207 protein-coding genes, 2 pseudogenes and 3 riboswitches (1 of these 212 only partly in view) are annotated in these 230,686 nt (G+C 48.2%); of the genes and pseudogenes, 150 read left to right on the top strand and 59 right to left on the bottom strand.

Annotation, left to right across the window (positions count from 1 at the left end; all coding sequences use genetic code 11):
• The first annotated feature begins 55 nt into the window (after nucleotides 1–55).
• The 6 genes from AC4PM4_RS23570 (at nucleotide 56) to nagZ (ending at nucleotide 6,698) form a co-directional block, all read left to right on the top strand.
• Nucleotides 56–979 (top strand): carbohydrate ABC transporter permease, encoded by a 924-nt coding sequence (locus AC4PM4_RS23570; protein ID WP_063568019.1) that lies wholly within the window; start codon nucleotides 56–58, stop codon nucleotides 977–979.
• A 64-nt stretch (nucleotides 980–1,043) separates the two neighbouring features.
• Nucleotides 1,044–1,877, top strand: coding sequence for a carbohydrate ABC transporter permease (locus AC4PM4_RS23565; protein ID WP_062322342.1), 834 nt, complete (start codon nucleotides 1,044–1,046; stop codon nucleotides 1,875–1,877).
• Between the two features lie 49 nt (nucleotides 1,878–1,926).
• On the top strand, nucleotides 1,927–3,036 hold the full coding sequence (locus AC4PM4_RS23560; RefSeq protein WP_491614689.1) for an ABC transporter ATP-binding protein: 1,110 nt from the start codon (nucleotides 1,927–1,929) through the stop codon (nucleotides 3,034–3,036).
• A 30-nt stretch (nucleotides 3,037–3,066) separates the two neighbouring features.
• Nucleotides 3,067–3,777, top strand: a complete 711-nt coding sequence (locus AC4PM4_RS23555; protein WP_064642815.1) for a hypothetical protein — start codon at nucleotides 3,067–3,069, stop codon at nucleotides 3,775–3,777.
• Entirely contained in the window at nucleotides 3,777–4,943 is a 1,167-nt protein-coding gene (locus AC4PM4_RS23550) for an exo-beta-N-acetylmuramidase NamZ family protein (protein ID WP_491614688.1), read from the top strand. The genes AC4PM4_RS23555 and AC4PM4_RS23550 overlap by 1 nt, the downstream gene beginning before the upstream one ends.
• Nucleotides 4,944–5,012: 69 nt before the next feature.
• The gene (gene nagZ / locus AC4PM4_RS23545; RefSeq protein WP_090954173.1) at nucleotides 5,013–6,698 is read left to right on the top strand and encodes a beta-N-acetylhexosaminidase; all 1,686 of its coding nucleotides are present in this window, start codon (nucleotides 5,013–5,015) and stop codon (nucleotides 6,696–6,698) included.
• 120 nt (nucleotides 6,699–6,818) lie between these two features.
• Here nagZ and AC4PM4_RS23540 read toward each other — a convergent pair whose 3' ends face one another.
• Nucleotides 6,819–8,252, bottom strand: a complete 1,434-nt coding sequence (locus tag AC4PM4_RS23540) for a serine hydrolase domain-containing protein (RefSeq protein WP_491614687.1) — start codon at nucleotides 8,250–8,252, stop codon at nucleotides 6,819–6,821.
• Between the two features lie 231 nt (nucleotides 8,253–8,483).
• Between AC4PM4_RS23540 and AC4PM4_RS23535 the strand changes: the two genes are divergently transcribed.
• The 9 genes from AC4PM4_RS23535 to AC4PM4_RS23495 all read left to right on the top strand — a co-directional run bounded on the left by AC4PM4_RS23535 (nucleotide 8,484) and on the right by AC4PM4_RS23495 (nucleotide 19,818).
• Nucleotides 8,484–10,457 carry a methyl-accepting chemotaxis protein gene (locus AC4PM4_RS23535; RefSeq protein WP_491614686.1) on the top strand — a complete coding sequence of 658 codons (1,974 nt, stop codon included), beginning with the start codon at nucleotides 8,484–8,486 and terminating at the stop codon, nucleotides 10,455–10,457.
• Nucleotides 10,458–10,741: 284 nt separating this feature from the next.
• Nucleotides 10,742–11,416: an AzlC family ABC transporter permease gene (locus AC4PM4_RS23530; RefSeq protein ID WP_063568035.1), complete on the top strand. Its 675-nt coding sequence runs from the start codon at nucleotides 10,742–10,744 to the stop codon at nucleotides 11,414–11,416.
• Nucleotides 11,407–11,736: an AzlD domain-containing protein gene (locus AC4PM4_RS23525; protein ID WP_063568025.1), complete on the top strand. Its 330-nt coding sequence runs from the start codon at nucleotides 11,407–11,409 to the stop codon at nucleotides 11,734–11,736. The genes AC4PM4_RS23530 and AC4PM4_RS23525 overlap by 10 nt, the downstream gene beginning before the upstream one ends.
• 282 nt (nucleotides 11,737–12,018) lie before the next feature.
• Nucleotides 12,019–12,417 (top strand): IS200/IS605 family transposase, encoded by a 399-nt coding sequence (gene tnpA / locus AC4PM4_RS23520; RefSeq protein ID WP_090810084.1) that lies wholly within the window; start codon nucleotides 12,019–12,021, stop codon nucleotides 12,415–12,417.
• A 5-nt stretch (nucleotides 12,418–12,422) separates the two neighbouring features.
• Complete coding sequence (locus AC4PM4_RS23515; protein WP_090810390.1) at nucleotides 12,423–13,502, top strand: RNA-guided endonuclease InsQ/TnpB family protein; 1,080 nt, start codon at nucleotides 12,423–12,425, stop codon at nucleotides 13,500–13,502.
• Between the two features lie 170 nt (nucleotides 13,503–13,672).
• Entirely contained in the window at nucleotides 13,673–14,332 is a 660-nt protein-coding gene (locus AC4PM4_RS23510) for an SGNH/GDSL hydrolase family protein (RefSeq protein WP_491614685.1), read from the top strand.
• Nucleotides 14,333–14,542: 210 nt separating this feature from the next.
• Nucleotides 14,543–16,561: a heparinase II/III domain-containing protein gene (locus AC4PM4_RS23505; RefSeq protein ID WP_491614684.1), complete on the top strand. Its 2,019-nt coding sequence runs from the start codon at nucleotides 14,543–14,545 to the stop codon at nucleotides 16,559–16,561.
• Between the two features lie 19 nt (nucleotides 16,562–16,580).
• Nucleotides 16,581–18,524 (top strand): glycosyl hydrolase, encoded by a 1,944-nt coding sequence (locus AC4PM4_RS23500; protein WP_491614683.1) that lies wholly within the window; start codon nucleotides 16,581–16,583, stop codon nucleotides 18,522–18,524.
• Nucleotides 18,525–18,681: 157 nt separating this feature from the next.
• Nucleotides 18,682–19,818 (top strand): glycoside hydrolase family 88 protein, encoded by a 1,137-nt coding sequence (locus AC4PM4_RS23495; protein ID WP_491614682.1) that lies wholly within the window; start codon nucleotides 18,682–18,684, stop codon nucleotides 19,816–19,818.
• A 155-nt stretch (nucleotides 19,819–19,973) separates the two neighbouring features.
• Here AC4PM4_RS23495 and AC4PM4_RS23490 read toward each other — a convergent pair whose 3' ends face one another.
• Nucleotides 19,974–20,594, bottom strand: coding sequence for a methyltransferase domain-containing protein (locus AC4PM4_RS23490; RefSeq protein WP_090810093.1), 621 nt, complete (start codon nucleotides 20,592–20,594; stop codon nucleotides 19,974–19,976).
• 209 nt (nucleotides 20,595–20,803) lie between these two features.
• On the opposite strand from AC4PM4_RS23490, the gene AC4PM4_RS23485 reads away from it, so the two are divergent.
• Nucleotides 20,804–23,176, top strand: a complete 2,373-nt coding sequence (locus AC4PM4_RS23485) for an Ig-like domain-containing protein (RefSeq protein ID WP_090954162.1) — start codon at nucleotides 20,804–20,806, stop codon at nucleotides 23,174–23,176.
• A gap of 204 nt (nucleotides 23,177–23,380) precedes the next feature.
• On the opposite strand, the gene chrA is transcribed toward AC4PM4_RS23485, so the two are convergent.
• The 8 genes from chrA to AC4PM4_RS23445 all read right to left on the bottom strand — a co-directional run bounded on the left by chrA (nucleotide 23,381) and on the right by AC4PM4_RS23445 (nucleotide 30,561).
• Nucleotides 23,381–23,926 (bottom strand): chromate efflux transporter ChrA, encoded by a 546-nt coding sequence (gene chrA, locus AC4PM4_RS23480; RefSeq protein WP_072734978.1) that lies wholly within the window; start codon nucleotides 23,924–23,926, stop codon nucleotides 23,381–23,383.
• Nucleotides 23,927–23,929: 3 nt separating this feature from the next.
• Entirely contained in the window at nucleotides 23,930–24,517 is a 588-nt protein-coding gene (chrB, locus tag AC4PM4_RS23475) for a chromate efflux transporter ChrB (RefSeq protein WP_063566299.1), read from the bottom strand.
• A gap of 12 nt (nucleotides 24,518–24,529) precedes the next feature.
• The gene (chrS, locus tag AC4PM4_RS23470) at nucleotides 24,530–25,024 is read right to left on the bottom strand and encodes a chromate efflux transcriptional regulator ChrS (protein ID WP_063566298.1); all 495 of its coding nucleotides are present in this window, start codon (nucleotides 25,022–25,024) and stop codon (nucleotides 24,530–24,532) included.
• A 282-nt stretch (nucleotides 25,025–25,306) separates the two neighbouring features.
• Nucleotides 25,307–26,419 (bottom strand): PAS domain-containing sensor histidine kinase, encoded by a 1,113-nt coding sequence (locus AC4PM4_RS23465; protein ID WP_072734977.1) that lies wholly within the window; start codon nucleotides 26,417–26,419, stop codon nucleotides 25,307–25,309.
• Complete coding sequence (locus AC4PM4_RS23460) at nucleotides 26,412–27,062, bottom strand: response regulator (protein ID WP_053780067.1); 651 nt, start codon at nucleotides 27,060–27,062, stop codon at nucleotides 26,412–26,414. Before AC4PM4_RS23460 ends, AC4PM4_RS23465 begins: the two co-directional genes overlap by 8 nt.
• Nucleotides 27,063–27,183: 121 nt before the next feature.
• Nucleotides 27,184–28,131, bottom strand: a complete 948-nt coding sequence (locus tag AC4PM4_RS23455; protein ID WP_491614681.1) for an ABC transporter substrate-binding protein — start codon at nucleotides 28,129–28,131, stop codon at nucleotides 27,184–27,186.
• 168 nt (nucleotides 28,132–28,299) lie between these two features.
• Nucleotides 28,300–29,913 (bottom strand): helix-turn-helix domain-containing protein, encoded by a 1,614-nt coding sequence (locus tag AC4PM4_RS23450; RefSeq protein WP_491614680.1) that lies wholly within the window; start codon nucleotides 29,911–29,913, stop codon nucleotides 28,300–28,302.
• 216 nt (nucleotides 29,914–30,129) lie between these two features.
• On the bottom strand, nucleotides 30,130–30,561 hold the full coding sequence (locus AC4PM4_RS23445) for a GAF domain-containing protein (RefSeq protein ID WP_491614679.1): 432 nt from the start codon (nucleotides 30,559–30,561) through the stop codon (nucleotides 30,130–30,132).
• A gap of 378 nt (nucleotides 30,562–30,939) precedes the next feature.
• Here AC4PM4_RS23445 and AC4PM4_RS23440 point away from each other — a divergent pair, with 378 nt between their 5' ends.
• Nucleotides 30,940–31,716: a Crp/Fnr family transcriptional regulator gene (locus AC4PM4_RS23440; RefSeq protein ID WP_244552206.1), complete on the top strand. Its 777-nt coding sequence runs from the start codon at nucleotides 30,940–30,942 to the stop codon at nucleotides 31,714–31,716.
• Between the two features lie 283 nt (nucleotides 31,717–31,999).
• Nucleotides 32,000–33,070 carry a serine hydrolase domain-containing protein gene (locus AC4PM4_RS23435; RefSeq protein WP_090810103.1) on the top strand — a complete coding sequence of 357 codons (1,071 nt, stop codon included), beginning with the start codon at nucleotides 32,000–32,002 and terminating at the stop codon, nucleotides 33,068–33,070.
• A gap of 131 nt (nucleotides 33,071–33,201) precedes the next feature.
• On the opposite strand, the gene AC4PM4_RS23430 is transcribed toward AC4PM4_RS23435, so the two are convergent.
• The 3 genes from AC4PM4_RS23430 to AC4PM4_RS23420 all read right to left on the bottom strand — a co-directional run bounded on the left by AC4PM4_RS23430 (nucleotide 33,202) and on the right by AC4PM4_RS23420 (nucleotide 34,611).
• Nucleotides 33,202–33,732 (bottom strand): GNAT family N-acetyltransferase, encoded by a 531-nt coding sequence (locus tag AC4PM4_RS23430; RefSeq protein WP_491614678.1) that lies wholly within the window; start codon nucleotides 33,730–33,732, stop codon nucleotides 33,202–33,204.
• Nucleotides 33,733–34,011: 279 nt separating this feature from the next.
• Nucleotides 34,012–34,167 carry a hypothetical protein gene (locus AC4PM4_RS23425; protein ID WP_162842450.1) on the bottom strand — a complete coding sequence of 52 codons (156 nt, stop codon included), beginning with the start codon at nucleotides 34,165–34,167 and terminating at the stop codon, nucleotides 34,012–34,014.
• Between the two features lie 153 nt (nucleotides 34,168–34,320).
• Nucleotides 34,321–34,611: a hypothetical protein gene (locus tag AC4PM4_RS23420; RefSeq protein WP_491614677.1), complete on the bottom strand. Its 291-nt coding sequence runs from the start codon at nucleotides 34,609–34,611 to the stop codon at nucleotides 34,321–34,323.
• Between the two features lie 220 nt (nucleotides 34,612–34,831).
• Here AC4PM4_RS23420 and AC4PM4_RS23415 point away from each other — a divergent pair, with 220 nt between their 5' ends.
• From AC4PM4_RS23415 to AC4PM4_RS23405, 3 genes are all read left to right on the top strand, one after another.
• The gene (locus tag AC4PM4_RS23415) at nucleotides 34,832–36,343 is read left to right on the top strand and encodes a DUF6359 domain-containing protein (protein WP_491614701.1); all 1,512 of its coding nucleotides are present in this window, start codon (nucleotides 34,832–34,834) and stop codon (nucleotides 36,341–36,343) included.
• 145 nt (nucleotides 36,344–36,488) lie between these two features.
• On the top strand, nucleotides 36,489–37,118 hold the full coding sequence (gene cdaS, locus AC4PM4_RS23410) for a sporulation-specific diadenylate cyclase CdaS (RefSeq protein ID WP_063566290.1): 630 nt from the start codon (nucleotides 36,489–36,491) through the stop codon (nucleotides 37,116–37,118).
• A gap of 196 nt (nucleotides 37,119–37,314) precedes the next feature.
• Nucleotides 37,315–38,421, top strand: a complete 1,107-nt coding sequence (locus AC4PM4_RS23405; RefSeq protein ID WP_488732184.1) for a Glu/Leu/Phe/Val family dehydrogenase — start codon at nucleotides 37,315–37,317, stop codon at nucleotides 38,419–38,421.
• Between the two features lie 251 nt (nucleotides 38,422–38,672).
• On the opposite strand, the gene AC4PM4_RS23400 is transcribed toward AC4PM4_RS23405, so the two are convergent.
• Nucleotides 38,673–39,284: an esterase/lipase family protein gene (locus AC4PM4_RS23400; RefSeq protein WP_063566288.1), complete on the bottom strand. Its 612-nt coding sequence runs from the start codon at nucleotides 39,282–39,284 to the stop codon at nucleotides 38,673–38,675.
• 123 nt (nucleotides 39,285–39,407) lie between these two features.
• On the opposite strand from AC4PM4_RS23400, the gene AC4PM4_RS23395 reads away from it, so the two are divergent.
• Complete coding sequence (locus AC4PM4_RS23395; RefSeq protein WP_161490616.1) at nucleotides 39,408–39,584, top strand: hypothetical protein; 177 nt, start codon at nucleotides 39,408–39,410, stop codon at nucleotides 39,582–39,584.
• A 103-nt stretch (nucleotides 39,585–39,687) separates the two neighbouring features.
• Here AC4PM4_RS23395 and AC4PM4_RS23390 read toward each other — a convergent pair whose 3' ends face one another.
• A complete protein-coding gene (locus AC4PM4_RS23390; RefSeq protein ID WP_491614676.1) occupies nucleotides 39,688–40,551 on the bottom strand; it encodes a LysR family transcriptional regulator in 864 nt (287 codons plus the stop codon).
• 193 nt (nucleotides 40,552–40,744) lie between these two features.
• Here AC4PM4_RS23390 and AC4PM4_RS23385 point away from each other — a divergent pair, with 193 nt between their 5' ends.
• Nucleotides 40,745–41,788, top strand: a complete 1,044-nt coding sequence (locus AC4PM4_RS23385) for an alkene reductase (protein WP_256863672.1) — start codon at nucleotides 40,745–40,747, stop codon at nucleotides 41,786–41,788.
• 75 nt (nucleotides 41,789–41,863) lie between these two features.
• Here AC4PM4_RS23385 and AC4PM4_RS23380 read toward each other — a convergent pair whose 3' ends face one another.
• Complete coding sequence (locus AC4PM4_RS23380) at nucleotides 41,864–43,063, bottom strand: MFS transporter (protein ID WP_400348598.1); 1,200 nt, start codon at nucleotides 43,061–43,063, stop codon at nucleotides 41,864–41,866.
• 265 nt (nucleotides 43,064–43,328) lie between these two features.
• On the opposite strand from AC4PM4_RS23380, the gene AC4PM4_RS23375 reads away from it, so the two are divergent.
• Nucleotides 43,329–43,910, top strand: coding sequence for a TetR/AcrR family transcriptional regulator (locus tag AC4PM4_RS23375; RefSeq protein WP_072734969.1), 582 nt, complete (start codon nucleotides 43,329–43,331; stop codon nucleotides 43,908–43,910).
• 98 nt (nucleotides 43,911–44,008) lie between these two features.
• Here the strand turns inward: AC4PM4_RS23375 and AC4PM4_RS23370 are convergent, their stop codons facing one another.
• Nucleotides 44,009–45,133 (bottom strand): LLM class flavin-dependent oxidoreductase, encoded by a 1,125-nt coding sequence (locus tag AC4PM4_RS23370; RefSeq protein WP_491614675.1) that lies wholly within the window; start codon nucleotides 45,131–45,133, stop codon nucleotides 44,009–44,011.
• 268 nt (nucleotides 45,134–45,401) lie between these two features.
• Here AC4PM4_RS23370 and AC4PM4_RS23365 point away from each other — a divergent pair, with 268 nt between their 5' ends.
• The 12 genes from AC4PM4_RS23365 (at nucleotide 45,402) to AC4PM4_RS23310 (ending at nucleotide 57,941) form a co-directional block, all read left to right on the top strand.
• Entirely contained in the window at nucleotides 45,402–46,793 is a 1,392-nt protein-coding gene (locus AC4PM4_RS23365) for a helix-turn-helix domain-containing protein (RefSeq protein ID WP_491614674.1), read from the top strand.
• A 255-nt stretch (nucleotides 46,794–47,048) separates the two neighbouring features.
• Nucleotides 47,049–48,434: a hypothetical protein gene (locus AC4PM4_RS23360; RefSeq protein ID WP_072734967.1), complete on the top strand. Its 1,386-nt coding sequence runs from the start codon at nucleotides 47,049–47,051 to the stop codon at nucleotides 48,432–48,434.
• A 131-nt stretch (nucleotides 48,435–48,565) separates the two neighbouring features.
• A complete protein-coding gene (locus AC4PM4_RS23355) occupies nucleotides 48,566–48,727 on the top strand; it encodes an aspartyl-phosphate phosphatase Spo0E family protein (protein ID WP_139295711.1) in 162 nt (53 codons plus the stop codon).
• 137 nt (nucleotides 48,728–48,864) lie between these two features.
• The gene (locus AC4PM4_RS23350) at nucleotides 48,865–49,374 is read left to right on the top strand and encodes a hypothetical protein (protein WP_488732187.1); all 510 of its coding nucleotides are present in this window, start codon (nucleotides 48,865–48,867) and stop codon (nucleotides 49,372–49,374) included.
• Between the two features lie 248 nt (nucleotides 49,375–49,622).
• A complete protein-coding gene (locus AC4PM4_RS23345; protein ID WP_064642743.1) occupies nucleotides 49,623–49,811 on the top strand; it encodes an aspartyl-phosphate phosphatase Spo0E family protein in 189 nt (62 codons plus the stop codon).
• Between the two features lie 228 nt (nucleotides 49,812–50,039).
• Nucleotides 50,040–51,863 (top strand): cache domain-containing sensor histidine kinase, encoded by a 1,824-nt coding sequence (locus tag AC4PM4_RS23340; protein WP_491614673.1) that lies wholly within the window; start codon nucleotides 50,040–50,042, stop codon nucleotides 51,861–51,863.
• Between the two features lie 5 nt (nucleotides 51,864–51,868).
• The gene (locus tag AC4PM4_RS23335; protein WP_491614672.1) at nucleotides 51,869–52,636 is read left to right on the top strand and encodes a response regulator transcription factor; all 768 of its coding nucleotides are present in this window, start codon (nucleotides 51,869–51,871) and stop codon (nucleotides 52,634–52,636) included.
• A 103-nt stretch (nucleotides 52,637–52,739) separates the two neighbouring features.
• Entirely contained in the window at nucleotides 52,740–54,035 is a 1,296-nt protein-coding gene (locus AC4PM4_RS23330) for an ABC transporter substrate-binding protein (protein ID WP_491614671.1), read from the top strand.
• Between the two features lie 30 nt (nucleotides 54,036–54,065).
• Nucleotides 54,066–54,767, top strand: a complete 702-nt coding sequence (locus tag AC4PM4_RS23325) for a beta/alpha barrel domain-containing protein (RefSeq protein ID WP_090954124.1) — start codon at nucleotides 54,066–54,068, stop codon at nucleotides 54,765–54,767.
• A gap of 34 nt (nucleotides 54,768–54,801) precedes the next feature.
• Complete coding sequence (locus tag AC4PM4_RS23320) at nucleotides 54,802–55,716, top strand: carbohydrate ABC transporter permease (protein WP_079695868.1); 915 nt, start codon at nucleotides 54,802–54,804, stop codon at nucleotides 55,714–55,716.
• Nucleotides 55,700–56,554 carry a carbohydrate ABC transporter permease gene (locus AC4PM4_RS23315; RefSeq protein ID WP_076290688.1) on the top strand — a complete coding sequence of 285 codons (855 nt, stop codon included), beginning with the start codon at nucleotides 55,700–55,702 and terminating at the stop codon, nucleotides 56,552–56,554. The genes AC4PM4_RS23320 and AC4PM4_RS23315 overlap by 17 nt, the downstream gene beginning before the upstream one ends.
• A 49-nt stretch (nucleotides 56,555–56,603) precedes the next feature.
• Entirely contained in the window at nucleotides 56,604–57,941 is a 1,338-nt protein-coding gene (locus AC4PM4_RS23310; RefSeq protein ID WP_491614670.1) for an FAD-dependent oxidoreductase, read from the top strand.
• 113 nt (nucleotides 57,942–58,054) lie between these two features.
• Here the strand turns inward: AC4PM4_RS23310 and AC4PM4_RS23305 are convergent, their stop codons facing one another.
• From AC4PM4_RS23305 to AC4PM4_RS23290, 4 genes are all read right to left on the bottom strand, one after another.
• Entirely contained in the window at nucleotides 58,055–58,705 is a 651-nt protein-coding gene (locus AC4PM4_RS23305; protein WP_063566273.1) for an amino acid ABC transporter permease, read from the bottom strand.
• Nucleotides 58,706–58,758: 53 nt separating this feature from the next.
• Entirely contained in the window at nucleotides 58,759–59,481 is a 723-nt protein-coding gene (locus tag AC4PM4_RS23300) for an amino acid ABC transporter permease (RefSeq protein ID WP_063566272.1), read from the bottom strand.
• 103 nt (nucleotides 59,482–59,584) lie between these two features.
• Nucleotides 59,585–60,418 carry an ABC transporter substrate-binding protein gene (locus AC4PM4_RS23295; RefSeq protein ID WP_063566271.1) on the bottom strand — a complete coding sequence of 278 codons (834 nt, stop codon included), beginning with the start codon at nucleotides 60,416–60,418 and terminating at the stop codon, nucleotides 59,585–59,587.
• A gap of 32 nt (nucleotides 60,419–60,450) precedes the next feature.
• Nucleotides 60,451–61,179 (bottom strand): amino acid ABC transporter ATP-binding protein, encoded by a 729-nt coding sequence (locus AC4PM4_RS23290; RefSeq protein ID WP_063566270.1) that lies wholly within the window; start codon nucleotides 61,177–61,179, stop codon nucleotides 60,451–60,453.
• Nucleotides 61,180–61,640: 461 nt separating this feature from the next.
• Between AC4PM4_RS23290 and AC4PM4_RS23285 the strand changes: the two genes are divergently transcribed.
• On the top strand, nucleotides 61,641–63,254 hold the full coding sequence (locus AC4PM4_RS23285; protein WP_491614669.1) for a glycoside hydrolase family 28 protein: 1,614 nt from the start codon (nucleotides 61,641–61,643) through the stop codon (nucleotides 63,252–63,254).
• Between the two features lie 114 nt (nucleotides 63,255–63,368).
• Here the strand turns inward: AC4PM4_RS23285 and AC4PM4_RS23280 are convergent, their stop codons facing one another.
• On the bottom strand, nucleotides 63,369–64,220 hold the full coding sequence (locus tag AC4PM4_RS23280) for a helix-turn-helix transcriptional regulator (RefSeq protein WP_063566268.1): 852 nt from the start codon (nucleotides 64,218–64,220) through the stop codon (nucleotides 63,369–63,371).
• 258 nt (nucleotides 64,221–64,478) lie between these two features.
• On the opposite strand from AC4PM4_RS23280, the gene AC4PM4_RS23275 reads away from it, so the two are divergent.
• Complete coding sequence (locus AC4PM4_RS23275; protein ID WP_063566267.1) at nucleotides 64,479–64,937, top strand: cupin domain-containing protein; 459 nt, start codon at nucleotides 64,479–64,481, stop codon at nucleotides 64,935–64,937.
• A 95-nt stretch (nucleotides 64,938–65,032) separates the two neighbouring features.
• Here the strand turns inward: AC4PM4_RS23275 and AC4PM4_RS23270 are convergent, their stop codons facing one another.
• Nucleotides 65,033–65,860 (bottom strand): aldo/keto reductase, encoded by an 828-nt coding sequence (locus AC4PM4_RS23270; RefSeq protein ID WP_491614668.1) that lies wholly within the window; start codon nucleotides 65,858–65,860, stop codon nucleotides 65,033–65,035.
• A gap of 336 nt (nucleotides 65,861–66,196) precedes the next feature.
• On the opposite strand from AC4PM4_RS23270, the gene AC4PM4_RS23265 reads away from it, so the two are divergent.
• The 4 genes from AC4PM4_RS23265 to AC4PM4_RS23250 all read left to right on the top strand — a co-directional run bounded on the left by AC4PM4_RS23265 (nucleotide 66,197) and on the right by AC4PM4_RS23250 (nucleotide 69,737).
• On the top strand, nucleotides 66,197–67,453 hold the full coding sequence (locus AC4PM4_RS23265; RefSeq protein WP_063566265.1) for a DUF445 domain-containing protein: 1,257 nt from the start codon (nucleotides 66,197–66,199) through the stop codon (nucleotides 67,451–67,453).
• Between the two features lie 343 nt (nucleotides 67,454–67,796).
• Entirely contained in the window at nucleotides 67,797–68,078 is a 282-nt protein-coding gene (locus AC4PM4_RS23260; protein WP_063566264.1) for a hypothetical protein, read from the top strand.
• An 82-nt stretch (nucleotides 68,079–68,160) separates the two neighbouring features.
• Nucleotides 68,161–69,411, top strand: a complete 1,251-nt coding sequence (locus tag AC4PM4_RS23255; protein WP_400348592.1) for a Tle-like phospholipase domain-containing protein — start codon at nucleotides 68,161–68,163, stop codon at nucleotides 69,409–69,411.
• Between the two features lie 53 nt (nucleotides 69,412–69,464).
• On the top strand, nucleotides 69,465–69,737 hold the full coding sequence (locus tag AC4PM4_RS23250; protein WP_053780102.1) for a hypothetical protein: 273 nt from the start codon (nucleotides 69,465–69,467) through the stop codon (nucleotides 69,735–69,737).
• A gap of 176 nt (nucleotides 69,738–69,913) precedes the next feature.
• On the opposite strand, the gene AC4PM4_RS23245 is transcribed toward AC4PM4_RS23250, so the two are convergent.
• The 4 genes from AC4PM4_RS23245 to AC4PM4_RS23230 all read right to left on the bottom strand — a co-directional run bounded on the left by AC4PM4_RS23245 (nucleotide 69,914) and on the right by AC4PM4_RS23230 (nucleotide 74,291).
• The gene (locus AC4PM4_RS23245; protein WP_256338025.1) at nucleotides 69,914–70,684 is read right to left on the bottom strand and encodes a YcnI family copper-binding membrane protein; all 771 of its coding nucleotides are present in this window, start codon (nucleotides 70,682–70,684) and stop codon (nucleotides 69,914–69,916) included.
• A 243-nt stretch (nucleotides 70,685–70,927) separates the two neighbouring features.
• Nucleotides 70,928–72,622: a copper resistance CopC/CopD family protein gene (locus AC4PM4_RS23240; RefSeq protein WP_491614667.1), complete on the bottom strand. Its 1,695-nt coding sequence runs from the start codon at nucleotides 72,620–72,622 to the stop codon at nucleotides 70,928–70,930.
• 180 nt (nucleotides 72,623–72,802) lie between these two features.
• Entirely contained in the window at nucleotides 72,803–73,459 is a 657-nt protein-coding gene (locus AC4PM4_RS23235; RefSeq protein WP_063566261.1) for a response regulator, read from the bottom strand.
• A gap of 1 nt (nucleotide 73,460) precedes the next feature.
• Entirely contained in the window at nucleotides 73,461–74,291 is an 831-nt protein-coding gene (locus AC4PM4_RS23230; protein WP_072734958.1) for a sensor histidine kinase, read from the bottom strand.
• 302 nt (nucleotides 74,292–74,593) lie between these two features.
• Between AC4PM4_RS23230 and AC4PM4_RS23225 the strand changes: the two genes are divergently transcribed.
• Nucleotides 74,594–74,761 (top strand): hypothetical protein, encoded by a 168-nt coding sequence (locus AC4PM4_RS23225; RefSeq protein ID WP_162842449.1) that lies wholly within the window; start codon nucleotides 74,594–74,596, stop codon nucleotides 74,759–74,761.
• A 128-nt stretch (nucleotides 74,762–74,889) separates the two neighbouring features.
• On the opposite strand, the gene AC4PM4_RS23220 is transcribed toward AC4PM4_RS23225, so the two are convergent.
• From AC4PM4_RS23220 to AC4PM4_RS23210, 3 genes are all read right to left on the bottom strand, one after another.
• A complete protein-coding gene (locus tag AC4PM4_RS23220; protein ID WP_491614666.1) occupies nucleotides 74,890–76,722 on the bottom strand; it encodes a bifunctional diguanylate cyclase/phosphohydrolase in 1,833 nt (610 codons plus the stop codon).
• A 254-nt stretch (nucleotides 76,723–76,976) separates the two neighbouring features.
• On the bottom strand, nucleotides 76,977–77,609 hold the full coding sequence (locus AC4PM4_RS23215; RefSeq protein WP_063566258.1) for a DUF5317 domain-containing protein: 633 nt from the start codon (nucleotides 77,607–77,609) through the stop codon (nucleotides 76,977–76,979).
• 239 nt (nucleotides 77,610–77,848) lie between these two features.
• Nucleotides 77,849–79,291: a hypothetical protein gene (locus tag AC4PM4_RS23210; RefSeq protein WP_491614665.1), complete on the bottom strand. Its 1,443-nt coding sequence runs from the start codon at nucleotides 79,289–79,291 to the stop codon at nucleotides 77,849–77,851.
• Nucleotides 79,292–79,568: 277 nt separating this feature from the next.
• On the opposite strand from AC4PM4_RS23210, the gene AC4PM4_RS23205 reads away from it, so the two are divergent.
• From AC4PM4_RS23205 to AC4PM4_RS23180, 6 genes are all read left to right on the top strand, one after another.
• Entirely contained in the window at nucleotides 79,569–80,600 is a 1,032-nt protein-coding gene (locus AC4PM4_RS23205; protein WP_072734955.1) for a BMP family lipoprotein, read from the top strand.
• Nucleotides 80,601–80,704: 104 nt separating this feature from the next.
• Nucleotides 80,705–82,204, top strand: a complete 1,500-nt coding sequence (locus AC4PM4_RS23200) for an ABC transporter ATP-binding protein (protein WP_063566255.1) — start codon at nucleotides 80,705–80,707, stop codon at nucleotides 82,202–82,204.
• Nucleotides 82,201–83,268 (top strand): ABC transporter permease, encoded by a 1,068-nt coding sequence (locus tag AC4PM4_RS23195; RefSeq protein ID WP_063566254.1) that lies wholly within the window; start codon nucleotides 82,201–82,203, stop codon nucleotides 83,266–83,268. Before AC4PM4_RS23200 ends, AC4PM4_RS23195 begins: the two co-directional genes overlap by 4 nt.
• Nucleotides 83,252–84,175, top strand: coding sequence for an ABC transporter permease (locus tag AC4PM4_RS23190; RefSeq protein ID WP_024632282.1), 924 nt, complete (start codon nucleotides 83,252–83,254; stop codon nucleotides 84,173–84,175). The genes AC4PM4_RS23195 and AC4PM4_RS23190 overlap by 17 nt, the downstream gene beginning before the upstream one ends.
• A gap of 46 nt (nucleotides 84,176–84,221) precedes the next feature.
• Nucleotides 84,222–84,893, top strand: a complete 672-nt coding sequence (locus AC4PM4_RS23185) for a sulfite oxidase-like oxidoreductase (RefSeq protein WP_090954102.1) — start codon at nucleotides 84,222–84,224, stop codon at nucleotides 84,891–84,893.
• Between the two features lies 1 nt (nucleotide 84,894).
• Entirely contained in the window at nucleotides 84,895–85,653 is a 759-nt protein-coding gene (locus AC4PM4_RS23180) for a nucleoside phosphorylase (RefSeq protein WP_491614664.1), read from the top strand.
• Nucleotides 85,654–85,837: 184 nt separating this feature from the next.
• Here the strand turns inward: AC4PM4_RS23180 and AC4PM4_RS23175 are convergent, their stop codons facing one another.
• A complete protein-coding gene (locus tag AC4PM4_RS23175; RefSeq protein WP_063566312.1) occupies nucleotides 85,838–86,725 on the bottom strand; it encodes a LysR family transcriptional regulator in 888 nt (295 codons plus the stop codon).
• A gap of 209 nt (nucleotides 86,726–86,934) precedes the next feature.
• Here AC4PM4_RS23175 and AC4PM4_RS23170 point away from each other — a divergent pair, with 209 nt between their 5' ends.
• From AC4PM4_RS23170 to nfsA, 9 genes are all read left to right on the top strand, one after another.
• Nucleotides 86,935–87,825: a DMT family transporter gene (locus AC4PM4_RS23170; protein ID WP_090954096.1), complete on the top strand. Its 891-nt coding sequence runs from the start codon at nucleotides 86,935–86,937 to the stop codon at nucleotides 87,823–87,825.
• Nucleotides 87,826–87,948: 123 nt separating this feature from the next.
• Entirely contained in the window at nucleotides 87,949–88,131 is a 183-nt protein-coding gene (locus tag AC4PM4_RS23165) for a hypothetical protein (protein WP_063566250.1), read from the top strand.
• Nucleotides 88,132–88,279: 148 nt separating this feature from the next.
• On the top strand, nucleotides 88,280–88,762 hold the full coding sequence (locus tag AC4PM4_RS23160; RefSeq protein WP_491614663.1) for a GNAT family N-acetyltransferase: 483 nt from the start codon (nucleotides 88,280–88,282) through the stop codon (nucleotides 88,760–88,762).
• 162 nt (nucleotides 88,763–88,924) lie between these two features.
• Complete coding sequence (locus AC4PM4_RS23155) at nucleotides 88,925–89,326, top strand: metal-sensitive transcriptional regulator (RefSeq protein ID WP_082935409.1); 402 nt, start codon at nucleotides 88,925–88,927, stop codon at nucleotides 89,324–89,326.
• Nucleotides 89,327–89,374: 48 nt separating this feature from the next.
• Entirely contained in the window at nucleotides 89,375–89,575 is a 201-nt protein-coding gene (locus AC4PM4_RS23150) for a copper ion binding protein (protein ID WP_053779829.1), read from the top strand.
• Between the two features lie 257 nt (nucleotides 89,576–89,832).
• Entirely contained in the window at nucleotides 89,833–92,265 is a 2,433-nt protein-coding gene (locus AC4PM4_RS23145) for a heavy metal translocating P-type ATPase (protein WP_491614700.1), read from the top strand.
• 334 nt (nucleotides 92,266–92,599) lie between these two features.
• On the top strand, nucleotides 92,600–93,760 hold the full coding sequence (locus tag AC4PM4_RS23140; protein WP_072734951.1) for a YhgE/Pip domain-containing protein: 1,161 nt from the start codon (nucleotides 92,600–92,602) through the stop codon (nucleotides 93,758–93,760).
• A gap of 227 nt (nucleotides 93,761–93,987) precedes the next feature.
• Complete coding sequence (locus AC4PM4_RS23135) at nucleotides 93,988–94,596, top strand: TetR family transcriptional regulator (protein WP_063566247.1); 609 nt, start codon at nucleotides 93,988–93,990, stop codon at nucleotides 94,594–94,596.
• Nucleotides 94,580–95,323, top strand: a complete 744-nt coding sequence (nfsA, locus tag AC4PM4_RS23130) for an oxygen-insensitive NADPH nitroreductase (protein ID WP_090810159.1) — start codon at nucleotides 94,580–94,582, stop codon at nucleotides 95,321–95,323. The genes AC4PM4_RS23135 and nfsA overlap by 17 nt, the downstream gene beginning before the upstream one ends.
• 108 nt (nucleotides 95,324–95,431) lie before the next feature.
• Here the strand turns inward: nfsA and AC4PM4_RS23125 are convergent, their stop codons facing one another.
• The 7 genes from AC4PM4_RS23125 to AC4PM4_RS23095 form a co-directional block, all read right to left on the bottom strand.
• On the bottom strand, nucleotides 95,432–96,238 hold the full coding sequence (locus tag AC4PM4_RS23125) for a TatD family hydrolase (protein ID WP_090810161.1): 807 nt from the start codon (nucleotides 96,236–96,238) through the stop codon (nucleotides 95,432–95,434).
• Nucleotides 96,239–96,333: 95 nt separating this feature from the next.
• On the bottom strand, nucleotides 96,334–97,233 hold the full coding sequence (locus AC4PM4_RS23120; RefSeq protein ID WP_491614662.1) for an ABC transporter ATP-binding protein: 900 nt from the start codon (nucleotides 97,231–97,233) through the stop codon (nucleotides 96,334–96,336).
• Nucleotides 97,234–97,276: 43 nt separating this feature from the next.
• Nucleotides 97,277–98,035, bottom strand: coding sequence for an ABC transporter permease (locus AC4PM4_RS23115; protein WP_491614661.1), 759 nt, complete (start codon nucleotides 98,033–98,035; stop codon nucleotides 97,277–97,279).
• Nucleotides 98,035–98,325 carry a thiamine-binding protein gene (locus tag AC4PM4_RS23110; protein ID WP_024632265.1) on the bottom strand — a complete coding sequence of 97 codons (291 nt, stop codon included), beginning with the start codon at nucleotides 98,323–98,325 and terminating at the stop codon, nucleotides 98,035–98,037. The genes AC4PM4_RS23115 and AC4PM4_RS23110 overlap by 1 nt, the downstream gene beginning before the upstream one ends.
• Nucleotides 98,326–98,548: 223 nt before the next feature.
• Entirely contained in the window at nucleotides 98,549–99,589 is a 1,041-nt protein-coding gene (locus AC4PM4_RS23105) for an ABC transporter substrate-binding protein (RefSeq protein ID WP_491614660.1), read from the bottom strand.
• A 221-nt stretch (nucleotides 99,590–99,810) separates the two neighbouring features.
• Nucleotides 99,811–99,923, bottom strand: a riboswitch (TPP riboswitch).
• A gap of 145 nt (nucleotides 99,924–100,068) precedes the next feature.
• Entirely contained in the window at nucleotides 100,069–100,824 is a 756-nt protein-coding gene (locus tag AC4PM4_RS23100) for an NAD-dependent epimerase/dehydratase family protein (protein WP_072734946.1), read from the bottom strand.
• Nucleotides 100,825–100,841: 17 nt separating this feature from the next.
• Nucleotides 100,842–101,228 carry a VOC family protein gene (locus tag AC4PM4_RS23095; RefSeq protein WP_064642680.1) on the bottom strand — a complete coding sequence of 129 codons (387 nt, stop codon included), beginning with the start codon at nucleotides 101,226–101,228 and terminating at the stop codon, nucleotides 100,842–100,844.
• A gap of 187 nt (nucleotides 101,229–101,415) precedes the next feature.
• Between AC4PM4_RS23095 and AC4PM4_RS23090 the strand changes: the two genes are divergently transcribed.
• Nucleotides 101,416–101,904 carry a DUF2798 domain-containing protein gene (locus AC4PM4_RS23090; protein WP_063566240.1) on the top strand — a complete coding sequence of 163 codons (489 nt, stop codon included), beginning with the start codon at nucleotides 101,416–101,418 and terminating at the stop codon, nucleotides 101,902–101,904.
• A gap of 182 nt (nucleotides 101,905–102,086) precedes the next feature.
• On the opposite strand, the gene AC4PM4_RS23085 is transcribed toward AC4PM4_RS23090, so the two are convergent.
• On the bottom strand, nucleotides 102,087–103,322 hold the full coding sequence (locus tag AC4PM4_RS23085) for an MFS transporter (RefSeq protein WP_491614659.1): 1,236 nt from the start codon (nucleotides 103,320–103,322) through the stop codon (nucleotides 102,087–102,089).
• A gap of 379 nt (nucleotides 103,323–103,701) precedes the next feature.
• Here AC4PM4_RS23085 and serS point away from each other — a divergent pair, with 379 nt between their 5' ends.
• From serS to AC4PM4_RS22920, 33 genes are all read left to right on the top strand, one after another.
• On the top strand, nucleotides 103,702–105,000 hold the full coding sequence (serS, locus tag AC4PM4_RS23080; RefSeq protein ID WP_491614658.1) for a serine--tRNA ligase: 1,299 nt from the start codon (nucleotides 103,702–103,704) through the stop codon (nucleotides 104,998–105,000).
• Nucleotides 105,001–105,219: 219 nt separating this feature from the next.
• Nucleotides 105,220–105,867, top strand: coding sequence for a response regulator transcription factor (locus AC4PM4_RS23075; RefSeq protein ID WP_491614657.1), 648 nt, complete (start codon nucleotides 105,220–105,222; stop codon nucleotides 105,865–105,867).
• On the top strand, nucleotides 105,860–107,245 hold the full coding sequence (locus AC4PM4_RS23070; RefSeq protein WP_491614656.1) for a sensor histidine kinase: 1,386 nt from the start codon (nucleotides 105,860–105,862) through the stop codon (nucleotides 107,243–107,245). The genes AC4PM4_RS23075 and AC4PM4_RS23070 overlap by 8 nt, the downstream gene beginning before the upstream one ends.
• 169 nt (nucleotides 107,246–107,414) lie before the next feature.
• The gene (locus tag AC4PM4_RS23065) at nucleotides 107,415–108,440 is read left to right on the top strand and encodes a polysaccharide biosynthesis protein (RefSeq protein ID WP_491614655.1); all 1,026 of its coding nucleotides are present in this window, start codon (nucleotides 107,415–107,417) and stop codon (nucleotides 108,438–108,440) included.
• The gene (murG, locus tag AC4PM4_RS23060; protein ID WP_491614654.1) at nucleotides 108,389–109,495 is read left to right on the top strand and encodes an undecaprenyldiphospho-muramoylpentapeptide beta-N-acetylglucosaminyltransferase; all 1,107 of its coding nucleotides are present in this window, start codon (nucleotides 108,389–108,391) and stop codon (nucleotides 109,493–109,495) included. The genes AC4PM4_RS23065 and murG overlap by 52 nt, the downstream gene beginning before the upstream one ends.
• A 459-nt stretch (nucleotides 109,496–109,954) precedes the next feature.
• Nucleotides 109,955–111,052: an Ig-like domain-containing protein gene (locus AC4PM4_RS23055; RefSeq protein ID WP_269053790.1), complete on the top strand. Its 1,098-nt coding sequence runs from the start codon at nucleotides 109,955–109,957 to the stop codon at nucleotides 111,050–111,052.
• Nucleotides 111,053–111,358: 306 nt separating this feature from the next.
• Complete coding sequence (locus tag AC4PM4_RS23050) at nucleotides 111,359–111,910, top strand: GrpB family protein (RefSeq protein ID WP_491614653.1); 552 nt, start codon at nucleotides 111,359–111,361, stop codon at nucleotides 111,908–111,910.
• A gap of 3 nt (nucleotides 111,911–111,913) precedes the next feature.
• Complete coding sequence (locus AC4PM4_RS23045; RefSeq protein WP_491614652.1) at nucleotides 111,914–112,315, top strand: ribosomal maturation YjgA family protein; 402 nt, start codon at nucleotides 111,914–111,916, stop codon at nucleotides 112,313–112,315.
• 18 nt (nucleotides 112,316–112,333) lie between these two features.
• A complete protein-coding gene (locus tag AC4PM4_RS23040) occupies nucleotides 112,334–112,891 on the top strand; it encodes a GNAT family N-acetyltransferase (RefSeq protein ID WP_090954074.1) in 558 nt (185 codons plus the stop codon).
• 51 nt (nucleotides 112,892–112,942) lie between these two features.
• Nucleotides 112,943–113,272 carry a DUF952 domain-containing protein gene (locus AC4PM4_RS23035; RefSeq protein ID WP_063566229.1) on the top strand — a complete coding sequence of 110 codons (330 nt, stop codon included), beginning with the start codon at nucleotides 112,943–112,945 and terminating at the stop codon, nucleotides 113,270–113,272.
• A gap of 27 nt (nucleotides 113,273–113,299) precedes the next feature.
• Nucleotides 113,300–113,896: a DUF1572 family protein gene (locus AC4PM4_RS23030; RefSeq protein WP_491614651.1), complete on the top strand. Its 597-nt coding sequence runs from the start codon at nucleotides 113,300–113,302 to the stop codon at nucleotides 113,894–113,896.
• Nucleotides 113,893–114,483: a histidine phosphatase family protein gene (locus AC4PM4_RS23025; protein ID WP_064642660.1), complete on the top strand. Its 591-nt coding sequence runs from the start codon at nucleotides 113,893–113,895 to the stop codon at nucleotides 114,481–114,483. Before AC4PM4_RS23030 ends, AC4PM4_RS23025 begins: the two co-directional genes overlap by 4 nt.
• Before the next feature lie 3 nt (nucleotides 114,484–114,486).
• A complete protein-coding gene (locus tag AC4PM4_RS23020) occupies nucleotides 114,487–115,317 on the top strand; it encodes a DUF2785 domain-containing protein (RefSeq protein ID WP_274569341.1) in 831 nt (276 codons plus the stop codon).
• Nucleotides 115,318–115,356: 39 nt separating this feature from the next.
• The gene (gene pxpB, locus AC4PM4_RS23015; protein WP_274569342.1) at nucleotides 115,357–116,067 is read left to right on the top strand and encodes a 5-oxoprolinase subunit PxpB; all 711 of its coding nucleotides are present in this window, start codon (nucleotides 115,357–115,359) and stop codon (nucleotides 116,065–116,067) included.
• Nucleotides 116,064–117,092: a 5-oxoprolinase subunit C family protein gene (locus tag AC4PM4_RS23010; RefSeq protein WP_400348469.1), complete on the top strand. Its 1,029-nt coding sequence runs from the start codon at nucleotides 116,064–116,066 to the stop codon at nucleotides 117,090–117,092. The genes pxpB and AC4PM4_RS23010 overlap by 4 nt, the downstream gene beginning before the upstream one ends.
• Nucleotides 117,089–117,856, top strand: a complete 768-nt coding sequence (locus AC4PM4_RS23005; protein WP_491614650.1) for a LamB/YcsF family protein — start codon at nucleotides 117,089–117,091, stop codon at nucleotides 117,854–117,856. Before AC4PM4_RS23010 ends, AC4PM4_RS23005 begins: the two co-directional genes overlap by 4 nt.
• A 63-nt stretch (nucleotides 117,857–117,919) precedes the next feature.
• Nucleotides 117,920–118,378, top strand: coding sequence for an NUDIX domain-containing protein (locus AC4PM4_RS23000; RefSeq protein ID WP_090954060.1), 459 nt, complete (start codon nucleotides 117,920–117,922; stop codon nucleotides 118,376–118,378).
• A 511-nt stretch (nucleotides 118,379–118,889) separates the two neighbouring features.
• A complete protein-coding gene (locus tag AC4PM4_RS22995; RefSeq protein WP_063566223.1) occupies nucleotides 118,890–119,306 on the top strand; it encodes a pyridoxamine 5'-phosphate oxidase family protein in 417 nt (138 codons plus the stop codon).
• Between the two features lie 478 nt (nucleotides 119,307–119,784).
• Nucleotides 119,785–122,043, top strand: coding sequence for a bifunctional 2',3'-cyclic-nucleotide 2'-phosphodiesterase/3'-nucleotidase (locus AC4PM4_RS22990; protein ID WP_063566222.1), 2,259 nt, complete (start codon nucleotides 119,785–119,787; stop codon nucleotides 122,041–122,043).
• Between the two features lie 213 nt (nucleotides 122,044–122,256).
• The gene (locus AC4PM4_RS22985; RefSeq protein WP_063566221.1) at nucleotides 122,257–123,300 is read left to right on the top strand and encodes an EAL domain-containing protein; all 1,044 of its coding nucleotides are present in this window, start codon (nucleotides 122,257–122,259) and stop codon (nucleotides 123,298–123,300) included.
• A gap of 216 nt (nucleotides 123,301–123,516) precedes the next feature.
• Complete coding sequence (locus AC4PM4_RS22980; protein ID WP_491614649.1) at nucleotides 123,517–125,613, top strand: methyl-accepting chemotaxis protein; 2,097 nt, start codon at nucleotides 123,517–123,519, stop codon at nucleotides 125,611–125,613.
• Nucleotides 125,614–125,802: 189 nt separating this feature from the next.
• A complete protein-coding gene (locus AC4PM4_RS22975) occupies nucleotides 125,803–127,095 on the top strand; it encodes an arsenic transporter (RefSeq protein WP_090810194.1) in 1,293 nt (430 codons plus the stop codon).
• A gap of 140 nt (nucleotides 127,096–127,235) precedes the next feature.
• Nucleotides 127,236–127,442, top strand: coding sequence for a hypothetical protein (locus AC4PM4_RS22970; RefSeq protein WP_176854702.1), 207 nt, complete (start codon nucleotides 127,236–127,238; stop codon nucleotides 127,440–127,442).
• A gap of 199 nt (nucleotides 127,443–127,641) precedes the next feature.
• The gene (locus tag AC4PM4_RS22965; protein ID WP_063566219.1) at nucleotides 127,642–128,565 is read left to right on the top strand and encodes a phosphate ABC transporter substrate-binding protein; all 924 of its coding nucleotides are present in this window, start codon (nucleotides 127,642–127,644) and stop codon (nucleotides 128,563–128,565) included.
• Nucleotides 128,566–128,680: 115 nt separating this feature from the next.
• Nucleotides 128,681–129,616 (top strand): phosphate ABC transporter permease subunit PstC, encoded by a 936-nt coding sequence (gene pstC / locus AC4PM4_RS22960; protein ID WP_063566218.1) that lies wholly within the window; start codon nucleotides 128,681–128,683, stop codon nucleotides 129,614–129,616.
• Nucleotides 129,617–129,618: 2 nt separating this feature from the next.
• Complete coding sequence (gene pstA / locus AC4PM4_RS22955; RefSeq protein WP_063566305.1) at nucleotides 129,619–130,506, top strand: phosphate ABC transporter permease PstA; 888 nt, start codon at nucleotides 129,619–129,621, stop codon at nucleotides 130,504–130,506.
• Between the two features lie 12 nt (nucleotides 130,507–130,518).
• Nucleotides 130,519–131,274 carry a phosphate ABC transporter ATP-binding protein PstB gene (gene pstB, locus AC4PM4_RS22950; protein WP_063566217.1) on the top strand — a complete coding sequence of 252 codons (756 nt, stop codon included), beginning with the start codon at nucleotides 130,519–130,521 and terminating at the stop codon, nucleotides 131,272–131,274.
• Between the two features lie 227 nt (nucleotides 131,275–131,501).
• Complete coding sequence (locus tag AC4PM4_RS22945) at nucleotides 131,502–132,593, top strand: phosphotransferase (RefSeq protein WP_170867908.1); 1,092 nt, start codon at nucleotides 131,502–131,504, stop codon at nucleotides 132,591–132,593.
• A gap of 29 nt (nucleotides 132,594–132,622) precedes the next feature.
• Complete coding sequence (locus AC4PM4_RS22940) at nucleotides 132,623–133,900, top strand: MFS transporter (RefSeq protein ID WP_079695830.1); 1,278 nt, start codon at nucleotides 132,623–132,625, stop codon at nucleotides 133,898–133,900.
• A gap of 337 nt (nucleotides 133,901–134,237) precedes the next feature.
• Nucleotides 134,238–134,361: riboswitch (glycine riboswitch) on the top strand.
• 4 nt (nucleotides 134,362–134,365) lie between these two features.
• Nucleotides 134,366–134,509: riboswitch (glycine riboswitch) on the top strand.
• A gap of 111 nt (nucleotides 134,510–134,620) precedes the next feature.
• On the top strand, nucleotides 134,621–135,310 hold the full coding sequence (gene sdaAB / locus AC4PM4_RS22935; protein ID WP_064642637.1) for an L-serine ammonia-lyase, iron-sulfur-dependent subunit beta: 690 nt from the start codon (nucleotides 134,621–134,623) through the stop codon (nucleotides 135,308–135,310).
• Nucleotides 135,300–136,244 carry an L-serine ammonia-lyase, iron-sulfur-dependent, subunit alpha gene (gene sdaAA / locus AC4PM4_RS22930; RefSeq protein ID WP_064642635.1) on the top strand — a complete coding sequence of 315 codons (945 nt, stop codon included), beginning with the start codon at nucleotides 135,300–135,302 and terminating at the stop codon, nucleotides 136,242–136,244. Before sdaAB ends, sdaAA begins: the two co-directional genes overlap by 11 nt.
• 256 nt (nucleotides 136,245–136,500) lie before the next feature.
• Nucleotides 136,501–137,718: a YhgE/Pip domain-containing protein gene (locus AC4PM4_RS22925; protein WP_274569356.1), complete on the top strand. Its 1,218-nt coding sequence runs from the start codon at nucleotides 136,501–136,503 to the stop codon at nucleotides 137,716–137,718.
• Between the two features lie 118 nt (nucleotides 137,719–137,836).
• Nucleotides 137,837–138,349 carry a PadR family transcriptional regulator gene (locus tag AC4PM4_RS22920; protein ID WP_090954050.1) on the top strand — a complete coding sequence of 171 codons (513 nt, stop codon included), beginning with the start codon at nucleotides 137,837–137,839 and terminating at the stop codon, nucleotides 138,347–138,349.
• Between the two features lie 148 nt (nucleotides 138,350–138,497).
• On the opposite strand, the gene AC4PM4_RS22915 is transcribed toward AC4PM4_RS22920, so the two are convergent.
• Nucleotides 138,498–140,252: an alpha-glycosidase gene (locus AC4PM4_RS22915; protein ID WP_063566210.1), complete on the bottom strand. Its 1,755-nt coding sequence runs from the start codon at nucleotides 140,250–140,252 to the stop codon at nucleotides 138,498–138,500.
• Between the two features lie 279 nt (nucleotides 140,253–140,531).
• On the opposite strand from AC4PM4_RS22915, the gene AC4PM4_RS22910 reads away from it, so the two are divergent.
• The 6 genes from AC4PM4_RS22910 (at nucleotide 140,532) to AC4PM4_RS22885 (ending at nucleotide 148,193) form a co-directional block, all read left to right on the top strand.
• Nucleotides 140,532–141,215 (top strand): response regulator transcription factor, encoded by a 684-nt coding sequence (locus tag AC4PM4_RS22910; RefSeq protein ID WP_063566209.1) that lies wholly within the window; start codon nucleotides 140,532–140,534, stop codon nucleotides 141,213–141,215.
• Between the two features lie 44 nt (nucleotides 141,216–141,259).
• On the top strand, nucleotides 141,260–142,777 hold the full coding sequence (locus AC4PM4_RS22905; RefSeq protein WP_491614648.1) for a HAMP domain-containing sensor histidine kinase: 1,518 nt from the start codon (nucleotides 141,260–141,262) through the stop codon (nucleotides 142,775–142,777).
• 61 nt (nucleotides 142,778–142,838) lie between these two features.
• The gene (locus tag AC4PM4_RS22900; RefSeq protein WP_064642624.1) at nucleotides 142,839–143,753 is read left to right on the top strand and encodes an ABC transporter ATP-binding protein; all 915 of its coding nucleotides are present in this window, start codon (nucleotides 142,839–142,841) and stop codon (nucleotides 143,751–143,753) included.
• Nucleotides 143,750–144,466: an ABC transporter permease gene (locus AC4PM4_RS22895; protein ID WP_269053801.1), complete on the top strand. Its 717-nt coding sequence runs from the start codon at nucleotides 143,750–143,752 to the stop codon at nucleotides 144,464–144,466. The genes AC4PM4_RS22900 and AC4PM4_RS22895 overlap by 4 nt, the downstream gene beginning before the upstream one ends.
• Before the next feature lies 1 nt (nucleotide 144,467).
• Nucleotides 144,468–145,202 carry an ABC transporter permease gene (locus AC4PM4_RS22890; protein ID WP_491614647.1) on the top strand — a complete coding sequence of 245 codons (735 nt, stop codon included), beginning with the start codon at nucleotides 144,468–144,470 and terminating at the stop codon, nucleotides 145,200–145,202.
• 276 nt (nucleotides 145,203–145,478) lie between these two features.
• On the top strand, nucleotides 145,479–148,193 hold the full coding sequence (locus AC4PM4_RS22885) for a PAS domain-containing hybrid sensor histidine kinase/response regulator (RefSeq protein ID WP_274569362.1): 2,715 nt from the start codon (nucleotides 145,479–145,481) through the stop codon (nucleotides 148,191–148,193).
• 132 nt (nucleotides 148,194–148,325) lie between these two features.
• Here the strand turns inward: AC4PM4_RS22885 and AC4PM4_RS22880 are convergent, their stop codons facing one another.
• On the bottom strand, nucleotides 148,326–149,279 hold the full coding sequence (locus AC4PM4_RS22880) for an L-lactate dehydrogenase (protein ID WP_491614646.1): 954 nt from the start codon (nucleotides 149,277–149,279) through the stop codon (nucleotides 148,326–148,328).
• A 501-nt stretch (nucleotides 149,280–149,780) separates the two neighbouring features.
• Here AC4PM4_RS22880 and AC4PM4_RS22875 point away from each other — a divergent pair.
• The 4 genes from AC4PM4_RS22875 (at nucleotide 149,781) to AC4PM4_RS22860 (ending at nucleotide 153,828) form a co-directional block, all read left to right on the top strand.
• On the top strand, nucleotides 149,781–150,434 hold the full coding sequence (locus AC4PM4_RS22875) for a MerR family transcriptional regulator (protein ID WP_079695818.1): 654 nt from the start codon (nucleotides 149,781–149,783) through the stop codon (nucleotides 150,432–150,434).
• A gap of 113 nt (nucleotides 150,435–150,547) precedes the next feature.
• Nucleotides 150,548–151,390, top strand: coding sequence for a serine/threonine protein kinase (locus AC4PM4_RS22870; protein ID WP_491614645.1), 843 nt, complete (start codon nucleotides 150,548–150,550; stop codon nucleotides 151,388–151,390).
• Nucleotides 151,391–151,893: 503 nt separating this feature from the next.
• On the top strand, nucleotides 151,894–152,640 hold the full coding sequence (gene map / locus AC4PM4_RS22865) for a type I methionyl aminopeptidase (RefSeq protein WP_491614644.1): 747 nt from the start codon (nucleotides 151,894–151,896) through the stop codon (nucleotides 152,638–152,640).
• Nucleotides 152,641–152,814: 174 nt separating this feature from the next.
• A complete protein-coding gene (locus tag AC4PM4_RS22860) occupies nucleotides 152,815–153,828 on the top strand; it encodes an NADP-dependent oxidoreductase (RefSeq protein WP_491614643.1) in 1,014 nt (337 codons plus the stop codon).
• 102 nt (nucleotides 153,829–153,930) lie between these two features.
• On the opposite strand, the gene AC4PM4_RS22855 is transcribed toward AC4PM4_RS22860, so the two are convergent.
• Nucleotides 153,931–154,416, bottom strand: a complete 486-nt coding sequence (locus AC4PM4_RS22855) for a CcdC family protein (RefSeq protein WP_176854693.1) — start codon at nucleotides 154,414–154,416, stop codon at nucleotides 153,931–153,933.
• Between the two features lie 461 nt (nucleotides 154,417–154,877).
• Between AC4PM4_RS22855 and AC4PM4_RS22850 the strand changes: the two genes are divergently transcribed.
• Nucleotides 154,878–156,008 carry a hypothetical protein gene (locus AC4PM4_RS22850; protein ID WP_491614642.1) on the top strand — a complete coding sequence of 377 codons (1,131 nt, stop codon included), beginning with the start codon at nucleotides 154,878–154,880 and terminating at the stop codon, nucleotides 156,006–156,008.
• Between the two features lie 98 nt (nucleotides 156,009–156,106).
• Here the strand turns inward: AC4PM4_RS22850 and AC4PM4_RS22845 are convergent, their stop codons facing one another.
• The 3 genes and pseudogenes from AC4PM4_RS22845 to AC4PM4_RS22835 form a co-directional block, all read right to left on the bottom strand.
• The gene (locus tag AC4PM4_RS22845; protein WP_240321495.1) at nucleotides 156,107–156,496 is read right to left on the bottom strand and encodes a TetR-like C-terminal domain-containing protein; all 390 of its coding nucleotides are present in this window, start codon (nucleotides 156,494–156,496) and stop codon (nucleotides 156,107–156,109) included.
• A gap of 51 nt (nucleotides 156,497–156,547) precedes the next feature.
• Nucleotides 156,548–156,676, bottom strand: a pseudogene (locus AC4PM4_RS22840) (TetR family transcriptional regulator); the annotation flags it as partial.
• The gene (locus AC4PM4_RS22835; protein ID WP_491614699.1) at nucleotides 156,673–157,398 is read right to left on the bottom strand and encodes an MBL fold metallo-hydrolase; all 726 of its coding nucleotides are present in this window, start codon (nucleotides 157,396–157,398) and stop codon (nucleotides 156,673–156,675) included. The gene AC4PM4_RS22835 and the pseudogene AC4PM4_RS22840, both read right to left, overlap by 4 nt.
• Before the next feature lie 435 nt (nucleotides 157,399–157,833).
• Here AC4PM4_RS22835 and AC4PM4_RS22830 point away from each other — a divergent pair, with 435 nt between their 5' ends.
• Both AC4PM4_RS22830 and AC4PM4_RS22825 read left to right on the top strand, forming a co-directional pair.
• On the top strand, nucleotides 157,834–158,298 hold the full coding sequence (locus AC4PM4_RS22830) for an Rrf2 family transcriptional regulator (protein WP_063566196.1): 465 nt from the start codon (nucleotides 157,834–157,836) through the stop codon (nucleotides 158,296–158,298).
• Between the two features lie 249 nt (nucleotides 158,299–158,547).
• A complete protein-coding gene (locus AC4PM4_RS22825; RefSeq protein ID WP_063566195.1) occupies nucleotides 158,548–159,174 on the top strand; it encodes a nitroreductase family protein in 627 nt (208 codons plus the stop codon).
• A gap of 115 nt (nucleotides 159,175–159,289) precedes the next feature.
• Here AC4PM4_RS22825 and AC4PM4_RS22820 read toward each other — a convergent pair whose 3' ends face one another.
• Nucleotides 159,290–159,973, bottom strand: coding sequence for an S-layer homology domain-containing protein (locus tag AC4PM4_RS22820; protein WP_090954038.1), 684 nt, complete (start codon nucleotides 159,971–159,973; stop codon nucleotides 159,290–159,292).
• Nucleotides 159,974–160,298: 325 nt separating this feature from the next.
• Here AC4PM4_RS22820 and AC4PM4_RS22815 point away from each other — a divergent pair, with 325 nt between their 5' ends.
• The 6 genes and pseudogenes from AC4PM4_RS22815 to AC4PM4_RS22790 all read left to right on the top strand — a co-directional run bounded on the left by AC4PM4_RS22815 (nucleotide 160,299) and on the right by AC4PM4_RS22790 (nucleotide 167,334).
• A complete protein-coding gene (locus AC4PM4_RS22815; RefSeq protein WP_491614641.1) occupies nucleotides 160,299–161,354 on the top strand; it encodes a lactonase family protein in 1,056 nt (351 codons plus the stop codon).
• A 246-nt stretch (nucleotides 161,355–161,600) separates the two neighbouring features.
• Nucleotides 161,601–163,474, top strand: a pseudogene (locus tag AC4PM4_RS22810) (rhamnogalacturonan lyase).
• A 479-nt stretch (nucleotides 163,475–163,953) separates the two neighbouring features.
• Complete coding sequence (locus AC4PM4_RS22805) at nucleotides 163,954–165,033, top strand: sulfate ABC transporter substrate-binding protein (RefSeq protein WP_064642598.1); 1,080 nt, start codon at nucleotides 163,954–163,956, stop codon at nucleotides 165,031–165,033.
• 82 nt (nucleotides 165,034–165,115) lie between these two features.
• Nucleotides 165,116–165,952, top strand: a complete 837-nt coding sequence (gene cysT / locus AC4PM4_RS22800; protein WP_491614640.1) for a sulfate ABC transporter permease subunit CysT — start codon at nucleotides 165,116–165,118, stop codon at nucleotides 165,950–165,952.
• A 40-nt stretch (nucleotides 165,953–165,992) separates the two neighbouring features.
• Entirely contained in the window at nucleotides 165,993–166,868 is an 876-nt protein-coding gene (gene cysW, locus AC4PM4_RS22795) for a sulfate ABC transporter permease subunit CysW (protein ID WP_090810224.1), read from the top strand.
• A 226-nt stretch (nucleotides 166,869–167,094) separates the two neighbouring features.
• Nucleotides 167,095–167,334 carry a YezD family protein gene (locus tag AC4PM4_RS22790; RefSeq protein WP_062322628.1) on the top strand — a complete coding sequence of 80 codons (240 nt, stop codon included), beginning with the start codon at nucleotides 167,095–167,097 and terminating at the stop codon, nucleotides 167,332–167,334.
• A gap of 149 nt (nucleotides 167,335–167,483) precedes the next feature.
• Here AC4PM4_RS22790 and AC4PM4_RS22785 read toward each other — a convergent pair whose 3' ends face one another.
• Complete coding sequence (locus AC4PM4_RS22785) at nucleotides 167,484–168,404, bottom strand: hypothetical protein (protein WP_491614639.1); 921 nt, start codon at nucleotides 168,402–168,404, stop codon at nucleotides 167,484–167,486.
• Between the two features lie 217 nt (nucleotides 168,405–168,621).
• Here AC4PM4_RS22785 and AC4PM4_RS22780 point away from each other — a divergent pair, with 217 nt between their 5' ends.
• The 5 genes from AC4PM4_RS22780 to AC4PM4_RS22760 all read left to right on the top strand — a co-directional run bounded on the left by AC4PM4_RS22780 (nucleotide 168,622) and on the right by AC4PM4_RS22760 (nucleotide 173,586).
• Nucleotides 168,622–169,035, top strand: coding sequence for a GNAT family N-acetyltransferase (locus AC4PM4_RS22780; RefSeq protein WP_274569374.1), 414 nt, complete (start codon nucleotides 168,622–168,624; stop codon nucleotides 169,033–169,035).
• A 222-nt stretch (nucleotides 169,036–169,257) separates the two neighbouring features.
• Nucleotides 169,258–169,635 carry a ribbon-helix-helix domain-containing protein gene (locus tag AC4PM4_RS22775; protein WP_063566187.1) on the top strand — a complete coding sequence of 126 codons (378 nt, stop codon included), beginning with the start codon at nucleotides 169,258–169,260 and terminating at the stop codon, nucleotides 169,633–169,635.
• Entirely contained in the window at nucleotides 169,616–170,896 is a 1,281-nt protein-coding gene (locus tag AC4PM4_RS22770) for an MFS transporter (RefSeq protein ID WP_491614638.1), read from the top strand. The genes AC4PM4_RS22775 and AC4PM4_RS22770 overlap by 20 nt, the downstream gene beginning before the upstream one ends.
• Nucleotides 170,897–171,220: 324 nt before the next feature.
• A complete protein-coding gene (locus tag AC4PM4_RS22765) occupies nucleotides 171,221–171,853 on the top strand; it encodes an NAD(P)-dependent oxidoreductase (protein WP_491614637.1) in 633 nt (210 codons plus the stop codon).
• A 65-nt stretch (nucleotides 171,854–171,918) separates the two neighbouring features.
• On the top strand, nucleotides 171,919–173,586 hold the full coding sequence (locus AC4PM4_RS22760) for an NAD(P)H-hydrate dehydratase (protein WP_491614636.1): 1,668 nt from the start codon (nucleotides 171,919–171,921) through the stop codon (nucleotides 173,584–173,586).
• A 483-nt stretch (nucleotides 173,587–174,069) separates the two neighbouring features.
• On the opposite strand, the gene AC4PM4_RS22755 is transcribed toward AC4PM4_RS22760, so the two are convergent.
• The 4 genes from AC4PM4_RS22755 to AC4PM4_RS22740 all read right to left on the bottom strand — a co-directional run bounded on the left by AC4PM4_RS22755 (nucleotide 174,070) and on the right by AC4PM4_RS22740 (nucleotide 179,893).
• Nucleotides 174,070–175,722 carry a methyl-accepting chemotaxis protein gene (locus AC4PM4_RS22755; RefSeq protein ID WP_400348424.1) on the bottom strand — a complete coding sequence of 551 codons (1,653 nt, stop codon included), beginning with the start codon at nucleotides 175,720–175,722 and terminating at the stop codon, nucleotides 174,070–174,072.
• A gap of 27 nt (nucleotides 175,723–175,749) precedes the next feature.
• Complete coding sequence (locus tag AC4PM4_RS22750; RefSeq protein WP_491614635.1) at nucleotides 175,750–176,757, bottom strand: BMP family lipoprotein; 1,008 nt, start codon at nucleotides 176,755–176,757, stop codon at nucleotides 175,750–175,752.
• Between the two features lie 423 nt (nucleotides 176,758–177,180).
• The gene (locus AC4PM4_RS22745; protein WP_491614634.1) at nucleotides 177,181–178,791 is read right to left on the bottom strand and encodes a gamma-glutamyltransferase family protein; all 1,611 of its coding nucleotides are present in this window, start codon (nucleotides 178,789–178,791) and stop codon (nucleotides 177,181–177,183) included.
• A 202-nt stretch (nucleotides 178,792–178,993) separates the two neighbouring features.
• Nucleotides 178,994–179,893 (bottom strand): glucose 1-dehydrogenase, encoded by a 900-nt coding sequence (locus AC4PM4_RS22740; protein WP_063568255.1) that lies wholly within the window; start codon nucleotides 179,891–179,893, stop codon nucleotides 178,994–178,996.
• A gap of 168 nt (nucleotides 179,894–180,061) precedes the next feature.
• Here AC4PM4_RS22740 and fosB point away from each other — a divergent pair, with 168 nt between their 5' ends.
• Both fosB and AC4PM4_RS22730 read left to right on the top strand, forming a co-directional pair.
• On the top strand, nucleotides 180,062–180,481 hold the full coding sequence (gene fosB, locus AC4PM4_RS22735) for a metallothiol transferase FosB (RefSeq protein ID WP_072734912.1): 420 nt from the start codon (nucleotides 180,062–180,064) through the stop codon (nucleotides 180,479–180,481).
• 130 nt (nucleotides 180,482–180,611) lie between these two features.
• Nucleotides 180,612–182,423: a S9 family peptidase gene (locus tag AC4PM4_RS22730; protein WP_491614633.1), complete on the top strand. Its 1,812-nt coding sequence runs from the start codon at nucleotides 180,612–180,614 to the stop codon at nucleotides 182,421–182,423.
• A 94-nt stretch (nucleotides 182,424–182,517) separates the two neighbouring features.
• Here AC4PM4_RS22730 and AC4PM4_RS22725 read toward each other — a convergent pair whose 3' ends face one another.
• From AC4PM4_RS22725 to AC4PM4_RS22710, 4 genes are all read right to left on the bottom strand, one after another.
• Nucleotides 182,518–183,555 carry a phosphotransferase family protein gene (locus AC4PM4_RS22725; protein ID WP_491614632.1) on the bottom strand — a complete coding sequence of 346 codons (1,038 nt, stop codon included), beginning with the start codon at nucleotides 183,553–183,555 and terminating at the stop codon, nucleotides 182,518–182,520.
• Between the two features lie 17 nt (nucleotides 183,556–183,572).
• A complete protein-coding gene (locus AC4PM4_RS22720; protein ID WP_491614631.1) occupies nucleotides 183,573–184,547 on the bottom strand; it encodes an SMI1/KNR4 family protein in 975 nt (324 codons plus the stop codon).
• A gap of 207 nt (nucleotides 184,548–184,754) precedes the next feature.
• Nucleotides 184,755–185,786, bottom strand: coding sequence for a ribonucleotide-diphosphate reductase subunit beta (locus tag AC4PM4_RS22715; protein ID WP_024632189.1), 1,032 nt, complete (start codon nucleotides 185,784–185,786; stop codon nucleotides 184,755–184,757).
• Between the two features lie 191 nt (nucleotides 185,787–185,977).
• The gene (locus AC4PM4_RS22710) at nucleotides 185,978–188,311 is read right to left on the bottom strand and encodes a ribonucleoside-diphosphate reductase subunit alpha (protein WP_063568260.1); all 2,334 of its coding nucleotides are present in this window, start codon (nucleotides 188,309–188,311) and stop codon (nucleotides 185,978–185,980) included.
• Nucleotides 188,312–189,072: 761 nt separating this feature from the next.
• On the opposite strand from AC4PM4_RS22710, the gene AC4PM4_RS22705 reads away from it, so the two are divergent.
• The 7 genes from AC4PM4_RS22705 (at nucleotide 189,073) to AC4PM4_RS22675 (ending at nucleotide 194,251) form a co-directional block, all read left to right on the top strand.
• Entirely contained in the window at nucleotides 189,073–189,399 is a 327-nt protein-coding gene (locus tag AC4PM4_RS22705; protein ID WP_063568261.1) for an MTH1187 family thiamine-binding protein, read from the top strand.
• A gap of 209 nt (nucleotides 189,400–189,608) precedes the next feature.
• Entirely contained in the window at nucleotides 189,609–189,713 is a 105-nt protein-coding gene (locus AC4PM4_RS22700; protein ID WP_017690880.1) for a hypothetical protein, read from the top strand.
• A 42-nt stretch (nucleotides 189,714–189,755) separates the two neighbouring features.
• Nucleotides 189,756–189,863 carry a sporulation protein YjcZ gene (locus AC4PM4_RS22695; protein ID WP_197521564.1) on the top strand — a complete coding sequence of 36 codons (108 nt, stop codon included), beginning with the start codon at nucleotides 189,756–189,758 and terminating at the stop codon, nucleotides 189,861–189,863.
• Between the two features lie 166 nt (nucleotides 189,864–190,029).
• A complete protein-coding gene (locus tag AC4PM4_RS22690) occupies nucleotides 190,030–190,335 on the top strand; it encodes a hypothetical protein (protein WP_063568262.1) in 306 nt (101 codons plus the stop codon).
• Between the two features lie 576 nt (nucleotides 190,336–190,911).
• On the top strand, nucleotides 190,912–191,508 hold the full coding sequence (locus AC4PM4_RS22685) for an RNA polymerase sigma factor (protein ID WP_064642567.1): 597 nt from the start codon (nucleotides 190,912–190,914) through the stop codon (nucleotides 191,506–191,508).
• The gene (locus AC4PM4_RS22680) at nucleotides 191,505–192,485 is read left to right on the top strand and encodes an anti-sigma factor domain-containing protein (RefSeq protein WP_491614630.1); all 981 of its coding nucleotides are present in this window, start codon (nucleotides 191,505–191,507) and stop codon (nucleotides 192,483–192,485) included. Before AC4PM4_RS22685 ends, AC4PM4_RS22680 begins: the two co-directional genes overlap by 4 nt.
• Nucleotides 192,486–192,760: 275 nt before the next feature.
• Complete coding sequence (locus AC4PM4_RS22675) at nucleotides 192,761–194,251, top strand: HD-GYP domain-containing protein (RefSeq protein ID WP_329959761.1); 1,491 nt, start codon at nucleotides 192,761–192,763, stop codon at nucleotides 194,249–194,251.
• Here the strand turns inward: AC4PM4_RS22675 and AC4PM4_RS22670 are convergent.
• Complete coding sequence (locus AC4PM4_RS22670) at nucleotides 194,244–194,897, bottom strand: phosphatase PAP2 family protein (protein WP_079695791.1); 654 nt, start codon at nucleotides 194,895–194,897, stop codon at nucleotides 194,244–194,246. The two genes, AC4PM4_RS22675 and AC4PM4_RS22670, sit on opposite strands and share 8 nt — an antisense overlap.
• A 232-nt stretch (nucleotides 194,898–195,129) precedes the next feature.
• Between AC4PM4_RS22670 and AC4PM4_RS22665 the strand changes: the two genes are divergently transcribed.
• The 4 genes from AC4PM4_RS22665 (at nucleotide 195,130) to AC4PM4_RS22650 (ending at nucleotide 199,135) form a co-directional block, all read left to right on the top strand.
• Nucleotides 195,130–196,545: a sensor histidine kinase gene (locus AC4PM4_RS22665; RefSeq protein WP_079695790.1), complete on the top strand. Its 1,416-nt coding sequence runs from the start codon at nucleotides 195,130–195,132 to the stop codon at nucleotides 196,543–196,545.
• A gap of 208 nt (nucleotides 196,546–196,753) precedes the next feature.
• Entirely contained in the window at nucleotides 196,754–197,911 is a 1,158-nt protein-coding gene (locus AC4PM4_RS22660) for an MFS transporter (protein WP_491614698.1), read from the top strand.
• A 20-nt stretch (nucleotides 197,912–197,931) separates the two neighbouring features.
• Nucleotides 197,932–198,612: an oxidoreductase gene (locus AC4PM4_RS22655; RefSeq protein WP_256338029.1), complete on the top strand. Its 681-nt coding sequence runs from the start codon at nucleotides 197,932–197,934 to the stop codon at nucleotides 198,610–198,612.
• 148 nt (nucleotides 198,613–198,760) lie between these two features.
• Nucleotides 198,761–199,135, top strand: coding sequence for a RidA family protein (locus tag AC4PM4_RS22650; RefSeq protein ID WP_063567999.1), 375 nt, complete (start codon nucleotides 198,761–198,763; stop codon nucleotides 199,133–199,135).
• Nucleotides 199,136–199,235: 100 nt separating this feature from the next.
• On the opposite strand, the gene AC4PM4_RS22645 is transcribed toward AC4PM4_RS22650, so the two are convergent.
• Complete coding sequence (locus AC4PM4_RS22645) at nucleotides 199,236–199,994, bottom strand: TspO-related membrane protein (protein WP_063567998.1); 759 nt, start codon at nucleotides 199,992–199,994, stop codon at nucleotides 199,236–199,238.
• A gap of 666 nt (nucleotides 199,995–200,660) precedes the next feature.
• On the opposite strand from AC4PM4_RS22645, the gene AC4PM4_RS22640 reads away from it, so the two are divergent.
• The gene (locus AC4PM4_RS22640) at nucleotides 200,661–201,656 is read left to right on the top strand and encodes an arsenic resistance protein (RefSeq protein WP_491614629.1); all 996 of its coding nucleotides are present in this window, start codon (nucleotides 200,661–200,663) and stop codon (nucleotides 201,654–201,656) included.
• A gap of 162 nt (nucleotides 201,657–201,818) precedes the next feature.
• Here the strand turns inward: AC4PM4_RS22640 and AC4PM4_RS22635 are convergent, their stop codons facing one another.
• Nucleotides 201,819–203,450: a response regulator gene (locus tag AC4PM4_RS22635; protein ID WP_491614628.1), complete on the bottom strand. Its 1,632-nt coding sequence runs from the start codon at nucleotides 203,448–203,450 to the stop codon at nucleotides 201,819–201,821.
• 5 nt (nucleotides 203,451–203,455) lie between these two features.
• Nucleotides 203,456–205,282 carry a cache domain-containing sensor histidine kinase gene (locus AC4PM4_RS22630; protein ID WP_491614627.1) on the bottom strand — a complete coding sequence of 609 codons (1,827 nt, stop codon included), beginning with the start codon at nucleotides 205,280–205,282 and terminating at the stop codon, nucleotides 203,456–203,458.
• 143 nt (nucleotides 205,283–205,425) lie between these two features.
• Here AC4PM4_RS22630 and AC4PM4_RS22625 point away from each other — a divergent pair, with 143 nt between their 5' ends.
• The 20 genes from AC4PM4_RS22625 to AC4PM4_RS22530 all read left to right on the top strand — a co-directional run.
• Nucleotides 205,426–206,307 (top strand): carbohydrate ABC transporter permease, encoded by an 882-nt coding sequence (locus AC4PM4_RS22625; protein WP_063567994.1) that lies wholly within the window; start codon nucleotides 205,426–205,428, stop codon nucleotides 206,305–206,307.
• Nucleotides 206,308–207,144 carry a carbohydrate ABC transporter permease gene (locus AC4PM4_RS22620; protein ID WP_053779743.1) on the top strand — a complete coding sequence of 279 codons (837 nt, stop codon included), beginning with the start codon at nucleotides 206,308–206,310 and terminating at the stop codon, nucleotides 207,142–207,144.
• A gap of 389 nt (nucleotides 207,145–207,533) precedes the next feature.
• Nucleotides 207,534–208,832, top strand: a complete 1,299-nt coding sequence (locus tag AC4PM4_RS22615; protein ID WP_491614626.1) for an ABC transporter substrate-binding protein — start codon at nucleotides 207,534–207,536, stop codon at nucleotides 208,830–208,832.
• A 407-nt stretch (nucleotides 208,833–209,239) separates the two neighbouring features.
• Complete coding sequence (locus AC4PM4_RS22610; RefSeq protein WP_072734898.1) at nucleotides 209,240–209,860, top strand: TetR/AcrR family transcriptional regulator; 621 nt, start codon at nucleotides 209,240–209,242, stop codon at nucleotides 209,858–209,860.
• Nucleotides 209,861–209,937: 77 nt separating this feature from the next.
• Nucleotides 209,938–211,944 (top strand): alpha/beta fold hydrolase, encoded by a 2,007-nt coding sequence (locus AC4PM4_RS22605; protein ID WP_491614625.1) that lies wholly within the window; start codon nucleotides 209,938–209,940, stop codon nucleotides 211,942–211,944.
• 240 nt (nucleotides 211,945–212,184) lie between these two features.
• Complete coding sequence (locus AC4PM4_RS22600) at nucleotides 212,185–213,135, top strand: DUF1177 domain-containing protein (protein ID WP_072734897.1); 951 nt, start codon at nucleotides 212,185–212,187, stop codon at nucleotides 213,133–213,135.
• 96 nt (nucleotides 213,136–213,231) lie between these two features.
• Nucleotides 213,232–213,903 (top strand): AroM family protein, encoded by a 672-nt coding sequence (locus AC4PM4_RS22595; protein ID WP_072734896.1) that lies wholly within the window; start codon nucleotides 213,232–213,234, stop codon nucleotides 213,901–213,903.
• A gap of 19 nt (nucleotides 213,904–213,922) precedes the next feature.
• Nucleotides 213,923–214,873, top strand: a complete 951-nt coding sequence (locus tag AC4PM4_RS22590; RefSeq protein ID WP_491614624.1) for an aminopeptidase — start codon at nucleotides 213,923–213,925, stop codon at nucleotides 214,871–214,873.
• 228 nt (nucleotides 214,874–215,101) lie between these two features.
• Complete coding sequence (locus AC4PM4_RS22585) at nucleotides 215,102–215,734, top strand: aspartate/glutamate racemase family protein (RefSeq protein WP_072734894.1); 633 nt, start codon at nucleotides 215,102–215,104, stop codon at nucleotides 215,732–215,734.
• A 395-nt stretch (nucleotides 215,735–216,129) separates the two neighbouring features.
• Nucleotides 216,130–217,662, top strand: coding sequence for a PucR family transcriptional regulator (locus tag AC4PM4_RS22580; protein WP_083584805.1), 1,533 nt, complete (start codon nucleotides 216,130–216,132; stop codon nucleotides 217,660–217,662).
• 312 nt (nucleotides 217,663–217,974) lie between these two features.
• Entirely contained in the window at nucleotides 217,975–218,985 is a 1,011-nt protein-coding gene (locus AC4PM4_RS22575; protein WP_170867904.1) for an ABC transporter permease, read from the top strand.
• A gap of 51 nt (nucleotides 218,986–219,036) precedes the next feature.
• Nucleotides 219,037–219,912 carry an ABC transporter permease gene (locus AC4PM4_RS22570; RefSeq protein ID WP_063568004.1) on the top strand — a complete coding sequence of 292 codons (876 nt, stop codon included), beginning with the start codon at nucleotides 219,037–219,039 and terminating at the stop codon, nucleotides 219,910–219,912.
• 262 nt (nucleotides 219,913–220,174) lie between these two features.
• Nucleotides 220,175–221,758 (top strand): ABC transporter substrate-binding protein, encoded by a 1,584-nt coding sequence (locus tag AC4PM4_RS22565; RefSeq protein ID WP_491614623.1) that lies wholly within the window; start codon nucleotides 220,175–220,177, stop codon nucleotides 221,756–221,758.
• A 96-nt stretch (nucleotides 221,759–221,854) separates the two neighbouring features.
• On the top strand, nucleotides 221,855–223,192 hold the full coding sequence (locus AC4PM4_RS22560) for a M20 family metallopeptidase (protein ID WP_491614622.1): 1,338 nt from the start codon (nucleotides 221,855–221,857) through the stop codon (nucleotides 223,190–223,192).
• Between the two features lie 60 nt (nucleotides 223,193–223,252).
• Nucleotides 223,253–224,230 (top strand): ABC transporter ATP-binding protein, encoded by a 978-nt coding sequence (locus AC4PM4_RS22555; protein ID WP_491614621.1) that lies wholly within the window; start codon nucleotides 223,253–223,255, stop codon nucleotides 224,228–224,230.
• Nucleotides 224,227–225,189: an ABC transporter ATP-binding protein gene (locus AC4PM4_RS22550; protein WP_090953997.1), complete on the top strand. Its 963-nt coding sequence runs from the start codon at nucleotides 224,227–224,229 to the stop codon at nucleotides 225,187–225,189. Before AC4PM4_RS22555 ends, AC4PM4_RS22550 begins: the two co-directional genes overlap by 4 nt.
• 255 nt (nucleotides 225,190–225,444) lie before the next feature.
• On the top strand, nucleotides 225,445–225,897 hold the full coding sequence (locus AC4PM4_RS22545; RefSeq protein ID WP_072734890.1) for a chemotaxis protein CheW: 453 nt from the start codon (nucleotides 225,445–225,447) through the stop codon (nucleotides 225,895–225,897).
• A gap of 284 nt (nucleotides 225,898–226,181) precedes the next feature.
• Nucleotides 226,182–229,385 carry a DEAD/DEAH box helicase gene (locus AC4PM4_RS22540; protein WP_090810265.1) on the top strand — a complete coding sequence of 1,068 codons (3,204 nt, stop codon included), beginning with the start codon at nucleotides 226,182–226,184 and terminating at the stop codon, nucleotides 229,383–229,385.
• A gap of 52 nt (nucleotides 229,386–229,437) precedes the next feature.
• The gene (locus AC4PM4_RS22535) at nucleotides 229,438–230,253 is read left to right on the top strand and encodes a hypothetical protein (RefSeq protein ID WP_491614620.1); all 816 of its coding nucleotides are present in this window, start codon (nucleotides 229,438–229,440) and stop codon (nucleotides 230,251–230,253) included.
• A gap of 319 nt (nucleotides 230,254–230,572) precedes the next feature.
• Nucleotides 230,573–230,686 carry the 5' portion of a M15 family metallopeptidase gene (locus tag AC4PM4_RS22530; protein WP_491614619.1) on the top strand. The gene runs 849 nt beyond the window's last position, so 114 of the gene's 963 nt are visible here — the first part of the coding sequence; its start codon is at nucleotides 230,573–230,575; the stop codon falls past the right edge of the window.

Raw genomic sequence — 230,686 nt, 5'->3', positions numbered from 1 at the left:
CTCGGACCATACAACATAACGCAAAACTACACTGATTAGGAGAGGAGGATTCGCCATGCAGACCGCCCTTGCGCCAAAACCGTCTGTGCCCCGGACTTCCCGGGTTGCCCGGTTTTGGCGAGACTACGGGTGGGCGTATTTGTTTATTTTGGCGCCTGTCCTGCTGTTTCTCATTTTCACACTGTATCCCGTTCTGACGGCTCTCGTGATGAGCTTCCAGAAATACAACATTATGAACTCGACGTGGGTTGGATTGGATAACTACGAGCGACTGGTGAAAGATGAGACGTTCTGGAAGTCGATTAAAAATACACTCATCTTTACTGTAGGTACGGTACCGGTCAATATTCTCATTACATTTGTACTGTCCTACTTCATCTACCAGATGAAAAGCAAGTGGCAGACGTTCTTCAAAGCAACATTGTACCTGCCTGCGGTAGCATCCGGAGTAACCATCTCCATCGTATGGCTGGCGATCTTTGACCCGACAGATTCGGGACTGCTGAACCGCTTCCTTGGCCTGTTAGGCCTTGATCCGGTGATCTGGCTGGGCCAATCGGGAACGGCACTCTTTTCACTCATTCTGATGAACTGGCTCGGATCGCACGGAGCGGGCATTATTCTGTATCTGGCAGCCATGGGCGGTATTCCGAAATCGCTGTACGAAGCGGCGGATATTGATCATGCCAGCGGCTGGACCCAGTTCAGCAAGATTACATGGCCGCTCCTCAAACCAACGACGCTGTATCTGCTCGTGACAGGTGTGATCACGTCTTTCCAGGTGTTCATTTCGGTATATCTGATGACACAGGGTGGACCGAACTTTGCGACAACAACGATCGCTTATCTGATCTATGAGACGGCATTCAAGTTCTATGAGTTCGGATTGGCTTCTGCACAGTCGTTCGTTCTGGCGATTATCATTATTGTCATCTCCGTCATCCAGTTCAAATATTTCTCCAGCGATATTGAGTATTAGAGGTAGTTCAAAACACGTACTATTAGAGCATGTTGCATTAAGCATCCGGGGGTGAATGAAATCCATGAAATCAACACAGAAAAAGACACTGCTTGTCGTTGCATCCATTCTGCTGGTGGTCTGGGCACTGGTGACGGTCATTCCGATGTACTGGATGCTAGTCGGTTCGGTGCAGGATAGTGCGATGTCGGCTTCCTTCAAACCGCAGATGATCCCGGAGCAGCTGTCGTTATCACCATATGAGCGCTTTTTTGCCAAAACTGATGCCTGGCGCTGGCTGTACAACTCGCTGCTCATCTCGGTCATTCTAACCGTGACGAATGTGTTCTTCGCCTCCCTGGCGGGATATGCGTTCGCCAAACTGAAATTCCCGGGAAGTCAGGCGGTATTCTGGACCTTGCTGGGCACGATGATGATTCCGGCACAGGTGACCCTGATTCCCTTGTATATTCTGATGGTCAACGTGTTTGACCTGGGGGATACGTATACGGCCATTATTCTGCCTGCTGCGGTCAGTGTGGGCAACATTTTCTTGATGAAACAGTTCATGTCAACGCTGCCCACATCACTGATTCATGCGGCACGTATTGATGCATGCAGTGAGTTCGGCATCTTCTGGAAAGTGATTCTGCCGATGGCGAAGCCAGGGATCGCGGTGCTGGCGATTTTCACGTTTGTAGCTTCGTGGAATGAATTCTTCTGGCCATTCCTGATCACTAACTCCAACGAGATGCGCACCGTTCAGGTGGGGCTGGCTTCGTTCGTATTTGCCGAATCAACGGATTTCGGCGCAATGATGGCAGGGGCAACAATTGGTGCGCTGCCGATGATCATTCTGTTTTTCTCACTGCAACGTTATTTCCTACAGGGCATTACGATCGGTGCAGTAAAAGGTTAAGGTGAACTGTTAGTTCAGGACAAGCGACAACGTAAAGGGGGATCTACCTATGGCACGCGTGGAGTTTCGCCAAGTGCGCAAAGAATTCAAAGACGATCATAAAGGAACGTTCACGGCTGTGGCCGGCTCGGACTTTGTTATAGAGGATAAGGAATTCGTGGTTTTTGTGGGTCCTTCGGGCTGTGGCAAGACGACATCACTGCGGATGATTGCGGGACTGGAAAAACAGACGAGTGGCGATATTGTCATCGGGGAACGGGTCGTGAACGACCTGCATCCGAAGGATCGCGATATCGCGATGGTATTTCAGGATTATGCACTTTATCCGCATATGACGATACGTGAAAATCTGTCCTTTGGTCTGAAAAATCTCAAGAAACCAAAATCCTATATTGATGAACAGGTACAGAATGCGGCCGCCATTCTGGGGCTGGAGGCGATGCTGGAGCGCAAACCGCGCGAGCTGTCCGGTGGTCAGCGCCAGCGTGTGGCGGTAGGGCGTGCGATCGTCCGTGATCCGCAGGTGTTTCTGTTCGATGAGCCGCTATCCAATCTGGATGCGAAGCTGCGGGTACAGATGCGGGTGGAATTGGGCGAACTGCATAAGCGGCTCGGTGCCACAATTGTATACGTCACGCATGACCAGGTGGAGGCCATGACACTTGGGGAGCGAATCGTGGTCATGAATCATGGAGATATCCAGCAGGTGGCTTCACCGAAAGAATTGTATGCGAGTCCGCGTAATATGTTTGTTGCCGGATTTATCGGTTCCCCGGCAATGAATTTCATTGATGCCCGGATTGAAGGCACGCAGGTTGTTGTGGACGGAGCATCATTCACCTTGCCAGAAGATGTACTCGCTCGTCTTCAGAGCTATCAAGGCAAACCGGTGATTATGGGTCTGCGTCCAGAGCATATTTTTGGTGACGATGTCGCTCCGAATATCCCAACAGATCATATGCTGCAGGCGCGGGTTCAGGTTGTAGAGCATCTGGGCTCCGAGAATCTAGTGTATTTCCATTCGGGTGCCCGTACCGTTACGGCCAAGGTTCACCCGGAAACACATGCTTATGTAGGATTGGACAAAAATTTTGTACTGGACCTGCGTAAGGCACACTTTTTTGACCCAGAGACGGAACTGGCGATTGGACGGGAATAAGAAACGAGCTGCAAGAAAGGGAGTGTGGGGATGCGTAAGCTGAGTGAAGTGTTGGTCAAGTCGGGGGCGGAAATCTATCGGGATATTATTCCGGTGGCCCTGTACAGTGTTGTCAGCTCCATCGTGCTGGTACCCATTCTGATGTTTGCTCCGCTGCCAATCGCGGTGCTGCTTTTGGCCGTGATTTATATGCCAATCCTGTTCGGTGTCAGTTATGCCGTGCATCACAGGCTGGAACGCAAGGAACGCCGCAATGGTCTTAAGGATATCTGGAACGGAACGATGAAGGGATTCATCCCGGGAGGGGCAGTAGGTGTGCTTTTCGCCGTGCTTGGCTTCATTCTCTGGTCAACCTGGTGGTATTACGGCGGACAGGGCGGGATTACAGGCACAGCGGTGAGCATGTTCCAAACGTTCTTCGTCCTCATGGCGCTGATGTCGCAATTCTATACCTGGCAGCTTGTTTTGCAAAAAAACATGGGCATCATTCAGGCGATGGGGGAAAGTGTGAAGTTATTCTTCCGTCATCCGGGGTACACGATGGGAGCCTGTTTTCAGGCGCTGTGTCTGACGGCTTTGCTAATGCTGACGGTTGTTGGCTTCGGAGCGCTGTTCGCGGGCATGTTTGCCATCTATCAGCATAAGGTCGCCCTTAATGTGCTTGAACCTGAAGAGGAACCTGTCACATCTGGCGGCAATGACCACCAACATACGGGGTGGATAAGCCAGGGGAATGTGTGATGGGTGTAAAAACTGGAGTTGATCTTTTATCCAGCGGGTTATCCCACCCATGGTTAACGGATGCGCGTATTGGCCTGATGACGAACCCCACAGGTATTACGGCCGACTTTGTCTCTACGGTGGATGTTTGTGCCGGGTTGGCAGATGCCAAACTTACAGCGCTTTATGCGTGTGAGCACGGGCTGGATGGTGAGCTTCAAGCTGGTGTTCGATTCGGGGATACGGTGCACCCACGTCTGGGCATCCCTGTGTTCAGCCTTTATGGGGAACACAAGAAGCCTACGCCTGCGATGCTGGCTGAGGTGGATACGGTGCTGTTTGATATTCAGGATGTGGGCGTTCGTTATTACACGTATGCATCCACTCTGTTCCACATGATGGAGGCCTGTGCCGAAGCAGGCAAACGCTTGTTGGTGCTGGACCGACCCAATCCGCTGGGCGGGGATGCGGTAGAAGGCGGCCTGCTAAGCGCGGGGTATGAATCACTCGTTGGCGCTTGGCGTGTTCCTGTCCGCACCGGACTGACGGTCGGTGAATTGGCTCTGTTGGTCAACAGTGAGATGGAGGTGCCCTGCGAACTGGATGTGATAGCAATGGAAGGGTGGCGGCGCTCCATGGAGTTTACGAATTGTGAGCTTCCTTGGATGCTGCCCTCTCCCAATATGCCCACGCTGGACAGTGTGCGGGTGTATGCGGGTACTTGCCTGTTCGAAGGCACCAATGTATCAGAGGGCAGGGGCACGACTCGCCCATTTGAGTGGATTGGATCCCCCTGGATTGAGGGTGAACGACTGGCGGAACGCTTTCGGGAACACAAATTGGAGGGTGTACATGTGCATCCGGTCTACATGTCGCCAACCTTCTCCAAACATGCAGGTGAGCTGTGCGGAGGTGTGAGGATTTTCGTGACGGATAGCAGGGCACTCCGGGCGGTAGATACAGGTCTGGTGCTTTTGCATGAACTGGCATCGCTCTATCCGGAGCAATTTCGCTGGTTGGAGCCGCCACAGCCGGGTTCCCGTTATTTTATTGATCTGTTGACCGGAGGCAGGAAAGTCAGGGATGTCATTCATGACCGTGAAGAGTTAGTACGCTTGATGGAAGCATGGAATGCAGAGGCAGAGGAATGGAAGGAACGGCGTAAGCCGTTTTTGCTATACCCATAAAGTATGGAATTCATCAATAGAATGTCGCGTAATGTACGGATGATGTTTGTCATGGGGAGGAGGCATGGAATGAGTGAGCCAAAAGAGATATACCCGGTGAAGCTGAAACAGATGACCCTGCGTGAGAAAATTGGACAAATGCTGCTTTGTGGATTTCATGGCACTGAGGCTGCCGGTGATGTGGATGCTTTTCTGCGAAAGTATCCCATTGGCGGCGTAATCTATTTTGCTCGCAACGTCGAGTCGCCGGAGCAGGTAGAGCGGTTATCGTCGGGGCTGCAACGGATTGCTGTCGATAGCGGTAATGTACCGCTTTGGATATCCATTGATCAGGAGGGCGGCATGGTGGCTCGGATTACCGAAGGGATCACCCTGATGCCGGGACAGATGGCGATTGCGGCAGCAGGTTCCATCGAGGATGCATACCAGGCAGCCTATATCAGTGGGGTGGAGCTTAGATCGATGGGAATTAACATGAACTTTGCTCCGGTTCTTGATGTAAATAATAACGCCGCCAATCCGGTAATTGGTGTGCGTTCATTTGGGGAATCACCGCAGTCCGTGGCAGCGTATGGGGCCAGGAGCATTGCGGGAGTCCAAGATGCTGGCATTTCTGCGACAGCCAAACATTTCCCGGGACACGGGGATACGGATACCGATTCGCATCTGGATCTCCCGGTCATCACCCATGATCGGGAACGGGTAGACCGTGTGGAGCTGATTCCGTTCCGGGCTGCCATAGCGGCAGGTGTTGATGCAATGATGTCGGCACATATTTATTTTCCGGCTCTGGAACCGGAGCGTCTGCCTGTGACACTATCGCGAGCCGTGTTAAGCGGATTGCTTCGTCAGGAACTGGGATATGACGGCATGATTGTAACGGATTGTATGGAGATGGACGCGATTTCCGCCAACTATGGTACTGTCGATGCAGCTGTGATGGCGGTAGAGGCCGGCGCAGATCTGGTGTTGATCAGCCACACAGCTCAACTTCAAGCAGGGGCGTTTGAAGCGCTGCTGGCAGCCGTGCAGAGCGGGCGAATCAGCGAGGCCCGCATTGACGAATCTGTAACTCGGTTGCTGAAGTACAAGGCCAAACGAGGCCTGCTGGAGAAGGGAATAGGCACAGGTAATGATGAAGTACACGGTTCGGTGTCGACTTCACTCTCCGCTGAGGCATCAACTGATCCAGCTTCATCGAAGCTCCAAGAGCGCAACCACCCATTACACCTAGAGGTGGCTCGACGAATCAGTGAGAACAGCATCACGCTGGTGCGTGACCAACTGAACATGCTGCCTTTGAAGCCGGAACGTACACTGGTCATAACGGTTGCTACATCTGTGACAACGATTGCCGACGAACAGCTGACTCAGGCGGTTACTCTAGGTTCGACTTTGTCGCACTACGGTCTGGATGTGGTCGAAATAACAGTCACACCAGAGGAGGTTGCCATTCGTTCTGCCCGTCTGCTTCAAGCTGCCGAAGAGGACGACGTTCGCCAGATTGTGGTGGGGACGTATAATGCAGGCAGTGCCTCTGGTGATCCGCAGTGCAGGTTGATCGGCTGGCTGCAGCAATTGGGCAAACCGCTCGCTGTTGTGGCGCTCCGCAGTCCCTATGATTTGCTTGCAATCCCGGAGGTTCAGGTGTATGTGGCAGCTTACGAGAGTAGGCCGCTTGCCATGGATAGCGCCGCTCGGGCGCTGATGGGGCATATTCCTTTTGCCGGGAAACTTCCTGTATCCATTAAGTAGACAGGCGTTAAATGACGAACGAAGCGAAAGTTTGATTCGGAATATGAAGACCAATATAGCAGAAGGGACGATCCTATAATGGACCGTCCCTTCTGCTATATCTAATGGATAATTACAAAATTATTGCAGATTCAGTGCCTGAGCTGTCTTAGCCTCGACTTTATCCATAAGCGAAGTCATATCCATGCCCGCATGATTGCCGAGCAGAATAATGGTAACATCATCTGTTAAATTGCGTGAGAACGCTGTGGCAAAACCACCGCCGCTACCGTTATGGAACACGGTACGATTCTGATCGCTTTCCTTAAGAATCCAGGCGTAGCCATAATTTTTATCCGAATACGGCTCATACATCTGTTCAATCGTATCCTGGCTTAGAATTTTGTCCGTGTACAGTGCCCGATCCCACTTCAGCAAATCATCCACCGTGGAGTAGATCGTCCCTGAACCTGATTGTGAAACATAATAAGGGGCAGGTACCCACTGCTTATTCTCCGAAACAAACCCGCTGGTCGTATGGACCTTGCGTGAAGCTTCTCCGGAGTTCTTCATGCCGAGTGGCTTCAGAATGGTCTGTTCTACATAATCGGCATAACTCATGCCAGATACCTGTTCAATAACATAGGCCAGCAGAACATAACCACTGTTACTGTATAAATAGGCACTACCCGGTTCGAATTTTAATGTTTTGTGCCGGATTTCCTCTACCGTTTCTTCCAATGAAGTGCCTTCACCCCGGCCAAAGGCGGATGGAATACCTGAAGTTTGGGATAACAGCATATGGAGCGTGATCTGATCTCCCTTTGGTATACCGGAGATGTACTTGGATATTGGATCTTGCACATCGAGCTTCCCTTTTTCCACCAAGCTGAGAATGGAGGCTGCGGTGAAGGATTTGCTCAGAGAGGCAATTCTGGTCTTCTGATCTGGACGATTCAGCGTCTGTTCATCCGCTAGTCCGTAGCCTTGGCGAAGCAGCACTTCGCCATTGCGGGCAATCAGAGCCATGCCTGGAAAATCAATTTCGCGCAAATAGCTGTCTACACTAGCGACTTGACTATTTAATAGGCTCACTTTGTCCGTCTGGATATTAACACTCATCTGCCCTGAGGCTGTACGTTGAACTTTAATATCTGCCTTGAGAGCATTGGCAAGCGCGCGGACAGGTAACATCAGGGTGCCGTTAATGGTGCGGGATTGCACACCGGAGGACAGGCGAACGTGATTAACTTGAATGAAGTCACTGCCAGCTTGGTGAACGAGCTTGTCTCGACCAACGGTAATCGTAGCCGTTTTGGTACGAGCTTCCCACTTCAAGGTGCCATGTACAGAGGTAACCACATCTCGCAATGGAACATACGTTGTACCTTTGTATACAAGGGGTGCATTTTTCCACGATTGCTCTTGACCATTCACTTCAATGTGAACTGTTTGCGTCTCTTGTGCCGCGGATGCCGTGAAACTGGCTTGTCCCATAATAGGGCCTGCACAAAGGATGAGGGCTAACAGAATACGTAACATGGATGAATATAATCTGGTAACAGGTTGTTGCACATGTGACTTGCGTAAGATTCGAATCCTCTCCTTCCAATCGTTTCATGGATAACCAGCTTATGAGATATTGTAAACGATCTCGCAGAGAGGGTCAAAACGAGGCGTGAGCATCATTTTCTATTTCCCTAACAAAAATAATGCAATTTCGATTCATTTTAGTATCCATACATAATATTTTTACTACGTTTGTCCGATAAAAAAGGGGTGAAGATGATGATGGGGGATATTTAAATGAAGAAAAGGATTCGCAATTGGTTTACATTAACGGTTAAGAAACGTCTGATCGCTTCGTTGCTCTTGTTCTTGATTGTACCGAGCATTAGCGTGGGATGGTTGTCTTATTTAAAAGCAGCAGACCAGGTCAGGGAAGAAATCATTCTTTCTGCACAGGCCAAAACGGAAATGCTCAGTCTGCAGATTACTCAAATGCTGGATATGGAGAAGGATAACGCAGCGCAGTTTGCAGCGGGTATTACTTCAACAGATATTATCAATAAATCACCAGCTGTTCAGAGACAAATGGATCGTATGTCCAAAGCTCACAAAGAATTGGGTGTAATAACAGCAGGTGCTGAAGATGGCAGCTGGATGAAATCCCCTGACCCCGGACAACAAATCTACGATCCACGGGAACGCAGCTGGTATACGATGGGTATGTCACAGGATGAACCAATTATCTCGGACACGTTCCAGTCGGTAACCACGGGTGAATGGGTTGTCACCGCAGCTGCCAAGCTGGCCGATGGTAAAGGGGTAATTGGAGCCAATGTAAGTCTCAATTATTTGAAAGATTCCGTTGATAAGATACATATTGGTGAAAAGGGAAAACTGTATATGCTTGATAACGGCGGGAAGTTCCTGTTCCATTACAATATCGAATCCGGTGTGCAGTCCAATGAGAGCTACATTAATGAGATGTATAAAAAAGATCAAGGAACTGTAAAGTACACGTATGATGGACAAGAATTGGAAGCCGTATTCTATACGAATCCAGAAACAGGCTGGAAAATTGTCGGTGAGATGGTTCCTTCTGAAGCAGCAGATGCGGTAAGACCGATCTTGATTCGTGCCTACACTCTGGTAGGGACCTCGTTGATCATTGGTATTATTCTGCTTGTGTTCATTATTCGCAGTATTCACCGTCCATTGTTGCAACTAACGCAAGCAGCATCCAAAGTAAGCGCGGGTGATCTGACAGTTCGTGTAGGTTTACAGCGCCGTGACGAGTTTGGACAACTCGGGGCAAGCTTCGATACCATGACCTCTTCACTACGTAATGTTCTGGGCGAAGTACATGATACATCGAGCCAGCTAGCAGCATCCTCTGAGGAGCTGATGGCGAGTTCTGAACAGACATCCAGAGCAACGGAACAGGTTGCCGAATTGATGCAGGATGCAGCGTCAGGAACGAACAAACAAAACGCCAGCCTTGCTGCAACGGGCCAACTCGTCGGTGAAATGTCTATAGGTGTCAAAGAAATCTCATCGAGTGCTGAAGACACGGCTCGTATAGCTGTAGAAGCATCTACTAACTCCGAAGCGGGTATGGTTACGGTGGAAGAGGCGGTTGCTCATATTCAGAAGGTGAATAATGAGAGTGAGGCCATGGCTGCTGTCATTCAGGATCTTCGAGCGAAAAATGAAGAAATTGTTGAGATTGTGGCCGAGATTACCAACATCGCCAAACAGACCAATATCCTTGCCTTGAATGCATCGATTGAAGCTTCAAGAGCAGGTGAACAAGGTCGAGGCTTTGCTGTCGTGGCTAATGAAGTAAAATCGCTAGCCAACAATTCGGGCAGTGCTGCCGAACGTATTAATGAACTTATGCGGGAGATGCAAGAGAAAACGAATGCAGTACAGTCTACCTTTGCCCGTACAGGAGAAGGCATGATTAAAGGTACGCAAATGATTACGGAGGCGGGAGAGGCCTTCAAAAATATCCGTAGTGCCGTGCAGTTAGTTGCTGCACAAGCTGGAGAAGTGTCGACAGCTTCCCGTCAGATTGATGGAGGCATGAGTCATGTGTCCAAGGAAGTGAATGATACCATTGAATTATCCAATCAAATTGCCTCAGGAACCGAAGATGGTTCAGCTGCTGCGCAGGAGCAGCTGGCTACGATGGAAGAGGTTGCAGCTTCTTCTGCGGCATTGTCTCGCATGGCTGAAGATCTGCAAAGCCTGATTGAGAAATTCAAGTTATAGTTCAATAGCATTTCTCGAAGGAGACTGTGAGGGTAAAACCCTTCAGTCTTTTTCTCGTTGGTGATCATCGTTAATCAATGGTTTATGAACGCTCGGAACGGATCTGTTCTGTAAAAGTGAATCTGTCTCTCCCTGAATGTCTTATCCTGTGGTATATTTCTAAATTAAAAGTAATCCGCAAGATGTGGATGACATGGAGAGGGGATGAACCGGATTTGGATAAATCCATACCACTGACATCCGGGCCCGCAAATACCGAAGAGGTGTTGGATGATGCTTCATTTATGCAAGGGGTTAAGGACTGTATCCCAACACTGCTTGGATATTTAAGTATTGGGTTTGCAGCAGGTGTCATTGAAATGACGGCAGGCTTAAGTTTGGCGGAAACGGCTCTGCTCAGTCTGATTGTATACGCTGGATCGGCTCAGTTTATTGCCGCAGGCATGCTTGCCTCGAGTGGTTCAGCGACTGCTATCATTTTCACCATATTCTTCGTGAATCTTCGCCATCTGCTGCTGAGTGCAGCCGTATCACCGTACTTTCGTCATCTGACGCCGCTTAAAAATATGTGGATCGGCTCGCTGCTTACCGACGAGTCCTTTGGCGTGGCGATGACGCGAGCGATTGGCCGGAAAACGTTGAGTGAGCGCTGGATGCACGGTCTGAACATTACAGCATACCTGAATTGGTTTGTGGCGAATATGGCGGGGGCTTACTTTGGACGCTGGATAACCAATCCCGAGCGGCTTGGACTTGATTTTGCCCTGCCTGCAATGTTTATAGGTCTGGTAGTGCTTCAGCTGATGCAGCGCAAAAATAAAAAATTACACATCAATGTGGCGATCATCGCCGTTGTCTGTGTAATCTTCGCCAGCATGGCTTCACTTGGCAGCATGAGTGTCATTGTGGCTGCGGTCATTGCGGCAACGATGGGAGTAGTGATGGAACGATGGAAGTAAGATGGGATGTATTCTGGATTATAATGGGTTCGGCTTTGTTAACGTTCATCCCGCGCGTATTGCCGCTCATGCTGTTCAGTAAAATACAGATACCGATGTGGCTGTTACGCTGGCTTGAATATGTACCCGTGGCGGTCATGGCGGCACTGATCGGTCAGGAACTGTTTATGGCGGACAACCAGTTGGTGCCGATTACACATAATCCAGCTTTGTGGGCAGCCCTGCCTACGATTGCTGTAGCCATCTGGACACGAAGTCTGCTCGGAACCGTACTTGTCGGTATTGTTGCGATGATGATTCTGCGGTACTTGATGGGTTAATATACGGGGCCTTTATTGGATCAGGTAAATCCTTCGCTCTAACGGTTAATAATGTCCTATAGGATCGTAATAGAGCGAAGGGAGCTAAATCCATGAGCAACTCGAAGCACAGAATATTGATTACAGAATCCCCGAACGAGAAAGCCTAATTCTTTAGATGTGGGATGAAAGTGAGGTCGAATACGGAGTATCACTATTGTGATGCTTCAAGTATCCGAAATGTCTGCGTTCTTAATTTTTTTGCTTGTTTCAATTCATCTATTAAACTCATACAATATAGATATGAATGAATATAGAAGAACAAACACAACCGTATCTTTGTTGAACTATCATTTTGTGTTCTGCCCACGATACAGGAGAAAGATATTTCTCAAATTAGAGGTAGAACAGCGCTTCAAGGAATTGGTGCATGAGGTATGTGCAGAGCTTAAAATTGTGACTGTTGCCATTGAATGCGACAAAGACCATACACATATGTTTCTCAATGCACTTCCAACATTAAGCCCTGCTGATATCATGGCAAAAATAAAAGGAGTCACATCAAAAAAACTACGAGAAGAGTTTCCACACCTTCTGCATTTGCCCAGTTTGTGGACACGTTCCTATTTTGTTTCTACCGCTGGAAATGTATCAAGTGAGACCATCAAGCGTTATGTTGAACAACAAAAGACAAGGGGGTGAAGTATATATCTCAGACCATAACGGTTAAGTTAAAGCTGCTGCCGACTACAGAGCAGATCCAACTATTGCAACAAAGTAGTCATGAATATATCCGAGTTGTTAATACACTCGTGGCCGAGATGGTAGAAGAAAAGAAAAGGTTGAAGAAGACAACAAAAGACATTCCTGCTAATCTACCAAGTGCAGTAAAAAATCAAGCGATTAAAGATGCGAATAGTGTATTCTCTACCAAAGTTAAGAAAAGTAAATACGCAATCATACCGATCCTAAAGAAACCGATTTGCGTATGGAATAACCAAAACTATTCTCTTGACTTCACGCACATTTCCATTCCATTCATGGTAGAGGGAAAATCTAAGCGTTTAAAAATTCGTGCATTGTCCATCGATAAAGACCATCGAAACGTTGACCTTTTGAAGCATAAACTTGGTACGCTCCGTGTCACGAAAAGCTCAGGTAAATGGGTAGCCCAAATTGCTGTCACCATGCCAACAACTGAAAAAACGGGTATGCGGATTTTGGGCGTTGATTTAGGGTTGAAAGTCCCTGCCGTAGCCATCACGGATAATGATCACGTTCGCTTCTTTGGGAATGGGCGAGAAAACAAATACAAGAAACGGAAGTTTCGTAGTGTTCGTCAAAAGCTAGGAAAACAAAAGAAAGTGAACGCTATTCGCAAGTTAGATGATAAAGAACAACGATGGATGAAAGACAAAGACCACAAAGTCAGCCGTGAAATCGTTCATTTCGCAGTCGAAAATAAGACTTCTGTCATTCGCTTAGAGCAACTAACGAATATTAGGCAGACGACAAGAACAAGTCGTAAAAACGAAAAGAATCTACACACATGGTCATTCTACCGTTTGGCACAATTCATTGAATACAAAGCAAATATGGCAGGGATCAAAGTGGAATATGTGAACCCTGCATATTCAAGTCAAACCTGTCCAGAATGTTCAAAAAAGAACAAGGCGCAAGATAGAAGATATAAGTGCCCATGTGGATTCAAGAAACATCGTGATATCGTTGGGGCGATGAATATTCGCTACGCAACTGTGATTGGCGGTAACAGTCAATCAGCCTAAGGTGCTATATGCACTGTCTTAGGAGGGGTAATGGCATACCCTAATCTTAGCATCTGTCCAAAGCAGAAATGAAATGAGGACGTTAAGCTTAGCTAAGAATCCCAATCACTTTAGTGATCTTGCCCCTTTAGGGGTGGGAGTGTCAAATACAGGAAGGAACGGTTTCGATTATGAGTACACATTCATCCGTTATACTTTTTCAGGGAGATTCCATTACAGACGGTGGAAGATCGCGCAATGACGATCCGAATCATTTTCTCGGGCATGGCTATGCTTATCTGATCTCAAGCAAACTGGGTGTGGAACTGGCAGCCAAACAGCCAACGTTCTACAACAGAGGAATTAGCGGGGACCGCGCTTCTGATCTTTATGCACGTTGGAACGAGGATACCTTTAGTCTGAAGCCGGATCTGATTAGCATTCTAATTGGTGTTAATGATGCATGGCGTACCATGAATGGTGAACCTAGTGGAGTGACGGATCGTCTTGGACGTGCATATCGTCATTTGCTGGAGGAAACACGGGAAGTAATGCCGAATACCGGGCTGATTTTAATGGAGCCGTTCATTCTTAAAACGGGAGCTACAGTGGAGCTTTGGGATACTTGGCAGGCGCGTATCGGGCAGTATAAAAATCTGGTCCGTGAACTCGCAAGTGAGTTCGGGGCGGTCTGGGTACCTTTGCAGCAAACGTTCAACGATGCTCTCGAACAAGCTGACGCAGCCTACTGGTTATGGGATGGTGTGCATCCAACCGCAGCGGGTCATGAGCTGATTGCCCGTCAATGGCTGTCCGTTGTACAGAGTTCTCCACTTGCGATTGGTAAATAGAATTAGAAATATCCAGTTTGAGCTAAAAAGCTGAATGCAACGAGGAACCCTGAGGGGTTCTTCGTTTTTTTTATATGTGGAACAGGAATTCTGTGGTTAATTTGGTTGGATATGACGGATAACTCTTCAAATATACAGCATTATCCGGTAAAATGAAATCGGTTACATATAATGAAGGTTTCGTATTCCATATAGATTAGGGTGAATTCAATGGAAAACACCAATCAAAGTAAAGTCAGCTCCATCTGCATCCCGGATTCTACGGTCATTCAGCGGGCAGTACATCGGATGGTACGAGACAGAAATAGGAGTCAGCAGCTTCTGCTTGCTTCAGCAGCACCCTCAATCTGCTCTATCAATGCCATTGGAAAGGCATTATTGCAACCAGAGCTAGCTTCTTTTTACACAGATCTGAGCAGCTATGGGGAACGTGCTCTGAACGAAAGCTTGCCTTCGCTGTCATTCGGTCTTTATCGGAAGTTTGGGGATATAGGGGAACGAAAGTTGTATGAGGATGCGTACTTTGAACGCAGGGGACGTCTGGCGGCAATAGCGCTGCTTGCAGTGGATTCGAATGCGCCGAGATGGATAGAGACATTGGAAGATATGTTGTGGGATGTGTGTGGTGAGTATACATGGTGTTTGCCTGCACATTTGGGTTCGGGGGGAGTGGAACAGGTCAACGGTAATATTGATCTGTTTGCCGCGGAGACGGTACATATGCTGGCCGAAATCGTGACGATTCACGCGGATCGATTGGACGCACGTATCATCCAGCGGATTAGGGATGAGGCCGAGCGGCGCATCTTCACACCGCTCTATCGGGAACAACGTACCTATCACTGGCAAGATGCAGATCATAACTGGTCTGCTGTGTGCAGCGGATGCTGTGGCATGGCTGGATTATTACTATTGGAGGAAGAAGCGATTTTGACGGAATCGGTTGGTCAGGCGATTCGATCCATGCAAGCATTTCTGAGTGGATATGGCATGGATGGTGGCTGTGCAGAAGGCATTGGTTACTGGGTGTATGGGTTCGGCTATTTCGTCTATTATGCCGACATGCTACGCGAATACAGTAAAGGTGAGTTGGATCTGCTGAATGGTTCAAAGATAGCGGCGATAGCAGCCTTCCCACTGCGGGTTCATCTGTCGGGGGGAACCTTCGTGAATTATTCGGATAGTGCGGAGCAGCAAGAGGTTCCTTCGGGTTTGCTCTCACTTCTGGCATCTCGTTTCGGTATACAGATCGATCTGCCGTTTCATATTCCTTTGTTTACCGATGATCCCTGTCATCGTTGGGCTCACCTGCTGCGCAACGTGATGTGGAGCAGTCCGGCAATGTACTTGCAAGAAAAGGGGGCTGTTCCGGCGGAACGAGTGATCATTTTGGAAGATTTGGGCTGGATGATTGCGAAGGGAGCACTTGATTCTCCAAGCGCTGAACTTACCGGAGATAAACCTCTCGCTGTTGCTTTTTCCGTCAAGGCCGGGCATAACGATGAACCCCATAACCATAATGATCTGGGGCAATTTATGATTCATTGTGGTGGCGAAAACATTCTTTGTGATCCGGGAGCAGGGCTGTATACACAAGCCTATTTTGCTCCGGGCAGAGAGCGGTTGTTCCACATTAGTTCGGCCGGGCATAGCGTGCCGCGGATTGAGGGGAAGGAGCAGAGCTCAGGGCGCGAGGCGCAAGCACAGATTCTTGAGGCGACGGTTTCGGACGATGACCGTACACTGGATGCCTGCTTGGAACTGACAGCAGCTTATCCTGAAGCAACTTCGCTCGCTCGTTATACACGCCAGCTGCATTGGAGCGGTTCTGCAAATGATGCCGGGAGCGTAGCAGAACTGCGTCTGAAGGATCGATTTCAATTGAAAAACAGAGCGGCGTCTTCATCAAGCACGTTAAATTCGGTGGGCGAATTGAATCGGTCGAATGTGACGGAGCGGTTTATGAGCAGAAAGGTACCTGAGATCGTACATGAGGGGCAGATTCAATGGCATGGCGAACGAGCAACGGTCTGTATGACGTATGATGCAAACCAATGGCAGGCTGACATAGAGATCATTAATACGGTTGATCATGACAATGTGCCAGTTACATTCTATCGGACATCACTTGAATGGCGAGAGCAGTCGGATAACTCCAGTGCGGGAAGTGATGAAACCGATCTGCTGGAGACGATGTGTGAGCTGAAATTCACGATTGAACCAAAGTGAAAGATGGAGGTGAGCATACGTGAGTAAGTATACAGCCGCATCAACGTATCCATGGAGAGATGCTCTCGAAAATTATCGTACACTGGCGGAAAAGGCGGGGCCTGCTCCGTCAGATGGTTGGAATCAGGCTCGCAAATTGGCCCTTGTGGAGAGTGTTGTTCGGGCTTATACACCTTACCAGGCCAGTAGCGGCGCCATTATTGATCCGTTCTCGGAGGCCGAACGATATTATTCCACACCAGCGTATGCAATGGCTGCATCGGTTCTTGTGCAAGCGGGACATATGGACCTGCTTGCTTCGGCCGCATCGGCCCTGTCACACAGCATCGATGTTGTTGTGAAGGGTTGTGCACCGGATCATCACCCGGACTTTTTCCCCGTGTTGATGATGAGAGCTTACATCCTGTTGAAGCCGCATATGCCTGAGCAAGCAAAGGTCTGGGCAGAGGCTCTTAAGAAGATACAGCCAGAACAAGATTATGTTTTTACAATGAGAAAAATGAACAATTCCAATCGCATGATTAACTGGAACGCCATCATGATCTCGGGAGAATATCTGCGCTTGAGGGAACATCTGGCCAGTGAGGGTACGGATTGGATGGACCGTTATCTGAATCTGTATCATCTGCCACGATTTACGGCGCTTGGACTATATCAGGACGGGCCGCTGGATCGACCCAATTGTCCATTTTCCTATGATATTGCGACCCGCTATCATCTGGATGTCATGCTTGAAGCGGGTTATGAGGGGGCCTGCGCTGGTGAGTTAAAGGAACAATTACGTCATGGTGCATTCAGTACGCTGCTTACACTGTCACCGCTGGGGGAGATTCCTCCGCGTGGACGCAGCTCCCAACATCAATGGAATGAAGCGGCAGCGGCCTACGTATGTTCTACCCATGCAACACAGGCCTTACAGGCTGGAGATGGGGTGATGGCTGGGGCGTTCGCTCGTGCTGCCAATCGGTGTTTCGAAGCTGTGGAGCGCTGGAAGATGGATGATGGGCGTCTGAAAATAGTTCGCAACGAGTATGCACCTGAGGCACGTCATGGCTACGAAATCTATACGAATCATACGGGTTATAATCTGTGGACGGCAGCAGCGCTGGCCCATGCCTGCCTTAGCGATCCTGGTGAAGATGTAACGGAAATATACCTTCCTTCCGAGTTAGGCAACCGGGTGTTGCAGACCGATGGATGGTTTGAAACGATCATTGCCTCGGTACCAGGTCAACAAATGATTCTGCATACAGCTATGAATGATCCATACACGGTTCCCGGTCTCGTGCGCATACAACAGGCGGAATTGCCAGGGCTGATCGGTCCATCCGCTGCTGGACATGTGCAATCTGGATTCACGGAGTTTGCGGAAGGGGAAGTTGGTCCGCTGAGCTATTGTCCTGTCTGGAAGACGGCAGATGGGAACTGGCACAGTCTTGCCGGGGGCATTCCGTCAGGTGCTGATTATGACCGGGATGCCGGGATTAATCCTGCCGATGGCGGAGGTTCGATTTTGCTTGAAACGGTAGATCGAGAGGTCCGAGATGATTCAGCCTCCCCAGAGGGAGATGACGGGAAGCATCAGGAACAGGCCAATGCATTTACAGTGACATGGCTCGGCCCACTAATCGGGCTCGATTCACTGCGCACCCGTTATGTACAGCAGGTTGATTTACTTACTGTGACATATGAATTCGACGGTGAGCTTGAGGCTGTCGGAGCACTCATTCCATTGATGTTCAGTGACGGCCGCGAGCAGGCTGTCATCACTCATTCCAAGCAGGCTGTGCGCAGCGAGTACCGGGGAGCTTATGTGGAATCCACCGTGCTGGATGAAGGAGCCATTATTCAGCTCAAGCAACAGCCGGTGGCATCCCGCAATGGGCTGCTGAAGGAAGCGCGGATGGAAGTGAGCGGCGTGCGAAGTATAACGTTTACGATCAGATTGGGTGTAGTGACATGAGCCTTTTCCGATATCTATATCAGGTCAGATGCGTGGGCATGGTTTCTTAATTGGAGATATATCGCAATGATATTGGGGAAGAGCTACGGAAGATGTGTTGTGTTAGAGCTGGATGTAATAAAAAGAGGTAGGTATCAATTAGAGGAGGGATAGATTTATGAATACATCAACATCAGTAAAATGGCTGGAGGAAGCATGGCGGCAAGGAGCGGCCAAAACGATTCGCAACGCGAAGCGCATCAAGGATACATTTCCGCACACTGCCCCGCAGGGCATATATGACCGGAATGATCCCGAATGGTGGACCGCCGGCTTCTGGCCGGGGTTGTTATGGCTTGTCTATGGCGAGTCGCCGGAAGACGAAGCTGTCGCTCCGTTATCCCGCATTGCCGAAAGTTGTGAGCGGCAATTGGAAGGTTGTCTGCGTGATCCCGAATCGGTGGATCACGATCTCGGGTTCATCTGGCTGCTTAGTGGCGTAGCCAACTACCGCCAGACCGGCAGCGCAGATGGCCGGCGGCGAGGAATGCTCGCCGCCAATCTGCTCGCTGCCCGCTTTAACGTGCGCGGTGAATTCATCCGCGCCTGGAACTTCAGCTCGTCAACCATGGATACGCGCGGCGTAGCCATCATTGACAGCATGATGAACCTGCCGCTGCTCTACTGGGCTTCCGAGCAGAGCGGCGACCCGCGCTTCCGCTGCCTGGCGGAAGCGCATGCGGACACCGTGGCGCGCGAATTCGTCCGCGCTGACGGGTCCATCTGCCATGTGGTGGAGTTCGATCCACTCACGGGGCAGAAGCTGCAGGAGCATGGCGGGCAGGGCCATGCGCCAGGTTCGGCCTGGGCGCGGGGTACCGCCTGGGCGTTGCACGGGTTTGCGCTGTCTTTCCGGTATACGGGCGAAGCCCGCTATCTGGAGACAGCGGAGCGGGCGGCCGATTTCTTCCTCGCCATGCTTGGCGAAGAGATCGTGCCGGTGTGGGATTTCCGCGCACCTGCCGAGCATCAGGTGGCGTGGGACTCGTCCGCTTCGGCGATTGCCGCAAGCGGCCTGTTGGAGCTGGCGAAGCTGTCGCCGCGCGGCGAGGAATATGCAGCCGCGGCAGATCGTATCCTCCGCGGGCTGCATGAGAACTACAGCTCCGGTGAGACGGCAGCGGAAGAAGGTCTAATTATGCAGGGCACGGTGCATTATCCAGAGGGTCGTGGCTTGAATGTGCCGATTATATACGGCGATTATTTCTATATGGAGGCGCTGGCGAAGCTGCGTGGCCGCCCGGGTTTATTTTAGAGAAACGAGAATCAGGGAATCAGGAATGTCACACTTCAAGCGGCGAGTATGCGTGAGTTGCATGAGTAGGCGACCCACCATACAGCCGTTCGAGTGTGCCTGCCTCCTAGTGGGAAAGGGTATTCCTGTCTTGGAGGCGGAGCACACCCTTGGTCTCAGACCGATTTATTTTCGATGCCGGGTGTGCGTCTTAAGATGACAAAGTCGGCCGAGGACTGGTCGGGATACCGCTGAGGAATAATTTCATGTACTTTGAATTCGGGATAGTCGAACAGATAGTCAAAAATATTTCGGTCCTGAATGGTGCTAACTCCTGGATTACCGTTTTCTTTCAAACGAGTGTACAACACAACCCACCCTGACGAAGAGTGCAGAATGTCGTAGAGTGTATTGCGAAAATCCGTTTCATCCGTAATATGATAGAGCACATCCAGACACACGGTGAGATCAGCTTGAAGGAAACCGCGGTTAATCCACAGACCTGGTGTATATAACATGAAACTCTTGGAGGTATCGTTAGCAAACTTGGAGGCGCATAGACGCACCGACGAGCCGGCTACATCGACACCTAGATACGTATTATAATTCATATATTGCAGTTGATTGCCATCCCCGCATCCAAATTCAATGACGCTGGAAATACCCTCACGCTGAATCAGTCCATTTACGACCTCTGCCTTGAATTCAGCCAGTACGCCATACGAACCCCTTCCGGATGTCTCGCCTGAGCTATACGTTTGTTCCCAATATCCTTTGTAGTCAAAAGGCTGACTCATGTTTCTCCCCCGATCATATAAATGAATTCAAAATAGTGACTATACATAGGTTATGCGTAATATTTGCAGGTATGAATCATTTGGAAATCGATAGTTCGGATGAATGAATTCCACGAAATCCCCTGAAAATTCCCTGAAAGTCTAAACATCTGGAAAGAACTTGCCGACATTAAACTAAGGAACAAAATGAAAAGAATCGGGGGGAAATGATGTTAAAGCCAAGATTGACCAAGTACATGGTGATGATGCTGGTATTGGTGCTGAGTATTTCCAACGTAGGCTTGGCCGCTGCGGCAGATAAAGAACTGTCCAAAATTGTAGTTTCCAAAAATGAGCTGTCGCTCGAAGTGGGTGATTCCAGTTCGGTTACGGTGACAGGAGTATATACCGACAATACATCGGCTAACGTAACCATCAGTTCTTCCTGGAGTAGCAGTGATACTTCGATAGCGACTGTATATAATGGTGCCATTACTGCCAAAAAGGAAGGTACGGCAACCATTACAACGTCGTATCTGTCTCAGAGTCAAACGGTTCAGGTGAATGTAACCAAAAAGGTTAAAGCCCTTTCCAAAAACGTGCAGTCCCTGGACTTGCGCACAGGGGATAGCAAAGACATTATTTTGACAGCAACTTACAGTGATAATACGACGAATGCAGATGCATCCAAAGTAGCTGAATGGTCATCCGATGACGAGAAAGTGGCAACGGTTGTGAATGGTAAAGTTACTGGACAAAGCGCCGGTACAGCTGTCATCACAGGTAAAGTCGGCAGTCAAAGCGTGACTGTGGATGTTAATGTTGAGGTTGTTAAACGTGTGGATGTGGACAAGAAGCAGGTCAATCTGCTCTTGAACAAAAGCGAAACTGTAAAATTGACAGCCACCTATCCAGATGGCACAACCAAAGATGTAACGGATCTGGCAGAGTGGACGTCAAGTAATGAAAAAGTAGCAGATGTATTAAAAGGTGAAATTACAGGATACTCCGCAGGTTCTGCTAAGATTACAGCCAAATACGGAACGAAATCCGTATCCGTAGATGTGGATGTTGATCTGACAAGCAAACTGAGTGTGGAGAAACAGAGCATTTTCTTCCGTTTGAGCGAGTCCAATAAAACGGCAAATGTAGTATTGACTGCCTCTTACCCGAGCAGTGCTGATGTGAATGTAACGGATCAAGCAACATGGACATCCAGCAACGATAAGGTAGCGACGGTATTTAAGGGACAAGTTACAGCGATTGGTGCGGGTTCTACGACAATCAAAGCAACGTATAGCGGCAAAACAGTGGAAATCACGGTTGACGTTGATACGGCAAGATATCTGGATATTGCGGGTGTCGAAGATAAACTGGCTATGAGCGTTACAGGTGATAACAAAACCAAGAAACTGGTAGCCAATGCAGAATATATTGATGCAAGTACGGAAGACGTAACTTCCAAAGCAACTTGGACATCCAGCAATGCGGATGTTGTATATGTGTCTGGCGGCGAGCTGATCGCCTATAAATCGGGAAATGCAACCATCACTGCGGCATACGGCGGCAAAACCGTTAAATTTACAGTGAATGTAGATGTTCCGGACAAGTATGAAATGGACAAGAAAAAAGGTTCTGTAGCCGTTGGTGGTACATTGTCTGTGAAAGTATTGGCCGTATACGGTGATACATCCAAAGATGTGTCCGAAGATGCGGATTGGAGCAGCAGCAGTGAGAAACTCGCTGAAGTGGACAGCAAAGGTGTCGTGACAGGTATTGCAACAGGTAAAGTAACCATCACAGCCAAAATTGAAGGTAAAACGTTAACTCTGCCTGTTGAAGTAGGTATGGCTAGCGGGCTGGAGGCAGATGTGAACTTTGTGGTGTTGTCCTCCAAGGAAACACAGCAAATCGTACTCACAGCTACGGATGAAGATGGCTTGACCAAGGATGTTTCATCTGATGCAACATGGAAATCAAGCAACTCCCGCGTAGCCGACGTGAAAAAAGGGGTTATCACTGCCAACAGCAGCGGTAAAGCCAATATCACGGCTGAATATGGTTCCAACAAAGTGACCATTCAGGTTGAAGTGGACGTTATTTCACGCATTGAAGCATCCGAACCGGCTCTTTCCCTGAAAACCGGTGATTCCGCTGATCTTAAGGTTACTGCATATCTGAGCGATGGCAGCGAGCGTGATGTCACGGACAAAGCAGAATGGAAAACCAACAGCTACAAAGTAGCTCAAGTAACCAAAGGTAAAGTAAAAGCGACAGGTTCAGGTAAAGCAAAAATTACAGCGAAATACGGCAGCAAGACGGTAACGATTGCAGTCGATGTAGATACACTGAAATATTTGCAAACCGATAAAGTAACCCTGACCATGAAGCCTGGTGACAAAGCAACCCTGGTTGCTACAGCAACGTATGCCGATGGCAGCGAAGCGAACGTATCCAAGCCGGCACTGTGGAAATCTTCCCGTATTGCGACAGCATCGGTGAAAGATGGCATCATTCAGGCCAATGGTAAGGGTAAAGCAACCATTACCGTGACTTATGCAGGTGTGAAAACCAAAGTGACTGTAGTCGTTGAAGCAAAATAATATCTTCAAGTACGAAGGTAAAACAAGCAATTTTATGTGCGGTGATGACAGCTTAAATGCTGGCATCACCGTTTTTTTTATGGGAAAAATACAAACGAACTAACAATATAAAAAAAGAAACGCCCCGGCACTTGTGCATATATCCATATTGGATATAAAAACACATTGTTCCAAGACGTTCCCCGAATCTAAATAATCAATGAATTACATCGTATGAGACAGAACCAGCGCTCCATATGCGAAAGCAATAACGATGAGGATGGCTGGATGCAGCTTGGTCTTGGTCATGACCCAAAGCGCGATCCCTGCAATGATCAGTGTCTGCCAAATGCCGATGGAATTGGTGGATACCTGACCGAATTCCCATGTAAGTAAGATCATAAGTACAGCAATAACCGGTTGTACGAGCAACGTCATCCCTTTCACCTTTGGTGAAGTACGATGCTTGTTCAGTAAACGAAGCAGCAGAATTAACGCGACAGCCGAAGGTACAACCGTGGCAAAACTGGCGATGAATGCGCCAAACCAGCCAGCTACCTGATAACCGACAAATGCGGCAATTTTGGTCGCGATTGGACCGGGAAGAGCATTGCCGATGGCCAGTACATCACCGAATTGCTCGGTGGTCATCCACTTGTAGTGGTTGACGACTTCCTCCTGCATTAATGGAATGGAGGCAGGGCCGCCCCCGTATCCCAAGATATTGGCTACAAAAAATCCCCAAAACAATTCCCACCATGTCTGAAGCATCGCTTAGGACACCCCCTTGTCGGAATCGCGTTTGGATTTGAAACGCTGGACCACATCCAGATGGAAGACGCCATATCCGAGAAAGACGGCAATCACAATACCGGGGTGAATATCCAGCAGCTGCAGCAGTACAAAGGCAAGGACACCGAACAGGGCGGCAAAGGTTGTACCGAGTCCCTTCCATGCTTTCTTGGCGAATTCGTATGCCATCATGCCGAGCATGACAAAAATGACCGGGCGAACAGCTGCGACCATGCCTGCTACGATTTTCGATTCGCGCAGCGCGTACATGGAACCAAGCAGCGCAATGATGGCGATGCTCGTCGGCAAAATATGGGCCAGGACGGACACAATAGCACCCAGCACGCCCTTCGTTTTATACCCGAGATACGCGGCCATCTTGGTAGCAATGGGACCAGGCAGAGCGTTGGCAATGGCCAAAATCTCGCCAAACTCATCATCGCTCACCCACTTATAGCGGGTAACGGCTTCATAACGGATCAGTGGAATAACCGAGGGGCCGCCGCCATATCCCAAAATTCCGGTTCGTACCATCCCAATGACGAGACCGTTGTAATCTTTCCAACTCATGCTGATTTCCTCCTAGAGTCTCATGCCCATTCGGCTTTTATATCGTTTTAACAACAGCTGTGATTCTACCTTGACGATGCCTGGCATCTTGTAGAGCTTCTCCAGCAGGAACTGCTCCATCTCTTCCATATCTGCAAAAATACCATGCATGTGCAGGGTACTCGGGCCTGTCATATGATAGAGGCTGGTTACTGCGGGTTCTTCGTCCAGTTTCGCGGCCACTTCATCCAGGAATAGCGGTTCTACATCGACATTGAAAAAGGCAGAGACCTGAAGTCCAACTTTGCCCGGATTGATAACCACGGTGAAGCGTTCAATGATTCCCTTTTCGGATAAGGCATTAATGCGGGCCTGAACGGCCACACGGGACAAACCGATCTGTGCACCCAGATCGGTGTAGGATATCCGGCTATTTTGGTGAAGAGCGGCAATGATTTTACGATCGATTGCATCCAGATTGTGCATTTGCGGGATTTCTCCCCCTTTGGAGGAGCGTTTCTCTGACATGATTGACCATCCTTTTTTTTTTTTTAACTATATAGAATAAAAAATTATGATAGAATCTACGTACAATTTGTATGCAGCATTCATATTTTAATGACGAATCGTAATTGGAGTCAATATATTTATTGTAAATGTTGAATTTATCCGATTCAAAGCTTTCATTTTGTCATTTTTACCAATCAGAGATGATGAATGGGAGCAGGATGCAGGCATGAATCGAAAAAGAGACTGTTCACGGAGCACATCCGTAAACAGTCTTCTATATAAAGTACAGGTTGAAGTGACTTAATGAACAGTTTTGGGTAGACAAAAGGTAACTACCGTTCCTTCGCCAGGCTCCGAAGATACTACAAGTGTACCTCCGGCTCCACGAGCTCGCTCCTCCATGCTAAATAGACCAACACCGTTACCAGCCGTCGTACTGTTGAACCCTGCGCCTTGGTCCTCGATTCTCACAACGGTTGCCTCTTCCGAATCTTCCACCGTCACATGTGCTTCTGACACATCGGCGTACTTGGCTACATTGGTTAACGCCTCCTGGATAATGCGGTACATGGCGATCTCTCGGTTCATCTCCAGCCGTTTTCGCAGATTACATTCCAGCTCCACTTCAATCCCGTAGTGCCGGGTATAGTTCTCGATATACGTGCGAATGGCCGGAACGACACCAAGGTCATCCAGTACGGAGGGTCTCAGCTCCCATGCCATGCCGCGTACATCCTCCATAATGCCCGTAACTTGTTTTCGCAGTGCTTCCACACCAGATTGAGGTTGGTCCACCAACAGACGATCCATCTGAATAACAAGAGAGAAGAGACTCTGTCCAATGCCGTCATGCAGCTCACGCGAGATGCGACGCCGCTCCTCTTCCTGAATGTTCATGACCTGGGTCATCATCGTCTGTATCTCAGCTTCGACCCGCTTCAACTTGGTTACCTCACTGCGAACAGCCAAATACTGATAGGGCTCACCATCGTTATCGAGAAAAGGCACAATCGTTGTATTCACCCAATAATGGCTGCCATCCCTGGCACGGTTACGAATCTCTCCGTTCCACACTCGTCCGGAAGAGATGGTTTCCCACAGGTTTTTCATAAAATTCTTGCCGTGATAACCCGAATTAATGATCCGATGATCCTGGCCGATCAATTCTTCCCGATTATATTGTGAAATTTCGCAGAACTTGTCGTTTACATACTGGATCTTTCCTTTGCGGTCCGTGAGGGCTACAATGGACGACTCATCCAAGGCAAACTTCAGATCACTGAGCTGATGCAGGGAACCTTTCAGTCTGCTGCGAAATTCAGTATCTGTAATGTGACTGTCGATTTCCTCTAATAACTGACGCACAGGCTGGTCGGCAAATCCGCTAAGTCTGTTTTTACGTGTGCTACTCAAAGTTCAGCAACCCCTTTTTCATCGCAAACTTCACCAGTTCCGGTCTGGTTCGAAGGCCGAGCTTCTCCATCAGATTGCTTTTGTGGGATTCAACCGTTTTGACACTGATCACCAGATGTTCAGCGATTTCCTTGTTGGCGTAACCCTTGGCAATCCAGGACAAAATCTCTTTCTCTCGTTCGGATAACGTGTCATACGGTCCAGCGTTCTCCTGCTTCGCTTTGTCCAGGTATTCACTCATCAGCCGCTTGGTCGCACTCGGGTATAGATAGGCGCTACCTTCTGCTACGGAACGAATAGCGGCAAGCAATTCTTCATGCGGTGCGCTCTTGAGAATATATCCGGATGCTCCCGCGTGGATGGCGCGGAACAGATATTCTTCATCGTCATGCATGGTCAGGATCAAAATGGAGACATCCGGCATCAATTTCTTCAATTCAGCAGTAGCGGTCAGACCGTCTTTGCCTGGCGGCATGCTGAAATCCATTAAGACCACATCCGGCTTCAGTTCTTGTGCCTTGGCAATAGCTTCATCCCCATCGGCCGCGTCTCCAACAATATGTATATCATTCTTTCCGTCGAGCAGGGCGATCAGCCCGGAGCGTACAACTACATGATCGTCGACAACTAATAATTGAATCACATCATTTTCCTCCTGTCCGGTTCCACAGTTCTTTCTTTATCATACCAAAAAAGAAAGCCATTCAGAGGTTAATCTCTGAATGGCTTCGATTCTCTGTATATCGGACAAGAGGAATTAAACTTTAGTTCTCTGTTTTACCGAAACGCTCCTTAATCATGTCTGCAATTTCCTGAACCTGTGCTTCCACGGCAAGTGGATCATAGGGCCAGAAGCGTTCTCCATCAAGTTTGAACACGCGATTATTCTTAACGGCATCCAGGGATGACCAGACCGCTGAACCCTCATCCAGTGAACCTCCGTTGGACAAATCCAGGAAGATATAGTCACCTGCGTAATCTGCCAGCTTTTCCTCGGATATCGCTACGGTATCTTTATCCTGATCAATGAGCTCTTTCTGTACAATGTCTGGTGCTTTCAGTCCGAGCTGTTGATAGATGGCTTGTCCACCGCGATTGACACCATCCCCGTTGATGTACCATTCTTTGCCGAACAGGCTGAAGTTGGAGAAGGTTGTGCCTTCTTTGACCAGTCCTTGGATGGACTCCTTGGCGGCCTCCACTTTTATGTCGAATTGGGATAGCCAATCTTTGGCTTCCTTCTGTTTGTTAATGATTTCACCAAAAGTGGTGATCTCCTCATGGACATTGTCGTATGTTCCGTAAGGGATGATGAGTGTGGGTGCGATTTTACGATATTGCTCATTCAGTTTCTCATCTCCACCTACAGTAACGATCAGGTCAGGCTGAAGTGCCAAAATTTTCTCTACAGATCCGCCGTCAATCCGGCCAATGTCTGCCACGCCCTCAACGAGATCAAGCACATATGGGCTTTCCAGCTCATAATCTGGCGCGCCTACAGGCTTGACGCCAAGTGCCAGAAAATCAGCAAGGTAACCTTGCGTAACAATGCGCTGAGGATTCACGGGAATTTCAACGTCTCCGTTAACCGTCGATATGACTTGTGTTTCTGCTTCGCTTGCCGCTGGTTGTTCTTCTGTTACGGCAGGTGCGGAAGCTTTATTTTCTGTCGTTTCTTCAGCTTGGCCTGAGCAGCCAATAATTCCTATCACGAGTAAAAGGATTATGAGCCCGGCCCACCATTTTGATTTAACCCCTGTCATTCTGCTTCTCCCCAATCAATAATGATTATCTTTCTCAATAAAACCTCCTATGTATCGTAGCTTTTGTGCACAAGGATCGTCTATCTCAAAATGTGACCCATTGAGCATGGACAAATGTTACCTGGCCTTAACGCTATTCTCCCGAATCAGGATGTCTACCATAAGTTCAAGCTGCTTCTCCAGAGACAAGGCATCATTACACCAGAATTGTTCCAGCTGGAGAGGGTATATGCGACGATTTCCGTTATTCATAACCTTGCGCCAGCCCGGGCGCTCTCTAAGTTTATCTGGTGAATCGTGATACAGGCCACCTTTGTGTGCCGGAAGAACAAGAAACATATGATCTGCTGCATATTCTGCCAATTGATCTTCTTCGATGTATTGATGATTGTCCGGTTCCAGAACATCACGGAGGATGTTGGGGTGCGGAGTAAGATGAAGTCCATAATACACGTTATAGGCTGCTCTGGCGGTTGCATTCCAGATACAAATGGTGCCGTCTTCCCACAGCTCATACAAACCAACTGTTTCTCCGGGTTTAATAAAATCCTTTAGTCGATCAGATTCGGTTCTGGCCCGTGTTGTGTAATGTTCGATCCAATCTTCTGCTGCCTGTTCTCGTCCTATAATTCGGCCAATCAGACGAACGGTCTCCAGTCGATCCAGTTGATTCCAAGGGAGAACAATAACCTGGGATATGCGTTCAAGTTTTTCGAGCTTGTGCGGCAAGTAGTACAGATAGTCCGGTGCGATGATCAAATCAATCGGTTCAGCGCGCAGTAATTCTTCCACGCCATGTTCATCCAGATCAATTACGTCATGCAGCAGCTCATCCTGGATCAATGGAGAAAGGGCCCAGGGAAGAAAGGAGGCCGCAACGGGTTGAACGCCGAGGGCAAGCAGATCCCCTGTATACTGAACCGTTGCAATCCGTCTCGCACGTGGCTGCAATCGATACTCACTTGGGCTGATCCCGGTGAACTGCTTAAACTTGCGGCTTAAATATAAACCGTCAGCATAGCCTACGAGCAAGGCAATTTCATTCAATGTGGCCTGTGTCGATAGAAGGCATTGCTTTGCCTTATCCATCCGAACTCGGGTCAGATGAGCCTGGAAGCTGCGCCCCACCTGTTTTTGAAAAAATCTAGAGAAATAGCTTGCGTTAAATCCGGTCATGCGGGCAATGTCTTCCCGGGTGAGATGATCGCCATAGTGATGATTAATATAGTAAAGAGCATCCCTAATTACACTGTCCACCATTTCTGTGGCAGGTTTAACAGCCAGCCTGAACAACTCAAGCAGCTCACTCAGTAGAAAATGGGATCGGGCTTCTTCAGTCATGATGCTGCCTGAACGTTTGTCGGTAAGTTCCTGGATAATGGCAAGGATCCGTAGCCCTTGTGAAGTGGCTCCATTCTTTGATCCATATGCAGGCAAGTTCTCTGATGTAAGTTCATAGACACGCTTCTCATGGGACTCTTTCGTTAATCCGTATTCCAGAAAGCCGATATGATATACCGTGAAGGCAGAAGCCGGAGTATGTATAAGCTCCAGGGAGCATGGGGGATACAGGAAAAGGGTCTGGCCTTTATGTAAAACGCCATGTATCTGCTCATAGTGGAAGTTAACCGTGGCTGTACAAGTCACCAGGGAAGGAGATTCTATGGAAATAAATCCGGTTTGCTGTGCAGCTTCCCAAGGAATCACACTGGCATTTGTCAGTACAAGCATATCTGTAGCCTCCTAGCCGTATGTTCTATCTTGAACATATCGATGTATGGACTCGATTATATCAATCTGTGAGAGAGACGTCGACGTACACTGAGGAGTGATGGCAAGGTGACTAATTAACGCTTGTCCAACTAAGAATAAACCATAATCAAAAAAAGTCTTGTTACTCCCATTAGGAAATAACAAGACTTTTTAGCGTATTCCAGACAGCTGTCTTTATCCGTACACTTTTGGCTGCAGCTGTATAGCGACCTGTTCGGTCTGACGGACCATCTCCGGTGAGAACGTGCAGGGTAATCTGCTGCCAAGGAGCAACACGACGCCAGGAACACTTCCTTGCTGGAACACAGGCACCGCTATGGCACATACCAACCGCTCCGCAAGCATTAACGGGCAACGGCCGGGTGTATGCTCCCCGGTGGATTGTGCATCAGATAGAGCGGTGCGTCCAGTTCGAAGCGCTGTGCCAACCAGATCTTGTCCGGGACGCATCTCCATGCGTTTCACACGTTCGTTACTGGCGCCGGATGTATATTTCCAGCGCAGCATCGTGCCGGACAGACAGGCCAGTCCGCAAAAATCGCTGGAGGTACTCAGGCGCAGGCCGTCGATCATCTCCTGAATGCCAGATGGCAGTTCATCATGCATGAGAGGACACTTCCTTTTTTGGAATCATACCGTACGTTACGGTGTAATCAATATCGTTATCCTGTGGTCAGGGAACATCTTAAAATAAGGGTATTTCGCTGTTGTTTCTATTGTAGCCCCTTTCTTCCGTGTTGTAATTCAGGGAAAACCCCTATTTCCGTTCTGCAATTTGCTGATCCTGTGTATGGACAGGCATTCAGGCCATGAATGGCAAGGCTTTTTTCGATTACGGAGTCGTAAAGGGATCTCGTAAGTGTGATTTATCTCACAGAAAATTCAGGGAGTTTCCCCGTGAGGTTCAGGTAATCCCCCGATAACCCCCACGCTATATTCGCGGTATGATGGATACATAAGGAAACACCGAGGGGGACGATGGTAATGGGTACGGTATTTACAGAAAGAACAACCCAGGCGACACAACAAGAACAGACGGAGGCGAGCAAGATGACACGGGAGACAGGTGGAATCCTTTCGTTCGTGACAGCTGAACAGTGGGGCTTGATCGAGGCGAAGATGCAGCCAAAACGGGTAAAGTCGGGGTACAGTCTCTTTCTGGAAGGCGATGAAGCCGGATACCTGTACTACATTCGCTCGGGAAGAGTGAAGCTGACCAAGTCGACTGAGGATGGGAAAGAAATTATTTTATCGATTCAACAAACCGGGGATCTGATTGGAGAGTTTGGCGGCATTGGCGGATTGACTCATAGCTACAGTGCAGAGATGGCTGGCAAAGGGGAGCTGGGGATCATCTCGCTCAGCGACTTGGAAAGTGTGCTTAGCAAACACGGTGACCTTGCCTTGAAATTCCTGCAATGGATGGCGCTCGCCCAGCGTATCACCCAGTCGCGTTTCCGTGACCTCTTGCTCTATGGCAAGGCAGGTGCACTCGCATCGACGCTCATTCGTGCCAGCAACTCGTATGGCAAAATTACGCCGGATGGCATCGTGCTCGACATGAAGCTGAATCATACCGAATTATCGGAAATGATTGGTGCCACGCGGGAGAGTGTAACGCGCATGTTGGGAGCCTGGAAAGAACAGGGGACGCTGGACACCATGGATGGAAAGCTGATGATTCGTGATCTGGCAGCCTTGCGCTGCATGTGCGGATGTCCGACATTTCCAAGCTGCCCGGTAGAGCTGTGCCGATTGTAATGAAATCAAGTTGAATAGGGTTGTTTCCTTCCATGGCGATTGGGGTCGTTACGGAGAATTCAAAAAAGCTGATGTCCGATGTACTCGGGATCAGCTTTTTTGGCTTGATATGAGCGGCTTGAAGCAGTGGTATTGAATCGAAAAGTTTAGAGGGTTCAGTTATCCGGGCAGGAAATCAAGAATTGGAAACGAATACATAGTTTGGTTTGCTCAAAATAGGTTGATCAACGTAATTTCAACATTCAAGTAATAAAAGAATCATAAAAAAGGAGTACATTTTACCATGCTGGATTTACAAAGTTTTGTTTCAGATTACACAAAAGATAAGAAACATTTACAGCTTGTTATCGGGATTGTTAGGGAGGGAGATGTTGAATACTATTCATTTGATAATAATAAAAAGAAAAGTGTGATCCCTCCTGAGCATAAGTTGTTTGAGATCGGCTCCATAACCAAAGTTTTTACATCCATAATTTTATTAGAAATGGAAAAAGAAAAACTGCTTTCCTCGGATGACGTTGTTGGTAAGTTCGTGCAGAACGTTCAAAACGATTATTTGAATAAGATTACCTTGAGAAGCCTTGCTACTCATACCTCTGGATTACCTATATTGGCAACCAACCACAATTTGGCTAAAAAAAGATCGAATCCTTATTCAATGTATACCGAGCAAGATTTAACTGCTTTTTTATCTAATTCTGATTACACGGATAGCATAGGTTCGTTTGGATATTCCAATATCGGTGTAGGTTTACTGGGATACATACTATGTAAGGTGTCAGGAAGTGCGTATGACGAACTGTTAAAAAAATATATAACGAGTCCATTAAAGATGAATGAGACAGCCGTTATACTTGATGCAGAACAGAATAGCAGGTTTTTGAATGGACATGCTTCATCTGGGAAAAGAGTCCCTCATTGGGATCTTTCTATTCATGTAGGAGCTGGGGGGATTAAGTCATCTGTTAGCGATTTGAGTTTATTTGTCCAAGCCAATCTAAATGATAATAATCCGATAGCCTCTACACTACAAAAAAGTCATCTCCCTATATCGATCGGAAATTCAAACCGTTATTTTGGCTGGGGTGAGGATAATCTTCTAGATAAAGGTATCCTCTGGCATAACGGGGGTTCAGCTGGTTTTAATAGTTATCTAGCTTTCAATAAGGAACTCCGTGTAGGAGTTGTATTGCTATCCAATTATTCTTTTTTCTCAAATTCTCTTATGGATCATTATTTTGCTCAAATCATAAAATGGATTACAAAAAAAGAGCCTTCACAAGGAACGATGATAGACTCTACAGGTATAAAAATCTTAGAAGAAATCATGCAGAGAGAAGCGTCATTGAAGTAACGGGAATCGATAGAAGTATTAGCCACCTAATCATTAGGTGGTTTTTATATCTAGAGACTCCCATCCAAGATAACTAATCCATGATACAAAAGAGGACGTGTTAACGCCCTCCTGCATTATACCCATGGTATTCACTCACCTGCATATTCCTTTGCAAGAATCGAATATAGACACGAATCATGATATTCCCCTTTGTAAAACCAATGCTCTCGCATCAGACCTTCACGCTGCATACCAATCTTCTGCATAACCTTCTCAGAAGCCTTGTTGTTCGGGCGGCATTTCGCATAAATACGGTGTACGCCAAGTGTATTGAAGCCAAAGCCAAGCATCGCTCGGGCTGCTTCGGCAGCGTATCCTTTTCCCTGATAAACGGGATTGAGCACATAACCGATTTCTGCGTTCGTCTTTTCGATGTGAAGGCCAACACCGCCGATCAGGATGCCCTCATTTTTTAAGCATATCGCCAGTTCAAAACCCTCTCGTGGTTGTGTTTGCTGTGAATTCAGCACAAATTCCACATAAGCACGCGTATCTTCTTCTGTATTCGGTCCCCATGCCGTATGCTGAGTAACTTCTGTCATGGATGTGTAGCTATGTATACTTTCCCAGTCTGTCTCCAGAATATCCCGGATGATGAGTCGTTCGGTCTCCAATTGCATAGCTATTCCCTCCTATATAAAGTGAACTAAAGAATATTTACACTTGCCACTTCGATGACAGAACAACCTTCCGATCGCTGTTATCCCCAGATTTTTTTGATTCCCTTTTTAAAAGGAGAAAATCCGGGGATAAAGGCGAACGCTCCGCTTCTTCAGGTTTTTTCTGTCCTCTCCGTTTCTCGTGTAAATGTTTAGTTCAATTATATAGTAAAACAAAAATAGCCCAATAACCGATTCGTGTAAAGAATGGGTTATTGGGCTATGTAAGTATAAGGCATGCTATTGTGGTTGTTTACATTCAACTGCGGGATAAGTATAAGCCAGCTTGCGGATAATTTCCTTTTGCCATTTGGTGTCACCCAGGTTGGTTGCCAGGTTCAGAAGATCCAAATAATCGTCAAGCTGCAGATCAGCCTTTTGCAGAGTTGTATTCATTCGATGTTCGTTCCCCTTTATCTATAAAATCGTTAAGTCATGTACAGTAGGCAGAAGACTTGAGACAAGCTCAAGAATGATAATCATTATCACAGTTATATTATCATTATGCAATGAACGATGTCAAAATGCAATGCCAAGGCTCGAATGTACTCAACTTTTTTTCGAAAAAAGGCTCATCCACAGCAAATAGGGAACGTACACACCCAAGTATGCAGACGGATAAAGAAACCATCCATTCAACAGGAAATGGTGAATTTCTGTGGTGAACGTCGTCATATGGGCATTCGTAGCGTACACATCTCCGGCAATGACAGTCGCCGCACTATAGAAGCAGAGCAGTGCAAGTACATGGAAAATGCGGGTCATCATCCGTGAGCGGAGAGCAACAAAAACCATAATAAGTGGAACAATCAGCAGGAGCAGAAGAAAAAGAAACTTCATCATACAGGTCTCCTTTGGGATACTTTTGTTAACCAGTATGGGCAATTGGTGGAATTTCCAAAAGTTTTTTCAAACATTTTACAAAAAGAAAGAGGAATTCAGCATATGAACGATTAAATTAAAGGTGGATAACCCATTATCAGGTAATTACGAGGAGGAGAAGGCAAGTATGAAGAAAGCGATATGGCAGCATTGGATCGGGGCATTCCTGATCTTCATCATGATGGCGACGGCATTGCTTCAACCTGGTTTACAAGGTCCGGTACAGGCCGCTGCAGCACCTATTACGGTATCGCAGGCCATCGCTGCCCAGAGTGGCGGAGCAACGGCAACGGTGGAAGGATATATTGTTGGACATGCCACCGGTTCGCTTACAGCCAAGTTTACATCTCCTTACGCCAATGATTTTAACTTCCTGATTGCAGATTCAGCGACAGAGAAGACTAACGCGAAACTGCTCGACGTGCAGATTCCAGCGTCGTACCGCTCGCAATATGGACTGGCTACCAACCCGAATCTTGTGGGGCAGAAGGTTATCATAACCGGAACACTTGGCGCATATAACAGTTATGCCGGAGTTAAGAATCCTACCTCAATCGCACTCTCCTCTGGAACAACCAATCCTGATCCTGATCCAGGCACAACGCTGCCGGATGGTACAGGGAAGAAAGTATTATTCGATAACACGCATGCTCAGACAGCCGGGGCTGCGGACTGGGTTATTGATGGGGCATTTTCGGACTTTGCGAATGGTTTGCGAAACGCAGGCTTTACTGTGGATCAGCTGGATCGCAGCATCCCGTATACCTTCGGTGAGCAAGCCATCACCTTTAATAAATTGAAAGATTATGATGTCTTCGTTATCGGCGAAGCGAACGTGCCTTTCAAAGCGACAGAGCAAGCTGCGCTGCTGCAATATGTACAGAATGGTGGCAGTGTCTTCTTCATTGCCGACCACTACAACGCAGACCGGAACAAAAACCGTTGGGATTCCTCCGAAGTATTCAACGGCTATCGCCGTGGTGCATTCTTGAATCCGGCCAAAGGCATGTCGTCAGCAGAAGCTGAATCTCCAGCCATGCAAGGCGTGACCAGTTCGGACTGGTTGGCATCCAACTTCGGTATTCGTTTCCGCTACAATGCATTGGGAGATGTTAATGCAACGGATATCGTCGCACCTTCACAGTCGTTCGGCATTACAACTGGCGTGAACGCAGTGGCCATGCATGCTGGTTCCACACTTGCCATTATTGACCCGAACAAAGCCAAAGGTCTGGTGTATGTACCTAGTGGGGTTTCCAAATGGGGCAACGCGGTAGATCAGGGCGTATACAATGGTGGCGGACGAGCTGAAGGAGCCTACGCAGCGATCGCCAAGATCGGGGCAGGAAAAGCAGCATTTATCGGTGACTCCTCACCTGTTGAGGATGCCACTCCCAAATATCTACGTGAAGAAACAGGCGCTGCCAAAACAACGTATGATGGCTTCAAAGAAGTGAATGACGGTGTATTCCTCGTGAATACCGTAAAATGGCTTGCAGTGAAAGAAAGTTACACAAGTCTGTCTCAGGTCGCTGGACTGACATTGGATACGCCGACAAGTCTGCTTGCTATTGAAGCTCCGGCTTCTTCCACTGAGCCGCAAACCGAACCATGGGCTACACCGGCTGCAGGCTACAAATGGTATGATCCTACAACGTTTAAGGCAGGATCGTACGGCAAAGCGCAGTAAGATAAGCAGTAAGGAAAATATACGGAAAATCGGCCTGTTCGCCACAATTGCGGACAGGCTTTATTTTGCATAAATGCCCGGAGCAGAGGGAAACGTATGGTTAATTATGAATGATGAGTGAGATGCCAAGGTGAGGAGGAAGACCATGATGAATCGGCAAGCAGACTGCGACAGCTCGACCATGAGGCAGAAACTCAAAGGGGACCTCCATCGTGTGGCAGATCGAATGAACAAGACGTTATCCACCTTTGACCATGACAGTGTGTGTCTGCTGGGCCAATTTGCGGAGATTCGGGCCGAGATCAAGCAGATCGAGGTGCTGGCTTCTTCCTTTTATCTGGATTGTTATCTGTCTCCCTTCACGGAGAAATTTGCCGAACTGACTGCCAGTGTACAGCATTTGTCGGATCGCAGATATGGTGCGCTCATTGTAATTGAACGGGAAGTTCCGCTTGAACCAATTATCCACTCAGGGGTTGCAGTCGATGCCAGAGTCACGCATGCGTTGCTGGAATCGCTGTTTATACCTGGTGCACCTCTGCATGATGGGGCGGTGCTGATTCGGGGCAATCAGATTGTATCCGCGGGTAATGTATTACCTTTGTCACAGGCCATTGCACATGAACGGAAAATTGGCACACGGCATAGGGCTGCTCTCGGATTAAGTGAGCTGACGGATGCGGTTGTGCTGGTTGTCTCGGAAGAGACAGGTCAAGCTTCATTCGCCGTGGGAGGGGATCTGCATCCCATCAACGTGGTTGAAACCCTGCCATGATTACTGGTCGCTAGATTTTTTACCGATTCCATGCTGGAGTAAATGAACCTTTCTCCCTGTGAAGAGAGAAAGGTCTTTTTGTTACATCGTGATGTGGTTTTGCACAAACTTGATCATCATGGGTACAATAGAGGATGGAAGACGAACTGAAGAAGGCGAATTGATCGCAAAAATGGTTGGAGGAGACGGTTAACACATGAGCTGGTTTGATGCAATGGAACATCACGATTATGAGGAACTGGTACTGTGCCAGGATAGAGCCTCTGGTTTAAAAGCAATTATTGCTATTCACGATACAACACTCGGACCTGCTCTGGGAGGCACACGGATGTGGACCTATGCTTCGGAGGAAGCTGCCATTGAAGATGCCTTGCGCCTTGCGCGGGGAATGACATATAAACATGCTGTATCCGGACTGAATTTGGGCGGAGGTAAAGCCGTAATTATCGGGGATCCGCGCCGTGACAAAAATGAAGCGATGTTCCGGGCCTTTGGCCGATACATTCAGGGACTGAACGGACGTTATGTCACCGCAGAGGATGTGGGAACGACAGAAGAAGATATGAATCTGATCTATCAGGAAACCGACTATGTCACAGGTATATCGCCAAGCTACGGCTCCTCCGGTAATCCTTCCCCGGCAACAGCCTGGGGTGTATATCGGGGCATAAAGGCCGCAGCGAAGCAAGCATTCGGCACGGATCTGCTGGAAGGCAAAACCGTGGCTGTACAAGGTGTGGGCAACGTGGCGATGCGTCTGTGCAAATATTTGTACGAAGAAGGTGCGCAGCTGATCGTTACCGATATCCATAAGGATTCCGTGAAGCAGGCTGTGGATCAATTCGGTGCAAAGGCGGTGGACCCTGCCGACATTACTGGAGTGGATTGTGATATTTATGCTCCATGTGCATTGGGCGGTACAATTAATGATGATACGTTGAAGCAGCTTAAGGCCAAGGTTGTGGCAGGCTGTGCCAACAACCAGCTGCTGGAGCCGCGTCATGGTGACAAGCTGCATGAAATGGGAATCGTATACGCACCAGACTACGTGATCAATGCAGGTGGCGTAATTAATATTGCGGATGAGCTGAACGGCTATAATGCAGATCGTGCGTGGAGCAAGGTTGGAGAGATCTACAATAATCTGGAGAAAATCTTCGAAACGTCGCGGACCGAAGGCATCGCAACGTATATTGCTGCGGATCGCCTGGCTGAACGCCGCATTGAACTGATGAAAAATACACGCAGCACGTTTCTGCAAAATGGTCATCACGCGCTGAGTTCCCGCAGACTGCGCGGGTAAGAAACCTCTGTCTGAGAGCTGAAGAGGGCCTTTAACGTGGGCGGAGCGCTAACGAATCTGAGACTTTTTATATTCAGGGGATTAAAGCGTCAGCAGAAGGATAAGAAACCTGAGACACGTTATATCAAAATTTGATGCGTTTTTAGCGTCTTATTAGCGAAATTTTAGGAAATAACGCGGTCTGGTGTTCCTTACGATTGTACAGATAAAAGGCGGGCGTCCATGGATGCCCGCCTTCTTTATCATTTGTTTTACTTCAAGGCGTTCATGATGTGACTTTGAACACCACGATCAATCAGCAGGCCGATATGGGTCACCCCGAAAATACGAATATTGTTCGCCCCGTTCAGTGGGGATAACGTATTGTTTACAATTAAGTCCGACGTACTGTAGATGGAAGTATATGCAATGCCGTTTGGTGCCGATCGGGCCACAAGCCGGTTGGGAGAGCCGAGTGTAATAACTTTGCCTATATTTTTACCACCACCGAGGTTGTTGATATAATACAGGGTGTTGGCTCCGCCCATGCTATGGGCGATGATATCGACCTGGCTGGCACCGGTCTTCCGCAGGACATCATCAATATAGGTGGATAACTGACGTGAATTGGTGACATTGTTTCCCGACTTGTCGAGGAAATCGATGGCGTACAGGTCACTTCGGGAATAACCTTCGTTTATTAGTGCTCTTTCGATGCTGGCAAAGTTAAATCCCGCGCCTCCAATACCGTGTACAAGCACAATCGGATTGCGCCCATTGGTCGCCGCTGACTGCTCCGCACCGGCAGGGATGGATAGCAAAGATAACGAGCTAACGAAGAACAGACAGGTTAAGACACAACGTAGAATAATAGATTTACTCAATATTAATATCCTCCTTTGGAATGTATATCCATATTATACCTCTCCTAATCTATCATTATTTGTAATTTAAAGGAATAGTTTGGTAGTATTAAAATTTAAAATAAATTTTGAGGGGATTAATGCATGCTGGTTTTGGCTGTAGTGGTCGCTTTAATGACGGGAATGATTTCGCTAATCCATATTCTATTTGGATTAAAGGAATTAGGGGAAGGCATGAGGCTGTTGGTCAACATGTCAGAAATTTTATTTTTTCTATCCCTGCTATTCATTTTAGTGAAAAGTAAGAAAAAGCCTTTATAGCTAATACCAGAAGAAGAGATGCGTAAGTTCGCATCTCTTCTTCTGGTGTTCTCTAGCCCTAGATAAGCGCTGAGTCAGATATGGGGAAAATTGAAATTTTATTTCAAAACGTAATGCACTTCTGATTCAGCAGCTTCGCAAATCGATCCAGCGCGCTGCTGACGTATCGATCTTCACCCCGGACAAAGGTCGTTGTGGTATGTGTGAATCGTTCGGCCAGATCAAATACAGAGAACTCATCTGGTTTCTTGTGAATAACGCTGCAAGGCATAATGGTAAAAGCAATCCCCGACTCCACACAGCTAAGCAGGTTATCCATCGTGCTGACTTCAATCATATTGCGAGCAGACAAACCTTCTTCCTGCAAATATTCCTCCGTAATTTCACGGTATGGGCAGCCTTTTGGGAAAACGACCCACGAAACCTGACACAGGCTTTCGGGTGGAACGTCCATCCTTTTGGAGATGATATGCACCGTGTCCTGCATTTCATATTCCACTTTCAGACCCTCTTTTACACACGCACCACTAATAAAGGCACCATCAATCTCGTATTCCTGTATTTTCTTGCGCAGCACTTTGGGTGAAGTGGCATTCACAAGCGAGATGGAGACCTCGGGATAGGTCACTTGGTATTCATTGAGAATCTCCATGAACCGGCTGGATGCTGCCGTCTCCACAATCCCGATTTTTAACGTGCCTGAAGGCTCACCGGGATCAGTCATATCCTGCTCTAGATCGTTTAACAGGTCACGGATGCGTGTTGCATACTGGATAAATTGTTCTCCTTTGGAAGTCAGTACCACCCCTTTGGGAAAACGGTTAAACAACTGAACCTGATATTCCTGTTCCAGTTTTTTGATGCGTGTGGTGACGTTGGATTGTGCATAATTCAATTCTTTGGCGGCCTGTGAGATTTTGCCGGACCTTGCCACCGCGAGAATAATATCGATATCCGAGAGTTCCATGGCTCTGGCCTCCTGAGTTGTAATGAAATGAAGTAAAGTGAAGTGTTAGGTATCTCTATGAGAGATACAACTATATATTTCAATCATTTTACGATATATATATGCCGGCTTACAATATCGTTATCAACAGCTTTTACAGAGCAATGGAATCATGCAAAACGCTGACAATGGAGAAGGAGTTGTGATGAGAAATATGTCTACATTACTGAGTCCGGTGACGATCAACGAATGGCATTTGAGAAACAGATTAGTGATGGCACCTCTTACCCGAGGGTTTGCCAATGATCAGGATGGGACTGCGACGGAAGAGATGGTGGCGTATTACGAGCGACGTGCCAGGGATGGCGTAGGGTTGATCATTACAGAGGGTATCAATCCCTCGCTGGCAGGCAAAGGAACCTATGGTATCCCCGGATTATATACGGCTGAACAGACCGCTTCATGGAAAAAGGTAACGAATGCCGTCCATAAACACGGAGGGAACATCATCGCTCAGCTGTGGCATGTGGGCAGACTGTCTCACTCCGATCTGATTGGTACCCCGCCGCTGGCACCTTCAGAGATTCCGGCTCAAGGAAGAGTCCATAAATTGCATAAGCCATATCAGATACCTCAAGCTATGAGTGTGCAAGATATCCGGGCAACCATTCAACAATTTCAAACGGCTGCCCGCAATGCGGTACTGGCTGGATTCGACGGAATTGAGCTGCATGCAGCGCATGGTTATCTGATCGACCAGTTCATTAATGAGAAGACGAACCACAGAACAGACGAATACGGAGGCGATATCCAGGGACGATTGCGTTTTCTGAAGGAGATCATTATTGCAGTCCAAAAAGAAATCAGCGTGGATCGCATATCGATACGATTTTCCGAGAAAAAAGATGATGACCCTTCCTATGTCTGGTCAGACAAGGCTGGAGTGCTAAACGCCTATCTGAATCTGTTCCGTGAGACAGGTATTACAATCTTGCATCCTTCAACAGATCGATACACCACAGTCTGGGATGGGGAGCACAATTTCCATGAAGCGATTCGCCAGCAGTGGGATGGAATCATCATTGGCGTAGGGGAACTTGAGGCAACAACCGCAGAGCAGGCAGTGCAAGATCGGAGCATTGATTTGGCAGCGTTCGGCAGACCGTTTATCGCCAATCCCGATCTGGTGCAAAAATTGCGTTCGGGGCAGCAGTTGGTCGAGTACGATGCCAACGCACATCTGACTGTGTTGGTGTGAATGTAGCAAGAAAAGGGCAGAAGCTGATCCTCAAGATCACTCTGCCCTTTGTTTTGTTTACATATGGAAGGATGGTTACGGGTTACTGACGACGGTGACTTTCTTTTCCGTTAAGTAGTATACGAGTGCCAGTAGAGGCATCAACAGACCAATCAGTGTGGTGAGACTCCAACCTCCATGTGCGTAGGACCAGCTGCCAAGAGATGATCCAATTGCGCCCCCTACAAAAAAGATCGACATAAATATCCCGTTTACGCGTCCTCTTGCTTCGCTCAACGAATAGATAATGCGCTGTCCCAGCACCAAATTACCCGAGACCGCCATATCCAGTGTGATGGCAACGACCACAAGCAGAATAAGGCTAGCAGTAGAGTGGCCCTGGAACAGATAGGCGAGCCCAAAAGATGCAGCCGCGATGACCATGGCGAGTCCGGTTAATATGCGGGTTAAACCTTTATCCGCCCATCTTCCGGCAATAGGTGCTGCGATGGCACCCCCAACACCAGCCAGTGCAAACCAGGCAATTCCTTGCTGGGACATGCCATACTCATTGGCGAGCTGCAAGGGAACTGTGGTCCAGAACAAGCTGAAAGCGCCAAACAGGCTGGCCTGATAGAGGGCTCGGCGGCGGAGCATGGGAAATGTTTTGAGCAGGGAGCCCAATGACAGAATTAATTGTCCGTACTTCATCGCAGGTTGTGGCTGACGTGCAGGAAGTGCACGTGATAGGAGCAATGTAAGCAATACGATAATGATTGCCGAGAAGACAAAGACCGCTTGCCAGCCGAGCAGGCTTGTAATAAAACTTGCGACTGGCCGAGCCAGCATGATGCCCAGCAGTAGACCACTCATCACGTTGCCGACAACCCGTCCGCGTTGCTCCTCAGAAGTGAGGTAGGTGGCGTAGGGAACCAGAATTTGCGCAACGACTGAACTGATACCGATGACGAGGGAAGCAGTCAGAAATAATACGGCATGGGAAGAGAAAGCAGCGGCAATCAATGCAACGACTAGAATGATGAGGAAAAAAGTTACAAGTCGCTTATTCTCCAGAATGTCACTGAGCGGAACGATAAACAGCAGGCCAATAACATAACCGATCTGTGTTAACGTCACAATCAATCCCGCAGCAGCAGAGGAAAGCCCTGTTGTCACGCTGATTGGTCCTATAACCGTCTGAGCATAATACAGGTTTGCCGCAATCAGCCCGCACGCCGCAGCCAAAAGTAAAATCAACCAACTGGGAACTGAATTTGATTTCACATCAGTTTGCATAACCATGAGTATCACCCTCCACATGTTCTCTAATTATTTTTTATTAAAGTGAACTTGTATTGAAATTGTCAATTACTAAACGGTGCGTTTACTAATCGTAAGCATATAATAAACTAAACGTTTAGTATTGTAAATAGGCGTGGGGATTTTTTTCATGTCGAGGTAAGGTAAGAACGAAATTGTTTAATGTATCGGTGTTTTAGTATAATGAACGTATAGTTTTTATGAATTACAGATGCATTGGTTACACCAAGGAGGGCTTATGATGACAGCCAAAAGAGGGCGTCCCCGCAATGTGGAAACCCAGAATGCGATTCTTGCAGCTTCCTATGAATTATTACTGGAACACGGATTCGGAGCGATTACGATCGAAAAAATTGCTGAACGTGCTAAGGTGAGCAAAGCAACGATATATAAATGGTGGCCAAATAAAGGTGCTGTCATTATGGATGGGTACATGTCTGCGGCAAAGGCAAGATTGCCTGTACCGGATACAGGATCGGTATTTGAGGATGTGCGCATTCATGCGAGCAATCTGGTTGTTTTTTTGAGCAGCCGGGAAGGAAAAGTGATCACACAGATTGTCGGAGAGGGACAGTCTGATCCAGGGCTTGCAGCAGAATACCGAACCAGATACATTCAGCCTCGTCGGCGCGAAGCGTGGGGAATTTTTGAAAAAGGTATAGAACGGGGACAGTTGAAAAAGGATTGTGACATCGGACTGTGCATAGACCTCGTCTATGGAGCGATGTTCTATCGCATGCTGGTGACTGGCGAAGCGATAGATACTGAATTCGTGCAGCGTTCGTTGATCTCCTTGTTTGAGGGTATTAAATCTGGATCATAGAGAAAGACATCTTGGGGGAGGGATAGGGCGATTCTTAAGAATCACCCTGGATACATAAAGGCTTGTGGATGAATGGGGATTGTGTGGAGAACTGAGAACTATACCTGGAAGATCGGTGAGATGGCTGGGGGCCATGAATCAGGAGAATGCGAAGTGGAAGAAGGAAGAGACTCGTTCAAGAGCGGGGGCTCGTTCCATATGAAACTGGGTATTTCGCGTCGTAACACCGGCGCTACATCCTGGGCAAAGCGTTCTACCTGCTCCAGCTGCTCTGCATGGCTGAGTCCATCCACGCTGATACTCAGTACCTGATGTCCATATGCGGCATGGTAATTGAGGATCTTCTCAATGACTTGCTCTGGACTACCAATCAGTACAGGACCATGCGCAATGTTATCCTCCAGGTCCTTAAAGGGTGACTGGTTGTGCTGCGCAGCGGCCGTAGCATGAAATGCCTCATAATAAGGCGTATAACGACGGATCGCCTCTTCGCGTGTATTCGCGAGGTATAGGCTGCCTGCACCAGAGCCAACCACCGCTCGGTTCGCATCATGACCATAATAATCGAGACGCTCCCGGTAATGGTCAATTAACGCTTTGTATTTTGCCTTCGGGTGGAAGGAATTCGAGCTAAATATCGGTTCGCCATACTTAGCTGCAAGCTCGGTAGAGCGGGTGCTCGATGCGCTTCCATGCCAGATCGGAATGGATTGCTGAAGCGGTCTCGGCTGAGTAGTAACCTCTTGAAGGGGAGGGCGATACGTTCCCTGCCAGGTTACATTCTCTTCAGTCCACAGCCGTTTCAGCAGTTCGTAGCGTTCACCGAGTGAATCCCATTGTTCCTCCTCGCTAATGCCAAACAGGGGATAGTGCCGAGGATCATTGCCTTTCCCGATGATCATCTCCAGCCGTCCGCCCGATAATTGATCCAGCGTGGCATAATCCTCGGCAACCCGTACCGGATCAAGTATACTAAGAACAGTGACCGTTGTTAGCAACCGGATACGTGAAGTCGCAGCAGCGACGGCGGTCAGCACAACGGGAGGTGAGGAAGACAGAAAAGGTGCGCCATGCCGCTCACCGATCCCATATGCATCGAACCCCAGCCGTTCGGCCAGCTTGGCTTGTTCCAAAATGTTGTGAAACTTCTGTTGTGTTGTTAGTGATTCACCAGTTACGGCATTTGGAAGATTCATCATGAGACTAAATAAGGCAAATTTCATCTAACCATCCCCTTGGATTGGATTGGAAAAGCACTGGGTTGTCTAATCCTATGGAAATAGTAGGATATTCAAGCTAAAACTAACTTTACCATGTTGCCATGCATTCTTCTAATGGATTTTTTCTATAAGGCGGATTAAAGCCGCTCAAACTTAGACAAATGGGCAGGAAATTGCCACGATTTTTATTGACCGCTGTAAAATTTAGGATTAAAATTGTGCATATCATATAAATTCAAATTTATGGATTTTCATTGTGGAGGTGGGAGACATGGAACCTACAACTACGATACGCTCCTTTATTGAGGACTACATCAGGAAACAGGGCTATACCCTGCAATACTTTGCCGATATATCGGGTGTGAACGCTGGAACGTTAAGTGCGATCATCAAAGGGACGCGGCCAATCGCCATGGCTCAACTGGATTTGATTACCAAAGGCATGAAGCTGGAAGAAGGCCATTTCTACGAAATTTACGGCGCTGAGTGTTTTGTGGAGTCTGCACCACATTGGAGAAGACTGGAACCTTTTCTGCAACGTTGCGCCGAGCTGGACAAGCTCGGATGTATCCAGAGGGTAATCCAGCAAGTGACGGATGATCGATCCTATATTTCCGAATTGTTCGAGATGGCAGAAGGCATGCTTGAACGAGGACAAAAGAAAGCGGCCCGCATGTTATATGAATGCGTTGCGGAGTGTGAGAAGTACCAACACTCGGAACGTCTCGCATTGTGTCAGTACCGTATTTTCACACTATCTCTGGGTCAGGATCAGCATGAAAATCTCAGGGCAGCCGTGCACTTCGAGCCATATATTAATAGGCTGGATGAAGAGCGGCAACTGGATGCGATCAAGGATCTGGCGAATACATACTCAGCCCTACGTTATTGGGACAAGCTGTTCGCACTAGCAGATGAATTGGGGCGTAAAGCTGAATTTATACAATCTTTTACTAAGAAAAAAGTCGATAAAGTAAATAGGGTAACTGCATATCCCCTTTTTGTGTACAGAGCATATTCAAATCTTCTCAAGGCTTCAGCCTGTGAATGGAGTGGAAAATATAAGGAGGCTCTAAACTACACCCAAGAATATGCTGAGATAATTAATATTGCAAACCCTAGTGAAGAGGACCAAATATATATCAATATGTTCAGTGGCTGGACTGAAGTAAACACCTATTTGTATAATCTGATGATGGGAAATGAAGAAGTGCTCCCAGCGTATGTGGCATGGATTGAACAAAATGAAGAAGAATTCCTTACTGCTCTTGTCAAAATTATGGAGGCAGCAAATACTTACGATATGAATATCAATCATGTACTTTTAAAATTTGATAGTAAAATTAATACAATTTCAAGAGATATTATGTCAAATAAAAGATACAATAAACAGATAATAAATGACAGGTACACCAAATTTTTGACTGAATTGGCAATTTATTATTTTCGTCAGGAACGATATGCTGAAGGAATGCAAAAGCTGCTTAATTGTTTGAATTCAGCAATCAATATTAACAATTATAGAGATATTATACAATGCGTTGCTCTCTTTGAAAGATACAGGTCTTTTGCATCTCAGGAGATACAAAACTTGTACGGATCTATAATAAAGGAGGCATATAATTATGAGATTAAAAAAAATTATAACAATACTTTTGTTTAGTACTATTTTTTTCTCTGTTATACATCAATATCCAATCGACATAAAAATACAATCCTTTGGTCCTTCATCTCATGGTGATGGAACATTGTAGATTAATCGCAATGAAATTATAAACTATCATAGTTAATGGTTTATTTCCGAGATCGGAAATAAGCCTTTTTTGCGCAGATTGACCATTGTAAAATTCAGGATTAAAATTACATTTATTAAGTATTGATGAATCTTAAGTTAGTTTGGTTGATGGGGGTGGGAGAATTGAAACTTGCACCTACGATACGCACATATATAGAGAATCACATAAGAGAAAGAGGATATAAACTACAGCAATTCTCAGATGTCACAGGTGTCAACGTTGGCACATTAAGTGCTATCCTCAAGGGCAGCAGACCTCTAGCTATGAATCAGTTGGATCAAATCACATCTGGTATGGGGTTGGAGAAGGGATACTTCTACGAGATGTACAGTGTGGAATGTTTTGTGGAAGCCGCACCTCATTGGAGGCGTTTGGAACCGTTCCTGTATCGCTGCGCTGAACTTAACAAGCTAGGCTGTATTAAAAAGGTAGTCTATCAGGTTACAGATGATCGATCCTATATTTCAGAACTGTTTCAAATGGCAGAAAATCTATATTTCAAAGAAATGAATGAAGCGGCGCTTATTTTATATGGATGCGTAGCCGCAGGTGAGAAATATCAGCACTCGGAACGGTTGGCGTTATGCCAGTACCGTATTTTTTTGCTTCATAAAACAATGAGTAAATTCGATAATCTGGCTGCAGCAGCCCAATTGGAACCTTATATTGAGAAATTGGATGAAGAAATACAACTGGATGCTATTAAAGACTTGGCGAATGTTTATAGTACAATACATCTCTGGGATAAGGTTTATGATCTGGCAGAGGAACTGGAACGAAAAGTTGATTTTCAACTTGAACTTCAATCTCGAAGACGGAAAAATAGAAAAAGAACCGCCTTTTACCCCATATTTACGTATAAAGCATATGCGAATTTATTGAAGGCAAGTGTCTGTGAAGCGCGTAAGCAATATGAAAAAGCTCTGGAATATACAGATGTTTACGTGACTGTTATTGAAATCTCTAATCCAACAGAAGAAGAGCAAGAATTAATAGAACGTTTCAAAGGATGGGCGGAGGGAAATCGGTATTTATACCATTTGATGAATGGGAACCATGAGGTTATTGAACCTTATCTGAATTACCTTGATGCTAATCCACATGAGATTTTAATAGCATTCGTGAATATTGTGCAAGCAGCTAACCGGCACTCACTGGATATTGATTCTGCATTGGATAGATTCGATCCTTATATTAAACAATTCAACACGGATATACATTTAAAAGGGACGTACAATATGCAAATGTTGAATTATAGATATATATGTTTTTATTATGAGTTAGCGAAGTACAGGCTCAACCAACAAAGATACGCAACGGGGATTGACACGTTACTCACGAGCCTGGAACTCTCATCATCAAGTAACGATGACCTAATGTCTATTAAATCTATTGATTTATATGGTAAATTCAGAAGGCATGTAACGAACCAACAGGAAGAACAATACAATAGGTTAATAGAAGGCCAGAGCTCACAAAATTTTGGAATTAGAATTAAAAGTGTATAACTACTGAGATCTAATCTTGCTCAATATAACGACCTCTACTAAAAGATCTAATACAAAAATTTTGCAAAGCATTCCATTATGAATTTTTAGATAAATGTACCCTAAAATAGGTTGAAAAAGGGGTGCATGCTGTGAGAGAAATCAAGCAGATCAAAGATCAAATCGAGCAGAATCGGCAACATTTGCGTCGGTTGGTGGAGAAACATGGCATGCATGATGATAAAGTTCTCAAGCAGTCTATGGTGCTGGATGAACTGATTAATAAATATATTCGACTAAGAGAGAAACACTAATTTGTTAACGCTCTTATCTTCCTCTGTAATCCACCTATAGGTGGACCTACTTATCAACCCAGTTGTGGACGCTAGAGCGGTGTTCTCCCTGCTATGCTTAAAGCATCAAATCAAGCAAATTACAGGGGGAACAACGTATGACGACGAGCATGTGGGTTCAGATGATCATCATGTTTGCGGTTTTAGTATTCACTTCAATTGGACGAAAGCCAGTACGTTATTATCGGTTATTGCTGCCTTTCGTTATTATGGGTTATTATGCAGTCAAATTCCTTAAAGACATGACTTTTACAGGCAATAATGTGCTGTTTTTGTTGGTGGCCGTGATTGTAGGGGCATTGTTCGGAATGATTGTGCTGGGAATAACGCGTATGGAATTCGATGCGACGGCAGGTAAGTGGTATACCCGAGTGGGGATAGGTAGTGTGGTCGTCTGGGCGGTGGCATTCCTGCTACGCATCATTCCGGTGGAATGGATTACGCATCATCCGCAGCAAGCATACCAGTATGCAAATGAGCATCAATTGGATCTTCAGAATATCGGTCCTGCATTTATATTAATGACCGCAGCTATGGTTTTGGTGCGTGTAGCAGGGATTCTAATCCGCTCCAGAGCGAGCAAAGTACAGCATACGATTGGAACATAATTTATAATGTGTTTCTGTCTTTAGTCTTTGCGTAAAGGGACTTCCATTTTCTCATGAGTACGATATGTAGTTTAATGTGATTGGAATATATCTATATGCTGTAGTTGTGACGATTTTCACGGATTAATGCAAAATGCTATGTTATGAAAGTATTGTTATGTAAGAAAACATTTTATTTTGCAAAGGAATAAAATATGAATTTTTTGGCAATGTATCCTAAAATGTTTTAAAAAGAGGGGGTGCATGCTGTGAGAGAACCGAAGCAGATTAGAGACCAAATCGAACAAAACAGGCATGAGTTAAGTCGTTTGGCGGAATATCATGGCATGCAAGACTACAAAGTCCTTCAACAATCGATGGTATTGGACGAGTTAATTAATGAATATAATCGCTTCAAATATAAAAAACACTTTATGAAAAGACAGCCGATTGCATAATGCAGTCGGTTTTTTTATGTAATAGAAGAGTAGTCGACTGTAGCCATACAGTCGGCTTTTTTGCGTTTCGTCGAAACCTGGGCTTCAATCTTGAAATTCCGTACCAATCCCATGGTTGGCAGGATAGCCAACGATCATTAAAACTGGATATGATGAACCCCAGTTATATCCAGATTGATCTGTGAAGGGGGATCATACAATGATCGGGAGAGGGAGGGATGAACGGAAATGATGGACAAGGTACTGGGTTATTTCGGAAGAAATATGAATCTGCGCACCAAGCTGCTTCTGTTGTTCCTGGCGTTGACCTTGCTGCCGCTAAGCTTGCAGGGAGTGGTTAATTACCTGCATTTCTCGCAGACGATTGATCGCAAGACGGAGCAGTTCACCATTGATATTGTCCGCCAGATTAATACCAATCTGAATCGGCTGCTCAAGGACTTCGAACGTTTGTCGCTCTTGCCGCTCTATGATCAGATGGTGCTTGGCATTCTGGGCAAATACAATGCTCCGATGGGATCGGGTACATGGGCGCGGTCCGATGATTATCTGAAAATGAAGCTCTACACGTCCGGTCAAGCGTATGACCGACCGGAAATTCGTGGCGTCCATCTGATCAGCAACAGCGGCATTTTGTTCTCCAATCTGGATTCGCTGGCAGTGAATCCGGTATGGGACAGCAGGCAGGATGACTGGTTTGCAGAGCTTAACGGCTCGGAAGGGGAATGGCGTCTGCTTCCTCCACACGAACCAAGCTATTACACGGGCAGTCGTGAAGAGCCGTATATATCGGTTGCCCGTGAGATACGTGATCCGGGTACACTCCAGCGACTGGGGTATATTCTGATCGACATCCGGCTGGAAGCCTTCGGCCAACTCTTATCCAATCTGAATTTCGAGCAAAATGCGAGCCTGATGATTGTCGACAGCAAGCAGCGTCTCCTGTTCGAACGCACCTCAGCCGGAGGTCTGTCCGCATACGACCAACTGTTAAAACATGGCCAGCTTCAAGGATACGCAGGCAACCAGAAGGTTGTCCTTGAGGGGAAGCCCTATCTCTACGTACAGCACCATTCCAGCTATTCAGGACTTTCGGTGATCAGCCTTACACCTATTGCCGTTATTCAGAAGGAGTCGGGCGAGATGCTCACGTTTACGTTTGGATTCGCTGTGTTATGTATGGCGGCCGTAGCAGTTCTCGCGGTGTTCTTATCCTATCGCATAACGAGGCCGCTAATTCGACTGAAGCACAATATGATTCGGGTAGAGCAGGGAGACTTTAGCCAGCGCGTAGCGCACTTTAGCAATGATGAGTTCGGACAGATTAGCCGGGGTTTTAACCGGATGATGGAAGAGATCAATAGATTATTCAACGAGGTATTTCTGTTGGGCATTCAAGAGCGAGAGGCAGAGTTGTCAGCATTGCAGAGCCAGATCAATCCCCATTTTATATACAACACATTGGAGTCCATCAACATGATGGCGGTCCGCCAGAAGCACGCTGAGGTGTCTGATATGGTGACGGCACTTGGCAAGCTGCTGCGTTATACGATTGATAAGGTGGACCGGAGGGTTCCGCTTCAGGAAGAACTGGCGTTTGTACAATCCTATGTACGCATTCAACAGGTACGTTATGACGGCAAGCTGAAGGTAATCTATGACATCGATGAAGCCATTACAGAGTGTCTGATTCCTAAGCTGGTATTGCAACCGCTGGTGGAGAACGCTGTCTACCATGGCATTGAAGGGCAGGCGGATGGCGGGGGGATCTGGGTATCTGCATTGAAATTCGATGATGAGCTGCTGATTATTGTGCGTGACAATGGCAAAGGCATGGCTCAGGCGGAGATTGATGAATTAAATGAATCCATTGCTCGGCAGCCTTCCAATGAGGCATTGCGTTGTCATGCCGGGGACAGGCTGGGACTTAACAATATCTCTCAAAGGCTCCGCCTCATGTATGGAGAAGGCAGCGGCCTGAGCGTCGATGGCAGTCCCGGGCAGGGCCTGGCGGTGACGATATCCATTCAACTTCAACCGAAAGGGGAATGAAGCGCATGTATAAAGTATTGCTTGTGGAGGATGAGACGGTCATCCGTCAGGGACTGAGAGAGCTGATTGTACAGGCGGCTCCTCAGTTCGAGGTAACAGGTGAAGCTTCGAGCGGAGCCGAGGCACTGGATTTTCTGAGATGTGAAGTACCTGATGTGTTGATCACGGATATTCGCATGCGTGAAATGGACGGGCTGACACTCGTATCCAAAGCAAGAGATATGTACCCTGATCTGCTGATGATCATCATTAGCGGGTACGGAGAGTTTGAATATGCACGCAGGGCGATGGAATACGGGGTATTGAACTATCTGCTGAAGCCGATTGAACGACATGAACTGGCATTATGCATCCAAAAAATTCAATTGCTGCTGGATCGCAGGTATGGCATTTCAACCCTTCCAGTCACTGAGCCATCTGGGAAAGCAGAGCACTCCGGCGGAGATACGCGGAAGATTATCCGAGATGTGAAGGAGCACATCAAGCAGCACCCCGATGGGGATCTGCGACTTCAGACCATAGCAGCTCTGGTTCATCTGAACCCCACCTATCTAAGCCAACTGTTCAAGAACGAAACAGGAACCAATTACTCCGAATACATCGCTGAGGCTCGTATGGAACGGGCCAAGTGGCTGCTGGTTAACACAGGGCTCAAAATCTATGATGTTGCAAGGTTATCCGGGCATCAGAGTCCTAAGCACTTCATGCTGGTATTCAAGCAGCAGGTGGGATCGACAGCAGGGGAATATCGTGACCGATTCAGTAGTTCTTGAAAAACCATACCATTTCTGTAATTGACGTGATTTATGAGCGGCCGATACCTTCGTTATACTTTGGTTGCACATGTATACCACTAAGTCCATAAGGGGGATTTTCATGAAAAAAGCAGGACTGATATTGATACTCTTACTCATGATGATTGCTTCAATCGGGTGCACAAGCTCCAATTCCGGAAGTGATCCTGGGCAAGCAGCCGGGGAGAATGGAGAGGTTGAGCTGAAATTCATGATGTGGGGCAATCAGGCACATATGGATGTATACAACAAGCTGATCGATGGCTTCACGCAGGAAAATCCAGGCATCAAGGTGACGATGGAATCCGTACCTTTCGCGGAATATCAGCAAAAAATTTCGGTGCTTGCCGCTGGCGGCTCTCTCCCGGATATCGCATGGGTATCGGAGCGGATGGTGCCACAATTCAAATCCAATCACATCCTGGCCGATGTATCCGAGTTCAAGGACGATGCACAGTTCAAGCTGGATGATTATATACCAAGCACATTGGATTTGTTCCGTGATGGAGATCAGCTGCTGGGGCTTCCTTTTTCTACACCTCCGGTGGTCATGTTCTACAATAAAACGCTGTTCGACAAAGCAGGCCTGACCGACCCGAATACACTTGCCAGCCAAGGGCAATGGACATGGGAACAGTTCGAGAAGTCCGCTAAGGCGATCACCAGCAAGGAGGCGACCAACCGGATCTATGGCGCTAACTTTTTTCGCGACTGGAAGACCTGGGCTGTGCTCTCCTCGTATTCCTGGTCCAATGGCAGCGGCCCGTTCGACGAAGGCATGACGAAATTCACCTGGAACGATGCCTATGGCGTACAGACCTTTGAACTGCTGGAGCGCATGATGTTCACCGATGAATCGCATCCAAAAGCAGGCGAGCAGGTCAGTTTCGATGCTGGCAATGTGGGCATGTTCTTCGATAACTACAGCTATGTTTCCAAAGCCAGAGAAATTACGGATTTTGAATGGAGTATCGCTCCCATGCCTTCCGGTTCACAGGGCAGCGTACCGATGCTGGGGCAGGCTGGATATGCCAGGTTCAACGACAGCAAACATCCGGAGGAAACCAAGAAGCTATTGAAGTATTTTGCCAGCGAGCAGGGCATTCAGGCGACGGCCACCTATTTTGTGCCTCCGCGTACCTCTGTGCTGAACTCCGATGCGTTCATTAATCAGCCGAATAATCCGAGCAAGGAGCATATTGTGCAGGCGGTGATTAATGAAATGCCAAAAGCGCGCTTGATTCCAGGTCATATCCGTTGGCAGGATATTGACAATGCGGTGTTGCAGGGATTTGACCGACTGTTCGCCCGTTCAGCGACACCCGAGGATAATCTGAAGCAAATGCAGGAAGAGGTCCAAAGCGTGCTGCAACAATAAATAATCTTATAGAAACAGGAGGTGAGCATGATGGGCAAATTCAAGGAATTGCTTGATCGGAAATCCCTGTCACTTGTGGTCAGCTTACCCGAGAACGATCTATCTTTGGCCCGGGCAGCAATTGAAGAGGGCGCTGATGCACTGAAGGTGCATTATAATGTCGGTCATCGCGCCAGCGGGAATCATTTTGGTCCACTGGACAACTATGCCGAAGTTTTTCAGGCGATCCGTAGCGAGTTTGGCGGCCCGCTTGGGGTCGTACCATCCGGTAGTATAGATGGAGCACGGAGGGAGGACGTGGAGCGCCTCTCCGGGCTGGGTTTCGACTTCTATTCCATCTATGCACATCACTTGCCGTCCTTCATGCTGGATGACCTGGGGTTGGACCCTACGTTTGCGATCAACGACGAATATGAACCTTCAATCGTAACGTCAGCGGCTCATTACGGCTTCACCGCCCTGGAGGCATCCATTGTGCCTGGGAATGAATATGGTACACCGCTAAGCTTTGCGGACGTGCTCAAGTATCGCCGTCTGGTCTTACAGGCGCAAATTCCGGTATTGGTTCCTTCTCAGCGTAAGCTGGTGCCGGAGGATGTTCGGGTGCTGCACGATACCGGAGTCAAGGCGATCATGCTTGGAGCGGTCGTAACGGGCAGAGCGGAGGAGCAGCTGCGAAGGGCTGTTAACGCCTTCCGTAATGCGGTGGACAATCTGAACCGTCCAGACTAGAGGGAAGAAATTTGATAAAGGGGAGGGCCTGACTGTGACCCATTCACGCAAGCGTACAGGAAGAGGTCCGCTCGCCAGAGAGGCCCAGATCGCGGGATGGCTGTTTGTATCGCCCATGGTGCTCGGGTTTACCCTGCTGCTGCTGTTTCCCATGGGTCTCGCGCTATACATGAGCCTGACCGACTGGCCGCTGCTGGGGGATCATCATTTTATTGGACTGGAGAATTACCGGAATGTGATGACAGACGCCATGTTCTGGAAGGTGCTTGCCAATACAGTCTATTTCACTGCGGGGCTTGTGCCGCTTAACATTGTGCTTGCTCTACTGCTCGCGTTGCTGCTATCCAGAAGTTTGCGCGGCATCGGGATTTTTCGAACAGCCATCTTCGTTCCGGTCATGACCTCGCTGATTGTATGGTCCATCGTATGGAAACTGATGTATGCGACAGAGTCGGGACTGATCAATCAGCTTCTGTTAATGATAGGCATCAAGGGTCCGGCCTGGCTCTACAATCAGGATCTGGCGATGCCTGCGGTTATTGTGACGAGTGTACTGAAAAATGTGGGGCTGAATATGGTGCTGTTCATTGCAGCCATTCAGCAGGTGCCGCGTTCACTTTACGAAGCGGCAACACTGGACGGCGCGGGCAGAAGGGGAACTTTCTTTCACGTCACGCTGCCCATGATTACGCCAACGGTGTTTCTAACCATGGTCATGACCGTGATTGGCTCGCTTAAGGTGTTTGGACAGATCTACGTCATGACACAGGGAGGGCCGAGCAACAGCACGAAGGTATTGGTCTATTACATTTGGGAAAAAGCATTCAAATTATTTCAGTTCGGCTACGCCTCTTCGCTTGCGTATGTGTTGTTCTTTATCGTGCTAATCCTGACACTGCTGCAATGGCAGCTTCGAAAGAGGTGGGTATTCAATGAAGGCGATGCCTAATCCTTCGATTCGCAAGACAGGCAGTGCCCTGGGGACGTACTTGCTTTTGACACTGATCTCGCTGATCATGCTTGTTCCATTTATCTGGATGATATCGACGTCATTCAAGGAACCTCAGAGCATATTTACCTATCCACCACAGTGGATACCGGATACCTTCCGATTTCAGAACTACATCGATGTTTTTCGATTAATTCCGTTTCACCGTTTTTATTTTAACAGTGTATATATTGCTGCTGTGGTTGTGCTGGGTACGGTGTTCTTTGCATCTCTCGCCGGGTACGCATTTGCCAAAATTCCGTTCAAGGGACGTAATGTGGTATTTCTCATCCTGCTGAGTGCGATGATGATTCCCCATGAGGTGACGGCAATCCCGATGTTTCTGTTCATGCGGCAGCTGGGGTGGATTGATACACATCTTCCGCTGATTTTATTGCCGATCTTTGGGGCGGGCGGTGTGTTTGGCATCTTTGTGATGAGGCAGTTCTTCATTACGGTACCCACCGAGCTGGAAGAAGCGGCGATGATTGACGGTTGCAACCGCTTCCGGATCTATGCGCGAATTATGCTTCCGATTGCCAAGCCCGGTATGGCTACGCTGACGATCTTTACTTTTGTGACGATCTGGAATGAGTTTTTCGATCCGTTGATTTTCATTAACTCGCGAGAACTGATGACGCTGCCGCTGGGGTTATCCTTGTTCACGGATGAAGTGGGTACAGCCTGGCAATATCTGATGAGTGCCACCGTCATGGCGACCCTGCCGCTGCTAATTGTCTTTTTCCTGGCACAACGGCGCTTCATTGAGGGAGTTGCCATGACAGGACTGAAAGAGTAGTCCATGTAATAGAACGGAAGGAGTGATAAACTTGAGTGAACGGACGAGTATGAAAAAGGAAGAAGCGGATGTGGTTATTGTGGGAGGAGGTCCGGCGGGAATAGCAGCAGCCATTGCTGCTGGACGACAAGGTGTTCGAACAGTGCTGGTGGAGCGGTACGGGTTCGTTGGTGGAATGTCGACTGCCGCTATGGTGTACCCCTGGATGACCTTCCATACGGAGAGTGGTGAGCAGGTGATTCGAGGCATCGCCCAGGAAATCGTTGACCGACTGCAGGCGCGCGGCGGCTCTCCGGGGCATCTTCGGGATACGGTTGGATTTGTGCATACTGTTACGCCTTACCATCCGGCGATCTATCAGGTGGTTGCGGCGGAGATGCTGCAGGAGGCGGGTGTCCGGTTGTTATTGCACAGCTTCGTGGATGAAGTGGTTATGGTGGATGATCGGGTAAAAGCGGTACGCCTGACGAACAAGTCTGGTCGAATGGAGCTCCAAGCGAACGTATTCGTGGATGCCAGCGGTGATGCGGATGCGGCGTATCTTGCGGGCGCTTCTGTTGCAAAGGGGCGAGATGGCGATCACCAGTCACAGCCGATGACCATGAAATTCCGAATGCGTGGTGTGGACCTTGGACGAGTGAAGCAATACATGCAGGAGCACCCGGAGGATTTCTTTGCCAAAACCCCTTTCTCCGAACTGGACAGTATTCCGTTAACCGGGGTGAGCGGCTTCTATTCCCAATGGAAAAAAGCAGGTGTACCGATTAATCGTGATCAGGTATTGTTTTTTACCGGACCGGCTGAAGATGAAGTATTGATTAACTGCACCCGGGTGCAGGGGTTGGATGCTACAGATGCAGAGGATCTGACCTCTGCTGAACAGGAAGGCAGGAAACAGGTGCTGATGATCGCTGAGTTTCTGCAGCGTGACGTGCCTGGATTCGAGCGGGCTTCGATCTCAGCGGTAGCACCGCAGATCGGTATCCGTGAATCCAGGCGAATCATCGGACACTATGCATTGACCAAGGACGATGTGGTTGCAGGGAAAAAGTTTGACGATGTAATCGCCAGAAGTGGCTATCCGATTGATATTCATGATCCCTCCGGTCAAGGCGTCGTAGCGGCTTTTATAGAAGGAGACGGAGCATACGATATTCCGTACCGCTCTCTGATTTCCCGAAATATTCGCAATCTGCTGGCGGCAGGTCGTTGCATCTCCACCACACATGAGGCCCATGCAACGACAAGGCTGACTCCAAGCTGCATGGCTACGGGGCAGGCGGCGGGAACAGCAGCAGCTTTAGCTGTTCAGATGAAGCTAGATCCGTTGGAGCTGCCGGTAGCGGTGCTGCAAAAGGAACTACGCCGTAACGGAGCAGCGATTTGAGGAATGATTCCTGTGCGAGCAGACTATCATGAAATCTAAAGAAGACTCCAAAACCACTATTGAAGTGGAGCTGGAGTCTTTGGGTTGTAATGGAAGCATCGGTCATCCGATCATCAAGTCATTCGTGCTTCAAGCCGCCGTGCCACAATGGACAACGTGTAGTTGATGACGAAGTACAATACGGCTGCGAGCAGCAGGGCAGGGATGACGTAGTCGAAGCTCTGACCACCGAGGATCTGCACATTGTGCATCAGCTCCGGCAGGGAGATGATGATCGCTAGTGAAGTATCCTTCAGCAAAGAGATGAACTGACTCACCATCGGTGGCGACATGCGCCGCAAAGCCTGGGGCATGATGATGCCGCCAAGTGTCTGCATGTAGCTCAGGCCGGAGGAGCGGGCGGCTTCCACCTGTCCGCGTTCGATCGATTTGAGTCCGCTGCGGACAATCTCTGCGATCATGGCGCCTTCAAACAGACTTAGTCCAACAACCGTGGACCAGAAGACGGACATTTTGATCCCGAGCTGGGGAAGTACGATATGAATGAAGAAAATGATCAACAGCAGCGGCAGATTGCGGATCGTATCCACGATGACGGCCACAATCTGTGACAGGACCGGAATCCGGGTGTATCGAACGGTACCGAGCACGGTGCCGAGAACAAAGCTGAATACAATCGACAACCCTGCCACTTGCAGGGTAATCAGGAATCCGTGCAACAGGAAACGAAGGTTGGGCCAGGCGTAGGCCCCGCTAAAGTCCATAGATCATCGGCCTCCTTCTGTGAGTAGGACAAGATTTAGAGTGGATGTCTGTTTTACATGGTGACCTGGCCCGTTGGTTTGGTCTTTTTTGGTTTGCCTTTGGTACGGCTGGCGTCAGCATCACTTTGTCCGAAACGGCGCTCCATATAGTGAACCAGGAAGCTGAGCGGTAAAGTCAACACCAGGTAGAACAGTGCAACAATGGTGTAGACGCTGAGCGGCAGGAACGTATCCGAGTTGATCAGATCGGCAAAATACATCAGATCCATGCCAGCCACGACCGCTAGGATGGATGAGTTTTTGACCAGATTGATAAACTGGTTGCCAAGGGACGGCAATACAATCTTGATCGCTTGTGGCAAAATGATCAGGTTCATGGCCTGTACGTAGGACAGACCGGAAGATCTCGCAGCCTCTAACTGCCCGCGAGGGACCGTCTGAATACCCGCTCGAATCGCTTCGGCAATGAAAGCAGCCGTATAGATGGTCAGACCGAGTGTACCCGAGATGAATCCATCCAGTGAAATGCCGAGTGCCGGCAATCCGAGATAGAAGAAGAACACGACAAGCAGCAGCGGGATGTTACGGATAAACTCCACAAAAGCCGTGCCGATCCAGTTGAGCGGTTTGATGGGGGATATCCGAAAGATAGCCAAGATTGCACCCAGAATAAAGCTGCCAATCAAGGCCATGATGCTCACCTGAATGGTGTTGAGGAACCCTTCCAGAAATCGATCCGAATGTTTGATCAGTACGCTGAAGTCCAATTTGCCCATGTAGGCGAAGCCTCCGTTCTCCAGATGTAGAAGCGGCGATTGCGTCCTGCTCATGCATTGCATATCACAGGCGAAGTCGCCACTTAACCATCATTAATCGGGGTTACTCTGGCTTGCTGCCCAGCCATTTTTCATGCAACGTATCATATTCACCGCTGTCCTTCAGGTTTTTGAGCAGGCTGTTTACTTCTTCGACGAAGGCTGTGTCGCCTTTACGAATTGCTATGCCGTAAGGTTCACTCGTGAAATTGCCACCAACCAGCTTGTAGTTGTTATCCGTCTGCTGCATGCCGATCAGGATGATGTTATCGGTCGTCAGAGCTTCGCCTTTACCCGCTTTGAGGGCTGTGAAGGCATCCTGATAGTTATCGAATTCCAGCACCTCGGCGTCCGGGGCTTTTTCGCGAATGTTTTGCGCAGAAGTCGAGCCTTTGACGGCAAGTACCTTCACACCGCTGAGACTTTCGAGACCTGTAATTGCGCTGTCGTTTTTCACAAGCAGGGACTGCCCGGCTTCAAAATAGACATCACTGAAATCCACTTGTTCCTTGCGTTCATCTGTAATCGTCATCGTTGCGATGATGAGATCAATGTCGCCGTTTTGCAGCATCGGAATGCGCGTTTTGGACGTTACTTCCTTCAGTTCTACCTTCGTTTCGTCTCCAAGAATCTGTTTGGCGAGTGCTTTGGCGATATCAATATCGAATCCTTCGACTTCGCCACTTGCGGGGTCCTTCAAACCGAACAATTTGGTGTCGTATTTCACGCCGGCAATGAGCTTGCCACGCTCTTTAATCTGTTCAATCGTGCCTTTGGCTTCGGTACTCCCACCAGAACCACCGCTGTTGCTACTTTCCTCTCCAGTGCTACAACCGGACAAGACAAGGGATAGAATCAAGACAAGCATAAACGACGGCCACTTTAATACATTTTTCATTTGGTAAAGACCCCTTTCAAAATGGATTATTCTCAGTGGTGAATCAGACGACTCAGGAATTGCTTGGCCCGTTCTTCTCTCGGGTTGTCGAAAAATTCAGCGGCGGAGGCTGCTTCCACAATTCGGCCTTCATCCATAAAGATGACTCGGTCTGCGACCTCGCGGGCGAATCCCATCTCATGTGTAACAACGACCATTGTCATCCCGTTATGTGCAAGAGACCGCATGACATCCAGAACTTCCCCGATCATTTCGGGATCTAGTGCAGAAGTGGGTTCGTCAAAAAGCATGATTTTGGGCTCCATGGCAAGACCTCTTGCAATGGCTACCCGCTGCTGTTGTCCACCGGACAACTGGGAAGGATAACTGTCTGCCTTGTCGGCAATGCCAACCCGGGTCAAATACTTCATCGCCGTAGAGGCTGCCTGTGCTTTGGGCTGTTTACGCACCTTCATGGGTGCAAGGGTAATGTTATCGATGACTTTTTTGTGAGGGTAGAGATTGAAGTGTTGAAATACCATGCCGATGTCACGGCGGAAGAGGTTGATGTCCACCTTTTTCTGATGTAAAGGGACACCACTGACGATAAGTTCACCTTCGGTAATCGTCTCCAGACGATTGATGCAGCGGAGCAATGTACTTTTGCCTGAGCCGGAAGGGCCGATAATGACAACGACTTCTCCTTCTTCAATGTGAAGATGAATATCTTTTAGGACATGAAAATGGCCAAAATGCTTCTGGACACCCCTAAATTCAATCAAGAGACCCCATCCTTTCTGCAACGTCTGTTTGTAAAAGGAATAATAAGGAATAAATTGAAACTAGTTATTTAATCATACATACTCATCCTGCTAAAGGCAATTGGTTTGTGATAAAACATGACATAAGTAATGGGTTTTATAGGGCTATAGCCAGTAATTATGTTATATATTTGTTATATTGCTAGCCTCTTTGTGACGAATCCTGACAGAAAAATGAATCCATTCTCCTAGTTGTTTTACAACCATTGGAATAGATGTATAGAGTATACTGGAAGGGATGTTTACTTTATGACTCTGATCATAAAAACAAATAACATCAAATTCTGAATCGTACATGGCAAAAAAGCTCAACCTTATGCCCTATGGCATTGATATGATGGAGCGAGAATGCGCTTTCCAGTAAGTAATGCAATATTAAAAACAGTCCGATCCAATTATAGGTAGAGAGGATGTTCTGAACGATGAATACATATTACTCCCCACTGGGTACAGGAGAAGGTGTTGAATCCCATACGAAAGCTTATGAAGTGAGTTTACCTGTCATCCCTGCACGGGATTTTCAGATTACGGATTATGGTGCGGTAGGGGATGGCTTGACCGATAATACCGAGATGTTTCGACTGGCTATAGCAGCTTGTGCAGAAGCGGGCGGTGGCCGAATTGTCATTCCGGCGGGTGTTTGGTTAACGGGTCCGATTGTTCTCCGCAGTCGAATTGAGCTTCATGTTCAGGCGGGTGCTCTGGTTACGTTCAGCCGTAATTTCGATCAATATCCCCTGATTGCGTCCAGCTTCGAAGGTTGGCAGGCAGTGCGGTGTCAGTCGCCTATTGATGGTGAGCAGTTGGAGGATATTGCGATCACGGGTGAGGGGATTTGGGATGGCGGTGGAGAGGCATGGCGTCCGGTGAAACGATCCAAGATGACGGCCTCGCAGTGGAATCGACTGGTTTCTTCGGGCGGTGTGGTGGAGCAGACTGGCGGAGACGAAGCCATTTGGTGGCCCTCGACTTCTGCTCTTGAAGGCGGTGCGATTGCGAATCGTCTGCATCTGGAGCAAGTGTGTGATGTGGCTGCTTATGACGAAGTCAGAGACTTTTTGCGTCCTAACATGGTCAGCTTGCGTCAATGTAAACGAGTGCTTTTGGACGGACCGACGTTCCAGAACTCGCCTGCATGGAATCTGCACCCCTGGGCATCCGAGCATGTCACGATTCGTAACGTGAGTGTGCGGAATCCATGGTTTTCTCAGAATGGTGATGGGCTGGACATCGAATCCTGCCGTCATGTCGTTGTGGAGCAGAGTGTATTCGATGTTGGTGATGATGCGATCTGCCTGAAATCTGGCAAGGATGCAGAAGGTCGTGAACTCGGTCTGCCCTCGGAATATATTACGATCCGCAATTGCACCGTGTATCACGGTCATGGCGGTTTTGTCATTGGCAGTGAAATGTCTGGTGGTGTGCGGCATGTCCGGGTCTCGGACTGTACGTTTATTGGAACGGATATTGGGCTTCGCTTTAAAAGCGCGCGTGGGCGCGGCGGGGTCGTTGAGGATATTCAGGTGGAGCGCATTTATATGAAAGATATCATTATGGAAGCTATTTCGTTTTCCTTTTTCTATGCCAATCAGGAGGGTTCCGCTCGTGGTAGCGACTTGACTCAGGAGGTCAGTGAGGAGACTCCGGTGTTCCGGGATATTCGGATATCGGATGTGGTCTGTGCAGGAGCGGAAACCGCGTTATTGGTGAGTGGACTGCCGGAAATGCCTCTGGATGGTTTGGTCATTCAGGGATATACGGTGACGGCTCGTAATGGGGTGCAATGCGCTCATGCGAAGCACCTGCGAATCGCCGAAATGAACGCACATATTACCGAAGGATCGTTAATTCATTTGCATCAGTGTAAGGGTGCGGAATTGGAAGCGATTGAGGGTGTAGGCGCGGACGGTCGGCTTCTGATGGTGACAGGACATGAATCGGCAGGAATCGTATGCCGGGAAAGTGATGCAGATACAGAGGGACGCCAAATCTCCATTGGTCCTGAGGTAAGAAGTGGTGTAATTATCCGCAGGTAAGAAGGGTTCGACTTAGTATACGCTTAGCATATCACCGCGGGCATCTCCTGGCGCGCGGTGTCATGATAGGGTGTCATATGACAGGTGTCCGGCTTCGCCAGTCGCTTCCAAGATCTATCGATGTTCTTTGCGATAGCGAAGCGGCGTGGTCCCGGTCACCTGTTTAAACGTTTTATTAAAATGGGCTGTATGCTCAAATCCTACCTTCTCCGCAATCATTTGCACCCGTTCCTGAGTGGAGAGTAAACGTCTCTGTGCCTCCCGAACCCGGGTAACACGTAAATATTCACTGAAGCGAAATCCGGTAAAACGGCTGAACATCCGGCTCAAATAGGATGGACTGATATAAAATCGCGCTGCGGCCTCTTCCAACGTAAGAGGCTCGGTATAATGATTGTTCACATAAGTGACGATCTCACTGATCTTATCCTGCATGGGATGATGCGGGGCCGGAGAGGATTGCCGAGTATCTTCTTCAACCCGGTGGATCTGAATCAGGATCTGGGCAAGCAGGCTTCTCACCACGATGTCATAATGAGGTCGGCGCTCCCTGCATTCTTGCAGCATCTGCCATAGCATTCGTTCGATCTCGGGCTGTTCCGCATCAGGAAAGTGCAGCAGCCTTGAACGATCGAAGGGAAGCAGACCACATATTCCAAGCTCCATCCCGGTGGCAAAAGAAGGAGAGAATCCGATCAGGATTCGTTCAAAGCCGGGAATACTTCCTTTGGACGTCGTATGTACATCATGGGGATTGATCAGGATCAAATCACCTTTGCGGGCGGTAAGAAGCTGACCATTCATGGAATAGACGCGTTCTCCTTCAAGCAGATAATACAGTTCATAAAAAGGGTGGGCGTGAGGCTGTGGCATGGCGTTCCCTTCGTGTCTGCTCATGTGTTCAATGGTGAATGAACTCTCGCCAATTCGATATTTGGGTCCAATCCGATCCTCTATAACACTCATAACACGTCTCCCCTCTGCGCCAGCTGATTTACGGTTAATATCCATATCATAACGGAAAATCCAGTTTGTTGTAAACGCTATCATTTGAATAGGGGTCCGACCAGACGAAATGAATAGCATACGGGTGGAATGATTTTCGGCAAGCTTATATATGCTGTAAAGGTGACAAAAGTCTATTCATGTTTTACAGTAGGGGGAGTGAGACTAACCTCTGGATAGGGGTGTCTCCAATTCGATTTGGAAGGAAGGAAACAGAATATGACGACACATGAATTATCGCCACTCGTTGCTGCATTGAATATGCAGCCGCACGTTGAAGGCGGTTGGTATAAGGAAGAATGGAAGGCATCGTACCAAATTCCACAATCCGTACTGCCGGATACATACTCAGGCCCTCGATTCTCGGCAAGTTCGACGTACTTCCTGCTGCACTCCCATGAAGTCTCGGAATGGCATACCGTTTTGTCCGATGAGCTTTGGTTGTGGCATAGCGGCAGTCCAGTAGAATTGAAATTGGGCGGCAACGGGGAAAACCCCGAAAATGAAGAAGTGCTCGTGTTGGGTATGGATATTGCTGCGGGGCAATCGCCGCAGGTACTCGTTCCAGCCGGAGTATGGCAAACTGCACGTCCGCTGGGTGATGAGCCTGTACTGGTAACGTGTGTTGTAGCACCAGGTTTCCATTTTGATGATTTCAAACTGGTTTCCAAAGGCTAATATAACTATAAATGAATAAGCAAAATCCCGATCCAGGTGCGTGTGCGTCCAGATCGGGATTTTTTGATGTTTTCTAGCTTGATTATATATTGAGGTTAGAAGTTAAAATTGTCCGGATCGGAACCAAAGCGCTTATTCTCGTTCAATTGATTGATGCGCTCGATTTCTTCCGTGGTCAACTCAAAGTCATACAGGTCCGCATTATCGCGGATGCGCTGTGGTGTAACGGATTTAGGTATGGTCACAATGCCATTTTGCAGATCCCAACGCAGAATGACCTGTGCCGGTGACTTGCTGTACTTGGCAGCGATGTCCTGAAGAAGCGGATGCTCCAGCAGATGTCCCTGACCCAGTGGAGACCAGGCTTCAATCTGGATCTGATGTTTGCTGCAATACTCCCGTAGCTCCGTTTGAATCAATAGCGGATGCAGTTCCACCTGATTCACAGCAGGTTTAATGGTGGCATCGGTCATCAGGTCCTCCAGATGGTGAATCTGGAAGTTACTTACCCCAATGGCGCGGATGCGTCCTTCCTTATGCAGCTTCTCCAGCGCTCTCCAGGTATCCTTGTACTTGCCTTTGACAGGCCAGTGGATCAGATAGAGATCCAGATATTCCAGTTCGAGTCGTTCCATGCTTGCTTCAAAAGCCGCCAGTGTGGATTCATAACCTTGATCCCCGTTCCACACTTTGGTGGTAATGAACAGATCCTCGCGGGCGATTCCGGATTCACGAATACCCTGAGCTACGCCGGTTTCGTTGTTATACGCTTTTGCTGTATCGATACTGCGATAACCTGCCTGGATAGCCATTTTGACGGCTTCAACCACTTCTTCTCCATCTTTAACTTTGAATACACCAAAACCCAGCCAAGGCATTTTGACTCCGTTATAAAGTGTCGTTGTGTCCTGCACGTGTTTCATGGTCCGAAATTCCTCCTCTGATTCATTCATTATTCCATTATGTAATTACCCTGTTGACCGCCGGCCAATCCTAAATGGAGGGCCGTCTGTATTGATTATACTAAAACCTTTTTGGTAATGGAAAAGAATACGACCATTTCGATAGGAAAAACCCCTCTTTTATCCTTTTTCGCCAGCCAGAGGTTTGGTTTTGACGCTTACGGGTGATAAGATGAAGTATACGAAATATGGAAACCGAAGCTTTCCTATGGAAGCAATCACATGAAGAACAGAAGAGCACGGGAAAGTTGGGTGTTATTGAACCCGTGTGATTAACGATAAAGGAGTAAGAATACAATGGCTAAACCTAAACAAACCAAAAAAGCAGCAGCTTGGTCTCTCGTTATTATGGGAGCGGGATTTGCCGCATCATTGCCGTTTCAAGGCGGTGTAGTAGGCAAACTGCTGGTAGGGTCATTTGAAGCGGGATTGGTAGGTGGACTTGCGGATTGGTTCGCCGTAACAGCGTTGTTCCGTCATCCACTGGGTATTCCGATTCCCCATACGGCTTTGCTGCCTAAGAATCGGGACAAATTGACTGAAGGCCTTGTCTCCGCGGTGGAAAACAACTTGCTGAACAAGGATAGCATCACCGAGAAAATTGCGGGCTTCAAGGCGGCAGAAATCGTTCTGGATACCATGACAAGGGAACTTCACAACGATGGAGTCAAAACCATGATCGATACGCTCTGCAAACGAATCCTTGCAGGCCTGCCGTTGGAGCAGATTGCTCCACTGGTTGCGGGCGAGATCAAATCACAGGCGGGAGCCTTCGACCTGGGTCCGATTCTGGAACGGGCTTCGATCCAGATGAGTGAGCGTGGTTATGATGCCAAAGCACTGGACTATGGTCTGAAGCAGGCAGAGGAATGGCTGGTGAAGCCGGAGACGATCATGTTTTTGGGTGAAAGCGGCCTAAAGGCAATCAGTGGTATCCAGATGAACGGATTAATGCAATTTGCGATGAATGCGTTCATGGGTTATCTGAACGAGGAGCGTCTGGGCAGTATTTTGCAAGGATATCTGTTTGACCGGGTGGAGGACATGAAGCGGGAGGGTAGCGCTCTTCGTTACAAAGTGCTAGATCTGTTGCGAACCCAGGCTATCCGGCTGGCGATGAGTGAAAGTGTGCAGGATGGAGTCAACGGCTGGAAAAACAACATGCTGGATGGATGGAACGCAGAGGAAACCGTGCTGAACAAACTCACTGAATTGAGGGAAAAGGCGCTCGCTGCAATGGAAGATGGCCAGTATGTGGAGACGTTTGCTCTACCCGCGATTGAGCGGGTATTGTCTGATTTGCGGTCAGACGATGCTTTATTGGCTGGATTGAATGCAAAGATTGTGGAAGGTGTAACGACGCTGCTGGAGAAAAACCATTCCAAAATCGGCAACCTCGTACGCGAAAATGTCGACAAAATGGATAATGCCTCACTGATCTCCTTGATTGAGGATAAGGTAGGACAGGATCTGCAGTGGATTCGGATTAACGGTGCTGTTACCGGATTTATAATCGGGATTGCACTGACCGCCCTGCGGATGGTATTGGAGTAACTCATTGATAATGGCAAGATTAGGGCCGCTCTCTGGAGCAGGCTCTTTTTTTGTCTGGGCAAATGATAAATAGAGAAATGATGCAAAAACAGTTGAATTGGGTAATGTACACCCGAATGCTCTATTGGAATCATTTAGGAACAAAGTTACATAAAAACGATGCCAACAGCCGATGTGATCATGTTGATTTTGTACTATGATGCAGATAACAGAAGAAAAGAGTGGGTATACGAATATATTTAATGATAAAGAAAAGGTGATTGATATGAAGTTGGAGCGACGACTCGCATGTATATTTTTTTTGACCATACTATCTACTTTCATTTTGGGAGGGTGTCAGAACATGAAGGAAAGTGAAAAACAGGCCTATTTTAAAGAAGCCGAAGCGGAAGCCGTAAAATATCTGAAAAATAAATATGAACTGGATGTCGTGATCACAAATAAAGAGCTGTTACCTGAGATGGCGCTTGATTCTATTGCTATGGAAGGGCATGTGGTTGAACATGAAGAGCAAGAATTTACGATCTCGTACGACTATGAGGATAAAAAAATCAAAAACTTTGGCATGAGTCCAGCAATTAAGGAAGCAATTATAGCTAAGGGGTATGATCCGTTTAACAAATAAATCATAATTCAGGATTGATTTTCTTGGAGGTGCAACGGTTGTGAGTAAATCACCAAAAATTGATGATGAAACATACAACAAGATGTCTGAATTAGCTTACGAGAATCTGAAATCAGGTATTGAGTTTGACAATCTTCCCGGATGGCAAGTTCTTGAGGACACTCATGGAAATAAAAAATCGGGTTTTGATGCGGTGACCTTCTACAATCCTGAGACCAAACAGGCGGTTATCGCATATCGGGGCACAGAGGGAAGTGCATCGTTGGATCGCAGTGCCCCTGATTATTACGCGGATGCACAAATCGGTTTGCCTGAGCTTGGCAGAAAAATTGAACAAAGTACTGACCTTACGCCAGATTGGTTAGCTAATGGAATCCAGAAGGTAAGAGATGTGACCGGAATCACTAAAGTCGAGAATGTTGTGGGAGAACTGGATAAAAAGCTGGATAAGACAATCGGGCTGGGTCCCAACCAAATGTATGAAGCGGAAGATTACGCCAAAGATATGCAGAAAAAATATAAGGATTTGGATTTTTCGCTAACAGGGCATTCGCTTGGAGGGGGCAATGCCCAGTATGCGGCCGCATACACGGGACTTTCCGCGGTGACGTTCAGCGCGCCATCCGTGATTTCCAGCCTCACGCCAGAGGCGAAACGAAAGGCTGAAGAGGGTGGGTTTGATAGCCAAATCATTAACTACGGACATCCCGGAGATTTTGTAACCAGCGGATTTTTTGGTGGATATGATCGTCATGTAGGTTCCATGTATTACATCAATTCCAACTACAAGGATATGAATGATGACATGGGCATGTTCGATAAAATCAGTAATACCTTTGGTGGTGAAGAGTATCACGGTTTGAAACAGTACAAATTCGAGAATGGCTATATTTCCAACGATCTATACGATCCGGTTACGGGCGAGCAAATCAGTTATTCACCACGTCAGCCATCCAATGTCCTGTCTGATCTCGTAGCATTCATGCGGAACCTGGGTGGGCAAGCAGGCAACCTTGCAAGAGGTATGGCCGCAGCAGCAGGAGCATCTGGCCTGATTCAGGTAACGCCCGAAGAACTCAAAAGTGTCGCTGCCCGGTGGAAGCAAAATGCACAACAGTGTAATGCAGAGTTGAATACGGTACGGAGCCGAATGGCGCAATACCTGCATTCCAGCCGTAGTCGCAGACTTGAGCCTATCGTCACTCATTTGGATGCGTCTATTAACGAATTGAGCACATGGCATATGAAGCATACGAGTCAATTCTTGAACTTTATCGAAGAGAAGGCGGAAGCATTCCGTCAAGCGGATGAGAGTCAGGTCAGTTTTAAATAGAATTTTGCGTGAAGGGCCTGGCGATTGGCACTTACATAAGGGAGGGAACACGAGTGAGCGGACAATTGCTGGTAGAGCTGAATGATCTTCGGATTGCTGAAAAAGAATTGACCCAGCTGCTTGCCCGTCTCCAGGCAGATGAGCAGGAGGCAAGAAGCCTATACAACCGTCTCGACGATTGGAAGGGACAATCGGCCGATTATACAAGGCAGCAGATCGAAGCGTTTTTCGCGGGTCTGTCTGGACGAATACAGTCGATTGAACAGCAGAAGAAGAGCTTGCTGCAATATATTGAAATCATGATCCAGACGGATCAGGGACGGTAGGAAAGAGTCGTAAGGGACGCTGCTCTTAACCAGTGAATGTAAGCATGATTTTGAAATCGAAGTTAGCGTATGCATACAGATATCAAAAAGGAGCCTCGGCACATCGGGAAAGATCCCGTATGCCAAAGGCTCCTTTCTTTTTTTGTCTACATACAAGACTGACTGTATCTTAACTCTTAACGTTTTTTGCGGCGTGTTGCCAGAGCAATACCCAGGAAGGACAGGATCAACGCCAGAATGGATACGATCAGTGTTGCCTGTTGCAGCTTCAATGTGCCTGGGTCTGAATCCGTGTTGTTTGGCTCACCAGTAACGGTGTCGTTCAGCGCGTCACCCAGTGTGGTATCGTCGTTTGCCTTCTTATCATCGCCCGTTGCTGCTTTATCATCATGGCCAGCATTGCCGGCTGTGCCTGCACTATCATGACCTCCGCCTGCAGCAGCATTACCTTCAGCAGCAGGATCTTGGCTGATAGCCGTAATACTGTGCGGGTTGCTGTCACTTGGTCCGCCTGTCCATTCCACGATGCTGCCATCGCTATAATACTGGAACGCATCCCAAGCTACTTCCGTTTCGGCATCCGGATTCTGAGCTACGAAGTTGAACTGCTGGAATTGACCAGCCAGAATTCCTTCGTTATCTCCGTCTACTTCCCAAGTGATTGATGTTACTTCATTGGAATCATTTTTTTCGGTAGTGATTTTCCAGCCTGACAGTGGTTGGTATTGCTTGAATGCAACGCCTTGCGGTACTTTCAGCGTGATCTTAGTGGTAGGCAGCTCTTTTTCGGATGGAATCTTGATGCTATACGTCTGCCATGCACCTGTTTGTGCTACGGTTGGGTTAACGGTAACGTGTGCGCTGGCGAATCCCGCGAACAGCATCAGCGCAGCGGCTCCAGCCGTGAGGCTGGATGTCAGTTTGGAAGTCCATGATGTTTTCTTCAAAATAATTTACCCCTCTCAATTCTTCTAATATATAAGCTCAACTAAAGAATATTTACACTAGCCACTACAATGACAGAACAACCTTCTGATCGCTGTTATCCCCAGATTTTTTGATCCTCTTCTTCAAAGGGGAAAATCCGGGGATAAAGGCGAACGCTTCGCTTCTCCAGGTTTTTTCTGTCCTCTCCGTTATTGTGTAAATGTTTAGTTGAACATATAAGGCCAATCATTAATCGGCTATACCTACGGATTAGCGGTGTCGATCTCAAATTCGGTATCCAGCGAATCCAGAGATCGGGTTAGCAGATGAACCTTGATGTTCCAGCGTCCTGGCATGGAGATATATTCTTCTGCTTCGTATACGCCAGTATCATTTTTCGGAATCGTGATCTCGTAAATGCCCATATCCATATCCAGGTGGGTCAGTGACAATGTGATCTGTTCCAGATCGTTGACTGTACTGCCGTCCGGTTTCTTCACGTCGACCTTGAACTGATTCTCTCCGGTACGATTGGGACTTACCTGAAGCGTAATTGTAGTCCCGTCATCCTTAGTCTGCACTTCTTTATAGGGTCCTACGGCTGCTGGTTGTCCGGGAGACAGGTGTGTCAGCACGGCGGCCAACGCAAGCACGACGGCTCCAGCAATCAGTTCGGCCTTCAGGCTGCCAGCGAGTCGGTTGCCGCTGCTTGCACGTGCCATTCTGGCATGACGCCAGGCCAATAGAAGCATCGCCACAAGCAAGACAACTTTAGCGATAAGCACGAGACCATACGCCGTTGTGAACAAAGACGTAAGGATAGGTGCAGGCAAAATGATCAGGCTGCTGTATATCCCCGTAGCGACGAGAGCAGCAACAGCGCCGATGCCCCAAGCTGTAAATCGTCGGATCGCCGTCCAGTAGACCTCACCTCGCACCGTGGAAGGCAGTTTATCCGCGAGCGGAGGCAGACACGCAGCCATGGCAGTTAGAGCCCCGATCCAGAAAGCGGCTCCGATCAGATGAACGAAGTCCATTGCAATGGCGAGCGCGCGATGTTCTGCTGCAGCTGGATGTCCTGTCATGGCATGGGTGAACAACCAGCCAAGAACGAGGACCAGTGATCCGTATGATGACCAGATACGGATACGCAGCGAGCGATCCCGGTCATATCCGGAGAGGATGGTAACCGCCAGCAGCATCACAATAAGCATCTGTACCATCCAGATCTGCCCAAATGACGTCAATTTGAGTGCGCTGCCCATCAGTGCCCAGCTGAACTCCCCGATGGAGACGCCTGATTCATACAACGTGTTCAGGGGCAGACTGATCAGAGCGGCAACAGAAGCGGCGCCATAACTGATCCATAACAACTTGTAGCTCCTTGGCACTTCCAGTGGTTCTCTCGCCATGGAAGCTGGTGCAATTCGGAACAGCAGGAAAGCAAGTGTGCCCAGAATCACAGACAACCCCAGGTATTGAATCCAGTCTGTCAGCGACAAAATCCATTTTAACGGTCCGCCAACCTGGCCTGAACCTGAGGTTAAATCAGCGAGACCAGCAGGAGCGCCAGATGGTTCCCCAATATGAAACACATAGGCTCCCTGAATAGGGTGACCATCAGCAGATACGGCTTTCCAATTCACGGCGTAGGTTCCGTTTCCAAGTCCGGTCCGCAGTCCGGTCTCCAGAATATGAGGGCGATCTTCATCGACGTGCACATTGCCGTCATCTGCCTGTGTTCCGTCAGGTCCGGTGATTTTAATATCAAAAAAGGCCGTCTGTAAAGACTCGTTGAACTCCAGAGTCAGGCGTTCAGGTGCTGTCGCAACAAGTTCATTTTCACCTGGTGAGGCCTGCACAATATAAGCATGGGCGGATGCCCATTGTGGCATAACAAGGCAACACAATAACATCAGGGCGACCATAAGTGCCCAGTGCCGTTTGCCCAATTTCATGGTGAACCTACTCAAAATCAAAAAATCATCACCCTTAGGTCTAGAATTGTAAGTCATTCTTTGTTAACCGAGCACAATCTATACCATTATAACTTTGTCCAAAATAACACTGTATGACTACATTGGGCTATAAAAAAACGAAATGATCGATGGAATTGTGACAAAAACATGAATGTGCCGCTATTTACGCAGCTTACGGCCTGCCAGTCCGCTTTCCAATGCATAGCGGGTTAATTGCACACGATTTTCGAGATGCAGTTTCTGTAAAATATTCTTCAGGTGATTCTTCACTGTTTGATCCGAAATGCCAAGTTGGTCGGCAATCTCACGGTTAGTATATCCCGCAGATACCCATTGCAGGATCTCAAGCTCCCGCGTAGTCAGCGGATTATCGGGTACATCTTCCGTGCGAGGTGCGGGGAACTCCTGAAGGATTCGATAGGCAAGTTCTTTGCTCAGGGGTGCATCATCACTGACGATGGCGCGAAGGTATTCAAGCCAAGTGGACGGAGATAGATTTTTGAGCAAATATCCTTGAGCCCCTTGCTTCAGCGCTTCGAACAGGTACGTGACATCATCCGATACAGTAACCATGACGATAATGACATAAGGAAAGCGCAGTTTAATCTGGCGGGTGGCTTCCAGCCCATCCATATCCGGCATCTGCACGTCCATCAGAATAAGATCGGGCATCCATTGCCCGGTAAGCTCCAGCGCCTCTAGTCCAGTCGAAGCGGTACCAATAACTTCAAACAGGCTGTCCTCGGATAAAATACTGCATATCGCCTCACGCGCATGCGCGTGATCATCGACAACCAATACCCGTACAAGTTCCATATTAAGCATGCCCCTTTCCAATGGTTATTCGAGTGTAACCTGGCCTTGAATCAAGAGCGAAAGACCAGCCCATCTGAGCTGCACGTTCCTTCGTAATTCGCAAGCCGTACCGATCCTTCAGATGCAGTGGATCCCCGCTCACACCAACACCATTATCCTGAACGAAGATGGACCAGACAAAAGGGGTTCCTTCTGCAATCACCCGAATATCTGTGGCCCGGGCATGTTTACGTACATTAAGCAGTGCTTCCCGAATGCAGGCGAGCAGCTCTACCTGCTCCTTTGGGGAGAAGAAGGTGCTGTCGAGATCCCATTCCAGACGCGCCGAAGGAACCGTCTCCTCTATAAGTAATTCTACCTGTGACAACAGGGAAGTTCCCTCCGGTACTGCCGCTTGTCCAGGGACGTAGCGGAGCTGGGCGATGGCCTGCCGTACGTAAGCGTTGACCTCATGTACGGTTTTGCGTATTTCCTGAATTTCATTCTCGTGACCACTTCCAGCCAAACTGCGCTCGGCCTTGTCTGTTTTTACCGACAGGAGAAAAAGAGACTGCGAGATACCATCGTGAAGCTCGCGGGCTAGTTGATCCCGAGCTTCGAGAGCCACTTTGGAAGCACGCTCCTGCTCCAGAGCGGCCCTGGCACTTTCCAGCATCTTAAATAAGCGACTTAGCAAGGTGACACTTATGAGGTACAGGATAAGTGGGGTAAGCCAGTTGCCCGCATCCATGGAAAGGTAAGGCATCAGGAATTGGTGACGGATGTATTCCCAGAGACCAACCGTGAATGTGGGGACCAGCAGAATCATCCATTTAATCTGTTTGTATGACATGAATACAGAACTCCTTTGAGATAAGGTCCATTTATATGTATCCGTTTCAAGGGCTGGCACCATTATAACGCATGCTTGCTTCAGACCCTAGTCTGGCTTTCTTCGGGGGAACCTCGGGTGGATAAGGGAGCATTTAGAAGGATATCTAAGAACAACATGGGGTGAAATTATGTCACGCAGGGTGAGCCTTGGTGAGTACAGATGAGCGGGGCTGTATCCATTTTCCCTATTGGAGAAGGTCCTCTATACTTATATAGAACAGAAATTCATTACAAAAGATGTTAAGGAGTGAACGCAACAACATGAATCAAGAGGTATTGGAACGTCGCAGCGAGTTGCTCAAGAAGAACATTCATCAAATGCTTCTTCAAGACAATCAGCACGGAATCAGTCGTCAGGATAACATGTTTTTGCAGCAGATGATTAAAGAGCTGCATCAGACTTCACATGAGATGAATACCACTCGATAACGCAGAATCTGCACAAGAATGAAGTAATCTCGTGCATGATTCATTCCATGATGAACATGAAAATGGCGCTATCCCCGATTAGGCCGGGGGTAGCGCTTTTGGCTTTGTAAGGGGAAATTCTGCGGGTATTACACAAGTTGTTGCTGCACCGTTCGTTTCTGAATATATCGGATGAACAGCTCGGCTAGCTCGGGATCAAACTGAGAACCGGAGCACATCTGTAGTTCCTTGATTGCTTCATCGACATTTTTCGTTTCCTGATACGGTCGCTCTGTCGTCATTGCGTCAAAGGAATCAATCACCGTGAGCATCCGGCACAACCGTGGAATCTCACAGCCTTTCAGACCATAAGGGTAGCCTGCCCCGTCATATCGTTCATGATGCAATTCAATATAGGGAATGAGATCGGCAAAACGCTCGTTCGTCATGGCCATTTTTTTGCCCCAGGTGACATGGCCCTTGATCGTTTCCCATTCTTCAGCGGTAAGCTTTTCTTTCTTATTCAAGATGGACCATGGAATTTCGAGCTTTCCGATGTCATGAATCAGTGCGCCCAGTACAAAATTCCGCTTCTCCACATTATCGAGTTCCAGCAACTCACTTATATCGAGAGCATACTTATATACGCGTTTGGAATGTTTGAATGTATCCATATCCTTATACCTGAACAAGTTGAGCTGTTGCTCAATGTCGCGCACATCCTGCACCAGATCAATCTCTTGCTCCATGCCATCATTACTACCGTGGCGATGTACATTGTTTTTGCCTTGCTTTTTGGCATAATACAGCGCTTTATCCGCCTGATCCACAAGTTGTGACTTGTTGTACATATCGACTTCATAACGCGCAACACCTGCGGAGAACGAGAGACAACCGTGCGGAAACACTTCAACCCCTTCAAAAGGTGTGTCGTTCAGCTGCTTGCGCAGCTTGTTCATGAAAGCATAAGCCTCGTCCAGATCCATGCCTGGCATGAGCAGGGTGAACTCTTCTCCGCCATAACGAAAGGCGGTGACCGAAGTGCCTTCCGTCTTCCGACTGAGGAAATCTCCGAGAAGAGCCAGCAGGCTGTCACCCTGGAGATGACCGAAGCGGTCGTTATACTTTTTGAAATCATCAATATCGATGAGTCCCAGTGAAAGTGGGGTTCCCTGAGAACGGGCGTTACCAAGCTCGGTCTCCAGCATACTTTCAAAATGACTATGGTTAAACAAACCTGTACGTTGATCCGTATTCGCCTTTTCCTCAATACTCTGATACATCACAAACAGCTGTTTGAACGCATGTGATAGCAGAATGCTAAGACTGAGGTAGAGCAGCAGACCGAGAACGCCGTTATGCACAACGAGAATGGTCAGCACGAGTGCCAAAATCAATGTACATAAATAGACGAGCAGCGATTCGGTAACGAACACACGCTTCATCTGCTGTAATGCATCCTTTGTTGAGAAATGAAAAAACAGGCCAAGCGTGATTGTATTAATGATGAAGTAGGCTGCAAGTGCCGCAAAATAGGGCAGCAGGTTATATCCATCCAGTGCTCCCGGAATTCCTCCAGTCCAAGTAAATACATAAGCCGCTCCAGCAATCATGAGGCTGTAAATGCTGAAATTGACGATATGTTTCCACCAGGTGAGTTTGCGATCCTTGATTAACAGAATGAGGGAAACAGGCAGCAGTACAGACAGACTGAATGCACCACCAAACATGAAGATAGAGGCGAGGTACACGGAAGAGTCCATGGATTGCTGATTGCCTTTGGGTGGAATTTGAAACGTGAAATAATCCAAAATCAGCGCCGCACCAAGCATCGTGTATACCATTACCCATTCGTCAGAGGATAGATGGAGATAAGACCACTTGTTCATATACAGAAAAATACCGATGCCGGTGCAGCTAAGCAAGACGACATACATGCTGCTCCGATCTGCTTTATGGATAAGGTTACGAATAGAGTTCATAAAAATTCTCCTGCTTGGTTTAGTCTGCTCTTGATGTGAATATATCGGCTTGTACTATATTGATGTATAACATAACAAGTTACCTCCCAAAAATCCAGAAAGAAAAAACAGGCCGCTGGCAGCCTGTTTGTCTTGGTTGGCGAAGTATATGTACTAGCCGCCCAGCTTGTATCCCGAAGTCAATGCAACAACGACAGAAGCTACGATGATTGCGTTGATGACGAGACGGGAATATTTAATGCCTTCGAATTTTTTCATGGAAAAGACCTCCCTTCCTTGGAGTCTGTCCGAATGTCTTCAGGCCTGATGGAACTCACTGGCTGCAAAGCTTCTCCGGTTCGATTCACCATCATGTACTGGATAAACAGGAATATGCCAATGTTCATGACCACATCGCCGATGCTGATCACCTGGGTCCGCGGATAAGGGCTGGACAGCGGGATGATATCACCTAGGAATGAAAGATGTGTGGAAGCATCCATCATATAGTGCTTTGATACCGCCCCGCCTTCGCGCAGCATATCTACATAATAGGGCCCAAGAACAGCAGAGGCGTCCACGGAAACCGGCATACGCCCACCGTTCACTGCCATGACGATGAAATTGAGAAAGACACCGATCCAGATCAACGTAAAACCTTTGTAATGTCGATTAAGCCACAAAAATGCTAGACCTGTGACATAAACGGCAGCAAACAGGTACCCGTTGATGGATGCAACCCAATCAAGCCTTTCCTGCAAGAAAAAGATGAAGAACTGGGCCAGCAGCAACAGCGGGAATATCCATCCGCCTCGCAGCTTGAGTGCTGCAAACTGGTGGAGACCATACCGAAATCCTCCCCGGAACAGTCCAACGATCAAGCCTAGCAGAATGCCGTCGTATACCATGATTAACTCCTGTCTTACAGATATGTGTAAATGTGATTGCGTGTTTGTGTATCTATGTTATTCGACCTTTTACTGGTAAATCCTTCAATGAAAAATATTTTTTTGAGAAGAAATTTGCAAAAAAATAAACAAAAAACCGCCTTTACGAACCAATGGGTCGAATCCATTGAAAAGTTCGGTAAAAACGGCTTTATATTATGTCAAAATGCGAGCTTTAATGCACCTAGCATATGTTCGATTTATTCCGATTCCCCGTTGAGATAATTGAAGAACGGGTGGTCAACCCAGAAGGTGTAACTGGAAATATCCGCATCAGGGGCGAGCTTACGGAATCCTTCCTGAATTGCCTTGGAATTCTCCTTAAGGGAGAAGGATTGTGCGTAATAGTTGCCAAGTGAAATTTTATTGTTAGCAATGACCGGATATTCCGCCAGAGCAGTCGGTGAATAATACAGCGGCTGCCACCAGGAAGCATGGATTAAGGCAGAGGTGTCATCGCTATTCTTTTTGGCATACTTCAATATAATGTCGTTGAAACGGGCTTTGTCCGCTGTGTTATTGAACTCGAACTGAATGTCATATTCTTTGGCGTAGGCGATGTAGTTGCCATTCTCGATCTGGGTTACTTTGTAATCCGGTGTTTCTTTGGGCTCTCCCCATTCCTTCAAATAGATGAAGGCAGATGTCTTCGGCTGGAACTGTACATCAGCATCGATGCCTTCACTGCGCAACAGTCCAATTAACTGCACCGCATGTTTAATATCATCATGTCCGTAAGTTAAAGTCAGTTCATCGATGAAGTTGGAATTAAAGCGACTATCCTTAAGATTGTAACCTGTGACGAGATCATTCCGCAGAGCTTGATCCACAATGGTCCGAAGATCTGGTGCTTCTATTAAATCAGCAGTGCGATAGGCAGCGTACAATTTGGAGTAAATGTCAGCGTCGCCGGAACGGCCAATTTCATTTTTATATTTACCCTGACTGGTCAATACCCGTCCAAGCAAAATGTTGGCAAAATCGGAACTCGCTTCGCCACCCTTACGAAGAGCGGGGTACAGACTTTCCGGGATCAGACCTGTATCGATGGCAGCGGCCAGTTCCTGCGCGGCTTGTCCCTGCACGCGGCTTGGGCTAATGCCCAGTTTTGCAAGTGCCTTTGCTGTTTTGTCTTTAGGATATGTATAGGCCAGCTCTTTGAATCCGGCTGCTTTGACTGCAATGAAGACAGCGGCATAAGTGCTCAGTTTGTCATTGGCACGAACTTCCGTACCGGATAGGATACCATTGTTATATAAGGAAACGGCAGCTTTATAAGCTGAATCATTCGATTTCAGATCAGTAAAGGATGGGGCCTTAACTAAGCTGTCACTTGCTTCATCTGTAGCAGGAGCAGCTTGATCGGCTTCAAGAATGGTAGCAATCGCCTTGATGAAGTCACCCTTCGTTAACTGTTTCAGCAATTGGATATTGTATTTAGCTTGCAGGAATTGGGCGTAATCAGCTGCACTCTCGGTATAAACTGAAGGAGCTTGTGCTACGGGTCCTTTAACAGCCTGTGAGGTCGTTTGTCCAGCGGAAGTGGCGGATGCTGCGGATACCGAAGCGGGCAAGCTGAGGCTGCCGAGTGTAACCGGAGCGGCGAGCAGAGCGGCCAGTGTGATCTGGGTGATTTTTTTCAAATGAATAGCCTCCTCAAAATAGGGTTGGAAAATAAATAAGATTGCGTTATAATTCTGACAAATCCTATCTGAATATAATAATTGGATTGACTTTAGCATGGAGCAGCTCTGGATGTCAACGGAAAAAACCTTGGTATAGAGAGGCTTCGGAGGCTCTGTCGAAGGCAAATCAACTATTATATTCCATTTAGTGTATACGCTCAAAGATTTATTGACAAGGATCGACAGTATCCGCTAGGATTATAAAAAAAGAATAGTGAAAAGGGGAATTTTCAAAATGAAAAGAGGTTTATCGTTCGTCTTATCGATCATCATGTTGGCTATATTGCTGGCGGCTTGTGGAAATTCTGCTTCCAAAGACGAACAATCGGCCCAAGATGGCGACAGTGAAAAATCACTGCGCATGGCGCTTGTACTTCCTGAAAAAATCGGGGTAAACCCGTTCTTCGTACAGATGGATGAAGGTTTCAAAAAAGCAGGCGAGGAATTCAAGGTAGATACCAAAACGATTGAATCGACTGACCCGGCAGCATTTGAGCAAAACCTGCGTGCTGCAGTTGCTGAGAACTATGATCTGATCATTACAGCGACATTCCAGGCAGAAGATGCACTGAAAAAAGTGGCTGCCGAAAATCCGGACAAGTCCTTTGCCGTTGTAGACACAACGGTGGATCTACCGAACGTACGTAGCGTTGGTTTCCATGAATATGAAGGAGCATACCTGCTTGGTGCAGCTGCCGGACTGTCTACGAAAACAGACAAAGTCGGTATGATTGCCGCGATGGACGTTCCATTGATCAAGAAATATACAGAAGGTTTCAAAGCTGGTCTGGAATCGGTTAACCCGAAAGCGGAATTCCTTGTGAACTACGTTGGTGGATTTAACGACCCGGCCAAAGCCAAAGAGCTTGCGTTGGTACAATTCGGCAAAGGTGCTGACTTCATTGCCGCAGCATCCGCTGTAGGGGATCTGGGCGTGTTCGAAGCCGCGAAAGAAAAAGGCTTCTATACTTCCGGTCAGGATACGGACCGTACCGTTGAAGATCCGGAACATATCGTATTATCTCAATTAAAGTCGACTGATACAGTTTCTTACCAGACGGTGAAAGACTTCGTTGAAGGAAACTTCAAGGCGGGCGCTGTGAACTATGGCTTGAAAGAAGATGGCGTAGGCCTGACTTACGTAACACGTGATAGCGAAACTCCATTGAATGCTTTTGTTGGACAAGAAGTTATCGACAAGGTTAAAGCAATCAAGGATGATATCGTATCCGGCAAAATCGTTGTGAAAGATCCATTGCAACAGTAGTATTGTTTGTTTCATAGGATTGAGTAATTGAGTTGATCAGCCGGCTGCCCGATCAGGCAGCCGGTTTTGCTGCTATTTAAGACCGAGAGGAGAGAACGCGAGATATGCTGTTGGAGATGGAGCAGATTACGAAGAAATACGGCGGCTTCACCGCTAACCGGGACATCCGTTTTAATTTGCGAGAAGGAGAGATTCATGCCCTCGTGGGTGAGAACGGCGCTGGTAAGACAACCCTGATGCGTATGTTGTATGGAATGGAGCAACCGACATCAGGCACAATCAAAGTTCGTGGACGCGAGGTCAGCTTCGCAACTCCGTCTCAGGCCATGGCAAGTGGTATCGGCATGGTGCATCAGCATTTCATGCTGTTTCCTTCCTTTACGGTTGCCGAGAACATCGTGATTGGCCGTGAACCGTCTGCGGCAGGGGTATTTGATCGCAAACAGGCGGCGGCCCAGGTGAATGAATTGGGCAGAACGTATGGCATGCCAGTTGATCCGTGGAAAAAAGTATTTGAATGCCCTCTGGGCATGCAGCAGCGTGTTGAAATTCTCAAGGTGCTGCATCAGGGCGCGGACATCATTATATTGGATGAACCATCAGCGGTACTGACACCGCTGGAAGTGAAAGAACTACTCGCGAATATGAAATCCCTTGCCAAGTTGGGCAAAACCTTTGTATTGATCACGCACAAGCTGCAGGAAGTTATGGATGTGGCAGACCGGATCACGGTTCTTCGTGATGGTCAGGTGACAGGTACATTGGAAGCAAAAGACACGAATGTAGAGGAACTGTCCCGCCTGATGGTAGGGCGTGAGCTGGTTCGCATGGACAAGCAGCCATCCGTTCCGGGAGAAGCTGTGCTTCAGGTGGAAGCGGTAAACTTGTCAGGGGCAGAGGACCGTTCTGCACTCAAGGATATCCATTTGCAAGTTCGGAAAGGCGAGGTCGTTGGAATCGCGGGTATTTCCGGCAACGGCCAGTCTGAACTGATCCAGATCATTGCGGGACTACGCAAGGCAGATAGCGGCCGCGTCCTACTGTCAGGGCAGGATACAACCAATTGGCCAGTGCGGCGCATTAGGGAGCATGGACTTGCCCATATCCCGGAAGACCGTTATATGTGGGGAGCGGCGAAAGATGCGAGCGTTCGTGAAAATGGACTGATGGGCCACCATCACCGGCTTCAATCACGCGGTATCATTAAAGCGAAGGCAGCACGGACCATGGTGGAGAACTGGATCAAGCAGTTCAGCATCAAAACCGGTTCTGCGGAAACGAAGGCGCAGTTCCTATCTGGCGGTAACTTGCAGAAGTTGATTGCTGCGCGTGAGTTTGCCCAGGATACGCCGTTTCTGATTGCGGCTGAACCTACGCGGGGTGTAGACATCGGAGCGATGGAGACCATCCACGCTGAATTGCTGCGCAAACGGAATGAGGGTGCGGGTATTCTGCTCGTTTCCTCGGAATTGTCCGAGATTTTGCAATTATCGGATCGAATCATTGTCATGTATGAAGGCGGAATTGCCGGGGAACTGAAGGCAGATGAAGCAACAGAAGAACAGATCAGCTTGTTGATGGCAGGAGGGAAAGAGCGGATATGAATCGGGTAAAAGAAACACTTCGCGGACTCATACAGCCGCTGCTTGCCGTATTCATCGGTTTGCTGGCAGGTGCTGTAGCCATTCTGATCGTTGGCGGTTCCGTGGTGGATACGTATGCGGAGATGTGGAAAGGGGCCTTCGGCAACTTCTACTTCTTCACTAACACACTGGCACGTTCGACGCCCATTATTCTTGCGGGGCTGGGCGTAGCACTGGCATTCCGCGCCGGATTTTTCAACATGGGTGCAGAAGGACAGATGGTTCTGGGCGGACTTAGTGCAGCGCTGACGGCGCTCTACCTGCCGGGTCCAGGCTGGTTTGTCTGTATTGCAGCCATTGTGGCGGGGATCATCGCCGGTGGGGTCTGGTCGCTGTTTGCAGGTTGGCTGGATGCCCGCTTTGGCATGAATCTGTTGATCACAACACTGCTGCTCAACTATATTGCGATTTATTTTGGAGGATACATGGTATCCTACCCGTTTAAAGACCGTACAGGATCAGCGGCAATGGCCCAGACGCCAATGATTGATCAGAGTGTCTGGCTGCCGAAGCTGTTCCAGGGTATGGGACTGCATGCTGGATTCATCATTGCTATTGTGGCGGCGATTCTCATCTACTGGTTCACACACAAGACGGTAACTGGTTATGAGATTCGCATGTTGGGAAGCAATCCTTCGTTTGCAACGTATGGTGGCGTGCGACGCATTCGCATGATGATGCTGTCCATGATCATCAGTGGTGGACTTGCAGGTCTTGCGGGTGCAGGGGAAGTGCTAGGGACACAGTATCGTTTCCTTGATGGATCGTTGTCATCTGCAAGTTATGCATGGAGCGGCATTATGGCGACATTGCTTGCCCGCTCGCATCCGCTAGGAACAGCTGTGGCGGCAATCCTGCTTGCAGCGTTGCAGACAGGTGCCATGGGGATGGAACGGAATACGGATGTGCCGCTGGAAGTCGGCAGTGTCATCCAAGCAGTATTGACGTTATTTGTATCGGCTCAGATCGGATATTCATTCCTGAAGCGGAGAAAGGAGAAAAAGTCCAATGCAACAACTGTTTGATGCAGCCATGTTTGGCTCTACCTTGCGGATTATGACGCCGATCCTGCTTGCAGCGCTCGGTGGGGCTTTATGCTCTCGTGTCGGTCTGTTCAACGTGGGTCTGGAAGGACTCGTACTGATCGGTGCTTTCTCCGCTATTGTCGGTAACTATCTGTTCGGCAATGTACTGTTGGCTGTAATATTTTCTATTGTGATCGTCATGTTGTTCTCTGCGCTATTTGCCTTTATCAGTATTAATCTGAAGGCCAACGCCATTGTGGTCGGGATCTCGCTTAACTTTCTGGCCACAGGACTGACGACTTTTGCGCTGCGGGCGATTTTTGATGTAAAAGGTGCTTACTATGACAAGGATATGGTGGGACTCCCCAAATGGGACATTCCTCTTATTAAGGACATTCCGTGGGTAGGCGATGTTATCTCAGGGCATAGCCCGCTCGTGTATCTCGGGATTATTATCGTAATTGCCTTGCAGTTTTATCTGTTCAAAAGTGTCTCCGGTTTCCGTCTTCGTTCCGTGGGTGAGAACCCGGTAGCGGCACAAAGTATCGGCATCAAGGTGCGCGGTATTCAATATGGTGCAGTTCTGATGTGCGGCGTATTGTGCGCCTTGGCGGGTGCACAGTTATCGCTCGGTCAGGTTACGATGTTTACCGAGGGCATGACCGCAGGTCGCGGCTTCATCGCATTGGTAGCGACCATGTTGGGTCAAGCGAATCCGCTCGGCGTTATGGGGTCCAGTGTGCTGTTTGGGTTCATGGAAGCTCTTAGTATCCGACTACAGGGCTTCGCGTTGCCAACTCACTTTACCATGATGCTGCCGTATATTGTGACACTGGTGGCGATGTTCTTCTTCAAGGACCGTACTTATGCACAAGACGCACTGAAAGCGGGCGGAAGCTCGCGTTAAATCCTGAATGTTATGCTGGAAGCATATAAAGAAGGAGGAATCACGCTTGCATAATAAGGCTGAACGTCTGAAAAAAACGAAAAGCCCGGCACCCAAAGCGGGTGCTGAGCACGGAGACCGACTGCCACCGGGGCAGGTACTGACCGAGAAATTCCCGATTCTGCATGAAGGTGAAGTGCCGGAATACGACCTTTCCACCTGGGATTTGAAGGTATTCGGTGAAGTTGAAGAGGAGAAGGTGTTCTCCTTCGCCGAGCTTCAGGGGATGCCTCAAGTGAACACGGTGAGCGATATTCATTGTGTTACCCGCTGGTCGAAGTTTGATACACCATGGGAAGGCATACGGTTCTCGGATTTCATCAAGCTACTTGGCGTCAAACCGGAAGCAAAATATGTTATGATCCACGCGGATCATGATTATGAAACGAATGTTCCGCTCGAAGAACTAATGCATGATGATGTATTGCTTGCTTTTAAATTTAACGGTGAGCCGCTCACACCGAAGCACGGTTATCCGCTGCGCTTGGTTGTTCCACAACTCTACTTCTGGAAGAGTGCGAAGTGGATACGGGGTCTGGAATTCATGAAAGAAGATCGCAATGGCTTCTGGGAAGTCAATGGTTTCCATCATTTTGCCGATCCGTTCAAGGAGCAGCGCTTCTCTGGTGAAGATATTCCGATTCCGGAAGACGAATGGACGAAGAAGGAGTTTGATTAAGATGTTGATGCCTATTTTGCAAATTCATTCCGAAGATATGCCTGCATATGCCATTGTCTGTGGTGATCCGGCACGTGCGGAGAAAATTTCCCGCAAGCTGGAGCGGGCGAGAGAACTGGCGTTCAGCCGGGAGTATCGCACGTTTGTAGGATTGTATGAAGGTGTACAAATGGCCGTGGTCAGCCATGGCGTAGGTTCACCAGGAGCAGCTGTCTGCTTCGAAGAACTGATCCGGGCAGGGGTAACGACCCTGATTCGTGTAGGTACAGCGGGCTCGTACACAACGGATTATCCAGCGGGCAGCGTAATCGTCAGCACGGCCGCTGTGCGTACGGACGGGCTGACACGTCAGCTGGTACCAGATGGTTTCCCTGCGGTAGCGGACCTTGGTGTTACACAAGCGTTAATCGAGGCAACTCGTGAGCATGCAAGTGCAGCGAAAGCTTCAAGTGCGGGTAAAGTTGGCGTGGGCATTACCGTTACGCTGGATGCATTCTTCACAGGAGTTGAAGAGATTCCTCATCGCAAGTACAAGCAGGCGGGTGCTCTTGCCGCTGAGATGGAAATTGCCGCGCTCTACATCGTCAGCACACTGCGTGGCGCTCGTGCCGGGGCTATTGTCGCTATCGATGGATTCGCAGACAGCGACCTGGCCGCCGAGTATGATCCGCATACAAATGCGGTAGCTGATGCTGTTGAGCGTGAGATCGAAGCGGCACTGCGTGCATTGGCTGTACTGGCTCGTCAGGATCAGGCGTAGGCTGGGTTTAGCAGGGCATTTTGTAGTACTACTGCTGGTAAAATTGCAAAATAAGCAAATGATGTCCATCTGAGATGGACAATATATAAGGGCGTCCCATAAGGTCATGTTCATGACTTTGGGATGCCCTTTTGAGTTTGAGATAGAAGCGACTGTTGCTAGATTGGAAGGTGCAATCGATTCGTTAGCGTTGTCCGAACAATTGCTGTGCCGTCTCAATAAATAACCGGGATGCGGGAGAAGCATCGACAAGTGAAGGAACGGCAATCTCGATATTGCGGTAGGCTTTCGGCTCTGTGGGGAGTGCTTTGACACCCGGAGGCAGCCAGGATAGTGAAATAGCAGGCAGCATAGCGGTCCCGAGTCCCTGCTCAATCATGCTAAGGCAAGTGTTTACGTTATACACGACAAATCCGAAATGTAATTCTGCATCTGCTCGATTGAACAGATCAACAATCGGTACCTCATAGCCGCCTTTGCAAATAATCATGGGGTGTTTGTCCAGCATTTGTACCGGCAGAATTTCCTGATTCGCAAAAGGTTCATCGTCCCGAAACACCGCGAGCATCTCCTCGCTATAGAGTGGAAGCGTCTCATAAGACACATCTACTGGTTCTTTATCTGTGGCAATAATGAGAGCTACATCAATGGCGCGTGAGCTTAGCCACTCCTGAATTTCAAGGATGTTCCCCTCGTGCAACTCAAACTGAATCTGAGGATAGCGGTCCCGAATCGAGCGGATGATTTTTGGCAGCAGATGGGCGGATGACATAGGGAAAGAGCCAATACGAATCGTACCAATCTCCAACCCTTTTTCGGCGGCAACGACCTGCTGTACCTTATCAAATTGCTGTAAAATGCGGCGGAAAATAACCAGAATTCGCTGTCCCACATCCGTAAGCACGATGCCGTTCCTACGATCCCGTATGATTAGAGTGACATCCAGTTCATTCTCCAGCGAGGAGATGGCCCGACTGACTGCGGGCTGTGTCATATTCAGTTCCTGGCCTGCACGGGTGAAACTTCCCGTCTCTGCAATTTTCACAAATAACTGCAACTGTGAGTTGTTCATAACAAATATGGTATGCTCCTTATGATTAACATGCATTTCAATTATTTATATCAATATTGTATCATGAAGACACGGAACGATCAAAGAACGAATGTAAAACGGATCTGGATCGGATTCCAAATGGTTTGCAGGCACAGAAAGAGCGCAGGATAATGTGTACGATTGATTAAACTGCGCCTGTAGATGGTGCCGGATAGGAGAATAAACATATGGCTTTATCACGTGCAAAAGCAGGCTGGGTCCTGGCTTTTCTGGTACTCATGTGGGGAGTAAACTGGCCCCTGACCAAATACGCATTAAATTTTACACCGCCGCTCATATTCGCAGGCATGCGCCTGTTAATTGGGGGTCTGGTGCTGGGGCTATATGCTTTTCCCCGCTACAAAACGCTGCGACTGAAGCAAACCTGGCATATTTATGCCATATCTGCGGTGCTTAACATCATCTTCTTCTACGGTTTTCAGACCGTGGGGCTGACGGAAGTGCCAGCAGGATTATTTTCATCCATCGTGTTCCTACAGCCTGTGCTGCTTGGAATCGGGGCATGGTTGTGGCTGGGTGAGTCCATGTATGGACTGAAGATTGCCGGATTGGTGATCGGTTTTGCAGGGGTGGCTACGATCAGTATTGGTGGCATGACAGGCAAAGTATCCCCTGAAGGGGTTATGCTTGGGCTGTTCAGCGCAATTAGCTGGGCGATCGGGACCGTATATATGAAGAGAAATTCAATGAAGGTCGATGGAATCTGGATGACAGCCATTCCGATTCTGATCGGCGGAGTTGTTCTGACATTGACGGGTACGGTCACAGAGAGCTGGTCTGATGTGCAGTGGGTGCTTCCTTTTATACTGGATACGCTATTTATTTCGGTGTTTGTCATTGCAATGGGCTGGCTCGCGTTCTTCAAACTGGTTAGCTCCGGCGAAGCCAGCAAAGTAGGATCGTTTACGTTCCTGATTCCGCTGATCGCCCTGTTATGCAGTGTGCTGTTCCTCGGAGAGTCAGTTACGGTCAATCTGATCGCAGGTCTGGTTATGATTATTGCCAGCATCCTGCTTGTGAATGTTAAAGTGAAAGGCAGTAAAGTCGCGAAAATATAAAGTTAAACAGAGAACTTTCTTCAAGTGGTTGTTGAACCTTGTATACATTCCGAATGACAATGCAAAAAATGGGTAAGTTATATATAGGAACATCACCATGATTACGAAGAGGAGGACTCCAACATGACACAGAACAATCAACCTCAGGATGAGGCGGCAATTCGCAACAAACTGGATGAAGACGGGGATTCCTTGATGGAGAAAAAGAAAATTTTGAGCGGTGTGGATATTGAGCCGCAAGCGGACGAATGGTCTGCCAAACCGTCACCTGTAGCATTTGATGAAGGTAAATCATCCAAAGAATAAGAGGAACCAAATATAGCTTAAAAAGAAGCGGGTACCGTTAAGGTATCTGCTTTTTTATATCAGAATGGTTAAGCACGTTTCGGAGCATCATCTTCCTGATGTCTTATTGTATAATCATGGGAAACGTTTGTGAGAGGAGAATGTGAAGATGAGTGAGATTAACATTAGAAGGGCTGTCATCGGAGATTACACGGGAGTATCTGCCTTAATGGATGAACTTCATCACTTGCATGTGGAGGCCAGGCCAGACGTATACAGAGAGCTGCAGACGAGAATGAGTCATAAGGAATATGAAGAACTACTGGAAACGGATCATCGTTACCTCTATGTTGCGGAATTGCTGGAACAGGGTGAGATTGTTGGATTTGCGAGCGCACAGTTGAATGTTATTCAGAATGTGGATTTGTTAAAGGATCGAAAGATGTTATACATCCATGAGATCATCGTTGGTAGCAAACATCGTGGACATGGGACAGGCAAACTGTTGATGCAGGAGTTAATCGAACTTGGCAAAGAAATGCAGGTCTACAGTGTTGAACTGACCGTGTCTACATTTAATACTGGTGCTCAAGCTTTCTATGAGCAGATGGGTCTGGCTGTACGCAGCAGCAGAATGGAATACATACTATAACTATAATGTGCTGTACGAAGAATAATGAGATGTCTGGCGCGTTAGTGCAGTCGTAGGAAGCATGGAATACATCCATTTGGAGTAAAATAAAAGAAATAGTCTTGCATACCCCCGTGGGGTATGTTACTCTTATTACAGAACGAAAGAAAAGGGGTGTTCGCGATGGAACATCAGAGCCATCCCAAGGAACCTTTGGAGTCATCCGTAACAGAGGTGAACGAAGTCTCACAGACAGATGATCAGCAAGCCAATTCATGTCATACGTCAGGCAGTGATGGAAAGCATGTGCGCAAGAGCCATCACTCCCAAGAGATGAAGGGCAACCTGATTTCCCGCTTGAACCGTGTTGAAGGACAGATTCGCGGGATCAAGGGATTGATCGAGAAGGATACCTATTGTGATGATGTGCTGACACAGATCGCGGCTGCTCAGTCCGCTCTTAATTCAGTAGGCAAGCTATTGCTGGAAGGCCACATGAAGAGCTGCATCGTTGAGCGCATTCAGGCCGGAGAGCATGAGGTTGTGGATGAATTGTTGGTAACGGTAAGAAAGTTAATGAAGTAATTATTTTTGAATGAACTCATCATTTATATATCTAAGGAGGAACTACCCATGTCTAATATTACGTTGAACGTTACAGGAATGTCTTGCAATCACTGTGTGAAATCGGTTGAAGAAGCTGTGAAGAATGCGGGAGCGAATGGTCAGGTTGATCTGGCAGCAGGAACTGTCGCAGTTGAATATGACGAGCAAAAAGTCAATGTGGATCAGATCAAGGCAGCCATAGAAGATCAAGGGTATGACGTAGTCTAATCATCGCAGGCTTAAACTGAACTTCCCTTTGCATGGAAAGGAATTCAACAGGTCTTTTCCATTAAATGAGTTCATTGTTTAAGCCTGATTTTCTGTCTTTTATATACCCCTTGGGGGTATTGAATGTGTAGGGATATTTCATAGAGAAAGGAGCTAACAACATGGATAAGTCATCAACAACGGAAAACGCAACAGTATCAGAACCCGTACCTTCACAGGAAGCAGCGGGATTGCAGACAACACTGCAAATTACAGGCATGACCTGTGCTGCCTGCTCTACCCGGATTGAGAAGGGTTTGTCCCGAATGGAAGGGGTCAATCAGGCGAATGTTAACCTCGCTATAGAACAAGCAACGGTATCCTATGATCCGAAGACAACGAACATCAATGCTTTGCGGGATAAGGTGGAGGCCCTTGGCTATGGTACAGTAACGGAATCCGTGGATCTGGACATTACAGGCATGACCTGTGCTGCTTGTTCTACTCGAATCGAAAAAGGTCTTTCTCGGTTGCCGGGTGTATCCCGTGCAAACGTGAACCTGGCTCTGGAAACGGGACATGTGGAATTTGCAGCAGGAGTACTGAAGGCAACCGATATTACGGCGAAGATCAAACAGCTCGGTTATGGAGCAGAGTTGCAGAAGACACAGGAAGATACCCAATCAGTGCGTGAGCGTGAATTACAGCGTAAAAAGTGGAAATGGATGATCTCCGCCTTGTTATCTTTGCCACTGCTTTGGGCCATGGTGGGTCACTTTTCATTTACCTCGTGGATCTGGGTACCGGATCTGTTCATGAACCCATGGTTCCAACTGGTGTTGGCAACGCCAGTACAGTTTGTGATTGGATGGCAATTCTATGTGGGAGCCTATAAAGCGCTCCGTAATGGCAGTGCCAATATGGATGTACTGGTTGCTTTGGGTACAAGTGCGGCTTTCTTCTACAGTCTGTATCTGACCCTGACCAGTGGCAATACAGCTTCGACCATGATGGATCATGGTGGGACGGGAATGGCTACAGCAGCCATGCCAACCGTGGAGCTTTATTATGAGACGAGTGCAATTCTGATTACGTTGATCCTATTGGGAAAATGGTTTGAGGCGGTAGCCAAGGGGCGTTCCTCTCAGGCAATCAAGAGCCTCATCGAACTGGCTCCGCGTGAAGCCAGAGTGATTCGTGATGGACAGGAGGTTATTGTACCGTCTGCGTATGTCGCGGTAGGTGATCTCGTTCTGGTAAAACCCGGAGATAGCATTCCTGTCGATGGCGTCGTGGAGGAGGGGCAGTCTTCTGTCGACGAATCCATGTTAAGCGGAGAGAGCCTGCCCGTGGATAAAAAACCAGGGGACGCCGTTACAGGTGCTACGTTGAATAAAAATGGAGTATTAAGACTGCGTGCGACCCGCGTGGGCTCGGACACGGCGTTATCCCAAATTATTAAAGTGGTTGAACAAGCGCAGGGTTCCAAGGCCCCTATTCAGCGGATTGCCGATGTGATCTCAGGTATCTTTGTTCCGATTGTTGTAGGCATCGCAGCAGTCACGTTCCTGATCTGGTATTTTTTCGCCAGTCCCGGTGACTTTGCCGGTTCGCTGGAGAAGGCGATTGCTGTACTTGTCATAGCCTGTCCTTGTGCGCTTGGACTCGCAACTCCAACGTCCATTATGGCTGGATCAGGGCGTGCGGCGGAATATGGTGTGTTGTTCAAAGGCGGCGAACATCTGGAATCGGCACAGCAGATCCAAACCGTTGTACTGGACAAAACAGGTACAGTTACCCAAGGCAAGCCCGTGCTTACGGATGTGGTGACGGCTCCAGAATGGACGGAAACGGACCTGCTGCAACGGGTGGGAGCAGCAGAGCAGAGTTCGGAGCATCCATTGGCTGAGGCGATTGTAGAAGGAATCCGAGGTAAAGGTCTGGAACTGGTCCAGTCAGAGCAATTCGAGAACATACCGGGATATGGTGTGCGAGCTCGGGTTCAGGGACAAGAAATCCTGGTCGGGACACGCCGACTGCTTACGGATGCGAAGGTGAATGTCTCCGAGGAAACGATGCAACAGATGAATAACCTTGAGGAACAAGGACGCACAGCGATGCTGGTCGCGGTAGACGGACAATGGGCTGGGGTTGTTGCCGTGGCTGACACCATCAAGGATACTTCAAGGGAAGCCATTCAGCGGCTTCATACTATGGGAATCGATGTTATCATGATTACGGGAGACAATGAGCGGACAGCACGCGCTGTAGCGGAGCAAGCCGGAATTAATAAAGTTCTGGCTGAGGTACTGCCAGAGGGTAAAGCGGCAGAAGTGAAAAAACTTCAGGAGAGTGGCCTCAAGGTAGCGATGGTTGGAGATGGTATCAACGATGCTCCGGCCCTTGCTACAGCCGATATTGGTATGGCCATCGGAACCGGAACCGATGTAGCGATGGAAGCAGCGGATATTACGCTAATGCGCGGCGATCTGAACAGTATTGCAGATGCAATCGAGATGAGTCGGCGCACGATGGGCAATATCAAGCAGAACCTGTTCTGGGCACTTGGCTATAACGTGATTGGGATTCCAATTGCAGCAGTGGGCTTCCTAGCTCCTTGGTTGGCAGGTGCGGCCATGGCGTTCAGCTCTGTGTCGGTTGTATTGAATTCGCTGCGTCTGCAACGGATGAAACTGAAAAGCAATGACTGATGTCCATTGAGGGACGTGATTCAACTTTGCATTATGCTCAAAAGTAAGCATAGGGTGCGGTCCGCTACGGCGGACCGTGCTTTTTTTGTTGAGGAAAGGTGTTTGAAATATGCTAAGGGAATGGTCCTTTACTTGTTATTAGAAGGTGAGTATGTGAAGTGATGTCCTCTTATGAAATGGAATACATTGTTTGCGAAACACATCTTTATCTTTCTGAACCTTTCAGAAATAGATTGACAATATAGACATATAGACTTAAAATTTAAAACGATCGTTTGATTCAAACAATCGTTTACATCAAATTCGAACTAATGAGTAATGGAGGACATCATTTATGTTGCAGGCTTTACGTATATTGTTGAAAAAACCGCCAGTAATTGTGGGGATCGTGACGGCACTTATGTTCCAAGTGATCTTCAGCGTGATCTGGATGACAGCATATTCCGGAGTGAATGACCGGATGAATGAATTGACGGTTGCCGTTGTCAATGAGGATGGAGAGCAGTCCAAGGGGATCGCAGATCGTATGGCTGAGACGCTTCCTTTTCATACCGTAACGAATCTGAGTGCTGCCGAAGCACTTGACCAGTTAAATCATCGCAAGATTCATATGGTGCTGAATATTCCTGCAGGGTTTAACGAGCTGATTCAGACAGCCGGTTCCACTGCTGAAATTAAGTACACCATTAACGAGGCGAACCCGGTTACGATCAAAAGCATGATGCAAGGTGTATCGCAAAGTGTGACGAACACGATTAACAAGCAAGCAACCGCTCAAGGTGTGCAAGCTGTGTTGACGGCTTCTGGGGCGCCTGCAGATCAGGCAGCTGAAGCTGCTGCCAACCTGACTACACGAGTGGAAGGTACAACGACTTCTATTAATCCGGTTAACGGCATGAACAACCAGATGGTGCCGATGATGATGGTACTCGCTTCTTATGTGGGAGCCATGATTATGGGTATGAACCTGCAGACAGCGATGGGTATGCTGTCGGCTACTCACTCCCGCTGGACTTTGTTTGGCGCCAGAGTAGTCATTAATCTGGGGTCTGCTCTTGTGGTTTCCCTGCTGGGATCATCACTGATCGTGTCGCTGGGCGGACAGATCGAGCAAGGATTTATCGCATTCTGGTTGTTCCAGGCTTTGTTCCTCTGCACGTTCATGTTCTTCTCCCAGTTCTTCCTGATCTGCTTTGGACCAGCGGGAAGTTTGTTCAACATCATTTCACTGTCGCTGCAACTGGTATCTTCCGGTGCAATGGTGCCACGTGAATTGCTGAACAGCTTCTACAGTGGTATTGGTCAGTATCTGCCTGCCACATATGCCGTTCAAGGTGTTCTGAGCGCTCAACTGGGTGGACCTGGAGTTCAATCCGCGGCTGGCTCAATTACCATTGTATTGCTGGTTGCTGTAGCCCTCTCCCTGGTGGTGACGTTGTTGAAAAAACAACCTATGCCAGCTGGGGCACCAAGCCCGGCTCAAATGAACAGCTAATATTCCAGTCATCATGGTTGTTCTTCATAGGATATGATCAAGCACCCCGGTGATTTTCACCGGGGTGCTTGGTTTAATAGTAGGTTGAGGTGGCTAGCTTTGCAGAACCACAGGCGGCACACCTTGCGCTTTGATGCACAAACTTTCATAATGAAACGATAGAGTAGTCTCGCTGCAGCCCGGTGAGCTGAAGCAAATGAATAGAACGGACAAGAGGAGCGGACGGAATGACGGAACCGGAATTGGATATAAAAACGAGGATTTTGCTTGCAGCCAAGAAGCTTTTTGCACAGCAGGGGTATGACGGGACAAGTGTTCGTCAAATCTGTGATGAGGCGGGTGCGAATGTATCGCTGGTCTCGTATCATTTTGGTGGAAAAGAAAAGGTGTTCGAAGCATTATTTGAGCACTTTTTTCCTGATCATATGATGAACGAGTTGGCTGAAGAGTCCATGTCCTCCCCCGTGGAGGGTATCCGACGAATCATAGGTGAAGTCGTAAAATTCACGATGACGGACCGGGAGATGAGCGATATTGTGCAGCTTGAAATTACACTGCGTACCCATCGCACAGCTACCGTGTTTCGTTTTTTGGACCCCGTCTGGACCAGAGTGAGAGAACTGCTGCAAGAAGGCAAGGAGCAGGGCGTGTTTCAGATCGAGTCCGTATCTTATGCGATGCTTCAGGTCATGGGTGTGGCTTTGGCGCACAAACGGGCTAAGAATTCGCGGTTTAGCTTTGACTATCAGGATATGAACACAGATGAACTGGCTGAGCAAACCATTGAATTCGTACTACGAGGATTGGGAGTGAATAGCAATGAACGAAACCATTGAATTGATGATGAAACACCGCTCTGTGCGGAAATTCAAGCCAGACCCGGTAAGTGAGGAGCAGCTGGCAGCAATCGTGGCGGCCGGGCAGATGGCTTCCTCTTCAAGTAGTGTGCAGGCCTATACTATAATTGCTGTTACCGAACAGGAGCAGAAGGCCAAATTGGCTGAATTGGCAGGCAATCAGTCTTACGTCAATGAATGCCCTGTGTTTCTCGTATGGTGTGCTGACCTTTATCGCCTGAGTGATGCTGCCAAGCGTCATTTGCCTGAAAAGGAATCCTATGAGGACTCCACTGAAAACTTTATGGTGGCCACCATTGATGTTGCACTCGCATCGCAAAATGCTGCGCTTGCAGCAGAGTCACTAGGTTTCGGAATTGTATATATTGGCGGGCTGCGCAACCGTATTGAGGAAGTGAGCGAAGTATTGGGTTTGCCCGACGGCGTCTATCCAGTATATGGAATGTGCATTGGTGTTGCTGATCAGGATACGGGTATTCGTCCGCGTCTACCACTGGATGCTGTCCTGCACCATGGCCGCTATAACGCCGAGCAGACTCTCAAAGGCGTCGAGAGCTATGACGAAACGACTGCTGCATACATGAAGGAGCGCACTCAAGGGGAACGTTCTACATCGTGGTCCGAAATGATGGCGAAACGCCTCACAGAACCGGTACGTCTACAGATGAAGCCATTCCTCGAAGGCAAAGGATTCTTGAAACGTTAAGTGTAAATTCAAAAGAAGTCAGTTCGGCAGATGCCGACTGACTTCTTTTTTTGCATACTATATCTATTTAGTTGAGGAACCAGCACAAGAATGGATGCCAATTCGGACCTAAGGAAGACCGTAGAAGCGTTTCGTATTCTGATAAAAGAGACGCGCAGCCCGCTCCGTTCCCATACCGGTCACTTCACTCCACGCTTGAATGACCTGTCTGGTCATGGCAGGGTGCGTCATTCTTCCCTGGAAAGGTCCCTCGAAAGGCCAAGGTCCATCAGTCTCTGCCATAACCTGCTCGGAAGGATACTGGCGAGCTAATTCGCGAATTTCCTCTTCGTATATGATATCAGGTGTAAATGAGACGAAGTATCCGTTGTCAGCCATTCGCTGGACGGTCCCCTTGGAACCTTTGAACCAGTGAAAATGTGCCCGGCGATGTTGATATTGCTCCAGCAGGTCACAGGCGATATCGGCATCCTCGTATACAGCGTGCAGCACAATCGGTTTACCGTGCCGTTTCGCTAGCTGGATAAATCGCTCCAACAGATCGATATAGCCGCTCTGATCAAAGTACTGTCCTGCCTGTTCGGCTTCCTGTCGGTTGTAATAAGGCAATCCAACTTCCCCAATCGCTGTGGCTTGTCCCATATGCTTTTCGATCCATTTGATAAATAGATCCTGCTCTGCCAGGGACGGCAGGGGCTGCTCGGGATGGAACCCAAAGGCCGGATATACGGTACGAGGGTATTGGGAAGCTACTTCTAGGTTACTCTGGGCAGAAGCCAGATTCATGGAAACGGCGATGACAGCCTCAACCTGCTGGGATGGGAAGGAATGCAGCATCTCACGTTGTTCTTCAGGTGTATATTTGTCCAGGTGAAGATGGGCATCGATCAAGGGTGCAAAAGCGGTTGATTGCATGGATTGACCCCTCCTTTTTGTCTTTTACCAATGATACGCAGGGTAGTTTGTCTTGGATCACCCATTTTAGGGAAAAAATAACTCAAAAACCCGCACTATTTAGATAGGCGGGTTTTCTGCTGTTCTTCTCTCATCCACTGGGAAATCTGCCGTTTCCGTTCAAGAAAAGCAGATTCCTCCGTGATCGCTTCGCGACGTGGACGATCAAAGGGAACATCGACCTCGTGAAGTACAGCCGCAGGCCGATTTGATAAAACATAGATACGGTCCGCAAGCAATAATGCTTCCTCGATATTATGCGTAATGAACAGCACCGAGCGGCGGTTCTGTTCCCAGATATCGAGCAGCCAGCGCTGCATGTCGCTACGGGTCAGTGCATCCAGCGCACTAAAAGGCTCGTCTAGCAGCATCAGCTCCTGCGGACTGAGCAGGGCGCGCAGAAAGGCAACCCGCTGCTGCATGCCGCCCGATAACATATGCGGATAGGCTTGTTCGAACCCAGCCAGTCCGACACTGCTCAGCCACTTCCGGGCATCTGCAAGCGCCTCTGCTCGGGGTGGTGCATCCGAAGACACTTCACCTGCAAGCAGCACATTGTCCTCAATGGTACGCCATGGGAAGAGGGCAGGCTGCTGCGGCATATAGCTAATCTTGCCGCGTTGTCCGGTGACATCCTGACCATTCATCAGGATTTGGCCCTCCTGAGGTTTCAGCAGACCGCCGATGATGTGAAACAGGGTGCTTTTGCCACAGCCGGAAGGGCCGACGATGGCTACGAATTCTCCTTGTTCCACGGTCAGGGACAGGCCATCCAGAACGGGCAATGTGCTGCGTCGCTCCCGGAACGAAGCATTCACGTCTAATACTTCCAACGCTGGTGATGAATGATGTGCAGGTAAGGCCACGGTTCCATATTCAGGAATCCCGCTACTCGTTGGAGTGGTTGCACCTTCATCCGGCGCAGTAGCTACCCGCTCGTTGTGTTCGGGTGTCATCTTGTCATCACTTCCTAACCTTTATATGGTGCATATTTCAAAGTTATCGCTTTTGTGGACGCCAGCGTACGAGCAGCTTCTCCAATAGCGCAATGAGCAGGAATAGTAGCAGACTCAATGCCACAATAATCATGATTGCCACGAAAAGACGATCCGTCCGATAGGCTGATTTTTGCAGCATCATATAATAGCCGATGCCCTTATCTGCACCGATCCATTCGGCGATAATCGCACCCATGACGCTGTACGTAGCGGCAATTTTAATCCCCGAGAACACCGAGGGCAATGCATGTGGAAGTTCGAGCTTCCAGAAAATTTGGCCGCGTTTTGCACCAGCCATGCGCATATAGTTCATCATCGCCGCATCGGTGCGGGTCAACCCGTCCATGGCAGCTACAGCCACCGGGAAGAAGCAGACCAGGATGATGGTAATCAGTTTGGGCAGCAGCCCAAATCCGAACCAGATCAGCAAGAGCGGAGCAAGCGCAATGGTCGGTATATTTTGACTAAGAATAAGTAATGGATAGAGTGCAGATTTGAAAAATGGAATCAGATGCAGCACCATCGCAATCAGTAATCCCACGAGCGTACCTGCTGCAAATCCTATTAATGTCAGCTGGATTGTTGCCGATGCATGCATGCCAAGTCGCTCGGCCTGGGAGGCTGCTTCATGGGCGATGTCCGAAGGCGCAGGCAGCATCCATTTCTCAATATGGAACAGGGAGACGGCTCCCTGCCATATCGCTATAAAGAGAATAACCGCCACAAAGGGCGGCCATACGCTTTTCCAATAGGCATGCATTAGCGATATTTCTCCGTCAGGGTGTCCATGCTGAAGCCACTTGGGCTATGGGCGATTTTGATCTGTGAGATGATGCTTGGGCTGCCAGCTTCCACGAGAACTTCGTGCATTTTGCGGACAACCTCCAGCAGTTCCTCTAGTTCTCCCTCCATCGTGGTATCGAGTGGATTAACCTGATATTTCAAGCCGGACTGCTGAATAACTTCAATGGCACGATCAACGTAAGGATAGGAATTTTCGCCATTTGGCGTTTTGGGAATGACTTGAATGCTAAGTAGTGTGCTTGCCATGAGAGATCACTTTTCCTTTCGAAATATATAAAATGAACTAATGACTGTTACACTTGCCACTTCGATGACAGAATAACCTTCCAATCGCTGTTATCCCCAGATTTTTTTGATTCCCTTCTCCAAAGGGAAAATCCGGTGATAAAGGCGAACGCTTCGCTTTTTCACGTTATTTCTGTCCTCTTCGTCATCGTGTAAATACTAAGTTCGTTTTATATGGATAATTTTATTGGGGTAAGAACTCGTTTGTATATGCTTTGGATACATCTACCTGCTCATCGAGCAGTTTTTTGCTAAACATCCAATCCGTGTAGTTCTGCCATACTTCCTGCTTTTGCTCACCCCAGCGTGGTGCGTCATCCTGATATTTTGGACTCAGCCACTTCTGGCTTGCGAGTACAAGATCCTTATCCAGATCCGGTACGGCCTTGATCAGAATGTTGGCAGCGTCTTCGGGATGTTCAATCGCGTATTGATATCCTTCGGAAGTCGCTTTCAAGAACGCTTTAACCAGCTCGGGATCGTTCTGAATCGTCTTTTCATTGGTAACGAGTACAGGTGTGTAGTAGTCCAGTGAATCGGAATAATCTTTCACATATAACATGTCGATCGGTTCCCCGCGCAGTTCGGCTTCAATGCCCGTCCACGCGTAGAAGATCCAGGCAAAGTCGATATCGCGTTTCACAGCGGTGAAGAAGTCTGCATCGCCCATGCTAATATTTTTTACTTTGGATACATCGGCGCCTTCGCCTTCCATAATGGACTGCATCACAGCTTCTTCCACCGGAGAGCCCCAGCCACCATAGGTTTTACCTTCAAAATCTTTGGGGGATTTGATGTTCCGGTCCACCGGAGCGGCAAATCCGGACGTGTTATGCTGAATGACTGCAGCAATGGACACGAGCGGTACGCCCTGTGTGCGGGCCTGGGTCACACTCTCCTGATAACTTACGCCAAAAGGCACTTCGTTCGAAGCCACCATTGTATCCGCGCCTCCGGCACCTGGTTGTACAATCTCGACATTTAAGCCTTCAGCTTTGTAAAAACCTTGATCTACGGCCGCATACAGTCCGGTATGATTCGTATTTGGTGTCCAATCCAGCACCACTTTAATGTCCTTGAGGGCTGCGTTGTCACCTTCATTGCTGTTTTCGGTGTTGCTGTTGCCATTTTCTCCTGAAGGTGCAGCTTCTTTGCCGCCACATGCGGCCATAGCCACGAGTAGTACGCACAAGAGCATTAGGCCCATCATTTTACGCCATCTCATCTTCATTTCTCTCCTTCATGTTGTCCGGCCAGTGGCGCGGGGTACTCCTTGGCTTCATATCCAAGCTTCTTGCATAAATCGACAGATTTATACCAGCTATGATCCGGATGACGTCACTTTTTTTAGCTCTCTGGCTATATAAAAGAACATTAAAAAAGCGCCCCGTTAATCCGGGACGCGTGCAGGCGTTAGAGATGTGGCACTCAGCAAAGAGGCTGGGCCAATTCGATATACTCCGATTCCTACGCTGGCATGATCCAGATCAGGTCTAAGGGTCAGTATCTTGGTGGGATACACTCTCAGCCGGCCTATTCCGACTCCCCTGGGAAACTATGAAGTTACGGGCATTACTAGGTGTAATTATAGGCCAGAGGCCCACGCATGTCCAGTCAGGAACTGGATAGGGGCACGTATGAATGAATCAAAGAGGCCATTATACATGCGTATAACGACCTCTCTAGATGTGTGATTTTCAACAATTATCGTGGCGAATCATATAAGGAAATCTGACTGAGTGCAAAAGCATCGGATTTCGGGTCATAGCCTACCTGTTTCTGAGTGGTTTCCAGATTCAATCGTTTAAACCGATTATTCGAGATCCCATGCAGTATGGTGAAGGGCTCCAGATCTGTAGTTGTAATTGCTTTGAACATCAAATCACACAAGTCAGCCGGACTAATATACGCGCTCATATCCCTTGCCTCCAGCGCGGGTCCATCCGGTTGGAAATCATCATATGCACCTATACGTATTGCTACACTTTGTAAACCTTCGGTATATGCAAAATAGGAAGCGAGCGATTCACCAAAACATTTGCTAACTCCGTACAAATTCCGTGGGCGTGTCGGCATGTCCGGATAGACTTGAGCATCAATGGGATACCCCTCGATCGTCTGTGCACTGCTTGCCAGAATGACTCTCCGCACACCTTGGTCCTTAGCTGCACGGAATACATTAAATGTACCTTTGATATTGATGTCCAACAACGATTCATAGAATCCGGCATGCGGGGAAGGATCTCCCGCCAGATGTACAACCACATCCATGCCTTCGCAAGCGTGCTGACAGGCTTCGGGATCTGTCACATCAAGTGTCATGATCTCATGGCTTGTCCCTTGATACGTATGCAGTCTGTCGATATTCAAATCCGTTAGTCGCAGGTGAAATGCTTCTGACAAGTGTTGGGACAAGTCACGTCCAATTTTTCCGGCTGCGCCGGTAATTAAAATGTTCATTAAATCAGCTCCAATTCTTAGCGCTGGAAGAACTCAATCCATTCCTTCTCGGGTCCATAGATGAAGAAATAACGGTAACCGTTAGGCAGTGTAATCATCTCTCCATCAATAAACTCGGCCTCAGTTGCCTTAATGCGGTTGTACTCAGACTCAAGGTCATCGACATGGATAGCAAAATGATGCACCGTACCTTCGGAAGGCAGCTTGTCGCTGTATCCCTGAATCAACTCAATCTCAGTCTCATCGCTTCCGTTGAAGCCGAGAAAGGCGAGCTGAATGACACCGTTGGTGTGGGTTACCCGATCTTTCAATTCAAGACCAACAATCTCCGTATAGAAACGCAGCGTGGTCTCTAGATCACGAACGGCAATGCCGACGTGGTCAATGCGCTTTTGAAAACTCATAATCCAAATCCTCCTTTATATGCAGTGAATCTTTTCTACCATTTTAAGGGATATCATAGGGCTGTACCACGAGGTTGTCAAATAAGATTTTAAGTTGGAAAAATTATAATTGTTCACAGAATGTTCACTTATGAGGAGGGGTTCGTCATCTCTATAATTACGAAGGTAAACAGAGAGGATGAGAGAATTGCCAACAACGAAGAAAGAACAGATTATTTTTGGAATGATGATGTGCACAGGAATGGTCATCGTCATGATGGCCTTCAATTTATGGCACAATGGGTTATTGAGCAAGATGTCCGCGCTTGAAATATTGCTTCAGTTCATATTGTGCTTTGTCATTGCATTTCTGGTGGAGTCCTTTATTGTCGGACCTGTAGCGCGAAAAATTGCATTTTCCTTACCTTTTGACAAGTCCAACAAAATCCTGGGCGTGCTGGCTATGTCATTTTTCATGGTCATTGGAATGGTTCTGATCATGTCCTTGTACGGAATGATTTCCGCTTATCTTGCGAATCAGTTAAATGGAGCATCCGTACTAAGTACGTATCTTCATACGATTGCTCGTAATTTCAGCCTGGCGCTTCCTTACCAAATTATTATTCTGGGACCACTCGTTCGATATGTATTCGGTAAATTCATTAAGGATAAAGGGAGTGTAGTCCCTACAACCTAAATAACGTTAGTTCCGATTTAGAGCATCTGAAAGTATTTCCTGGGCAATCGTCCACTGAACTAAGATAAAGAAGTAATTGTTATTTTCAAATCAAAAAAGACCTCGTAGCATTCACGCTACGAAGCCTATCTTTTTACCAGCTATGATTCATTGAATTTAATTTATCTTCTGTTTGGTAGATATTACGATGCTGAACTCACAGTATGCCTGCGCTGCCATTGATACGCGATCACGCTGATAATCAGCAGACCAACTGCAAAAATGGCAAGCATCCACGCCGACTGGTTAACTTCCAGATGGTCCAAACTCCAGCCTGTAACCAAAGGCAGAATGGCACCACCAACACCACCTGATGCTATCAGGATGCTGGGCGTTGATTCTTCTGTTCCAGGCAGCATTTTGCTGGCGAAGACGAGGGCAATGGAGAACACGCCCGATAGTGCAAGCCCGAGCAACAGGATGATCAGAAATGCCGACCAGATCTGGTAGGTAAAAGGAAAGATCATCAGCAGTACAACTGCTGCAAGGCAACTGTACAGAACGTAGACGCGATATTGGAATTTTTCCGCAATATATCCGGCAAACAGTCGTCCAACAGACATGGCGATCCAGAAGCAGGTAACACTAAGCGCAGCACCTGCTTCCTTCATGTTCATTTTCTCAATCAGAATGGCTGGCATGAAGTTGGCAAGGCTCATTTCGGTGCCGACATAGAGAAAGAAAAATAGAACAAATAAAGACAGAAGAGCCAAATTACGGCCGCGATAGGTTGAACGAGTTGGTTTAATGTCTGCAGGATTCATTCCATTTGGCAATTCAGCAGCGTGAGTGTGTCCAGGAGTCTGGTCTGAGTTACGTCGACTCAGTTCGTTGTCCAGCTCACCGAATGAACTTTTGGCCCAGAAGATAAAAGTCATCGCTGCACAGACGGCAACCACGAGGAACGACATGCGCCAGTACCCGGCAGAAATCAGACCGCTGGCAATGAGCGGCATGACCATAGCGCCGATACCAAATAACACTTCGAGTCGGCTCATGGCAACCGCCGTATTATCTTTAATTGCAGCAATGATGATTGTACCGATGACAGCCTCGATCATACCGAATCCGAATCCAGCTGCAGGTGCAATAACGAACATCCAGCCCCAAGGAGGCAGCAGCATATAGGATAACTCTGCAATGCAGAGCAGAACTGTAGCAATTAATATGCCACCTCGCTTACCAAAGCGTTTATTCAACCACGGAGATAACAGTACACCACCCAGGAACCCGGCAAATTGGGCAAATATCAGTGTGCCTCCCTGACTATAATCCTTGCCATAATGTTCAAGGGCAACGGGCAGGATGGAGCCGAGAACGACGTGGGCAAGTCCGATGAGGAAATAGGACAAGCATCCAATCCAAAGCAATTTTTTCATGAAGAAAAACTCCTTCTAGATATTATGTTATGTAGTAAGTCTGCCATTCAGGAGTATTTCCTAAAAACAAACAATCTCTATCATAACAGGACATGTAAGGGTGTGCACGGATAACTTGCAATGGAGGCTAAAGTTCGTATATACTGAAAAACAACAATTACAGATCGGACCATGCCGTTGAAGAGCATCCAACTCGGAGGCGTTTTCGCCAGGGGAGCGTTATTCCCCAAGTTAACCGGAACCGCCCGTTATCGCGGACCAAGAGGCTGAACCAGAATATTCTGGTTTGGCAAGTTGGGTGGCACCGCGAGCAGAGCGCTCCTCGTCCCAAGGGATGAGGGCGCTCTTTGTATTTTTACAGCCAAAGGAGACGGTGACCATGTTGGAAATGAAGTGGATTCGGGAGCATGCAGAAGAGGTGCAAGCTGCGGCAGTTGGCAAGAGAATGAATATCAATATTCGCGAATTGTTGGAACGGGACGAGGAGCGCAGAGCACTTTTACTGGAAACGGAAGAAGGACGTAGAGTACGTAATTCGTTATCTGCAGATATTGGCAGACTGATGCAAGCTGGTGAGCGTGAACAGGCCGAGGGTTTAAGGGAACAGGTGAAACAGCTGAATGGTCAGTTAGAGCAAGTTGAAGCCAAGCTTGCCGTTGTGCAAGAGGAAGTGACAAGGCTGCAATGGTTGGTACCCAATGTTGTATCGCCAGACACGCCAGTGGGTGCATCGGATGAGGATAATGTGGAGCTGCGACGTGTGGGTGAGCTGCCGGTATTCGATTATGAGGCCAAGGATCACGTGGAACTCGGTGAACGGCATGATCTAATCGACATCCCACGTGGGGTGAAAATCGGCGGAACACGAAGCTATGTGCTCAAAGGAGCAGGGCTTCTCCTGCACCGGGCTGTACAGCAACTTGCGCTTGATCTGCTGTTGAAACATGGATTTACGCCAATGGAAGTTCCATTGATGGTGAGGGAGAATACGCTTTTGAACACGGGGTTCTTCCCCACAGGACGGGATCAGGTCTATGAATTAGTAGGCGAGAACAAGTGGCTGGTGGGAACATCGGAAGTGCCGCTGGTTTCGTATTATGCGGATGAGATTGTGGATGTGCAGGAGCCAATCAAGCTGGCAGCCACATCGACATGTTTCCGCAGTGAGGTTGGCTCAGGCGGGCGGGATGTACGCGGATTGTACCGGGTGCATCAATTTGCCAAAGTGGAACAAGTCATTATCTGTGCACCGGATGCGGAAGAATCGGAGCGAATGCTGCAGGAAATTACGGGACACGCCGAGGAATTACTGCAATTGCTGGAACTGCCTTATCGAGTGGTGGCTGTGTGTACAGGGGATATGTCGCAGAAAACGTACAAACAGTACGATATTGAAACCTGGATGCCAAGCCGCAATGCGTACGGGGAGACACATTCGTCGTCGAATCTGCATGATTTCCAGGCTCGGCGTTCGAATATTCGTTGTCGCGATGCCCAAGGTAAGCTTGCCTACTGCCATACGTTGAACAATACGGCTGTGGCTTCACCACGCATTCTGATTCCATTGCTGGAGAATCATCAGCAGGCGGATGGGAGCATTCGTATTCCAGCCGCACTTCAGCCTTATATGGGCGGTGCCGAATATTTGATTATGCCGCACCAGGATGAAGAGGTTTAAAAGGATTACAAGCTGTGTGGAGAAGTAAAAAGGGAACCCTTGTGAGGGTTCCTTTTTGTTTTACCTGTGATGTTGGGACCAGTGGAGAGTGTTCAGCGCTTTTATGGTACGTTAACCGCAGTACAGGAATGCGGGAAATGGCCAAACCAGATGGGTATGTCACACAGCTGTAACGTACAGATTGTATAGTAGAATGCAGTTTGGAAAGGAGGGGCAGATATGAACCTGCTACTCGCGGATGATGAGCCGTTGATGCTGCAAATATTAAAAGCCTATTTCGTTAAAGAGGGCTTTCAGGTGTTTTTAGCCGAGGATGGGGAAGCAGCCCTGAATCTCTTTTATAATAATCAAATCGATTTGGCGGTTTTGGATTGGATGATGCCAGGACGCAGCGGTGTTGAGGTGTGCCGGGAAATCAAGCGTACGAGTCGTGCGAAGGTACTGCTGCTGACAGCCAAAGGGGAATCGGATGATGAATTTCTTGCCTTGAAGGCCGGGGCGGATGATTATCTGCGCAAGCCGTTTGATTCGCGTATCCTGCTATTGCGTGTAAAGAAGCTGCTGCAACTTTCCTCCAAAATCATTGTGGGAGAACTGACTGTCGATCTGGAAGGCCAGAAGGTTTACCGTCGTGGAGTGGATGTAGGGGCTACCCATAAGGAATTCGAATTAATGAAGGTTCTGGGAATGAATAAGGGGCAGATCGTAACCCGTAAAATATTGCTGGATCAGGTGTGGGGTTTCGATTACTTCGGCGAGGAGCGTACGGTAGACACTCATATCCGCAGACTGCGTGAGAAAATTGGAGAAGATTCAATCAAAACGTACCGGGGAATGGGCTATTGCCTAGAGGATCAATATGAGTAAACTGACCCGTAAACTGCTCGTGCGCATAATCAGTGCATTGTGTGTTGTCTTCTTCCTATCCTTTATCGTCAATACGTTTTTCCTGCCTAGCTATTTTTTGTATCAGAAAAAGCAGAAGTTGGCCGAGTTAACGACTGAAATCTCTGCTTCAGAACATGGCAATCAGCTATCACGGATTGAGAGTCTTGAAACGCAATACGAGGTCGCTATCGCTTATGCATCGTTGAAGGATAGTGTGAATGATATTAACGATCAATTGTTATTTCAATATAACCGCAAGGGAATTGCCCTTAGTAAATTTTGGCTGACAGAAGAGAGTATCTCTGCGCTGCGTGAGGGTGCCCGGGTTAATAAATTCTATGATCAGACCAAGCTGAAATCAAGCTTTCTCGTGAACTTTGTGAAGGTGGGGGATTCCGTGTTTGCTGTCGGCGAATCCATCTCCCATTCATCGGAGACGATTCGAATCATTAATCAGTTCAATGCGTACATATGGCTCGGTATGCTGCTGTTGCTTATCCTGCTTTCCGTGCTGTATACTGCCCGGATTGTTAAACCGCTCGCGAAGCTAAGCGAAACAGCTGAGGCCATTTCCAATTTATCGTTTACGAAAGTTGATATAAAGACAGGTGATGAGATTGAGTCTTTAGGACGCAGCATCAATGTGATGAGCGACAAATTGCAGCAGGCGCAACATTCTTTGGAAATAAAAAACGCCAATCTGCGAACGTTCATCTCGGATATCTCGCATGAATTGAAAACACCGCTTTCCCTGATTCGAGTTTATGCCTCTGGTATTCAGGATGGCTTAGATGACGGAACCTATGCTGGAGTAATTCAGCAACAGAGCGAAGAGCTGGCTGGTTTAATTGACCGTCTGTTGGAGCTATCCCGTCTGCAGGCCGAAGTATATGATTTTGAACCTGTTGATCTTCGCCAACTGCTCAAGGAGACCCTTCATACCTATGAAACCGTATTTCAGCAGCATGGCTTGCATGTGGAGGTGGAGGATCGATGGACTGCCGAGACATGGGTGCTGGCTGATCGACGGAAGCTGGAGTCTGTTCTGCACAATTGGATGACCAACGCGGTGAAATATACAAGCGGTGACCGAATAACCATTACCCTTGAACTTAAAGGGGAAGCGGCACATTTCAGTATCGCCAATGAAACGGATAAGGAAGAGCATGAACAGTGGGATCAGGTTTGGGAGCCTTTCTATGTAATGGATAGTTCGCGCAGCAAAAAGTTTAGCGGGACGGGTCTGGGCTTGTCTATTGCCCGGACGATTCTGGAGAATCACCATGCCGACTATGGCCTTAGCGTAGCCGATGGAGAAGTTATGTTTTATTTTTCTTTACCTTTAATACAACGTTAATGAAGGAGCCGCCATGCAAATGGTGGTTTTTTTTGTGTGAGAAGCAACCTGAATTAGAGCCTTTTCATGTTGGGGAAAGCCAATTGTTCCCCTGTCATACTGATGTAACACAATTGCCTTAGGATAGGCCTATCACCAAATCAGAACTTAATTCATGGAGGGATATCCGATGTTCAATAAAACCTTTTTAATAACGGGAGGCACAGGCTCATGGGGAGAAGAGTTGGTCAAACAATTGCTCGTTCAGGAGCCGAAAGAGGTTCGTATTTTCTCACGAAATGAATCGCTTCAGGCTCAGATGAGACAAACCATCTCTGACCCGAGAGTGAAGTTTGTACTGGGGGATATCAGAGACCGATGGGAGCTGGCAGGTGCCTGTAAGGATGTAGATTATGTCTTTCATCTTGCGGCGCTTAAACATGTTCCGGTCTGTGAGGACCAACCGGATTGTGCGGTCAAAACCAATATAACCGGAACGCAGAACGTCATTGATGCTGCAATCGAGAATGGTGTGCGGAAGGTGGTATATGTCTCTACGGACAAAGCAGCGAATCCTTCCAGCATGTACGGGATGACCAAAGCCATCGGGGAAAAATTGATCTTATTAGCTGACAGTCGTTCCGCTACAAGCTTTGTTTGTGTACGAAGCGGGAATGTTCTTGGATCCACAGGCAGCGTAGTACCGTTATTCAAACGCCAGCTTGAGTTGAAGCAGCCACTCAGCGTTACCGATTCCAGAATGACACGTTTTTTTCTTCCCCTTGGAGACGCCGTGGAAATTCTCCTGTCAGCCATGGAGCAATGCGAGGGCGGCGAGATTATTGTACCCCGAATGCCATCCTGCAAAATAACGGATATCGCACAGGTTTTGGCAGAGGATGCTGGGCAAAAGCATGTTCCGATACATTTCATCGGTGCCCGTCCGGGAGAACGGCTTTATGAAACGCTGATTTCAGATTGGGAAAACGTTAAGGAAGTGGAAGAGGAGAAGTCCTACTTTGTTGTCACAGCCTCATCTTCAACCAAATTAACGGATAAAGAGGGTTGTGAGACATCTGTTCTTCCTGGCAGAGGATACCATTCGGAAGATGTCATCATGACCAAGGCAGAGGTTCGCGACATGCTGTGGAGAGGGGGATTTCTGTGTTCAAGCGGAGGATCATATTTACAGGAGGCGGCTCCGCCGGTCATGTAACAGCTAACCTCATTCTGATCTCCAGATTGCTTCAGGAGCAATGGGAAATTCATTATATCGGTTCCAAGCATGGCATCGAGCGCCAATTAATCGGCAAAATCCCGGCTGTTCATTATCATGCGGTTGCAACAGGCAAGCTGAGAAGATATTGGGCGTGGGCGAATATTTCCGATGTGTTCAAAATTATACTTGGAGTGCTGCAGGCTTATCTGCTCATTTTACGAATTAAACCACATGTATGCTTTTCGTTAGGGGGATTCGTGGCTGTTCCTGCTGTAGTGGGTGCTGGGTGGAATCGGGTTCCGGTGCTGATTCTGGAGCCGGATCTTCATCCGGGACTGGCCAACAGGCTGTCACGGCGATACGCTCAAATGATGTGTACTACGTTTATGGATACAGCGACATTCGCTTCCTCTAAGGCGTCAGACAAGACGATGTACGTGGGACCTGTAATCAGGGAGGAGTTGAAGCTTGGCAGCCGAGCACGGGGGATTCATTTTTGCCGATTTGTCTCCGACAGACCTATTCTGTTAATTATGGGTGGCAGTCAGGGTTCGGAAAAGCTTAATCAAATGGTACTTGAAACACTGCCAGAGCTGCTCAAGCGGTATCAAATCATTCATATATGTGGTACAGGTAAATTGAACTCATCCTTCCCACATTTTGCAGGCTACAAGGCATTTGAATACGTGCATGAAGAACTTGCGGATCTAATGGCTATGGCGGATATAGTTGTGTCACGTGCTGGCTCTAATGCGATACATGAGTGGCTGTTGCTGCGCAAGCCAATGCTCCTGATTCCCCATGCCAACGGCGGATCTCTTATTGGACAGACGCTGAACGCGAAGTATTTTCAGGAGCGAGGTTATGCAAGAGTTCTCCAGGAAGAAGAGCTGTCTTCTCAGACATTCCTGCGAGATATTGACCTTGTATATAAGGAGAGAGATCATATGGTGGGTCATATGAGGGCGAGTGGAACGGACAACGCCGTTGACAAGGTTCTGCAGCTTATTCATACAACGGTTTCTTCGGTAGAAAGAGCTGAACATGAGTAAAAGATTTCCCGAACTGCTGCTGGTCATGTTCTTTTTGCTCATCGTATCTATCCTGATTATCTCAAAACGTTTATTGTATTAAACTATATAAGTAGAACTAAAGATTTTACACTGAACACTCCGATGACAGAATAACCTTCCAATCGCTGTTATCCCCAGATTTTTAAAATTTCCTTTTCTCAAGGGGAAAATCCGGTGACAAAGGCGAACGCTTCGCTTTTCCAGGTTTTTTCTGTCCTCTCCGTTTCTGTGTAAATGAATAGTTTAATTTATATAGGATTGTAGCCTGTTACAATCCCGTTCTTCTTCTGAATAAAGAGGCATTCTTCAGTCACTTCCTAATGACATGCAGAATGCCTCTACTTATTTGGGATATTCACTTTTATGTAATGAGTTTCCGATATAATATAATAGAAGTAAAATATTGGATTACAGGAGATGAAGATTGCAATGAATGGAATGAAATTAGCAATACGAGGCAGTTTGGCCTTTATTTTAGTATTGGTATTACTGGCTCCTTCGTTTGCCCTAGCAGCCACAGGTGACGTGACATCTATCGAGATTACCAACAGTAGTCCGCAACAGATGAGTGTATCCCAGACAACTACGCTTCAGGTAATGGCGGTTATTGAAGGGTTTGATAATAAGCAGGATGTTACTGGAGGCGTCACATGGTCCACGAGTAACGAAGCTGTTGCCACCATTATTAAAGGCAAAGTGAAGGCTGTGGCAGCGGGAGAAGCGACGATATACGCACAGGTAGATGGCGCCAAAGCGCAATTGCTTGTTAAGGTTCAGGATAAAATTAAAAGCATCAAAGCTTCGCCAAGTTCCTATAATTTTGTCAAAGGTAGTGAAAGTACGCTGCCCAAAGTAAGCATTGTGCGTGCAAACGGTAAGGAAGAAGACGTCACATCTGAGATTGTATGGACGGTATCGAGTGCTTCCGCTGTGCTGGAGAGTGGTAAAATCAAAGGAATCACGCCTGGCAGAGTTCTGTTACAAGGCAAATATGGCTCAGAGACGGTTAAAGTTCCCGTAGCGATCACGGACGAGATTACCAAAGTCGAAGTAACTCCTGCTGTCATGCAGCTGAATATTAAGAAATCGAAAGCGTTGAAGGTAATCGGTACATATGCCAATGGGAAAACAATTAATCTTTCGAAACAGGTAACGTGGACCTCTTCCAACAATAATGTAGCCATCGTCAAGAATGGTACAGTCAAAACACTGACGGAAGGACAAGCCACCTTGACAGGAACTTATCAAAATCAGACAATAAAGGCAGAGGTTACCGTTGTTCCTTTGCTCAAAAAACTGATCACAGGCCAGAAAACACTCATTTTATCGCCACAGGCAAGTACAACACTGAGTGTGATGGCGCAGTATGATACAGGCAAAACCACGATTGTAACGAGCAGTGCCGTATGGAGCAGCACCAAACCAAGTGTAGCCACAGTAACGGGCGGCAAGATTGTGGCCGTGGGTAAAGGCAAAACATCCATCACTGCCAAGTGGGGCAATAAAAAAGTTACTATACCGGTGACGGTAAAATAAAGTTTCAACGAATGAAGTATATCAAATGAAATAAATTCATCATCGTGAACAGAAACAGATGGGGCGTAGACATACGCCCCTTTTAAGTATAAAAAATTGGATGTGATGAAAACTGAATTCTTCAATTATAAGCTCAGATACCAATCTCAGTGGATTGGCTTACATGAAGTATCTTCTTCTGACCCTACTTTCGATACTGACACTTGGGATGATTACCACAGTGGAGGACACGAAGAAACGAGCCCATCTCAAGTACCTGGAACAATACCGATTGAAATTCAATCCTGCAAAGGAGGAAGCATCCGAATGACAGATCAACTGCAACCGGAAAATTGGCCTGCATGGGCGACAGAATCGGTAGAGATTGTTGAGGCCAATCCTATGTGGAGCCTACAGGCTCAGGAAGAGATTCGCCAGCTCAGAGAACTATTACAGCAACTCAATATTCATCGATTTGAACATATCGGAAGCACGTCGATTCCAGGATTGCCCGCCAAGCCCATTATTGATTTGATGGGAGAGGTGCAGTCATGGGAGGACATGGACATGATTGCCGATCAGCTGAATCCGGTAGGCTGGAACTACGTTCCACCTGAACTGGATGGTCGGGAATATAGACGTTTCTGGGTCAGAGTGAAGGATGGCAAGAGGGCTGTACATCTTCATCTGATGCGCCCAGGCCAGGAACGTTGGGATCGTCAAATCCAGTTCCGGGATGTGCTGAGACAGCGCCCGGATCTGGTAGAGGCTTACGCAGCTTTGAAAGCTAAACTTGCTGATGAGAATAAGGATGACAGAGAAGCGTATACCGCTGCCAAAACGGATTTTATTTTACAAGTGCTTGATGAAGGCATTTGATCGATGATGAAGGCATTTTTCAAAGAGAGGCTGATTTATTTCATCGCCGTGATCATAACCATGGCGGCAGGGTTGGCATCCAGACACTATGGTGAACTTTTACCGGATTTTGTGCATGAGCATTTCGGTGATGCCTTGTGGGCAGCAATGATCTATTTTGGGGTACGCATGATTTGGATTAATCGCAGCAGGGAGTTGGCGCTGATCGTGAGCCTGATTTTTAGCTGGGCCGTTGAATGTTCGCAAATGATTCAGATATCTTGGTTGAACGAAGTGCGTTCCACGGTGCTGGGTGCGCTTATTTTGGGACGTGGATTTCTGGTGATGGATCTGCTGAGGTATGCTGTTGGCATTCTGTGTGTGTATGGGATGGATCGTTATTTCCTGAGAAATAAGAAGGCTTGATAATGGGGAGGGACTTAAGTGAATGTAGAGAAGCTTTTTACGGAATCACCCGAATTTGAGACAGATCGGTTGGTACTGAGACGTCTTACGCTCAACGACCTCGATGATTATTTTATGTTTGCCTCCGATCCGAAAGTGAGTCAGCAAAGTTTGTGGAACTGCCATGAGACGTTGGATGACTCCGTTCAATATATTCAAAGAGTGTTAGATAATTATGAGAAGAAAACGGTCTATATATGGGCCTTTATTCTGAAGGAAACGGGGAAGCTGATCGGGCGAGGTGGCATTTTTCATCTGAATGAATCCATGCAAAGTGCTGAACTGGGGTACGCGATTGCCAGCAGTTGTTGGGGCAAAGGCCTCGCAGCAGAAGCGATGCAGCCGATTGTTGAATATTGTTTTCAGGAATTGGACTGCAATCGGCTGGAGGGGACATGCAATGCAGGCAACATCGGCTCTGCACGAGTGATGGAGAAGCTGGGCATGTCGTATGAAGGTTTGCTGCGTAAACAGTTGAAGATCAAAGGTGTGTTTACAGATCAAAAATTGTACTCCCGTATCCGGGATGATCTATAATACTTCCAATGACGTACAGGATACATAGAAGAAATTGAAGGAGGCGGAACAATGATCTACAGTATTATTTCCCAAGCGGTATGGGAGCAGGTATCCAAGCAGAGCGTGTATGCACCGGATAGCCTGGAGACGGACGGTTTCATTCATTGTTCCACTAAAGAACAGATTCCATGGGTAGCGGCTCAATTTTATCAAGGACGTACGGATTTGTTATTGATTGGTATTGATGAGAGGGCCTTGAAGCCGGAACTGGTGTATGAGGACCTGTATGAGTTGAATGAACTATTTCCACATATTTATGGTGAACTTAATTTGGATGCTGTACGGAAAGTCATTTCCTTTGAACCGAATGAGGACGGGACGTTTTCTTTTCCTGAATAAAGACATTTTGCGAAGGGTTGTGAACGTGTGGATATGAATCAGGTATTTCTGGATACAGCCGAGAAGCAATTTTTGTATTACAAACAGCTTGGTGAAAAGGCCATGGAGCAACTGGAATCTGAGCAACTATTTCAATCCTGGAATGAAGATGCCAACAGTATTGCAGTTATTGTGAAGCATCTATGGGGCAATATGCTGTCCCGTTGGACGGATGTACTGACAACCGATGGAGAAAAGCCATGGCGTGAACGTGATGCGGAATTTGTGAATGATATTTCGTCTCGGGAAGAGCTGCTCGCCAAATGGGAGGAAGGCTGGAACTGTCTGCTTGGAGCCATTCGTTCTTTTACACCGGAGCAACTGTCTCATATTATATATATCCGCAATGAAGGACATACCGTCATGGAAGCAATTATCCGGCAATTGGCGCACTATCCCTATCATGTGGGACAGATTATTTATGCAGCCAAAATGCTCAAAGAAACCGCATGGAACAGTCTTTCCATTCCGAGAAACGGTTCTAGCCAATATAATGGTGGCAAATTTGCCAAGCCGAAGGCACGAAAACATTTTACAGATGATGAATTGCGCATAGAAAAAGGTAAAGGTGAGGAACAGCAATGACACAGATCGCATTGATTCGCCATGGAAGCACGGCATGGAATAAGGAAAAACGTTCACAGGGACAAACGGATAATCCACTGGATCAGGAAGGAAGAGAACAGGCGCTATTGCTTGCTGCGAGACTGAGTGAGGAAACGTGGGATGCCATCTATGCGAGTGACCTGGAGCGTGCAAGTGAGACGGCTCGCATCATTGGCGACCGTTTAGGAATACAGGAGATTCATTTGGACCCGAGGTTGCGTGAAATGGGCGGTGGGCAGGTGGAGGGTACGACCGAAGCTGAACGAGTTGCCCAATGGGGAGCGGATTGGAACACTCTGGATTTAGGCCGGGAACTTGCGGATGCAGGTACGATTCGGGGCAGTGCCGCGATAGAAGATATTGTACGACAGCATCCCAATGGAAGAGTGATCGTTGTCAGCCATGGCGCTATTCTCCGTAATACACTGCGAGGTCTGGTGCCTGAACTTGATGTGAGCGCAAAGCTGTCCAACACGTCGATTACCCGGATTTCTTGGGAAACGAATTCTTGGCAATGCGAGCTATACAATTGCAGCGTGCATCTGAATTCCTCCAAGGAGTTGTGATCGATGGATGCTCTGGCATTAAAACAGAAATTGCGGCAGATTCAGTCGGCTAACTTATCTGCCCATGAAGTGGAACATCCTTACGAATTGGCTCTTCATATGATGCAGCATATAGGCAGTCCAGACCCGGTTCTGCGGGATGAACTGATCTATGATACGTTTGCCACCTGGATTGGACAGGGTGTATTTTCGGAAGAACAGCTTAGTCAGCTGTTACAGATGGCGCTGGATGATCAGCATCTGTTTCATGGTATTGGAGAACAAGGCACGGACAGTGTGTTTACCCGAACCTTCTCTGTGCTGCTCCTGCCTCCCATTCTGAGTGTAGATCGTCAGCGGCCTTTTCTGAAAAAGGAAGATATAGAGGTTATTCATCATCGATTGACCACGTATCTGGAGCGTGAAAAAGATGTTCGTGGCTATACCGATGATAAGGGCTGGGCGCACGCACCGGCACACGCGGCAGATGCGGTTGAAGATCTTGCACAGTCTCCTTATATGGAGCGGGCCGCCTTGCGGGAGCTTTTGCATGCGCTCACTGTGAAAATTACCGAATCAAGTGTAGTCTATATCCATGATGAGGATCAACGGATTGCTCATGCAGTGGTCACCATCCTTGGTCGCAATCTGCTGGAGCAAAACGATATTTCGTCTTGGATCGATTCACTGAATCCAAACGATAAGAAGGAGGGGAAATCGCTTCTGGAGATCAGCCAGATGAGCTTGAATGTGCGCGTTTTTCTGCAGACGCTCTATCTTGCCATACGGACAGAAGAAGCAGAGCCCTTTCCCGCTGTTCGTTCACTTATTTTGCAGGCTTTGGAGAAAAAATGATCATGGGAATATAAACTTGTGGACAAGGAGGGTGATAGCATGACTGAACTGTCGTATTCATGGACTGAGGATGTGCTGTCTACTTTGGGCGAAACAGGGGTTATGATCCGTTGTGGGGACGCGATATCCGAAGCGGTGCACCGGAGGGTGATGTCGGTATGTACTTTGCTGGAAAAGAGCCAACTACCGGGCATCTTGGAGTGGTTACCTTCGTTTGCATCGGTAACGCTATTCTATGATCCGTTGATTTCCCCGTACCACGAGGTATGCGGAAGGCTGCTTCATGAGTTGAACAAGATGCAAGTGGCAACGCTGGCTGAACCCAGAACGATCATTATTCCCGTATGTTATGGTGGTGAATTGGGTCCTGATCTGGAATATGTCGCTACTGAACATGGGCTTACGCCAGATGAGGTCATAGCTATTCATACATCCGGAGATTACCTGGTTCACATGATCGGATTCGCACCGGGTTTTCCTTATCTGGGCGGGTTATCGGAGAAGATCGCTACGCCCAGACGACCTACACCTCGGCTTCGAGTTGAGGCGGGAACGGTGGGCATTGGTGGCAAACAAACGGGAGTTTATCCGGTGACGACTCCCGGCGGATGGCAATGTATCGGCCGCACACCGCTGGCGCTATTTCGTCCGATGGAAAATCTACCAAGCCTGCTGGCAGCAGGGGATCGGGTTCGTTTTGCATCGATATCTCTTCAGGAGTATCTGGAACAAAAGGAGGGCGAGCGATGAGTATTGAAGTCATTCGCCCAGGTTTGTTATCCACCGTTCAGGACGAAGGAAGAATGGGATTTCGCCGGTATGGAATTCATCCGGGCGGGGTTATGGATACCTTTGCGGCCAGAGCAGCCAATGCACTGGTTGGGAATTCCCGTGATGCTGCTGTGCTGGAGATGACGATTACGGGACCGGAGCTTCGTTTCCATGAAAATCGGCTGATCTCTTTATGTGGTGCGGATCTGACAGCAACTGTGGATGATCTGTCTGTTCCACTATGGCGTCCGGTCGTGTTGCTTGCTGGAAGTGTGCTGAGATTTGGACGATGCCGTTCCGGTTTGCGGTCTTATATGGCGATTGCTGGTGGAATCGTGGTACCTGAGATCATGGGCAGTAGAAGCACGGATCTCAAGACAGGTTTTGGTGGGTTTAAAGGCCGTGCCTTGAAGGTGGGAGACAGGTTGTCTGTGGGGGAAGCTTCTCGTGAAGCGCAAGCGGCGTTGCATGGATTGATTGTAGAAGCTGAAAAGAATAACTGGCGGATGCATGCACCTGCCTGGTATTTGTCCAGCAGGGAATGGCCCGCCTACCATGCTGAACCTGTTATTCGTGTCATGCCGGGCAAAGACAGTGCAGAGTTTAATGAAGATAGTCTGGAACGATTCCATAAAGAACGATATGTGATCTCTCCTCAATCGGATCGGATGGGTTATCGATTGGAGGGTGCAAAGCTAGAACTCGTTCAACCGATGGATCGGCTGTCCGAAGCCGTCACCTATGGTACAGTTCAGGTGCCAGCAGATGGTCAGCCCATCATATTGATGGCCGATCATCAGACTATCGGGGGCTATCCTGTGATCGCACAGGTGGCACGAGTAGATTTGCCGATACTGGCACAGGCAAAGCCAGGGGATCGGGTTACTTTTGAACGGATTACATATGAAGAAGCACAGCAGCTATTCCTGGAACAGGAGTTGGAGTGGCGACTAACCGATCAGCTGATTCGCAGGAGATTGGCAGAAATGGGGGACCATCAATGAACACGGTGGATATCAACTGTGACCTTGGCGAAAGTTACGGGGTGTACCGGATGGCGTCGGATGAGTCGATTCTGCCGATAATCACTTCAGCCAACATCGCTTGTGGATTTCATGCGGGTGACCCGGCAACGATGCGGCAAACCGTACAGCAAGCATTAGAGCATCAGGTTGCCATCGGCGCCCATCCCGGTCTGCCGGATTTGCAGGGTTTTGGCAGAAGACGTATGGATATTACACCACGGGAAGCCTATGACATGGTTGTGTATCAGATTGGTGCGCTGGATGCTTTTGTCCGTTCATACGGGGGGCGTATGCATCATGTGAAGCCTCATGGAGCCTTGTATAACATGGCTGCTGAAGATAATCAACTCGCTGAGGGAATCGCCGAGGCGCTTTATAAGGTGCAACCGGAACTGTACCTCTATGGCCTGGCCGGAAGTGCGCTAATACAGGCAGCGGATCGCATTGGACTGCGCAGTGTCAGTGAAGTTTTTGCGGATCGAACCTACGGACCGGATGGGACTCTAACCCCACGCAGTCAGCCCGGGGCTGTCATTCAGCAGACCGAACAAGCTCTTGTTCAAGTGCTGCGCATGGTGAAAGAGGGAATCGTTGTGTCGACGGAAGGTACACCTGTATCCATAAAGGCAGAGACAATTTGCATCCACGGCGACGGAGCTCATGCCCTTGCATTTGCTCAAGAGATACGTACGTTGCTTGAATCTGATGGAATTAACCTTTCTGCACCTGGAGTTACTAGATGATTGCTAAGGTAACCGAGGGCCAGAGGTCGAACTATACGAGTTTGTAAGGAGTGAGATTAGAGCATGAAACCGATACGTAATTCGGCAAAGGCTGTCATTGTACAGGATGGACGTTTGCTGGTGATCCGGTTGGAGGATCAATATGGTGACGCTTATGTTTTCCCCGGCGGAGGACAGGAGAAAGGCGAAGAACTCAAGGATGCCGTTGCCCGTGAATGTCTGGAGGAGATTGGACAGGCGGTGGACGTGGGAGAATTGCTGCATATCCGGGAGTATATCGGAAAAAACCATGAATTTGCCGAGTGGGATGCCGATGTCCACCAGGTTGAATTTTATTTTGAATGTAGATTGATTGATGCGAAAGCTACAATCTTTGAAGGCTCCAGCCCAGACGACCATCAGGTAGCCGTAGAATGGATTCCGCTTGAAGAGCTGTCCAAGGTTCGCCTATATCCGAAAACAATTGGTGAGTTGCTCCAGAATAAGAATTCATCACGCATTTATCTTGGAGATTTGAATTAAAACTGTCACGTTTACGAACGGGTTCATGGATTCACCATAGATGAGGTGGGTACACTATAAGTACAGGCTTATATACAACAATGTGATATAAGCGAAGAGATCAGAGATAGGCAATCAAGTATGCTTATCTTTGAGATTTTAGCTTATCTACCCCAATGTTGAAGAACAATGGAAGTAGTGAAGGGGACGGAATCGATTCTGAAGAAGCGAAGCGTTCGCTTGCATCCTAGATTTTCACTTATATATCCGTTGAATTAAACATTTACACGATAACGGAGAGGACAGAAGAAACCTGAAAAAGCAAAGCGTTCGCCTTTATCACCGGATTTTCCCTTGAGAAAAGGGAATCAAAAAAAATCTGGGGATAACAGCGATTGGAAGGTTGTTCTGTCTTCGTAGTGTCAGTGTAAATCGTCTGCGAGACAACAGCGATCGAAAGAACGATCAGTACCCGTAACGGTCGCCTACAACGTTCTTCAAATATTCCCCCAAATCGAAAGGAGCATGTCCCATGAACCAGACTGAATTGGAACAAAACATTGTAAAAGCATTGGAAAACAACCCTTTTTGCAGCTTCTCCACGGTGGAGAACGGTAAACCGAAATCCCGCTATATGGCGCTTTTCAACGATGGAATGAACATTCATCTGGCGACAAACCGCCGTACGCACAAGGTAGAGGAGCTGGAGAATAATCCGAACGTCAGCCTTTTGCTAGGTTATGAAGCGGGCGGCTCCAAGGAAGTGGTTGAGATTGAAGGAACATGCGAAGTGACGAAAAATGAAGGTTTACGCGAACAGGTATGGAATGATGAACTAAAAGCTTGGTTTGACGGCCCGAACGATCCCAATTATGTCATTCTGGACATTACCCCAAAACGGATTGAATACATCGGCAAAGATCATGAGCATCAGGTGTGGGAGCAATAATTTTAGATATTGAAAATCACCTTTTCTAAGTGGAAGGCCGTGCCGACTATTTGGAAAAGACATAGCAAACCGTGAACGCCAGAAGGCTTCACGGTTTTTTGATACGGGTCGATTCAGCTAATATGGATATAGATGTAAGCCACATGTAATATACGTTTTTAACAGCGTGAGTAAACTATTTTCATCCAAAAACATGCAAAAAATGTCGAAATCACGCATGTTATTGTAAACTGGGGTAGGTATGTGCGGATAACGTAAAAAATAATGCTTTTCAATGACTGAACATTGCGTTATGATTTGGAATGTAAACGGTACGCACAGATATGAATAGATGTTCATGTGAGATAAACTAACCTGGAATTCTGAACCATACGATCAGAAAATCAGTACGCACAACCCATGAGATCTTTCGCATTTCTGCGCTTATTCGTTTGCTCACTAATGCATGATTCAATGTACATAACCGGGAGGGGTTATTTTGAGAAAGAGTAAAAAAGTATTATCAAGCCTGACTGCCGCTTTGGTTGCATTAAACGTGCTTGCGGTATTTCCGGTACCTGTATCGGCTGCGGACGCTACCAAGGTTAAATTGCGGATCATGGAAACAACGGACATTCACGACAACCTGATTAACTATGACTACTATTCCGACAAAGAGACAGACCAGTATGGTCTGGCGAAGACAGCTACGCTGATCAAAAAAGCCCGTGACGAAGCAAAGAACAGCTTGCTGTTCGACAACGGTGACCTGATCCAGGGTAACCCGCTCGGGGATTATGTAGCGAAGATTGATCCACTCAAAAAGGGTGAGACTCACCCTGTATATAAAGCGATGAACCTGCTCGATTATGATGCAGGAAACATCGGTAACCATGAGTTTAACTATGGTTTGGATTTCCTTGACATGACGCTGGAAGGTGCGAACTTCCCTTACATCAATGCCAACGTATATGTAGATGACGGTGACGACGATGAGACGAATGACAAGAACTATTTTACCCCGTATAAAATTTTAGACAAAAAAGTTACCGATGAGAGTGGCAAAGAGCACACCATCAAGGTGGGTGTCATCGGATTTGTACCACCACAAGTCATGCAGTGGGACAGCGCTAATCTGGAAGGCAAAGTCATTGCCAAAGACATTATCGCTACTGCGAAAAAATTCATTCCTAAAATGAAGGCTGAAGGTGCCGACATTATTGTAGCTATTCCTCACTCCGGTTTTGAAGATATTCCGCAAACGGATCTGATGGAAAACTCAGTATTGTATCTGAGCCAGGTTGAAGGCATTAATGCCATTCTGTTCGGACATGCCCACAAAGTATTCCCGAGCGCTGATTTTGCCGGTAAAAAAGGTGTAGACCTTGAAAAAGGTACAATCAATGGCGTTCCTGCTGTAGAGCCAGGCTTCTGGGGTGACCACCTTGGAATTATCGATCTGGATCTGGAACTGGTAGACGGCAAATGGAAAGTGGCAGACTCCAAAGTGGAGGCACGCCCAATCTATGACACAGCCAACAAAAAGGCTCTGGTAGATGCTGATCAAGAGATCGTTGATGCTGTTCATGACGAACATGAAGGTACGCTTGAGTATGTGCGTGGTCCAGTCGGCGAAACGACAGCTCCAATCAACAGCTTCTTTGCACTGGTTCAGGATGATCCATCCATTCAGATCGTTACCAATGCACAGAAATGGTATGTTGAAAAACATATGCAAGGAACAGAATACGAAGATATTCCTGTATTGTCTGCAGGCGCTCCGTTCAAAGCAGGCGGACGTTCAGGTGCTTCGTATTACACGAATATCCCTAAAGGCACCATTGCGATTAAAAACGTAGCTGACTTGTACGTGTATCCAAATACGGTACATGCCGTATTGGTGAATGGCGCTGAGCTGAAAGAATGGTTGGAATGGTCTGCTGGTCAATTTAACCAGATCGATCCGGCAAAAGGTGGACAGCAACAATTGGTCAATATGGACTTCCCAACGTATAACTTTGACGTTATCGATGGTGTTACGTACCAAATTGATGTAACTCAACCAGCGAAATACGATGGCAAAGCAACGATTGTAAATGCATCAGCTAACCGGATTAAAGACCTGAGCTTCAATGGTAAACCGGTTGATCCAGCACAAAAATTCATCGTGGCAACGAATAACTATCGTGCTTCTTCGTCCAAACTGGCTAACCCAGACGGTAAACGTATCGTCTTGGCTGCACCGGATGAGAACCGTCAAGTGATCATTGATTACATCCGTGAGAACAAAACGATTAACCCGGCAGCAGATGGCAACTGGTCGCTTGCACCAATTAAGCCTTCTGCAGGTGTAACAGCAGCTGCACTTAACGATCTTGAAGTGGTGTTCGCGTCTTCCCCAGATGCCAAAGCATTGGTTGAAGCGAACCCGGCGATGTCCTTCATTGGGACAAACAAAGACGGTTTTGCTGAGTATGGCTTGAAATTGACAGGAGAAGCAACAACGACTCCAGAAACAGGTGTGGAACCTGCTCCAACGCCTACGAAGCCAGACCCAACTCCAACTAAACCTACAACCAAGCCACAACCTGAGAAACCAGCAGGCGGCAAAGTGGTTCATGTGGTGAAAAAAGGAGATAACCTCTACCGCATCGGCTTGAAATATGGTGTGGACTGGCGCAAGCTGGTTTCCGTAAATAAAATTACAAATGTGCACAATCTTAAAGTTGGACAGAAAATTGTAATTCCCGCTTCTTAAGATTAATTAGCGGTAAATGAAGACCGACAGTCATCAGACTGTCGGTCTTTTTCATGCTATGCTGATTCGTTAACTCATCAGTAACCGTCATAGTTGAAGTCATCAAAACAGTAGAGATAAATTTCAAGACCCATGCTATAATATTTACAAACTTTGGGTATATACCAGTAAACATTAATGAGATAGAATCACAAACTGGCAAGGGGGTTCTACATGAATTGCAGTGGCTGCAGTCCAATTCATCCTATAGAGGATCAAGGTACCCTGTATATGCGTCCCATCTCCCCCGCTTTGCTGGAAGCACTGCAAAAGCAGGGAAGACATATCGAACATTCGGATGAACTCATCTGGATGCATTTTTTGAATCTTGAATCTGTACAACGTTGTATTGAGGATATTCTCAAGATTGAAGCGACCCTGCCAGATATGTTAACGGTTCAGGTCACTCCACTGTATGGCCAGGCCGATGCTGATAGCTGGATTAGTCTATCCATGCAGGAAGCTCGCCTCAAACATGCTGATCTGGTTTCTGTTATTCTGGAACATCAATTCAGCAGTCATATGCAGCCAATCGTAGATGCATCGGAGCAGATTATCGGATTTGAATTTTTACTTCGTCCTGCTGAACAGGGTAGACCCTTCAGTGCATATGAATTATTTGAAGTTGCAAGGGATACCGGATTGCATTCTTTTCTGGATCGGACAGCCCGTGTTGCTGCCATCGAGACGAGTGCCGTTCTTTTACCGCATGGTGTCAAACGTTTTGTGAATTTCCTGCCTTCCTCCATCTATAACCCCGAATACTGCCTGACGCACACATTTGAGACGATTGAACGCCTTTCGCTAGACCCTAAGGATTTTGTGTTTGAAGTGGTGGAAACGGAACAGATTCAGCATATGTCCATCTTGCAGCATATTTTTGAGGTGTATCGTTCTCATGGAATGTCGGTTGCCTTGGATGACGTGGGGGCCGGATTCTCGACGATCGAAGTAATGAATCGGCTGAAGCCGGATTTTGTCAAAATAGATCGGAGCCTCATTGATCATTGTGATCATGATTTGAACAAACAGCAGCAAATTATCAATATTGTTGAGATGTCGCGTCGATTTGAGGGGCGGGTACTTGCCGAAGGCATTGAACGAATCGAGGAATTTGATTTCTGTCGATCCGTGGGTATTGATTTGGCACAAGGGTATTATTTTGGTAAACCAACCGCATATCCGCCACAAGGTCCCTACGGAAAAACATCTGCATAAACAATAAAATACGGATGTACCAACAAGTCACTTCGCATGATCGGAGTGGCTTGTTTGTCATGCTATGTAAATTTATAAATACGCTCATCCAACCGATATATAGGATAGGCCTTTAGATTAGATGGGCGTCTATGTGACACCTTATTTAATTAGGTTGGAGAGGTCTTACATAAAAAAGAAAAAGGGCAGATTTATATTTGGAGGGGGAGAAGCAAAATGGGGAACATTCGGGGGAATGAGCAAGTTAAGGCAGCAATCAAGCCAGCCAAGCCAAAAGATAATAAACCGAAAAAGAAAAACAAAAAGAAAAAAGGCTTCGTCTGGAGCATAAGGAACAAATTATTGGTATCCTTCCTGGCGGTTCTGCTCTTGCCGAGTCTAACCATTGGGATCGTTACGCTGATTATCGCTGATTATACGGTGGAAGACCAACTGATGGACAGTGCCAAACAAAGTGTAGACACAACGAATTCAATCATTGGCACACATGTGGATGCTAAGATTCATGATATCAATTATTTTGCTAGTTTGATTGTAACTGACATGATTAAAGGACAAAATGAAAGCCCTGAGCTTGAGCTGAAATTGAAACAGTATCTTGGACTGCATCCGGATGCTTTAAATATCTTTGTGGGGACCAAAGAGGGAGTCATGGTCCGTGGCAAGGAATCTGCGGGAAGTTCACAAGGGTCACCTTATGATCCCCGGGAACGAGAATGGTACAAACTTGCAATGGAGAAACCGGGTACTCCAGTAGTGTCACCTGTATCCAAGAATACGGACGGCATTGCTGTTGTCTTTGTCTCCAAAACGCTTGATGATCAATCGGGTGTTATTGGTTTGTCCATGGATTTGACCGAACTGCGTGAGCAGGCTTCCATTAAGGTTGGCAAGGAAGGGTATGTCGTTATCTTGGATGCAGACAAAAATTATGTCGTATCCCCAGTCGTGGAAGCTGGTACACAAGAACAAACAACAACGCTGGATCCAATGTTCGAGAGCAAGGAGGGCGAGTTCAGCTATATCTATAATGATGATCCCAAAACCATGATTTTCTCTACGAATGAGGAAACCGGGTGGAAAATTGGCGGTACAATGTTCAAAAGTGAAGTATCCAATGCAAGTAAAGACATTCGGATGGCTACACTCATCGTTATCCTGGCTGCCACATTACTTACTCTGATCTTTATTATCTGGTTTACACGTTCGATGCTGCGTCCGATTAAACGTCTGCAGGAATCCGCCAGATCCGTAAGTAAAGGCGACCTGACGGTAAAATTGGACACAGGACGCAAAGATGAGGTAGGCGATCTGGCGAAGTACTTTGAACGGATGGTCGACAATCTGCGCATGATGATTCTGGGTGTACAGGAAACAGCAGAGCAGGTATCTGCCTCCTCACAGGAATTGTCCGCTAGTGCGGATCAAACAACCAAAGCTATTGAGCATTCAACGATGGCAATTCAGGAACTTGCCGAGGGTGCCGAGCAGCAAGTGAAGAGTGTAACGGATGGATCGGGAAAAATGAGCCAAATGGCGGAAGATGTTCGCATGATGTCTGAGCGAGTGCAATCCATTACAACGAATATGCGGCATACATCTGGAGCGGCTTATTCAGGTAATGAGGCTGCAGGTCAGGCAGTAGAGCAGATGAATAGCATTCAAGAAACGGTGGAACAGCTGGCGACGGTGGTTCAGTCACTGAATGTACGCTCTGTTGAGATCGGCAGTATGGTAGATGTGATTGCCACAATTTCGAAACAGACCAATCTGCTGGCTCTGAATGCTTCCATTGAAGCGGCAAGAGCGGGAGATGCTGGCCGTGGCTTCGCAGTTGTAGCGGGAGAGGTACGGAAGCTCGCAGAGGAATCGGGAAGCTCGGCTGCGCAGATTGGTCAACTCGTTCATAATATCCGTCAGGATATGGATGCTGCCCTGAACGCTATGAATGCAGCTCAGACTCGGGTTGGAGACGGAATTCAGGCCGTGAATACGTCCGGACAATCCTTTGCACAGATTCGGGAAGCTGTAGAGGATGCTGTTCATACGTTGGATGATTTGTCCGAAACAACGAAGCAATTGGAGAATGGTGCTTCCCACGTTGCCAAAGCAATGAACGATATTTCGATTGTGACCCAAGAATCTGCTGCGAATACGGAATCCGTCTCGGCATCTTCACAGGAACAGCTGGCATCTGTGGAGGAGATCGCTTCGTCTTCAGCACATCTGAACAGTATGGCGGAGCAACTACAAGGATTGTTGGGTATGTTCAAAATGGTGGAGGACACGCCGAAGGATGGGGACAAGTCCTGACCATTAGGCGATATCTTTTATCTCAGTTTCTATAGAAATTAGAAGGAAATAAAGATAGACATTTCTCCTGCAGCCCTGTATAACTATAGCGTCTGGTTTATCCGCAATAATTGCAGTGTAATCATATCTGGCAGGCCATTCTCATATCATGCTCCAAAACATGATGAATACAGCGGCGCAGGAGGCTTTATGACATTTGTAGCAATTCTGATTTTTGTCCTGACCATCACATTGGTTATCTGGCAACCACGCGGATTAGGTATTGGTTGGTCCGCCATGGGTGGGGCTCTGCTAGCATTGATGTGTGGTGTCGTCAGTCTGAACGATGCATCTGATGTGGCATCCATTGTATGGAATGCAACGCTCGCTTTTGTCGGCATTATCATGATTTCATTAATACTCGATGAGACAGGTTTCTTCGAATGGGCCGCTCTTCATATGGCAAGGTTGGCAGGAGGAAATGGACGTAGGCTCTTTATCTATTCCATTTTGCTCGGCGCGGCGGTGTCGGCGCTCTTCGCCAATGATGGTGCAGCGCTAATCCTCACCCCGATTGTGCTCGCGATGGTACGTGCATTGAAGTTCGATGAGCGCATGGTACTTGCCTTTGTTATGGCTAGTGGATTTATCGCGGATACAACGTCGTTGCCGCTGGTCGTCAGCAACCTGGTGAATATCGTATCTGCGGATTATTTCGGTATTACATTTGTGGAATATGCGGTGCGGATGATTGTGCCTAATCTCTTTTCCATCGTGGCGAGTACCGGGATGCTGTTCTTGTTTTATCGCAAAAGCATCCCGCTTCGCTACGATATTTCTGCAGCACGTGATCCACGGGAAGCTATTCGTGATCCGCGGATGTTCCGCATCGCCTGGTTCATGCTGGTGCTGCTGCTCGTGGCCTATGCCTCCAGTGAGTTTTTGCCGATTCCCGTATCGGTTATCGTCGGCGCCGTAGCTCTTTTGTTCGCCATATTGGCAAGAAAGAGCGAAGCTGTGGACCTGAAACGCGTGATTAAAGAAGCACCATGGTCCATTGTCGTGTTCTCGGTGGGCATGTATATCGTGGTGTATGGGTTGCGTAATGCCGGTTTAACCGATCACTTGAGCCGTTGGCTAGATGCCATCGCAGACCATGGTCTGTTAGCTGCCTCAGTGGGGATGGGCATGATCGCAGCGATATTGTCATCCGTAATGAACAATCTGCCCACCGTGTTAATTAACGCATTGGCGATTCAGGGTGCACACACCGAAGGTATTGTGCGTGAGGCGCTGATCTATGCCAATGTGATCGGTTCCGACTTGGGTCCCAAAATGACGCCAATCGGTTCACTTGCCACATTACTGTGGCTGCATGTGCTGTCCCGCAAAGGTGTAAAGATTACATGGGGATATTATTTCAAGGCAGGCATCATCTTAACCATTCCCACACTATTAATCACCTTGGCCGGATTAGCGTTATGGCTATGGATTCTGGGTTAGTAAAATCGTAATTTACATTAACAATCATCATATGATCCAACTTATTGTAAAAAGCTGCTCTCACACGCTGGTGTTACCTACCAGCTATGAAGCAGTTTTTTTGATTCTTCTATAGAAGAATCAAATTCTCTTTTTACATTATGCATGTACACAATGGCCAGCCTTCTACAGTGCTGGCCTTCTTTTTTGCCATCCCCAGTCTGAGGATTAAAATGCCTGAGACACAACCAGCGCTGACACAGCGCAGGGAACGGAACGATTGTGTAAAAGCGAAGCGTTCGCCTTTATCCCCGGATGTATTCCTTGAGAAAAGTAAATCATATAAATCCGGGGATAACAGCGATTGAAACAACGTCCGTTCCCGGAGCGGCCACTTCAGCGCAATTTGTCACAGATGTATTTCAATCCACAGTAAACATTTTTAACATTGCGTTTACAAAACATTGATTTTGAGATGACATAACGCAACTACAATGAATAAAGAGTTGATGGTGAACAAAAATAAAAGCAAATCGCCGTCACTAATTTGGGGGAGGAAAACAAAACATGTTTAAAAAGTTGCCGTTCATTTTGATGACCTTAACGTTCGTACTGGTACTCGCAGCATGCGGATCGAAAAATGACGCTGGTACAGAGGGAAGCAATAATTCCACAGGAGAAACTGCTACTGAACTTAGTGGTAACATTCTCGCTGTTGGATCAACAGCACTGCAACCTCTGGTAGAGCAAGCTGGACAAAAATTTATGGCAGTTGATGAATATAAGAACGTGATGGTACAAGTGCAAGGCGGCGGTAGTGGTACTGGTTTGACACAAGTATCCGAGGGACAAGCTACAATCGGTAACTCTGACGTATTTGCAGAAGAGAAAATCGATGACGCAGCAAAAGTAAGCGAACTGAAAGATCACCAAGTGGCTGTTGTAGCCATCGCTCCAGTAAGCAACAAAGATGCAGGTGTACAAGATTTGACGAAGCAACAACTGATCGACATTTTCTCTGGTAAAATCACAAACTGGAAAGATGTTGGCGGTAAAGATCAAGCCATCGTTATCGTAAACCGTCCTAGCAGCTCCGGTACTCGTGCAACATTCGAGAACTTTGCACTGGGAACAAAAGTGGAAGATATCCAAGGTTCTATTCAGGAAGATTCCTCTGGTACAGTTAAAAAGCTCGTAGCTGAAACGCCGGGCGCAATTGGTTACTTGGCTCTGTCCTACCTGGATGACAGCCTGCAAGTTTTGAAATACGAAGGTGTAGAAGCAACGGTTGAAAACGTAGAAGCAGGAACTTATCCGGTATGGGCTTACGAGCACATGTACACCAAAGGTGACCCGGATGCAGCAACAAAAGCATTCCTCGACTACATCCTGAGTGACGAAATTCAACAAAACGACGTGACGGAGCTTGGTTACATCCCAGTATCCGGCATGAAAGTAAAACGTGACGCAGCAGGCACTGTGACTCAATAATCTTTGAACTTGCGCATACAGCGAGAGAGGCGGACCCAGGTCCTGCCTCTTTGCGCGGTTTGCTCTGGATTAATCCCATATTTTGCATGAATTCTACTATAGAAGGATGGTTGTTATGGAACAGACCGAAGGGGGAACGGTAATGAACAACAAGTTGAAACCGCGCCGGCCCTTGAGAGAGAAGCATTATTGGGAAGAGTGGACGGGACGGATCTATACGTCGATTTGTGTCGTTTTCCTGATCGTTGTCATGTTTTCCATCGTTTATTTTGTAGCGTCCAAAGGCTTGTCGACCTTTTTCCAGGATGGCGTGAGTATGCGCGAATTTTTAACCGGAAAAACGTGGAATCCAACGGGAGAACCTGCTGCCTATGGAGCGTTGCCGTTCATTACCGGTTCATTCATAACAACATTACTTGCAGCTCTGATTGCAAGTCCACTTAGCTTGTGTGCAGCGCTCTTCATGACCGAGATTGTACCAGGTAAAGGTAAAAAGATATTGCAACCTGCGATTGAGCTGCTGTCCGGTATTCCTTCCGTTGTGTACGGGTTTATCGGTCTCAGTGTTATCGTTCCTTTATTGCGCAGCATGTTTGGCGGAGCCGGCGTCGGGATTGCAGCCGGATGTTTGGTTCTGTCTGTTATGATTTTGCCTACCGTAACAAGTATTATGGCAGATGCACTGTCTGCACTGCCGAAAGGTCTGCGTGAATCGTCCTACGCACTGGGGGCAACACGCTGGCAAACGATCTACCGTGTCATTATCCCGACGGTTCTTCCAGCTTTGCTGACAGGGATTGTACTTGGTATGGCACGCGCATTTGGTGAAGCTCTTGCCGTACAGATGGTCATCGGGAATGCACCACATGTACCGACATCACTGCTCGAATCGGCTTCAACGTTAACGAGTGTAATCACCCTGAGTATGGGTAACACCACGATGGGATCTGTTCATAATAATGCACTGTGGAGTATGGCGCTTGTCCTGCTGGTGATGACCTTTGTCTTCGTCATTCTGGTTCGCCTGCTTGAAAGGAGGAACCGGGTATGAAAATGAAGGCTAAAACGGTAGATAAAGTTGCCACATCCGTTATCGTTGTTCTGGCGCTGTTCATTGTTGTTCTCTTGCTCGGTTTGCTTGGCTTCATTCTGGTACGTGGGATTGGGCAGATTAACTGGCACTTCCTGACCAGTGCACCACAGCTGCTCAAAGGTGGAGGCGGGATTGGACCGCAATTATTCAACTCAATATTCCTGCTTGTTCTGACCTTGATTATTACGATTCCGCTCGGATGGGGCGGCGGTATTTATATGGCTGAGTACGCCAAGCCGGGCCGGATCACAAGTTTTATTCGACTCGTTGTCGAAGTGTTATCCTCGTTCCCATCTATCGTTATTGGTTTGTTCGGACTCTTGTTAATTGTTAATACATTTGGTCTTGGATTCTCCTTATTATCGGGTGCCATGGCCTTGGCTATATTCAATCTTCCACTCATGGTGCGGACAACGGAGCAAGCGTTCCGGGCCGTTCCGAAAGAGCAGAAGGAAGCGGGTCTTGCACTCGGATTGTCCAAATGGAAAATTATCACCTCCATTCTGCTGCCTGTGGCATTGCCAAGCTTAATCACGGGTACGATCCTGGCATCGGGCCGGATCTTCGGTGAAGCAGCAGCCCTGATGTTCACAGCAGGTATGAGTAGTCCACCGCTGGACTTCACGGACTGGAATCCAACGAGTCCAAGATCGCCGATCAATCCATTGCGTCCGGCAGAGACGTTAGCTGTGCACATCTGGAAAGTAAACAGTGAAGGCATTGGCCCGGATTCCAAAGAAGTAGCAGCTGGCGCTTCAGCCGTGCTTGTACTTCTCGTACTGGCGTTCAATCTCAGTGCACGCTGGATCGGTCGGGTGGTTTACCGCCGCATGACAGCTTCGAAATAAGGAGGAACCAACATGGCCATACCTTTTGGTACGGAACAGTTAAGCATATATTATGGGCATTTTCAGGCAGTTAAGCAGATCAGCCTGACTTTTCCCGAAGCCAGTGTAACGGCACTCATTGGACCATCCGGCTGTGGTAAATCCACGTTCCTGCGGTCGCTCAACCGAATGAACGACGAGATTGCCGGTTCCCGCACCGAGGGACATATCTGGATGGATGGCAATGATCTGAATGAGCCGGGCACAGATGTAATCAAACTCCGTCAGAAGATCGGCATGGTGTGGCAGAAGCCGAACCCTTTCCACAAGTCTATCTACAACAATATCGCGTTTGGCCCCCGCTACCGCGGTATTAAGAACAAGAAGGCACTGGATGAAATTGTGGAAAAAAGCTTGCGTCGCGCTGCGCTCTGGGACGAAGTGAAGGACAGACTGAATGAATCTGCCCTGGCCCTTTCGGGTGGGCAACAGCAGCGGCTCTGTATCGCCCGCGCGTTGTCGGTTGATCCGCAGATTTTGCTGCTCGATGAGCCGGCATCTGCGCTTGACCCGGTATCAACGGGTAAGGTGGAGGAGTTGATCTCGGAGCTCAAGAAGGAGCTGCGGATCGTAATTGTTACCCATAATATGCAGCAGGCGGCACGCATCTCGGATTATACAGCTTATTTTTATCTGGGAAGCATGATTGAGCACGGGGATACGGAACATATTTTCACCAACCCGGACAATCGTCTGACTCAAGAATATATTATGGGACGTTTCGGTTAACTGTTAAATTGGATGGAGTATGAGATCGAGATAGATTTATAGAGATAGAAGGAAGCATAACACTCGGGCGAGGTCGTTCGGGGGTTATGCTTTTTTACATCATTCTACATATGGAATAGTTTGCCAAAATAAAAACAATCATGCTACGATATTTGTGAGCACCACCTTTAATTTGATAAGAGAAGGAGATGTGGATCATAACTACCCATAAGATTGCCCATGACACCATGGCAACTGAAATTATCTCGCATTATTCCATAGAAAAGCCTGCAATTTCCTTTATCCGACATAATGAAAATCTAACGTATCAGGTGGTTGATGAATCAACCGGAGAGAAGTACCTATTGCGTATACATAAAGCCGCTTTTGCAAGCATGACGGGCATCCAGCATACACGACCTGCACTTGAAGCAGAGATGAATCTACTTTATACATTACGGGCTACCAGACCATTGCGGGTGCAGACTCCTGTACGCAATACATCGGATGAGTGGGTCACCGTCTGGTTGGACGAAGCAGGAGAAGAGATCTGTTGTACTGTTCTGGAATGGATTGAGGGCAGGGATATTAAGCAGGGAGAACGTCTGACAACAGCGCAGATTCATGATTTGGGCGTACAGTTGCAGACGTTGCACCAATATGGACGACGACCAACGGGAGCTCCTGAGCCTCAGGTGGGTTCACTGAAGTCTGAAAGCGGGCAGCAGACGAATGACCGTGAACAGCACGCTGATAAGGCGATCATCTCAGATATATATAACGATAGCCCTGCCTTAGAGCAAATGGGAGTAAGACCAGCCTATGGCTCGATCAAAGAGAATCTGGTCATGTTGGAGCAATTGGAGGAAGGCGTTAGACGTGGTATCTTTACTCCTGAAGATTTCGATCTGATTCGTGAGACGTTTGAGAACATTAACGGGCAACTCGAAACGTATCCGCACAATGCCGAGACATGGGGAGTAATTCACGGAGATATTACCCGCGGCAATCTGCTAGTGACGGATCAGGGTATATCTATGATTGATTTTTGTTTATACGGTTATGGCTACTATCTCTTTGATGCCGGAGGTGCGGCTACGATTTTCAATCGGGAGGAACGGGATGTCTTCCTATCGGGATATACGGAGCAGACAGGACCACTGACGAAGCGTGATATTCGGTTAATGGAAGGATTCATGCTGATCTTTACGTTCGGCTATTTTGCATTTCAGATGGAGAATGAGTCCAGGTACGAATGGATGAAAGAGCGGATGCCTCTTATATGCAGCAAATTTTGTAGACCATATCTGCAGAACGAGAGTATTTTCTATGAGTTATAATTTGTGATTTCTAGTGGGTGGGTAGCGCTATGAAGAACATTCGTGCAAAGAGAGTTGCATCGAAGGGGCAGTCTGGTGGCTGGAAGCATGCCGGATTGCTACTTAGCGGAGTGGGCATATCCAATCTGGGTGATTTCATATATATTGTGGCGATCAACCTGATGGTATTGAATATGACACAGTCTCCAGCGGCAGTCGCAGGGTTGTGGATTATCTCGCCGATTGCTTCGGTGTGCACTAAGTTTTGGTCAGGCAGCCTGATTGATCGTTATGATCAGCGACAGCTGATGATTGGTGCTGATATGCTACGGGCATTGTTGGTGGCGGCGCTCCCACTGATGTCCAGCCTATGGATGATGTACGCAGTGATGTTTCTGATCAGCATGTCTTCATCTATATTTGTCCCTTCCTCTCAGGTATACATTACCCGGTTGGTACCTGCTGAACGGCGCAAGCGCTTCAATTCCCTACAAGCCCTGATCAGCTCAGGGGCATTTATTACCGGCCCAGCAGTTGCAGGAGTGATGCTAATTTATTTATCTCCGGCGGCAGCCATTTATGCCAATGCGGTTTCTTTTGCTGCTTCTGCGTTGATTCTAATGTTTCTTCCCAAACTGGGCATTGGAGAACAGAATATAGGGACGGGAAGCAGACTCACACCTCGGATGATTGCCCAGGATTGGAGAGCTGTACTGAGCTTCAGCCGAAAGTCGGGCTACGTGGTCGGTATATATGCCCTGTTCCAGATTATTCTGGTGGTCGGCATGTCGCTGGATGCTCAGGAAGTGGTGTTTATCCGTCAGGTGATGAACCTGCCTGAATCACAGTACGGAGCATTAATGAGTATCACCGGAATCGGTTATTTGGCAGGTTCCATGCTGGTTTGGATGTTCGCCAAACATTTGCCGATCCGTCACATGATGGGTGGCGGTGTACTTCTGGTCGCGCTGGGTTATTTTCTGTTCTCCCGTTCATTCTCGTTTGAGCTGGCGGCGGTTGCCTTTATTCTGCTCGGTCTGTGCTCCGCACTGGCGAATACGGGCCTGGTTACCTTTTATCAAAATAATATCCCTGTCGATCTGATGGGGCGAATGAGCAGTGTACTTGGACTAGTGTTAAGTATGCTACAGGTGGCTTCCATTTTGATTGCAGGCGTAGTGGCCGAGCAGTTGTCACTTCGTATGGTATATACAGTTGTATCCGGGGTTATGCTGCTGGCTGCGTTGGGATTGTGGGTGACGAGTATGCTTCCTTCCCGAAGCAGGTATTACGATGAACCATCGAAGCCCAAGGCGATGGTGGGGTGACAGGCAGAAATACGGCAATTCTAGTACAGAATAAAGGTTACCTGAATACCCGAACCGTTCTGTGGAACATAACATAAATAGTATTAAACACTGATAGTCACTAATAGAAAATGAACAATGTATACGCTTTCGAGATGAAACGCATTAACACATTCATGTGATGAAAGTTTACAGTTCGTTAATTTATTTAGTGTATAAAATGGAAAAAAGCAAATATTCACAAAGAAATCGTTAAGTTTGTTGACACTGATCTTCCGGTCGATTAATCTTAATGAGAAAGTATTAAAAACTTCAATTATCGTTCTGTTACAAGATCAGAATGGTTCCATACAGCGAATGATAGCGAGCGGGAGAGACCTGGGCATGTCGAGTAAAATGGCAGCTGTCGGGCACCGAAGGAGCAAGCTGCTACGCACCCGGCGCAGTGGTTAATCTCTCAGGTAAATGTACCATCGTTGGACGCAACTCTGGAGAGTGCGCGAAACTGCGCCACCCAAGGGGTATATGGTCAAGCAGCACGGTGTGCAGGGTGACATCACCTGTGAATACAGGGATTGCATCGATCCGCCGCGCTGCTTATCATGAAACTCTCAGGTATCGAGGACAGAGAGAGGGCCTAGGGCCTTCTTCTGTCCTTTTTTGATGTCATCATTCAGTAATAAAGGAACATTATGGGTGTACGTCTGGATGAAAATGACGATTATAAATGGAGGGTTTGCGATGCGTTTTAAAGACGTTTTTTCAATTATTGGTCCGTCCATGACAGGTCCATCAAGTTCACATACGGCTGGAGCGGCAAGATTGGGGCGAATTGCCCGTCAGTGGCTGGGGTGCACGCCTGAACGCGCTCGATTAACACTGTATGGCTCGTTCGCCGATACGTATCAGGGGCATGGTACGGATCTTGCGTTAATCGGTGGCCTGCTTGATTATGTGACTGATGATCCACGTATACCGGATGCAGAACAATATGCAGAGGAAGTGGGTATGGAGGTAGAGTTTTTTACAAGTGGCCTGCCTGCTCCTCATCCGAATACGGTCAAGATTGAACTGTGGCATGGAGACCGTCAATGCTCACTAATTGGTGCTTCCATTGGCGGAGGTAGTGTATCGGTGCATGCATTGAATGATTTTCGTGTACAGATCAGCGGAGAGTTTCCCACACTTGTACTGCGCCATTCGGACAAAGCAGGGGTGCTCGCTTCCGTAACCTCCACCATCAGTTCGTCCGGGGTGAACATCGGGTACATGCAAGTGGATCGGAAAGCCCGGGATGGTGAAGCATTGACAGCGATGGAGATGGATGGTGTGCCAAATCCTGAGATGCTGAACCGTCTGCGGTCACTGGATCATATGCTGGACATTCGCGTGATTGATTTGAAGAGAGGGGTCGAGCCTGATGCGGTTTAAACATCTACATGAACTGAATACCATCTGTACAGCAGAATCCAAAACCATCGCCGAGCTGATGATCGAAGAGCAGGTTCAGGAGACGAATATCCCGGAAGCGGATGTTGTACGGCAGATGTCGGATTACTATCAGGTGATGAAGGAAGCTGTACACAAAGGGCTGACAGAAGATACGACATCACGCAGCGGTTTGACTGGCGGAGACGGCAAAAAAATGGCTGAGTACATTCGTAAAGGTGAGACTTGTTCTGGAGATGCTTCTGCACTGGCCATGGCGTATGCCCTTTGTGTATCGGAAGTGAATGCCTCCATGGGCCGGATCGTTGCCACACCAACAGCCGGTTCTTGCGGCATCATTCCGGGTGTGTTTATTAGCTCCCAAGAGCGTTTTGGCTGGAGTGACGAGCATCTGGTGAACGGTCTGTTCTGTGCGGGAGCGATTGGTTATGTCATTGCCAACAATTCATTTATCTCCGGTGCCGAGGGTGGCTGTCAGGCTGAAGTGGGTTCTGCCATCGGTATGGCCGCTGGAGCCATGGTGGAGCTGCGTGGAGGGACGCCGGAGCAAGTGGTTCATGCGGTTGGCCTCGCGTTAAAAAATACATTAGGCCTTATCTGCGATCCCGTCGCAGGCCTCGTGGAAATTCCGTGCATCGTGCGTAACGGACTGGGTGCCGTAACTGCGTTGGCTGCGGCCGACATGGCGCTGGCCGGGGTACGAAGTGCCATTCCTTCTGACGAAGTCATTGATGTCATGCTGGAAGTGGGCAGTGCGATGCCGAGCAGGCACCGTGAAACGGCCCAAGGTGGGCTTGCCCAAACACCGACAGGACGGAAAATGATGGAGAAGCTTGCTAAACCGAAGGCGAAGCGTGCTGAGCCTGAGATTGAAGCTGAGTCTCCTGCTGAAAATGAACCAGAAGCCAAGGCATAACATGCATGAACGTACATGAACTGAATTTAATTCGTGGAGCTTGATCATTAACGGTAATGATCTGCTCCCATCTTGATAAAAAAGCCGATACGAATTCTTCCTGGTGAAGAAGCGTATCGGCTTTTTTGTTGTTCCAACAAAGAAAAATAAAAAGGTATTGACGTTTATATATCGTTTAGATATATTATTTATTTTCATATATCAACACGATATATAAGATCGAGAATAAGTTATACAAATTAAGGAGATGGATAACATGAAAAGTGTTTTTCAAACGAGTCTTCTGTTTTTGAAAAATGGAGCTACAGTAGTCGGGTTAATTACAGCCGTACTGTTCCAGGTTTTTTTTAATACCATTTGGCTTAGTGGATATGATCAGGTAAATGCACGGATGAATCAGCTTGCTGTGACCATCGTAAATGAAGATGGGGCTGCGGCTGAGCCTGTGGCAAAGTCTCTTGCAGAGGGGCTTCATTTCGCGATTAAACCTTCGGCAACTATGGAAGAAGCCAGACAGATGTTAACGGACCGGGATGTATACATGATTATCGAGATTCCATCCGGTTTCATGCAGCAGGCGGGAGACTTGTCAGGCCCGGTGGCAGTGAAGTATGTAATGAATGAATCCAATGTGGCTACCGTAAAAAGTGTGATGCAGACCGTATCCGCACAAGTTACAGCGACGTTGAACCGTGAAGTACAGCAAAACAGCATTCGGGGAGTGCTGAATCAATCAGGTATGGCTGACGATCAGGCGAATGCGATGGCAGCGGGGTTATCTTCCCGGGTGGAGGCAGAAGTGGAACGGCTGAATCCAGTTCATAACTTTGCTTTTTCCATGGTACCAATGTTGATTGTGACGGCTACCTTTACAGGTGCAATGCTTCTTGGCATGAATCTGCAAAAGGTTTCTGGTGAACTCAGTAGCAGGGCAGGAAAATGGGAACGCTTTTGGGCGCGCAATATCATCAATGTTGGTGCTGCATTTATCGTATCGCTCGTTGGAGCAGGGATGATGCATGTTATGGGTGTATCATCAGCAGATGGATGGTGGATGTTATGGCTATTTCAGTTGTTGATTACTTTATCTTTTCTATTCGTGGCGCAATTGAGCTTGCTGCTGCTTGGAAATGCTGGAGCATGGTTAAACAGTGCCTTGTTGCCTCTGCTGATGTTGTCATCAGGCGCAACCATTCCGCGCGATGTCATGCCTGACTTCTATCAACAGATCGGTCATTATCTGCCGGCAACCTACGCGGTGGAGGGTATGATGAATCTGGTGCTTGGCGGAGATGGAATTAGTCATGATGTTCTGCTTCTGGTAGTGATTGGAGCGGCGACGTTGGTTTTGGGAGCGGTGTGCACATGGATCAAACGCTCAGGTCCTGCACAATCCGGCATACCTTTGGAGTCCAAGACTGCTGCGACACCTGTCGCTCTGACTGGAAACCTGCCTTCACCTGATCGTGGATAATATGGATAACGATAAGCCCCCTTTTGCCGGATAAGCCAATCCGTGAACGTCTGATGATGTTGAACGTATAAGGGAGGATGTGATACGTTAAGAGCAATTGGAAAGGAGCGGTACACCGATGAACACGCAGCATGTCATCCTCGGAATACTGCACAATCAGCCATGTTCCGGATATGAGATCAAGCAGTACTTTGAACAATATTTTTCATTTTTCTTCGATGCCAGCTTTGGCACCATTTATCCCACACTTGCGAAGATGGAAAAGTCAGGGTTATTGACCAAAGAATCCGTTAGACAAGAAGGGAAACCTGACAAAAATGTGTATACCTTAACACCGGAAGGGTCTGCGGAGTTCAATACCTATTTGATGAGTCCCCTGGAAGCAGAGGTGTTCCGTTCTGATTTTCTGATGCGTCTGTATTTCGGAGAGCTGGCGGATGAAGATACTGTCGCAGGGTGGGTCCGGTCGGAGCTGAATCGTAAAGAGTTGCTGTATGCCGAGCTGCAGCGCCAGATGAAGCAATTTGGCGAACAGATCTCACCTGCACAGCGTTTGTGTATGCAAGTGGGGCTTGTGCAATATGAGGCTACCATCCGATTGCTCAAGGAACAGCTGACCGCGCCTCTGTAGCTTTCTATAGTATCCGTGTCACTAAATTAATTGACGATCCATCCATAACGCAGAAAAGCGCTCTACAGATTAGTAACAGGTCTGTGAGCGCTTATCCGGCGTTGCTTGCAATGCGTTGGAATTGCAAGGATACAACAATATGAAGAAGTTACGCGATATCTGTACTTAGTACAGCATATCCATATGCGGGCAGCTCAACGGCCAGAATTCCCTCTTCCTTGGCTGTACGATAATTCTCGCCAAATAACTCCGTCCATTCCCCGGCACCCGCTTCGAGCTCCACGATAGCTGTTTCTTCCGAACGATTGAAAAGGATCAGAATGCGCTCCTCCTCATCCTGTCGTTCCATCACAAGCTGGCTTCCGCCTTCACGGGCCTGCAGGAATCGAATGCTGCCTTCTGCACGCAGGGCAGGATGGGCATGGCGAAGTGCGATTAGCTTCTGATAAAAGGTGAACAGCTCGCGATCCTGCTTCGTCTCATCCCACTCCATACATTTCCGACAGCCGGGATCATGATCGCCGTCCAGCCCAATCTCATCCCCGTAATAGATGCACGGGGCACCCATATAGCTGAATTGGAACAACGCGGCCAGTTTCATCTTCCGCTGGTCACCCTCACATAAGGTGAGCAGCCGTGGTGTATCGTGGCTATCAAGCAGATTGAACGCCACTTCGCTGGCTTGCAGCGCATAGCGGGACAGTTGTCGACCGATCGAGTTCGCGAACTGTTCGGCGTGCATGGCATCTTTTACAAAAAAACGATTTACGGCTTCCGTAAATGGATAGTTCATCGAGGCATCGAACTGATCACCTTGCAGCCAGGAGGAGGACTCATTCCATACCTCACCCAGGATATAGGCATCCGGATTCGCAGCCTTCACTACACGGCGGAAGTCGCGCCAGAACGCATTATCCACTTCATCCGCGACATCCAGCCGCCAGCCGTCGGTGCCCACTTCCTTGATCCAGTATTCGGCGACCTCCAGCAAATACGCCTTCACCTCGGGATTTTCCGTGTTAAGCTTCGGCATGTGGGCTTCGAATCCGAATGTTTCATACGTAGGAATGCCATCCTTCACGTCCAGCGGGAATTCATGCACATGGAACCAGTCCTTATATTTGGACTTCTCCCCGTTCTTCTGCACATCCACAAACGGCGCAAAAGTCTTCCCAGAATGATTGAACACCGCATCCAATAGCACCCGGATTCCGCGTGCATGGCACAGCTCAACAAGCCGTTTGGCTGTATCTGCATCACCAAAATGCCGATCTACTCGCAAATAATCTTCGGTATCGTATTTGTGATTGGTCGTTGCCTCGAAGATTGGTGTGAAATAAATGGCGTTAATGCCCAACTCTTCAAGGTAATCCAGATGGTCGATGACGCCCTGGAGATCACCGCCGAAGAAGTTAAACGGGGTCGGCTCACCACCCCAGGGTTCCACTTTTTCTGGATCAAGGTCGGGGTTGCCATTTGCGAATCGTTCAGGGAAGATCTGATAGAAGATCGCATCCTTCACCCATGCAGGCGGTGTAAATACAGCTCCGGGATGGATGTACGGAAACTGGAACATGTGACCAGGATCGTCGGGTTCATGCGTTTGGAAATCCGTTTCGGTCATCCAGATCTGTTCTGTGCCGCTTTTCAGCAGGAAGGAATACTTCAGTCGATGATACGGAGGCTTTACTTGCCCCTCATAATAATCGAACATGGAATCGGATGTATATTTGGTTAAAGGAACCAGCTCTTTGGTGCGATCCCAGGCGTATTTGTCCCCAGTCAGGGCATGTACCTCGGTGAGATCATTCTTTTTGGCACGCAGACGCAGACGAATGGTATCCTTATCGTAGGCATAGGCCCAGTTCCGTTTTGGTTGATGATAGATGGCTTCCAGCAGCATGTTGAATCTCCTCCCGTCGTATACACACGTAGTATGTGAGCAAGTAGCTGCATTCGATGCAAATCAATCTCGGGATGAATGCCACATGCTTATGTTGTTGAATCAACCTCTCAATCTCTGCATGAATTATGCGAAGCGGATGATTAAGGTATAATTTAAAATAAAAGGATATCCATGGTCGTGTGATCATCATTCGTACATTTTATATAAACAAGATACTTCATTATGTTTCAAATATATAATTAACCCAAAGGGTACAGAAAGGAAACGAATACGCGCATGAAAACGAAACTGTTATACATTGAAGACGATACGGAAATTGCCACATGGGTTAGGGCCGACTTGGAGGAGCGTGGATATGAGGTGGTATGGCTCGGAAGTGGTGAAGGTGCGGCTGAAGCTGCCGGGGGCTGCTCGTTGGTTATTCTGGATGTCATGCTGCCGGGACTGGATGGATTTACGGTAGGACAGCGACTCAAAAAGGAACATCCTGAAGTGCCCATTGTCATGCTCTCGGCTAGAACGTCCATTGACGACAAGCTGCATGGGCTTGATTTTGCCGATGATTATGTAACCAAGCCATTCCATCCCGATGAACTTGCCGCACGGATTGAAGTCCAGCTTCGGAAGGCAGGGACAGCGATCTCGGCCGATACCGTGGTAAAACTGGACCACTTGTCCATCTACGAGAAGGATCACCGGATCGTGAATGAGGAGACAGAGGAAGAAATTATTTTATCGGGCAAACAGTTTCATATCTTCGCCTACCTGCTCAGGCATATGGGCATGATTCGAACCAAGGAACAGATCTACGAAGCCGTTTGGAACGAGCCTTATCTGGACGGGGACAAGACATTAATGGTACATATCCGGCATCTGCGCGAGAAGCTGGAGCGTGATCCGGCGAACCCAACCATCATTCAAACCGTTCGTGGTGTTGGGTATCGTGTGAAGAAGCCATGAGAAGAAAAGCGACGATGCGCGATCCATCCGATAGGAATAAGGGAGTGAAACGTAGCCTTCCAGGCAAACGGAAAATGCGTTTTGGACGGACCTTGATGTCCCGATATATTCTCCTGATCTTGGCAGCGGTTTTGTTTGTGCCGGTCGTTCTCCCCATTACATCTATTATCTATGTGGTGGTGGTGAACAATACAAATAAAGACAATACGGCACCTTATGGCGATAGCACGAAAATTAGCAACCTGTGGACCCGGGAATCCGAGAAGCTGGATGGGGCGACATCTGAAAAAATCAATCAACGTATGGAACAGCTGCACCGGAAATATCCCAATTCTTCGATGTACCGTGTGGACCAAAACGGTGAAACGGCATTTATTCTCGCTGGAGAGGACGTTGATGTATCGGAGTCCACCGTGGATGGAACAACAATGACGACATTGAAATGGACGTTGGATCATCCGAATACAGAGACCCGGATTCCTTCGATATGGAATGCAAACAGCTCCCTGGAATTTATGAAGGAAGCCTCCTATCGTGATCCGCTAACGGTTGTTTCTTTTGTGGGTGGAGATAGTGAAGACAAGGGACAAGGGTTTATGGTGATTGAGGTTCCAAGGTATCTTTTGCAAAAGCCACAGAACAACTGGCCTATGGAACTTTTGTATTTGGGTGGATTGATGATGATCATCTTCCTGTTATTTATCATCATGTCGATCCTGTTCTTTGCGCGAATTCGCAAGCGGCTCATCCGGCTCCAGACGGCGATGATCACTCCGGGCAAGGAAGGCATTCCCCTTCCTGTGGAGATTCGCAGATCGGATGAGATTGGACATCTGGAGGAATCGTTCAACGAAATGGTGCATCAGTTGACAGACAGCCGTCACCGGGAGCGGGAGGAAGAGCAGCTTCGCAAACGTCTTGTCGCGGGATTGTCGCATGATCTGCGTACACCGCTGACCGTCATCCGTGGACATATGCATTCCCTTCACAAAGAACCACTAAGCACGGCTGCGGATACTTCATTGCGTCGTATGGAAGCCAAGATGGATGATTTGAGCGGATTGATCGACAACATGTTATCGTACAACCTGCTCACCAGCGGAAAATATACATTGAAGCTGGAACAGAAGGACGTCCTGCGAATCGTCAGAGAAACGGCAGCGGCCTGGTATCCCGTTTGGGAGAAAGAGCAGTTTGAGATTGATATCGATCTGCCGGAAGAACCGTTGTTCTGGCAGGTGGATGAGCAGGGATTACGTCGTGTTCTCGATAACCTGTTTCAGAATGTCATCCGTCATGCAGCGAGTGGAAAATATATTGGCATATCGACAGAACAGATCCATGGGGAGAAGGCTCTTGTTATTCAGGATAGGGGCCCAGGATTGCAGGAAGATTCGGATACCAAGGGAACAGGTCTGGGGTTATCCATCGTGGATCTGCTGATTCGTGAGATGGGGCTGCGGAAGAGGGTAGACAGCTCTGAGAATGGATTGCGGGTATGCCTCTATAGCGGCGGAGGAGCTGGGAAATCAAGGCCGTACCTTTTTTTAAACAAAACTTAAACTTCAGCCGACTTCAGCTTTAACCTTGGAAGGTTACGATGATATCCGAGGTGATTAAACAGTGACTGATAACATTATTCAAACCGCTAACTTATGGAAAACATACCGGGACCGTGCGGCGGTCCGTGAACTTGATCTGCATATTAAAAAGGGAGACATTTATGGCTTCCTTGGTCCCAACGGCGCTGGCAAAACAACAACTATTCGTATGCTTCTTGGCTTAATCAAGCCAACCAAAGGTGTCATCCGTATATTCGACAAGGATATCCGCAAGGATCGTATGGACATTCTGCGACGAGTAGGGTCATTGGTTGAGTATCCTTCATACTATGGTCATCTGAACGCGGTGGAGAATCTGGAAACCTTGCGCCGGATATTAAATGTACCCAAATCGAGGATTGCCGAAGTGCTTTCCATCGTGGATCTGACCCGGGATGCCAAACGTTCCGTAAAAGGTTACTCGCTTGGAATGAAACAGCGTCTGGGGATTGCAAGTGCCTTGTTGGGTCAGCCGGAGCTGCTGATTTTGGACGAGCCGACGAACGGTCTTGATCCGGCGGGCATTCAGGAGATCCGGGAATTAATCAAACGCATGCCGCTGGAACATGGCATCACCGTGCTGGTGTCCAGCCATTTGCTGAGTGAAGTGGAACAGATGGCGAGCCGGGTTGGCATTATCCGTGAGGGGAAAATGGTCCTTCAGGATACGATTGCTAATCTGCATAGCCAGACGGGTAGCTCCATTCGACTGACCGTTTCCGAGCCGGAAGAGGCGATGAAGCTGGCAAGAGAGCAGGGACAGTTCGGTCAACGTGAAGGAGCCGCGCTCACGTTCCCGTATATGGATAATAGCGCGATTGCATTGCTGGTTCGCCGATTGGTCGAGCAGGACCATGCGGTTTATCGTGTGGAAGAGCACCGTCAATCCCTGGAAGACTTGTTCATGCGGGTCATCGGTGAGGGGGCAACGGTATGACGGGCCGTGCGTTATCGTCCGACTGGCTCAAAATTCGTGGCAAAGGTATCTGGTTCCTCGTTTTCTTGGCCCCCATTGGACTGACGGCGATGCAAGCTTTGAATTTTGGGCTTCGTTTGGACTATCTGAAAGAACAGTATGGGGGTCATCTGTGGGAGAGTTTGCTGGATAATGTGGTTGTTTTTGTACCACTTGCCTTGATGCTGGGGGCGACAATTCTCAGTTCGATGATCGCAAATGTTGAACATGAGCAGGGATCATGGAAGCAATTGCTGGCGATGCCAATCACAAGACCTGCGGTGTACCTGGCCAAATTTCTACTCGCTTGTATGCTGCTCATCATCTCCTGTTTGTTATTAACCGCGGGAACTATTGGTCTGGGACTGCTGCTTGGGTTCGACGCGGGTGAGATCCCTTGGATACATGCAATCAAGTTGGGTTTATTGCCACTGGCTGGCGCACTTCCGGTGTTATCGCTGGAGCTATGGCTGACGATGGTAAATAAAAATCAGGCTCTTCCCGTCACTCTTGGGATTGTACTCGCAGTAATGGGGATGTTCGCACTCAGTATCTCACCGTACTTTCCGCTTGCTTGGGCACAGATGGCTTGGATCAGCCCGAAACCATTTGTGTATGTCGGTTTGGGTGTAGGGGCGGGGCTCCTAATCATGTTGCTGGGTATGATGCACTTTAGCCGGAAGGATGTGGCCTAAGATGAGTTTTGCAACAACCTATTTCCGAATCCTGTCCTCTGAGCGACTCAAAATGGGCAAATCACCTATCTGGCTTCTGATTCTGCTGAGTCCGTTAATCGCACTGCTTATTGGGCTGCTCTCCACACCATCAGGTCAATGGAATGTGCTTATGGGTTCAATGGTCTTTCTGCACGGTTTGTTGTTACTGCCCATCCTGACCGGCGTATTTACGTCTTTCGTCTGTCGATTCGAGCATGCGGGGGGAGGCTGGAAGCAAATGCTGGTGCTGCCCCTTACCCGTACGGGCGTGTATGCAGGCAAACTGACCATCGTGATTTTGCTTCTGGCGGGTACACAATTACTGTTGTTGGGGGCCATCCTGCTGACGGGTACGATCCAGGGCATCACGGACCCCATCCCATGGGGATTCCTTACAGGTAAGCTGCTGCTGGGGCTATTCGCTTGTGTGCCGCTGGCTGCTCTCCAAATGTTCGTTTCCTTGGTATGGAGCAGCTTTGCCGCACCGCTGGCATTGAATTTTGCGTTGACCGTACCGAACATTCTGATCGTGAACTCGGCTACATTTGGCCCATATTACCCTTGGGCGCAACCGATGATTCTAATGACACCTTTTGAAGGTGGGGGATTTGGAGCTTACAATGTTCCACTTGGGACCATGCTTGCAGTAGTCGGGGGCAGTGCAGTTCTCTTTATTTTAATTGGAGTTTTATATTTTAGAAAAAAAGAAATTTAATCGTAGAATTTATTCATTAGTTGTGTAATAAATTCCTTTTAAGCAAACATAGACCTCAGTTATTGACGGACTATGTCGCTTAAAGGGGATTTTTTTGTCGCTTTTACATGGTTTTGGTGAAGAGATTGTAAGCAAATTCGAACTGGAATCTGGTAAAATAAAAAAAGCTGTTTCTAGGAGGGCTTACATGGTTATTCGAGGGTAGGCCCATTTCGCCGAAAATTATATTTTTTGGTTGTTAGATGAAGATATAGGCTAAGAAAAGAGGGGTAAGCCTTGGATATTAATAAAACGGAAACCCTAAAGCGCATTATTTCTGAGGGAAGTTCTTACCAATCCTTGTTTTTTAATCACCCAGATGCCATATATGTGATGGACATCCATGGAAATTATATTGATGCCAATCCCTCGATTGAGAGGATTTCAGGGTATACATTTGAAGAACTCCGTAGCTTAAATCGAGATAGGATTTGCCCTCCTGAGAGTGAGGAGTTACGAGGAGAATACATTAGTGAGGTACTGGCTGGCCATTCAGTCAGTAAGCCGATCACGTTTTATCATAGAGACGGTTCCCTGAAACAGGCCAAGATTACCTATGTGCCCATAACGGAGAAAGAAGAGATTGTGGGGATATACGGTATTGCCAGGGATGTAACCGAGATCGTGGAAGTGGAACGTAAATTGCATGAAACGCAGGAGAAATATCAGATGTTGGCGGACCATGCTCAGGACCTCATTACCACGAGTTCGATGGACGGCAAGCTGCTTTATGTCTCTCCTTCCGTCTATTCGTTGCTGGGATATCGTCCGGAAGAGGTAACAGGAAAGTTCCTGAAGGATTACTGTTATCCTGAGGATTACCCTGAACTTCTAGAGATGTCGTCGAGTGGGAATGGCTGCAAGATGCGAGTGCTTCATAAGAAGGGGCACTACATCTGGATGGAAACGCTGGCAAAGCCGGTGGCCGGAGAAGAGGGCAAGAATACTCAGATCGTCAGCGTCAGCCGGGATATTACCCAGCATAAAAATGCAGAAAGACGTCTTAGAGAGAGTCGTCAACGTTACAAATCTCTCTTCGAACATAATCCAGCAGCGGTATACTCGCTGAATCTCGAAGGCAAATATACGGCAGTGAACCGCAATCTGGTCAAAATGCTGGATGTACCTCGGAGCAAATTGATTGGGCAGTCCTTTCTTTCGCATTTGGATAAATGTGAAGTGCACGGCGGGCAGGCATACTTCGAACTGGTGAAGCAGGGGAAGCCTCAACATTATGAGACCCGAATCGTGAATTCCAGTGGCCGGAAGGTTGATGTATCTATCATTAATGTTCCCATCATTGTGGATCAGGAACTCGTGGGTGTATATGGGATCTTGTCTGATATTACGGAGCGTAAGGATTATACAGAGCAGATCCAGGAGCTTAGCAAACAGCATGCTCTGATTCTTAACTCGGTTACAGAGGGCATCTATGGACTGGACGCAGATGGCATCACCAGGTTTATGAATCCGGCTGCTGCTTCCATGTTCGGCTACGAAGCGGAAGAGTTTGTCGGCAAAAGCTCGCATCCTATCATTCATCATTCACGTGCAGACGGCAGCTATTTTCCAAAAAGTGAATGCCCTATTCATATGACGGTGATGGACGGGCAGCGTCGCACTGTGAAGGAGGATGTGTTCTGGCGCAAAGACGGAACCAGCTTTCTGGTGGAATACCAGGTTACGCCAATTATCGATGAGGGTCAGATTCGTGGCGCCGTTATAGTGTTCAATGATGTGACGGGTGATCGCGAAATTGTGCGCGCCAAGGAAACCGCTGAACTCGCGGCACAGGCCAAGTCGGAATTCCTGTCCATGGTCAGTCATGAAATTCGTACACCAATGAATGGAATCGTGGGGATGACTGAATTGCTAATCAGCACGGATTTGTCGGAGGAACAGCGAGAATACGCCGAGATCATCCGTGAGAGCGGTGATGCACTGTTAAATATCCTGAATGACATCCTTGATTTCAGCAAATTGGAATCTGGGAAAATGGCTTTGGCCTACGAACCGTTCTCGCTGCGCATCATGTTGGAACAGGTTGCGGAACTTTTTTCGTCTAAAGCGGAAGAGAAGCAGTTGAAGATCCGATATCGTCTCAATCCCGACATTCCTGAGTTTATGGTGGGCGATGCGATGCGTATTCGGCAAATTCTCGTCAATCTGGTGAGCAATGCCTTGAAGTTTACGGATCAGGGGGGCATTGATGTCACGGTAGATATTATTCGTGGCAATCGACCGGAAGCGAGTGTGCTGGACTTTGCGGTGAAGGATACGGGGATCGGTATTCCAGAAGATAAGCTGGATCAGTTGTTCCAGTCGTTCTCTCAACTGCATCCTGTCATTAACCGCAAATATGGCGGGACAGGTCTTGGATTAGTCATCTCGAAGCGACTCGTGGAGATTATGGGGGGCAGTATCAGTGTGGAGAGTGAAGAAGGAAAGGGATCAACCTTCCGGTTCGCTGTGCCTGCCACAAGTGTAGATGCGACTGCAGAGGCAGAGCAATCTGCACGTCAATTCAGCCATGATCGGACACGCCAGGGGGATAAGGTAGCAATACGTATTCTTGTTGCCGAGGATCACCCGGTAAACCGAAAGATTTTATCGGAGTATCTAGAGAAGCTTGGATACCAAGCAGATGTATGCACCAATGGCGTTGAAGCGATTGAAGCCATTTCGCAAAATGCCTATGATATTGTCCTGATGGATCTTCAGATGCCTGTTATGGATGGACTCAAAGCAACAGACCTTGTACACCGATTAATTCCGCAGGAGCGTATTCCAGCTATTATAGCGGTAACCGGAAATGCCAAACGTGAAGACAAGGAAGCTTGTTTGGAGATTGGGATGCGTGACTTCATCAGCAAACCAATCATGCTGAGTGAATTAAAAAGGGTATTGCAGCAATGGGGGCCAACAGATGAACCGCAGCTTGCACCAAGCTGAAGACTCGTACTCCCAAGGTGGATAAAGACAAACAACACAAAAACGCCAATGACGCTTCTGTATCAGGAGGTTATTGGCGTTTTTGTGTTTCTGTTTATTTTGTTATGGACCATCCTTAAATGGCTGAACTGGTCAAACCAGGGTAAGACGATTAATATTGCCTGACAAAACTTCGCATGAACGCTCGAATTTCTCACGTTCAGATGCATCCAAATTCAATTCGATAATATCCTGAATCCCATCCCCGCCAATAATGGCCGGAACACCTGCACAGACGTTGCTCTGTCCGTACTCTCCATCAAGGATTGCGGAGACAGCAATGATCTTGTGTTCATCGTTGAGAATCGAACGGGTAATATGTGCGAGTGCGTTACCGATTCCGAATTGCGTAGAACCTTTACGAGTGAAAATTTCCCAACCGGCGTCTTTCGTTTTGCGGGCGATATCTTCCAGGTCCAGATGTTTGAAGCGTTCCTTGTGCTGTTCCATAATGTGCATAATCGGTTTGCCTCCGATAGTGACATGGGACCATGCCACGAACTGGGATTCCCCATGCTCCCCGAGAGCATATCCATGCACGCTGCGTGGATCGATGGAGAAGACCTCTGACAACAGCGTTTTGAGCCGGGAGGAATCAATAGACGTACCTGTACCGATGACTCGTTCACGCGGAAGACCGGACAGCTTCCATACCATATAAGTTACTATGTCAACCGGATTGGCCGCGACGACAAAAATCCCCCGGAATCCGCTATTCATGATAGGAACAACGATATCTTTGGCAATGGACTCCGCTTCCTCCAGAATATCCAGACGAGTCTGCCCTGGCTTCGGATTCGCTCCGGCAGTCAGGACTATGACGTCCATGCTGCCGCAATCTGCATAAGTGCCAGCGTATACCTTCGTGCGGTTATGTGTGAAGTCCATGCAATGGGAAAAATCCAGCGCCTGTGCAACCGCACGGTCATACGTCCGGTCAACCATCATAATTTCTCTGCATATCGATTGATTAATCATGGAATATGCACAACTTGAACCGACAAGTCCCGCCCCGATCACCGCTACTTTACCTGATTTGCCTAACACTGCTGTTCAGCCCCCATTTACATTTGATTTATCCGTTCGTAATAATACATATGTTAAGTATAGTCCTTTATTTTATGCTAATAGCTGCTTCTACGTTACATAAGATAACACATGGAAAAGCTGTGCAGCAATGATTTCCTCTGTCGCGGGAGCGTATTGGAGTGACGGAGTTAACAAAATTGACATGAATAATTCATCCTCATAAAAAGTGACGGCGTTTGCACCAACGAATTTCGACATGACAGCATTCATGCTCATTGTCGGATGAAGGGTTATTTTTACGAATGAGGCAACTGACAAAAGCTCTTATGAATCCGCAGAAACAGAAGAAAAGCGTCAAAGGGATCTGCAAAGAGACTGACGAATACATACGGACAAGCAAATGAAATATGCGTACTTGATCCATGAGACAGGTTGACCCGATCCGATGACAGTTCCAAAAGGGAACGCTGAAGCCACTACCTTATATTCAAAAAGACTTCATTCCGGGAGGGAATAATAATGATTGAAGAAGTAGGAGCAACGACGGAAACGGCCAAGAGCCTGGGCATTGGTGCCAGTACTCTTCGTAAATATGCGGCAGCGCTTGAGGAACAAGGGTATCGATTCGAGCGTTCCGCCAACAAATCCAGATTGTTCAAGTCGGACGATATCGAGTGCATCGAACGCCTGATGACAGAACTTAGGGAACATAACCTGCCACTTGCAGATGCTGTGGTGACCGTACTGACTCCAGACGTGCCTGTGATGGTAATGGAGGAGGCCTCAGTGGCAGAATGTGCGGCAACAGTGATGCCTGCAATATTTCCTGAGGAACCTGAACTAACTGGAGCATTGAGATCTTATGAAGGTCTGGGACAACTGGTGAGTGAAGTGACTTACGGTGCTGTCGGACAGCAGGATGATCAGGTCCAGCTGCTGCAGCATCGGGTGGACGAACTAGAGTTAACGCTGCAGCATCTGGCGGATACCCATCTTGCTCTCCAGGAGCAGATGGAGAAGCAGCGCCTATGGATGAATGAGAAGCTGGAAGAGGAGCGAGACCGTGAACTGGTCACCAATCTACGCAGCTTCCAGGGAAGAAAACGCAAACCCAAAGGAACATCGCTTCGAATGTTGTTCGGGCTGCTGCCCAAAAAGCACAAAGAAGCCTGAGAACCCTGTCCATGCTCGTCGTGATTTTACACAGCTAGCTTGGTATAATGAGCCCATACAACAACAAGACTGGCTGCTGATCTGCTCTGCTTAAACGGAAAACAGGAGATCAGATGGCTGGCGTGGGAGGACCTGTGGAGCTGCGACGAAGCTGGCAAAGACTACTCGGCCTATGGACTGATCGTCCCCGGAGGAAAGGTACGAAGATCGCCGGGTGTTATACGATATATGACTTGCTTGGTATGGGAAGTTATGGACTGACATACCTGTGTACCGATGAACAGACTGGTAAGGATGTAGCGTTAAAAGAATCGAAACCCAGCAAGGGTAGACTCGCTGTACGGTTGCTGGACAGGGAGGCGGATGTGATGAATCGGATGGATCATCCGGCCATCCCTAAGTTGCTGGATGTGTTCACATATCGGGCGCGCAGTTACATTGTCACCGAGTATATCCTTGGGGAGACACTGGAACAGTGCATATTCGAGCAAGGCCGCAAATATACGGAACAGGATTGTCTGGAGCTGGTAAAACAACTGCTGGCTCCCATTGTGCATGTTCATGAGCAGGGATATATTCATGGGGATGTCCGTATTCCAAATGTCATTTTACGTGACGGGCAGGTGCATTTGATTGATTTTGGCCTGGCGCGGCGCATGGGGGAGCCGTTGTTGCCTGAGCTAAAACGCCGGATGCGTGAATTGCCCGAGCCTGAAGATGAACTGGCTGCGCCGGACCAGGATTTGCAGGATCTCGGTCATTTTCTTTTGTTCATGCTGTATTCCGCTTACGAGCCAGATAAGGGCCGCAAACCGGCTAGCTGGCAGGAAGAACTCAAGCTTACGCCGGAAGTTCACGATATGCTGGAACGACTGCTTGGACTTCGTCCAGGCTATGAAGGTGGAGCGCTGGAATTACAGGTGGATATTGACCGTGTGCTGATAAAGTTGCGATGAAGAAATAAATAAGGGTTGTTTTGCTAACCGTGAAGACGGCTGGCAGAACAACCCTTTTAATACATATACGATGATTTAGCGCCAGTCTAGCTGGAGCTGTATTTCCTGCTTTTATAATAACCGGAGCCGTGGCGGCTATCCCGACGCTTCGCATCCGAAGATGAATAGCGTTGATAGGCACGCTTGCCTGAGGAACTGCTGTGACGTTTATATGAGCGTCTATCCGATGAGCTGTTACGCCTACGATGAGATGAAGATTTAGAATCGAGGAGTTTGCCGATAATCTTTTTGAACATGAAAGTTCATCCTTTCGTCTTCAACCGTTTTAAGCATATACGGGGCTCTGTTGGAGTGGGTTTCGGATTTTTTAAGGGGGATTATATTCATTGGACAGGGGCTAGGCGTATAATAGAATGTTGAGGATTACACGGAATTTTTTATTTTGAGCATTTCGCGTTACAATAGAAGACAGGATGAGATTTTAACGGACAGGAGTAGTTGTAATGATTACGTTGAAGACCAATGAACAAATCGAACTTATGAAGAAGGCCGGAGAAATTCTTGCCGCATGCCATAGAGAAATCGCAGGAATGATCCGTCCAGGGATTACGACACAGGAAATTGATCAGTTTGCAGAAGCTTTTATGAAGAAAAATGGCGCTACGCCGGAACAAAAGGGATACAACGGGTACCAATATGCGACATGTGCGTCGGTTAATGATGTGATCTGTCATGGATTCCCGGGAAAATATGTACTGCAGGATGGAGACATCGTTACGATTGATATGGTCGTGAATCTGAACGGCTGGCTGGCCGATTCGGCGTGGTCGTATGCGGTGGGTCAGGTGACTCCAGAAGCACAACATCTATTGGACGTTACCAAAACATCTCTCTACAAAGGGATTGAACTGGCTGTGATCGGCAACCGGATCGGTGATATCTCCAATGCGATTCAGACGTATGCAGAAGGTGAAGGTCTATCGGTTGTCCGTGAATTTATCGGTCATGGGATCGGCGAGAAAATGCATGAGGAACCACAGGTGCCTCACTACGGCCCACCACACCGTGGTCCACGTCTCAAGGAAGGCATGGTTATTACCATTGAGCCGATGCTGAACATTGGTACGTACCGTAGCAAGCTGGACTCGGATGGTTGGACAGCACGTACTCAGGATGGAAGTCTGTCTGCCCAATATGAGCATACGATTGCCATTACAGCAGATGGTCCTGTCATTCTGACTGCTCAATAATTACGCTCAATGTCTCCAATGTGATGATATTTGCATATTTCAAGGCGGCCCACGTTTGTGATCCGCCTGTTTCGGTTTAAACTATTTAGAGGCGATACACATAGAGCCGGTGGTGAATGATATCAGCTGACAGAGGGTTATCCCCTGTCCACTGGCAAGAAGGAGGTCATTTTGGTGTCTGAAAATAAACAGATCGTACTTGCGTCTCGTCCCGAAGGTGCCCCATCCAGAGAAGACTTTAAATTCATTGATGCACCCCTTCCTGAACCGGAAGCAGGACAAGTCCTGGTACGTACGCTATATTTGTCTGTAGATCCATACATGCGGGGCCGCATGAAAGATACAAAATCCTATGCCCCCCCCTATGCGTTGAATGAAGTGATCAAGGGCGGAACGATTGGGCAGGTGGTGGAGTCTTCGGAACCCAATCTGCGCAAAGGGGATTTGGTATCCGGCATGTGGGGCTGGCAGCAGTATGCAGCCGTAAATACGGGAGATATTTCCTTGATTGATACAGAAGAAGCTCCAATTACGGCTTACCTGGGTGCGCTGGGCATGACCGGTTTGACTGCTTATTTTGGCATGGAAGATATCGGTAAGCCGAAGGACGGCGAAACGGTGGTCGTATCGGGAGCAGCCGGAGCGGTAGGTATGATTGCGGGCCAGATCGCCAAGATTGTAGGTGCGCGTGTAGTCGGGATTGCAGGTTCTGACGAGAAATGTGCTTACCTGAAAGAAAAACTGGGATTCGATGTGGTGTTGAACTATAAGCACGAAGAGGATATGTCTGCTGCCATTGAACGGGCTTGCCCGGCTGGCGTAGACGTTTATTTCGACAATGTTGGCGGTGAAATCTCCGATGCGGTACTAAGCCATATTAATCGGAATGCACGTATTCCACTCTGTGGACAGATTTCGTCATATAATCTGGAGAAGCCGGATATCGGCATGCGCCCGCAGACGTTACTATTAACGAATACAGCGTTGATGAAAGGTTTCCTGGTGGGTGATTATGCCAAGTCCTTTAAGGAAGGCCGTGCCAAACTAGCAAAATGGATCAAGGAAGGCCACTTACAGTTTGAAGAAAACATTGTGGAAGGTTTTGACCAGACACCGGAAGCATTTATAGGCCTCTTCTCTGGAGATAACCTGGGCAAACAGCTTGTCAAGGTTGCGGACCCTGAATAGATATAGAATCCCTTGAATATATGCCAGAACAGGAAAAGACACGTTCCGCACGGTGAAGTGCACAGAACGTGTCTTTTTAGTTGTTAGGAAGTTGCGATGATGCTAAGATTCGGCAGCAACAACTTCCTTATAGTGCTTGTACATATATACCCGCCAGCGTACGATCATACCGAAGGCCAGAAGGAAGAACAACCCACCCGTTTGAGGAATGCTCACATAACGCTGAATGACTTCGTGCAGGATTAGACGTATTGCCAGCAATCCAAGCAGAATGAACGCGAAGCTTCGTGAACGTGTGGCGAAAATTTCTTCATTAACTCGTTCAAAGCGAGTACTGCGTATGAGGGGGTAAGAGAATATAAACCAGCCCACCAACAGTGCGATAAGTGCCCATAGAAGCGGGACATGTGTCTGGGGTACAACAAACATGAGAAAACCCGTGCTCATTCCCAGTGGGGGAATAAGTATTTTGCGAATGGTTACCGGACGGTGGCTGGCTTTCATTCGAATAAAAATGGCAAGCAGGGCCATGACGAGCATACCCAGAGTTGCACCGATCTGAAGGTAAGACGGACTGATTTGAGCCACGTAAAACTCCCTCTTTCTGGAATAATATGTTATCCGGACATCCGGAACATGATGCGAATTACCGGAATTTTCTGTTTCTATTATATCACAAACGAAGAAAGCCGATAGAATGCTTAGTGTATCATTTACCCGGATTGTATATGCAGGATTCATTTGAAAAATTTGTATTATTGTACCCACTGTGAGGCGGTTTATTCGAATAAGGGGAATTCAGGAAATGAACGAACATTTAGGGTCATAAAAATCGGTGATTACAAGACAGATAACCAAGTGGGTCATATAGAGCTTGTCATGCGAGTGCACAAACATATGAAACAGATGAAAGAGCGTGGACGTATTATATACATTCCCGATCCAATCTATGGGTGGATGGGCTACAGGAGGAAGGACAGTAAGAACGGAAAGGAGTAATATGCCGATCATAGGAATACCTTGGAACAGAGCAAGGAGGAATACGCTTCATGAATAGAAATCACAGGCCACTCACGGTATGGACTTTGGCTTGCCTGACCGTGGTATCAGTGGTTCTGGTTATCCCCTGGATTTTGTGGCAATCACAGGCACCGACACAGCTTAACATCATGATTGTCGACAAAAGTAAACCGGACTTGTCCTATGTGGGGCATAAGGGACTAGTCTGGATTCTGAATCAGCAGAAGATTGTCCAACAGACAGGGGAACATTATACGTATGAAGAAGACTACTACGGATATGATATACAGAACGGGATCTCCCGGATTGAACGGAAATTGCCGGATGAGGTGACCGACACGGACCTGATCTATCTGACGGCGAATCATCATATTTCATCTACAGATACGAATGAACGTATACAAGGCAAAGCTTATGAAGGTCTTACGATATATGATGCGCACAAAATTCGTGAAGCTGCAACCAAAGGCGTAACGATTGTCGCTGAGTTTAGCGCCTTGTCGAATGCTGTTTCGAACATGACAAGAGAGCAATTGTATCCGATTCTGGGCATGAAAAGCAGCGGATGGCAGGGGAGATCGGTATCGGATCTGCAGAGCTTGGATGAAGTGCCACAGAAGGTACGAATGAACTATGAGCTTAGGGAGAAAAAAGAGTGGCCCTATCATGGAGCAGGTATTGTACTGATTCATGAGGATGGACGTGTGATTGTACTGAAGCAAGGCCGTGATGTAAAGACCGGTGACATAAAGCTCTCCTTTACACAGGAAGGTGGGAAATGGAGTGGAATTACCCGGGATATCTATTACAGCGAATGGTTTGACATCATTGTGCCTGAACAACAGACTACTGTACTGGCTTGGTATAAGACGGATCTAACGGAGAGTGGTCAGCTGAAACTGATGGACGCAGGTATTCCGGCGGAATTCGCTGCTCTTATCCGGTATGAGGGCTATAATCGGACGTATTATATGGCAGGATCATTCGGAGAGCTGGAGCATTATTCGTTCTGGCGCCGTATCAAGGGATGGGATGTGGTAAAAACGAAGCTCACACCGGATCAAAAGGGCGTCCCGGATCGGTTTTACTGGAAAGTATATGTACCCGTGATGAAGAAGATTTTGCAGGAAGTCCAGACAGGGCAAGCACCCTGGCAATAGAAAAGCCGTTCCTTTGGTAGCGGGACGGTAGGATACATAAGGAGAGGCTGCAGATCATCTGCAGCCCTCCTCCATTTTCCATCAAGATATATCAGGTTTTATGAATGAAGATGTTGCAACCCATTCAGGAAAGCGGCCACGGACAGTTGCAGGCTCTCATCCGGGTCAAAGTTCATACCGAAGCCACCCTTCTCACCCATGGAGGCGAAGCCGTGGCAAAGACTGCGTAAACCGCGAACGGCATGGAGCGTTTCCGCTTCACTTAGCGTATAGGGCTGCAACAGGCGGAGCAGCAGATCTAGGGCAGCTGTACTCTCCACAACGAGCTGCGGTTCCTGACGGTCCGGGGCATGGAAAAAGGCTTCGTACAGCCCTGGATGCTTGCGGACGAAGCCGATATATGCAGCAGCGACCTCCTGAATGGCTTCGTCACCCGAACGGCCGACAGAAGCCTCAGTTAATGCAAGCCTGAGCTGCTGTGCGGACATCAACGCCATTTCCTGGCGAAGCCCGGGAAGACCGTTGATGTGGTTGTAAAGCGACGGGGAGCGCACATCCAGCCGCTGGGCCAGAGCGGCCAGTGTTAGCGAATGGAATCCGTCACTGTCGGCAAGCTGGGTGGCGGCGCTTAATAGAGCGCCGCGATCCAGCCCTTGGCGGGGGCTCAAAGTTGCCCCCCGGCAGGGCGCAGCCGCTGCTCTGCGTCTGCTGTAGCTGCGCGCATGGCCGCGGCGGGCTGACGCAGCATTCGTCCGTGCCCTACAGCGAGCACGGACGGCTCCAGCTCAGCCAGGCGCTTGGCGCTGGCAAGAGCAAGTTCACGGTTCCACGTCGCCAGCGCGGGGAACGGAAAGAGCGGGCGCAGGCGGCCGGATACGGCGAGGCCGCCGTGCAGCTGATACGCGTCGCCAGCGATGAGCACGCGGCTGCGCGTATCCATGAAGGCCATATGGCCCGGCGTATGGCCTGGGGTAGCAATGGCGACCAGGGATCCGATCCGGTCGCCGTCATCGAGCAAGCGATCCGGCCGGGTGCGGATCGCTTTGGGAACACTGCCGCGTATCGGAGTCTGTGGCTCGCCGGGAAGCAGGGAGGCGTCTCCGCCAAGCAGTGGGGCATCTCTTCTTGAGATGCAGACCTCGGCTTCAGGCAGCGCCTCCTTAAGACCATCCAGTGCACCAACATGGTCACCATGGGCGTGAGTCAGAATAATTCTGATAATCGGTTTGCCCAAGGATTGTGCAGTAGCCAAAATCCCCTTGAGACTGAATGGCATTCCGGCATCAATAAGGGTAAACCCCTCTTTTTCTTCAACAAGATATACGTTCACAGGGAAGAGGCGTGGAAGGAATGAAACTTGGACAACATCATGCTCACGTGTAATTCGCATCATTGAATCCTCCTTAAAACTAATGTTGTTAGTAATATAACTAATGTCATTAGTTTTTGCAATACCCTATGTAGATTTGCTTAAAAAATAGCATATTTTAAAATCCCAAAACACTTTACAAAAAAAGCGTTTTCAAAATAGGAATAACCGATTATAATAATCTCGTAAGCCCTTTCATATGTCTATCTTATTGGAGCCTTTCGCGAAGCGATAGGCTCACTTTTTTTGTTCTGTTCCCTCAAAACCCGGAGGAACTCAACCTTTTTACTAAGCCTATGAAGGGCCTGTATATACTGGTATGACAGGGGGAATCAGGTTTTCTAACCCCTAAGTTGATAATGTTGACAAACATAACTGTTATTCCTATAATAACAGTTATACTTACCTTGGATTGAATTTTCAGCGGTGAACGATATGCCGGGAAGGGAGTAAGTAATGAACAGTGAATTTACCATTGCTGTGCACTGTCTGGTCTTTCTGTCCATGAAGGATGAGTGTATGGCCAATAGTGAAGACTTGTCTCAAAGTGTTGGTACGCATCCAGCCAGAGTACGCAAGGTGCTTAGTGTGCTGCGGAAGCATGGATACCTGACCACCAAGGAAGGTGCCCACGGTGGATATCTGCTCAGCCGTCCGAGTGAAGAAATCAAGCTTGGAGAACTGTACAGACTGGTAGCAGGTGGATCACTTGGTCCCAGCTGGTGTTCGGGAGAATCCGGTTCAACGTGCGTTGTTTCTTCCAATATGCAGGATGTGATGGGAAGTATCTACGATGGAGGCGAAGAAGCATTAAGCGCTTATTTTGACCGTATATCCATTGAGGATGTGAAGCATCGTATCGGTAATGGGGAAGAATGTTCTTTGTCTATGGAACCCTTGGCCATGAAGGATAGGTCGTGACAGAACTGATCGTTAACAGCTCTTCATGACCTGGCCTTGGACTGCTGCTATCAGGCATGGTGGACAAGCTATATAAGGGCGTTTGCTCCGGTTGTAAGATCCGTTGATGTTTCAGGCGATTCCGGGCATAACGTGAACACAGATGGAAGCGATCGTCTGCGCTGATGTTATTTTCGGAAGGTGAGTACTCGGTAGAGTTTGACCTTGCGAACGTAAAAAAATAAAAAAAGAATTTGGGGAGTGGAACGCATGTCCAGCATTGAAAACAATGAAACACTTCGCGTGATTAACGAACGTCACGCTGTCAAAAAGTACGAAAGTGGTTTTGTTATGCCTGAAGCAGATCTGAACGCTATCCTGACTGCCGCTTCCGAAGCACCGTCTTCATGGAACCTGCAACACTGGAAATTCCTCGTGATCGAATCCGAAGCAGACAAAGCCAAGTTGCTGCCAATCGCTTACGGCCAAAGTCAAATCACAGACAGCTCCGTTACGATCGCTGTACTCGGAGATTTGGAAGCAAACCGCAACGCCGTGATTTATGATCAGGCTGTTGAAGCAGGTGCGATCCCGGCTGAAGTTCGTGACGCATTGGTTGGACAGATCAACGGTGCTTACCAAAATCCGCAAATCGCCCGTGACGAAGCAATCCGCAATGCATCTTTTGCTTCACAGAACATTATGCTTGCTGCACGTTCCCTGGGATATGATACTTGCCCAATGGGTGGTTACAACCCGCAACAATTGATCGAAACATTCAACATCCCTGCGCGTTATTTACCAACGTTGTTGATCACTGTAGGTAAAGCTGCAGTACCAGCTCGTCCGGCAGGTCGTTTCCCGCTGTCCGAAGTTGTTGTTAAAGGTTCTTTCTAAGACTGATTTTGGATCAGTTATCGCTATAGAGAGTAATATATATAACGTAAATAGCCGCATGTCCCCTTTAGAGGGAACATGCGGCTATTTGGTATTTAAATGATGAAGAAGGGCATTATTTCTCTGGTGTTTCCGGGATTTTCGGTGCATTGAAATCTTCCAGATACTCAATTGCGTTATACATCATAACCGCAGCTTCGGCGCGGGTAATCGTTTCCTTCGGATTGAAGTTGCCTTCTGCATCGAGTGTATTAATCTTCAAGACAAGGGAACGTTGAACAGCACCTTGAAATTCTGGAGTCAGCTCTTTTTCATCCGTGATGTCTACAGGTTTGATGTTAATCATCGGCAGGCCGCCTTTGGCTTCAATGCCCTGCATCAAGAAAAGGGTATACTGTTCACGGGTCAACGCCTTGGAAGGATCGATATCGTTGGACATCTTAATGCCATTGAATTGGGCACGGACAAAAGCATCACTGTACCATACGCCATCTTTTACGTTGGAGAAGTAGTCACTTGGCAGGGGTTGTTTGATAAAACGAATCGTGTCCAAATTCAGATGGAGGCCATCTGTAATGAGCTGGATACCCTGAGCTGTGTTTAGTTCCTGTTCCGGTTTGAACAAGCTATCACTCACGCCTTTGATTAAACCATCCTGATGTAGGGATTCAATCTTGTCTGCCCCTACAATACCTTGAATATCAGTGAATTCCGCTTGAGCGGCGTGAATCGGACCAGCGCTCAGAGAAAGGGTAAGTAAAGCTCCGGCTGTTAATGTAGCTAATATATTTTTTTTCATATCAGATTCGCCTCACTTTTCCAGGGAGTATCCCTTTGTATAAAAGTTATTTGTCCCTATAGACGACCCTATTCCTCAAAAGGTTGCTGTAATTTTCCATTGTTTTTCTACAAGAAATTCTGTTGGAATATGTACAAAGTGAATGGACTATTGTAAGGCCTTATGCTTTGTATTATGGTGAGGAAAGATAACCACTGAAGCAAAGGTCTGTGATTTGGGTAAGTACATAACAGTGGAATCAACTATTCGGGTTACAACTTCTTATAATTGCATGTAATTAGAGTGTAAGGTTAATCATTTGAATCAATAAGGAGAGAATGAGACGATGGAACCGACAGCAACGAATGAAGCTTTTTTCTATACAGGTACTTATGCATCAGCAGAACAGCCGGGGATTTTTCTATGTGCGTTAAACAAGGAAACAGGCGAGTTGCGGATTGTAAATCATATGGATGGGGTGGATAATCCATCCTATCTGGCTTTATCTCCGGATGGGAATGGTCTGTACGTGGTAAGTGAGACAGATGAGGGAGAGGTGCTGGTCTATCGCAGGGATGCCGCAACGGGTGAGCTGCACTTGATGGATCGCAAGTTAACAAAGGGCGCTTCGCCTTGTTATGTGTCTGTCACGGAGGACGGCAAGTGGGTGCTGACTTCGAACTACAGCAGTGGTAGTGTGAACGTATTCCCGGTAGGAGATCAAGGCACGCTTGAAGAGATGAGTGCGCTGATTGAGCATACAGGAAGAGGGCAGAATGATGACCGTCAAGAAGGGCCGCACGCCCACTCCATTCAACCAGACCCTTCGGGTCAGTACGCCATTGTCTGTGATCTGGGTCTGGATCAGATTATTGTGTATCGTCAGGAAGAAGGCCGCCTGGTAACGCATCGTGAGACGAATCAGCCTCCAGGCTCCGGACCGAGACATCTCGTCTTCCACCCAAGCTCGAAATGGGCCTATGTGATTAATGAATTGAGTAACACCGTTACGGCGTTCATGTATGATCAACGCAGAGGTGAGTTCACTACGTTGCAGCATATCACCACACTGCCTGAAGGACATTCTGGAGAAGGTACGGCAGCGGATATCCGTGTGTCCCCGTGTGGTCGTTTCCTCTATGCTTCCAACCGTGGGGACGACAGCATTGTGCTGTATCACATTGACCAGGAATCCGGTGAATTGGAGGCAATAGAGTGGACTTCCACTATTGGTCAGACTCCGCGTAACTTCAACCTGCTTGCCGGTGGTATTCTGCTGGTGGCCAATCAGGACAGCAACAACCTGGTTGCTTTTCAGATCAATGGTGAAGATGGACGTCTGACACACAACGGATTCAAATTGGAAATACCCCGCCCAGTGTGTATTGCTCCGGTAGTATAAGGTGGGATGAAACAACATTCTTGTTACGTTCAGATTCCGATCGAGCGTGTGAGAAAGAAGCATCCAAGTCGAAAGATTCATCTTTCGGCTTTTTCCTTTTTTTCATACATGAAATTACTAAGTTAGACCTATAGATGGAATTATATGTTTAATTTAAAATAAATATATTAAAGCGCTTACATGGATGCGAGATGGCGCTACCAAGGGCATCGGGCTTACCAATTCGATTGGGGAGGCAATGGCTTTATGGGAAAACGATCGTTATGGAAGCGTACATTGCGGACCGCAGGTGTGTCACTGTTGAGTTCTGCGCTACTGGTTACTTCGCTGGGTCTTGGAGACACGTCGGTCACTCATGCTGCGGGTGCCCGTCAGATGGAGTTTCTGGACCGAGGTGTAGTTGCAGTGAAGACAGGCACAGGTGTGTTCGTTAGCTGGCGGCTTCTGGGTACGGAAGGGTCGAATGTATCGTTTAATGTCTATCGGGATGGAACCAAGGTAAACGCATCGCCCATAACGAACAGCACCAACCTCCAGGATACAAGCGGGACAAACAGTTCCAAATATACGGTTCGAGCCGTAGTCAGTGGAACCGAACAGGCTGCTTCGACGGCAGCGAGCGTATGGGGAAATAATTATTTGTCTGTACCTCTCAGTGTACCCACAGGAGGCACAACACCGGATGGTGTAGCCTACACGTACAGTGCCAATGATGCGAGTGCAGGCGATGTGGACGGGGACGGCGAGTATGAACTGATTGTGAAGTGGGACCCGTCCAACTCCAAGGATAATTCCCAAAGCGGCTACACGGGTGAAGTATTTATCGATGCCTACAAATTGAATGGAACGCGCCTATGGCGAATTAGTCTGGGTAAAAATATCCGTGCCGGTGCTCATTACACCCAGTTCATGGTGTACGATCTGGACGGAGATGGCAAGGCCGAAGTGGCGATGAAAACGGCTGATGGTACGAAGGATGGTACGGGAGTAGTCATCGGGGATGCCAGCAAGGATTATCGTAATTCCAGCGGATACGTTCTGTCCGGACCGGAGTTCCTTACGATCTTTAATGGACAGACCGGCAAAGCACTTTCCACGGTGAACTACGAACCAGCGCGCGGTAATGTGTCCGATTGGGGAGACAACTATGGCAACCGGGTCGATCGATTCCTTGCTGCGATTGCGTATTTGGATGGGGAGCGGCCCAGTCTGGTCATGGCGCGTGGATACTACACCCGAACCGTGCTGGTGGCGTACAACTGGCGGGATGGACAATTGACGAAACAATGGACTTTTGATTCCAATACATCAGGTAATTCCGGTTATGCTGGACAAGGTAATCATAATCTGAGTGTGGCGGACGTGGATGGCGATGGCAAAGATGAGATCGTATATGGCGCGATGGCGGTAGATGATAACGGCAAAGGACTCTATACGACAGGGCTTCATCATGGGGATGCAATGCATCTCAGTGATCTGGACCCGGATCGTGCAGGACTTGAAGTATTTCAGGTGCATGAGACAGCATCCAATGCCGGAGTGGAATTCCGTGATGCGCGTACAGGTCAGTTGATCTGGGGCATACCTACGACAAAAGATATTGGACGCGGCATGGCAGCCGATATCGATCCACGTTATAAGGGTGCTGAAGTCTGGGCAGATGGTGGTTTGTATACAGCCAAAGGGCAGAAAATTGGGACAACCCTGCCTTCCTCCACGAATTTTGGTATCTGGTGGGATGGTGACCTGCTCCGCGAATTGCTGGACAGCAACCGGATTGATAAATGGGACTACGCCAATAGCCAAACGGTTAATCTGTTGACGGCATCCGGTGTTTCTTCCAATAATGGAACGAAGTCCACACCGAATCTGCAGGCTGACCTGTTCGGCGACTGGAGAGAAGAAGTGGTATGGCGGACCAATGACAGCTCTGCACTGCGTATCTACACGACAACAGCCGTTACGGACAAACGGATCTACACCCTGATGCATGATCCGGTATACCGTCTTGGCGTAGCTTGGCAAATGTAGCCTATAACCAACCGCCACACACGGGCTTTTATTTGGGAGATAGCATGAGCACGCCTCCCGTACCGAATATCCGGTACGCTGGCAAATAAGGGGGAAAGGGCATGAACTCATGCCAACCCCAGGAATGATGTTACAGCGAATTAAACTTACCGCTGACAAGGGAACAACGGACTTTGGTCCGTTGTTCTTCTTTTTCTGCCATTTACACAGATATTCGGTAGAAATCGGAAAAAAACGTTTGACAGTCATATGTACTGCCCTTATGATACGTATATAACTCACTAAACAGGTAGGAATAATAAAAATGACTATGCTCTATTTGCGGAAGCAGTCATTTACAGTCACATAAGAGATCGTAACGTGAACAGAATAACGTTCTCACCGTATAGACGGAGGAACACCGCAGCGCATCATTTCTGGATGAAGCATACACGGCCTTTGGGCCGGCATGACTTTATGAGGGAGAAGTGCGCGGGGGTTCCTCCGTTTTTTGTTTTTTTTCGGTGCGTTCCATGCTGTTCAGCCTGTTGAGGTAATCTTGCAGATCCATTCGGGGGGAGTGTTATCTATGAAAAAGAGAATTCATAAGGGTATTCTGGTTGGTCTGGCATTGGTGTTAACAGGGGTACTGGCGGCATGCGGATCGGATAGCGGTGGCTCGAATGCGGCAGCAACATCGGGGGGAACGGAAGGTGGCAAAGAAGGGGCAAAAGCGATCGAGCTGCTGAATGTATCCTATGATCCGACACGTGAACTCTATGAGCAATATAACAAGGCATTTGCGGCGTATTGGCTGAAAGAGAAAGGTCAGGAAGTAACGGTTAAGCAGTCTCATGGCGGTTCAGGTAAACAAAGTCGTTCTGTTATTGATGGGCTGGACGCGGATGTGGTTACTCTGGCATTGGGATACGATATCGATGCTATTGAAGATAAAGGTCTGATCAATGCGGGGTGGCAGGATAAATACGAGCACAACAGCTCCCCGTATACGTCAACGATCGTGTTTTTGGTACGCAAAGGCAATCCGAAAGGCATTAAGGACTGGGATGATCTCATCAAGGGAGATACCCAAGTCATTACCCCAAATCCGAAAACGTCCGGCGGAGCGCGTTGGAACTATCTGGCTGCTTGGGGATATGCGCTCAAACATAACAACAATGATGAAGAGAAGGCCAAAGCATTTGTTGCAGAACTGTTCAAACATGCGCCTGTCCTTGACTCTGGAGCACGTGGAGCGACGACTACGTTTGTAGAGCGCGGTATCGGTGATGTACTGCTTGCATGGGAGAATGAGGCTTTCTTGTCAGTTAAAGAGCTGGGACCGGACAAATTCGATATTGTGGTGCCTTCGGTCAGTATTTTGGCTGAACCACCTGTAGCGATTGTAGATAAAAATGCAGACAAAAAGGGCAGCCGCGAAGTGGCGGACGCCTATCTGAAATATTTGTACAGCGAAGAGGGGCAGACCATTGCTGCCGAGAACTATTACCGTCCAACCCTGGACAGCGTGAAGGAAAAGTTCAAGGATCAGTTCCCGCAGCTTGAGCTGTTCACATTGGACGATGTATTTGGTACATGGCGCGATACCCAGGCCAAGCACTTTAATGACGGCGGTATCTTTGACCAGATCTATGTGCCGGGCAGCTGATGCATCTGCCATCGATGATGTTGCGTGACCATGTAAGCGGCCAACCAGTCCGACCGACTGAAGGCAGAGAGGATGAACGTGCATGAGCAAGGTGATGGTGGCCCGGAGTCGCACACTGCCGGGATTCGGATTAACGATGGGTTACAGTGTGCTTTACCTGAGCCTGGTTGTACTTATTCCACTCGCAGCGCTCTTGTTTAACTCCACGGGGCTGACCTGGTCCACATTGATTGAGGTGGCGACCAATTCCCGGGTACTGGCTTCTTTCCAGGTGAGTTTTCTGACTGCAGGTGCAGCGGCCCTGATCGATCTGGTTCTCGGGCTGCTCCTGGCTTGGGTACTTGTCCGGTATGAGTTCCCTGGAAAGCGGCTGTTTGATGCCGTTATTGATCTGCCTTTTGCCTTGCCGACAGCAGTGGCGGGGGTTGCCTTAACGGCGCTGTATGCCGGGAATGGCTGGATTGGGCAGTTTGTGGAACCTCTGGGCATCAAGCTGGCCTATTCACAGGCGGGCATTACTCTCGCGCTGATGTTTATCGGGATTCCGTTTGTGGTGCGTACGGTGCAGCCGGTTTTGCAGGAACTGGAGACTGAAGTGGAGGAAGCTGCGGCTACGCTGGGAGCGGGAAGATGGCGGATATTTCGTAAGATTCTGCTTCCGGATCTGATCCCGCCGCTGCTGACCGGTTTTGCGTTAGCCTTTGCCCGAGGTATTGGCGAATATGGTTCAGTGGTGTTTATCTCAGGCAATATGCCGATGAAAACGGAGATTGCGCCCCTGCTGATCATGGCGAAGCTGGAGCAGTTCGATTATGCGGGAGCTACGGCGGTAGCCTTGCTGCTGCTGCTGGTCTCTTTTGTCCTATTGCTGATCATTAATTCACTTCAACGCTGGAGCCGCAAGGCAGGCAGAGCTTAGTGAGCAGTGAGCCAACCTAAACCAAAAGGAGGTACAGAATATGGCGGGTTCCGTTCCATTGACGCCTGCTTCCCGTGTGCGAACCGGGCCGGGGCCAAACCGTGCAACCACGGAAGCACCATGGGTCAAATGGTTGTTGATCGGATTGGCAAGTCTGGTGCTGCTCTGGCTGCTCATCTTGCCGCTGGTGATCGTGCTGATGGAGGCTTTAAAGCAAGGCTGGGGTGTCTACATCGCCGCGCTTACCGAGCCGGACGCGATGTCGGCATTGAAACTTACGCTGCTGGTTGCCGGGATTACCGTACCGCTCAATACGATATTCGGTGTGGCGGCTGCGTGGGTCATTACCAAGTTCCAGTTCAGGGGCAAAGGACTCATGATCACCCTGATCGATCTTCCTTTTTCGATCTCGCCTGTGGTAGGCGGGTTGATCTTTGTCCTCATCTTTGGTTCAAATGGATGGTTTGGACCGTGGCTGGCCGAGCATGATATCAAAATTATTTTTGCCCTGCCCGGCATTGTCATCGCAACATTGTTCATTACGTTTCCCTTCGTTGCCAGAGAGCTGATTCCGTTGATGGAGGATCAAGGCACGAGGGAAGAAGAAGCGGCGGTTACGCTTGGGGCCTCCGGGTGGCGGATATTCTGGAACGTTACACTTCCCAACATCAAGTGGGGACTGTTATATGGCATTATTCTGTGTAATGCGCGGGCAATGGGCGAGTTTGGGGCCGTGTCTGTTGTATCGGGACATATTCGCGGGGAGACCAACACCTTGCCGCTGCATGTCGAGATCCTGTATAACGAATATCAATTCTCTGCTTCGTTTGCCGTCGCCTCCTTGTTGCTGATTTTGGCTCTGGCAACGTTGCTGCTCAAGAGCTGGTTGGGTCATAAAACGATTCCCGAAAAGTGATGTAACAATCCTATATTCATGCCGATCATCTTGGTTTTGAAGAGGGTTCCGAATGAAAATGGATTTTGTTTAAACTTCATGAAAATTCGGATTGACAGCTACTGGAAGCCCTGCTAATGTATAAACCAAGTATATAGGTTGGATAAGAATGGATTATAAGTCGGGTTGGATGACAGCGCACTTGAGGAATATAGCGGGCAGTAGCCCGAGAAGAGGAGGCGGCTCTATGGCTAAGCCGTTAAAAGTGGATGAGGTATGGATGGATCGCATTGCCGGACAACTGAACGACATGGAGTTTGGCTCGTTACACATCGTTGTACATGAAGGCCAGATTGTGCAGATGGAGCGGACCGAACGCAAGCGTTTTGAAAATACGCCCTCCGGCAGCGCCTCCAAATCCGGCAGCACTGCACGAAGCAGCTCACCCCGTTCATTGCGCTCATCGAATGCAAGCGCGAAGGGATAGGCATCATGTAATTCAGGATCGAATTAGGCATAATGCAAAAAAATAGTAGAACCAAAAAAAGAGAAGCCGCGATTTTCCGGGCTTCTCTTTTTTTGGTTTTGAATGAACTGAGTCTGTTGATACCAAGCCAACCGAGTTAACAGAGAGGTTTACTTTTCAGAAATGGCTCCAGATGTGCGTGGTTTATAGAGGTATAGCTCCATATCCAGGTTCTCATCCTCATGTGCTTCTGTACTGCTATTCAATTCCTTATCCGAATCGGTGTGTCCCGCGTACGGGCGATCACTGCGAGAAGGCGTTCCTGTCAGGCTGAAGCCAGAGATGAACAGGATGAGTTGCAATCCCAATGCGTAGGGAGCAGCAGCAAGTCCGATCAGATGAAGCAGGGAACACAGAGTAATTAGGGTAACAAGCGCTTTGGTTACTGTGCCCGATGAACCCTGTCTTGGGCTGGACCAGAGCAGATAACCATAGAACACCGTGATGATCAAGGAAACGAAGCGTATCCATGGCAAAGCATTGAACCATGAATGCCAGAAAGGATACAACAGACCTTGTTGACGAAACACAAAATCAGCGATTAGGTACAGTACAGCTACTACAGCGGTGGGCTCGGCAGCTGGACGAATGACATTCCAGATCGCTCTTCCCCACTGGTCAGGATGTACGGATCGATTCAATTCATCGGACAATGCTGCACTCTCTCGTTCCAGAGCCCTGTGCATCAATGCCAGTCGAGCGGGATCAACATCGATGATACAGCTGCGAATTTGATCCTGAAGCTGTGGAGACAGATGCACTGCGGCTCTGCAGGACAGCATGGCCGTTAATAATTCATGATGCTCATGTTCCGTTATAGCAACATTCCGTTGTTCTTTGGCTGTGAGTTGTCCCAATAGGGTTGTACTTATGTATAATGTATCTCGTATCGCGTGCATTCGCCTGTCCCGGCTTCGTCTGACCTCAGTGGCTGACCATACGTAGAGTCCAAGCAGCACAGCGATCATTCCGAGTATTACCGCCACGAAGACCGGATATGAGAATAGAGCAAGCATCCAGCGTTGAAGCACAATGGTTCCTCCTTTGCAAAAACTGTAGTGTAGCATGAAACACGGTTCACATAAGCTTTCTCTCACTATTACACAGGAATTGCGTGAATTCAAGCAGGAACAGTAGGAATTTACTGTCATAGGAAGGACCAGGGCACCCAAGCAAAGAAGATGTAATTTCCATGAATTTTTTAATTCTACACATAATTATAGATTTAATAGGAAGGGAGCATGATCTATGGACCAGATCAACATTGAACACACACCGCCCTCAACAGCAGAATACCTTGCGTTACGGAAAAGCGCAGGTCTTAGTGCGATGAGCAAGGAGGGAGCGGAGATCGGCCTACCCAATAGTCTTTTTGCCGTATGTCTGCGTGAAGAAAATGAAATCGTAGGCATGGGCCGGGTCATCGGGGACGGTGGTTGCTTCTTTCAGGTGGTGGATATCGCCGTGCGCCCGGACCAGCAGGGCAGAGGATATGGCAAATTGATTATGAGCGAGATCATGAATTATTTGCGCGAACATGTGCCTGCTCGTGGCTTGGTTAGCCTGCTGGCTGACGTTCCTGCCGATCGTCTGTACGCTCAATTCGGCTTCACCTACACCAGTCCGAAATCGGAAGGTATGTGGTGGAGACAAGGGGAATAGAGCGGAAATAAGCTGAGTTAAGCCTGTTTAAATAAAATTAGCCTTATATATGTGAAATAGCCTAACAATACCTCATTCGTGTATTCAACTAATTAAACCTTTGGTTATCCATAGGTTTTTTTGCTTTACATCCATTTATTTACAACTATAATGTAATTTAAATACAATTTACGATTTACAAAATACGATAATCATAATAAATGCAGAATGGAGGAGACGAAATTGGATAAAGACCAGCGGACTCAATTTAATCGAATGGTGGAACGATCCATGGAGCAAGCCAGCAGAAACCTATCGGGAACCAAGGGGGTTGTCTCCGTAAGATTAAGTCAGGAGGAGATTGATATTATTGATCAGCTTGTATTTCTTGAACTGGCCAAGAACCGATCTGATGCAACGGCGATGTTAATCAGGGAAGGGATTCGGACTCATCAATCGTTATTGAACGAGATTCAGGAGTATACGGCAGAGCTTGAGCGGGTAAAGGCCAAAATACAACAGTCCATTCGCAATTCAGGTTTGTTGACACGTCTGCAAAGTGAAACTGGAAGTGAGATCGAAGGGAAAGGAGAGAGAGTGAATGAAACAGACGAAAAATGAAATCCATAACGACAGTTATGGATCTGTTCTGCGTCTTCCATCTTTTTGTGTACTTCTTGCAGGCAGGCTGCTATCCGGTGCAGGTCAAATTTTATTTTCCATGGCTACGATGTGGTATATTCTTCAACTAACCGAGTCAGCACTCGCAGCAGCACTGATTCCTATGTTGCCATACTTTATCTATGCTTTTTTGGGTATACCACTGGCTACAATCAGTGATCGGCTGCCCAAAAAGCAGCTCTTGATCTGGACAGATGTACTTAGAGCATGCGTGGCCTGTATATTGGCGCTTTTATTCATGAGTGGTCAGATGGTACCGTGGCATATCTATGCTGCCAATTTGCTCATTGCGATTCTTGGATTTTTGTTCAATCCGGCAACCCAGACCGTCATCCCCGCAATTCTGCCCGACCCGTCGAAGCAGTTAGCACCAGCCAACGCACTTCTAAATTCATCTTCCAAAACAATTGAATTGCTTGGATATGCTGTAGGTGGCATATTGGTGGCGTTCATCTCAGTCCAGTCCATCCTTTTCATCTATGCACTTACCTTTCTGCTATCTGCTTTTTCCATTGTCTTTATTCATATTCCGGTGACCAAAGTGGTCAAACAAAAAGGGATTTCTGGCTTTATGAAGGACAGTTTGCAAGGGATTACCTTTTTGTTCTCGCGTAAAATTCTGGCCAGCTGCATCATTTTTGGTGCCATTATCAACTTTGCTGGCGCGCCTCTGCACATCTTCACTCCGATTTTTGCTGACATGGTTCTTCATGCCGGACCACAAGGCTATGGTCTTCTCCAATCTGCCTTTGCCGCTGGTAGTATTGCAGGCTCTTTGCTCAGCGGGAAATATGCCAAACGGCTTTCGCTTGCTCGATGGTTCCTAATCAGTTATCTCATCTCAGGTGCAAGTTTGCTGCTCATGCCTATGTTTCCTAATCTGTATATCGCCATCGTCTGTTCATTCTTTTTAATGTTGGGGCTTGCCCTCGTAAATGTACCTTTGGTTACCTCGATTCTTCTATCCACACCGGAAGAAAAGAGGGGACGTGTCATGAACAGTATGGGGGTCTTAATGAGTGGCATCAGCAATCCGCTGGGTTTATTGCTCGGAGGCTGGCTCATTGAAACGTATAATCCATCCTGGGTGTACATGGGAATCGGCGCATTTGTTATTGTCATGGGACTGGGGAGCATGTTTGTCCGGCCTTTCCGAGAGGAACAGGGGCAACGCTCCAGACAGCAAGCGTCATCCATTTAGCCTATGAGCAGATTATCGTCCTTTTTGGAAATAGCACTGTATGGAGGCTGCTATGATGCTTATCTTGCATAACTGGTGGCGAGTAGGATGAAACTTCATAATATTAAAGATTTAGATCATGAAGTTTATTCAGAATGGTTCTGGGCTTACTTATTTTAATAAGGCATGTATATGGGAACGGTGAGGTGAGCTAGCTACATGGTTTACAAGTGAGCACAGACGGTTTAAGATGGCGTGAGCCGTTTAAGGTATATAACAATGGGATTAAGTATTAAAATAACGGTAAGTTGACAAGATGATATCTACTGAAAAGAGGGATTTGATATGAAAGTTTCCATTTTTGGAGCAACCGGAGCGATTGGGAAGACGATACTGTGGGAGTTAATGGACCGCGGACATGAGGTAACGGCGATTGTTCGTGATCCTTCGAAGATTGATATGGAGCATGAGCGTTTGCGTGTGGTACAGGGGGATTTGCTAAACCCGGACCAGGTTGCCGATTTTACAGCAGGACAGGAAGCCGTTGTGAGTGCCTATGGACCGAAGTTTGGTGCGGAGGAAGAGATGTTGGAAGTTACACGTTCACTAATTGAGGGTGTTCGTCGTGGAAAAGCAGGACGTTTGGTTGTCGTGGGTGGAGCAGGAAGCTTGCTTACCGATTCTGGAGAAATGCTGATGGACACACCAGGATTCCCTGAGGAAGTCAAACCATTGGCGAAGGCTCATGTCGATGCGTATAACCTGATTGAAGCATCGGATATTAACTGGACCTACATGAGTCCTGCGGCTACGATCACAACAGGAAGACGGACAGGCCTGTTCCGGGTTGGCATGAATCGTGTAATCACAGATGATCTTGGTGAGAGTTCGATTTCCGTTGGCGATTTTGCAGCGGCTTTGGTGGATGAGCTGGATGATCCGCAATTTATTCAATCCCGGTTTACAGTAGGTTATTAAAAGTTTTAGGTAAGCTAGCAATCTTTCTGTAAATTTCCGAAGAGGCCACCGGGGAGGGATGAACGTTGTTTATCGTAACTGCTGAACAGATGAGAGCTGTGGATGAGCATACGATTCAGAAGCTTGGTATTCCTGCTGTCAGTCTGATGGAGAACGCAGGCAGAGCCATCGCTGAGGAAGTTATCCGGCTGTGCCGGGAAGACGATGTTGACCACCGTTCGAAGCAGTATGGTTGCTGGAACAAAAACGGGAAGCGGGCGCACACCGGGCCCGGGGATCGGCCTGCTCAAGGTGGCGACATCATCGCCGATCCGGCGCTCGTGATGGAGCAACCCGGTGATCAGCAGTGGTACATGCTGATCGGCAAGGGTAATAATGGCGGCGACGGGCTGGTTGCGGCGCGCCATTTGGTTGAAGCGGGGCTCGGCGTGACTTTGGTTTACGCCGATGCGCCTGATGCGTTGCGGGGCGAAGCCGCAGTGCAGCGGGATGCCGCCGCGCAGCTCGGCATCCCTGCTCTGGTCCACGGGCGCGAAGCTGTGGACTTCAGCCGGTGCACAGGCATCGTGGATTCGTTGCTGGGCACCGGCTCGAGGGGGGCGCCGCGCGGAGCATACGCGGCGCTGATTGAGGCGGTGAACGACAGCGGCAAGCCGGTCGTGTCCGCCGATGTGCCAAGTGGGCTGAATGCCGACACCGGGGAGGTATATGAGCCCTGCATTCAGGCCCGGGTGACCGTATGTCTCGCGCTGCTTAAGCGCGGGCTGGTGCAGTACCCGGGTGCATCTGCCGCAGGGCGCATCGTGGTGCGCTCCATCGGCATTCCCGCGCGGCTTGCGCCGGAGCATGGCCCCTCGGTCCGTCTGCTGACGGAAGAGGTGCTGCGCAGTGCGCTGCACGTGGACACGGGCCGACTCCGGGCACCGGACGGCCACAAGGGCACTTACGGCCACGTGCTGCTGGCCGCAGGCAGTCTGCCGATGAGCGGCGCAGGCCTGCTCTCGGCCAAAGCCGCGCTGCGCGCTGGCTGCGGGCTCGCCACATGGGCGCTGCCCGCGGCACTGCTGTCGCATGTCATCGGCACCGTGCCCGAGCTCATGCTCGCTGCCGCCGCAGATGGCGACAGCGGCGAGTGGAACGCGGCTTCCGCAGACGCTGTGCTGCGTCTCGCCGAAAGCCGCGACGTGCTCGCGACCGGCCCGGGTCTCGGCCGCTTCAAGGGCGACACAGACTGGCTGCGCCGTCTGTGGCAACATTCGGATCGCCCGCTCGTCATCGACGCGGACGCCCTCAACATGCTGGCAGACGCTGGCCCAACAGGGCCTCGCGACTGGGGCAAACGAAGTGCGGCGACCATCCTGACGCCGCACCCTGGAGAGATGGGCCGACTGCTGGGCATGTCGACCCCCGAAGTACAGCGTGACCGAATTGGACACGCTGTACGGTACGCCCGCGAGCAGGGCGTGATCCTGGTGCTCAAGGGAGCACGAACGGTCATCGCAACGCCATCCGGCGAGGCGTATATCAACACCACGGGGCACGCTGGCATGGCAACCGGCGGTGCAGGAGACGTGTTGACCGGCATTATCGCCGGTCTGCTCGCCCAAGGGCTCAGCGCGGAGCAGGCTGCAGCCTTTGGCGTGTTTCTACACGGCCAGGGAGGGGAGAGAGCTGCGCTGCTGCGCGGTGATCCGGCATCCCTGCTCGCCGGGGATATCGTTGATGCACTATAAAACAGGGGCATGATTGGTGCCGACTCTTGGTACGTACATTCGTTACTTCATAAGCTGCATTTACACCGCTTTGAGCTCGGGTGATAGGTGTGCTGCATGCCTCTGCACACAGCACAAAGATATAAACCACTCATAACATAAAGCAAGGGATGTCCCATAGTCATAAACATGACGAGGACATCCCTTTTTAGTGGTATTAGCTTTTAACGAATCAAACACAAGCTATGAGCTGCATTTTCCATTAATCTGCGCTTTAACGAATCCCAGCGACGTGATTTCACTGATCGGCAGGTTCTGGCCTAAGTTTGTACCATTATAACGAGAATAACGTGACTGAAGTTCGTTAATCTGTACATTCAACCCAAATCCTCCAATTCAGGTGTGGTCGATTCGTTAGAATGGATTAGCGCTTCGACCCGAGAAAGGAAGTCCCTTCCAACCTCCGGTACAGCCGCTTCCCTTCATTCTTTTATCATGGTTCAACTACAACCGGAACCGTAAAAGCTCCTGATGCATCTCTGCACTGATATCCCGCAGGGTTTTCACCTTAGTGCTTGCTTCGGCGAACGAACGTTGTTGCTCGGCCGTAGAAGCTGTAATTTCCTCACTGCTTGCAGCCGATTGTTCCGTAATGGCACTGATATTTTCAATCGCCTGCTGAACCTGTGCGCTAAGTTCACTGGACTGCTGCATGTCTTCCGTAAGCTGGTTAATGCTTGTGCTGATTCGCTCTACACTGTGACGAATGCCAGAGAAGGATTCGCCGGTTTTTCCGGTGGCCTGCTCCTGTTCTGCAAAGAGCTGAATGCTCTGTGTCACAGAGTTTTTCACTTTGCCCATAGCCGCTGTGATTTCACCGACAGCCCCAAAGATATGCTGTACCGATTGCTCGGATTGCTCGGCCAGTTTCTTCACTTCCCCCGCGACGACAGCAAAGCCGCGTCCGGCTTCACCTGCACGTGCCGCTTCGATGGAGGCGTTCAGAGACAGAAGGGTTGTCTGCGTAGCAATGCTTGATACATAAGCAGTCATGGTTGCGATCCGGGAGGCACTCTCCTCCAATTCCTGGACAGTCTTTTCTACCTCGGACATGGCAATCCGGTTTACTTCAGCCAGTCGAAGCTGTTCCTGTACGGCAATATGTCCCTCCTGCACGGAAGTCAAAACTTCGTTACCATAGATGGCCGATTGTGAAGTCGCCTGAAGATTGCTTTCAAACATATGCTGCATCTTGTCCACGACCATAACCGTGTCACTTAGATCCTCAGCAATTTTCTGACTGCCAATCGATAGCTCTTCGGTCGTTCGGGATACTTGCTGCACAATGGCTTGCACAGTATCATTACCGCGGTCAATGTCCTGTGCCATCCCATCAACACGGTTTCCTGCCGCACCGATAGATTGAATGATACTGCGAATATTCCCCGTCATAAGGCGGAAGGAGCGGTTTAAGTCATCCAATTCATCTTTGCCTCGTGTCTCCGGAAGCTGCTGCGTCAGATCACCGTTCGCAATTTGTCCTGCTGCTTCCTTCAAGCTGCGTATGCGTCTCGCCAATTTTCGTGAAGTGTACATGTTGAACACCAGCACAGCGACAAGCAGGATGATGGCTCCGGCGAGGGCAATCTGCCAGGTCCGCTGAATGTCTTGTTCAAGATCTACTGTGTATTGGTCATATCGATCCCGGGTCACCTCATCCAGCATATAGATATCATTTTGTATGCCTTTGACCCGTGAGCTGAAACGTTTGGCGTCCGAACTGTTCATGGCTGTGATGGCTTCGGTGGCGCCCGTGTCCAGAGCTGTTAATTTGGTTTGGATCGATTGAATCAGGCGAAGCTGTTCATCCGTTTCCAGCAAGCCTTCTGTGAGCTGCTTTACCATGGTTTTACCTTCATTCAGCAAGCGTGCAACATTATCCTGATTGCCAGCTGTCATGGAGAACGAGTACACATCGAGCGCCTGCTCGGTCTGTATCTGGTTAGCGTTCAGCTCCGTGACCTTCAGCATGGCAGGCACCAGATTTTGATTTTTGGCATTCATGCTCAGCAATTGAATAATGATATAGGCTACAAGCAAAAGGCATAACAGTAACGATACTACGGCATTCATTATCAGCTTTCCCTGCAATTTCATAAGCGTGCCTCCATATTAGCAATTGGTTTATTGATCTAGGGTAATTTTGGTTTTGCCGGAAGCGATCTGTGCTTTCAAATCTTCGAACGTTTGCTGTTGTTCGTCCGTGAGTGTGATGTTATGTAGGGCGGTTAAACCTACGCCGTTTTCTGCCAGACCATAGAACATTTCTTTTTCGGGAAATGAATGCTGGTTCTGAATGAACGTATTAATGGCGTTATGAAGAGAGACATCTACATTTTTGAGCATGGAAGTGAGTACTGCTTTTTCTGCTAAAAAGAACTGATCCTGGTCCACGCCAATGGCGTATTTACCCAATCTCTGAATCTCTGAAATTGAGCCTATGCCGGTAAGTCCGGCAGCAACGTAAATGACATCAACACGCTGTTCCTGAATCATCTGCGCCGCGAGCTTTCCTCCAAGATCAGGATTGCCGAAATCCCCGGCGTACACGATATGGACTGTGGCATCCGGATTAGCCGCCTTTACACCTTGCTCAAAACCTTGCTGGAAATCGTGAAGCACCGGAATATCCATTCCACCCAAGAAGCCTACATGGTCTTCGGTTGTTGCAAAGCCAGCAATGATACCTGCAAGATAGCTGCCTTCTTCTGCTTTGAAGGACATGGAGGTCACATTGGGGAGATCGGAATGCCCGTCAATGATGAGAAAGTGCTGATCGGGATACTTCTGAGCAACCTTCTCCAGATCGGTTTTTATCGTGTCGCTTAGACCAATAATCAGATCAACTTTATCCTTCGCAAATTGCTCAAAAGCTGCCTCGGATGTCAAATCCTTTCCAGGTTCCTTGTAATCAAAAACAATACTGTTCTCGTTTCTTGCCTGTACCAATCCCTCAAAAGATGCGTCACTGAAAGAATGATCACCCAAGCCGACATCCGTAAGAACGATTCCGACTTTAGTTCGCTGATCTGCGGGGGACACCTTATCGGTTGCCGAACATGCTCCCAGCATCAGAACAACTAGAACCATCATCATGGTGAACCCAAATTTGATTTTCCATTGTGTTTTCATGTGCGTATGCCCTCTTTTCTATAAGATGGAGATGACGTGTGAGGTGAGCAATTCCTCTATATGTATATCGGACGAGAGCAGAGTCTCTATAATGGGTAAGGATGAAAATTTACGAAAACTCAATGGAATTCCAATTAAACCCATAAATTATACATAGAATTTACATCTGAAGAGGCATGAATTCTATACAGAACCTGTACTACGTCTTGCTGGTCAATGGGAAAAAGAAAGACAAAAAAAGGGCAAAGAAGAGACCGATTAGATCTCTTCTTTGCCCTTTCCTTGAAACCAAACGAATGATGAATGACTACATATCATGAATCAAAAAATTCATATATATGAACGGTTTTCCCGGTTCCCGCAGCATATGCAATATTCCTGAGCGTTACGTTCCCGCTCTCATTCAGCTGCACTTGCAACGTATTACCACGCTGCTACCGAGCCATCTGTTCGGCTTTCCGTGCCGCCGCACAATACGCCGTTGTCCGGGTTGCGCCAGATGATCTGGCCGCGTCCAAACATCGACGGATCGAGGGCGACCTGTATATCATGCCCTTTGCGAGCAAGTGCCTGTGCAATATGTTGAGGGAATCCAGGCTCAACCAGAATCGTTTTGCCTTTGGTCCACTGCCAGCGCGGAGAATCGAGCGCAGCCTGTGGATTGAGGTGGAAGTCCACCGTATTCATAACGACCTGCACATGACCCTGGGGCTGCATGAAACCGCCCATGACCCCGAATGGTCCAACCGCTTCATCACCACGTGTGAGGAAGCCCGGAATGATTGTATGAAATGTCCGTTTGCCTGGCTCCAATGCGTTGGCGTGATCGGGATCAAGCGAGAAATTATGTCCACGGTTTTGCAGGGCAATGCCTGTGCCTGGCACAACCAGCCCGGAGCCGAAGCCCATATAATTGCTCTGAATGAAGGAAACCATGTTGCCCTCACCATCTGCCGTTGCAAGATACACCGTTCCACTTGCCCTTGGGTCGCCCGCTTCAGGCGGAAGTGCCATATCAACAATGAGCTTGCGCCGTTCATCTGCATATGCTTCGGATAATAATTCCTGCACCGTTACGCTCATCTTGCGTTCCTCGGTAATGTATTTCTCCCCATCGGCAAACGCCAGCTTCATGGCTTCCAGCTGCCTGTGGTATGCCAGAACGGATTCCTTTTCTTCAAAATCAAATCCCTTTAACAGATTGAGCGCCGCCAGAGCAATCAGCCCCTGACCATTTGGCGGGATCTCCCACACGTCATATCCGCGATAGGAGACCGAGATCGGATCAACCCATTCAGGTTGGAATGCAGCCAGATCTTCTTTGGTCAGGTAACCTCCGTGTTCTGTCATAAAAGAATGAATACGCTCCGCGAGTTCGCCTTCATAGAAGTCTCGCGCACCGCTCTCGCCAATCCGGCGCAGTGTTGCCGCATGATCCGGCGAACGCCATATCTCGCCCACGGCTGGAACAAGCCCGCCTGGGGCAAACGTCTCAAACCACGCACGGCCGGCTTCCGCATCGCCTTGGCGCGCATAGATGTCGGCTGCCCTTGCCCAATGGCGAGCCAGCCCCGGCGCAAGCGGGTAACCTTCTTCCGCGTAGCGGACAGCCGGTTCCAGCGCTTCCGCCAGCGTAAGCCGCCCGAATCGGCGGCTCAGCTCAGCCCAACCCGCCGGTGCGCCAGGCACCGTCACCGGGATGACCCCCAGCTTCGGCATCTCCGAATGGCCTGCCGCTTTGAGCGCCTCAATCGATATACTCTGAGGCGCAGGCCCGCTGGCATTCAGGCCATGCAGTTTGCCCTCGGTCCAGACGAGGGCAAAGGCATCGCCCCCAATGCCATTGGACGTTGGCTCCAGCACGGTGAGTGCAGCAGCGGTGGCGATAGCGGCATCAATGGCGTTGCCGCCCTTTTTTAACACATCCAGACCGGCTTGTGCGGCCAAAGGCTGTGAAGTGGCGACCATGCCTTGTTTGGCATAAACGGGCACACGATAAGACGGGTACGGTTGGTAGAGTGGATCGTAGTTCATCAGGTTTTCAGCTCCTTGTCGCAAGATGTCAGGTTCCGGCTCGCCGGATCAATTACTCCTAACCCTCTTCGGAACAGGTGGCATGATCTCCTGCTGCCAACGCGAAATCCAATCTGACATAGCCCGTGAATAGAGATGATACAGTTGTATTCATATCAGTGCCAATGTATTTTTTCCAAGATATGAGGTGTTCTCCAGATGACTAGGTCGTTACCATATCGCCGCCATTGACATGAATGCACTCACCAGTGACATAGGAGGAGTCGCGGGAAGCGAGATAGACGTAGGCAGCTGCTAGTTCATAAGGTTGGCCTGCCCGGCCCATCGGCGTCTCGGTTCCAAATACCTGCACGTCTTCAGCGGAGAAGCTGGATGGAATGAGTGGTGTCCATATGGGTCCAGGAGCCACGCAATTCACCCGGATTCCTTCGGATGCGAGCGATTTGGCGAGTACCCGTGTCAGAGAGACCACAGCCCCTTTGCTGGAAGAGTAATCGATCAGTTGCACTTCACCTTTATAGGCCGTAATGGAAGCCGTATTGATGATGGATGCTCCTTTGCACAGATGTGGGAGAGCCGCCTGAATCAGAAAAAAGTAGGCAAACACATTCGTCTGGAACGTATGGTACAGCTGTTCTTCCGTAATATCGACAATGCTTGGCTGTACGTACTGCACTCCATGATTGTTGACCAGGACGTCGATCTTTCCGAAGGTTTCCATGGTAGTACGGATGACAGCCTCGCAGTTTTTCTTCAACCGCAGATCAATCTCGATTAACAGACACCGTTGTCCCAGCTCTTCAATGCGTTCACGTGTCCTTTCGGCGTCGGTCCGTTCATATAGATAAGCGATGGTGATATCTGCACCTTCCTTGGCAAAAGCAATAGCTGCCGCTCTGCCGATTCCACTGTCACCACCGGTAATAATCGCAACCTTGCCTTCTAGCTTGCAGCTGCCAATATAAGCAGGATCTTCGCTGATCGGTTCAGGCACCATCAGGGTTTCCAGACCTGGCTGCTGGTCCTGATGCTGGGGTGGGAAAGCCAGCTTTTGTGGCTTGCACACCGTCTTCTCACCGTAAAAAGGATAGACAGGATTCATTCGGTTTACATCCTCCTCGCACGTTCGTTCATACGCCTAAACTATGCATTCGCCCAGAAGAAGGTGCGACAGGAGGAAGAAGGGCATTTGTTTTTGGTGCAAAATATACCATAATAAGGATGTAGCAATTGCAACAGTTCATTAAAATGTGGAGGTGTCAGGAGCCAAATGAATATTCAGGGGATTAATCATCTGTGCTTTTCCGTATCCAATCTGGAACGGTCCATTACCTTTTATGAGCAGGCTCTCGGTGCCCGTATTCAGGTGAAAGGCCGGAAGCTGGCATATTTCGAACTTGCCGGACTTTGGATCGCTTTGAATCAGGAAGACGTCATTCGCAACTATACGGAACGAACGTATACACATATTGCATTTACCGTAAAAGAAGAGGAATTCGACGAGTCTGTGCAGCAGCTGCGAGCAGCCGGGGCTGACATTCTTCCCGGAAGACCACGCGATCCGAAGGATGCATTATCCATTTATTTTACCGATCCCGATGGTCATTTGTTCGAGCTACATACCGGAAATATGAAGCAGAGACTTGACTATTACCGTGAGGATAAACCCCATATGACCTTTTATACGTAATCGAATGAGCTGAAATGGAAAAAAATATGACATATCTATTGTGCAAACAATGGATGTGCATATAATATGGACAAATATACCCTTAATTTACCACTGTTTGATACTTCGTTCATACTCAAGGAGGTTTGTCATGATTCAGTTTCCCAAACCGGATGTAGAACAGTATTTCCAGACGTATCGCATTTCCCATTTTGCCGTATCGGCCGACGAGAAACGTTTGTTTTTTGACAGCAATCTGAACGGCCAGCCCAATATCTGGGCGATGGATCTGCCGGGTGGCTACCCGTATCCTTTGACGTATTTGAATCAGAGCAGCCAGTTTATCAAACCAGACCCAGAAGGACGTCATATTCTCACGGCGTTTGATCGCGATGGGGATGAGAATTATCATCTGTATGCACTTCAACCGGAAGGCGGAGTCCCATTTCCTGTTGTTCCGGCAGAGCCCAATGATCATTGTTATTTCTCCCATCTGTCCGAGGATGGACAGCGTCTTTATTATATGACAAGTAAGGATAACCCGAACTATCTCAACTCACGCCGGATGAACCTGGAAACGGGAGAGGATGAGCTCTTGCATCAAGGGGAAGAGGTCACAAGCAATCTGATTGCTGTGAGTTCGGATGAACAAGCCTATGTAATCTTGAATGTATACTCCAATACCTACCAGACAGCATATGTATACCGGAACGGTGAGTCGGAATCCATTATTCCGGTCTCCGAGCGGCAGAGTCAGGTTTCGTATGTCCTATTTGCAGACCATAACCGGCTGCTGATGATTACCAATGATAACGAACCGTACACCTATGTGGCTGAATATCGGTTGGATACTCATGAATTTCGTCCTCTGTGCAAAGTGGAGGGAGAAGACGTGGATATCATCCGCTGGCATAAGGATTCAGAGACGTTATACTTCTGGACGTTTACGGGTCCCGAGAATCGGATGTACGCGCTGGACAAAGGTTCCGAGCAGCCTCGGCGTGTGGCCATGCCACTGGACACCGTAGAACATGTGACGGTTACCAAGGCTGGCAACGTGTATATTTCGGGGCGTGGAGCTGTCCAGCCGCATAATATCTATCGGTTGATGGCAGGTAGTGAGTCCTGGGAACCGCTGACTGACAATCGGGTAACAGGGCTTGATCCGAGCGATCTCGTCTACCCGGATGTCATTCGATATAACTCCTACGACGGACTGGAGATCGAAGCGCTTTTTTTTAAAGCGAAGCCGGAACAGGCCAATGGATACACGGTATTTTGGCCGCATGGCGGGCCACAGGCATCGGAAGCAAAATTCTTCCGTCCGATGTTCCAAATGATGCTGGCTCAGGGTTATCATATTTTTGCTCCGAACTTCCGGGGAAGCACTGGATATGGCGCCGAGTTTGGCAAAATGGTCGAGAGAGATTGGGGCGAGGGCCCAAGGTTAGACTGTGTTGCCGGTATAAACTGGCTGTTTGACGAGGGTATCTCATCACCGGATCGCCTGTTCGTGGTAGGGGGTAGTTACGGCGGGTATATGACCTTGCTGCTGGCAGGGCGTCACCCGGAATTATTCCGCGCTGCGGTTGATATTTTTGGGCCAAGTAACCTGTTCACATTCTTGGAATCTGTGCCGGAAGACTGGAAACCGATGATGGACAACTGGCTGGGTGATCCGGTCCGTGACCGCGAACGCTTAACGAAGGATTCACCGATTACGTATCTGGACCAGATGGTCAACCCGATGCTGGTCATTCAAGGGGCCAATGATCCAAGGGTCGTGAAGGCGGAATCGGATCAGATCGTGGCCGCGTTGCAGGGGAAAGGGGTAGACGTGGAATACATCGTTCTGGATGATGAAGGCCATGGCTTCTCCAGAAAAACGAATGAGATTCTCGTGTATCGGCGGATGCTGGAGTTTTTGCAGAAACATCAGGAAGTGCCGGTTGCACAACCGTAATTCATATATGCATATTACCGATTTAAATATATGATGGTTTGAGAAAACCGCCAGGAGTGAGTGCATCTCATCCTTCTGGCGGTTTTTTGTTGTGTTAATCCAGTAAAGCAATTACCGAATCCATGTACTGCTCCGCCCAATGTGCAAAAGGCATATCCGATGCCCAGGTTACTCGGCCTGTTGCTTTGCATTCACCCCATAACAAAATACGCTGATAGAGCAGATGCACCCTAAGACGGGTAGCAAAGTGCTGGTATCGCTCCGTATCTGCTGCGCAGACAACCTCCCGGTAACCGTGAAGGAATCGTTTGGCAAGTTCGGGTTGACCTTCTCGTACATACATGGCTGTCATTTTGGTTAAGTCAGCTGTTCCGTCTCCAAAATAGGCCGTTGTAAAATCAAACAGACCACTAATCTGCCAGTCCGAAGCAAGGCTATCACCATTCCTCTGAATCACAAAGTTCTCGACCTTAAAATCACCCATCACAAATCCGGGCACAGGCATGGAGTGAAATGCAGATTCAGCGTTTTTTAATTGCTCGTCCACCCACTGTGTATCTTCGTCTGTTATCACGGAGTACTTTGCAGCATCCTGCAGCCAGTGATGGATTGTCCCATACAGCCAGTCCAGATATTTGCCCGCAAAGGGAACGATCTGCTTTGCTACAGGATCATACTCTCCCGCATCAGGGACTTTCCAACGGTGTAGTTCTGCTAAGGAGCGGGCAAGCATCGTAGCGATCTTCTCCTGATCCTCCTGTGAAAGTGAAGCCTGTAATGACGGATCATGCAGGTGCATTCCAGGTAATCGGGGCATAATCGCATAGCTCCAGCCAAATACGTCGGTATCTTCATGTAATAAATATGGATCAGGTACAGGAATGTTGGTGTGAGTTCTCAGCTGTTCTACGAAAAACTGCTCTTCCTGAAGTTGTCCTGCATATAATGGGTTGCCTTTCAGAATATATTCTCCCTCTGAAGAGCGAATAAGAAGTGTCTGACCCATCACACCCTCATCGGTTCGCTTATAATTCATAAGCGTTCCCAGATTGCAATCATGAAGCGCCTTTTGCAAGGATGCTTGCTCAATCTCACCAAGTTTATTGGAGCCAAAATAAATACGGGTTGTCATAAGCCCCTCCTGCGATCTCAGTCTTCATCCTCTTCGTCAGACAGATCAAACGTATCGGCATCAACCAATCCGCGAATAAAAGTTTCAAAATTAGGCGCCAGATATGTAATCTCATAATCGTCTTCCTGATCCACATGAACCACAGCAGGTTCGCCTTCAGGGCCACAGAATCGATAATCCAGCATCACTACATCGTGTCCGGCAGACGGACAATCACAGATCACAACACCAAGATCAGGGTATCCCCAATCTTCAATCATGAAACGGCTTCCAAATTCTCCGCCCAGTGTATTGGACTTGTCCCGTGCAATGCCCATAATCCCCGTAATGGCGATATGGTCTTCAGCCCATGAAGTAGCTTCTTTGGTTGGGAAAACAGTGTGTGCAGGGATTCCACCGTTCTGTGTGTTCATTAACTGGATATAGGAGGCAGGTAATTTGTAGCCTAGCTCCTGTTCAATGGTTTGGATCAACTCTTCGTCAAAAGGTGAAGATACATAACTTTCCAACGCATATTCACTCTGTTCCCAGAATGAAGCCGGATCGTAGGACCCGGAAGCGGCTCTGAGATTGTTCAGCCTGCCACTGTGCTCCAATTCCAACAATATCTCTTGATGTCGTTGTCGATCCTGTTGCATTTTTTCAGCTTTGGGCCTTGTCCATTCGAGAAATTCGATAGTCGATTCGTCATGGGGCAAGAGCTCGTTTGCCATCTCAAAAGCTTTGAGTGCCTGCTCGTACATGGCCATATGATAATAAGCGTAACCCAACCGGTACTGCCATAGTGGGTCGCTTGCTCCCTGCCCATGGATGAATAGTAACTGTTGGACAGCCTCACGGTAACGACCTTCATTGTTATACGCTCTGGAAAGTTGTCCAATCAGCTCATAATCCCGCTCCGATTCGGGAATTTGTTGAATACGTTCAATAATAAGACTGAATTGGTCCTGTTCATGCCATTTGTTTAGTTGCTCCAGCAGTTCTCTTTCCATCACTATGCCTCATTTCAATAGGGGAATGTGAACCTTTTTCCATTATATCTTACAAGCTGGCAGGATGGATGGGTACAGTATCCTATCCAGTCGCATATAAAAAAACACTCCCACAAGCAGAAAGCCATCAAGACATTTCAACAAGGGGAGTGTTGTGCATTTTTATTAGATTGCGTTCATTAAATTACGCTCACTGTATCAATCAACTTACAGATCGTCAAATCCGTTATCGTCGCCGACTTTGCCATAGTTACGGGATTTGGCTTCGAAGAAGTCTGTTTTCGTAGCATTCAGTGCTTCGTCGGAGAAAGGTTTGATCCAAGGCATGCAGTTTACATCCACGCCTTCATATGCTTTTTCCATACCCATCAGGCGCAAACGTTTGTTGGCGATGTACTTGATGTAGTCTTCCAACTCGTTCAGGTCAATCCCGCGTACGTTGCTGAGAGTGTAGTGTGCCCAGTTGGTTTCGAGTTCAACGGCACGGTTGATCGTTTTGTACACATAGTCCATGTTCTCAGGTGTGTTCAGTTCAGGGAAGTCTACCAGCAGCTGTTTGTACACTTCAGCGAAGAAGTAGCAGTGTTGGTTCTCGTCGCGCTGAATATAAGAGATCATTTGGCTGGTTGCCATCATCTTCTGGTCACGGGCCAGGTTGTAGAAGAAGGCAAATGTACTATAGAAGAAGATACCTTCAAGTACCAGATCGGCTACCATGGCCTGGAAGAACGTCTGTGGAGACGGGTTATCCCGGAAGGTTTGGTAGATGTCGGCGATGAACCGGTTACGGTCAAGCAGCACCGGATCATGTTTCCAGTATTCAAAGATTTCCTTTTGTTCCCGATCGGACACGATGGAGGACAGAACGTAAGAGTACGATTGGTTGTGTACAACTTCCTGTTGTCCAATGATTGCCGAGATCGCTTCCAGCGAGGAATCGGTGAAATAACGTTTCACGTCACCTACAAACATCGTTTGCATGGAGTCCAATACAGCGAGCAGGGAGATGTTGACTTTAAATGTACGCTGTTCTTCCGGATCCAATTGGGCAAATTGGGAAGCATCCTTGGACATTGGAATTTCATCCGCGATCCAGTGGTTGAGCAGCAGTACTTTGTACAGTTTGTACATATGAGGCATACGAATATCGTTCCAGTTCAGAATGCCTGAGCATTCCCCTTCAATGATACGGGTAGACTGGTTAGGCGCTTCGGTATTGAAAATTTTCTGCAATTGCATAATCCGTTCACTCCTTGAAATTTCATAATGTTCTGCCGACAGAACTTTGGAAAAGCATCTATATCAACATCTCATGATGTTGTGATCGTGTTTTGGGCAAAAAAGTACCAGGGCAACGCCATTTTGCATTCAAAACAGGATGCCCTGGTAGTCATCGTAGATCTAGTGAGCTTTCAGCATCACGATAAACATTAGCTTGCGCAAGAATCGCATTCTTCAATAGTCAATGCCCGGCTGCGGACATAATAAGTTGATTTAATGCCGGCTCTCCAGGCGTGCAGATGCAGTTCCAGGAATTCCGTTGCTTTGATATCTGGACGAACATACAAGTTGAAACTTTGTCCCTGATCGACGTGGCGTTGACGGGCAGCGGCCATATTGATGGAAGCATGTTGATCCACCATGAACGCTGTTTTGTAATACCAGATCGTTTTTTCGGACAGGTCAGGTGCCGGGTTGGCAATCTTGTATGTCGTTTTCTCTTCATAGGACAACAGTTCGTAAAGCGGATCAATGCTGGCTGTTGAACCGGCAATGATGGACGTTGAACCATTTGGTGCAATAGCGAACAACCAAGCGTTACGTACACCGTTTTGTTGTACTTGGGCTTGCAGTTCTTTCCATTGTTCAGTTGTAACGAATTCGCCTACGCGCTCACCTGTCGTGTAATCCCGTTGGTCGAAGTATTTACCTGTTTGCCAATCGGAACCTTGGAACTTCGGATAATGTCCTTTTTCCTTGGACAGTTCCATGCTGGCTTTCACGAGCAGATAGTTAATTTTTTCGTACAGATTATCGTTATATGTGACTGCTTCTTCCGATTCCCAACGAATACCTTCGAGAGCAAGCAGGTGATGAAGTCCGAATGTTCCCAGACCAACCGCACGGTATTGACTGTTGGTGTATTGGGCTTGCAGCACTTCAATGTTGTTGATGTCGATAACGTTGTCCAGCATACGAACCTGAATCGGTACCAGACGCTCCAATACATCATGAGGTACAGCACGTGCCAAGTGAATGGAGTTCAGGTTGCAGACTACGAAATCGCCCGGTACTTTGGAAATCACGATGCGGGTTTGTCCATCTTTGGTTACGAGCTCTTCTTTTTCAACTACAGTTGCAGATTGGTTCTGCATGATTTCGGTACAAAGGTTGGAAGAGTAGACCATGCCGTGTGCACTGTTCGGGTTCGAACGGTTAACAGTATCCCGGTAGAACATGTAAGGTGTACCGGTTTCCAGTTGGGATTTCATAACACGTTTCATGATGTCAATCGCCTGAACCGTAATCCGGGACAACAGCGGGTGGTTGACCGCTTCCTCATATTTCTCACGGAACGCGCCTTCGCCTACGGATTCATCATAGAAATCTTCCAGTCCGAGTGGACGACCGTTCTCATCTTTCCAGCCCATCACTTTTTTCGTTTCATGCGGGCAGAACAGGTTCCATTCGCCGCGGCTGGCTACTCGCTCCATGAACAGGTCAGGCAGGCAGATGCCGTGGAATACGTCATGCGCACGCATCCGCTCGTCACCATTGTTCAGCTTCAGATCGAGGAAGGCCAGAATGTCTTTATGGAAAACGTCCAGATAAACAGCGATTGCACCTTTACGTGTTCCGAGTTGGTCTACGCTGACCGCAGTATTATTTAGTTGGCGAATCCAAGGGATTACGCCAGAACTTGTATTTTTGTGACCCCGGATGTCCGAACCGCGAGCTCTGACTTTACCGAGGTAAACGCCGATGCCGCCGCCCATTTTGCTGAGACGTGCTACATCTGTGTTGGAGTCAAAGATACCCTCAAGGGAATCATCCACGGTATCAATGAAACAGCTGGAGAGTTGTCCAGCCACTTTTTTACCCGCATTGGACATCGTAGGTGTAGCTGCCGTCATGTACATGTTGCTCATTGCCCAGTAAGCTTCCTTAACGAGGTCCATACGTCTCTCAGCAGGCTCCTGATGCATCAGGTACATCGCGATAACCATGTAACGCTCTTGAGGCAATTCCATGACTTTTCCGTCAAAATCGTGTGCAAGGTAACGTTCTGCCAGTGTGAGCAAGCCGATATAGTCGAACAACAGATCGTTGCGGTAATCGATGCATTCAGCAAGTTCGTCGATCTGCTCTTTGGTGTAACATTCCAGCAGTTCTTCGCGGTAGATGCCTTTCTTCACAAGATCCACTAGAAGCGGGTGGAAAGCGCCGTAAGGCTCTTCCGGGTAAGATTTGTATCTGCGGTTGGTTGCCGCTTTCTTGTAAAGGGAAGTAAGCAGGGAGCGTGCCGCTGCAAATTTCCAGTTAGGCTCTTCCTTCGTTACCAGTTCCAGAGCGCTCATCATAAAAGCGCTGCTGATCTCGTCTCCGGTAACTTCGTCACGACGGAGCTTGCTGTTTACCCCGCGTATCAGACGTTCCTTGTCCAGCATGTCCAGTCCTTCCAGAATACGATCTGCATATACCGAGATGCGCATATCATCAAAGGCAAGCTGGCGGTTGTTCGGCTTGGTCACAACTTGTGGCATGAATATTCCTCGCTTTCGCATGTTTAAGAGATAAATTGGAGAAATTCTTTATATAAAGAATTGAGTGTCTTCTTACGGTGAGATAAAGATATAAGCTGCATATTACGGACTGAGCGGCGGTGATTGCGAGTCTTGCCTCATCTTGCACATAGGAGCGCACGCAGAACATGGTCACATAAAAAGCATTCCCCTTGCCTCGCGGCTGAAAATGCCCATGGATGCCCTGAGTTCCTTACTGTCTTTGAAGAATCAAAAAAAGACAGAAAAGGGTGCTTATGTAATCTTTTGTCTATAGCAGACACGCCTGTGAATTAGAGGATACCGGTGCAGTCCAAATAGCCCCGTTAACCTCCGAGTCAAGTCTGTTTCGAGAAAGCGATTTACACCTACAGGGACGTGCCTTTAGAGGTGATTTCATCCTGTTTTTCGCGAGATTTCAGAAGATGACTAATAGAAGTGGGGTGATTTAATTTTACTACATTTTGTTGCTGTTCTCTTACTGTAACCCAACATATAGTGTTTGTAAACAGGGTCAACACAGTAAAACGTAATTCCGAGTATACCATTTAAGCCAGGATTCCGCAAAGGAAAAGGACTGGAAGATTTGAAGATTTATCAAAAAAAATTTTTGGTCAAATCAGATGACGTCATCACGTCAGTTTGAATTATAGCTCCTTCAACTGGTAGAATAAAAACAGGCAAAAATCGACTAAAAATGAGCGGCACCGGTATCTTTCGGGGCCCAAGGAAGGCGGAGCGAAATGGCAATAGCAGAAGTGACCGTAATTCCAATTGGCACCGGGACGACCAGCTTGAGCAGTTATGTGGCGGATATGCAGAAAGTATTGGAAAACCAGCGGGGCATTACATATCAGTTGACCTCCATGAGTACCATTATCGAAGGCCCGCTCAATGAAGTATTTACAGCAATTGCGGCTCTGCATGAAGCTCCGTTTCTATCGGGAGCTCAGCGTGTCTCCACATCCGTCAAGATCGACGATCGTCGTGACAAACCGGATGCCTCCAGTGTACAGAAGCTGCAATCTGTTCAAGAGAAACTTTCATCCCGTCAGGCACGGCCGAACTGACGGAAGTCAGCAGCATAAGGAAGATGGTCTTATACAATGTACTGCAAGTCTCTTTTTGGGGCTTGCGGTTTTTTGCATTTTATGGGTTCAAAGAGAAAGAGAATATGGTTGCTTCGTAGGTAATGCCTGCCCAAATTTAATCAGAGCCCGATCTAGTGTGTGATTTTTGCATATAGTGAACTGTACCTCAAATAAAAGGAGGGTTTTGCATGAGTGGAGTTGTAGGTGGATACGGCGGCGCATGGACATCGACTGGTGCCATTTTGGTTCTCTTCATATTGTTGGTTATCATTTCAAAAGCATTCCTCATCTAATAGACCCTTAACACCTAAACCATTGGTAAAGGAGGAATCTCCATGAGCGAAGTACTTGGAGGCGCAGGATACGGCGGCTGGACATCAACTGGTGCCATCTTGGTTCTGTTCATTCTTCTCGTTATCATCACTAAATCTTTCTGGGTATAATATGTTGAACTCCGCCGGTTAACCGGTGGGGTTTTTTTTGGTTTGAGGACAAGCCTACAGGAATAGTGAAAACGCCTATTTTGTCAAAGTAGGGCCATAGCCCGGTCCAGAGGTAGGCATAATACATAGCTTAGGGGTGTAGGCAAATGTTAAGGAGGAATGAACAATGAGCGAAGTAAAACCGAATTCACCGAACGGACAGGGACACGTATACGGATACGTGGGAGGGTATGAGCACATGCATGGATACACAGGTCATGAAATGCATGGGTACGGATATGGTTGTGGAACTATGCCAGCGGGCTATGGCTACGGCTACGCTCATCATCCCAATCAGGCTCCAGTGCTTCATGGGTATCACCATGGTTGTGGAACTTCCTATGGACATAGCGGAGGAAGCTGGGGATCCATGGGTACGATTCTTGTACTGTTCATCCTGTTGGTCATCATCTCCAAAACGATGTTTATCTAGTTCTTATAACAGCAACAGTATCAGGGAGTTGATCCATACAACTCCGATGAAAGGCGCCGAGATTGTATCGGCGCCTTTTAGCTGTCTGGACATTTTTTTATTAAAAGTGGACATAGAAAAACACCCGGAACCCAATTCCGGGTGCTTTGTGTATGTTTTCAATCTTCTCAAGAATAAGTGACATCCAAAACAACAAAAGCCCTACCTCTCTTTTGTCCTTGCGGCTCCGATGACCGCGCCAGTGTGAATGGGAACATCTTGTGAAACTCTGTACTACCGGGTTAATGTGATTCAGGTTCTTCAATCTTCATAGGTTAATGTGCATGTTCGCTGCGGTCGCAGCATGAAGAAAATATTCCGGGGTTTAAAGAAGACAGAAAATCATATGAGGTTGTTTAAATACCAACTCTTAGAGTATACCACAGGCTGTAATTTTTTGCAATAAAAAGGAAGGTTGAATCTTTTTTTGAAAACAATTGCGAAAACATTTCAAATTTTTTCTTCAATAAGGTAATCCTCTTCAAATGATTCTGCGTAGGTTATAATAAGAGGGATGACACGGAAAGGGGCCCTCGCATGACTGAATCAATAGAGGACAGCAGGTTAATGCGGCAGATTGCGGAACGAGATGCTTCCGCACTGGAGCTTTTATATGACCGCTACGAGCGGGCGGTGTATTCTTTTGCTTATCGGATTGTTGGTGATCCAATGACAGCAGAAGAGACTGTCCAGGAATTATTCCTGCGGGTTTGGAACAATGCTGAACGATATGAGGCCTCACAGGGGAAGCTGACCACGTGGATGTTCGCCATTACGCGCAACATTGCAGTGGACATGCTGAGGCGAAAATCCAAAAGCGCAGCTACGACCTCAGTGGAGAACGAAACACTGGCGGCATATGCCGATGAACATACAAATACAGAAGAAGAAATAGAGCGCAAATGGGAAGGTGTCCGAATCAAGGAGGCGCTGTCCCAGTTGAATGGTGACCAGCAACAGGTCATTGAATCGATCTATTATGCAGGCTTAACGCAACAGGAGGTATCCAGCAGATTCGGGATTCCGCTGGGTACGGTAAAGAGCCGTGTCAGGCTTGCGATGCGGCAGCTTCAGAAGCTGCTCGCCGATGCTGAATTGCATCCGGACGCGGGAAGGGAGGGCATACATCCATGATAGAACGACATGAGGAATGGTCTGATCTGGCACCGGTGTATGTGCTGGGAGGACTCGAAGCGGAGGAAGTGGCAGCATTTGAAGCACATTTGGCCCAATGTGAGTCTTGTCGCCAGGAGGTGAGGGAATTGCAGGAAGTAACAGGCTTCCTGCCACTCGCGGCGGAACCTGTTGCACCGCCGCCTGGCATGCGAGCACGTGTGCTGAGCAACGTGCTTGGACACGCGCAGGAGAGCGCCGGAACGAAGCCGGCGGCTGCTCCTGCGAAGCCTGAAGCACCCGTGGTGCTTCAGGCGGATCTTGCGCCGCAGCAAGAAGCGGCGCAGCCCGGGCAAGGCTTGCCGCCGGAGACGGCGGTGCCTGCAGCCCGGGCAGAAGAGGCTGCACAGGCACAGCCATGGCAGCCTCAAGGGCGCGCGCGTGCGCGCAGCAGTCGCGCCTGGCGCATAGCAAGCGTAGCCCTCGCGGCAGCGGCGCTCGTGCTCGGCATCTACGCCGGGCAGCTGCAAGGCCAGGTCGATTCGCTGAAGCAGCAAGCTGCGGGCTCATCGACGGTGCAAGAGCAGCTTGCTCAGGCGCAGGCACAGAATGCGCAGCTGCAAGAGCAGCTCGCTTCATCCCTGCAGCCTGCACAGGGAATGCAGACAGGCGAAGCCGTCAAGCTTAGTCCTGCGACACAGGACATTGTGGCCCAAGGATTGGCTACCATCGTTATTGACAACAAAGGTACTCACCTGGTCGTACAGGCGGAGAACTTGCCTACTCTGGAAGGGAATGAGGCGTTCCAGGTTTGGCTGATCAAGGGCGATACACCTCAGAATGCGGGGACCTTCCTGAGCCATAATGGAACGGGAGCGGTATATTATACGTTAGACTCTGCCAACGACTACGACACGGTCGCGATCACACTTGAACCGGATGCGATGGGTGATGAGCCGCGTGGTACAATGATTCTTGCTGCCAAGATTAAAGGATAAGAAATGTCTTGCCATAACAGGCTGTTTCCTACGGGGAACAGTCTTTTTTGTATGGTTGTACGCGTACATATAAGTAAATGAGCGATTCATAGTTAATTCCAGGATGGAGGTTTCCCGTCCGTGAAATGAATTAATTTTTTCAGTCCGAGCAACCGATAACAAATAGGAGGCTGTACCCTTAATTTCCCTCTGTCATCATCAATGGGGAGAACGGGTTTACACCTAGAGAGTGAGGGGTTAGGGTGGAAGTATACCGTTCATTTATCTTTCGTCTGATGCGAAATTATATTATCGGTTCAATGGGAGCAGTTTTTGTGGTAGGTACAGTCGTTATGGTGTCTACCTTACAAATACCAAACATTCAATTTGTACGACTTATTATCATTGTGTTGATATCACTATTGTTCATGCTTGTTGCAGAACTGATTACGTTATGGGCACAACTTGGCCCCATCCGGCAGTTTTTTGCCGCTGAGCATCATGAAAAGGCCGAATTGACAAAGATGTATGAGAGCATTCACCGTTTTCCGGGACAAACGATCTATCGTATTTTGGGTCCGCATATGCTTGGGTTTTCCCTGCCTGCTGCCGGATTGACGATATGGATGATTTCTACAGGATGGCTGGAATTTCCATATGGATATGTCGCAGTTGCAGCGGCGTGTGCCTTATTGATCGCCGTGATGCATGCCTTAATTGAATATTTTCTGACGGTTCGTACCGTGAGACCGCTGCTGCTGGAAGTTCGCCGCAGAGGCAAAGAACAGCATGGCATGGAGCCATCTCTCGGAGGACGTGTCCTGGTGTCCATTCAGCGTAAATTTCAGCTGAGTACGGCGTTGATCGGTTTATTTCCATTATTTCTGTTCTTCCTGGCTACATCGATCCGTCTTCAGTATATGGATAGCGAGTTTGCGAAAGAGTATATTCTGTGGGCAGTTCTTATCGTTGTGCTGGGCGGGGGCTTCGCCCTTGTGGGAAGCTGGCTACTGATTCGGGATGTTCGTGGTCCGGTTGCAGAGCTAACGGAGGAGATGAACCGAATTCAAGAGGGAGACCTGGGCAGAAGAACCCCTGATCTGTACGCGGATGAATTTTCTGCGCTCATCTCCGGATTCAATATGATGATTAATCGGCTTGAGATGAGACAAGAACGTAATCGGCAGTTGCTGCAAAGTTATTTTTCCACCTTGGCGGCTGCATTGGACGCACGGGACAAATATACGGCAGGTCATTCCATGCGGGTGGCAGAGTACTCCATTATGATTGGCAAGCTGAGTGGCATGAATGAGGAACAAGCAGATCTATTATACAAATCAGCACTGTTGCATGATATTGGGAAAATCGGTATACCCGACGAAGTGTTATTGAAAGATGGGAAACTCACTGATGACGAATTCGCCATCATTCGCACACATCCCGTTCTTGGAGAGGGCATTTTGTTACAGATTGAACCGATTGATGCCATGGCAGATTTCCTGCCGGGTGTAAGGTCTCATCATGAAAGATATGATGGCAAAGGATATCCTGATGGCATAGCAGGCCAAGAGATTCCGCTGTTTGGCCGTATCATTGCCGTGGCTGATGCTTTTGATGCCATGACGTCTGATCGTCCATATCGGAATGGGATGAGCCATGAGAAAGCGCTATCTATTTTGGAAGAAGGAAAAGGGACCCAGTGGGATCCCTATTTTGCAAGTTTGTTTATTGATGAGTGGAGGCGGCAACAGCATCTCCAGAAATCGTCGGAGCGAGGGGTCAGCTGATCCCCTCAGTCCACTTCGATTCTTTTCTGCGACGACGGAGCAGCGAGAGCCCAGTGATAATTGTAAAAACGCATTCGCCGAGTACGACTGCACCCAGGGCGTCATAGATTACATGTTGTTTAATCATTAAGGTGGACAATATAATCAGTGCTGCACCAGCAGCAACTAACACCTTAACATGTTTGCGAATACTCTGAACGGAGAGAACAGCACGCATAACCAGATAAGAATGAAGGGCATGAATACTTGGAAAACAATTATATGGACGGTCCTGGCCGTAGAGCCATCCAAGGAGAGATGCGCCTAGACCTGTACCTGTTAACTCGGGACGCGGCACCATAGTCTGAAAATTAAAATAGATCAGGTAACAGATCCAGACACAGATGTTCATGGATAACAGGACGCGATAATAAGTGAGCCGATCTTTGGCACATAAATAAGCCAACACGCCGAAGACAAACGGATACCAACCCAGATAGGGTATGGACATGGAAGGTACATAAGGGATGATCCGGTCCAACGGGGAATTAAGAACAGAGAACCCGCGCTCCGGACTATTGAGAATATCATAGAACATCCCCATGACAGCCAAGGAAAGCATCAAGCTTAACGACAGCCAGTAGGATTTGCTTTTTAATACGTGCACAACACCGTTTCTCCTTTCATCCAGGTTCGCAAGGAACTGGATCACAGCAAATAAAATCGAACAACAATATATTCTACTACGTTCAGCGCACAAATTGAATCCTGATTTGTGTATTTTTGTGCATTTTTTTGACGACGAAGGAATGTCGAAGGTTGAATGGGCATGATATGATAGAGATGTATACGGACTAAAGGTTTTCTGTCAATGAATACACGACAACAGGAGTGAGTGAATGCAATTTTCAAAAATGTTCGTATTAAACATGGGGATGCTCATTACCATTGCTTACCTTGCTAGTGTGTTCTATAAATACGTCGTAATACGAGCTTCATCACGAGTAAAACAGATATGTTCGTTGTTTGTACTTATTTTTGCAGGCTGGATCAGCACGGTATTTGGATTTCAGCTTAATGATGAAGTTGTCTTCGATCTTCGTTTTGTTCCTTTAATTGTTGCCGTTTTGACGTATAGACAACCCTATAGCGTGATTATCGTGGGTGTTGGGATTGGACTGACCCGGTTAACTTTCGGTATCAATGATGCTACGGTGGCTGCACTGATCAACATGTCAATCTTGGGTGTGCTGTGTGCAGGGTTGAATATATGGATGAGACGCAGTGACTACAGGCTAATTGTTAAAGGTGTCATCGTCATATTGATTGTAAATGTGGTCAATAGTGTGAACATAGCTATCGTCGGCGTTATCCCGGCTACATATTTTTTCTCACATATTATGCCGTATACCCTTCCTGTTGGTATTTTACTTAGTCTTATTTTTGCTTTTATTTTACGAGATTTCCAGAATGAACAGAATCGGATTTTGCTCATCCAGAGCACCAATCGTTTATTGTCTGTGCAAAAGGAAGAATTGCAGAAAGCTCAAATCGTGCTGGAAGACCGTGCCAAGCAGTTGATGATTACTTCGCAGTACAAATCGGAATTTTTGGCGAATATGTCGCATGAACTGCGAACACCGTTGAACAGTGTCATTAACTTTGCCCAGATGATCAGCGAGAACGGTGATACGCTGGAGCAGGAGGATGTCGTACGTTTTGCCACAATGATTGAGCATTCTGGTCAGGAGTTGCTAACGTTAATCAATGACATTCTCGATCTGTCCAAAGTGGAAGCGGGCAGACTGGATATCGTCTTGGAGGATATCAGTGTTGCCCAACTCACGGAAGATGCCATGAATCACTTCCAGTTGGTTGCCGAGAAAAAGGGAGTCCAGCTGCAACTGGACAAGAAGCCAGGACTACCAGAAACCCTCTGGTCTGATCCCCAACGAGTCCAGCAGATTTTGCGTAATCTCATGTCCAACGCCATCAAGTTTACACATCAGGGGAAGGTCACACTGACCGTGAGTACCAAGCAAATGAAAAAGTCAGGCGTTCTAAGTCAATGGATTGTTTTCTCGGTACAAGATACGGGAATTGGCATTGCTGAAGACAAACATCAATCCATTTTTGAAGCATTTCAACAGGCTGACGGGTCTATAAGCCGCAAATTTGGGGGAACAGGACTCGGCCTGTCAATCAGTCGGGATTTGGCAAGATTACTGGACGGATCGATCGAACTTAAAAGCGCTGAGGGCAAGGGAAGTACCTTCTATCTCTATCTCCCGTTGAACCGTGAAAAAATGAGTTGACAACCATCACGCTGTGAGTAGAATTTGGGGTGACAACTAGCATCGACCGGCTCTTGAAACCCGGTCTAAGGAGTGTATCCCCATACAGAAGACGGTCAACGTTAACCCTCCTCCGTTTGCAGGCAAACCACGGCGCAAGGGTTCGACACAACGCACGAATTTATCCATTGCAACATGGGAGGGTGTACCGGCAATTATTTTGCAGACGTTGCTGGGAGGCCCATTTTTAACCGGATTTCTGCTGTACCTTGGGGCCGGGTCAAGACATATTGGCTTTGTGCTCGCCATTACGACGTTTGTCAATATCGCCCAGATTGGAGCGGCTTACTGGATGCAGCGCATTCGCAGCCGCAAACGCATGCTTATATTGTTTGTAGGGGTGCATCGCATCCTGTGGAGTTCGACGGGCCTCATCCCGTTCCTGTTTCCCAAGGAGTGGTGGGTAGGCATTTATATTGGTGTGTATACGGTTGCATTTATAGCCAATACGATTGGCGGTATGATCTGGACCTCATTGATTGGAGATATCGTTCCTGCCAAGGTGAGAGGGCGTTATTTCGGAATTCGAAACACGATTCTGAACGCACTTGGAAGCGTATGCTTATTTGCTGGAGGCATCGTTTTGGACCGTTTCCCCGGGGAAATGGGTTTCTTAATCCTGTTCATTCCGGTGTGGATTTGCGCCATAGCCAATACAGTTATTTATTGCTTTTATCCAGATGTGCCGTTTGAACGTTCAACTGAAAAGGTCTTTTGGGGCATGTTCAAGAAGCCGTTTCAGGATCCTTCCTTTTTGAGGGCTGCAATGTTCCTCGCGGCCTGGTTACTGATCCAGACGTTGATCGTTCCGCTATTTTCCTACGTGATGCTTGACCTGCTTAACATTAATTATCAGACGGTATCTATAATCACCGTGGTGCAGACGCTCGTTATGATGGCCGGATTCTATATCTGGGGCAATCTGAACGCAAGATTCAGCAATAAAACCTTATTATTTTGGACATTACCGATCATCGCACTCTCCTGTCTGTCATGGGGATTGATGTCGTTTATGCCTGTTTTGATAGCGCTTTTTTTATCTCATATTTTTCTCGGTATTGGTGTGGGTGGATTCAACCAGCTTGCTTTCAACTTCACAATCGGAGATACACCCAAAAGCGAAAGACCAATGTTTGTCGCCGTGTATTCGGCTATGACTGGAGTGACCTCGTTTCTTGGACCGCTGATTGGTGGCTGGTTGTATGAGAGAATGGAAACCTGGCCGGACGCGATGAATTGGGTTTCCACCTATGGCTTCCAAGTGGGTATTGGTGCAGCGATGCTGGTTCTTACGTTTACGCTTGGACGTCGTGTGCTTCTGAAATAGAGATATGTGGAGGGATGTACTTGGAAAATCACGAACGGCAAGCTCTTGTGATTGGAGCCACCGGGCTTGTGGGTGGACTACTGGTACGCAGCTTGCTTCAGAATCCGGCTTATGGCCGGATTCGTGTATTGGTCAGACGACCGCTTGAAATGGAACATCCAAAGCTGGAGCAGCATGTCGTGGATTGGGAACAACTTGAAGAGCAGAAAGATCTATTTCGCGATGTTGATGACTTGTACTGTTGCTTGGGTACAACGATTAAAAAAGCCGGCAGTCAGGAAAACTTCCGCCAAGTGGATTTTCACTACCCCGTAAAAGCCGCCAAACTGGCCAAGGAACATGGTGTATCCCAGATGCTCGTCATCTCTTCCATGGGAGCCGATGCTGGGTCACGTGTGTTTTATAGTCGGACCAAGGGAGAGATGGAAGAGGCATTAACGGATATCGGTTTCCGTTCACTGCACATATTCCGTCCGTCGTTAATTCTTGGAGATCGCAAAGAAAAACGGTTGGGTGAGCAGTTGGCAGCTCATGCCATGACGTTTCTGGATCGCTGGATGAAAGGCAGAGTGGATAAATACCGGGCAATCCAGGCTTCAACCATAGCTCGCGCTATGATGAACATTGCGCTTGTTCAAACCAATGGAAACCACGTGTATTCCAATGATGTTATTCATGTGCTTGGTTTGGATGAGTCCTGAGATATTCATGGTTATCCGATATTGGAATGAGAGCTAAGGGTAGACGTTTCTTGCCTGGGTATGATCGTGGTATAATAAGCTTCAAAAATGAGTTCGAGGCTTGTCTCCTCGCGGTGGCAGGACAGCGAACATGAAGGAGAACTCATCCATGAAAAAACCAATCTCTACCGATCAGGCGCCAGGTGCCATTGGTCCATACAGCCAGGCTGTTGAAGCAGGCGGTTTCATCTATACTTCCGGTCAGCTTGGCCTGAACCCGCAAACAGGAGAATTCGGAGCCGATGTACAGGAGCAGACTCGTTTGTCCCTGAGCAACGTGAAGGCCATTCTTGAAGCAGCAGGCACAAGTATGGATAAAGTTGTGAAAACGACTGTTTTCCTGAAAGACATGAATGATTTTGTTCCGGTAAACGAAGTGTACAGCACGTTCTTCGAACAGCCTTATCCGGCACGCAGCGCAGTTGAAGTTGCTCGTCTGCCGAAGGATGCTCTTGTGGAGATTGAGGTCATTGCCCTCAAATAGGGGAGACTGATATTTGCCAAGCAAGGAAAGTTACATAAAAAGCCGATTTCTGGTCAGATGACCGAAATCGGCTTTTTGAATTTATATGAACAGATCCGGATTAATCCCGATCCTGGTTACGGGCGAAGAATAGCCATACCGCATAAATGGCTAGTACGATCGCAATGATAATTGCCGTATAATATACGGAGGTAACGTCTTTTTGTTTGAGTGCGATGGCAATGTATGCCCAAGTAAAGACAAGTGGGTATACGCTATCCCGGTAAGGGAAGCTCACCAGTACAGCCAGCACAAGGCCTACAATTAACATGATGATGGTCCAGGTAGGTTCACTGAGTCCGAAGCCATCCCAGCCGATTTTATATAATAATACAGCCGCATTGATAATGGTTGCCACGCTAACCCATCCAAGATATATGCTGAACGGCAGCTTCACGAGCCAGATTTCGGCAGTTGTGGGGAGGGTGATTGCACGCGTTTTTACATATAGCATGATCAGGGACAACAGAAGCAGAACGATGACGACTAAGGCGAGACCGATTTTGAGATTTTGAAAAGCAAAGATCCACGCTACATTAAAGGCACAGCTTGCTAGAAACCAGTAACCGAGGCGGGTAATGGAGTCTCTTTTCCAAGAAGAGGGAACGAACTGATAGATGACAAAGCCAGCGAGCAGCAGATAGATCAGCCCCCATATAGAGAATGCATAGCCCGAAGGGGTGAGCAATACAGGGTACATATCCGATACTTCCTTGTTGGTTCTACCTCCGATAGGCAGCGCGTTGGAAAGATAATTTACTACGATAACAGCGATGAATCCAATCGCGTTTAACCACTTGTACGGATTGTTACGTGACATTGTGTTTCCTCCTTGGTTTTACAAAAATGAATGAACCACGGGTCAGTCTACAATGAATATACCCATTTCTTTCGCATTCTAATAAGAAGCCGCAAAAAATTCACAGGATCGTTGTCTGCCATCCTGCGGTTTTTGCCGCTCTCTTATTCGCTGTGCTACGTCTCAATGTACGCTGGTTGAAGTAGAAATATGTTAATGGCACGGACTTCTTTCTTATTCATTTGGCTGGTAAGTTTATCTATATTCGTTCACAACGTTCTGCTATACTCAAATTTAGGACAAATGTAATCGGTGGGAAGACACGGCGAAGCTGCTCCGAAAGGAGGTGGAGCCGTGTCTCTTGATTTGATCGTGAAGATTCTGGACGCTTTATTAAAGATCGTCAGTATTTGTACTGGCCTGAGAACTTTATTCAGCGTTAAGAAGAGACGTAAGAACAAGAAAAACCACCGACGATAGGTTGGCCCCTTAATTCGGTGGTTTTTCATGCATTTGAAATTCGCGCCGTGGTCACCCATCGGTCTTTTGTCTGGATATCCGCAATGTTAGCGCATTGCGGATATTTTCATATTACCCAGAACTGCTTTCTAATATGACAATAACATATACTTCAATTCACTACAACTCACTACAAACGTACAATTATCATTTTGATATTGTGATAAAATGCTAATTCTCAGAGGGAGAGGAAGAAGGTTGTTTACGAGAGAAACGATGGAGAAGCAACAAACGTGGTTTTATGTCGTTGCCCTATTCGTGGGAGCAGCGATTGGGCTGGGCACCCCTGAATGGGGGTCAGCGCTGCATTATACGGTTTCACCTGTACTTGCCATTTTGCTATATAGCATGTTTGCACAACTTCCTTTTTTACAGCTTAAAGAATCCTTATCCAACCTGCGATTTATTGGAGCTTTGCTGGTGGCTAATTTTATCGTAGTGCCTGTGGTCGTGTGGTTGTTAACCCTGGCGTTTCCGCAACCTCCGGCCGTGCTAATCGGCGTTTACCTGGTACTGTTAACCCCGTGCATTGATTACGTCATTGTTTTTACACAGTTGGGTCGGGGCAATGAGAAATTGATGCTTGCTGCAACGCCAATCCTGTTTGTTATACAAATGGTCTTATTACCAGTATATTTGTGGCTGTTCATAGGGAAGGAAGCGGCACAGGTCATGCAGGTGGGGCCTTTCGTGGAGGCTTTTCTGTTCCTGATCGTTATTCCGTTGCTGTTGGCTATTCTTACGCAAGTTGTGACCAAAGGCAAAGCCGGAGGAGAACGGGTGATGAACGCAACCGCTTGGCTGCCTGTACCCATGATGGCTCTGGCCTTGATTGTGGTTGTCGCATCGCAGATCGGGAAGGTCTACAATGATTTTGCTGTAATTGTGGATGTTCTGCCCATTTATATTATTTTTCTAGTTGTTATGCCCTTCATATCACGAATCGTAGTGGCTCTATTTCGATTGAATACAGGCGAAGGCAGGGCCGTTATTTTCAGTGCAGGGACCCGAAATTCACTTGTCGTTCTGCCATTGGCACTTGCATTGCCGCAAGAGTGGGCCACAATTGCTGCCGCAGTGATAGTAACCCAGACGATCGTCGAGCTGGCGGGAGAGTTAATCTATATTCGTATTGTTCCTTCCGTCATACTGCGTGATCGCTGATTCCTTAGAAAAGAAGATCAGGGTGTATCCATTAAGATGCATCCATATATGTAAAAAGGAAAGGGGCAATTCCCTGAGTCATGAACATGACGGGATGCCCCTTTTATCGTTTAACGAATCGAGCATTCTATTAGACGAATTTCCACAGATTCGGCGGCTCAATTAAGCATTTCCGTCAGATAACGTTTTGCGGTACTCCCCCGGTGTGATGCCCTCCATTTTTTTGAACACTTTACTGAAATACTTCTCGTCCTGATAGCCGACCATTTCCGAGATTTTTGCAATTCGTAGTGAAGGGTTCTGCAATAGAAGCTTGGCGTTATTGATTCGCAGTTTGCCCAAATACTCCGACCAGTTCAATCCGAACTGCTGTTTGAATTTGCGAGATATATATTCGCGACTCAGGTAGAACCGTGCAGCAATCTGCTGCAGAGACAGGTCCTCTTGATAATGAGCATCCATATAACGTGCAATCTCACTCATTGGGTCCGGTGTTGCATGATGATGTGCAGTGAGGGCCTTTCCGGCTGCGAGCAACCGCTGTTCCAGCAGGGAGCGGAGCAAGGGCAGCGATAATAGTCCGTCACGGTCCAAAGGCAACTCGGCGAATGGAATGGATTGTTCATCTATCGCTTCATCTTCATCCTTCGGTGGGGCACCTGCAGCATCGTCGAGCCAACGGCCAATCATCCATTCCATTTCATCCATCCATTGCTGTACCTGCTCCGCTGTTACGACATCGAGCCGGGTAATGGGATCAATCCATTCTGCAACGGCATTGGACACGCTGGAAGCGCGCCCGCTCATAGATGCCAGCCGTAAGGACTCCTCAAAGGTAGATAACCGCAGCCCTTTGTTTCCGTTGGAGGACTCCATTGCATCGTGAATACACTGCTTCGTTTGCAAGGCATTGCGTCGCCACAACCGCAAACTAGCTTCCTGATAGGCTCCCGAGGTCCCCGTAGGATAAAACTCACAGCTGGAAATACCAAAATGAAGACGGCGTTGAATGGTCTGCTCCAGACCATCGTTCACTTTTTCGAGAATGGTTTGAAGTGTCGAGCATTGACCCCAGTATAGGAGAACGACTTCATCCGGCTGATCAAGCTGGCGGAACACGACACCTTCAGCAGGCGGGGATAACATCTCCGCACAGATATTCAGCACGGAGAATACGAGCAAATCAGGCTGACTACGATATTTTGCCAAGCATTGAGCATCGAGATGGGAAAGGCTGGTGACTGCCACACTGCAACTGTCGATCTGCTTGGGCAGATTTAATTCATCCCGCAGCCGCTGGAATTGGGTGTTATTGCTTCCGCGTCCAACGACAAGCTCTGTGAGCAGTCTGTCATGATAATGCGGACGCATCTGATTGACCACCATGGATTGTCTTGTGGACTGCACACGAACAGCATCGTCTTCTTTCCAGGCGTCGACTGCTCTAAATAAGGATGAATTCAGTTCGTCTGCTTCGACTGGTTTGAGCAGGTAGTCCGTACCTCCATAGCGAATTGCATGCCTGACCAGTTCAAAATCATCATATCCGCTGATGACCAGTACTTTGCTGTGCGGGGCATGAACAGATATCCATTCGAGCAGAGCCATACCATCCTTGCCAGGCATTCGCATATCGCTGAGTACAATTTGCGGTTGATGAGCCGTAATGGCAGCGACCGCTTCGTGACCATCTGCCGCTTCATATAAGGTATCAATTCCTGCGGCTTCCCATTGACCAAGCAGCTTAATCGCATCGCGGACGTGTTTTTCATCATCGACAATCAAGGCTTTCATGTTGTTCACTCTCCCGCGTATATTTTGACTATGATCTCTACGCCATTCGGTTCCAGATTGCCGATCGTAAGCGTGGCATTGTATCCCGGAGGTGAGTTTAGTTGGAGTCTGCGCATTACGTTACGCAATCCAATCGACTCGGTCTCGTCCGGTTCCTGAGAGGAATCGGAAGATATAGATGCCGGATGCAACCAACGCTGAATTTCGGACAACTTGTCTTCCGGAATGCGCGGTCCGTTATTTTCCAGCCGAATCTGAATCCAATCGTCAGGCGTTCGCTGACTGGATATGCGTATCCTGCCTTTGCCAGGCTGAACATCCGCTCCATGCTTGAAGTAATTCTCAATTAAAGGCTGCAAGGTCATCCTCGGCATTTCGGCCCGCAGGGTATCTTCGGCAAAATCCAGTTCAACCTCCAGGCGGTCACCGAACCGCTCTTTTTGCAGTTCCAGATAGAGTCGTGCATGCTCGGCTTCTTCGTTCAAAGTGACCCGGGTCTGGTCACGCATGCTGTAGCGCAGCATTTTGGATAGGGAAGATAGCAGCACATACACCCGTTGTCCTTGCTGTTGAAGCGCAAGTGTACCGATGGATTGCAACGTATTATACAGAAAATGGGGATGAATCTGGGCTTGCAGCGCTTTAAGTTGATTCGTTTTATTCGCAATTTCAAGGCGATATTCCCGCAAAATCAAGTTGTTCACCGTATCCATCATATCCCGGAAATGACGGGCCAGCACACCGATCTCGTCCCGACTCGTTAAACGGATATCCACATGCAGGCGTCCTGCCTGAATCTGGTTCATATAACGCATTAATTGCTTGAGCGGTCCAGTGATCCGGATCGAGATGAACAAGGTTGCCACAATGACCAATAACAGCGCAGCAATAGCGATCATGGCATTATTCCACGTTAGAGTGGTGGCACTCGCGTACAGCGTTTCATTCGGAATCTGTTTTACAATGGTCCAGTCTGCAAATTGGCTTCCTAATTGCTGATACACATACATTGAATGATCTTGTTCAAAATGCCCTGAAGCGGTCTGTACTGTCCCTTCACCGGAACGTGCTGAATTCAGCTCAGTCGCTGCTTCCTGCCGTAATGCATCCGTTCCGCTGACTTCCGACTTTCCTTCGAAAATGATCTGGTTCTTATTGTCGATGACATAGATCTGTTCCTTTGTCGGATCATACAGTCTGCTGCAGATTTCGGCAATGGTATCCATGTTCAAATCGATGGCGAGCACACCCAATCGTTCTGTCGAAGGTACATCCTTGATCACACGGTGAAGGGTAATCACTGTTCTTGGAGGATCATCCGCTGACGCTGCCTTGAAGCCGTAAGAATGACTAAGGTGAGCCGATTCGACCCAGATATCCGGGCTTTTATCGTTCGATTTTCCATGAAGCGAGTCGGAGTAGGCCTGTTTGCGTTCTTCCCGCTTCGGGAAAGGATTGGCAATTAATGTCGATTGATTGGCAGCAAAAGAGTGCAGATACAGCTGGAATACATCGGGCACAGCCGAACGTATCGTCTGCAGAGTGGTGTATACCTCGGCAACTGCGCGATAGTCGCCGGGGATTTTCGCCAGATTTCGCAGAAAATTCGGATCGTTGTACACAGCAAGCGAAGCTCTTGCCACGTTATCCACGTAATTGTTGAGATTGGTGGACGCCTGAAAGATTAGGCGTTTGTTCTCTGCGACGGCCTGCTCACGCAGGGCGGTCTTAGTCTGGATAAACGTCATGCTGATGGATGCCAGCAGCGGGATCGTCGTGGCAATGAGCATAAAAGCGATTAGCTTGGTGCGAATGCTGTAGTATTTTGACATCGTGACACCCCTTCTGGTTGCAGGTTAAGAGAGGACAATATTTTACACCCAACTGTTCACCAGGGTCGGTGTTTCCCTGTGCGAGAATGGGGTTTAATAGAACAAGAGACCAATTTCATCCATCTATAGAAGGGGAGAACGATATGAAGCATCGCAAATCTTCACAGCTGTTACAGCAGCTTGTGTTCGTGGGTCCCTCCATCGTCTTTTTTATTCTCATTATCGTGGTCCCTTTCCTGCTTGGCATGGTATATTCCTTTACCGACTGGAACGGGGTGTCGGCGAACATTCATTGGGTAGGATTCGATAATTTCAAGCAAATTTTTGCGAATGATCCCAAGTTTCTATCTGCGTTTTGGTTTACGGTGCGCTTCACCGTGGTTGGTGTAATTTTGACCAATGTTATCGGTTTTTTCCTGGCGTATTTCCTGACCAAGCCGCTCAAGACGAGAAACTTTCTGCGCACGATCTTTTTTATGCCTAACGTGATCGGTGGATTGTTGCTCGGCTTTATCTGGCAGTTCATATTTGTGAAAGGGTTTTCAGCAGTAGGCGACGTAACAGGTTGGTCCTTCTTCAACCTCCCTTGGTTGGGAGACGAGCCAACGGCCTTCTGGGGTATCGTCATTGTATTTGTTTGGCAGACCGCAGGGTATCTGATGGTCATCTACATCTCGTCCTTGACCAACGTATCACCTGATCTGCTGGAAGCTGCCGAAATTGATGGTGCCAGCCGCTGGCAGGTACTGCGCAGCATTATTTTCCCGCTCATTATGCCGGGAGTCACAATCTGTCTGTTCCTTGCCATCTCCTGGTCATTCAAAATGTTCGATCTCAATCTGTCGCTGACTAAAGGCGGACCGTTTGGATCAACAGAATCGGTAGCACTGAATATTTACAATGAGGCTTTTGTGAATAATCGGTACGGCATCGGTACAGCCAAAGCACTTGTGTTCTTCGTAATCGTTGCCATTATCACCATGATTCAGGTGCGTGTGACGAAGAGCAAGGAGGTGGAGGCATAGATGGAAACGTCAAAAAATTACCGCTTCAGTACCATAGTAACCGAGATTGTTATGGTGCTCATTGGATTATTGTTCCTGGTTCCGTTTTACTTCCTGTTTGTCAATTCGGTCAAAACATTTGGTGACCTGCTTACCAATTCGGCAGCATGGCCAGAGGTATTCCAATGGGGCAACTATGCGAACGCCTGGGAGAAAATCAAGTTCCCATCAGCGCTGATGAACTCGCTCATCGTCACTGTAGTCAGCAATCTGCTGCTGGTGTTGATCAGCTCCATGGCGGCCTACCGAATGGTACGCAGCGATACACGCTTCAACCGGATTTTGTTCGGCATGTTCATTGCCGCCATGGTGATTCCGTTTCAGTCTATCATGATTCCACTCGTTACCGTAACCAGTAATCTTGGACTGATCGACAGCCTCTTCGGACTCATCATCTGTTATCTCGGTTTTGGCGCACCGATGTCCATCTTCCTGTTCCACGGATTCGTCAAATCGGTTCCACTCGAAATTGAAGAGGCAGCTCGGGTGGATGGAAGCTCCGCCTACGGCGTGTTCTTCCGGATTGTATTCCCGCTTATGAAGCCGATGTATGTAACCGTCATCATCCTGAATACACTCTGGATCTGGAATGACTATCTGCTGCCATCCCTGATTCTGCAAAGCTCCAATTTGCGTACAATTCCGATTGCGACCTTTGCGCTCTTCGGACAATATACGAAGCAATGGGATCTTGCCCTGCCTGCACTGGTGCTTGGTATCATGCCAATTATCATCTTCTTCCTGCTGATGCAGAAATACATCATTCAGGGGATTACTGCTGGATCCGTTAAAGGGTAAGTGCGAGGGCGGACCGCTCCGTGATCATGTGCGCTTACGGTCGCTGTTGCTCCCCGGTGGCCTGAATGAATTCAGGTAAAGAAGCCACCGAGTATCAAAGGCGAACGCTCCGCTCCTCCAGCGCATCATGATCCCTCCGCTCCGACCTGGCACGGAGGTGTGCAAGGGAGTCATGCCCGCTAAGCATGGGCCTGACTCCTGAGGGGAAATGATAAAAAGATGGTCAAAGTTTTAACGAACTCACCGCATCTTATGAGGTGAATAATTGAGGCATGCAAAGGGGAAGCACCGATTCGGGAACGGTTGTAAATCAATCGCCCCCTGCATCCTGGTGGCTAAAAAATGCAACGAAGCTGTTATACTGAAACTACTATAGGGAGAGTGTATGTATGAAAAGAATGACCAAGTTGACGTTGCTTATGCTGATTGCTTTTTCTGTAATGCTTGCGGGTTGTGGCAACGGAGATAAGAGTGGAAGTCCTGTCAAAACAGACGCCCAAGGTGGCGGAGAGGCTGCTGCAGGAGACAAAACCATTAAAATCTTTCAATTCAAAGTCGAAATTGCGGAAGCGCTTAACCGTCTCAAAGCGGAGTATGAGTCCTCTCATCCAGGCATCAAATTGGACATTCAGACCGTTGGTGGCGGTAGTGACTACGGCGCTGCATTGAAAGCCAAGTTCGCTGCTGGCGAACAACCGGATATTTTCAACGTTGGTGGTTATCGTGAACTGGATACATGGCTCGAGTACCTGGAAGATCTGTCAGGCGAAGCATGGGTAAAAGATGTGCTTGATGTTGCCAAAGAGCCAATGACCAAAGACGGCAAATTGTATGGACAGCCGCTGGCACTGGAAGGCTATGGTTTCATTTATAACAAAGATCTCTTCCAAAAAGCAGGCATCACTGAAATTCCAACTACACTGGAACAGTTGGATCAGGCTGCACAGAAACTTCAAGCCGCAGGCATTACCCCGTTCTCTAATGGATATCAGGAATGGTGGGTACTCGGCAATCATAACGTAAACGTGGCATTTGCGAATCAGGCAGATCCTGTGAAATTTATTCAAGGCCTTAACGAAGGTACCGAGAAAATCCCTGGCAATCAGGTGTTCACGGACTGGATGAACTTGCTCGACTTGACGCTGAAATACAGCAACAAAAACCCGCTCACAACCGACTACAACACACAGGTAACCCTGTTTGCCACTGGAGAAGCTGCGATGATGCAGCAAGGGAACTGGACACAGGTACAAATTGATGGCATCGATCCTAATCTGAATCTCGGCATCCTGCCGATGCCAATTACGAATGAACCGAACGACAAATTGTTTGTTGGCGTACCGAACTACTGGGTTGTGAACAAGAATTCGCAAGTGAAACCGGAAGCGAAAGAGTTTCTGGAATGGCTCGTGACATCTGACATCGGGAAACAGTATATGACCAAAGAATTCAAGTTTATCCCGGCGTTCAGTTCCATTCAGGCATCTGAAGAGGATCTGGGTGATCTCGCAACCGATATCATGAAGTACAGCCAGGAAAACAAAACATTAAGCTGGAACTTTAACCGTTTCCCTGAAGGCGTTCCACAAGAATTCGGTAGTACGATTCAGGCTTATGTAGCAGGTAAATCGGACAAAAAAGCCCTGCTTGATGCATTGCAGCAAAACTGGGATAGTCTGAAAAAATAATCACTCGGATTAGCTATCCGTATAAGTAAAATAGTGCTGTCTCATCCTTGAATGGTTATCCACATACTAATATCCACAGGCTATTGGAGCCATTCGCAAATGATATGAATAAGTAGTCAACTTAAATAGGTCAACCAGAATTATATTCTGGTTGACCTATTTTTTAGTTTTTGGACTCCGCTAGCGCAGATCGGAAGAATAGCATGAGATAATGCTCCTGAAATGTGGATAACCTCATCATATATAGAGGCTCAATAACCTATTTAACACAGAGTTAATACTATATGTGGATATCCTGTGTGTACAATGTTCTAAATGTGGACAAGTTCGAGAAAATTGGGGCAAAGATCATCTTTTGTTAACTACATAACTTGCGTTTGTTTATTTAGTACTATATAGTTCTATTTATGACAAATCAAAAATCGATCTCAGGTTCTGTGAAATCCAAAAGTTCAAATCCGGTTAATCGGACCAAGGCAGTCGAAGTTGCTGCTCAGTTATTTTTGCGTCAGGGATACAGCTATGTCAGCATGGATGAGGTCGTGCGGGCAAGCGGGGTATCCAAATCGAATATCTATTACCATTTCAAAAACAAGGAGGAATTGCTCCAGGCCGTGGTGCAGTACTGGATTGCCCAGTATGAATCGGAGCTCTACCTGCTGCTCAGTCAGCGTGAACGAGAGGTTACAGAACGGATCTATTCGTTCATGGCGTTACTGTCCGCAGGCATGGAAGGGCGGGATTATAAAGGAAGTTGTCCGTTTATTACATTGTATATGCAGACACCAGCCAGCGCACCCGAAGTGAAAGAAAGTATAGCCCGTTTCTTCCGTGAGCTGCAGCCGATGATGGAAAAGCTGTTGCAGCAAGGGGTGGATCGTGGCGAATTTCGTAAAGGGATTGAGCCTGGACCCGCGGCTGCATTATTTATCGCTGCATTCGAGGGTTCACTTGTACTCGCGGAGACTGCGCGTGATATAGGGATAATTGAACAATCAGCACGTACATTTTGTCAGATGCTTCGGTAAACGAAGCTCTTTTTTTAAATATTACTAGTACTATATAGTACTAAAATAAATAGGGATAAAAGGGAGAGAGATTAGAAATGAGTATACATAATTCATCATTATCAAATGCAGAACGTAAGACTGACCTCAATCCAGCTATGAACAACATGGCGACTGAATCAACGACTATTTTGATGACGGGCAGTACCGGATTTATAGGCAAGGAGGCAGTGAAACAACTTGGAGACAGTGAAGCGCAGTTATTACTGCTTGTACGCTCTGAATCCAAAGCGAGGATGGTTCTGAATGCATATGGAGTAACGGATTTCAGCCGAATAACGTATATTCAGGGGGATTTGTCAGCTCCAGGCCTCGGTCTGACCAAAGCTGATCGTGAGCGTGCTCATCAGGCCAATATCATAATTCATGCAGGTGGGACGATGGATGTCACATTGCCACCGAAGGTGGCAGAACAGATTTTTATGAATGGAGCAAGAGGCATGGCCGAACTGGCCGAAGAAATCCAGCGTACACACGGATTGAGGCACTTTATCCACGTGGTTGGTTTTATGAGTCCCTATGGAAGGAAGGATTCTCCGCCCATATCTTCAACGAATGAAGATGTTGGGGATAAGTCGAGCGGGCAGAAGTCATTGATTAGCAAAGCCTTCCATTCGGAAAGTGCTTATGAACATATGAAATTCGAAGCCGATCGTTATATTCGACAGCATGCAGAACAATATTCGTATGTCTTATCTGTTGTAAACCCGAGTACAATCGTGGGTCCATATCCCACTGGAGCAACCGAACAAACGGGCGGAATTGGCATGATGATACAGGCGATGAGAAGGCGTAGAATGCCGGTGATTCCCGGTGGTCTACAGCACTGGTTGCCCCTCGTATCCAATGACGTGGTTGCACAGACCCTTGTTTTCCTGACTCAGGACAGCAATCCATCCGGCGGCACATATCCCCTGTTGTCCAGAAAAGCGGACAGTCCGGATATGAAGGAAATGATTCGGTTACTAGCGGCGGAGTTGGATGTATCTGCACCTCGATGGTCAGTACCCCTGCCCATGATCCATGCAGCGATGAAGGCTGGTGGCACAAAGATTAGCGGAATACCGCCCGAATCAATCGCGTTTATTACCAAACAGGAGTTTGAAGTGCAGCAAACGGAAGGGTTGTTTCAGCGAATGGGACTAAAATTGCCTGAAGTTAGTGAGTTATTACCTTACGTAACAGCTGATTTGGATTATCGTTTCAGCTATCCTGCACAGGAGGATTTACCTCAGGGTTGGACTCGAACACGTAAGGGAAGTCTTGCGGTGCTGGTCCATGAGGGCAAGGGGGAGCCTTGGGTGATTGTTCATGGTTTGATGAGCAGTGCTGACGATATGATCCCGCTGGGAGATGCGGTATGGAGTATGACGGGAAACCCGATATGGCTTGTCGATCTTGCCGGATTTGGGCGTTCTCCGGTTCATCGGAACAAGGTAAGAGGGACGGCCTTCAAAGGGCAGGTCGAAGGGGTGCGAAGTGTGCTGGATGAGATACAAGGTCCGGTCAAACTGGTAGGACATTCTGTTGGGGCAGCCATAGCCGCGGCGGTGATGCAGGAGAGTGGACGTGAAAATATCCAGCTTGCCATGCTGCAGCCCGTATGGGGAGCCTCGAAAGATGGTATGCAGCGCCTAATATCAAGACTCCCGAGAAGAATGCTGCAAGGACTGTTATCTCGGATGTCTCCACAGCAATTGGCTGGGCAGTTAAAAAGAGCAGAGGCTGCGGGGATCAATCCAACCGTGCTGGAAGGTTATGCGAGGAGATCTTCTTCTGGTATGAAGTCTCCTCGCATCGCAGGAGCGAATGCTGATTTGCTCCACTGGATACAGTCCCATCCAAATGATAAAGTGTCACAGACAAGTGCAGATGCGCAGCGCACACTCATGGTTTGGGGGACGAACGATAAGGGATACACGCGCCCCGAAAATATCCATTCATCCGTTCAACGTGTGGAACTTCCCTATGGGCATCACTTTCCCCTGTTTCATGTGGAAGAAACAGCTTCACTGCTTGTGAAATGGCAAATGAAGAGACGGTAAGCGAAGAAATGAAGTGTGCATTCCCTAAATTACAAAATATTCAGGTAGCTCGATAATAAAATGTTAAATTATATTACACATACAGTTAGATAAACGGAATGAAAACGTTATTTTCACTCCCATTTATACTTGTCGCACAATAAAACGATGCTCATTTTGGCAAGGCAGTACATTGTGACCCTCTTCTGAACTGCGATAGACTTGATTTCAAGATCAACAGCTAAGAGGAGGATGTGTACGATGCCACTTCAAAAAACGTTATTGGCACTGGACGCGCTGGACAGCGCTTATGTAAATGGTGAAAGTGTAAAGCAACTATTTGTTCAATATCCACAGGTTTCCGTTGAAGTGCTGACCGTACAAGGGGAAAAGGGAAGTACGGATTTTGTTAAAATCATCATCCCTGGTACAAACGGCAAGTTGTCAGGAGGGCAGGCCCCGACCATGGGGATTGTCGGACGGCTGGGTGGAATCGGCGCCCGTCCAACACGCATTGGACTCGTTTCGGATGCAGATGGCGCCGTCGCTGCTGTAGCAGCAGGACTGAAACTCGCCGATATGCAGACCAAGGGTGATTCGCTCAAAGGTGATGTCATTGTGACTACGCATATCTGTCCGGATGCCCCGACTCTTCCGCATGAACCGGTGGATTTTATGGACTCTCCGGTCGACATTTTGCAGATGAACGAACATGAGGTTCTGCCAGAGATGGAAGCTATTTTGTCCATTGATACAACCAAAGGAAACCGGGTGATTAACCATAAAGGCATCGCCATTTCGCCCACGGTGAAAGAGGGATATATTTTACGGGTGAGCGATGATTTGCTCCGAATTATGGAGATGACCACAGGGCAGCTGCCTGTGACCTTCCCGATTACGACGCAGGATATTACGCCATATGGCAATGACTTATACCATATCAATTCCATTTTACAGCCAGCTGTGGCTACACATGCACCTGTTGTAGGCGTAGCCGTAACCGCTCAATCCGCAGTTCCGGGATGCGGCACAGGAGCGAGCCATGAGGTTGACATTGCAAGCGCAGTTCGTTTGGTCGTGGAGACAGCCAAGGAATTCACGAATGGCACCTGTTCTTTCTACAATGTGGAGGAATATAACCTGATTACTCGTCTGTATGGATCAATGAAAGTACTTCAGACACCAGGGATCCAGGCAGCTCCGTCTGCATAGTTTAGTCGAGAAGGTCACGGTTGAAGCGGCAGTTAAAAATAATGCTGTGGACATACGTGGCTTCTACAGCCGATCTGATATGTAGGAGGCTATAACATGACCAAGCAGCTAGGCATGATTACGATTGGACAAGCTCCACGAACCGATGTTGCGCCTGTCTTAGAAAAGTACCTGGAGGGGCGGGCGGAACTCCTTCAGGTCGGGGTGCTGGACGGACTGTCGGCAACTCAGATCGCTGCGCTGGCCCCGGAACCGGGTGAATATGTGTTGACTTCCCGTCTGCAGGATGGCAGTGCAGCTATCGTATCCCGTGAAAAAATCAGACCGATGCTGAATCAAAAGATTCGTGAATTCGAAGCCATGGGTGTCCCCAATATTCTGCTGCTGTGCACAGGTTCCTTTCCGGGTCTGCGTTCAGCTAAAGTGCACCTCATTGAGCCTGACCGCATTATTCCTCCAGCCGTACAGGCCATGGCCGATGGCCGCCGTCTGGGGCTTATTGGACCTTTGGCAGAGCAAGCGGGACAGCTTGATTTGAAGTTTTCCTCCCTGGTCCAGCCTGCGTTTGCCGCTGCTTCTCCCTATACATCCGGCGAGTCTGAGTTCCGGCAGGCGACGGAATCATTAAAGGGGCGTGTTGAACTCATTTTACTGGATTGCATGGGGTATGATGAGCGCCACCGTCAATGGGTTGCCAATGCCAGCGCAGGAATCCCGGTCATTTTGTCGAATGCTCTAATGGGTAAACTAGTAGCGGAAATGGTCTGACACAGGAGGAGACGAACAAATGAACCAGCAACGAATTGACGTCAGTAAAAATGTTTTGGTGGAATGCCTTGGACTTCGCAGTGGTGAGACACTGGCTGTCGTAGCGGATGATGCCAAGAGAGAACTGGCCGAATCCATATATGAGGCAGGCAAGGCATTGGGAGCAGATGCGGTGCTTATGGTGATGAAGGAACGGAGCAAATCCGGTGAAGAGCCGCCTGCGCCGATTGCCGAAGCGATGAAGCGTGCAGATGTCGCGGTATGCGTAACCCGTTATTCACTAACCCATACGCAGGCGCGTAAACAGGCGGCAGCTGCGGGAACTAGGGTAGCTACGATGCCGGGCATGACGGATGATATGTTCATGAACGGTGCCATTACCGCAGAATATCCCAAAGTGAAGGCTTTGACAGATAAGGTTACGGCCATGCTGAGTGCGGGGAGAAGTGTCCGTATCGAGAAAGATGGACACCAGCTGTCGTTCTCCATTCAGGGACGTAATGGCGTGCCAAGCACAGGTATGTACCTCAATCCAGGTGAATCCGGCAATTTGCCCTCCGGTGAAGCGTACATCGCCCCCGTTGAAGGTATTGGAGAAGGTGAAATCCTGGTGGATGGCTCAATTGCAGGAATAGGTGCGATCGGTGAACCTGTTCTATTGACGGTTATAGAGGGCCGCCTTGTTACGGCAACTGGCGCTGAAGGAGACAAGCTGTTATCCATGCTGGGCGAAGGTGATGGTCGAATTCTTGGCGAGTTCGGCATTGGCACCAATGACAAGGCTCGAATTACAGGTGTTGTCCTGGAGGACGAGAAAGTCTACGGTACGATTCATGTTGCTTTTGGAAGTAACAATACCTTCGGTGGCACAGTCGCAGCAGGTGTTCACATTGATGCCGTTGTGCAGAAGCCGGATGTGTACATTGATGATGTGTTGATTATGCGTCAGGGAGAGCTGCTCGATCAATAATAGAGCAGAATATTCAAGGGATAACCTTGTGGATCAAAAAAAGGGAATGAGAGCGTATGCACAATATATCCACAGTGGGGACCAATGCGTAAATTACGCGGTAGATTTAGCGACAAATACACAACATATTCACAATATATAAAGAGATATCCACATAATTGGGGGTAACTATCAACAGTTTGTGGGTAACATATACACAAGATATCCACAGCCTGGGGAGGAATGCCGATGTTGGGTCTTATCAGAGTGATTACACTTCATCATGAAGAAGATATCCACAGACACGGGGCATTGATTGAAGGACGTTATGGCATTCAGGTTCGGAGTCGCTGCATTCCCGATCAACCGCTGGGGGTATATGATCAGGCCACAGAGCTTGAATCGATTCCCAAAATTGTGGATCTGGCACGAAAACTGGAACAGGAAGGCTGTACCTCTATCGGTATCAGTTGTGCAGCCGATCCGGCTCTTGCAGAAATGCGTGCCGCAGTTCAGATCCCCGTCTATGGTGCTGGCTCATGTGCTGCACATCTTGCGCTCACATCAGCGGCGCGTGTTGGTGTATTGACCATCCTAGAGGAAGTGCCCCTGCTGATCCGAGGAATACTAGGTGATGCTTATATCGGGATGGATCGTCCTGAAGGTGTGGTAACCACGCTGGATCTCAACACGCCTCAGGGGCGAATCGCGGCTATGGAAGCTGCCAGAAGACTCAAGGCGAAGGGTGCTGAGTCCATCGTTCTTGCGTGTACTGGTTTTGCAACGATGGGTTTCGCCGTGGAATTGGAAAAAGAACTGCATATCCGGGCGCTTGACCCGATCTATTCATTGGGAGCAGCCGTGTCTGCGTTGAATATCTGATCTATGGAATGCCGAGTGTGGGTATTGAATGATTTTATATTTGGGTTGATTTGATTTTGACGCCGATGCAGTGTGGATAACTGCATCGGCGTTATTTGTGTTGGATAAGGTTATCGGGGCTCTTGGAATAGCATGGCGCAGGTGTGCTAGGATCATGGGCATAATTTTTTCTGTTTTCTGATGTGAAGCGATAAAGTAATGAATTTATTTTCCATGCCATCAACTTCTACTAACAACGTATTATTATTGCTGTAATTTATAGAATCAATATATATCATACGTATATCACAGAAATTCCCGTTTTTTTTGATTAGATAGTCTGGTAAACTATCCAAAAAAATTAGATACAGTATGCAAAAATGATTTGCAAATCTGGCTCAGGGTGGTCGATAGGCTTGAAAACGACAGGTATAACACTAAAAGAACTGTTGAATATTCCTATACTCAGCAAGGCCAAAGTCATTAGTGGGCACCAAGGATTGGATCGGGTTGTACGGTTCGTGGATATTATGGAGGTGCCGGATCTGCAAGGATGGTTGCGAGAAGGCATGCTTATGCTGACGACAGCCTATTCGATTCGTGATAATCCCGGCTTGCTCGGAGAACTAATCTATACGCTTAATGAAGCAGGGGCGGCTGCTTTGGCCATCAAGCCTGCGCGTTTTCTCAAAGAAATCCCGAAAGAAGCCGTTGCAGCCAGTAATGACTGTGGTCTGCCCATCATTGAAATTCCTCCGGAGATACCCTACATGGATATTACGCAACCTGTTATGGAATTGGTACTGGATCGACAGGCCGCACTTCTCCGCAGGTCAGAGGAAGTATATCGGACACTGATGACAATGGTACTTGAAAACAGCGGAATTCAGGCGGTGGGGGACAATGTCGCCGAGCTGCTTCAGGCACCTGTGGGTGTTATCGACAATGCTGGTCAGATGATTGTGTCTTCACCGCCGGATTATGACTGGAAAGAAGCGGTGGACCCACTCGTATGGGAGATAAATCTGGATCGGCGGAAGGTTGCCCGACTGCTGGTGGACAAGGACTCCCTGGATGAAATGGAACAAGTCGGCATTGAGCAAGCCAGATTAGTATTATCCCTGGAATTGATGAGAAACAAGGTGGCGGAAGATACCGAATTACGTCTTCGAGGCAATTTCATTGACGAACTGCTGACACCGCCTCTGCTGTTGCCACATGAAGCCGAATCAAGAGGCCGCAAGCTTGGCATGAATCCGGAGCATTTATGGGAAGTAGCTGTGATGGAAGGGGAGACTGCTCCGGATGAAGACCTATTGACCGAATTGCTTGGTCAGGAGGCCAGAAAACGGAGGGTAGCGCCTCATATTGAGTTTCGGACCAACAGGGCAGTGCTCTTCTTGCCAACACCGGAGTCCCGGGATACGACATGGAAGGATGACGTTCAATCCTGGTCTGATACGATTGGGCTATGGCTCGAAGATCCGGCTAACAAGCTTGGACAATTCAGGACAGGCGTAGGCACCCAGGTTCCACTTTGGAATATGCATCAAAGCTATGGCGAGGCCAGAAATGCACTGCTGGTATCCTCCCGCTTGTCGGGTGGGCGTACAACCCGGTTTGAGGATGTGGAGGTATATCATTTGTTGAGCGAAACGGCGAATGAACCAGGTTTTGCGGCATTGTTTGAGCGGAAACTGGGGAAATTGCGTGCTTATGATGATGAACACAGTGGGGATTTGCTGCGTACGTTTTTTTATTATCTGGAGAGCCGGGGCAGCTTGATCGAGACAGCAAATCGCCTCTATATTCACCGGAATTCCGTGAAATACCGACTGGAGCGAATACGGGATATTACGGGCTTCGACCTGAATCATCCGCGTGAACAATTTGTCTGTCATCTGTGTCTTGTGTACTACTACATGAAGCAGGATAAACAAGAGGTGTAGGTCCTGCCAATCGGATACTCTCTTCTACAGCAAAATCAACAAAGGATGATATGGTAGATATAGGTCGAAAAATAGCGAACTATGTCTTAGGGTGTGATTTAACATGACATAAATAGGAGACATTAGTGCACAATCGACAAACGGTTGTGCTTTTTTTTAGCTAAAAGGGACGTAGTTCGACGCTCGGATTCTAGGTAAAATAAGCACAATTACAAAGAAGAGACGGATAATCAGACAAGTTTTCAAGACTGGGCCGTCCACAGAGAACCGTAAAACAGCAAGTGAGACATCAGAGTTAAAGGGGTTGATCGATTGTTTGCTTACACGCTCCGAAGGCTGCTGCAGATGATTCCGGCGCTGATCGGCATTGTGGTGATTACCTTCATCCTGTCCCGTGTTCTTCCGGGAGATCCCGCCATTGTCATGGCTGGCGAACAGGCCACGGATGATGTCATTGCCAAAATCCGAATGGACATGGGATTGGACAAGCCATTATTTGTACAGTTTTTTAGTTACGTGGGACAGTTGCTTCAAGGGAATCTGGGATTCGCCTACCATACCGGTCATACGGTACTGAGTGATTTCGCTACCCGCTTTCCGGCAACCATTGAGCTGACATTAGCTAGTGTGATTATAGCCATCTGTGTTGCGATTCCGGTAGGCATTATCGCTGCAACCCGAAAAGAGTCCTTTATCGACCACATCTCCAGGGTGTTCTCACTGATTGGAGCATGTGTACCGATTTTCTGGCTGGGACTGCTGTTTATTTACATCTTCTATTCCATCCTCGGCTGGGCTCCAGCTCCAATGGGACGCATCAGCGGAGACCTCAACCCACCGACGCATATCACCGGATTGTACGTGGTAGACAGTCTGATGACCGGAGATATGGTTGCACTCAAAAGCAGTCTTGCTCATTTGCTGCTTCCGGCCATATGCCTGAGCACAGGGACAATGGCGATTGTGGCGCGTATGACCAGGTCCAGCATGCTGGAAGTCATCGGACAGGATTATGTACGTACCGCACGAGCCAAGGGCTTGAGCGAAACCGCGGTCGTTGGCAAACACTCCCTGATAAATGCCTTGATTCCCACGTTGACCGTTCTTGGCCTGCAGTTTGGCGGATTACTCGGTGGTGCGGTTATCACGGAAACTATCTTTTCCTGGCCCGGTGTCGGCGGTTATGTTACAGATTCGATTCTGGCTGCCGACTATGCACCAATTCAGGCATTCACACTGGTAAGTGCCATTCTGTTCAGCTTTATAAATCTGGCGGTGGATCTGGTCTATGGATTGATTGATCCACGAATCCGTTATGAATAGGGTCGCCGCGAAAGGAGGAGTACCGCTGTGAGTACTGCCGCACCGACTTCCATGGGAACCAAACCTGCACCAGCGGTTGTTCCCAAACCCAAAACCTTTCTGAGATTGTTGCTCCGCAATCGGCTCGCTGCTATTGGTCTAGCCTTTATAGTCATGTGGACTGTCATCGCAGCTATTGCCCCCTGGATTGCCCCTTATGATCCGTACGTGACGAATACGGCTGTAAAGCTGGAATCCCCATCAGGTGGTCACTGGTTTGGTACGGATAACTATGGTCGTGACATTCTGAGTCGTGTTCTGTATGGCGCCAGAATCAGCATCTGGACAGGCTTGATTGCCGTCAGCATCTCGTTTGTCATCGGGGTTCCGCTAGGCGGAATTGCTGCTTACTACGGCGGACGTACTGGCAATATCATCATGCGGGTGATGGATGTGTTGCTTGCATTTCCCTCGCTGGTACTCTCCATGGCAATTGCGGCTTCCATCGGCAACGGACTGACGAGTGCCATGATTGCTGTAGGGATTGTAGGTATTCCCGAATTTGCCAGATTGATGTATGGGCAGACCGTATCCCTGCGCGAAAAGGAGTACGTTGAGGCCAGCAGAGCCATTGGTGTCAGAGACAGAGTGATTCTGTTTCGCCATATTTTGCCGAATGCTTTGGCACCGCTGTTGGTACAAGCCACGCTTGGTATGGGCTTTGCCATCCTGACGGCATCCAGTTTGAGCTTTCTCGGTCTTGGCGTCAAACCGCCTACAGCCGAATGGGGGGCTATGATCTCTGAAGGTCGGGAGTATATTATTTCTGGACAATGGTGGCTCGTGACATTCCCTGGACTGGCTATAGCCACATCCATTCTTGGCTTTAACCTGCTCGGAGATGGTTTCCGTGATGTACTGGACCCAAGGTTGCGTTCGGGAAAATAGGGGTTAGTGTCATCGGTCCCTATAGAACCGATTCATAGATAGCTGGATGGTGGAACCAACCTGCGGGGAATGCCTGAAATAAAGGCAGGCAAGGTTCCATCACCGGCAGTAGGCAGATTGAATGCTGCTGCGGTTGGTATCAGGGATATGAGTAAGTTACTTTCCGGGATATTGGCCCACACTTTCGCTTTGTCTGATAAAAGCTGCAACGTTTTACAGCATTACATCATAAGACTGGTTCAAAAAGGGGAGGAAACTAAACATGAAAAAGCTCAAATGGTTTTCTACAATGATTGCTCTTACCGTTGTTCTTGGTGGCTGTGCCAGTAATGCCAACCAGCAACCTGCGGCATCCGGCTCAGGAGAGGAAACAAAACCCGCGCCAACACTGACGGTTGCTTACTCTGAAGGTGGAACCACGATGGACCCGGCGGAGGCGAATGACCTGACCTCGGACACATTGGTACTGGCAACCTATGACCAGTTGGTAACCTATGGTGTCAAAACGGTGGATGGTGCTGATGTAGCCAACACGGAGGATATTCAGCCTATGCTCGCCGAGAGCTGGGAAGTGTCTGATGACAATACAATGTATACATTCAAAATCAAAAGCGGTCTGAAATTCCAAAGTGGAAATCCGGTCAATGCGGATGCGGTTGTGTACTCTTTTGACCGTGTATCCAAGTCCAGCTCCGGCAGCTTTCTATACGGAATGGCCGACATCAAGAGCGTGACCGCCAAGGACGACTCCACCGTCGAGATCGTACTGAATAAAGCAAACCACATGTTCACCCAGATCATTGCCATGTATACCTTCTCCATTGTGGACCAGAAGTTGGTCGAGGAAAAAGGTGATGATTATTTGAAAACAAATGCTGCCGGATCAGGCCCGTTCACGCTTGAAAAATGGGACCCGGCCAGTGAAGCGGTCTTCCAGGCCAACAACGACTACTGGCAGGGAGCACCGAAACTTAGCAAAGTCACGCTGAAATTCACGAAGGAAGCCTCCAACCGTGTTCTGCTGCTGAACAAGAGTGACGTGGACATGGCAATCGAGATTCCTCCAAAAGATGTTGCAGCTTTGCAGGAGAACAGTAATTTGGCCATCAAGTCGAATGCGAGTAACCGCATTTTGTTCTTCGCGATGAACAACAATGTCAAACCGTTTGATAATGAAAAAGTGCGTCAAGCCATCAACTATGCGATCCCTTATGACCAATTGATCAACGATGTCATGTATGGTCAGGCCAAAGAGATGAAGAGTGCTGTAGCGAGCAACACACCGGGCTTTACGGATGCAGGCTATGTGTACGAGTACAATCTGGACAAAGCCAAGGGATTGTTGAAAGAAGCAGGGTATGCGGAAGGGTTCAGCTTTGACTTTACCCTCGGTTCGGGCTTTGACGATTGGGAATACGATGCGGTTCTGATTCAAGCGGAACTGGCCAAGATCGGTGTCAAAATGAACATTAACAAAGTCGCTCGTGCACAGTTCCTGGAACAACAAAAAGACGGGAATTTAGTTTCTTACATTTCCAAATGGACTTCTTTTGTTAACGATCCTGGATACCATCTGGGCTTCCTGCTCTACGGTGAAGGCTCTTCCAACTACATTCATTACAATAATGCGGAAGTTAACAAACTGTGGGAAGAAGCAGGCGCCGAACCGGATCAGGTGAAACGCAACGAGCTATATATGAAGGCACAGGAGATTATTACGACAGAAGCGCCATGGGCGTATCTATACGAATACAACCGGGTTGTCGGCATGAATAACAAGGTCAGCGGATACGTGTATTACCCGGATGAGGTTCTGCGTTTCTACCCACTTAGCAAAGAGCAGTAAAACGAACGGACGATTTGGGGGACAGGCAGTCATGCCTGTCTTCTGACGATTCGTACTGACCACAATACAGCCCATATTGAAGGGAGTCTGAACAGGATGGATTGGAAAAGGAAGGTACTTGATGCAATCGAGGAAGGCCAGGACGAATTACTGGAGCTCTGTTCACAACTGATTCGTTTTCCGACGGAGAACCCTCCAGGGGATTCGCGTGAGATTAGTGCTTTTATTATCGAATATTTGCATCAGGCCGGAATTGACACCAAAGTACATGCGGCAACCGAAACGATGTTTAACCTGATCTCGACGTTGAACGGACAAGGGGCAGACAAGTCAGACAAACATCTGATTTTCTGTGGTCATACGGATGTTGTGCCAGCCGGGGATCTTTCTCGTTGGGATTTTGATCCGTTCTGCGGTGAAATCAAGGACGGATATATGCTTGGACGCGGGGCATCCGACATGAAAGGTGGGCTTGCCGGCTTAATCTTTGCGACGGTTATTCTGGCAAAGTTGAATGTGCCTTTGCGCGGAGATCTGTCGCTAATGATTGTTCCGGATGAAGAAACAGGCGGTGACCTGGGGGTACCATGGGTTCTGGAGCGTGGACTTGCAACCGGAACTGCCGCGGTAATTGCAGAGCCATCCAGCCCGCAGCATCCAACCATTGGACAAAAGGGGAGCTGCTGGTTTGAGTTTACGGTGGAAGGTACACCGGGTCATGGCAGTCTTCAACCCATTGTAGGCGATAATGCGATTGTGAAGGCAGCCAAAGGCATTGAAGCATTGCAGCGTCTATGGGACATCAAGCCAGACATCCCTGAAGAGGTGAAGGATATTATCCGCATCTCGCAGGAATATGCGCGTGATCGGGAGAAGGCAGGTCTGGCCTATCAGGTGTTCGACCATGTAACGGTGAATATCGGTTCAATTCAGGGTGGAACCAAGGTGAATGTGGTAGCTGATCGCTGCACAGTTCAGGTGGACTCCCGCGTTCCATTTGGTGTGGATTACCGCGATGTATTGGACCGTGCTCGCTCGCTTCTGCTTGAAGCAGGAATAGAATCGGAGCTGAAGCCGTTTGGCTTCCAGGGCAACGCAAACTGGACTCCAGCACATGAACCAATTGTGAGCCAACTGGTGGAGAGTATCAGTGAAGTGAGCGGCGAAGAGGCTTACGGTGTGCTGCAATGGGCATCCAGCGATGCACGCCACTTCCGTAATCATCAGATTCCGGTACTGCAATATGGTCCGGCAGAGCTGTCCACGATTCATAATTTTAATGAAAAAGCACCCGTATGGCAGATCATCCAGTGCGCCAAAGTGTACGCGCTGAGCGCGCTTAAATATTTGGGCGTGGAAGGTATGGAAGATGAGACGTCATTGAAGAATTTGAATGGTGCGGCTTCCGAAGAAGCCACGACGTCCAAGCGCTAATTCTTTTTAGAAGGAGCAAAGCTAAAGGTTCAGAACGTAATGGCATGGGAGGGGAACAACATGACTGAACTGCTCGAAGTTTCGGATTTGCGGACAGAGTTCATTACGGATGCAGGTGTAATCCGTGCCGTGGACGGGATCAGTCTTTCCATACGGCAGGGTGAAACGCTGGGTATTGTCGGAGAATCGGGATGCGGGAAAAGTATTACATCGTTATCGATCATGCAGCTGCTCCCCAAAAAGATCGGCCGCGTGGCGTCAGGGGAAGTCCATTTCCAGGGGAAAGACATGCTTAAGCTGTCCGGGCGTGAAATTCGCCGAATTCGGGGTAACCGAATGGCTATGATTTTTCAGGAGCCGATGACCTCACTCAATCCGGTATTCAAAATCGGCAAACAAATCTCGGAAGCGGCACGATACCATCTGAAGCTGGGCAAAAAAGAGGCTTGGGCACGGTCGGTTGATATGCTTCGCAAAGTCGGCATTCCCCGTCCTGACAAAATTGCAGAACAATACCCGCACCAGCTCTCAGGTGGCATGCGCCAACGGGTGATGATCGCCATGGCGATGGTATGCAGCCCGCAACTGCTCATCGCAGATGAACCAACAACAGCCCTGGATGTGACCATCCAGGCACAGATTCTGGACTTGATGCGTGACCTCCAGCGGACGGAGAATATGGCAATCATGATGATCACTCATGATCTTGGTGTTGTAGCTGAGATGTGTGATCGCGTCATGGTGATGTATGCCGGACAAGTGGTGGAAGAGACGGATGTCAAACCCCTTTTTGCCGATCCCAAGCATCCATATACTCGCGGTCTCTTGGCTTCGCTGCCGCAGCTTGCGGGGGATCAGGATCGTCTTCAATCCATTCCAGGTCAGGTACCGAATCCCGCCCATATGCCGTCCGGCTGTCGCTTTGCTCCTCGTTGTCCGGTGAAGGAAGCACGGTGCGAGACAATACAACCTGAATTACTGGAGACAGCACCAAGTCATAGCTGTCGCTGTCTGCTGCAACAGGAGGGGATTATATGAGTGCGATATTGGAAGTCAGAAACCTCAAGAAGCATTACCCTATCCGCAAGGGACTGTTCTCCAAACAGGTCGGTGCCGTCAAAGCCGTCGATGGTGTAACGCTGTCTGTGGAGCGCGGGGAAACACTCGCCGTGGTTGGAGAGTCCGGTTGCGGAAAATCCACCACGGGGCGTGCCATCCTGCGTCTGATTGAGCCGACGGATGGTGAGGTGTTCTTCGAAGGCATGGATGTACGGAAGCTTCCGCCAGAAGAGCTGCGCCGTTTCCGTACGGATATGCAGATGGTGTTCCAGGACCCATACGCTTCACTGGATCCGCGCTGGACGGTACAGCGCACACTGGAGGAGCCGCTGCTCACCCACCATAATCTGAAAAAAAACGAGTTGAAAAGCCGAATCGAAGAACTGATGGAAGTGGTTGGATTATCCCCCTATCAGGCACATCGCTTTCCGCACGAGTTCTCGGGTGGACAACGGCAACGGATCGGGATTGCCCGTGCTCTCGCTTTGAATCCCAAGTTCATTGTGTGTGACGAGCCCGTGTCAGCGCTGGATGTGTCGATTCAGGCACAGGTGCTGAATCTGATGCAGGATCTACAGGAACAATTCGGACTGACGTATATGTTCATCTCTCATGACCTGTCCGTTGTTAAGTTCATCAGTGATCGTGTGGCTGTCATGTATCTGGGCAAAGTGGTCGAGCTTGCCCCCACCTCCGAACTGTTCACCGAGGCGCTGCATCCATATACCAAAGCATTGATGTCCGCTGTTCCGGTTCCTGATCCGAATGTACAAAAGGAACGGATCGTCCTGGGTGGCGATGTGCCCAATCCGGAAAATCCACCGTCCGGCTGCACGTTTCATACTCGTTGTCCGTATGTGAAGGACGAATGCCGCTCCGTTATTCCGGAGCTGCGGGAGATTTCACCAGGACGTCAGGTGGCATGTCATTTGTATTAGAGTGATTATTTGAACTGAAAAATACGATCAGAAAATGCAAACAAACTCCAGTTTACTTGGGTTCTGTTTGCGTTTTTCTTTTTTTATCTTCTCTTCTGCCATTATTTCTGACGATAGCATCTACATATTAAGAAATGGGTAAAAATTTTTCTCCCTTCAACCGATATAAACACAGAGAATGCAACATGAAATGTAATTATTCATGATCAAGATGACTATAAAAAGCTTCTATTTGAAACTGAAGACAAGAAGGGTATGAAAACATCTATGGATGAGGAAGTTCAAATTCAATACATCAATTTCTCGGTCGGAAATCAGATTTGTGCGCTTCGTATTGATGAAGTTCATGAAATTATCAAAATGCTCCCGGTAACCACCGTTCCTTTTGGCAGTCCTGAGATTAAGGGTTTCACGCCCTTGTACGGCAAAGTGGTCTCTGTTGTGAGTTTACGCGTCCTGCTCGGCTTGCCTGACGAGGAGACTACACCTTCTACTCGTATCATTGTTGTGCCTTACCACGACGATTATGTACCGCTCGTCGTCGATTCTGTGGATTCCGTGGTGATGTATGATCGGTTTGAAGAGCCTACAGAAGAATATCGTCGCTACACAACGGGAATATTCAAGGAAATCGCACACAATGACGATCATGAAGCCGGCATTCTTAATTTGGATGTATTGCTCGGTAATTTAACCAAATCGCAGTAAACGCACGCTGAAATGTTATATACAAAGAACATAACCGCTTGATTATAATAATGCTCCTTACCCCTTTGTGGGGATGAGGGGCATTTTTTATTGTGATCACCTTATCCTTAATGCAATGACGCGGTGTGTTTCACCTTTTAACAGGCATACATAATATAGTATGAAGTGGTTTGAAGATGGTTTTTTGAAGTAATGTAGCACTTTTTATCCGTAAAAGTTTTTAAATCCGAGCATTTTCGTATATGATGGAGAGTAACAATGCGAAGGGATGACGGGAGACTGTAATGATGCAATCGCTGTATGGAGTATGGCTTGGTGACGTATTTTTTTGTTTTTCCGGTGAAACATCGGAACCACGTGTGGATGCGTGGAGCCACGTGGTACGGAAGCTGAATTTTGGCGACGGGGGTCGTCTGTTTCAGCCTGCCGCTCTGCGTCTTGCGGAGCTTCGTTGGCCCAATCCGATGCGTAATGCCGCGGAAGCGAAGGGTACGAAGCGACGTCAATTGCTCGGACGGACGTTGGAAGGGCTCGCAATCTCGCCCAAAGATACATTCAAGCTGCTGCTCCATTGGGACGACAGTATATTGAATGCGGCAGGAATTGAGGCCGGAGAAGAGATTCGCTACTGGGTAAAAGCAGCACAGTTTACACAGGAACTGCTGCTGCGCGGAGAATTTGCTCCGTCCGCTGAGTTTGCGGCCAAGACGGGGGCGCGTCGTCGCACCGGACAGGAAACGCTGACAGGTGTATGGCGTCCACGTCTGTTGCAGGAAGCGGATGTAGAACGATTCCGGGAGTTGGCGGAATCTATGCCGCCGATCGGATTGTCTGCTCCCGGAGCATACGCATCTTCTGAACCGGAATCACGGGAGGAAGCGGGAGCGGCCGTATTATTTTCATTTATGAGCGGGATGATTCATGCGGTTGTCACGGGTGAGATGGAAAGCATGGACAGTGAGCTGTCTCGTTACCGCACGCCATTCCGGCGTGGGTCCTCTCCGGTAGCAGAGCTGTGGTGGAATAGTCTGATCTCGATGTTCCGCCCGGTGACGGTGCAGGGACCTACGGAGGAAATGGCAGAACTCATTGGAACGCTGCAAGAAGCTGGCGGTACAGCGAAACCCGTGGTAGGCAGTGAAGAAACGGCTCCTACGGAAGGTGAGCTGAAGCTGGTATTGCGGCTGGAACCGCCCCTTGGTGATCATGAATCATTGTGGGGGATTACCTTCTGGGCAGACAGTGTGCAGGAATCTGGTCTGAGATTGCCTGCACGCACGATCTGGGCACATCCGGAACGAGATCTGGACCGAGGGAAAGTGCGTTATATTTCAGCTGCAGAACAGCTCCTGATGGCGCTGGGGCATGCATCAGAACTGGCACCGGAGCTGGAAACGGCGCTTCTTCATGCACGACCGGAAGGAATGAAGCTGGAACAGCAAGCCTTTTTTGAATTTTTGACCTATGCTGTGCCTCGTCTGCAGAAGGCGGGAGTAACGGTGTTAATGCCTTCCCGCTGGAGCCGTGCAGGGAAACGCCGTGCTGGACTGCGTCTGCAAATGCTCAATCGTGGAATAGAAAGACCGGTTGGGGCCCCGTCTGCACTGGGTATGGAGCAGCTGGTTGCCTTTAAGGCAGAACCGATGCTGGACGGCAAACCTGTTACGGCGGAGGAGCTGGCTGCCCTTGCAGAAGCAACGGTACCTTATGTGATGTTCCGCGGCGAATGGATTGAAGTGGATACAAAAGAGATTCGCCAGGTTCTGCGTTATATGAAAAAAGAAGAAGAACAATATATGCCTCTCTCCGAATGGCTGCATCTGGCAGCGGAAGAAGGCGAAGATACGGCATGGAAGGGGCTTTCCGTCTTTGGTGCGGAATCCGAGGGGCTGCTGTCCTTTTTGCTCGACGGACAGGTGCTCCGCAGTATTGAGCCTCGGCAGGTTCCGGCAGAGCTGCATGGCGAGTTGAGACCCTATCAAGAGCGCGGGTACCAATGGTTATCCGCCATGCGTGAGCTTGGGTTCGGAGTATGTCTTGCCGATGATATGGGACTGGGGAAAACGATTCAGGTTATTACCTGCCTGCTGGACTTGAAACATGAGGAACAGCAAGCCGCGGCGGAGGAAGCACGTGAGCACGAAGCGTTTATGGGGATGGAAGAAGAATCCGCGAACGTCGAACAGCCGCACGTGCATGATGCGCATCTGCCTGCACTTATTGTGTGCCCTACCTCGCTGCTTGGAAACTGGCAGCGTGAGCTGAAGCGGTTTGCCCCGAATCTGTCGTTATATATTCACCATGGCGGACAACGGTTGCACGGCAATGCCTTCCAGGCAGAAGCGCAGTCCCATGATATTGTGCTGACGACCTATCATCTGGCTGGCCGGGATGGCCCGGATCTGGCTTCGTTGCACTGGTCTACCGTTGTGCTGGATGAGGCGCAATATATTAAAAATTACCGTACAAAGCAAGCGCAAAGCGTCATGCGTCTGTCTACGCCGCATCGCATTGCGATGACGGGTACGCCAGTGGAGAATCGACTAAGCGAACTGTGGTCCATTTTCCAATTCCTCAATCCGGGGTATCTGGGTACGGCTTCTTCATTCCGCCAGCGCTATACCGGACTGGGCCCATCCGAAGAAAATGCAGCTTCTTTGCGTGAACTTCATCGGCTTGTATCGCCCTTTATGCTGCGCAGGCTGAAAAGTGATCCGGATATCCGCAAAGATCTACCGGAGAAGCTGGAACTGAAATCCTATTGTTCCCTGACACCAGAGCAGACCGTTCTGTATCAGCGGGTGGTGGATGATCTGATGGGCGGATTGGATGGACGAAACGGTATCGCCCGTAAGGGAATTGTGTTGTCATCACTGACCAAGCTGAAGCAAATCTGTGATCATCCGGTGCTGGCGGACAGCAGCCGGAAGGAACATGGTAAGGCTGAAGCATCCGGAAAAATGGAACGTTTGCTGGAATTGGTGGATGCGATCCGTGACAACGGGGAGTCGGCGCTGATTTTCACTCAGTATGTGGCAATGGGAGAACTGCTCGTATCCCGGCTTACACAACGGTATGAGGAAGAACCGTATTTCCTGCATGGCGGTGTTTCGAAGTCGCAAAGGGATGATATGGTGGAAACCTTCCAAAAAGGGGAGGGACCATCCTTGTTTGTCCTGTCTCTTCGTGCCGGAGGTGTGGGCCTGAATCTAACGCGTGCCAGTCATGTCGTTCATTACGATCGCTGGTGGAATCCTGCGGTGGAGAATCAGGCGACAGACCGGGTATTCCGAATTGGACAGAATCGAAACGTACAGGTGCATAAGCTGATCTGTCAGGGTACCCTGGAGGAACGGATTGATGAGCTGATTGAGAGTAAAAAGGCACTTTCTGAGCAAGTGGTCGGTTCTGGTGAGAACTGGTTGACCGAGATGTCGGATGATGAACTCCGCGGTCTGATATCGCTTCAGGGCGAGACATGGCTGTAGGTTGCGAGATAATTAGTACATGCAAAATATAGTGACAGGAAGGGGGATTGTTGTGAGCGAAAAATGGAATGTGGAGCTGCATATGTCCCCCGGTGGATGGACAGCAGAAGTAAGTGCGGCGTCTGATGCAGGCAAAGAGGTATTAGCCGCCACAGGCAAGACTGAATCAGCCGAAGGCTTGTTCACGGTAACAGGCACGCTGCAGCAGTTCAGTGAAGCTGAACGCGAGGCTGTGCTGGCACAGCTGCGCAAGCGTCCACTGGCGCTGTACGCGCTGCTGCGCGGCGGCCCTGCCCCGGCGGAGCTCGCTGGGCTGCTGCCCGCTGCGCCAAGCGAGGCTGAGCTGGGCACAGCCGCTGGCGGCTCGCTGAGCGCGGGCGGCACAGCGGCGTGCACCTGCGGCCGCCCGAGATGCGCGCATGCCGCGGCCGCTGAGCGCGCCGTTGCCGCGCGCTTCGCGGCTGAGCCGCTGCTGCAGCTGGCGCACGCCGGCCTGCCGCGCGAAGCGCTGCTCGCCGGCGTGCTGGGATCATGGGCGGAGGAACTCGCCCATGATCCCAGCGGCCCCGGCCGCGCAGCCGAAACGGCCGGCCGCCCGCAGGCGCGGGGCGGCGAAGGCGGCGCAGCCGTCGGCGAGTGGATCGCCGAGGCAGCCGCGGACGGCGCCATGCACCAGCCGGGGCCTGGCTTCGGCGCCGTGAAGGTGCGGCTGGCGCAGCCGGGGAAACCCCCGGCAACGCCGGAACTGGCGGCGCTGCTGCCAGGCGTGCCTGCCACCGCAGGGCTGGCATTGATCCGCGAGCGCGTAGCTGCGCGGATGTGGGAGGCTGTCCAAAAGAAGAAGAAGGACAGCCCGGCAAGCAAATGATGCATCATTCAGAGCGGGGGAGATCTTAGATCATCCCCCGCTTGTTTGTGATGTGCATCGGAATAATCCATTTTATCCAAAATGGATATATACATTTCTAATTCGCTTCTATGGCGTTGAACCTTGGGATAGGGCTCTAAAAGTCCAAAAAACGACCGTACAAGCTGTACACCCGGCATATCTTTAGGAAGACCTCCTCTCAAGGAGGTCTTTACCGGTGGAGCTTCGCTGCAATTTAAGGTATACTGTCGCAGGGGAAGACAAGCCCACATGCACGAATACTGCAATCATTATTACAATATGCGATAGGAGTTTTTACATGAAATTACGTACAGGACGACAGCGCCAAGTTGCGGTTATGCTGTCCTCACTTATGATATGCGGAGCTTTGTTATCCGCTTGCCAGGACGGTTCGGGCTCAGAGGAGAACCAG

It is taken from the genome of Paenibacillus sp. MDV22-iso6 (assembly GCF_058408365.1).
The sequence above is the reverse complement of the archived record's forward strand: the minus strand, read 5'-3'. Positions and strand labels throughout refer to the sequence as shown.

Excerpts from the sequence above, each read along its gene's own strand:
- AC4PM4_RS23235 (WP_063566261.1), bottom strand. The coding sequence starts at position 73,459 with ATGGAACTTGTACGGGTATTGGTTGTCGATGATCACGCGCATGCGCGT.
- AC4PM4_RS23310 (WP_491614670.1), top strand. The coding sequence starts at position 56,604 with ATGAAAAAGGAAGAAGCGGATGTGGTTATTGTGGGAGGAGGTCCGGCG.
- tnpA (WP_090810084.1), top strand. The coding sequence starts at position 12,019 with ATGAATGAATATAGAAGAACAAACACAACCGTATCTTTGTTGAACTAT.
- AC4PM4_RS23045 (WP_491614652.1), top strand. The coding sequence starts at position 111,914 with ATGATGAAGGCATTTTTCAAAGAGAGGCTGATTTATTTCATCGCCGTG.
- AC4PM4_RS22755 (WP_400348424.1), bottom strand. The coding sequence starts at position 175,722 with ATGAAATTGCAGGGAAAGCTGATAATGAATGCCGTAGTATCGTTACTG.
- AC4PM4_RS23420 (WP_491614677.1), bottom strand. The coding sequence starts at position 34,611 with ATGAAGTTTCTTTTTCTTCTGCTCCTGCTGATTGTTCCACTTATTATG.
- AC4PM4_RS23005 (WP_491614650.1), top strand. The coding sequence starts at position 117,089 with ATGAACACGGTGGATATCAACTGTGACCTTGGCGAAAGTTACGGGGTG.
- AC4PM4_RS23495 (WP_491614682.1), top strand. The coding sequence starts at position 18,682 with ATGAATACATCAACATCAGTAAAATGGCTGGAGGAAGCATGGCGGCAA.
- AC4PM4_RS23330 (WP_491614671.1), top strand. The coding sequence starts at position 52,740 with ATGAAAAAAGCAGGACTGATATTGATACTCTTACTCATGATGATTGCT.
- AC4PM4_RS22695 (WP_197521564.1), top strand. The coding sequence starts at position 189,756 with ATGAGCGAAGTACTTGGAGGCGCAGGATACGGCGGCTGGACATCAACT.
- AC4PM4_RS23560 (WP_491614689.1), top strand. The coding sequence starts at position 1,927 with ATGGCACGCGTGGAGTTTCGCCAAGTGCGCAAAGAATTCAAAGACGAT.
- AC4PM4_RS23020 (WP_274569341.1), top strand. The coding sequence starts at position 114,487 with ATGGATGCTCTGGCATTAAAACAGAAATTGCGGCAGATTCAGTCGGCT.
- chrB (WP_063566299.1), bottom strand. The coding sequence starts at position 24,517 with ATGAGTTGGAAAGATTACAACGGTCTCGTCATTGGGATGGTACGAACC.
- AC4PM4_RS22560 (WP_491614622.1), top strand. The coding sequence starts at position 221,855 with ATGGATTGGAAAAGGAAGGTACTTGATGCAATCGAGGAAGGCCAGGAC.
- AC4PM4_RS23300 (WP_063566272.1), bottom strand. The coding sequence starts at position 59,481 with ATGGGCAAATTGGACTTCAGCGTACTGATCAAACATTCGGATCGATTT.
- AC4PM4_RS22645 (WP_063567998.1), bottom strand. The coding sequence starts at position 199,994 with ATGTCACGTAACAATCCGTACAAGTGGTTAAACGCGATTGGATTCATC.
- AC4PM4_RS23365 (WP_491614674.1), top strand. The coding sequence starts at position 45,402 with ATGGAACCTACAACTACGATACGCTCCTTTATTGAGGACTACATCAGG.
- AC4PM4_RS22595 (WP_072734896.1), top strand. The coding sequence starts at position 213,232 with ATGACCAAGCAGCTAGGCATGATTACGATTGGACAAGCTCCACGAACC.
- AC4PM4_RS23070 (WP_491614656.1), top strand. The coding sequence starts at position 105,860 with ATGAGTAAACTGACCCGTAAACTGCTCGTGCGCATAATCAGTGCATTG.
- AC4PM4_RS22805 (WP_064642598.1), top strand. The coding sequence starts at position 163,954 with ATGAAAAAGAGAATTCATAAGGGTATTCTGGTTGGTCTGGCATTGGTG.
- AC4PM4_RS22890 (WP_491614647.1), top strand. The coding sequence starts at position 144,468 with ATGAGTTTTGCAACAACCTATTTCCGAATCCTGTCCTCTGAGCGACTC.
- fosB (WP_072734912.1), top strand. The coding sequence starts at position 180,062 with ATGAATATTCAGGGGATTAATCATCTGTGCTTTTCCGTATCCAATCTG.
- AC4PM4_RS23265 (WP_063566265.1), top strand. The coding sequence starts at position 66,197 with ATGGCTAAACCTAAACAAACCAAAAAAGCAGCAGCTTGGTCTCTCGTT.
- AC4PM4_RS23175 (WP_063566312.1), bottom strand. The coding sequence starts at position 86,725 with ATGAACAACTCACAGTTGCAGTTATTTGTGAAAATTGCAGAGACGGGA.
- AC4PM4_RS23190 (WP_024632282.1), top strand. The coding sequence starts at position 83,252 with ATGCAACAACTGTTTGATGCAGCCATGTTTGGCTCTACCTTGCGGATT.
- AC4PM4_RS23490 (WP_090810093.1), bottom strand. The coding sequence starts at position 20,594 with ATGAGTCAGCCTTTTGACTACAAAGGATATTGGGAACAAACGTATAGC.
- AC4PM4_RS23260 (WP_063566264.1), top strand. The coding sequence starts at position 67,797 with ATGAAGGAAAGTGAAAAACAGGCCTATTTTAAAGAAGCCGAAGCGGAA.
- pstC (WP_063566218.1), top strand. The coding sequence starts at position 128,681 with ATGGAACAGACCGAAGGGGGAACGGTAATGAACAACAAGTTGAAACCG.
- AC4PM4_RS22550 (WP_090953997.1), top strand. The coding sequence starts at position 224,227 with ATGAGTGCGATATTGGAAGTCAGAAACCTCAAGAAGCATTACCCTATC.
- AC4PM4_RS23395 (WP_161490616.1), top strand. The coding sequence starts at position 39,408 with ATGCTGGTTTTGGCTGTAGTGGTCGCTTTAATGACGGGAATGATTTCG.
- AC4PM4_RS23115 (WP_491614661.1), bottom strand. The coding sequence starts at position 98,035 with ATGCATGCCTATTGGAAAAGCGTATGGCCGCCCTTTGTGGCGGTTATT.
- AC4PM4_RS22970 (WP_176854702.1), top strand. The coding sequence starts at position 127,236 with ATGCATGTACACAATGGCCAGCCTTCTACAGTGCTGGCCTTCTTTTTT.
- pstB (WP_063566217.1), top strand. The coding sequence starts at position 130,519 with ATGGCCATACCTTTTGGTACGGAACAGTTAAGCATATATTATGGGCAT.
- AC4PM4_RS23375 (WP_072734969.1), top strand. The coding sequence starts at position 43,329 with ATGACAGCCAAAAGAGGGCGTCCCCGCAATGTGGAAACCCAGAATGCG.
- AC4PM4_RS23505 (WP_491614684.1), top strand. The coding sequence starts at position 14,543 with ATGGAAAACACCAATCAAAGTAAAGTCAGCTCCATCTGCATCCCGGAT.
- AC4PM4_RS22750 (WP_491614635.1), bottom strand. The coding sequence starts at position 176,757 with ATGAAAACACAATGGAAAATCAAATTTGGGTTCACCATGATGATGGTT.
- AC4PM4_RS23140 (WP_072734951.1), top strand. The coding sequence starts at position 92,600 with ATGTTGCAGGCTTTACGTATATTGTTGAAAAAACCGCCAGTAATTGTG.
- AC4PM4_RS23170 (WP_090954096.1), top strand. The coding sequence starts at position 86,935 with ATGGCTTTATCACGTGCAAAAGCAGGCTGGGTCCTGGCTTTTCTGGTA.
- sdaAB (WP_064642637.1), top strand. The coding sequence starts at position 134,621 with ATGCGTTTTAAAGACGTTTTTTCAATTATTGGTCCGTCCATGACAGGT.
- AC4PM4_RS22620 (WP_053779743.1), top strand. The coding sequence starts at position 206,308 with ATGGAAACGTCAAAAAATTACCGCTTCAGTACCATAGTAACCGAGATT.
- AC4PM4_RS22630 (WP_491614627.1), bottom strand. The coding sequence starts at position 205,282 with ATGTCAAAATACTACAGCATTCGCACCAAGCTAATCGCTTTTATGCTC.
- AC4PM4_RS23065 (WP_491614655.1), top strand. The coding sequence starts at position 107,415 with ATGTTCAATAAAACCTTTTTAATAACGGGAGGCACAGGCTCATGGGGA.
- AC4PM4_RS23350 (WP_488732187.1), top strand. The coding sequence starts at position 48,865 with ATGACGACGAGCATGTGGGTTCAGATGATCATCATGTTTGCGGTTTTA.
- AC4PM4_RS23010 (WP_400348469.1), top strand. The coding sequence starts at position 116,064 with ATGAGTATTGAAGTCATTCGCCCAGGTTTGTTATCCACCGTTCAGGAC.
- AC4PM4_RS23275 (WP_063566267.1), top strand. The coding sequence starts at position 64,479 with ATGACGACACATGAATTATCGCCACTCGTTGCTGCATTGAATATGCAG.
- AC4PM4_RS23085 (WP_491614659.1), bottom strand. The coding sequence starts at position 103,322 with ATGAAAAAATTGCTTTGGATTGGATGCTTGTCCTATTTCCTCATCGGA.
- AC4PM4_RS22875 (WP_079695818.1), top strand. The coding sequence starts at position 149,781 with ATGATTGAAGAAGTAGGAGCAACGACGGAAACGGCCAAGAGCCTGGGC.
- AC4PM4_RS23525 (WP_063568025.1), top strand. The coding sequence starts at position 11,407 with ATGGAAGTAAGATGGGATGTATTCTGGATTATAATGGGTTCGGCTTTG.
- AC4PM4_RS23405 (WP_488732184.1), top strand. The coding sequence starts at position 37,315 with ATGAGCTGGTTTGATGCAATGGAACATCACGATTATGAGGAACTGGTA.
- AC4PM4_RS23305 (WP_063566273.1), bottom strand. The coding sequence starts at position 58,705 with ATGGACTTTAGCGGGGCCTACGCCTGGCCCAACCTTCGTTTCCTGTTG.
- AC4PM4_RS23155 (WP_082935409.1), top strand. The coding sequence starts at position 88,925 with ATGGAACATCAGAGCCATCCCAAGGAACCTTTGGAGTCATCCGTAACA.
- AC4PM4_RS23075 (WP_491614657.1), top strand. The coding sequence starts at position 105,220 with ATGAACCTGCTACTCGCGGATGATGAGCCGTTGATGCTGCAAATATTA.
- AC4PM4_RS23370 (WP_491614675.1), bottom strand. The coding sequence starts at position 45,133 with ATGAAATTTGCCTTATTTAGTCTCATGATGAATCTTCCAAATGCCGTA.
- AC4PM4_RS23390 (WP_491614676.1), bottom strand. The coding sequence starts at position 40,551 with ATGGAACTCTCGGATATCGATATTATTCTCGCGGTGGCAAGGTCCGGC.
- AC4PM4_RS23270 (WP_491614668.1), bottom strand. The coding sequence starts at position 65,860 with ATGAAACACGTGCAGGACACAACGACACTTTATAACGGAGTCAAAATG.
- AC4PM4_RS23315 (WP_076290688.1), top strand. The coding sequence starts at position 55,700 with ATGAAGGCGATGCCTAATCCTTCGATTCGCAAGACAGGCAGTGCCCTG.
- AC4PM4_RS22605 (WP_491614625.1), top strand. The coding sequence starts at position 209,938 with ATGAGTATACATAATTCATCATTATCAAATGCAGAACGTAAGACTGAC.
- AC4PM4_RS23215 (WP_063566258.1), bottom strand. The coding sequence starts at position 77,609 with ATGGTATACGACGGCATTCTGCTAGGCTTGATCGTTGGACTGTTCCGG.
- AC4PM4_RS22780 (WP_274569374.1), top strand. The coding sequence starts at position 168,622 with ATGGACCAGATCAACATTGAACACACACCGCCCTCAACAGCAGAATAC.
- AC4PM4_RS23555 (WP_064642815.1), top strand. The coding sequence starts at position 3,067 with ATGCGTAAGCTGAGTGAAGTGTTGGTCAAGTCGGGGGCGGAAATCTAT.
- AC4PM4_RS23145 (WP_491614700.1), top strand. The coding sequence starts at position 89,833 with ATGACCTGTGCTGCCTGCTCTACCCGGATTGAGAAGGGTTTGTCCCGA.
- AC4PM4_RS22570 (WP_063568004.1), top strand. The coding sequence starts at position 219,037 with ATGGGAACCAAACCTGCACCAGCGGTTGTTCCCAAACCCAAAACCTTT.
- AC4PM4_RS22705 (WP_063568261.1), top strand. The coding sequence starts at position 189,073 with ATGGCAATAGCAGAAGTGACCGTAATTCCAATTGGCACCGGGACGACC.
- cysT (WP_491614640.1), top strand. The coding sequence starts at position 165,116 with ATGAGCAAGGTGATGGTGGCCCGGAGTCGCACACTGCCGGGATTCGGA.
- AC4PM4_RS22665 (WP_079695790.1), top strand. The coding sequence starts at position 195,130 with ATGCAATTTTCAAAAATGTTCGTATTAAACATGGGGATGCTCATTACC.
- AC4PM4_RS22675 (WP_329959761.1), top strand. The coding sequence starts at position 192,761 with ATGCGAAATTATATTATCGGTTCAATGGGAGCAGTTTTTGTGGTAGGT.
- AC4PM4_RS22845 (WP_240321495.1), bottom strand. The coding sequence starts at position 156,496 with ATGTCCGCACAGCAGCTCAGGCTTGCATTAACTGAGGCTTCTGTCGGC.
- AC4PM4_RS23550 (WP_491614688.1), top strand. The coding sequence starts at position 3,777 with ATGGGTGTAAAAACTGGAGTTGATCTTTTATCCAGCGGGTTATCCCAC.
- AC4PM4_RS22820 (WP_090954038.1), bottom strand. The coding sequence starts at position 159,973 with ATGAAAAAAAATATATTAGCTACATTAACAGCCGGAGCTTTACTTACC.
- AC4PM4_RS22790 (WP_062322628.1), top strand. The coding sequence starts at position 167,095 with ATGGCTAAGCCGTTAAAAGTGGATGAGGTATGGATGGATCGCATTGCC.
- AC4PM4_RS23450 (WP_491614680.1), bottom strand. The coding sequence starts at position 29,913 with ATGCTTGTACTGACAAATGCCAGTGTGATTCCTTGGGAAGCTGCACAG.
- AC4PM4_RS23050 (WP_491614653.1), top strand. The coding sequence starts at position 111,359 with ATGACAGATCAACTGCAACCGGAAAATTGGCCTGCATGGGCGACAGAA.
- serS (WP_491614658.1), top strand. The coding sequence starts at position 103,702 with ATGTTGGAAATGAAGTGGATTCGGGAGCATGCAGAAGAGGTGCAAGCT.
- AC4PM4_RS22715 (WP_024632189.1), bottom strand. The coding sequence starts at position 185,786 with ATGCAATTGCAGAAAATTTTCAATACCGAAGCGCCTAACCAGTCTACC.
- AC4PM4_RS23200 (WP_063566255.1), top strand. The coding sequence starts at position 80,705 with ATGCTGTTGGAGATGGAGCAGATTACGAAGAAATACGGCGGCTTCACC.
- AC4PM4_RS22720 (WP_491614631.1), bottom strand. The coding sequence starts at position 184,547 with ATGGAAAGAGAACTGCTGGAGCAACTAAACAAATGGCATGAACAGGAC.
- AC4PM4_RS23535 (WP_491614686.1), top strand. The coding sequence starts at position 8,484 with ATGAAGAAAAGGATTCGCAATTGGTTTACATTAACGGTTAAGAAACGT.
- AC4PM4_RS22830 (WP_063566196.1), top strand. The coding sequence starts at position 157,834 with ATGAACAGTGAATTTACCATTGCTGTGCACTGTCTGGTCTTTCTGTCC.
- AC4PM4_RS22625 (WP_063567994.1), top strand. The coding sequence starts at position 205,426 with ATGAAGCATCGCAAATCTTCACAGCTGTTACAGCAGCTTGTGTTCGTG.
- AC4PM4_RS22710 (WP_063568260.1), bottom strand. The coding sequence starts at position 188,311 with ATGCCACAAGTTGTGACCAAGCCGAACAACCGCCAGCTTGCCTTTGAT.
- AC4PM4_RS22690 (WP_063568262.1), top strand. The coding sequence starts at position 190,030 with ATGAGCGAAGTAAAACCGAATTCACCGAACGGACAGGGACACGTATAC.
- cdaS (WP_063566290.1), top strand. The coding sequence starts at position 36,489 with ATGATGAATCGGCAAGCAGACTGCGACAGCTCGACCATGAGGCAGAAA.
- AC4PM4_RS23415 (WP_491614701.1), top strand. The coding sequence starts at position 34,832 with ATGATGGCGACGGCATTGCTTCAACCTGGTTTACAAGGTCCGGTACAG.
- chrS (WP_063566298.1), bottom strand. The coding sequence starts at position 25,024 with ATGTCAGAGAAACGCTCCTCCAAAGGGGGAGAAATCCCGCAAATGCAC.
- nfsA (WP_090810159.1), top strand. The coding sequence starts at position 94,580 with ATGAACGAAACCATTGAATTGATGATGAAACACCGCTCTGTGCGGAAA.
- AC4PM4_RS22640 (WP_491614629.1), top strand. The coding sequence starts at position 200,661 with ATGCTAATTCTCAGAGGGAGAGGAAGAAGGTTGTTTACGAGAGAAACG.
- AC4PM4_RS23150 (WP_053779829.1), top strand. The coding sequence starts at position 89,375 with ATGTCTAATATTACGTTGAACGTTACAGGAATGTCTTGCAATCACTGT.
- AC4PM4_RS22995 (WP_063566223.1), top strand. The coding sequence starts at position 118,890 with ATGAACCAGACTGAATTGGAACAAAACATTGTAAAAGCATTGGAAAAC.
- AC4PM4_RS23295 (WP_063566271.1), bottom strand. The coding sequence starts at position 60,418 with ATGAAAAATGTATTAAAGTGGCCGTCGTTTATGCTTGTCTTGATTCTA.
- AC4PM4_RS23000 (WP_090954060.1), top strand. The coding sequence starts at position 117,920 with ATGAAACCGATACGTAATTCGGCAAAGGCTGTCATTGTACAGGATGGA.
- chrA (WP_072734978.1), bottom strand. The coding sequence starts at position 23,926 with ATGCTTCAGACATGGTGGGAATTGTTTTGGGGATTTTTTGTAGCCAAT.
- AC4PM4_RS23160 (WP_491614663.1), top strand. The coding sequence starts at position 88,280 with ATGAGTGAGATTAACATTAGAAGGGCTGTCATCGGAGATTACACGGGA.
- cysW (WP_090810224.1), top strand. The coding sequence starts at position 165,993 with ATGGCGGGTTCCGTTCCATTGACGCCTGCTTCCCGTGTGCGAACCGGG.
- AC4PM4_RS22555 (WP_491614621.1), top strand. The coding sequence starts at position 223,253 with ATGACTGAACTGCTCGAAGTTTCGGATTTGCGGACAGAGTTCATTACG.
- AC4PM4_RS22825 (WP_063566195.1), top strand. The coding sequence starts at position 158,548 with ATGTCCAGCATTGAAAACAATGAAACACTTCGCGTGATTAACGAACGT.
- AC4PM4_RS23025 (WP_064642660.1), top strand. The coding sequence starts at position 113,893 with ATGACACAGATCGCATTGATTCGCCATGGAAGCACGGCATGGAATAAG.
- AC4PM4_RS22730 (WP_491614633.1), top strand. The coding sequence starts at position 180,612 with ATGATTCAGTTTCCCAAACCGGATGTAGAACAGTATTTCCAGACGTAT.
- AC4PM4_RS23220 (WP_491614666.1), bottom strand. The coding sequence starts at position 76,722 with ATGAACTCTATTCGTAACCTTATCCATAAAGCAGATCGGAGCAGCATG.
- AC4PM4_RS22770 (WP_491614638.1), top strand. The coding sequence starts at position 169,616 with ATGAAACAGACGAAAAATGAAATCCATAACGACAGTTATGGATCTGTT.
- AC4PM4_RS23335 (WP_491614672.1), top strand. The coding sequence starts at position 51,869 with ATGTATAAAGTATTGCTTGTGGAGGATGAGACGGTCATCCGTCAGGGA.
- AC4PM4_RS23135 (WP_063566247.1), top strand. The coding sequence starts at position 93,988 with ATGACGGAACCGGAATTGGATATAAAAACGAGGATTTTGCTTGCAGCC.
- AC4PM4_RS23105 (WP_491614660.1), bottom strand. The coding sequence starts at position 99,589 with ATGAGATGGCGTAAAATGATGGGCCTAATGCTCTTGTGCGTACTACTC.
- AC4PM4_RS23485 (WP_090954162.1), top strand. The coding sequence starts at position 20,804 with ATGTTAAAGCCAAGATTGACCAAGTACATGGTGATGATGCTGGTATTG.
- AC4PM4_RS22725 (WP_491614632.1), bottom strand. The coding sequence starts at position 183,555 with ATGACAACCCGTATTTATTTTGGCTCCAATAAACTTGGTGAGATTGAG.
- AC4PM4_RS22600 (WP_072734897.1), top strand. The coding sequence starts at position 212,185 with ATGCCACTTCAAAAAACGTTATTGGCACTGGACGCGCTGGACAGCGCT.
- AC4PM4_RS23125 (WP_090810161.1), bottom strand. The coding sequence starts at position 96,238 with ATGCAATCAACCGCTTTTGCACCCTTGATCGATGCCCATCTTCACCTG.
- AC4PM4_RS22985 (WP_063566221.1), top strand. The coding sequence starts at position 122,257 with ATGAATTGCAGTGGCTGCAGTCCAATTCATCCTATAGAGGATCAAGGT.
- AC4PM4_RS22815 (WP_491614641.1), top strand. The coding sequence starts at position 160,299 with ATGGAACCGACAGCAACGAATGAAGCTTTTTTCTATACAGGTACTTAT.
- AC4PM4_RS23280 (WP_063566268.1), bottom strand. The coding sequence starts at position 64,220 with ATGAGTGTTATAGAGGATCGGATTGGACCCAAATATCGAATTGGCGAG.
- AC4PM4_RS23430 (WP_491614678.1), bottom strand. The coding sequence starts at position 33,732 with ATGCAATTGGAGACCGAACGACTCATCATCCGGGATATTCTGGAGACA.
- AC4PM4_RS23285 (WP_491614669.1), top strand. The coding sequence starts at position 61,641 with ATGAATACATATTACTCCCCACTGGGTACAGGAGAAGGTGTTGAATCC.
- AC4PM4_RS22650 (WP_063567999.1), top strand. The coding sequence starts at position 198,761 with ATGAAAAAACCAATCTCTACCGATCAGGCGCCAGGTGCCATTGGTCCA.
- AC4PM4_RS23530 (WP_063568035.1), top strand. The coding sequence starts at position 10,742 with ATGCAAGGGGTTAAGGACTGTATCCCAACACTGCTTGGATATTTAAGT.
- AC4PM4_RS22975 (WP_090810194.1), top strand. The coding sequence starts at position 125,803 with ATGACATTTGTAGCAATTCTGATTTTTGTCCTGACCATCACATTGGTT.
- AC4PM4_RS23165 (WP_063566250.1), top strand. The coding sequence starts at position 87,949 with ATGACACAGAACAATCAACCTCAGGATGAGGCGGCAATTCGCAACAAA.
- AC4PM4_RS22545 (WP_072734890.1), top strand. The coding sequence starts at position 225,445 with ATGAAAACATCTATGGATGAGGAAGTTCAAATTCAATACATCAATTTC.
- AC4PM4_RS23180 (WP_491614664.1), top strand. The coding sequence starts at position 84,895 with ATGTTGATGCCTATTTTGCAAATTCATTCCGAAGATATGCCTGCATAT.
- AC4PM4_RS22940 (WP_079695830.1), top strand. The coding sequence starts at position 132,623 with ATGAAGAACATTCGTGCAAAGAGAGTTGCATCGAAGGGGCAGTCTGGT.
- AC4PM4_RS23565 (WP_062322342.1), top strand. The coding sequence starts at position 1,044 with ATGAAATCAACACAGAAAAAGACACTGCTTGTCGTTGCATCCATTCTG.
- AC4PM4_RS22585 (WP_072734894.1), top strand. The coding sequence starts at position 215,102 with ATGTTGGGTCTTATCAGAGTGATTACACTTCATCATGAAGAAGATATC.
- AC4PM4_RS22870 (WP_491614645.1), top strand. The coding sequence starts at position 150,548 with ATGGCTGGCGTGGGAGGACCTGTGGAGCTGCGACGAAGCTGGCAAAGA.
- AC4PM4_RS23240 (WP_491614667.1), bottom strand. The coding sequence starts at position 72,622 with ATGAAATTGGGCAAACGGCACTGGGCACTTATGGTCGCCCTGATGTTA.
- AC4PM4_RS22685 (WP_064642567.1), top strand. The coding sequence starts at position 190,912 with ATGACTGAATCAATAGAGGACAGCAGGTTAATGCGGCAGATTGCGGAA.
- AC4PM4_RS22765 (WP_491614637.1), top strand. The coding sequence starts at position 171,221 with ATGAAAGTTTCCATTTTTGGAGCAACCGGAGCGATTGGGAAGACGATA.
- AC4PM4_RS22565 (WP_491614623.1), top strand. The coding sequence starts at position 220,175 with ATGAAAAAGCTCAAATGGTTTTCTACAATGATTGCTCTTACCGTTGTT.
- nagZ (WP_090954173.1), top strand. The coding sequence starts at position 5,013 with ATGAGTGAGCCAAAAGAGATATACCCGGTGAAGCTGAAACAGATGACC.
- AC4PM4_RS23035 (WP_063566229.1), top strand. The coding sequence starts at position 112,943 with ATGATCTACAGTATTATTTCCCAAGCGGTATGGGAGCAGGTATCCAAG.
- AC4PM4_RS22700 (WP_017690880.1), top strand. The coding sequence starts at position 189,609 with ATGAGTGGAGTTGTAGGTGGATACGGCGGCGCATGGACATCGACTGGT.
- AC4PM4_RS23340 (WP_491614673.1), top strand. The coding sequence starts at position 50,040 with ATGATGGACAAGGTACTGGGTTATTTCGGAAGAAATATGAATCTGCGC.
- sdaAA (WP_064642635.1), top strand. The coding sequence starts at position 135,300 with ATGCGGTTTAAACATCTACATGAACTGAATACCATCTGTACAGCAGAA.
- AC4PM4_RS23110 (WP_024632265.1), bottom strand. The coding sequence starts at position 98,325 with ATGGCAAGCACACTACTTAGCATTCAAGTCATTCCCAAAACGCCAAAT.
- AC4PM4_RS22925 (WP_274569356.1), top strand. The coding sequence starts at position 136,501 with ATGAAAAGTGTTTTTCAAACGAGTCTTCTGTTTTTGAAAAATGGAGCT.
- AC4PM4_RS23230 (WP_072734958.1), bottom strand. The coding sequence starts at position 74,291 with ATGTCATACAAACAGATTAAATGGATGATTCTGCTGGTCCCCACATTC.
- AC4PM4_RS23055 (WP_269053790.1), top strand. The coding sequence starts at position 109,955 with ATGAAATTAGCAATACGAGGCAGTTTGGCCTTTATTTTAGTATTGGTA.
- AC4PM4_RS23440 (WP_244552206.1), top strand. The coding sequence starts at position 30,940 with ATGGGTACGGTATTTACAGAAAGAACAACCCAGGCGACACAACAAGAA.
- AC4PM4_RS23510 (WP_491614685.1), top strand. The coding sequence starts at position 13,673 with ATGAGTACACATTCATCCGTTATACTTTTTCAGGGAGATTCCATTACA.
- pxpB (WP_274569342.1), top strand. The coding sequence starts at position 115,357 with ATGACTGAACTGTCGTATTCATGGACTGAGGATGTGCTGTCTACTTTG.
- AC4PM4_RS22895 (WP_269053801.1), top strand. The coding sequence starts at position 143,750 with ATGACGGGCCGTGCGTTATCGTCCGACTGGCTCAAAATTCGTGGCAAA.
- AC4PM4_RS22910 (WP_063566209.1), top strand. The coding sequence starts at position 140,532 with ATGAAAACGAAACTGTTATACATTGAAGACGATACGGAAATTGCCACA.
- AC4PM4_RS23095 (WP_064642680.1), bottom strand. The coding sequence starts at position 101,228 with ATGAGTTTTCAAAAGCGCATTGACCACGTCGGCATTGCCGTTCGTGAT.
- AC4PM4_RS22850 (WP_491614642.1), top strand. The coding sequence starts at position 154,878 with ATGAATAGAAATCACAGGCCACTCACGGTATGGACTTTGGCTTGCCTG.
- AC4PM4_RS22740 (WP_063568255.1), bottom strand. The coding sequence starts at position 179,893 with ATGAATCCTGTCTATCCTTTTTACGGTGAGAAGACGGTGTGCAAGCCA.
- AC4PM4_RS22835 (WP_491614699.1), bottom strand. The coding sequence starts at position 157,398 with ATGCGAATTACACGTGAGCATGATGTTGTCCAAGTTTCATTCCTTCCA.
- AC4PM4_RS23425 (WP_162842450.1), bottom strand. The coding sequence starts at position 34,167 with ATGAATACAACTCTGCAAAAGGCTGATCTGCAGCTTGACGATTATTTG.
- AC4PM4_RS22965 (WP_063566219.1), top strand. The coding sequence starts at position 127,642 with ATGTTTAAAAAGTTGCCGTTCATTTTGATGACCTTAACGTTCGTACTG.
- AC4PM4_RS22680 (WP_491614630.1), top strand. The coding sequence starts at position 191,505 with ATGATAGAACGACATGAGGAATGGTCTGATCTGGCACCGGTGTATGTG.
- AC4PM4_RS22945 (WP_170867908.1), top strand. The coding sequence starts at position 131,502 with ATGGCAACTGAAATTATCTCGCATTATTCCATAGAAAAGCCTGCAATT.
- AC4PM4_RS23100 (WP_072734946.1), bottom strand. The coding sequence starts at position 100,824 with ATGAACATTTTAATTACCGGCGCAGCCGGAAAAATTGGACGTGACTTG.
- AC4PM4_RS22615 (WP_491614626.1), top strand. The coding sequence starts at position 207,534 with ATGAAAAGAATGACCAAGTTGACGTTGCTTATGCTGATTGCTTTTTCT.
- AC4PM4_RS22915 (WP_063566210.1), bottom strand. The coding sequence starts at position 140,252 with ATGCTGCTGGAAGCCATCTATCATCAACCAAAACGGAACTGGGCCTAT.
- AC4PM4_RS22635 (WP_491614628.1), bottom strand. The coding sequence starts at position 203,450 with ATGAAAGCCTTGATTGTCGATGATGAAAAACACGTCCGCGATGCGATT.
- pstA (WP_063566305.1), top strand. The coding sequence starts at position 129,619 with ATGAAGGCTAAAACGGTAGATAAAGTTGCCACATCCGTTATCGTTGTT.
- AC4PM4_RS22610 (WP_072734898.1), top strand. The coding sequence starts at position 209,240 with ATGACAAATCAAAAATCGATCTCAGGTTCTGTGAAATCCAAAAGTTCA.
- AC4PM4_RS23195 (WP_063566254.1), top strand. The coding sequence starts at position 82,201 with ATGAATCGGGTAAAAGAAACACTTCGCGGACTCATACAGCCGCTGCTT.
- AC4PM4_RS22920 (WP_090954050.1), top strand. The coding sequence starts at position 137,837 with ATGAACACGCAGCATGTCATCCTCGGAATACTGCACAATCAGCCATGT.
- AC4PM4_RS23325 (WP_090954124.1), top strand. The coding sequence starts at position 54,066 with ATGGGCAAATTCAAGGAATTGCTTGATCGGAAATCCCTGTCACTTGTG.
- AC4PM4_RS23435 (WP_090810103.1), top strand. The coding sequence starts at position 32,000 with ATGCTGGATTTACAAAGTTTTGTTTCAGATTACACAAAAGATAAGAAA.
- AC4PM4_RS23255 (WP_400348592.1), top strand. The coding sequence starts at position 68,161 with ATGTCTGAATTAGCTTACGAGAATCTGAAATCAGGTATTGAGTTTGAC.
- AC4PM4_RS23385 (WP_256863672.1), top strand. The coding sequence starts at position 40,745 with ATGTCTACATTACTGAGTCCGGTGACGATCAACGAATGGCATTTGAGA.
- AC4PM4_RS22540 (WP_090810265.1), top strand. The coding sequence starts at position 226,182 with ATGATGCAATCGCTGTATGGAGTATGGCTTGGTGACGTATTTTTTTGT.
- AC4PM4_RS23120 (WP_491614662.1), bottom strand. The coding sequence starts at position 97,233 with ATGACACCCGAACACAACGAGCGGGTAGCTACTGCGCCGGATGAAGGT.
- AC4PM4_RS22745 (WP_491614634.1), bottom strand. The coding sequence starts at position 178,791 with ATGAACTACGATCCACTCTACCAACCGTACCCGTCTTATCGTGTGCCC.
- map (WP_491614644.1), top strand. The coding sequence starts at position 151,894 with ATGATTACGTTGAAGACCAATGAACAAATCGAACTTATGAAGAAGGCC.
- AC4PM4_RS22980 (WP_491614649.1), top strand. The coding sequence starts at position 123,517 with ATGGGGAACATTCGGGGGAATGAGCAAGTTAAGGCAGCAATCAAGCCA.
- AC4PM4_RS23225 (WP_162842449.1), top strand. The coding sequence starts at position 74,594 with ATGAATCAAGAGGTATTGGAACGTCGCAGCGAGTTGCTCAAGAAGAAC.
- AC4PM4_RS22590 (WP_491614624.1), top strand. The coding sequence starts at position 213,923 with ATGAACCAGCAACGAATTGACGTCAGTAAAAATGTTTTGGTGGAATGC.
- AC4PM4_RS23380 (WP_400348598.1), bottom strand. The coding sequence starts at position 43,063 with ATGCAAACTGATGTGAAATCAAATTCAGTTCCCAGTTGGTTGATTTTA.
- AC4PM4_RS23205 (WP_072734955.1), top strand. The coding sequence starts at position 79,569 with ATGAAAAGAGGTTTATCGTTCGTCTTATCGATCATCATGTTGGCTATA.
- AC4PM4_RS23570 (WP_063568019.1), top strand. The coding sequence starts at position 56 with ATGCAGACCGCCCTTGCGCCAAAACCGTCTGTGCCCCGGACTTCCCGG.
- AC4PM4_RS23445 (WP_491614679.1), bottom strand. The coding sequence starts at position 30,561 with ATGCATGATGAACTGCCATCTGGCATTCAGGAGATGATCGACGGCCTG.